The following is a 227,856-nucleotide window of genomic DNA, read 5'->3' as shown; positions in this document are numbered from 1 at the left end:
GACCGTTTCACCTTCGCGCCTTACCGCATCGGTTCGATTGCCGTGCTCGGCGCGCTGCTGGTGTGGATTGCCTCGTACAACCGCGATTACTTGCTGCCGACGGGCCATTTGCAACGGCTGATGGCCTGGATCGGCAGTCGCTCCTACGGCATTTACCTGATTCACATCCCGGCCTATCTGCTGGTGCGTGAGCTGATTTTCCGTTTGCAGGCTGCCGGTTTGCCGAGTCCGGCGGGGCACCCGATTCTGACTTTGCTGATCGCTTTCGGCCTGATCGTGCTGCTCAGTGAGTTGAATTACCGTTTCATCGAAATGCCGATGCGCAATCGTGGTGCTGCCCTGGTGCGGCGCCTTGATACGTCCCGAACCGCCGTTTCAACCCCCGGAGCCACCTCATGCTGAGCCTATTGAAAAAACTCACGGCGGCGACGCCTGCACCGGCCCCCGCGCAACCCCTCGCGCCGGTGGCGGACAAGGTCGATCCGTACATGCTCGGCCTCTACGACGCCAAGCTCAGCGGCTGGTTCAACCAGGAGACCAACGAGCTGTTCAAGGGCTTCCCGGTGACCGCCGATGACACCTTGCTCGATGTTGGCTGTGGCGACGGTGGCAACGTGCACTTCTGCGGCATGCGCGGGGCGAAGATCATCATCGCCGACATCGACGGCGCCAAGGTCGAGGCCACCCGCCAGCGCCTGAGCGATACCCCGGCGCGCAGCGTCGAATGCCACGTTACCGACTGCAACCCGTTGCCGATTGCCGATGGCACCGCCACACGGGTGGTGTCCACCGAAGTCATCGAGCACGTCGACGACCCGGCGCAGTTCCTTGCCGAACTGGTGCGGGTCGGCCAGTCCGGTGCGCTGTACCTGCTGAGCGTGCCGCACCCCAGTTCCGAAGATTTGCAGAAGGACATTGCGGCGCCGGAGTATTTCCAGAAGCCCAACCACATTCGCATCATCAGCGAAGAACAGTTCAAGGCGATGGTCAGCGATGCGGGCCTTGAGATCATCAGCCACAGCCAGTACGGCTTTTACTGGTCGATGTGGATGTTGCTGTTCTGGGAAGCCAAGGTCGATTTCAGTAACCCGGATCACCCGTTGCTCAATCACTGGGCCGACACCTGGCAGGCTGTGCTCGATTCCCCTCGTGGCGCGCAGATCAAGCAGGCGCTGGATGCGGTGGTGGCGAAAAGTCAGGTGATCATTGCCCGCAAGCCATAAGTCGCTTTCCCTACAGGAGTGAGCCTGCTCGCGATAGCGCAGTTACAGTCGACGTCGATGTTGCCTGACACTCCGTTATCGCGAACAGGCTCACTCCTACAGGGATTTGTGTACCCTGACTGTTTGTATCAGTAGGGAATAGGCCTTTCATGCGGTTCGGCGTTTCGATTTTGATCGCGGCAATGGTGTTGCTCGCTGCTTGCGAGCGGCCTGATGCCCCCGCCCTCGATCAACAACTTTATATCTGGCAACGCCAGTGGACGCCGGCGCATGACGCCGCGTTGCGCGACAGCCGCGAGAGCTTTTCGACATTGCGCGTGCTGGCCTTGCAGGCGTTCCCCAATGACGGCTGGCACCGGGCGCGAATCGATGCGCCGTTGCTCGAGCACGATGGCCGGCCATTGATTGCGGTGATTCGCCTCGACGGCCAGCTCAAGGGGCTGGATCAGGCGCAGGTCATGGCGCAGATTCTTCAGGTTGTTGCCGACTGGCAGGCGCAGGGGCTGATCCTGCACGGCGTTGAGATCGACCATGACGCGGGTAACGCGCGCCTGCCGGAGTACACCGAGTTCCTGATGCATCTGCGTTCCGCATTGCCCGCCTCGTTGCCGCTGAGCATCACCGCGCTGCCGGCGTGGCTCGGCAGTCCACAACTGCCGATGTTGCTGGCCACGGTCGACAGCAGCGTGCTGCAGGTGCATGCCGTCAGTGATCCGCGACGCGGGTTGTTCGACCCCGAGCAGGCGCAACGCTGGGCAAGTGACTGGGGAAAAGTCAGCCGCAAGCCTTTCTATCTGGCGCTGCCGGCCTATGGTGTGGCGCTGCTGCCGGATGCCGGCGGTGCTCCAGTGGTGGAGAGTGAAGTGCCGGTCGAGCGCGATGGACAACGCCAGGAACTGCTCGCCGATCCGTTGCAACTGAGCTCGCTCGCAAAAGAGCTGCGCGAGGATCCGCCGGAGCATCTGGCGGGGCTGATCTGGTTTCGCCTGCCGTTGCCCAATGACCGTCGGGCCTGGAGCCTGACTACGTTGCGCGCCGTGGCCCGCGGCGATGCATTGAGCAGCCGGCTCGGCCTGACCTTCAGTGAGCGCGACGGCCTCTATGACATCCACCTCACCAACCCGGGGAATCTCGATGCGGCCTGGCCTGCGCACTTGCGCATCAAGGCGCGCGGCTGTGAAGGCGCCGATGCGCTCGCCGGTTACTCGTTGCAACAGAGCGCGGATCTGCTTACCTTCACCCGCCTGCGTGACGGCCGATTGCCGGCGGGCGGACAACGTGCCATCGGTTGGGCGCGCTGTGCATTTATTGATCAAGGAGGTTCGCATGTTGACCCGTAACTGGCCCCGCCATCTGCTTTGCCTGAGCCTCAGCCTGCCGCTGGGTTCGGCGTTGGCCTGTGGCCCGGACTTCCCGATGCGCCTGCTCGACAATCGTGGGCAAACCCTGTCCGAGCTGCCGGAGGGCAACTTCAACTTCGAGATCAGCCGTCTGGGCAAGACCATTGCCGGGCTGAAGAACGTCACCGCGGCGACGCACAACCCGAACGACTTTTACGCCGACCAGACCGAGGCGGCCGATCAGCGCGAGAAGGCTGAACAGGCCGGTCTGACAGCTGAGCAGCAGGCGCTGGTCAAGCAACTGCGCGGCCTGACCGATGCGCGTCAGGTCGAGGCGCAGGGCGCCAGTCTGCCGGCGGAAATCCGTCTGTACGTGGCCGGTGCGGTGGCGTTTGCCACAGGCGATCATCAACTGGCCGTCGAGTATTTCAACAAGGTGCTGGCGCTGCCGGCCGATCAGCGTCCGCTGCGCAGCACCTGGGCGGCATATTCTTTGGGGCGCACCTGGTTTGCCATGAGTGCCGAGGCCGGCGACGCCATCGAGGCACTGGAGGACGCGCGCGAAGCCTTCCGTCAGACTCGCCAGATGAGCATCGATGGCTTCAGCGATCCGCTGGAGCTCGGTGTGGCCAGCCTCGGTGAAGAGGCGCGGGTGCTGCGAACCGCCGGCGACTGGGACGATGCCATCGAGCTGTATGAAGCGCAGAACCTGCACGGCTCGGCCGTGGGTTATACCTCGCTGAAACAACTGATGAATGAACTGGCCGAGCTGCCTGAGCCGGAACTGGCCAAGCTGCTGAATCGAAAGGCCGTGCAGCAACTGGTCACTGCGTCGTTGATCAGCCGTATGGGCTGGTCATTCGACGAGCAGCCGCCGAACGAGAAGAAACTCATCAAACTGCTGCAGAACAGCACCCGTGGCAGCCTGGAAAACGCTGATCGACTGGCGGCGATGAATTACCAACAGGGCGATTACGCCAGCGCCAAAGCCTTCCTCGAGAACGCCGGTGACGGCGGACTGGCGTGGTGGCTGCGGGCCAAACTGGCGGTGCGTGACGGCGACAAAAATGCGGCCGCTGCCGCCTATTCCAAAGCCGCGCAGGCCTTCCCGCAGACCGAAGACTGGGGTTACCGGCGCACCCCGGACTGGGACTTCGAAACCCTGCAGCCCAAATGCCGGGTCGAGGGCGAGAGCGCGATCCTTGCACTGCAACGCGGCGAATACCTGCAAGCGTTCGTGCAGTTGTATCGCAGCAACAGCATCTACTGGTTCGACGCCGCGACGGTCGCCGAGCGCGTGCTGACGGTCGATGAGCTCAAGCGCTATGTCGATGACAACGTGCCGGCGCCTGCGGCGCTGACTCAGCAGGAACGCGACAACTACGTGCCGCTGCCGGTCGCTGCCAGCCTGCGCAACCTGTTGGGACGGCGCTTGCTGCGCGAAGGGCATTACGAGGAAGCGGTCGGCTATTTCGACAATCCCGATCTGCAGCACAAGGCCCGGCTCTACGGCGAACAACGGATGAAGGCCGACGCTGCCTGGTGGCCGACCAAACGCGCCAGCGCTTTGTACAACGCGGCGTGGACGGCGCGTGAATGGGGCATGGACATCCTCGGTTACGAGATGGCGCCGGACTACGCCACGTTAGGCGGCAACTACAGCCTGGAAAGCACCGAGCTGAAAGTCGGGCCACTGGTGGCCGAGGCCGAAGTGCAACGCCAGAAGGCCAGTCAGGCACAGCCGGATGAGCGTTATCACTACCGCTTTGTCGCCACCGCGCTGGCCGGCCGGGCTGCCGACAACTTGCCGCACAGCAGCCAGGCGTTTGCCGCTGTGCTGTGCAATGCCGCCGGTTTCAACAGCAGCCTGGAAGAGCAGAGCGCGCTGTATCGCCGTTACGTCAACGAAGGTCCGTACGTGCCTTGGGCGGTGGACTTCGGCAATCAATGCCCGTACCCGGATTTCGAAAACGCCGACAAGCGTTACGTGACCCAGGTCACCGATGCTGTGCGCAATACGTTGCGCCCGTACAAGTGGCCGGTGATCGGTGTCCTGGTGTTGTTCAGTGCTGGCGCGTTGGCGTTGATCAGTCGCCGGCGCAAGGCGCGCAAGCCCTAAGCCTGCTGGATAAACGTCAGGCGCACGGCGAAGCCGATCAACAGGCTGCCGAACAGCCATTGCTGGACTCGCTGGGCGGTTGGACTGTGTTGCAGCCAACGGCCTAGCGCGGCCCCGGTCAGGGCGTAGGCGCTGTCGAACAGCAGCCCGACGCCCACCAGCAACACGCCGAGGGTGGCAAATTGGGTCAGCACCGGTGCGCCGTCATTGACGATGAACTGCGGCAACAGCACCGAGCAGAACAGCAAGGCCTTGGGGTTGAGCAGATTGGTCAGCAAACCGCGACGTATCGCTTCGCGCCATTGTCCGTGAGCGTCGGTTTCAGGGGAGGCATTGAGGTTTGGCAGCAACGTGCTGCGCAGGCACTGAATACCGATCCACAGCAAATACGCCGCACCGGCCAGACGCACCACATCGAACGTCCACGGCGCCGCCTTGAACAGCGCTGCCAGGCCCAGCGCCGCCAATGCCACATGACAGCCCCGGGCAACCCCCAGCCCCACGGCGGTCGCCAGCGCCGCACCGCGACCCTGGCGGGCCCCGGTTTGCAGCAACAGGATCATGTCCGGGCCGGGCAACAGATAGACCACTGCCAATGCCAGAAAAAACAGCCAGAAACTCGCCATGCAGCAGCCCTTTCGTTGTCGATTCGGTGACCACAGTCTATGGCTGAAGGGTGGGGCAGGTGCTTGCGTAGTCAGCTTCAAAAACTCACTGGATTGGCATAATCTGCTTTCTTTTTGTGCCTTGACCATCAGGATCTGCCAACCATGAAACTTGACGCCTTTGATCGCAAGATTCTCGCCGCGCTGCAACGCAACGGACGGCTGAGCAATGTCGAGCTGGCGGACGAGATAGGGCTGTCGGCGTCACCTTGCCTGCGCCGGGTGCGGATGCTGGAAGAGGCCGGGGTGATTCGCGGCTATCAGGCCAACCTGGATCGCGATGAGGTGGGGCTGGGGCTGACGGTGTTTGTCGGGGTCAAGGTCGAGCGTCACAACGATGAACAGGCCGAGGCCTTTTATGCCGCGGTCACGGCGCTGCCGGAGGTGATCTCGGCGTTTCTGGTGTCGGGGGAGTCGGACTTTCTGTTGCAGGTGGTGGTGCCGGACTTGCGCGCGTATGACCGTTTTCTCAGCAGCTGCTTGCTGAAGTTGCCGGGGGTGAGTGACATTCGCAGCAATTTTGCGATTCACACGGTGAAGACCCCAGGGGCATTGCCGTTGGGGCATCTACCGGATTGAGATCGAGTTGCTCCTTTCGCGAGCAGGCTCGCTCCCACATTCGAATGCGATCAAATGTGGGAGCGGGCCTGCTCGCGAATAGGTCGCCCGGTCGATACTTACATCTGCGTCGCCATCCCCTCGACATTCATTGCCGCCTGCCGCAGCGCTTCTGAACGCGTCGGGTGCGGGTGGCAGGTCAGCGCGATGTCTTCGGCCGATGCGCTGAATTCCATGGCCACGCAGTATTCGCCGATCATTTCACTGACGCTCGGGCCGACCAGATGCACGCCGAGGATTTCGTCCGTGCGCTCGTCGGCGAGGACTTTGGCGAAGCCCTCGGTTTCGTGGTTGATCTTTGCCCGGCTGTTGGCGGTGAACGGGAATTTGCCGACTTTATAGGCGCGGCCTTCGGCCTTGAGCTGCTCTTCGGTCTTGCCGACGCTGGCCAGCTCCGGCCGGGTGTAGATGACGTTGGGAATCAAGTCGTAGTTGACCTCGCCGGCCTTGCCGACGATCTGTTCGACACAGGCCATCGCCTCGTCTTCGGCCTTGTGCGCGAGCATCGGCCCGGACGTCACGTCGCCGATCACCCAGACGCCAGGTGCTTCGGTGCGGTGCTGGCGGTTGGCGAGCATGCCGCGCTTGTCGGTGGTCAGGCCCACGTTCTCCAGACCCAGCCCTTGGGTGTATGGACGCCGGCCGATCGCGACCAGCACGTAGTCGGCTTCGAGCAACTCGGCGTTGCCACCGGCGGCGGGTTCGACGCTGAGCTGCACGCCGTTGGCCGAGGTCGTGGCGCTGGTGACCTTCGAACTCAACTTGAAGCTGATGCCTTGCTTGCTCAACGAACGCTGCAGGGTCTTGCCGGCCTCGCCATCGACGCCGGGGCAGATGCGGTCGAGGTATTCGACCACGGTCACCTGGGCCCCGAGGCGGCGCCATACCGAGCCCAGTTCGAGGCCGATCACTCCGGCACCAATCACCACCAGATGCTGGGGGACTTCACTGAGGGACAGCGCGCCGGTGGAGTCGAGGATGCGTTGGTTGTCGATCTCGACGCCGGGCAGGGGCGTGGGCTCGGAGCCGGTGGCGATGATGATGTCCTTGGCGCTCAGCTCGGTCTTGTTGCCTTGATCATCGGTCACGCTGACTTTGCCCGGGCCGTCGATATGGCCCCAGCCCTTGATCCAGTCGACCTTGTTCTTGCGAAACAGAAACTCGATGCCTTTGGTCAGGCCGCTCACGCTCTGGTCTTTCTGTTTCATCATTTGCGCGAGGTTGAGCGTGGGTTTGACCTCGATGCCGAGGTTGGCGAATTCCGCACCCATGGCCGCGTCGTATAGCTCCGAGGCATGCAGCAAGGCCTTGGACGGCATGCAGCCGACGTTCAGGCAGGTGCCGCCCAAGGTGGCGCGGCCTTCCACGCACGCGGCTTTCAGGCCCAGTTGGCCAGCGCGGATCGCCGCGTTATAACCACCGGGGCCGCCGCCCAGAATTACCACGTCGTAGTGACTCATGCGCTTGCTCCTCGTTGGGGATGCGGATCGCTAAAAGTAGTCGGCCGATAAAATTACGAACGTAATATGTGCGTTTCCGGACATTTCGGTCAAGGCTTCAGGCAAGCGACAGGTTGCGCATCTTTAGATAAGTGAATTTGTGTACGAATATTTCACGCTTTTCGTTATATCGTAACGATTAGACCGGTGAATCAATGGCTTTGGGGTGATATGCAAGTCGATCTGGATGTCGATGGCACGCAAGTGACCGGGTTGCCGCGCTTTCAACAAGCGGCCACGCAGGGGCGCCGTTTGCGCCGTCTGGCCATGGGTCTCGGCGGATTGGCCGGGGCAGGGTGGGTACTGGCGTCTTTTGTCGGGCTGTTTGCTGCACAGTCGTTGTGGCCGGCATTGCTGGTGAATCTGGGCGCGTCGTTGCTGGTGCTGGCCGCCGGCTTGCAGTCGGCGTGGTGGGTGACGCAGTGGCGCGCACGGGTGATAAACCCGCCGCCGCTGGTGGCGCTGACCGAGGAGGCCGAGCCAGCGGCGCCTGACGGCTGGTACGAACAGCTGCTGGAGCGCCTGAGTCAACGTGGAGTGCACCTGCTCGGGCAGATCGGCGCGGCCACGTTGTGGCTCGGCGGCTGGTCGGCGTTGGTGGTGCTGAGCATCGAGCAGGTGTGGAACCTTGCGTTGCCGGCCGGCGCGGTCGGGTTGTCTGCCACCGTCGGTGCGGTGCTGATGTTGCTGGTGGGTTTTGGCTTGCTGGTGCTGGAACGTCAGTTGGCCCAGGAAAACTCGGCGCAATGGCCGGAGGCCGGATCCCTCGCGCAATTGGCGCGGGTGGCGATCATCAGTCTGGTGCTCGGCGCCCTGTGTCTGTTATTTGCCAGCGACGCTTCGGTATGGCCGGTGCGACTCGCGGTGTTGATCGGGATCTTGCCGGGATTGGTTGCGATCGAGTTGCTATTGCGCGCGGTTCTGTCGATATTCAGCCCGCATCGGGAACAGCTCGAACCGACCCTGCTGGCGCGCAGTTTTATCGCCGACATGCTGCGTTGGCCGCCTCAACCGTTGCTCGCCTTGCAGCACGAATTGCACAACCGTTTCGGCATCGATCTGCGCCAGATCTGGGCCTTCAGCTACATGCGCCGGGCATTTCTGCCGGTGCTGGCGCTGGTTGCCGCAGTCGGCTGGGTGTTGACTGGCATCCATGAGATTCCGCTGCAAGGGCGCGGCATCTACGAGCGTTTCGGTAAACCGGTGCAAGTCTTTGGCCCTGGGTTGCACGCCGGTTTGCCATGGCCGCTGGGCCGCGTGTTGAACGTCGAGAATGGCGTGGTGCACGAGTTGGCGACCAGCGTCGGCGATAGCTCGGCACCGGCGCAAGCACCGACCCAGGCCGAGCCCGCCGAAGGTCCGGCCCCCATGACCGCCAACCGCTTGTGGGATGCCAGCCACGTCAACGACAAATCCCAGGTCATTGCCAGCAGCCGTGGCGATCAGCAGAGCTTTCAGATCGTCAACATGGACGTGCGTTTCGTCTATCGAATCGGCCTGCGTGATCAGGACGCCTTGGCCGCCACCTACAACAACGCTGATGTACCGACGCTGATTCGCAGCACCGCGAGCCGGATTCTGGTTCATGACTTTGCCTCGCGCACCCTCGACGGTCTGCTGGGGGCGGACAGGGTAGGGTTGGGCGAAGAAATCGGCCGTGCGGTGCAAGGCGATCTGCAGAAACTCGACAGCGGTGTGGAGATTCTCGCCACCGTGGTCGAGGCGATTCATCCACCCGCCGGCGCCGCCAATGCATATCACAGCGTGCAAGCGGCGCAGATCGGCGCGCAGGCGTTGATTTCCCGTGAGCGCGGGGCTGCGGCTGAGGCCAGTAACCAGGCGCAGTTGCAGGCGAGCCTTGCCCGGGATCAGGCCACTGCCAGCGCGCGTGAAGTCAACGCCACGGCGCAGGCAGCGGATCTGAAGTTCAAAGCCGAACAAAATGCTTATGCCAGCGCCGGTCAGGCGTTCGTGCTGGAGCAGTATTTCAGTCAGCTCAGTCAGGGCCTGAGCAAGGCCAGACTGCTGGTGCTCGACCACCGTTTAGGCGGCAGCAGCAATGCGCCGACCATCGACCTGCGTACGTTCACGCTGCCGGCTGACCCGACGCCTGCGCGCACCACCGCTCAACCAGGAGTTGCCCATTGAGCCAGTCGCACACTCACGATTCGCATGACCACAGCGGCCACAATCACGGCCACGCCGGGCATCACCATCATCATGGGCACCATCACCACGGTGCGCCGGAGGAGGTGGGACCGTTCCCGTGGCGGCGCATGGGCTGGGCGGTGTTGCTGGTGGCGTTTGCCATCGCGGCGGCGAGCCTGGTGCAAGTGCGTTCAGGGGAGGCTACGGTCATCACCCGTTTCGGCAATCCGTCGCGGGTGTTGCTTGAACCCGGTTTGAGCTGGCGTTGGCCGGCGCCGTTCGAAGCGGCGATCCCGGTGGACCTGCGCCTGCGCACCACCTCCAGCGGTTTGCAGGATGTCGGCACCCGCGACGGTTTGCGCATCATCGTTCAGGCCTATGTGGCGTGGCAGGTGCAGGGCGACCCGGACAACGTGCAGCGTTTCATGCGTGCAGTGCAGAACCAACCGGACGAAGCGGCACGGCAGATTCGTACCTTTGTCGGCTCGGCACTGGAAACCACCGCCAGCAGTTTCGACCTGGCGAATCTGGTGAACACCGATGCCAGTCAGGTGCGCATCGCTGACTTCGAAGCGCAATTGCGCAAGCAGATCGATCAGCAACTGCTCGCGACTTACGGCGTGCGCGTGGTGCAGGTTGGCATCGAACGGCTCACTTTGCCCTCGGTGACGCTCACGGCCACGGTCGATCGGATGCGTGCCGAGCGTGAAACAATCGCCACCGAACGCACGGCCATTGGCAAGCGTGAAGCTGCGCAAATTCGCTCGGCTGCCGAGCGCGATGCGCGAATTGTGCAGGCCGATGCCACGGTGAAAGCCGCAGAAATCGAAGCGCAGTCCCGGGTCGAAGCCGCTCAGATCTATGGTCGCGCCTATGCCGGTTCGCCGCAGCTGTACAACCTGCTGCGCTCACTCGATACCCTCGGCACCATCGTCACACCGGACACCAAGCTGATCCTGCGCACCGACGCCGCGCCATTCCGCGTGTTAGTAGACGGTCCGCCGACTGTTGATAACAAATCCGGATCGCAGCCATGAGTGATGAAGTTCCACGTGGAACACATTCGTTGAGCAGTCCGTGGATTCAGGCCGGACGCCTGGCGTTTTTCGCCTTGTATGCGGTGACCGTCCTGGCCGCGTTGGCGTGGGCATTTTCCAATGTGCGGCAGATCGATCCGCAAAATCGTGCCGTGGTTTTGCACTTTGGTGCACTGGATCGCATTCAGAATGCCGGTCTGTTGTTGGCATGGCCACAGCCGTTCGAACAGGTGGTGTTGCTGCCTGCAGCGGATCGGGTGATTGAGCGCCGAGTGGAAAATCTGCTGCGCAGCAGTGAGGCGATCAAGGCCGATCGTGTTGCGACCTTCGCCACACCGCTGAGCGATGCACTGGCCGGGTCCGGCTATTTGCTGACCGGCGACGCCGGTGTGGTGCAGCTGGATGTACGGGTGTTTTACAAAGTCACCGACCCGTACGACTTCGTGTTGCAGGGTGATCATGTATTGCCGGCCCTGGATCGGCTGGTCACGCGCAGCGCCGTGGCTTTGACCGCCGCCAGGGATCTGGACACGATTCTGGTCGCCCGACCGGAGTTGATCGGTGCTGATAACCAAGCGGCCGAACGCCGCGAACGTCTGCGCGGTGATCTGGTGCAAGGCATCAACAAGCGCCTGGCAGAACTGAAGGCGAGCGGGCAGGGCATCGGCATCGAAGTGGCGCGGGTCGACGTTCAGTCGAGTCTGCCGGACCCGGCCGTCAGTGCCTTCAACGCTGTTTTGACCGCCAGTCAGCAAGCCGACAAAGCGGTCGCCAACGCACGCACCGAGGCGGAGAAACTCACCCAGACCGCCAACGAACAAGCCGACCGCACCCTGCAAGTGGCCCATGCCCAGGCTGGCGAACGGTTGGCGAAAGCCTCCGCCGACACCGCCACAGTCCTGAGCCTGGCCAAGGCGCAGCAACAGGGCACCGACCCGCAGATGCTCCTGCGTCTGTACCGCGAACGCATGCCGAAGATTCTCGGCCAGGCCGGTTCCGTGACCACGGTCGATCCGAAAGACGATTCCCGCCTGATCATTCAGGGAGCCAGTAAATGACTGCGACCACTGCCGCACCGAGCCTGTTGTCCTCGGCTGAACAGCGCCGCGCCGCTCGGCAATTGACCTTGGCGATGCTCGCCCTTGGCTTGCTCGGCCTCGGTTTGATCTGGCGTTGGCTGGTGCCGGAGCAAACCGGTGTCAGTCAGTTGCTGCTGGGTTTTGCTTCTTTATTGGTGGCGGTGCCGGTGATGCGTTCGGCGTGGTACAGCCTGCGTTATCCGAGCCTGCACGGCATCACTGATCAACTGATTGCACTGGCGATGCTCGGCGCTTGGGCGACCGGCGATCTGCTGACCGCTGCGCTGCTGCCGATCATCATGATCTTCGGCCACGTGCTGGAAGAGCGCAGCGTGATCGGCTCGCAAGAGGCGATTCACGCCCTCGGCCAGTTGACCCGCAGCCACGCACGCAAGATTCAGGCGGACGGCTCGGTCATCGAAGTGGATAACGGCACGCTTAAACCCGGTGACACCGTAGAAGTGCGCGCCGGTGATCGGGTGCCGGCGGATGGTCGGGTGTTGTTCGGTCAGGCCAGCCTCGACACGGCATCGATCACTGGCGAGTCGGTCCCGGTTGAAACGGCAGCGGGCATGACGGTCTTCGGCGGTGCGATCAACCTCGACGGCTTGCTTCGTATTGAAGTGACCCGCACCGGCGACCAATCGACGCTGGGCAAGGTCATCGCACTGATGCAAAACGCCGAGCGTTCGAAGCCGCCGATCACCCGTCTGCTTGAGCGGTATGCCGGCAGCTACATGGTGCTGGTGTTGCTGCTGGCGGCGGTGACCTGGTTCGTGACCAACGATGCGCAAGCGATGCTCGCGGTGTTGGTCGCAGCGTGTCCTTGCGCCTTGGTGCTTTCGGCACCGGCCACGGCGATTGCCGGGGTGGCGGTGGCGGCGCGTCACGGCATTCTGATCCGCAGTTCGGCCTTCCTCGAAGAACTGGCGGACCTGACCTCACTGGTGGTCGACAAGACCGGCACCCTGACTTACGGCACCCTGCGTTTGCAATCGATCAGCAGCCCGCGACTGGATCAGGCCTCAGTGATGGCATTGGCGGCCAGTCTCGGCGCGGCCAGCAGTCACCCGGTCAGCCGTGCGTTGGCCGGCTTGGTCAGCCAGGAGCAAAGCCTGACACTGACTGATATTCATGAGCGCCAAGGCCTCGGCGTGGTTGCCATGACCGCGCAGGGCGAGGCGGCGTTGGGGCGGCCCGAGTTGTTCGCCCAATTGGGTATCGTCACCACGACCGTTCCCGAGCATGACGGTCCGATCGCCGGGTTGGCCTTGAACGGCGAATTTGTCGCCTGGATGTTGCTGGCCGACAGCGTCAAACCGGAAGCGCGCTTTGCCCTAGGCGAATTGCGCGAGCTGGGTCTGGGGCGCCAGTTGCTGCTGACCGGCGACCGCCAGAGTGTCGCGCAGACCCTGGCTCGCGAAGTGGGTCTACAAGAGGTACAAGCGCAGGCACTGCCCGAGGACAAACTCAACCGCGTGCTCAAGGAAATCGACAATGGCTTCCGGCCGATGGTGGTGGGCGACGGCATCAATGATTCGCTGGCGCTCAAGGCTGGTGTGGTTGGTGTGGCGATGGGCGCCGGCGGCGCCGACATTGCGCTGGCGTCGGCGGATATTGTGCTGATCGGCAGCGACCTGCGCCGCCTCGGCACTTGTGTGCGGCTCAGTCGCCAGTGCCGCCGGACCTTGCAGGTCAACGTCATCATCGGTCTGGGCTGGACACTGGCGATCGTGGTATTCGCAGCCTTTGGTTGGCTTGGGGCGGCGGGGGCGATGATTGCCGCGTTGCTGCATAACCTCAGCACGCTGCTGGTACTGGGCAATGCCGGGCGTTTGTTGCGGTTTCAGGAGCCGCTGCTCAAGCTCCAGGACGATTACTGAAATTATTTTTTGCACCTCTGTAACGCCGTCGGGGCAGCCCTCTCTAGTGCTATGTCGGGACTGAACAACCTTCCAGCCGACACCCCTGACGCTTACCGAGGATATAAAAAATGACCATCAAGACCGCTGCTGCTGGTGCCGCTCTCGCTTTGGCCGCTGCCACGATGTTTGCCGGTGTCGCTACCAACGCGATGGCTGCCGATGCCCAGGTTCACTGCTACGGCGTGAATGCCTGCAAAGGCCAGAACGACTGCAAGACCAAGGACCATGCGTGCAAAGGCATGGGTTCGTGCAAAGGCCAGGGCTTCAAGGCGATGACTCAGTCGGCTTGCGAAAAAGCCGGTGGCAAGGTCGGCGAGTAAGCCACCTGTGAGTGCTGCCGCAGCGGGTGATGCCGCTGCGGCCACTTTGCAAAGGAGTCCTGGCATGTCAGCTTCCGTTCCTTTCCTGGGTTATGGCCTGGGTTTGCGCAGCGCCTATTACCAACAGATCCTCGAACAGTCGCCGGCCGTGGACTGGTTCGAAGTGGTCTCCGAAAACTTCATGGTGCAAGGCGGCAAAGCCTTGTACTTCCTCGACGCCATCGCCGAGCGCTACCCCGTGGTGATGCATGGCGTGTCCCTGTCCATCGGTGGGCCGCATGCCCTCGATCCGGACTATCTCAAACAGCTCAAGCAACTGGCCGACCGGGTCAAACCGGCGTGGATCTCCGATCACCTGTGCTGGAGCCGTGGCAACGCCCATCAGTTGCATGACCTGCTGCCACTGCCGTACACCGAGGAAAGCCTTGCCTACATCGCCGGGCGAGTAGTGCAGGTGCAGGACGTGTTGCAGCGGCCGTTGGTGCTGGAGAACGTTTCCAGTTACGTGCGCGCAGCCACCGATGACTTCATCGAGTGGGAGTTTCTGCAGGCCCTGAGTCATGTCAGCGGCTGCGAGTTGCTGCTGGACGTCAACAACGTCTACGTCAGCTCGCGCAATCATGGCTTCGATCCGTGGACGTTCATTCAGAGCCTGCCCAAGGACAAGGTGCGCCAGCTGCATCTGGCCGGGCATAGCGATTATGGTGACTACGTAATCGACACCCACGATCATCCGGTCAGCGATCCTGTCTGGGCGTTGTATCAACGCACGCTGGAGCATTTCGGCCCGGTGGCGACGCTGCTGGAGCGTGATGATCACTTCCCGCCGTTCGCAGAGCTGCTCGACGAACTGCATAAGGCCCGCGAACTGGGTGACCTGGTTTTGGCCGGGAGACAGCAATGCGCCTGAACGAATGGCAACTGGCATTTGAGGCGTTTCTGCTGGAGGAGGCGAAGACCGCACCCCCGACCTTGAGTGCCAGCCTGATCGGTGGCCCGACGCTGGATGTGGGCACGGGGCTGGCGATCTATCACAACGCCTACAAGGCGCGGTTGCTGGAGGTGCTACGCAACGACTTCCCGGCTATCCATCACTGGTTGGGGGATGAGGAGTTCGATGGGCTCGCGAGTGCGTACATCCGCCGATACCCGTCTACGAACTACAGCCTGCGTTGGCTCGGTCGTGGTTTTACAGAGTTTATCCGCGAGTATCTGATGCCGCAGCAGAGCGCGCCGTTGAGTGAACTGGCGGCGCTGGAATGGGCATTCACTCTGGCGTTCGACGCGCCGTCTGGTTCGCCGTTGACGATTGAGGCGATGGCGGCGTTGTCCGCGCAGGAATGGCCCGCACTTCAGGTCAAACCGACACCCTCGGTGCAATGGCTGGAGCATCGATTCAACAGTCTGGCCCTGTGGCGTTCGGTCAAGCAAGCAACGGATTTCCCGGACAGCGAGGCACTTCAGACCCCGCAGTTGTGCCTGATCTGGCGCAATGATCTGCTGTGCAATTACCGCAGTCTGGATCCGGCCGAGGCCGATGCCCTGAATGGCATGATCAATCAGGGCTGGAATTTCGCCGAACTGTGCGCCGAGTTAGCAGTCATCTATGGTGAGGGCGCACCACTTCAGGCCGTTAGCTGGTTAAAGCAGTGGGTGCATGACGGCCTGCTGGAGCGCCTGGAACGATAGGCTCGGCTAATCAAATCGATAGCCTGCTATTTTTCAAGGATGGTCTACCCTCAGATCTGACGTCTGAAACAAGGGGGATTTTCCATGTTCGCGCAACTTCCACCGGCCTTACAGAAACTGCAGCTCCCGCTTCGCCTGCGGCTCTGGGACGGCCATGAGTTCAATCTGGGGCCGGCGCCCAGCGTCACCATCGTGGTCAAGGACCCGACGATGGTCACCCAGTTTACGCATCCGAGTCTCGACGCGCTGGGGGCGGCGTTTGTCGAAGGCAAGCTCGAACTGGAGGGCTCGATCAGCGAGGTCATCCGGGTCTGCGACGAATTGAGCAGTGCCTTGCTCGATGAAGACGACGACGCCCAGCCAGTGCGTGCGTTGCACGACAAGGAAACCGACGCCAAAGCCATTTCCTATCATTACGACCTGTCCAACGCGTTCTACCAGCTGTGGCTGGACAGTGACATGGCGTATTCCTGCGCGTATTTCGAAACCGGCAGTGAAACCCTGGAGCAGGCGCAACAAGCCAAATTCCGCCATCTGTGCCGCAAACTGCGCCTGCAGCCCGGTGACTATCTGCTGGATGTCGGTTGCGGCTGGGGTGGCCTGGCGCGTTATGCCGCGCGGGAATTCGGCGCCAAGGTGTTCGGTATCACCCTGAGCAAGGAGCAATTGGAGTTGGCCCGGGAGCGGGTCAAGGCTGAAGGCCTGGAAGACCAGATCGAACTGCAACTGCTCGACTACCGTGATCTGCCGCAGGACGGTCGCTTCGACAAGGTGGTCAGCGTCGGCATGTTCGAACACGTCGGCCATGCCAACCTCGCCGAATACTGCCAAGTCCTGTTCGGTGCGGTGAAGGAGGGAGGCCTGGTGATGAACCATGGCATCACCGCCAAACACACTGATGGCCGTCCGGTGGGACGCGGTGCTGGCGACTTCATCGAGAAGTACGTATTCCCCAACGGCGAGCTGCCGCATCTGTCGATGATCTCGGCCGAGATCAGCGAAGCCGGGTTGGAGATTGTCGATGTCGAAAGCCTGCGCCTGCATTACGCGCGCACGCTGGACCACTGGAGCGAGCGTCTGGAGGACAACCTCGAAGCCGCCGGGAAACTGGTACCGGATCAGGCGCTGCGCATCTGGCGGCTGTATCTGGCCGGGTGTGCCTACGCGTTCGCCCGTGGCTGGATCAATCTGCACCAGATTCTGGCGGTGAAAGCACATCCGGACGGCAGCCATGAACTGCCCTGGACCCGCGACGACATCTACCATCCTTGAGACCTGAACCATCCCCCTCTGTGGCAGAGGGGGATGTCCGTTCTAAAGAATCGGTGAAATAAGCCGGGCGATCCGCATGCCGAGCTGTTGCAGGCGGTGGACCTCCCGGCTTTCCTCTTTAGCGACTTCGTAAGCCTGTTCGAAGTCGTCGTTGAGCATCTGTTCCACGTTGGCGGCGAACTCGCTGTCGACCGTCAGCAGCATCACTTCGAAATTCAGCCGGAACGAGCGGTTATCCAGATTGGCGCTGCCGATGGCGCTGATTTCGCTGTCGATCAACACTACTTTCTGATGCAGGAACCCGGGTTCATAGCGGAATACCCGCACGCCGGCACGCACCGCTTCGAACGCATAAAGACTGGACGCTGCGTAAACAATGCGGTGATCGGGACGCGAGGGCAGCAGCAGGCGCACATCGACACCGCGCAGCACTGCCAGGCGCAATGCGGCGAATACCGCCTCATCGGGAATGAAATACGGGCTGGTGATCCACACCCGTTCCGTCGCCGCATGGATCGCTTCGACGAAGAACAGCGAGCAGGTTTCGTAGGCATCAGCCGGACCGCTCGCCAGCAGTTGGCAGAGCACGCCATCCTCCGGGTAGACATCCGGCAGGATCAGCGGCGGTAGCGTGCGTGCGGCCCAGAACCAGTCCTCGGCGAACGACTCCTGCATGCAGGCCACCACCGGGCCGCGGACTTGAACGTGGGTATCGCGCCATGGCGCCAGTGGCGGCTTCTCGCCCAGGTATTCATCGCCGACGTTATGCCCGCCGACAAAGCCGAGCACGCCGTCGACCACGACGATTTTGCGGTGGTTGCGGAAATTCACCTGAAAGCGATTGAGCCAGCCGCTGCGCGTGGCGAAGGCTTCGACCTCGACACCGCCGTCGCGCAACGCTTGCACGTAGCTGTGGGGCAGGGCGTGGCTGCCGATCCGGTCGTAGAGCAAATGAATCGCTACGCCTTCTGCGGCCTTCTTCAGCAACAGGTCGCGCAGGCTTTGCCCGAGGCGGTCGTCATGGATGATGAAGAACTGGATCAGCACAGCTTCGCGCGCCTGATCGATGGCCTGGAAAATCGCCGAAAACGTCGCGTGGCCATTCACCAGCAGCTGCACTTCGTTGTTCGCCAGACACGGCATGCGCCCCAGTTTGGGCATGGCGCGGAGCGAGGCGTAGGCATTCGAGGCGCGGGCGGTGAGGGCTTCTTCCACCCACGGTCGCCAGTTCAACTCGGAAATCGCCTGGCGCATCTGTTCGTTGGCCTGGCGCCGCGCCTTGATGTAACCGTCGAAGGTACTGCGGCCGAAAACCAGATAAGGGATGAGGGTCAGGTAGGGAATGAAAATAAGCGACAATGCCCAGGCGATCGAGCCTTGCGCGGTGCGTACGGTCAGCACCGCGTGAATGGCGGCGATCAAGCCGAGGCTATGTATGAGGGCGATCAGATAACCGAAAATGTGCGGTCCAAAATAATCCATGGGGCAGCCTTGCTCCTGAAGATTCAATGCGTAACAGACCATGTTCCGGCGCGATTGTCGCTATTTAATTGGCCCATGAACCGAAGCCATCGGCCGACGTCTAACGGCCACTACTGATCAGGAGTTTTTCGATGAACGTTCGTCTGCTGGGTTTGGCGCTGGGCCTGGGTTTGGCAATGCCGGTGATTGCACAGGCGCAAATGCTGCAGCCGGGGCTGTGGGAGATGACCTCAAGCAACGTCAAGGTCGATGACCAGCCAATGGATGTGCAATCGATCCTCGGCCAGCTTCAAGGCCAGATGACTCCACAACAGCGCGCGGCGCTGGAAAAGAACGGGATCAACATCGGCGGCAAGGGCATTCGTGCCTGCCTGACGCCGCAGCAGGTTGCGACCAACGATATACCGCTGGCCGATCCACAATCAGGCTGCAAACAGCAGATCACCGAGCGCACCGGTAACCAGTGGAAATTCCGTTTCAGTTGCCCGAAAGCGCAGGGCACTGGCGTTGCCACGTTCCTCAGTGATCGTGAATTCACCACCGTGGCCAACGGCACGTTCAATGCCATCGGGATCAACCAGAAGGGCAGTCTGGAAACCCGCGCGGTGTGGTTGGGTCAGGATTGCGGCGCTGTTAAGCCAAGAGCTTAAATGCTTCGCGAGCAGGCTCGCTCCCACAGGGAAATGCATTCCAACTTGTGGGAGCGAGCTTGCTCGCGAAAGCGTTTTGATGATCAGCGCATAAACCGCAACGGCAAGCCCTGACACCCCTCATTCACCCGTCCGCCATCCCACGCAATCTGCCCCGACACCAGTGTTGTACTCACCCGATGCCGAAAAGTCCTGTTGGCAAATGGCGTCCAGCCGCACTGCGACAGAATCGGTTGCCGGGACACTTCCAGAGCCGCTGGCTCAATCAGCACCAGATCCGCCCAATAGCCCTCACGCAAATAACCCCGATCCGGAATCGCAAACAGATCCGCCACCCGGTGACTGGTCTTCGCCACCAATGTGGTGATCGGCAGCACGCCGTCGGCCACCAGTTCCAGCAGCGCCGGCAACGCCTGCTGCACCAGCGGCAAACCGCTGGGCGCCTCGGCATAAGGGCGCTGCTTTTGCGCCCAGGTATGCGGTGCGTGATCGCTGCCGATCACATCCAGTCGATGGCTCAGTAACGCCGCGCGCAAAGCGTCACGGTCGGCCTGGGTCTTGATTGCCGGGTTGCATTTGATCAGGTTGCCGAGGGCTGGATAGTCGCGGTCATCGAACAGCAGGTGATGCAGACAAACCTCAGCCGTGATGTGTTTCTGTGCGAGCGGTTTGTCCTCGAACAACGCCAACTCGCGAGCGGTGGTCAGGTGCAGGACATGCAGGCGGGTGCCGTGCCGTTTCGCCAGTTCCACCGCCAGTGAAGAGGAGCGATAGCAAGCCTCGGCATCGCGGATCAGCGCATGGATATTCGCCGGCAAGTGTTCGCCCTGGCGCCCGTGCAGGCGGGCTGCGTTGGCCTCGATGCTGGGCGTGTGTTCGCAATGGGCCAACAGAATCGTCGGCACTTCGGCGAACAGGCGCTCGAGGATCTTCGGGTCATCCACCAGCATGTTGCCGGTGGAGGCGCCCATGAACACTTTGACCCCGGCGACTTCGCAGGGATTGAGCGCGGCGACGGTGTCGAGGTTGTCCTGGCTAACGCCGAAGTGGAAGCCGTAATTGGCCACGGAGCTGATCGCCGCCCGACGCTTTTTATCGGCCAGCGCTTCGAGGGTGAGGGTGGCCGGCTGGGTGTTGGGCATGTCCATGAAACTGGTGATGCCGCCCGCCACTGCCGCTCGAGACTCGGTGTGAATGCAGCCCTTGGCCGGCGCCCCCGGTTCGCGAAAATGCACCTGGTCATCGATCATCCCCGGCACCAGCCACTGGCCACGAGCGTCGATTTCCACCCGCGCATTTTCACCGTCGATGCTGCGCGCGATCTTGACGATGCGGCCATGGCTGACCAACAGATCGCCGTCGAATTCGCGTCCTTCGTTGACCAGTCTGGCGTTGCGAATCAGCACGCTGCTCATGGTTCAGAACTCGTTCTGCAGGGCTTTGTAACCGCGCACCAGATCGACGTTGGTGCGCGCCACGTCTTCGGAAAACTCCGAGGCGCTGACACTCACCGGCGGGAACTGCGAGAGGTCGGTGTTGGGGCCGATGCGGGTGGTGGAGGGCACGTAGAACGCGTCGGGCAAATCGCGGCCATCGACCACCGAGTTGTGCCGCACCACGCAGCCGTCACCGACCACGCAATTGAACAGCACACTGTTGAAGCCGATGAACACCCGGTCGCCGACCACGCATGGACCATGCACGATAGAACGGTGAGCGATCGAAGTGAATTCGCCGATGGTCACGGCGGCGCCGGATTTGGAGTGGATCACCACGCCATCCTGGATGTTCGAATTGGCGCCGATGGTGATCGGCTCCATCGCGCCTGAGGCGTCCACCTCATCCGCACGAATCACGGCGTAGGGCCCGACGAACACGTTTTCGCCGATGACCACCTTGCCGCAGATGATCGCGGTTTTGTCGACGTAGGCCGACTCGGCAATCTGCGGCAGATCGCCTGAAGGATTCTTGCGGATCATGGTTGGCTCAGCGCGTCGTAAAGGGTGTTGAGGTTGTATTCGAACAGCCCGGCAAAGGTACTGGCCGGACCACTGGCGGCGAGGGCATCGGAGTACAACGTGCCGCCGATGTGCGCGCCGCTTTCCTCGGCGATCTGCTTGAGCAGGCGCGCGTCCTTGATGTTTTCCATGAACACAGCTTTGACCTTGGCCTGACGGATCTGCTTGATCAGCGCGGCGACTTCGGCGGCTGACGGTTCGCGCTCGGTGGACAGACCTTGCGGCGCCATGAAGTCGATGCCGTAGGCCTGACCGAGATAACCGAAGGCATCGTGGCTGGTGACGATTTTGCGATTGCCCGGCGGTAGTGACCCGAGCTGGGCCTTGGCTTCGGCGAGCAGGGCGTAAATCTGTTTCAGGTAGGTCTGGCTGTTGCGTTGGTAATCGGCCTTGTTCGCCGGATCGGCAGCGATCAGCGCCTTGGTGATGTTGGCGATGTACAGCTCGGTGTTGGCCAGGTTATGCCAGGCGTGAGGGTCGGGAATGGTATCGCCGTCTTCATCGAGCGAGCGCGGAATCACACCGTGGCTGGCACTGATGAGCCGGGCTTGGGTGCCGGTGCTGGTCACCAGTCGATCGAGCCATGGTTCGAAACCGAGACCGTTCTTGATGATCAGTTTGGCTTTGAGCAATGCCTTGGCGTCGTCCGGCGTCGGCTCATAGGTGTGCGCATCAGCGTCCGGGCCGACCATGTTGGTGATCTGAATATGTTCGCCACCCACCTGATGCACCATGTCGGCGAGGATGCTGAAGCTGGTGACCACCGGCAATTTTTCCGCCGCCGACAACGACATCGACAGCAGCAGGCCGAACAACACGAGTAGAGCGCGCATCGGGAAACACCTCATTGGGATGTGAGCAAAGGCGGGCGGCGCAGCAAGCCGTGCACCGGCCCGAACACCACGGACAGCAGATAACCGATACCCGCGACCAGTACGATCGCCGGGCCGCTGGGCAGCGAGTAGTAGAACGAGATCAACAATCCGCACCACACCGACAGGCAGCCGATAAGCGCCGCAATGGCGATCAGCACCGGTAAGCGTCGGCTCCAGAAACGCGCAGCGGCGGCTGGCAATATCATCAGACCCACTACCATCAGCGCGCCGATGGCCTGGAAACCGATCACCAGATTCAGTACGACGAGGGTCAGGAATACGCCGTGGGCGAGTGGGCCGAGACGGCTGACGGTTTTCAGAAACAGTGGATCCAGCGTGTCGAGCAGCAGCGGTTTGTAGATCACCGTCATGGCGATCAGGCTGAATGCCGAGACCCATAACATGCCGTGAAGAGTAGGGCCGTCGACCGCCAGTGCCGAGCCGAACAACAGGTGCAGCAAATCGAGACGTTTGCCGGCGATGCCGAGAATCAACACACCGCTGGCGAGTGAGATCGGGTAGATCGCGGCGAGGCTGGCGTCTTCGCGCAGACCGGTGCGTCGGGTGATCCAGGCGGCCAGTCCGGCCATGCTCAGGCCGGCACCCAGACCACCGAGGGTCAACGCGGGCAGACTCAGACCGGCGAACCAGAATCCCAATGCGGCGCCGGGAAGAATGCCGTGGGCGACGGCGTCGCCGATCAGGCTCATGCGCCGCAGGATCAGGAACACGCCGAGTGGAGCTGTACTGCAAGCCAACAACAATCCACCTAATAGCGCTCGGCGCATGAACACGAATTCGTTGAACGGTTGCCAGAGGTGAACGACGGTGAGCATCAGGCTACCTGCGTATGCGGTGTTTGCTGGATGAGTTCACCGCTGGGGCCGAACACGCACTCGCTGTGTTTGATCAGCAGTGTTTGTGGAATGTGTTGGCGCACGGCGGCGAGATCGTGGCAAACCACCACCAGCGTCCGCCCTTGGTTGTGCCAGGCATGGATGTGTTGCCACAGCAGTTGCTGACCGTGTTCATCGAGCGCGGCGTGGGGTTCGTCGAGTAACAGCAACGGCGCGTCGGCCAGGCTCAACCGGGCGAGCAGGGCACGTTGCAGTTCGCCGCCAGAGAGGGCCATGAGAGGACGTTTTTCCAGGCCGCTCAGGTGCCAGTGCTCAAGGGCGTCGGCAAGGCGTTGCGTGCGCAATTGCGTGGAGAGCCGGCGTCCCCAGAATCCGGCGGCCACCAGTTCTTCGAGGCTGATGGGAAACTGACGATCAAGGTGCTGTTGCTGTGGAAGGAACGACAGTCCGCTTTGCCGTGGAACACTCAGCAGGGCTTTGCCAGACAAGGGCTTTTGTAGCCCGGCGATGACTTTCAGCAGACTGCTTTTGCCACAGCCATTGGCGCCGATGATGGCGGTCAGGCTGCCGCCGTCCAGCTCAAGATCCAGCGGTGATGTCAGGGGATAGCCGGGAGCGCCCCAGCTCAGGGCTTGGCAGCGAATCATGCAGGCTCCCGGGTCCAATGACTTTCAGCGACCGCGTCATGGGCGTGCAGGCTTTCAGCGTGAATCACCCGCAAGTGGAAGCCGCTGACACCTGGAGAGCGACGCAGTGCCAGGTTGAGTCGGCGGGCGGCGTCCTCGCAGAACATCAGGTTCTGTCCGTTGGCGAGGGCGAAGGCTTGTTCATCTGCGCGTTTTACTGCGGTTTGTACGGCGGTGCCGAGCGCGGTTTCAGCATCATTGATGATTGCGCTCAGTGGCAGTTCATCGATGAACTCGTCCAGATGCAGGTGTAACTGCGCAGTGCTGCGTTGGCTGTGAGGGGTAGCGACGATGCCTTGAGTTGAACCGAGCCAAGTCAGAACGTCGGCATGCAGCAGTGGTTTGTTGGCGAAGTCGTTGATGAATTGCTGCTGGATCAACTGTCTTGCCAACGCTGCAGAGCATGGGCAGGTCGAGGAATAGGGGAGTTCGATTTTTAGTTCCACGTGGAACATCTGATTTCTCAGACTGGCTTCGAGGGTCACTGGATAGGTTTTCCAGCCGGATAAAGGGCTGACCAGCGCCGGCCTTCTAAGCAGCAAATCGGTATGAATATTCAGGTAGGCGCTGTTGGACAGACCTTCATGGCTGTCCAGAAATCGCTGCAGTATCTGACGCAAAATTGCAGGAGAAAGGTGTTGCTGTTCGAGCTTATCCAGCGCCAGATACAGCCGCGACATGTGAATACCGCGTGTCTCGCCATCATCGAGACTCACGCCCGCATCAGCCTTCGCGTTCAGACGTTGCCCTTCCAGCAGAACGGGCAAAGCAACGCCGCGCATTCCCACCCACTCAAGCGGTAGAGCTTGGCGAGCGGCTTGAGTCGCGATATCCGGAAGTGTCAGCGAATTCATGTTCGGGACCATCGTGTTGAGTGAATTGAATGTTACATTATAACAATTCAAATCACGATGCCTTTTTCATGAACGGGTTTTCATATGCACAGACGCCACTTGCTCAATTTGTTCCTTGCTAGCGCAGCCTTCGCTTTGCCCTTCAGTGTTTCGGCCACGCAAGTGCGCAATGCGCGGCTCTGGCGTTCGGAGGAAAAGCTGCGGTTGGTCTTCGATTTGAGCGGACCAGTGCGCTACAAAACCTTCACTCTGAGTGCGCCAGAGCGCTTGATCATTGATCTTTCCGGGGCGAGTTTGAGTGGTGATTTCAGTCAATTGGCATTGGCGGATACGGTCATTCGCTCCATCCGCTCCGGACACTTTGGCCAAGGTGATACGCGGATCGTGCTCGATCTGAACAATCCGGTGCTATTGAACAGCTTTCTTTTGGCGCCCCAAGACGGTCAGGGACACCGCTTGGTGCTTGATTTGGTGAACGCCAAACAGGCACCGAATACGGCAATGGTTCCACGTGAAACACCCGCGAATAGTGTTCACGTCAAACGCGATATTATCGTCGTGGTTGATCCAGGACACGGCGGTAAGGACCCCGGCGCGGTCGGTGCCAAGGGCGAGCGGGAAAAAGATGTGGTGCTTTCCATCGCGCAATTGCTCGCCAAACGGCTGAAAAGGGAGAAGGGTTTCGACGTAAAACTGGTGCGCAATGATGACTTTTTTGTGCCCCTTCGCAAGCGTGTGGATATCGCTCGTCGGCACAAGGCCGACATGTTCATCTCGGTGCATGCCGATGCGGCACCGCGTCTGACCGCGTCTGGGGCTTCGGTGTATTGCCTGTCCGAAGGCGGTGCGACGTCAGCGACAGCGCGCTTTATGGCGCAACGTGAGAACGGTGCGGATCTGCTCGGCGCAACCAGTCTGCTCAACCTCAAGGACAAGGATCCGATGCTCGCCGGCGTGATCCTCGACATGTCGATGAACGCCACCATTGCCGCCAGTCTGCAACTGGGCAGCACCGTACTGGGTAGTCTGCAAGGCATTACCACGTTGCATCAGAAGCGCGTGGAGCAGGCGGGATTTGCGGTGTTGAAGTCACCGGATGTGCCATCGATTCTGGTGGAAACCGGCTTCATTTCCAACGCGCGTGACAGCCAGCGCCTGGTGACAACCCGACATCAGCAAGCTATCGCTAACGGTTTGTTCGAAGGATTGCAGCGTTATTTTCAGAAGAATCCGCCGATCGACAGCTACATCGCCTGGCAGCAGGAGCAGCAAAAAACTCAGGTTTAGCAGCCTGTGATCCGGCTGCAGGTGAATTTCGCGCTGCCGCCTCCTGAGCTGGAGAAACGATTGATCGTCGTCCAGCCGACCCGACGGGTATAGCCCACCCAGGCTTCCCCATCAGAGGCGATTCCGGTGAAGAGCGTCAGTTGGCCGAAACGGCTGTTGGTCTGCGCCCAGTATCGTTTGCCGTCCTTTTCAAAGCCCCGTAGGTAAATCGTGCTGCCCACTGTGTTCACGCTGTAGGCGTTGCCTTGTGCATCGATACAGGCCAGCAGATTGGCGCTGCGCGTGCAGTTGGCGAGCATTGGAGTCTGTCCCCAGGCGTCGATACCCGACAGCAACGCAAGGCTCAACAGCGAGCATTTCAGGGCATTTTTCATGATGGTTCCCGATGGGCAGATTGCGTGCAGCTTCCTGCTCTTTATCGGTTTGGGCAAGAGCGGGTCTGGCGTATTTATATTGTTATACTATAACATAAAATTGAATTGAGCCTGAGCTCGCCGATTTAAAGCGTCTGCTTCTGCCACAACGCTGTTTTGAAGCCAGAGAGCGCGGTGCGTTACGCCATGTCCCGGCATAAACGCCCATCGGCCACAACCTGATGAGGATTATCCAATGTCATCGCCACTTCCCGTGACCGTTCTTTCGGGCTTTCTCGGCGCCGGAAAAAGTACACTTTTGAATTACGTACTACGTAATCGAGATGGATTGCGCGTCGCTGTCATCGTTAACGATATGAGCGAAATCAATATTGATGGCAGCGAAGTTCAGCGCGATGTCAGCCTGAATCGTGCTGAGGAGAAACTGGTGGAGATGAGCAACGGTTGTATCTGCTGTACGTTACGCGAGGATCTGCTTGAAGAAGTCAGCAAGCTCGCCCGTGAGGGTCGTTTCGATTATCTGCTCATCGAGTCCACGGGGATCTCCGAACCGCTGCCAGTCGCCGAAACGTTTACCTTCCGCGATGAACAGGGCCAGAGCCTCGCCGACGTTGCGCGACTCGACACCATGGTTACAGTAGTCGACGGCATGAACTTTCTCCTCGACTATCAGGCCGCCGAGAGCCTCGCCTCCCGAGGCGAAACATTGGGCGAGGAAGACGAACGTTCGATCACCGACCTGTTGATCGAGCAAATCGAGTTCGCCGACGTACTGCTGATCAGCAAGATCGACCTCATCAGCCGCCAGGCGCGCGACGAGCTGACAGCAATCCTCAAGCGCCTCAACGCTCAGGCGCAAATCATCCCGATGGTGATGGGCGAGGTGCCGCTGGAGCAGATCCTCAACACCGGACGTTTCGATTTCGACAAAGCCGCCCAGGCCCCCGGCTGGTTACAGGAGTTGCGCGGTGAACATGTGCCGGAAACCACCGAGTACGGCATTGCCTCCACCGCTTACCGGGCGCGCCGCCCGTTTCATCCGCAGCGCTTCTACAACTTCATCGACCGTCCGTGGACGAACGGCAAATTGCTGCGTTCCAAAGGCTTCTTCTGGCTCGCCAGCAAAGCCACCGATGCGGGCAGTTGGTCACAGGCGGGCGGCCTGATGCGCCATGGTTTTGCCGGACGCTGGTGGCGTTTCGTCCCTGAAAACCAATGGCCGCAGGATCAGGAAAGCACCGCGGCAATCATGAAAAACTGGACGCCGAGTGTCGGCGATTGCCGTCAGGAGCTGGTATTCATTGGTCAGAACATCGATTTCTCGCAGCTCTCAGCTGAACTCGACGCCTGCTTGCTGACGGATCAGGAAATGGCCGCTGGCGCCGAAGGCTGGCGCATGCTGCCGGATCCGTTCGGCCCCTGGCACGATGAGGCTGCCTGATGCTTGCGCTCAAACTGCAACAAAACCGGGTACGCCAACAGCACCAAGGGGCGACGCCGGAAATACTCACGCGAATCCTCGAAGATGACGTCAATCTCGCGGTCTGGCAGCGCCAACTGCCGCTGCACATCGCCGATTTCGCAGCGTTGTTGCTGTCGCTAAACGAGCCTTTGGCAGAATCGCTTTGCCTGGAGTTGCCGGACGAAGACGCCGCCCCCGATCTCAGCGGACTGGCCGCCGGATTCCGTGATCTGGAAGGCTACGAAGGCTTTATCGCTGATCTGCAATGGCTGGTCAGTGCCTTCACCTGTCTGCTGGGTGCACGCCGTGTCGGCCTGCGCCTGCGGGTGTTGGACAAGGCCATGTGCCCGCGCTTTCATGTCGATCACGTGCCAGTGCGCTTGATCACCACATACGCGGGAATCGGCAGTCAGTGGCTCAAGGAAGGGGTGATGGATCGCGAGCAATTGGGCCAGGCAAACGCCGAGCCGCAGGACATGGCGCAGATCCAGCAACTGCAGAGCGCGGACGTGGCGCTATTGAAAGGCGAGAAATGGCACGGCAACGAAGGCTTCGGCCTGATTCACCGCTCCCCGCAACCAGCACCGGGTGAACGACGACTGCTGCTGACCCTCGACTGGCTCGGCTGACGGCTCAAGGCTTGAGCCACTTGCCCTGGCTCTGGCCTTCGCAGTACGGCTTTAAATACGCCGCGTCGGAGGCAACACCGTAATAGTGGATATCCTGGCGATAGGGCATATTGGCGACTTGCGCGTTGCTGCACACGCCGAATGCGCCGCTCGGGCATTGGTCGACGTACTGCACCTCGACGTTCTGCCCGGCGAGCGTCGGCTGGCAGAAACCGTCGTTGAACAACTTCTCGGGAATATTGCGGTTCTGCTGGCAGACCTTGACGTCGAGCCGCTCGCCCTGGCTGTGCACCACGCAGGCTTGAGCCAAGGCTTCGCTCGACACCAGCGTCAACAGCAACGACCATCCCATCCAACGCATATCCAATCCCCTCAGAAAACGCCCAGCCATGTTGCAGAACATTCCTACTCATGTCATCGCCGGCCCCTTGGGCGCCGGCAAGACCAGCCTGATTCGCCAGTTGATGATGCAACGGCCGGAAGGCGAGCGCTGGGCAGTGCTGATCAACGAGTTCGGCCAGATCGGTCTAGACGCCGCGCTGCTGACCCGCGACGCCGATGGTATCGCACTGGGCGAAGTCGCCGGGGGCTGTTTGTGTTGCGTCAATGGCGCGCCGTTTCAGATCGGCCTCGGTCGTTTACTGCGCAAGGCCAGGCCGGATCGGCTGTTCATCGAGCCGTCCGGGTTGGGCCATCCGGCGCAATTGCTCAAGCAGTTGAGCGCTGCACCATGGCTGGGTGTACTCGCGGTACAGCCCTGTGTGTTGGTGCTGGACGCACAGGCGCTTGCCGCCGGGAAAGCCCTGCCGAGCGCTCAGCAAGAGGCGCTCGCCAGCGCTGGTTTGCTGTTGCTGAACAAGGCCGAAAGTCTGGATGAGGCCGTGCGGCAGACCATTGCCGAGCGCTTGCCATCGGTCAGGCTGATCTGGACGCAGCAGGCGCAACTGCCTTTGCGCGAGCTACCGGGTGTGACTGCGCAAGCCGTAGCGGGTGTGGATAACTTCGCTGTGCCCAAGGGATCTGGGCCGATCCCGTCGCTCTGGAGCGATCCGACAGTGCCGATCTGCCTGAATCAGGCGCAGGAGGGTGGCTGGAGTATCGGCTGGCGTTGGCACCCGAGCCAGACGTTCGTTACGCAACGCGTGAGCGAATGGCTGAAGGCCCTGAATTGGCGGCGGGCCAAACTGGTTATCCACAGCGAGGAGGGCTGGGTGTCGGCCAATGCTCTGGATAACGCTGAGCTCAATTGGCAACTGAGCGAATGGCGCCGGGATTCGCGTATCGAACTGATCTTCGCCGATCCGCAGAATGTCGATGCTTTGCAGGCCGGCCTGGCGCGATGCCGGGTTCAGGCGGATTAGCTTACGGCTTCCACTTGTTGTGTTCCTGGCGCCACTGGCTCAGTTCGATCACTTCGGCCCGTGGGCGAGTGACTTCGACCACCGGTGGCGTGTCGTCGAACGGCGCCGGGTAGGGCGCCAGTTCGATCTGCGCGCTGTGCGCGCCAAACTGGGTGATGGTGCCGTTGTGCCGGGTTTCGCCGGTCACGGTGAATTCGAAGTTGTAGATCCGGGCCAGGCGCCGCCGACCGCTGGCATCTTTGATCAAACCGATTTTCTTCAACGCGACGTTGCCGTCCAGCAACTCGACGCCGACGTTGATGCAATGCTGCTTGACCCGCTCCAGCGCCCGTTCGCGCAAGCCGTGGTTGTGCCATAGCCATGCGCCGGCAGCGGCGAACAGCATCAGCACGAAGATGTTTTCGAGGGTCAGCATCAACAGGAAACTCCAAAAGATTGGCCCAGCTTAACTGCGTCGCCGGTCTGTCGTACAGGCTGTGTTTCGTCGCATACTGCGCGGCTTGAATTTCAATCGTTTTACGGAATAACCCGAATGAAACGTACGCCTCATCTGCTCGCCATTCAGTCCCATGTGGTCTTCGGCCACGCCGGCAACAGCGCTGCGGTTTTTCCGATGCAGCGGGTCGGGGTGAATGTCTGGCCGCTCAACACCGTGCAGTTTTCCAACCACACCCAGTACGGCCAATGGGCCGGTGAAGTGCTGGCGCCGCAGCAGATTCCGGAACTGGTCGAAGGCATCGCCGCCATCGGCGAGCTGGGCAACTGCGATGCGGTGCTCTCAGGTTATCTGGGCAGCGCGGCGCAGGGCCGGGCGATTCTCAGTGGCGTTGCGCGCATCAAGGCGGTCAATCCGAAGGCCCTGTACCTGTGCGACCCGGTAATGGGACATCCGGAGAAAGGCTGCAGTGTGCCAGCTGAAGTCAGTGACTTCCTGCTGGAGGAAGCGGCAGCGGTGGCAGACATCATGTGCCCGAACCAGTTGGAGCTGGACAGCTTCTTGGGGCGCAAGCCGCAGTCGCTGTTCGATTGCCTGGCGATGGCCCGGGCGCTGCTGGCGCGCGGGCCGAAAGCGGTGCTGGTCAAGCATCTGGATTATCCGGGCAAGCCGGCCGATGGTTTCGAGATGTTGTTGGTGACCGCTGACGAAAGCTGGCACCTGCGCCGTCCGCTGCTGGCGTTTCCGCGTCAGCCGGTGGGCGTGGGCGATCTGACGTCCGGCCTGTTCCTGGCGCGGGTGCTGCTGGGCGACAGCCTGGTGGCGGCGTTTGAATTCACCGCAGCGGCGGTGCATGAAGTGCTGCTGGAGACTCAGGCGTGTGCCAGCTATGAACTGCAACTGGTACGGGCGCAGGACCGGATTGCGCATCCGCGGGTGAAATTCGAGGCGACGGCGATCAGTCTGTAAGACCGCGTTACGCCCATTTGCGAGCAAGCCCGCTCCCACATTCGACCGCGTTCTCATGGGAGAACGGCGATTAAATGTGTGGGGCTTGCTCGCGAAGGCTATCTGTAAAACGACATCATTCCAAAGGGCCGATCAGGCGTCGCCCTTGATCTCCTGATAACGCTTCTCCAGCTCCTGGCGAATCTGCCGGCGCTGCTGGGCCTGCATGTAGCGGCGCTTGTCTTCGCTGTTCTGCGGTTGCAGCGGTGGCACCGAAGCCGGTTTGCGTTGGTCATCCACCGCGACCATGGTGAAGAAGCAGCTGTTGGTATGGCGCACCGAGCGCTCGCGGATGTTTTCGGTCACCACTTTGATGCCGACTTCCATCGAGGTGTTGCCGGTGTAGTTGACCGACGCGAGGAAGGTCACCAGTTCGCCGACATGGATCGGCTCGCGGAAAATCACCTGATCCACCGACAGCGTCACCACGTATCGGCCGGCATAGCGGCTCGCGCAGGCGTAGGCCACTTCGTCGAGGTATTTGAGCAGGGTACCGCCGTGGACATTGCCAGAGAAGTTGGCCATGTCGGGGGTCATCAGTACCGTCATCGACAGTTGGGCGTTTCCGGGTTCCATAACGTTCTCACGGATCAAGGCTGGATGGCTGGAAGCACCTCTGCGGGTGCCTGGTCGCTTTTTCAAAAGCACCGTTATCGGGACGCCAGGCGACTGGCTGCCGTCACGCCGGGATCGATCTGTTTCCTTATATTGCACCGCCTTTCAGCTGGAAGTCGCGGTGTTAACCTGCAAAAGGCCCTGCCCAAGGGCAATTCCCACACGAAAAGCGGATTTTTTACCTGGCGCGCTCAGACCTTTCTGATGTCTGACGGCGGGTCACGTCATACAAGGAGCCCACACCATGCATGCCATCAGCTTTATTCAGGACCTGGCAGTGATCATGTTGGTCGCAGGTGTGGTCACCGTGCTGTTTCACCGCTTCAAGCAGCCGGTGGTGCTCGGCTACATCGTCGCCGGTTTCATCATCGGCCCGCATACCCCGCCGTTCGGCCTGATCCACGACGAAGAAACCATCAAGACCCTCGCCGAGCTGGGGGTGATCTTCCTGATGTTCTGCCTCGGGCTGGAATTCAGCCTGCGCAAGTTGTTCAAGGTCGGCGCCACGGCGTTTATCGCGGCGTTCCTCGAAATTGTGCTGATGATCTGGATTGGGTACGAAATCGGCCGCTGGTTCGACTGGAACACCATGGATTCGCTGTTCCTCGGCGCGATCCTGGCCATTTCCTCGACCACCATCATCGTCAAGGCGCTCAACGACCTGAAGATGAAGAACGAACGCTTTGCCCAGCTGATCTTCGGCGTACTGATCGTCGAGGACATCCTCGGCATCGGCATCATCGCCTTGCTGTCGAGCATTGCCGTCAGCGGTACGGTCAGCTCGGGCGAAGTGTTTTCCACGGTTGGCAAGCTGTCGCTTTTCATGATCGTCGCGCTGGTGGTCGGCATTCTGCTGGTGCCGCGCCTGTTGGCGTACGTCGCCAAATTCGAAAGCAACGAAATGCTGCTGATCACCGTGCTGGGCCTGTGTTTCGGCTTCTGCCTGCTGGTGGTCAAGCTCGAGTACAGCATGGTGCTCGGCGCCTTCCTGATCGGCGCAATCATGGCCGAGTCGCGGCAATTGCTGAAAATCGAGCGCTTGATCGAGCCGGTTCGCGACCTGTTCAGTGCGATCTTCTTCGTAGCGATCGGCCTGATGCTCGATCCGATGATCCTGCTGCAATACGCATGGCCGATTGCCGTGATTACCGTGGCTGTGGTGCTCGGCAAGATGTTGTCCTGTGGCCTCGGTGCCTTTATCGCCGGCAATGACGGACGCACCTCATTGCGCGTCGGGATGGGGCTGTCACAAATTGGCGAATTTTCCTTCATCATCGCTGCGCTCGGGATGACGCTGCAGGTCACCAGTAACTTCCTGTATCCGGTGGCGGTGGCAGTTTCGGTGATCACCACGCTGCTGACGCCGTACCTGATTCGCGCGGCCGACCCCCTGTCGATCAAGCTCTCTGCCGCAGTGCCCAAGCGTCTCGGGCGGGTGTTCGGTATGTATGGCGAATGGCTGCGCAGCATCCAGCCGCAAGGCGAGGGCGCGATGCTGGCGGCGATGATCCGGCGGATCCTGCTGCAGGTCGGGGTCAACCTGGCGCTGGTGATCGCGATTTTCTTCAGCGGTGCGTTCTTTGCCGGACGGCTGTCGGTGTGGATGCAGAATTGGATCGGCGATCCGAGCTGGCAGAAGGCATTGATCTGGGGCGGGGCGTTGCTGCTGTCGTTGCCGTTTCTGATCGCCGCCTATCGCAAGCTCAAGGCACTGTCGATGCTGCTGGCGGAGATGGGCGTGAAGCCGGAGATGGCCGGGCGGCACACCCAGCGAGTGCGGCGGGTGATTTCCGAGGTGATCCCGATTCTCTCGCTGCTGGTGATCTTTCTGCTGTTGGCAGCCTTGTCGGCCAGTATTTTACCGACCAACAAGTTGCTGGTGCTGATCGCCGTGGTCGCGGCCGCCGTGGCGGCGCTGCTCTGGCGCTGGTTCATCCGGGTGCACACGCGGATGCAGGTGGCCCTGCTGGAAACTCTCGACAACCACAAGGAGTCGTCGGGGCACTGATGATTGCCCGGGGAGTCTGGCCGATCAGCTTTCCAGCCAGACGTCCCGCGCCCAGTGCCACACCGACTCCCAGGATTCTTCGGTGATCAGCTCTTCTTCGCCCGACCACAGCACCACGGTGCCGTCTTCTTCGACGCAGTAGTAGTTGTCGCCGTCCTGGCAAATCGGGATCAGGTCACGCGGTACGCCGATGTCCCACGCATTGGCTGCGACATCCGGCAAATAGGTGTGCGATTGCGGGTCGGTGACAGTCACCGGCTCGAGGCTGCCGTAAACCACGTCGCTGACGGTCAGCAGAAACTCTTTGAAGACGAACGGGATGTTGATGAAGAGTTCTTCTTCTACCTCCACCAACTGGTCTTCGTCAGGCAACTCCAGTGGAACCGGTACGGGTTCGTTGGCTTCGCGCAGTTGTTCGATGATTTCTTCCACGTCCGGGATCCTCTTGCTTGAATGGCGCGGTTTATATGGGCCGGTTTATACAGTAGCTCGCTATAGATGCAACTGCGAAATAGAAAACCCCAGCCGAGGCTGGGGTTTTTATTACCACATGCGTAGCGCCGAGGGATCAGCCGTTCTGGCGGATACCGGCCACCAGCCAAGGCTGGTTGTCGCCCTGCGGACGTTCCATGTTCCAGCTTTCGCTGAACACTTCGCCCTGGTCGAAACGCGAGGTCTTCGACACGCCGCTGAAGGTCAGGGTGGCGATGGTCTTGTCGGCACGATCATCCACGCCGTCCAGCTGCACTTGCAGGTTGTCGATGTAGGTCGACTGGAAGCCGTCGCCCAGGTCGGCACGCTCACGCTTGAGGAAGTCGAGCATCTGCGGGGTCACGAACTCGGCGATCTTGTCCATTTCGTTGGCGTCCCAGTGCTGCTGCAGCGACTGGAAGTGGCTGCGCGCGGCGGCAAGGAAGTTCTGTTCGTTGAACCAGGCTGGCGCGTTGATCACCGGACGAGCGGCAACCGGAGCGGCCGAACCACCGAAGATCGAACCCATGGCAGCAGGCTTCTGCTCGAACACCTCACGTTGCATCGGCGCGCCGGCCGGAGCCAGGTGCTCCTGCTGCTTGCGTCGACGAGCGGCGATGAAGCGGAAGATCACGAACGCGATCACGGCCATGATCAGGATGTCGAAGATCTGCATGCCCTGGAAGCCGCCGCCCATGAACATGGACGCGAGCAGGCCACCGGCGGCGATACCGGCCAGAGGGCCGAGCCATTTCGAAGCACCGCCGGCCTTGGCCGCAGCACCGGCAGCGCCGGCAGCACCAGCGGTCGCTGCAGCGCCGCCCATGCCTGGAGAAGAAGGAGCCATCTGGCTGGTCTGGTGCGTCGGCGCAGCGCCGGCGCTTTTGCCACCACCAAAGCGCTTGGCGTTGGCGTCGAGGCTCATCGTCAGGCCGATGCACAACGCCATGGCGATGCTAAGAAAACGTTTCATAAAGGGAATTCCCGTTTGTGGAGACACGCGCGCCATGTTGCACAGCTGAAGTGTTACTGGCTAGCGAGAGAGTGTTTCGGGCTTTTGCCTGACAGGTTACGTTCAGCTCGGTCGAGGCAATAGGGCCATGTACTTTTGTCTGTAGGAAAATTGGATAGGTTCAGTGAGAAATGGCTTAGCGACGAAACGCCAGCATCACCACACCGGCCGTGATCAGGCCGATGCCGCCCCATTGACGCAGGTCGAGTTTCTCATCCAGCAGAATCACGCCGAGCACCGCCACCAGTACCACGCTGAGCTTGTCCACTGGAGCGACCAGCGAGGCCGGGCCGACTTTCAGTGCGCGGAAGTAGCACAGCCACGATGCGCCGGTACCCAGGCCGGACAACAGCAGGAACAGATAGCTCTTGGCGGAAATCGATCCCAAGGACTGATATTGGCCCGTGGCGTACAAAATCAAGGCCAGGCTGACCAGTACCACGATGGTGCGCAGCAGGGTGGCGAAGTCGGAATTGACGTTTTCGATGCCGACTTTGGCGAAGATCGCGGTCAGCGCGGCGAAAGTCGCCGAGAGCAGGGCCCAAAATGTCCAGGAAGAAAAGAAGCCTGAGCCCATGAATTGCTCCTGTGTCGAATCGAGGTTTACACAAAACCCTGTGGGAGCGAGCCTGCTCGCGAAAGCTTCACTGCGGTTTATCAGATAAGCCGTGGTGATTTCATTCGCGAGCAGGCTCGCTCCCACAGAAACGCAAAACCAGTATTTAGATCGCTTCCAGCTTGGCGTAACCCAGCATCAGCCACTTGCTGCCTTCGCCGAAATTCACCTGCACCCGTGCCTGCGCGCCAGCACCTTCGAAGTTCAGGATCACGCCATCACCAAAGATCGAATGACGCACGGTCTGGCCAAGGCTGAAGCCAGTTTCCGGAATTTCGCTGCCGCTGAACAGGTTGCTGCCGCTCATCGACTGGTTGCCGCCGAACGGTCGGCTGACGCTGTTCGACAGGCGCACTTCCTGAATCAAGCCCTTCGGCACTTCACGTACGAAACGCGAGACCTTGTTGTAAGTTTCGCTGCCGTACAGGCGTCGGGTTTCAGCATAGGTCATCACCAGATTCTGCATCGCCCGGGTAATGCCGACATAAGCCAGACGCCGTTCTTCTTCGAGACGTCCCGGCTCTTCCAGGCTCATCTTGTGCGGGAACAGGCCTTCTTCCATGCCCACCAGGAACACGTAAGGGAATTCCAGGCCTTTGGCGCTGTGCAGGGTCATCAGCTGAATGCTGTCTTCGTGCTCATCGGCCTGCGTGTCGCCAGCTTCCAGCGAAGCGTGGCCGAGGAACGCCGCCAGTGGCGTCAGCTCTTCGTCTTCTTCAGTGTGCTCGAAGTTGCGCGCGGCGCTGACCAGTTCCTCAAGGTTTTCTACCCGGGCCTGGCCTTTCTCGCCTTTTTCCGCTTCGTGATAAGCGATCAAACCGGACTGCTCGATGACAGTTTGCGTCATCAAGTGCAGCGGCATTTCCATGCACTTGGCGGCGAGGTTTTCGATCAGTTCGATAAATGCACCCAAGGCACCTGCCGCGCGACCGGTCAGGCCTTTGTTGGCGACCAGTTGGCGCATCGCTTCCCACATCGACACATCGCTGTGGCGTGCATGGTCGCGGATCGCTTCGACGGTTTTCTCGCCAATGCCACGGGCCGGCACGTTGATCACCCGCTCCAGCGCCGCATCGTTGCCGCGACCTTCGAGCAAGCGCAGGTAGGCCATGGCGTTCTTGATTTCCGCGCGCTCGAAGAAGCGCTGGCCGCCATAGATGCGGTACGGAATGCGCTCGCGCAGCAAGGCTTCTTCGAGAACGCGCGATTGGGCGTTGGAGCGGTACAAAATCGCGATATCGCTGCGAGCGAGGCCGGTTTTCAGCGCGCTTTCGATGGTTTCGACAACGTAGCGTGCTTCGTCGTGTTCGTTGAACGCGGCATAGAGGTTGATCGCTTCGCCATCGCCGCCGTCGGTCCACAGCTCTTTACCCAGACGCCCGGTGTTGTTGGCGATCAGGGCGTTGGCGGCCTTGAGGATGCCGGCGGTGGAGCGGTAGTTCTGCTCCAGACGAATGGTCACCGAATCCGGGAAGTCGGACGAGTACTGATGAATGTTTTCGATTTTCGCGCCACGCCAGCCGTAAATCGACTGGTCGTCGTCGCCGACCACCATCAGGCTGTCGCCGCCCTTGCCCAGCAGACGCAACCAGGCGTACTGCACGGCGTTGGTGTCCTGGAACTCGTCCACCAGGATGTGTCGGAAGCGCTTCTGATAGTGCGCCAGCAGGCCTGGGTGATCGCGCCATAGATCGAGGGCGCGCAGCAGCAGCTCGGAAAAGTCGATGACGCCGGCGCGCTGGCAAGCGGCCTCGTAGGCCTCATAGATGCCGCGCATGGTGGCCAGGTACAAATCGCCGCTGGCCTGAATGTGTTGCGGACGCAGACCTTCGTCTTTCTGCCCGTTGATGAACCACTGGGCCTGACGGGCCGGCCAGCGTTGTTCGTCCAGCCCCAGCTCGCGGATCACCCGCTTGACCAGTCGTTGCTGGTCGTCGCTGTCGAGAATCTGGAACGTCTGGCTCAAGCCGGCTTCCTGCCAGTGCGCCCGCAGCAAGCGGTGCGCCAGGCCGTGGAAGGTGCCGACCCACATGCCGGCCGGGTTGATACCCAGCAACTGCTCGATGCGATGACGCATCTCGGCAGCGGCCTTGTTGGTGAAGGTCACCGACAGAATGGAGTGGGGCGAGGCGTTTTCGACCTGGATCAACCAGGCGATACGGTGCACCAGCACTCGGGTTTTACCGGAACCGGCACCGGCCAGGACCAACTGACGGCCAACGGGGGCTGCTACGGCCTGGCGTTGGGCATCGTTGAGGGAGTTCAGCAGAAGGGAGAGATCATCGCGCATCGGGGCATTCTAGGGTGCGCCGCAGGCCCGGGCAAACCGAGCTTTGCATTAGCCGATGAAAGTGCCGCCGATGACGACCGGTCGGTCACTGGCTACAGGCTTTGGCCCGCTTCGCTTTGCGGGTTTTGCCGGTGATCGTGCGGGGAAAAGTTTCGTTCAAATTATGATCTGGAGCAGTTTGGCAACAGGGTCGGCTTGTGTATGCTCCGTCCACGTTTCGGGCCCATGCTCACTCTTATAAGAACAAAAACATTGCAAAAGACCCTCAGCTCAGACCTGTCGGGCCCCTCTGTGGAACCCCGGGTCATCCGCAAGCATTACGCCACCGAAATGGCGGTTGAACGCACGCGCCTGCTGTATCAGGGCTCGCTGCTGCCCACGTTGTTCATGTTGGTCAATGGTCTGGTCTGCGCCGGTTTGCTCTGGAGTCCGCAGCGCTATTTCGTGGTCAGCATCTGGCTGATCTGGTTGTTGTCGCTGGTGGCGCTGCGGGTGATTCAGGTCGCCGCGTTCGATTCGGCGATCCCGGACCGTCAGGCCCAGCCGATCTGGTTCCGCATGTTCCTGCTCGGCTCGACCATGACCGGTCTGACTCTGGCCGGCGCCGGCATCGCGCTGGTGCCCGCCGACAACTTCATGCAGCAAGCCTGGGTGTTCGGCCTGATCGGCGCCGCGACCTTGTCCGCCAGCGTTGCGTACGCCGTCAGTCTGCCGGCGTTTCTGTCCTTTACCTTGCCGTGCCTGCTGCCGGCAATCGGTTACCTGTTCTGGGGCGGCGATGAACAGGCGCGGGGCTGGGGCTGGCTGGGGCTGATCCTGCTCGGCTCGCTGAGTGTGGTGGCGTGGCAGGTCAACCGGCTGATCGATCGCGGGCTGCTGCGGCGCTTCCAGAATCAGCACCTGATCGAGCATTTGCAGCAGGCGCAGAGCCGCAGCGAGCAGCTCAATCAGGCACTGGGCAAGGAGGTCGAGCAACGGCGCTGTGCCGAAGGTGCATTGCGTGAGGCGCAGGTTGAACTGGAGGACCGCGTGGCGCAGCGCAGCCGCGAACTGGACGTGGCCAATCAGGCGCTGAGCAAAAGCGAAGCCCGGCTGGCTCTGGCTTTGAAGGCCAGCGAGCTGGGACTGTGGGACTGGAACCTGCAAACCGACGAAGTCCATCACACGCAGATCCAGGAACTGTTCGGCCTCGCTCCGGAATACGTCACGGCGATCCTGCGCGACCTCAAGCCACGCCTGCACCCCGATGACGTGCCGTCGCTCAAGCAGGCGCTGATCGAGCACCTGAAGGGGCGCAGCGAGGACTATCAGATCGAATACCGCGTGCGTCATGGTGACGGCCATTGGGTGTGGATCGAGGACCGGGGGCGTGCAGTGGAGCGCAGTGACAGTGGGCGGGTGATCCGCATGGTCGGCACCCGGCGCGACATCAGCGCCAGCAAAAGCCTCGAGGAGCAGCAGCGTCTGGCCGCCACGGTGTTCGAAGCAGCCAGCGAAGGCATCGTTATTCTCGACCCGAACTATGCGCTGATCGCGATCAATCAGGCGTTCAGCCGTGTCACCGGTTATGACATCGAAGACATGCTCGGGCGCAATATCGTCGAACTGCCGTGCAGTCGTGACGCGCGGCGCCATTACGTCGCGATTCGTCACGCGCTGGAGCAGCACGGAAGCTGGCAAGGCGAGTTGGTGGAGGCCCGCAAGAACGGCGAGCTGTATCCGCAATGGCTGCAACTCAACGCGGTGCGCGACAGCCAGGGAAACGTCAGCCATATCGTCGGCTTCTTCGCCGACCTTTCGGCGCGGCGCGAATCAGAAGAGCGCATGCGCTTCCTGACGCACTACGATGAACTGACTGGGTTGGCCAACCGCTCGCTGTTCCGCGAGCGCCTGCACGAAGCTCATCAGCGTGTGCGTCAGGGCGGACGCCGCAGCCTGGCGTTGCTGCACATCAATCTGGATCGCTTCAAGTTGCTCAACGACAGCCTCGGCCACGAGGTGGCGGACCAACTGCTGCAGAAAATGGCCCGACGGCTGATCAACGCCTTGCCGGAAGCCGACACCATCGCCCGCCTGTCTGGCGATGAATTTGCCGTGCTGTTCGATGCCTATGGCAACCTGTCGAGTCTGGCGCGGGTCGCCACGCGGCTGTCGAGCAAGCTGCGCCTGCCGTTGATGGTCGAGGGGCATGAACTGGTAGTCAGCGCCTCAATGGGCATCAGCATGCTGCCGGACAACGCCCGGGAAATTTCCGCGCTGGTCAGCCAGTCGAACATGGCCATGCAACATGCCAAGCATTTGGGCGGCAACAATTTCCAGTTCTATACCGACAGCCTGCAGGCCAGCACCCTTGAGCGTTTGCAGTTGGAAAACCAGCTGCGCAAGGCCATCGAAGACAAGCAGCTGAAAGTGTTCTATCAACCAAAACTGTGCCTGCAAACCGGGCGCCTGAATGCGGCGGAAGCGCTGGTGCGCTGGGATCATCCGAGCATGGGCCGGGTGCCTCCGGGGGATTTTATTGGCCTGGCCGAGGAAACCGGACTGATTGGGCCGATCGGCGAATTCGTCCTGCGCCAGGCCTGTTGGCAGGCGTGTGAATGGCAGCGCCAGGGCCTGGCGCCAATCCGCGTGTCGGTGAACCTCTCGGTGCATCAACTGCGTCAGGGCAAACTGGTCAGCCTGGTGCGGCAGGTGCTGGACGAAACCGGGCTGGCCCCGCACTACCTGGAACTGGAACTCACCGAAAGCCAGTTGCTCGACAGCGTCGAACACATCATCGCCACCTTCCAGCAACTGCGCGATCTGGGGGTGAAGCTGGCGATCGACGATTTCGGTACCGGCTATTCGTCGCTGAGTTACCTCAAACGGATTCCGGTGGATTACGTGAAGATCGATCAGGCGTTCATTCGTGGACTGGGGCAGGGCAGTGAAGATGCGGCGATCACCCGGGCGATCATTGCCATGGCCCACGGGCTGTCATTGAAAGTGGTGGCCGAGGGGGTCGAGCGGCAGGAACAGCTGGAGTTTTTACGCGTCGAGCATTGCGATGAAGTGCAGGGCTATCTGATCAGTCGCCCCGTGGAGGCTGCCGCTCTGGCCGGGCTATTGCGCGAACAGGAAAAACCGTTTTAGGGGCTACATGCACCCCATCGCGCCTGATATGGGGACATGGAGTTACGCATTGAGCAGGCAAAAAGCCAATTCATGTAGTATAACTACAAGCGTGCTACATCCTTGCCCATAAGAAGAGTCCAGCCCCTTGAATCTGCTGCAACACATCGCCCAGTCACGTCACCTGTTACGCAAGTCGGAGCTCAAGGTCGCCGACCACGTGCTGCTTGACCCTGCGGCGGTGATGCACAGTTCCATGGCCGACCTGGCCCACAGCGTCGGCATCAGTGAGCCGACCATCGTGCGTTTTTGCCGGGCCATCGGCTGTTCCGGCTTTCAGGATCTCAAGCTCAAACTGGCGCAGAGCCTGGCCGCCGGTGCCAGCTTCGGCCAGTTCGCGATCCACGAAGACGACTCGGTCGCCGACTACAGCCTGAAGATATTCGACACCACGTTGCACACCTTGATGGAGGTTCGCGAGAAGCTCGACCCGGTGGAACTGCAGCGGGCGGTGACGCTGATGTCGCAGGCGCAGCGCGTCGAGTTCTACGGTTTCGGCGCGTCGGGCGCGGTGGCAGCGGATGCGCAGCACAAGTTCTTCCGTTTGCTGCTGACCGCGGCGGCCTACTCTGATCCGCACATGCAGGCGATGTCGGCGGTGACCTTGAAGCCGACCGACGTGGCGATCTGCATTTCCCAGTCCGGGCGCTCCAAGGATCTGCTGATCACCGCCAACCTCGTTCGCGAGAGCGGCGCTTCGCTGATCACTCTGTGCCCGAGCCAGACACCCTTGGCTGAACTGTCGACCGTCAATCTGGCAATCGATGTGCACGAAGACACCGAAATCTATACGCCGCTGACCTCGCGTATTGCGCATCTGGTGGTAATCGATGTGCTGGCGATGGGCGTGGCGATGGCGCGCGGGCCGAGTCTGGTCAATCACCTGAAAAGCGTGAAGCGCAGTTTGCGCAGCTTGCGGCTGTCGCCCAAGGCCGTGAAAGCCCTGGATGACTGAAGTCATCTAAGGTCGTTCCGACCTTAATCGCGAGCAGGCTCGCTCCCACAGTGGATCTTCTGTGAACACAAATTTTGTGTCACACCGAGATCAAATGTGGGAGCGAGCCTGCTCGCGAAGGCGTCCACAATGACCCGCACCATCCGCAAGTTTCATCGCACTGTCATCCCCGCGCAGCTAAACCGTCATCCCTTACGCCTATCGTGAAACTCCCGTACTCGCCTTGGGAGACTCGAAATGGCTCAGCCCTACGAAGAACGCAACAGCGCCGCGAAAACCCGTCGTCAACAGGAAGACCAGCGCCGCATGGAATTCCGTCGCGCGATCGAAGATCGCTTCGAACTCCGTCAGCTTCAGAGCGAAATCAGCGATTTCCCCGAGGACCTCGAACTCAACTACTGGCAAGCCGCTCCGGCAGCTTCCCGTCGAAGCGCTCAACCAGCGCGCTGATCTGCACTCGCTCGCTGCGGATAAACGCCAGGAAGGCGTGCGCCACCGGTGACAGCCGTTTGGCCTTGGCTTGCACCAGGCACCAACTGCGAAACAGCGGCAACTCCTCGACCGGCAGCTCGACCAGGCCGCCGGTCGCCAGCTCCAGGTTCAGGGCGTGGCGCGTCAACAGCGCCAGGCCCAGACCCGCCGCCACGCATTCGCGCTGAGCTTCGGCTGAGGCAACTTCCTGAGTCTGAGTGAAGTGCACGCGTTTCTCTTTGAAGTATTCCTCACAGGCCAGTCGCGTGCCCGAACCCGGTTCGCGGATCAGCAGCGTGTAGGGCTCAAGATCCTGCAGGCGCAGTGGCCCCATGTGCGCCAACGGATGATCCGGGCGCGCCACGGCGACAATCGGATTATTGAGAAATGGCAAAAACTCCAGGCCCATGTCCTGCGGCACCATCGACATGATCACCAGGTCGTCGCGGTTGTCCGAGAGCCGGCGAATCACCTGGCCACGGTTAACCACGGTCAGTTGCAGGTTGACTTCCGGGTGCTGGCGCTTGAAGGCGGCGAACAGGTGCGGCACGAAGTATTTGGCGCTGGACTCCACCGCCAGTTTCAATTGGCCTTGCAGCGAGCCCTGCATGTCCGACAGCTGCATGTCGAGGTTTTCCAGGCGGCCGAAGATGTCCCGGCTGGCCCGCTGGAGGGCTTCAGCAGCCTCGGTCATGTAGAGTTTTTTGCCGACGTAATCGAATAATGGCTGGCCGATCAGCTCTTCAAGCTGACGAATCTGTAGGCTGACGGCCGGTTGTGTGAGAGACATTTCGTCGGCTGCGCGGCTGTAGGAGCGCAAATCACACACTTCGTTGAAGATCTGCAATTGGCGTAATGTCATACGCATCAAGGACTTACGCATTTTTATGGGCTCTGACGGCGGGCTGATGGTTTAACTATAAGTCTTTGCTTATGCCTGACCCAATTTTTATTCATTTTTGTTAATCCCTTGCGAGGGCTAGTGTGGGGTCGCGACCAGATTGAAACATTTGGTCACGCGTCGACCTGGGTCTAGCAGGTCGTGGTGCCACCGGCTCAAGGGAATTTCCAAGTGATAAAAAAGATCCTGATCGCCAACCGTGGTGAGATTGCCGTACGAATCGTGCGGGCCTGCGCCGAGATGGGCATTCGCTCGGTTGCGATTTTTTCCGACGCCGACCGCCATGCCTTGCATGTGAAGCGTGCGGACGAAGCCCACAGCATCGGTGCCGAGCCACTGGCCGGTTACCTGAACCCGCGCAAGCTGGTGAACCTTGCGGTGGAAACCGGTTGCGATGCACTGCACCCAGGTTACGGCTTCCTTTCGGAAAACGCTGAGCTGGCAGACATCTGCGCCGAACGTGGCATCAAGTTCATCGGCCCGTCGGCAGAAGTCATTCGCCGCATGGGCGACAAGACCGAAGCCCGGCGCAGCATGATCAAGGCCGGCGTACCGGTCACCCCGGGCACCGAAGGCAACGTGTCGGGCATCGAAGAAGCACTGACCGAAGGCGACCGCATCGGTTACCCGGTCATGCTCAAGGCCACCTCCGGCGGTGGCGGTCGCGGCATCCGTCGTTGCAACAGCCGCGAAGAGCTCGAACAGAATTTCCCTCGGGTGATTTCCGAAGCGACCAAGGCTTTCGGTTCGGCCGAAGTGTTCCTGGAAAAATGCATCGTCAACCCGAAACACATCGAAGCGCAGATCCTCGGCGACAGCTTTGGCAACGTTGTGCACCTGTTCGAGCGTGACTGCTCGATCCAGCGTCGCAACCAGAAGCTGATCGAGATCGCCCCGAGCCCGCAACTGACCCCGGAACAGCGCGCCTACATCGGCGACCTGTCGGTGCGTGCGGCCAAGGCCGTGGGTTACGAGAACGCCGGCACCGTGGAGTTCCTGCTCGCCGAGGGCGAGGTGTACTTCATGGAGATGAACACCCGGGTGCAGGTGGAACACACCATCACCGAAGAAATCACCGGGATCGACATCGTTCGCGAACAGATCCGTATCGCCTCCGGCCTGCCGCTGTCGGTCAAACAGGAAGACATTCAGCACCGTGGTTTCGCGTTGCAGTTCCGCATCAACGCCGAAGACCCGAAGAACAACTTCCTGCCGAGCTTCGGCAAGATCACCCGTTACTACGCCCCCGGCGGTCCGGGCGTGCGCACCGACACGGCGATCTACACCGGTTACACGATTCCGCCGTTCTACGACTCGATGTGCCTGAAGCTGGTGGTCTGGGCGCTGACTTGGGAGGAAGCGATGGACCGTGGCCTGCGCGCCCTCGACGACATGCGTCTGCAAGGCGTGAAGACCACCGCCGCGTATTACCAGGAAATCCTGCGCAATCCGGAATTCCGTAGCGGCCAGTTCAATACCAGCTTCGTTGAAAGCCACCCAGAACTGACCAACTACTCGATCAAGCGCAAACCCGAAGAGCTGGCCCTGGCCATCGCCGCCGCCATCGCCGCCCACGCAGGCCTGTGAGGAATACAACAATGTCCAAGAAGATCTTCGTTACCGATACCATCCTGCGCGACGCTCACCAATCGCTGCTCGCCACCCGCATGCGCACCGAAGACATGCTGCCGATCTGCGACAAGCTCGACAAAGTCGGCTACTGGTCGCTGGAGTGCTGGGGCGGCGCGACGTTCGATGCCTGTGTGCGCTTTCTGAAAGAAGACCCGTGGGAGCGTTTGCGCCAACTGCGCGCGGCGTTGCCTAACACCCGTCTGCAAATGCTTCTGCGCGGGCAGAACCTGCTGGGCTACCGCCACTACAGCGACGACGTGGTCAAAGCTTTCGTCGCCAAGGCTGCGGTGAATGGTATCGACGTGTTCCGCATCTTCGACGCAATGAATGATGTGCGTAACCTGCGCGTAGCGATCGAAGCGGTGAAGGCTGCCGGCAAACATGCTCAGGGCACCATCGCCTACACCACCAGCCCGGTGCACACCATCGACGCTTTCGTCACCCAGGCCAAGCAAATGGAAGCCATGGGTTGCGACTCGGTGGCAATCAAGGACATGGCCGGTCTGCTGACCCCGTACGCCACCGGTGAACTGGTTCGCGCACTGAAAGCCGAGCAGTCGCTGCCGGTGTTCATCCATTCGCACGACACTGCCGGTCTGGCGAGCATGTGCCAGCTCAAGGCCATCGAAAACGGCGCCGACCACATTGACACCGCGATCTCCAGCTTCGCTTCGGGCACCAGCCATCCGGGCACCGAGTCGATGGTCGCTGCGCTCAAGGGCACCGAGTACGACACCGGTCTGAACCTCGAACTGCTGCAGGAAATCGGCCTGTACTTCTACGCCGTGCGCAAGAAGTATCACCAGTTCGAAAGCGAATTCACTGCCGTCGACACCCGCGTGCAAGTCAACCAGGTGCCGGGCGGGATGATCTCCAACCTCGCCAACCAGTTGAAAGAGCAGGGCGCGTTGAACCGCATGGGCGAAGTGCTGGCGGAAATCCCGCGGGTGCGTGAAGACCTTGGTTTCCCGCCGTTGGTGACCCCGACTTCGCAGATCGTCGGCACTCAGGCGTTCTTCAACGTGCTGGCCGGCGAACGCTACAAGACCATCACCAACGAGGTGAAGCTGTACCTGCAGGGCGGTTACGGCAAGGCGCCGGGCGTGGTCAACGAGAAGCTGCGTCGTCAGGCGATCGGCAGCGAAGAAGTCATCGACGTGCGGCCAGCCGATCTGCTCAAGCCGGAAATGACCAAGCTGCGTACCGACATCGGCGCATTGGCCAAGTCGGAAGAAGACGTGCTGACCTTCGCGATGTTCCCGGATATTGGTCGCAAGTTCCTCGAAGAGCGTGCCGCCGGCACTCTCGTGCCGGAAGTGTTGCTGCCGATTCCTGAAGCGGGTGGTGTGACGAAGGCGGGCGGCGAAGGCGTGCCGACCGAGTTTGTCATCGACGTCCACGGCGAAACCTACCGCGTCGACATCACCGGTGTCGGTGTGAAGGCCGAAGGCAAGCGTCACTTCTACCTGTCCATCGACGGCATGCCGGAAGAAGTGGTGTTCGAGCCGCTCAACGAATTCGTCAGCGGTGGCAGCAGCAAACGCAAGCAAGCGTCGGCACCGGGCCATGTCAGCACCACCATGCCAGGCAACATCGTCGATGTGCTGGTCAAGGAAGGCGACACCGTCAAGGCCGGTCAGGCCGTGCTGATCACCGAAGCGATGAAGATGGAAACCGAAGTCCAGGCAGCGATTGCCGGCAAGGTCACTGCCATCCACGTCGCCAAGGGTGACCGGGTGAATCCGGGTGAAATCCTGATCGAGATCGAAGGCTGAGATAACCGCCGCGATCCAACGTTTTAAACCTCGGGGGGGCATGTGCTCCCCTTTTTTTCGCCTGCAATTTACCTGCGAGGCCCTCTGTAGGAGTGAGCATGCTCGCGATAGCGGTAGATCAGTCGACATATGCAGAGACCGATACCCTCTATCGCGAGCAGGCGCACTCCAACAGGGGGGCTCAACTCATCAGAACGCCATACGCCATTGACCCATCACGCCGTAGCTGCGGCTGTCGCTGCCGGCCTCGCCAGTGATGCCGACTCCCAGGGTGTGGCGCGCGGACAGGCTCAGGTCGAGACCGGCATCGAGCAGCGCGCTATTGCGATCCATCTCGGCACCGATCACCTCAAAGCTTTTTCCGCCCTTCACCAGTTGCTGACGTGTTGTGTTGTCCACCTCGCCGTAGGTGTGTTTGACGCTGGCGCTGAGACGCGGCGTCAGTTGCATGCCGTTGGCCAAGTGACTGGTTTTCGCCAGGCGCAGGCCAACGCTGCTGCTCGGATTCGCCCGGGTCTGGCCCTCGACGTGCAGCGCCGCATCGCCACCTTTCTCGGTGTATCCGTCTCGCTGGTAACGCTGATAACCAACGCTGGCGAACGGTTCGATGCTGACGTTGCCATGGCCCAGGTTGTAGCCGACTTCGGCAAACAGCTGCTGGGTATTGGCGTCGTAGCTGCTCTTGAGCCGGTCGCTGAAACCATTGAAGGTGACATGCCGTTTGCCGCTGCCATCGTGCCTGCCATAAGAAGCGCCCAACCGCAGGGCGAACGGCCCATCCTGGCGCAGGGCGTAGGCACCGAGGTGCCAGCTGTCGAGATCGCCATCGAACAGCCGGGCATCGAACCGGGTTTGCGCTTTTGCGCCCATCAGGCCGACATGCCACTGCTCGTCGAGTTGCCAGTCGGCACCCAGAACCAGACCTTGGGTGGAGTGTTTCAACGTACTGTCGAAGTCACGATCAACCTTGCCTCCGTGCCCCAGCGCTTGCAGCCAGACCCGCCCGGTACCTTCATCGCCCGCCGCCAGGCGCGGCGCATTTCCCGTCCCCTGCGCAGCCGTGCGCTTGTCCAGCTGCTGCATCGCCGAGAGCATGCTGGCGCTGACCGGATTGACGCTGCTCAACGTGGCTTTGGCGAGGTTGGCGTTGCTACCGGCGGCCAACTGTTCCAGCGCCACGTTGGCCGTTGGCTTGTCGGCACCCAGCAGGGCAGTGACAACCATGCTGGGTGCAGCGGACGCAATAATGGCTTTCGCAGACTCACCAGAGGCCTCAGGCTTTTGAGGTTGCTGAGGTTGCTGAGGTTGCTGAGGTTGCTGAGGTTGCTGAGGTTGCTGAGGTTGCTGAGGTTGCTGAGGTTGCTGAGGTTGCTGAGGTTGCTGAGGTTGCTGAGGTTGCTGAGGTTGCTGAGGTTGCTGAGGTTGCTGAGGTTGCTGAGGCGAGGAAGAGGGCTCGTTGATGCTTTGAGCGAGCGCCTGGCTATTCTCCGTGGTCGCAAGATTTTCAAGTGGTATGTCGTTACGGGTGTAGAGCAAGCCTACGCGTTGTGCTTCGTAATGCAGTGTGGGAGTCATGAACGCCAGATCGTTTTCGACGGTGCCGAACTGCCCTTCAACCTTTCCCGCCTCAAGAATGGTGTGTTGACTGCTTTGCGGATAATCGCCGGCGGTCACCAGCTTCAGGGTGGCGTCGCCCAGATGGGCAGTGCCTTTGACGAACACGGTCGGGCTATTACCGGAGGCTTCCACGGCATAAGCCAGTACGGCGGTGCGGGAAAGACTCAGGTCTCCCGCGACTTTGGGCGCGCCGTATACATCGTCGACGCTCATGCGTCCGTATACGTTCAAATGGTTCACCGCGCCACTGCCGGCAAAGTGGCCGTTCTCATGGACATTCACAATGCCGTCAATGAGGCCCTGATTGGTCAGGTCTCCTCCTGACTCGACAGCAGCGCCGCCGCTGATCGCACCTTTGTTGATCAGGATGCCCTCGGTCATTGCCGTGCCGAGAATATGCCCGTCGTTGACCAGCAAGGCCCTCGGATGAACCAGTACCCCTAGGCTGAAATCACCTGGTCCGTTGCGTGTCCAGCTCCCGCGCCTGACCTCCAACCCGCTGAAGTTACGGGTTTCACCCAGCGTGCCTTTCTTGTTCGCGTCGAGTTGCAGCAGGTTTTCGCCTCCGCCACCATCGACCAGTCCGGCGAAACTGCCACGTGATTGCACTGTGACAAGGTCGTTGCGCCCATCGAGTGCCAGAGCCACACCATCCTGCGCCGTATAGGCTTTGCTGACCTTCAGTTGAACGGTGTCTGGATGATGGGTGAAAGCATCGATCGCTGACTTGAGTGCTTCTGGAGGGGCGGACGAGGTGTCTTGAATGTCGAGCGGTGCCTCCTGAGCCATGGATAGATCAGTGCATCCCAGTGCCAGGGCAATGGCCAGTGTCAGGTGTGTAGGTCGATAGTGGAATTGAACGGGCATCGAGTTCAGCCTCTCGTGGAAGGAGGCCAAACTCTAAGTTGGCGCCGGCAGACGCCGATGTCAGCTGGTTCGCACGGTGCTGCGGGCTGCGTCGGTTTGATCTGCGGAAAAGGGCAGCCCGGCGCAGAATTTCCGATCACATCTTCCCGATCCGTCGTCCTTTCCTACAGGTTGTGTCGCCGCTAGCCGCTGGTAATGATCAGAAACTCATCTGCCACTGTCCGATCAGCCCGTGATTGCGGCTGTTGCTGCGGATCTCGCCGTAGGTGTGTTTCCAGCCAACCGTCATGCCTGGCACCAGGCTCATGCCGTTGCTCAGGCTGCTGTCGGATCTACTCAGCTGCGACGCACGTAAGCCTTGCCGTAATGGCGCTCCATCCGTGCCTGGATCAATTCCAGACCGATCGACATCAGCCAGTAAATGAGCGCCGCTGTGGTCAGCATCTCGATGTAGCGGTAGCTCGAGCGCCCGTAGGACTGGGCCAGGAACATCACTTCCCACACACCCATCACCGAGATCAGTGACGAGTCCTTGAGCATCGAGATGAACTGGTTGGTGGTCGGTGGGATGATGGTGCGCATGGCCTGGGGCAGGGTGATGCGCCAGAAGATCACGCTCTCGCGCATGCCCAGCGCCAACGAGGCTTCGCGCTGACCATAGGGCACGCCGAGGATGCCGGCGCGGAAGATCTCACTGAGGTACGCGCCATAGTTCAGCGACAGGGCAATGATCCCGGCCACCACCGCGCCGGGCACCACGCCCAGTTGTGGCAGACCGAGGTAGATCAGCAGGATCTGGATCAGCAACGGCGTGCCGCGAAAGAACGAGGTGTAGAAGCTGGCAATGCCGAATGCCACGGCGCTTTTCGACAGGCGTGCCAGAGCGGTGACGAAGCCCAGCAATGACGAGGCGACGATGGCGCAGGCACACAGAAACAAGGTCAGCGCTGCGCCCTGCAAAAAGCCGTTGGGTGCCAGGTGCACGCCAAGCAGGTTCGGCAATTTGTCGAGGATGATCGAGAGCTTCAGGTCGAAGCTCAGGAAAAAACCGGCAAACAGGCTGAACATCGCCGCCCACGTCAGGTACAGGCGCGTGCGGAAACCGAACAGCCGTTGCAGGCGCGATTCAGCCACCGGTTGTGGCGGCTGTGGAGGGGTCGGGAAGGCAGTCATTGGCTGATATCGGCGCCGATCCATTTCTGCGACAGCTTGCTCAGCGTGCCGTCCTGTTTCAGTTGCGCAAACACCTCGCGCACCTTGGCGTCCCATTGCGCGTCACCCTTTTCAATGGCGACCGAGTTGGGTTCCGAGTACAGCGGCGCGCCGGCCAGTTTGAAACGCTGGTCCTGATTCAGGCGCGGCTGCGCGGTCACCAGGTTGGTGAGGATTGCATCCAGGCGCACACCGGCACCCAGGCCCAGATCCTGAAAGGCAACGTTGTCGGTATCGTACGGGGCGATCTGCACATCCTCGAACGGGTATTGCAGACGCGTGTCTTCGGCGCCTTCGATGATCAGGTTCTTGTTCAGGTAACTTTCGTAGCTGGAGGCGCTGGTCAGGCCGACTTTCTTGCCGCTCAGGTCCTTGGCGCCGTGGATGCGATCGTCCTTGGCGTTGACCACGATCACTGCCGGTGAGGCGTAATACTCGACCGGGAAGTCGAACACTTCGGCGCGGGCCTTGCTCGGGGTCATGGAGCAGATGCAGATGTCATAGCGCCCGCTCCAGCGGCCGGCGGCAATAACGTCCCAGGACGGTGTTTCCAGGCGCAGCTTGACCCCGAGTTTATCCGCCACGGCTTTGGCGACGTCCACATCGAAACCGTCGAGCTGATTCTGGTCATTGAGGAACGAGAAGGGCGGGTAGCTTTCCATCAGCACGCCGACCAGTTGTTTTTTCTGTTCGACGCGGTCGAGTGTGGCGCCGCCGAAGGCTTGAGTGGAGGCGGCCAGAATCGTCAGGCCCAGGGCCAGTAGCGGTTGAAGTTTCACAGTCGACACCTGAAAAAAAGGGGTTGTTATTAACCGAATGGTGCGTATTAAATAGTTATAAGAACTACTCTGGTAGTGAGCAATTTTCATAAGCTTATGAGTGAAACGCATATGGGCACAGCAAGCGCGGTAATTCTTGATGGCGGCATGGGCCGTGAGTTGCAGCGCGCCGGCGCACCGTTCAGGCAGCCCGAGTGGTCGGCGCTGGCTTTGATCGAGGCGCCGCAAGCGGTTGAAGCAGTACACGCCGCCTACATCGCCAGTGGCGCCAACGTGATCACCAGCAACAGTTATGCAGTGGTGCCGTTTCACATTGGCGAAGCGCGGTTTGCTGCTGAAGGTGAGGCACTGGCGGCGTTGGCCGGTGAGTTGGCGCAGCGTGCGGTGCAGGCATCGGGCAAAGCGGTGCGAGTGGCAGGTTCGTTGCCGCCGCTGTTCGGGTCTTATCGTCCGGACCTGTTCGAGGCGTCGCGGGTGAACGAGTTGCTGGCGCCACTGGTGAACGGCCTGGCGCCCCATGTCGACCTGTGGCTGGCGGAAACCCAGAGTTCGATCATCGAGGCGCGATCGATCCGTGCCGGTCTGCCGAAGGACGGCAAGCCGTTCTGGCTGTCGTTTACGCTGAAGGACGAAGATACCGATGAGGTGCCGCGTCTGCGTTCCGGTGAACCGGTGGCCGAAGCAGCGGCGGTGGCGGCGGAGTTGGGCGTGGAGACGCTGCTGTTCAACTGCAGCCAGCCGGAAGTGATCGGCGCGGCGATTGATGCGGCGCGCGACACCTTCGAACGTTTGGGCGTGCAGATTCACATTGGCGCGTATGCCAATGCGTTTCCGCCACAACCGAAGGAGGCGACGGCCAACGACGGCCTCGACCCGTTGCGTGAGGATCTGGATCCGCCGGGGTATCTGCATTGGGCGCAGGACTGGCAGCAGCGCGGCGCCAGCCATTTGGGCGGCTGCTGCGGGATCGGTCCGGAACACATTGCGGTGCTTGCGCAAAAGCTCGCTTGAACAAAAATCAAAGGATCGCAGCCTGCGATCCTTTGATTACAGACTCAGGAACGGCACTCGACCAACCCTTTCACCTGCCCGGTCGGCGTCTGGTTTTCATCACTCAACCAGCGTTCGAACCCTGCCGCAATCGCTGGCCACTCCGAATCCAGAATCGAGAACCACGCGGTATCGCGGTTCTGGCCCTTGACTACCATGTGCTGGCGGAACACGCCTTCGAAGCTGAAGCCCAGGCGCTCGGCGGCGTATTTGGAGCGGGCGTTGCCGTTGTTACATTTCCATTCCAGGCGACGGTAACCCAAGGCGAACGCATATTTGGCGAGCAGGTATACCGCCTCGGTGCTTTTCGGTGAACGCTGCATCGGTGCACCAAAGGTGACGTGGCCGATTTCGATGCGGCCCTGGGCCGGGACAATCGACATCAGGCTCAGAATGCCTTGCACCTGACCCGTGGTGCGGTCGACGACGCTGAAGAAATACGGATCGCTGCTGGCCGCATGGTTGTTCAGCCAGTCATTGAAAACGCTGCGTTGCGGAAACGGTCCGTAGGGCAAATAGTCCCAGAGCTTCGGGTCGGCACCGGGGCCTTCGAGGGCGTTGAACAGCTCGTCCTCGTGGCACGCCGGGTCGAGTCGTTCGAGGCGAATGAAGCGTCCTTCAAGCAGGGTGGCGGTGGGGGCGGGGACGCCTTTCCAGTCGGCCGGTGAAATGCTCATGCGTGCGTCTCCTTAAATGGCTTTGCGAAACTGGATGAATCCCGGGCGCTCGGCGATGCGCTCGTAGAGCTGGATCGCAGTGGCGTTGGTTTCGTGGGTCAGCCAGTGCACTTTGCAGCAGCCGTCAGCCTTGGCCGTGGCGTAAACGTGTTCGATCAGCAGACGGCCGACGCCGGTTCCACGGGTTTGCTCGGCCACCAGCAAGTCCTGCAAGTAGCAGGAGTTTTCGATGCTCCAGTTCGAGCGATGATAGATGTAATGCACCATGCCGACCGCTTTGCCATCGGCCCAGGCCAATGCTGCGTGAGTCGGTTCGCTCGGATCGAGGAAGCGCTGCCAGGTGCTGTCGGTCACCGCGTCCGGCAGTTCGCCGTTGTAGAAACTCAGGTAGGCCTGCCACAACGGCAGCCATGCGGCGTGGTCGGCGGCGCTGACCTGGCGGATGTCGATCTGACTCATGGTGATTTCCTTAGCGCATCAGTTGGGCGAGGGTTTGATCATTGATTTCAGGGCTGGCGGCCAGGCCTTCGCGCACCCCGGCAATGTCTGCGGCGCTGCGGTTCTGGCTGAGTTTGCGCTTGCCTTCGAGACGGTCGATGGGAATGGCAAAACCGACAATCGCTTTAAGCATGCCGTCGATGTAATCGGCGGGCGCGTCATTGACTGACCACGGCTGGGCGCGGCCGGCTTCGTGTCGGTCAGTGAGGGTGCTGACGATGTCGAGCAGGCGTCCGCCGTCGCTGAAGGTTTCGGCGTGGCCATAGGCGTGCACCGCGATGTAGTTCCAGGTCGGCACGACTTTGCCGTGTTCGGCTTTGCTCGGGTAGAAGCCCGGGCTGACGTAGGCATCGGCGCCGGCAAAAATCAGCATGGCCTCGGCACCGTCGCGCAGGTCTTTCCACTGCGGGTTGGCGCGGGCCAGGTGTCCGTACAGCGTGCCGTACTCGCCTTGCTCGCAATGCAGCAGCACCGGCACATGGCTAGCTTGCAGGCCGTTTTCGCCGTGGGTGACCAGAATGGCGAGGCGGCTGGCGAGGATCAGTTCGTGCAGTTGGGACAGTTCTTCGATGGCGAAGGCGCGCGGCGTGTACATGGACAGATTTTCCTTGGCGAATGCCTGCATCCTAGGCAGGCTATTGGTCTGTTGTAAGAGCCATTGATGGCCAATTTCATAGGTCCATTGCCATGCCTGAGCAAACTACCCTGTCGATGCCGTTCAATCCGGCCGGCATTGAACTCGATCGCCGTCAGGGTTTGAGTCGTCAGCTCTACCAGGCTTTGCGTCTGCGCGTACTGGATGGACGTCTGGCCAGCGGCACGCGATTGCCGGCCAGTCGCGATCTGGCGACGGCATTGGCCATCTCTCGCAATAGCGTGGTGCGCGCCTACGATCAGCTGTATGCCGAGGGGTTCATCGAAGGGCGAGTAGGGGACGGCACTTACGTTGCGCAATTACCCCAAGCGCCCAGCTCGCCGAAAAAACTATCCACAAAAGTATCCACAGGGTTTTCAACAGGCTTACCCACAACCTTATCCACAAATTGGCTGGATTTACCTGTAGTTTCATCCAGTAAAGTTATCCACAGCGATACGTTTGCGCGTATCGAAAAGAACCATTTGGCCCTGCCTCCGAGTGGTCCGCCGCGTGCTTTTCGAGTCGGTGTGCCAGCCTTTGATCTGTTTCCTTTTGAGGTCTGGGCCAAGCTCAATGCGGCTTTCTGGCGAAAACCGGATTTACAGCAACTGTGCTACGGCGATCCGGCAGGCGACGCGCGACTGCGCGGCATGATCGCCGCCTACTTGCGCAGTTCGCGCGGCATGCAGTGTTCTGCTGAGCAAATTGTGATCACCAGTGGTGCGCAACAGGGTATTAGCCTTTGTGCACAGCTGCTGGTGGCTCCGGGCGATGCGGTCGGGATAGAAAATCCGGGATACCGGGCCGCCGGCCACGCCTTCGCAGTGGCTGGCGGTCGTTTGCACGGCGTGCCGGTGGATGACGAGGGCATCGATTGTCGGGCATTGGCTGAAGTTGCCGACTGCCGGCTGGCCTATGTCACCCCCTCTCACCAGTACCCGACCGGGGTGGTCATGAGCCTGGCGCGCAGGCTGGAACTGCTGGCCTGGGCTGAGCGAAGTCAGGGCTGGATCATCGAAGACGACTACGACGGCGAGTATCGCTACAGCGGTGCACCACTGGCCCCGCTGGCGGCGCTGGATCGGCAAGGCCGTGTGCTTTACGTCGGGACCTTCGGCAAGGTGGCGTTCCCGGCATTGCGCCTGGGGTATCTGGTGTTGCCGGCCGGGCTGGTCGAAGCTTTCGCAAGGCGGCGAGCGGTGGACGTGCGTCATTCCGAAGTGAGCACTCAGGCGGTGATGGCTGAATTCATGGCCGCTGGGCATTTTCAGCGACACATCCGACGCATGCGCCGTGCCGCCCTGAGCCGGCGCAACTGCCTGTTGGCGCATTGGCCGGGAAATATCGCCGGCGTTGGCAGCTTGCCGGCGGTGGCCGCAGGCTTGCACCTGACGGTGCCGGTGGCAAGCGTTGCCCGCGAACGCGAGCTGATTGCCCAGGCCGAACAGGTGGGCGTCGAGGTCAACGGCCTGAGCAGCTATTGGTTACCCGACTCGCCTCGGCCAGCGCAGCAGTGCGCCGGGTTGGTACTGGGCTTCGCCGCTGTGCCGGAGCCGCAAATTGAAGCGGCTCTGGCACGCTTGCGCAGTGTCTGGTGTGAGTGATCGCGTCGGCGTTTTTATACTACTGCGGGGCCAGCATGTTGCGGATGGAGAAACAGATCCCGTACCGCTGGAGTGACGATCCGGCGCAGCAGATTATCCACCGCATCGAAGTGCTCCAGGTCTTGACGCGATTTGCTCGACAGATTTTGCAGATAACTGTCGGCAAATTTCAGATGCGCGGCAGTGAACTGCTCATCCGGATCAGCCAGATTGTTGTAATGGAAGTGCGCGACCCATAGGGTTTTGTTCTGGCGGCTGACGTCGAGGACCCGATACTCCTGAAAAAAATCTTTGCGTTGTTTCGTGCGAATGCGGCCACGTTCGTCTCTGACGATCTGCACCAGATTGTGTTCGTGCAACCATTGCAGATAGCTTTCTCGCGGACGGCGTCCGGTTAGCATACTGCCGTAGACACTGATGCCTTCGCGGCGCAAACGTGTCGCTGCTGTGCGCAGTTCGGCACTCAGGGTTGCAATCGGAAAATCGGCACGTCTGCGCGCGAATATTTCATCAACACTCAGCGCCGCCTGATCGAGGCGAGTGGCCTGTTGATCGAACAGATCCTTCATGTCGGCCGGAATTCGCGAGGGTCGTTGCGCATCGATGCGCAGGCGTTTGATGAACGCTTCAAGCCCGGCGATCATCGACATGGCGTTGTCAACCAGCGGTTCGTCGCCCAGAGCCGCTACGGGTAACAGGCGCCTGGCCGCAGCACGCACGATGGGCATTTGCTCGGCCACCGGTGGTGGCTCGGGAGCCGCCCTGCGAGGTTCGATGACCTGTGGCCGTGCGCGGTTGACCCGACCGACCGCACGTGAAGCCGAGGGGGCCGGTTCGAGTCTGGCCATCGCCGCCACCGGAAGCTCTTCCGGTTCCGGCAATGCCTGGAGCAGGCGCTCACGGGCCAATTCGTGAAACTCGTTCACCAACTGCTGAACCCGCTGGAAACGTTGAGTTTCCAGGTGCGCTGCGGAACTGTCAAAGACCTCTTGCAGGCGCCGCTTGGCATCTGCCAGACGGTCGACCAATGCACTGAGCCTCACCACAGCCAGTGCTTGTGTCTCGGCGGGTTGCGCCGTGTTGCGTCGTTCGATCAAAGCATGTCCGGCGTCGGCCGCGCCCTCGAAAGCCGGCACAATCAACAACCGCAGCGGATCCAGAACGCTGTCCGGTGCCTCGCGCAATGACAGTTCGATGGACATGCCGATTTCATTGGCGTGCAGGTCTCTACGCGAGAAAGAAGGCAGCAGCCTCCTGAGGTCGCCAGCGACTTTCTGAGTGACGCCGGAGTGATGATTCAACCTTTCGATCGAAGCGTGCAGTCGATCGAGGCGCTCGACCATTTCGTCGCTCACGGCGATGGCGTTGCGCGCCGCCGTCATCTGGACCTGGCGTGAACGGGTTTGCGCTGGCTCTGCCGTGTTGAGCTGTGGCAAGACGATTTTTACGTATTCGCGCAGCTTCATGCGCAGCCAGCCGCTGAGGAAGCGGTGCTGTTCGACTGTCATGCGCATCAGTTGCGACTGATAAAACACCCCGGCACCGCCGGCTTCACGCCACTGCTCCAGAGTTGCCAGCGCCCCGGTGTAGGAACTGGCGAGTTCATCGGCCTTGGTGATGTAGAGCGTGATTTCAGCATCGGACATGGGTGTTTGCTCGTCAGCCTCTTCCAGAGGCTTCAAGGCATCGCTCAGGTTGGCCTTGCGGCCGGCTTCCTGTTCGATGAACCGATGCAGTTCTTTCCACGTGTCAGCCTTGCGTTTGGCCTTTTCGCGGCGCAGTGCTTCGATACGTCCGGTCGGCCCACCGCCGCGCAGGCGCAACCGGAGTTCCCAGTGCCAGCGAGCGCCTTTGGTGTCGAAACGGATGCTCAGACCCGGGTGAGCAGGGTCGGCCGGATCAAGCGCGAATACCGGTTCGTCGACTTGTGCGCTGACTTGAAACCAGCGCTCGCCTACCTGGGCGTACAGCTTGCCTGCGGACTCGTAGAGATGCTCGGCATTGGGGCGCGCGCCTTTGGGCAGGGAGGGCTTGGTCACCTTCATATGATCGATGGTTTTCAAAAAAGCGCTTTGCGAGTCGATGCGCGTCAGTGTCGCTGGCGCCAGCAAAGAAAGGTGAGCCTTGGGCAATGGTGTAGTGATGGGCGTGTTGTCATGCGTAATTTTCGGCTCCTTGCGCAGCAGCGGCGCAGGCCGGGGCAATTCGGTGCCAGACGCATGCTTGAGCGCTTTGCTTTCACGCCACGGGTTGAAAAGCCGAAGCCGACGAACAGCGATGCGCTGCCCAAGCAGAATGCCCAGCGTCAGCAGAACATCACCGATCGATGACCATTCAGCGGACGTATCCCCCTGGTCGCGGGCATCCAGCGCCTGCTGGATCTGGCTGATGGTTTGCCAGACCCAGACAGCGGTGCCGGCCGGACCGCTGAGAAAATTGGCCGCGACGCCGAATATCGCCCAGCCGCTGTCTGCCAGGATCGCCCAGCGGCGCTCGGCATTGGAGGTCGACTGGCGATCGGCAAGATCAGCCAGTGCCTGGCTGTGGCTGGTGAACAGGGTCTTGTAGATGTCGCCGCTCATTGGTGTGTCGGCGAGAGTCACGGCCGCCGTCAGGTCAAGGTGGATGAAAGGTTCGAAAGCCAGTTCGGTGATGGTCCAGGGCGAGGGCAGCCCGCTGGAAAAAACGTATTGGGCGTAGTCGAAACTCAAGGATCGGTTGGGCAGCCAGGCCAGTACCGAGTCACGCAGTTCGCCGGATTGGTAGAACGCATACAGCATGTTCTGCGCGGAGGGAAACTGCCGCAACGGTTGATCGAGTAGTGGCCGATAAAGCAGGCAGGGGCCGTCCTTACCCGCAGGTGGCCCGATGATGTACATGTTCGCAACGGTGTCGGGAGTGCTGCCCGGGCGAAAGCGCGGCATAAACGCCAAGGGACGGATTTGCACCGGCCAGTCAGCGACGGCGCGGTTGTCGGCAATCGATTTGATCAACTGGCGAACCTGGCGATAACCCTGCTCGTCGACATCGCCCTGGCGCTTGAGTTTGCATTCCAGCGCCAGCAGCGGCAGCAACAGGGGTAACTGTTGGCAGTAGCGGGTCTGGTAAAGCCGCGCCTGAGACGCATCGTCGATCAAGCTGGTCTTGATCAGTTTCGGATAGTTTTTGCCGATGTCGACCTCGCCTGCCAGGCGCACCAGCAGATCCAGGGTCAGCCAGCCCGGCGTGGGCGCCGCGTCAGCGTAGGCGACCTTGGCGAGGTAGGGTCGGGTGTTATGCAGAGCGAATTCGCCAAGTGTCTGCACGCGAGTGCTGAAAGGATCGGGCAAGGTCAATCCGCCGGCCTCGAAGCTCTGGGTGACGGTGATCCGTAGTTGATCCGGACGCAGTAGCGCAGGCTCTTTGGCGGGCTTGGCGGCGATAATGGCGTCGCGCATTTGCTGCTGGGCATAGTCGGCGATAAGCGCAATCTTGTTGACGTCGAAGGCATCGCTGTCGGCGTCTCTCAGCCTGCCCAGTTCTGTCAGGTAACCGCTGTAGGCCTGGATATCGTCCAGTGATCCGGTAATCAGCCAGTCGGGGATGGCCTCGTCGAGAACCCCGGCACGCGGATCATTGGCTATTTCTTCATGACCGCCGTGCTCTTGGGGGGAAATGAACCTTATCAGCGGCGAGCGGCTCATCGGGTCAAGCGCGTCGATCGAATCGATCTGGCAGCTCACCAGTGCCCGGACCAACGCGTCAAAGATATTGCCATCGGGTTCATACAATCGCCATTTCAAGGTCTGACCACTCAGATCCATGTCGATTCGTTCAGGCAGGGTGGCGCCCAGTTCCGCCAGGGAGCTGAACGATTCAAAGCCTTCATCGATGGTGTACATCGTGACCAGTTCCCGGCTGCCCAGCTTCGCCGTCAACACCAGTGCGCCGGCGACCATCAGGTGGCGGGTCTGATTGCCTTCCGCCAACTCGAAGGCGAAGTCGAGATCGATCAGGCTGGCGCGCACATCCGACAGACCTGCATGCGTTGTTGCGCGCGAAGCCTTGTCCGGAAATGCCGAGACATGACGTGCCAGGCTGCATTCGTTGGCATCCCAGCCTGCGATTGACTGCACATTCAGCGTTGCTTTCAGGGTGTCAGCCAAGTGTTGCCAGCGCGGTACTTGTTCTTCGGTGGCATTCCAGTAGTCCAACTGGCTTTGAGCGAAAGCGAGAAACAATGCCGGCGCGTTTTCATTGAGCATTGTACTGATTGCATCCATACCGACGGGTAAATGGACCGGGTCTTCCATCTCGGGTGCCACCGTCAGAAAGTGTTCGCCTTCTATGTAGTTGGCGGTCTCGCCGGTAAACGCCAGGCGCGCCAGTACGTGGGGCAGTGATTCGAATTGGCTGCTGTGACTGAGCAGTTTTTGCCCTTGCTGATACCAGACAGGCGTCATCAACATGATGTCGTCCGGATCGATCTGCAATTGCGCAAGGGTGGTCTTCAGGGCCTTGCGCAGCATCTCTACAGCAGCCTCTTGCAAGGTCGGCCCGCTGCTGGTCTGTTCCACCAGTCGGCTTTTTTTGAGCAGCGGCGGGGCGATGATCGTTCGGTTGGTTTCACTCATTGGTCAGGCACCGGTTAGAAGGTGGACGGTCGGCAAATGCCGCCTGCCACGGACATTAGCGAGGCGTCCAATAGCGCGGGTGGTAGATATATATAGGATGAAAAAAAGCCCGCACATGGCGGGCGATTGATCCGGTTGAGTGATCAGGAAAAGAACAATGTAGCGGCCTGGGTATGGCTTATGGCGCTGCGGTGGATGGCGATCAATTCCTGATTACTGCGGCCCTCACGCTCGACAAAGGCACCGCCCAGCCGGCGCTGCTCGACGGTTTTCAAATGCGCGGCGGTGAATGACGGCAACGGATCGTCAAGGTTGGCGTAGTGAAAGTGGGCGTACCACAGGACTTTACCGCTCTGTTTGTCGAGAATCGGGTATTCGAGCAGGTAGTCTTTGCGCGGGCCTTTGAGCCGGCGGCGTTCGGTGGATCGAGTAATCGTCACCTCCTGCTTGCTGTACAACCATTCGACTCGCGCAGCAGTCGGCGCCTGTTGTTTGGTGATTTCGATCCGGGCCGCTCGACCTCTGGCATAAAGTGCCGTGGCTTCGCTTTCGAGTTGCTGGCGCACTTCGGTAGCGGAAGCGGTTTTGCTTTCGACGTGATTGCCTGAGGTGAGTGCCTTGTCGATCTTATCCATGGCATCGCGCAGGCGCGTGGCGTGCAGGTAATAGATCTCCTCGATCTCAATGGGATTGCGTTGCGCCCGTGCGATGTGTGACTGGGTGCGCTGCCTGAAGGCTGGCAGTTCGTCGAGTAATTCCCTGGCGCCCTGCAGGCTCTTAGAGAGCCCAGGACCTGGCTTTGGTAATGCGACCGGTTTGGCGGGAACTCTCTCGACCCAGTTGCCCGGGGTTTTCTCGTGAAAGGTAGCAATCACTTTACCGGTCAATGGCGCCACGACGTCGACCAGATCGCCATCCTGCCCACCACCACTGCGCCTGGGCTGACCGACCAGTGTGCCTTTGTAGCGAGTCTTGATGATTTTACGCACCGGCGGCGTCGACGATTTTGATGGCCCGGCAACGGGCTCTACCAGGCGTTGTTCGCGCAACAGGTTGGAAAGCTGCTGTACGGCATCCTGTTGAAATCCGCCGACGTGGCGTTTTACCTGCTCGAGGCGTTCGCTGACCAGATACTGCGGATATTCACTGACAAGGTCGCCAAACCGCTGGTCGATGACGTCGAACTGTTCCACCAGATTGTTCATCGCTTCCACGCGCTCACCGAGCTGGTTGAAACTTTCTTCGGCGCTCAAGTCGAGCACGCTCTGAATGTTCAGAGAGGCATCCTCGACGAGATTTTCCAGGGCGGTACGTGCTGCTTCGCGAGATTCTCCCTCAGCGGCCGACAGACATAGCTCCTGACCCAGAGTGATTTGCAGCAGCTTCAAGTCTTCCAGCGAGAACTTCGGCAGCCTGGCTTTGTAGTGTCGGGCGACATCAACGGCTTCTTTGCCAAGCAGGTTCAACTCGGCGAAACGGGTATGGGCAAATTCGATTTTGTCGATGATGCCCTGCGTCAGGTCAGACATCTTTTCGAAAGGTTCGGAACGGTCTTCTGTGGCTTCGATGGGGTCCTCGTCAAGCAGCTCGAGCGTCTGTGCCAGATTCTCGCGAAAGGCTACGTAGGTCTCATCGATCCAGTTCTGCATGAGGAACAATTGCGAGGAAAGTCGTTCGAGCATTGCGCTGCGATAGTTGGGTACCGCTTCGAGAAGATTCAGTGCCTTCAGGCTGTCGATATGGGGGCTGTACTCCTTTACCTGAGTATCAAGCGTGTCGAGAAACGCCTGACGGGCGCCTTCAGCATCTGGTGCGGTAGCCTCCAGCATGGCTTGTCTTGCGTTGACCATCTCGCTGTGCTTGCCGGCCAGGCCTGCATCGAATACAGCAATGTCGCGTTTTATCTGCCGCAATTGTTCGGCGTTCTGCTTGCGCAGTTTTGCGCGTTGACTGTTGAGGCCGCCGGCGCGCAGACGCAAGCGTAAATCGACAAACCATTGCCCTCGCGCATTGGCGATCAACAGCGGCCCGGTGCGCGTCGGTTGCTGGCGCGTGTCGATGATCTGCACATCTTCATTGTCATTAAGAGCAACTTCGAACCAGCGTTCGCCGACCTCGGCGTACCACTTTTGCCCGGCACTGCAAAGGTGACGGTATGCGCCCTCGGTCGCTGCTGCTGCCAAGGGTTCCGGTCGGCTTACTTTCAGGCTGTCGAGTATCGTGCCCAGGCTCGAGGCTGATTGTTCCAGTGCACCCAGCACGTGCAGCGACAACTCGTGATTGCCTGGCAGTTCAGCGCCACTGATATCCGCGAGGCGACTGAAGCGAATGCTGGCGGGCGCGACAGGTTTACTGCCGGAGGGGATTTTCTCTGGTAGGGCGACAGATGAGGCTCGTTGCGGTTGCTCGCGTGTCGCCGCTCGATGCGCGAGCGCCATACCCAGCGACAGCAGGATGTCGGTCAGTGCGGTCCATGCCACGGGTTGCTGCTGGTTTTGCGCATCGGTGACTTCTTGCAGGTCGTCCATGATTTGCCAGATCCACGCCGCAGTGCCGACGCTACGCCCCAGAAATGGCAGCGCCGCATTGAACAACGCCCAGCCGCCGCGCTTGAGCGTCGCCCAGCGTGCCTCGACATTCGACACGGACACGCGATCGGCCAAGGTGATCAGTGCGTCGGCGTTGGCTTTGAACAGATTTGCCAGTACGTCCGGCTCGATCACGCGGTTACCCAGTGTCACGCCTGCCCGGTTATCTGAAGCCGAACCGGGGTCAATCAACAGTTGCGGCAGGGTCCAGACCGAAGGCAGGCTTCCGGGAAAAACGTATTGCGAATAATCGAAGCGTACGCTGTCCGGCAACCAGGCCAGTACCGACTGGCGCAGAGTGTTCGAATGCTTGAGCGCATACAGCAGATTTGCCTTTGAAGGGTATTGCAGCAGCGGTGCATCGAACAACGGACGATAGAGCAGGCACGGACCCTTGTGCGCATCGCGTGGGCCGATCACGAACATGTTGAGCACGTCGTCCGGGCTCTTGCCGGCCTTGTCGCCGGTGATGAATGCCAGCGGGCGCACGACGATGTCCTCGCCGTCTACGCGTCTGTCTGCCGACTCTGTGGCCAGCGCCGCCACGACGTAGCGATAACCTTGCTCATCAACGCCTGCTTCGCCGCGGATCTTGTGTTGCAGCGCCAGCAACGACAACTCAACGGGCAATTGTCGACTGTAAAGCTGCTGCAGGCGTGCAGCCTGGGTCTTGTCTTTGACCAGGCGTTGCTCAAGCAACTGCGGATAGGTCTTGCCGATATCGACCGCAGTGACCAGGTTTTTCAGGTACGTGGCGGTCATCCATACAGGCACCGGTGTCTTGCTGTTGCGATAGCCCACCGACAGGTCACCGAGTGGCAAACCGGCCAGATTCTGCAGCGCCAGATCGACCACGGACAAGGTCAGGGTCTGCGGCTGCTGCGGTGCGACAAACGTGCCCCAGACCACCACGCTGGTATCGGTTATTTCCACATCCTGCAGCTTGAAGCTCTGGGTCGGAGCTCGGTTGATCGCCTTTCTCAGCTGGTCCAGGGTAAATGTCTGAATGTCGGGAATTTCATTTTGAAACGTCTTCCCCGAACTCTGCTGCTGCACGGCGACCAGATCCAGCAGGTGCCGGCTGTAGCGGGTCTGGTCTGCGGCGCAGGCATTGTCCAGCCAGGACGGCAGGGCGTGTTCGGTGTGGGTGAAGCGGCGGGAAAGGTTTGATTCGCCGGCGGCCGGACTGGCGCCGCTGCCCAGATGGGCGAGAGCAATCGAATCATTACGGCGCTTGAAAAAATCGACCTCACCGATTGCCTGGGCTTCCAGCGCAATCAGTGCGCAGGCTTGTTGATCGAAAAAATTACCTGTTGGCTCGAACAGCCGCCATTGCACGTGGATCGTCTCGGCGCCCGGTTCCAAAGGCCACTGCAACGACTTTTCCAGGTCGGTGAAACTGTCGAAGCATTGGAAACCCTGAGGGACCGAATGCGTGAGGATAATTGTCCGCGCGCCTTTGCTGCCGATCAGAACGGCTGTGTCGAGGACATTGAGATGGGTACGGTCGGTGGTTTCGCCCAGATCAAGATCGATCAGGCAGGTGCGGGTCTGATAGATGTCCTTGAGCGCCCGTGCGGTTTTATCCGGGTTGTTGAAAACGCCAAGCGCCATTGCTCGTTGATCGGCATCCCAACCGTTGTCGGCGCTGACGTTCCACACCTGCTGCAAGGTCTCTGAAAGTTGGTGCCAGCGCGGTACGGAAGGGCTGATGGTTTCGTTCCAGTAGTCGATCTGCTGCTCTTCCAGCGCCGTGAGCAGCAGCGGAGCGAGTTCGTTGAGCAAGGCGCCAATCGCTTTGATGTCTACGGGTAACTGGACGCAAGGCATGACGTCCGGTTGTTCGGTGAGAAAATGTTCGCCGTCCATGAGTGTGATCGCGGTGCCAGACAGGGTCAGCCGCACCAGTGCATCGGTGAGCGACTCGAAATGGTAGGGGCCCGCCACGACTTTGTGTCCGTCGGACCGCCAGGTCGGCGTGGCAATCATTGCCAATGCCGGATCGATGTCCTGTCGCGGGTACGACTTTGCAAGGGCAGGGTGCAAGGCATTCGCGGCCACCTCACTGAGCGAGGGGCCGCTCACCAGTTGGCTGAGTACATCAATGGCGCTGGGCGCCGGTTTTTCTGGCATGACCGTATCCTTGTCTGACGTTAGCGGCCGCTGCGATGGACAGCGCCGGACGACAGCAAGTTATGGCCGTGGCGATGGCGGCAGGTGGTACATAGTTATCGCCGGAAAAAAAAGACCCGCAGGGCGCGGGTCTTGATTTACCTGATGGGCTCAGGTGCCTGATTTGATCTTGGTCCAGGCCCGTGTGCGTGCCCGTTCGGCCTCACGCGGCAGTGGTTGCAGGGTATAGAGCGTGCTCATCGCCGCGTCGGTCGGGTACAGGTTGGGGTTGTTGCGGATCGCCGGATCAACCAGTCCGGTGGCGTCCTTGTTCGGGTTCGGGTAGCCGACGAAGTCGCTGACCGGGGCAATCACTGCCGGTTGCAGCAAGTAGTTGATGAAGGTGTAGGCGTCCTCGGTGTTCTTCGCACCCTTGGGAACCGCGAGCATGTCGAACCAGATGGGTGCGCCTTCCTTGGGCAGGCGCATGTCGACCACCACGCCGTTTTTCGCCTCTTTGGCGCGGTTGGCCGCTTGCGAGAAGCTGCCGGAATAGCCGACCGCGACGCAGATGTCGCCGTTGGCGATATCGGCCATGTACTTGGACGAGTGGAAGTAGGTGATGTACGGGCGGATCTTCATCAGCAGCGCTTCGGCTTTTGCGTAGTCCGCCGGGTTCTTGCTGTTGGGATCCAGACCCAGGTGTTGCAAGGCCAGCGGCAGGATCTCCGACGGCGAGTCGAGCAGGGCGACGCCGCACTGCTTGAGCTTGCTGATGTTTTCTTCCTTGAAGATCAGGTCCCAGCTGTCCACCGGCGCGTTGTCACCCAGCGCGGCCTTGACCTTGGCCGGGTTGAAGCCGATCAGAATGGTCCCGTACATGTACGGCACGGCGAACTGGTTGCCCGGGTCGTTGGCCTCGATCAGCTTCATCAGTTTCGGATCGAGGTGGTTCCAGTTCGGCAACTTGCTGCGATCCAGCGGCTGGAACACCCCGGCCTCGATCTGCTTGGCGAGGAACACGTTGGACGGCACCACCACGTCATAACCGGAGTTACCGGTCAGCAGCTTGGCTTCCAGGGCTTCGTTGGTGTCGAAGATGTCGTAGACCAGTTTGGTCTGGGTGTTCTGCGCCTTGAAGTCTTCCAGCGCCTTGGGCGTGATGTAGTCGAACCAGTTGTAGACGCGCAGAGTGCGTTCTTCGGCGTCGGCAGCGCTGCTCAGCAGCGCCGCGCACAGGGCTGGCGCGATCAATTGCTTGAAGCGGTTCATTGTTCAAACCCTTCCAGCACGTTCACCGCGTTGATGCCGATTTCTTCCACCGCGTAACCGCCTTCCATGACGAACAGGGTTGGCTTGCCAAGCGCGGCAATGCGCTTGCCCATGGCCAGATAATCCGGGCTGTCGAGTTTGAATTGCGAGATCGGATCGTCCTTGAAGGTGTCGACGCCCAGCGACACGACAATGATGTCGGCGTCGTAGCTGTCGATCTCGTTGCAGGCCTGCTCCAGCGCCGCACTCCACACGTCCCAGCCGGAGCCGGCGGGCAGCGGGTAGTTGAAGTTGAAGCCAACACCGGCGCCTTCGCCGCGTTCATCGTCGTAGCCGAGGAAGAACGGAAATTCCGCTTCCGGGTGGCCGTGGATCGAGGTGAACAGCACGTCGCTGCGCGCATAGAAAATCGACTGCGTGCCGTTGCCGTGGTGATAGTCGACGTCGAGGATCGCGACTTTCTTGTGGCCCTGGTCAAGGAATGCCTGAGCGGCGATGGCGGCGTTGTTGAGGTAGCAATAACCGCCCATCAAGTCGCTGGCGGCGTGGTGTCCCGGTGGACGGCACAGGGCGAAGGCACTGGGTGCACCGCGCTGGATTTCTGCCTGGGCGGTCAGCGCCACTTGCGCCGCGCTGTAGGCTGCTTGCCAGGTGCCGGCGGTGATCGGTGCGCCACCATCGAAGCTGTAATAGCCGAGCTGGCCGTGCAGGCTGGTCGGTTTGATCTGTCGCAGGGTACGTGCCGGCCAGGTGTAGGGCAGCAGGTCGCCGTCGGTGTTGAATTCGGTCCAGCGCTGCCATGCGCCTTTGAAGAAGTCGAGGTAGTCGCGGCTGTGGATCCGTGCGATCGGCTCCAGGCCGAAATCCTTTGGTGCCTCGACTGCGCCGAGGCTCTGGTTCTTGACCCGTTGCAGCACGTGGTCGGCGCGCGAAGGCATCTCGAAACATGGCTTGAGCTGGCCGTCGATGAGTTCGCAGCGGCCATGGTGCAGGTGGTGATCGTCTGAGTAGATCGTCAGCATTTGTTGTTCTCCGCGGGGCTGATTCGGTTGCCTCCAGTGTTGCGGCGCGCGATGAATCGGAGAACGGCAGGAAAGGCCAAAAGGGGATCGATATGGCCAAAAGATCTGACCGTAATTCGCCCCCACCCCCCCCTCAATGCAGCCATGTCTCGATTCGAGGCATGGAATGCGTCCCCTGTGGGAGCGGGCTTGCTCGCGAATACGGTGTGTCAGATGCATTGATGGCGACTGACACTCCGCATTCGCGAGCAAGCCCGCACACACACACTGGAACATCAATGCGGACGGAACTGGCTCGGCGCCACACCGCTCCAGCGCACGAACGCATGGCGGAAACTCGCGGTCTCGCTGAAACCCAGCGTCTCGGCGATGCGGTAGATCGGCAACTGATCCTCACACAGCATCTGCTTGGCGCGCTCGAAACGCAGTTCGTCGAGCAGTTCCTGATAGCTGCTGCCCATGTCCTTGAGGTGGCGGCGCAAGGTGCGCGGCGAGCATTTCATCTGCTGGGCCAGGCCCTCCAGACCTGGCGCGGCGTTCAACTGGGCGCTGAGCAACTGGCGGATGCGTCCAAGCCAGGCCTGGCGGCCGGTGAATTCGAGGTTCTGTTTGCGGCAGCGCTCGGCCATGGCCTGATGGGTGATGGCGTCGGCCAGCGGCAACGGCTGCTCGAGCCAGCGGCGGTCGAAGGCGAACGCGTTGTTCCGGGCGGCAAAGTGCAGCGGGCTGTCGAAGTGCTCGGCGTAGCTGTCGCGGTAATCCGGTGCCGCGTGCTCGAACCGCGTGGCGAGCAACGGCAGGGGGTGGCCGAGCAGGTCGTCGCAAATCACTTTTAGTGACACCAGACAGAACTCGGCGTTGAACACCGCCATCGCCGGGCTTTCACGATAGTCGGCGGCGACGAACCAGATGCGCTCGCCATCGTCTTCCAGGCTCAGTTCGAAAAGTGTTCCCAACAGCGCCGGATAATGGAGCGCCAGACGCAAAGCGTCACCGAAGGTGGCACAGGTCAGCAGCGCGTAACCAAGGATGCCGTAGCAGGACACATGCATGCGTCGGCCCAGTTCGAGTCCGATGTCGTGCTTGAGCGCGACCGCGTTGGCGCAGACCTGCATTTCCTGATTGGTGGTGATGCGTGTGTCGGCGCGGTTCAGGTCCGCGGCACTGATGCCGCTGCCGGCCAGCAACGCATCACCGGGAAGGCCCTCGGTCTTGAAGGTGTTGAGGATCAGCGAGACCGCGTTGAGGGTGGTGAGGTGGGAGTGCAGCATAAGATCTTCCAGCCTGGGGATGGCTGGAGCGCAGCAAGTTGCATGCCGGACGCAAATCAAACTGTGGGAGCGGGCTTGCTCCCACAGGGGTATTGCATGGTGTCAGATCAGTTCGCCACACAGGTCGAGTTCGATCAGCCGGCGCACTTCAGCCGATTCCAGGCCCGCGCCAAGCAACGCCTGCAACTTGCCGAACGCCGCCTCGCGGGTCATGCCGCCACCGGACAACACACCAGCTCCACGCAGCCGGCTGCCGGCTTCGTAAACGTCCAGCTCCACGCCGCCCTCATGGCACTGCGTGACCGCAACCACCACCACGCCGTTGTCCCGGGCACGGCCGAGGCTGGCGAGAAACTGCGGGTTGTCGCTCGGTCCGGTGCCGCTGCCGTAGCACTCCAGCACCAGGCCCTGGATGCCGCCGTCGAGCAGGCCGTCGACAATCCCGGCACTGATGCCGGGGAACAGCGGCAGCACCGCGACATTCGCCAGTTGCTTGGGTTGGTTGTAGTTCAATGCGGCGGGGATCGACGTGGCTTTCACGCCGCCACCCTGACGCTCAAGGCGTTTGAACGGATGGCGTCCGAAGCTGCGTACTTTCGCGCAGCGGGTCGGGTCCAGCAGTTCGCCGTGGAAGTACAGGTGCACACCCGGTGCCAGGCCCTGGCCGAGGGCAACCAGTGCGCCGCCGAGGTTTTCCCAGGCATCGCTGTCGGTGACGCCCGCCGGCAGCATGGAACCGGTGAAGCACACACGGGCATGCAGGCCGAGCAACTGGAAACTCATCGCGGCGGCGCTGTAGGCCAGCGTGTCGGTGCCGTGCAGGATCAACACGCTGTCGCAGCCTTGCACGTCCACGGCATCGACCACCGCTTCACGCAGTTGCTGCCAATAGGCCGGGGTCATGTTGGCGCTGTCGATCAGCGGCGACATTTCCCGGAAGCGCCACTGCGGCACCACCCGCTCAGGCTGGCTGTGCAGGTAATCGCGCATGCGGGCTTCGAAGCCGGACGCCGGGGCCAGGCCGTTGGCACTGGCCTGCATGCCGATGGTGCCACCGGTGTAGAGCACCATGACGTGTTGGGCGGCGGGGAAGGAATTGGAAATCATCTGAAGGTCTCCACAAGAGATGACATGTGGGAGCGGGCTTGCTCGCGAATGCGGTGGGTCAGCTAAAGATATTTGACTGATTCACCGCATTCGCGAGCGAGCCCGCTCCTACAGGTAATGCATTGCACTGTAACTGACGGGCGCAGGGGATGCGCCCGTCATTCACCTGTCAGCGTTGCGCTGCAGGGACGCCTTGCGGCTCGGCTTCGGTCTTGCCGGCAGCTTGCGGGCTGTTCGGCCAGGCTTTCAGGTCCAGGTCCAGATCGGCAAATTTGCTGGAGTCGAACACTGGTTGCTTGACGCCGGCGCGGCGCTGCTCGTCGTAGTCGCGCATCACGCGCATGCCGACCTTGAACAGCAAGGCCAGGGCCATCAGGTTGACGAAGGCCAGGCAGGTCATGGTGATGTCGGCGAAGGCGAACACGGTCGACAGGTCCTGCATCGAACCCCATACCACCAGCGCTAGCACCAGGCCGCGGAAAATCATCAGCGCGGCGCGGTTGCGGGTGAGGAACTGCAGGCTGTTCTCGCCCAGGTAGTAGTTGTAGAGGATGCAGGTGAAGACGAACAGCGACAGCGCGACGCTGACGAACATGCGACCCCAGTCACCGACCACGGCGGCCAGCGAGTTCTGGGTCAGGACGATGCCGTCGCCTTCGAAGCCCGGGGTGTAGAAGCCCGACAGCAGGATCAGCAGCGCGGTGCAGGTGCAGATCACAAAGGTGTCGAGGAACACGCTGAAGGCCTGGACCACGCCCTGGGCGCCCGGGTGCTTCACGGCGGCTACTGCGGCGACGTTCGGCGCACTGCCCAGGCCCGCTTCGTTGGCGAACACGCCACGCTTCACGCCCATGACGATGGCGCTGCCGAGCAGGCCGCCAAAGGCCGGGTCGAGGCCGAAGGCGCTCTTGAAGATCGTTTCCAGCATGGCTGGCACGTGTTCGATCTGGGTACCGATCACGTACAGGGTCACGCCGATATAGGCCAGGGTCTTGATCGGTACCAGCAGGTCGGACACCGAGGCGATGCGCTTGATGCCGCCGAGGAAGGTGATGGCCAGCAGCACAGCCAGGACGATACCGGTGTGTTGTGGGTTGAATTCAAAGGCGTTCTGCAGCGAGTGAGTCACGGTGTAGGACTGCAGGCCAATGAAGGCGAAGCCGTAGGTGACCAGCAACAGGACGGAAAACACCACCGCCATGCCTTTGAGCTTCAGGCCGTGCTGGATGTAGTAGGCCGGACCGCCACGATACAGACCGTCACCATCGGCGCGCTTGTAGACCTGAGCGAGGGTGCATTCGAAGAAGCTGCTGGACATTCCGACCAGTGCTGTCACCCACATCCAGAACACCGCGCCCGGACCACCGAGGGTCACGGCGATGCCGACACCGGCGATGTTGCCTGCACCGACACGGCCGGCAAGGCTGAGCATCAGGGCCTGGAACGAGCTGAGTTGCCCGGCGCTGCCTTTGAGGCTGTCGCGGAACACCGCGAACATGTGGAAGAAGTGACGCAATTGAACGAAACGCGAGCGAATCGTGAAGTAGCTACCGAGCCCGACAATGAGCACGATCAGTACTTTCCCTGAGAGGAAGTCGTTGATGACTTCGAGCATGGATTTTTCCTCGCTGTTTTTTGTGTGAGCAAATGCTGGACGGTCAGAAACATCGTGTTACTCCGGTGTGCGCGCGGCACGACAGGAGAGGCGAAGGTTTCGTCCCGGAGCTATTTCGCGGGTTTGTTATTAGTTCGGGTTTCGCATGGGTTATGGCCTCGTTACCGACGACCTCTCACGCGAAGAGGGGCGGCACTATACCGATCAGTGACGCGCCCGTCTGCACGGTTGTGGTGCAAGCGACGAAACGAGGCTTTGAAACACCCGGCGTTACCGGCGCCGGGCTTGTACAGGAACTGCTCTTTTGTAGGAGCTGGCTTGTGTGGCGAGGGGATTTATCCCCGATGGGTCGCATAGCGGCCCCAAAGCCTGCAATCGCGATGTATCAGGTACACCGCGCGCGGTGACTATGCGACTGCTTCGCAGCCGATCGGGGATAAATCCCTTCGCCACAACAAGCCCATTCCCATTTGAAGCAATCCCCAGACATATGGGTCTCAGGGTCAGAAAGTTAAAAAAAAGGGCTTGAGGACAAATCCCCAAGCCCTCAAAAGGTGAGAGGTGTCTAGTCCCTCAACCTGGTGAGCGGTGCTACAAGTCACGCGTCGGCTCAGGCTTTGAGCGGAACCAGACGCGGCGCAATCATGTTTTCCGGGCGCAGGATGTCGGCGAGCATGGCTTCGTCGAGCAGACCTTCTTCGCGCACCAGTTCCAGCACGCCGCGGCCGCTTTCAAGGGCGATACGGGCGATGCGGGTGGCGTTTTTGTAGCCGATGTACGGGTTCAGCGCGGTAACCAGACCAATCGAGTGTTCGACCAGTTCGCGGCAGCGGGCTTCGTTGGCGGTGATGCCGACGATGCAGTGCTCGCGCAGCATGTCCATGGCGCGTTGCAGCAGGCGGATCGAGTCGAGGATCTTGAACGCGATCAGCGGCTCCATCACGTTCAGTTGCAGCTGGCCGCCTTCGGCTGCCATGGTCAGCGCCAGATCGTTACCGATGACCTGGAAGGCCACCTGGTTAACGGCTTCCGGAATAACCGGGTTGACCTTGCCGGGCATGATCGAGCTGCCTGGCTGACGCGCTGGCAGGTTGATTTCGTTGATGCCGGTGCGTGGGCCGCTGGACAGCAGGCGCAAGTCGTTGCAGATCTTCGACAGCTTGACCGCGGTGCGCTTGAGCATGCCGGAGAACAGCACGAAGGCGCCCATGTCGGAGGTCGCTTCGATCAGGTCGGCGGCTGGAACCAGCGGTTGACCGCTGATCAGTGCCAGACGCTGGACGGCCAGCGCCTGATAGCGCGGGTCGGCGTTGATGCCGGTACCGATCGCGGTGCCGCCCAGGTTCACTTCAGTCAGCAGTTCCGGGGCCAGCGTCTTCAGACGGGCCAGGTCTTCGCCCATGGTGGTGGCGAATGCACGGAACTCTTGACCCAAGGTCATCGGCACGGCGTCTTGCAGCTGGGTACGACCCATCTTCAGGACGTGGTTGAATTCTTGACCCTTGGCGGCGAAGGCCTGAATCAGGCTGTCGAGGCTGGCCAGCAGCGCGTCGTGACCCAGCAGCAGACCCAGGCGGATCGCGGTCGGGTAAGCGTCGTTGGTCGACTGCGCCATGTTGACGTCGTCGTTCGGGTGCAGGTACTGGTACTCGCCTTTCTCGTGACCCATTGCTTCGAGCGCAATGTTGGCGATCACTTCGTTGGCGTTCATGTTGGTGGAAGTACCGGCGCCACCTTGAATCATGTCGACCACGAACTCTTCGTGGAAATCACCGCGGATCAATCTGGCACAGGCTTCGCTGATGGCAGCGTGCTTGGCTTCGCTCAGGTGCCCCAACTCACGGTTGGCGTCAGCGGCGGCCTGTTTGACCATCGCCAGACCCACAACCAGCTTCGGGTAATGCGAAATCGGAACGCCGGAGAGACGGAAGTTGTTCACCGCTCGCAGGGTCTGGATGCCGTAATACGCTTGAGCCGGTACTTCGAGGGCGCCAAGCAGGTCGTTTTCTGTGCGGAAAGATGCAGCGGAGGACATGATAGAAATCATCTCGATATGGACCCGGTCTATGCCGGAACGCTGCGAATGCTAGGCTTGTGGGATTTTTTGGGCCAATGCTGTTAAACACTGGCCTATGCACATTCGGCATAATGCCCGTGTGACGCCGCGTGCGCGGCAGACGTGTGACCTGTTTTGGTGCGTTCCCGGGAGGGCGTGATGAATCTGGAAAGCAAATGGCTCGAGGACTTCAGTGCTCTGGCCGCCACTCGCAGCTTCTCGCAGGCGGCTGAACGGCGCTTCGTGACCCAGCCAGCGTTCAGTCGGCGGATCCGCAGCCTCGAAGCGGCGCTCGGGCTGACGCTGGTCAACCGCTCGCGCACGCCGATCGAGCTGACGGCCGCCGGGCAGCTGTTTCTGGTGACTGCGCGCACCGTGGTCGAACAGCTCGGTGAAGTGCTGCGTCATCTGCATCACCTGGAAGGCGGGCAGGGCGAAGTGATGCAAGTCGCCGCCGCGCACTCGCTGGCGCTGGGATTTTTCCCGCGCTGGATCGCGCAACTGCGCAACGAAGGGCTGAACATCGCCACGCGGCTGGTGGCGACCAACGTCGGCGACGCGGTGCATGCGCTACGCGAAGGCGGCTGCGACCTGATGCTGGCGTTCTACGACCCGGACGCGGCAATGCAGATGGACCCGGAAATCTTCCCGTCACTGCACCTGGGCCAGACCGAGATGCTCCCGGTGTGCGCGGCGGATGACGATGGCAAGCCGCTGTTCGATCTGGAAGGCGAGGCCAGCGTGCCGTTGCTGGCCTACAGCGCCGGGGCGTTTCTCGGGCGTTCGGTGAACGGTTTGTTGCGCCAGCGTCAGCTGCGTTTCACCACCATCTACGAAACCGCGATGGCCGACAGCCTGAAGAGCATGGCCCTGGAAGGCCTTGGCATCGCGTGGGTCCCGCAGTTGAGCGTGCGTGCCGAACTGGCCCGTGGCGAACTGGTCGTCTGCGGCGGCCCGCAATGGCACGTGCCGCTGGAAATTCGTCTGTATCGCTGCGCACTGGTGCGCAAGGCCAACGTTCGGTTGCTCTGGCGCAAGCTCGAAGGCGGCGCCGCCCAAGCTTCCTGAGCCTACGCGGACCCCTTGTAGGAGTGAGCCTGCTCGCGATAGCGTCTGCACATTCAACGATGATGTGACTGATACACCGCCATCGCGAGCAGGCTCACTCCTACAGGGGATTTGCGGTGTTCTGTCGCTGACCTTCAAGTCAATAAAACCGGGCATTTGCGGCAGATGACAGATGGTCGTGCGGGGGGCTGTTTATTGCTTTCTTTGCGGTATACTGCGCGGCCTTCGGCCGGCACGACCGGCCATTTTTCGTACAATCAAGCCACGCAACCTGCGTGGCTTGTTGTTTTATGACGCGCCTGCGGGCGCTCCTGAGAGAAGAGGCGCGACGATGAGTGCACTGGTTGGCGTGATCATGGGCTCCAAGTCCGATTGGTCCACCCTTAGCCACACCGCCGATATGCTGGAAAAGCTCGGCATCCCGTACGAGGTCAAGGTGGTTTCTGCCCACCGTACCCCGGATCTGCTGTTCCAGTACGCCGAAGAGGCTGAGGGCCGCGGCATCGAGGTGATCATCGCCGGTGCCGGTGGCGCAGCCCACCTGCCAGGCATGTGTGCGGCCAAGACCCACCTGCCGGTGCTGGGCGTTCCGGTGCAGTCGTCGATGCTCTCGGGCGTCGATTCGCTGCTGTCTATCGTGCAGATGCCGGCCGGCATTCCGGTCGCCACCCTGGCCATCGGCAAGGCAGGTGCAATCAACGCCGCGCTGCTCTCGGCGAGCATCCTGGGCGCCAAGCATCCACAGTTCCACGCGGTACTGAAAACCTTCCGTGCCGAGCAGACAGACAGCGTCCTGGACAATCCAGACCCACGTATTGCCTGAGGTTGTTGAGATGAAGATCGGTGTAATCGGTGGCGGCCAGTTGGGCCGCATGTTGGCGCTGGCGGGGACTCCGCTGGGCATGAACTTCGCTTTCCTCGACCCTGCGCCGGACGCTTGCGCCGCGGCACTGGGCGAACACCTGCGGGCCGATTACGGCGATCAGGATCACCTGCGCCAACTGGCTGACGAAGTCGACCTGGTGACCTTCGAGTTCGAAAGCGTCCCGGCCGAAACCGTGGCGTTCCTCTCGCAATTCGTGCCGGTGTACCCGAGCGCTGAAGCCCTGCGCATCGCTCGCGACCGCTGGTTCGAGAAGAGCATGTTCAAGGACCTGGGGATTCCGACCCCGGCCTTCGCCGACATTCAGTCGCAAGCCGACCTGGATGCCGCCGTCGCTTCGATCGGTCTGCCGGCCGTGCTGAAAACCCGCACCCTGGGTTACGACGGCAAGGGCCAGAAAGTCCTGCGCAAGCCAGAAGACGTGGTCGGCACGTTCGCCGAACTGGGCAGCGTTGCCTGCCTGCTGGAAGGCTTCGTGCCGTTCACCGGCGAAGTCTCGCTGATCGCCGTGCGTGCCCGCGATGGCGAAACCCGGTTCTACCCACTGGTGCACAACACCCACGACAGCGGCATCCTCAAACTGTCGGTCGCCAGCACCGATCACCCGTTGCAGGCCTTGGCCGAAGACTACTCCAGCCGTGTACTCAAGCAGCTCGATTATGTGGGCGTGATGGCGTTCGAGTTCTTTGAAGTCGACGGTGGCCTCAAAGCCAACGAAATCGCCCCGCGTGTGCACAACTCCGGGCACTGGACCACCGAAGGCGCCGAGTGCAGCCAGTTCGAAAACCACCTGCGCGCCGTTGCCGGCCTGCCGCTGGGTTCGACGGCCAAGGTCGGTGAGAGCGCCATGCTCAACTTCATCGGCGTGGTTCCGCCGGTCGAGAAAGTCATCGCCATCGAAGATTGCCATCTGCATCACTACGGCAAAGCCTTCAAGGCCGGGCGCAAGGTCGGTCACGCCAACCTGCGCTGCGCCGACATGGCTACGCTGCAGGCGCAGATCGTCAAGGTCGAAGCGCTGATCGCCGAGTAACGACAGTTTCATCTGGCAGCGGCGGAACCTTCGGGAGCCGCCGTTCTCTGATGGCAGGATGCCAAAGTCTGTCTAGGCTATAGCCAATCAATCAGAGGGAAATGCCATGGGAATTATCGGAACCATCTTTATCGGCTTGATCGTCGGCCTGCTGGCTCGCTTCCTCAAACCGGGCGATGACAGCATGGGCTGGATCATGACCATCCTGCTCGGTATCGGCGGTTCACTGGCAGCCACTTACGGCGGCCAGGCCCTGGGTATCTATCAGGCAGGTCAAGGCGCAGGCTTCATCGGCGCCCTGGTCGGCGCGATCGTGCTGCTGGTGATCTACGGCCTGATCAAAAAGAACTGATCCAAGCGACCAAGCCCTCTCTGCCAACGCGGCGGGGAGGGCTGGAATGCTCGGCGATTCAACGTCCTTCCTTTATCCGAGCATCTTTTACCGAGCACCTCCATGCGCCGTCTTTTGTTGACTCTCCTTTTGCTGGGCAGCGGTCTGGCCCACGCCGGTGATCTGCCGGAAACCGACTGGCTGGAACTGATGCCCAAGTCGGACCAGAAAGCCCTCGAGGCCATGCCCGAAATCGATCACAACTCCCCGGAAGCCACCGGCACCTTCACCGAGAAGGGCGGGATGAAACAGGCCAAGGGCCTGCCGGCGGTGATGTATTCGACCAAGACCGTGGCGTCGATGAACGACAAGCACATCCGCATCGGGGGTTACCCGGTGCCGCTGGAGTCCGATGCCAAGGGCCGCAGCACGCTGTTCTTCCTCGTGCCGTACCCCGGCGCCTGCATCCACGTACCGCCACCGCCGCCGAATCAACTGGTGCTGGTGCGTTATCCCAAGGGTTTGAAGCTGGATGACATTTACACACCGCTGTGGGTAACCGGCACGCTGAAGATCGAGAAGGTCAGCAACGACCTGGCCGACGCGGCGTATGCGCTGGAAGCGGACAAGGTGCGGGTGGTGCAGGAGTCCGATCTCTGACACCTGCACAATTGTAGCGAGGGGATTCATCCCCGATGGGTTGCGAAGCGACCCCCGCTTTTGAATCAAGAGCAGGGGCCAGCTCTGCAGGCCATCGGGGATAAATCCCCTCACCACAAAGGCTCACGCCTACATTGGTTTTGCGGTGTTGGTCAGAGTGGCTTGCTGGCGACGCTGACGCCCATGGTGTGGCTCGCGCCCGAAGCCAGGTTCACCACATCACCCATCACATTCGCCGTCTCGATGCACAGCATGCGTTGCCAGCCATCGTTGTCCATGTCGCTGAACGCGGCGGCGCGGTCGATCCACGGGTTCCAGATCACCGCTGTGCGCGAGCCGGTCGCGGTCAGCACGATACGCCGTTCCCACTCCGGATCGACAATGCTCAGCTGCGGCGGGGCATTGACATAGATGCGGTCAGTCTCACCGGCAAAGCGCAGTTCGCCTTTCTGGCTGTGGGTGTTCCAGTTGTCCAGCGTCTCGATGTAATCCAGACCGTCCACGCCGTCGACGTGCACATTACGCACATCGCTGACCGCGAAATACGTGTGCAGCGCCTGACTGATGCTGACGTCTTCGGCACCACGGTTGTGGCTGGTCAGGCTGATGTGCAACTGATCATTCAGATGCAACGTCAGGGTCAGATCAACCTCATGCGGCCAGCCCGGAAACCCGCCCTCGGGGTAAGGCAGCTTGAATTCAACCTTCACGCCATGGTCTTCGGCTTCGATGCCGCCCAATTCCCAATCCATCGCCCGTACAAAACCGTGAGCCTGCGCCGGCTCGTCGCTGTCGCGCATGGCTTTGATGCTCTGCGGATTGCGCTCGAAGACGCCGAACCACGGCCAGCACACCGGCACGCCGGCGCGGATGCTCTTGCCGGCCTTGAACACGGCCTTGTCGTTCAGCCAGATGATCGGCGGCTGGCCGTCGATCTGATAACTGAGGATGTGCGCGCCTTGCTGGGCCACCAGCACTTCGGCCTGACCGTGGCGGATGCGCCAGCAGTTCAGTTCATCCAGTTTCACGGCTTCAACGTTGGGCGTGTTCATGGGACAGCTCTCGATCAGACACTTGGGACGACTATCGACCGCAAAACCGCGGCGAGGTTTAACGCGCGCGCGGTGGCACCGAACGGGTGCGACCGCTGCCGTCGATGGCGACGAAGACGAATACCGCTTCGGTCACTTTACGCCACTCGCTGGACAGCGGATCGTCGCTCCACACCTCGACCATCATCTGGATCGAGCTGCGGCCGATTTCCAGGGTCTGGGTGTAAAAGGACAATTGCGCGCCGACAGCGACCGGCACCAGAAATGCCATGCGGTCGATGGCCACGGTCGCCACACGGCCACCGGCAACACGGCTGGCCATTGCGGTGCCCGCCAGGTCCATCTGCGCCACCAGCCAGCCGCCGAAAATATCGCCAAAGCCGTTGGTTTCGCGGGGGAGTGCGGTAATTTGCAGGGCCAGGTCGCCTTGCGGGATCGGATCTTCTTGTTCGAGCTCTATCATGCCGGGGGTGCCTCTGACCCGTGACTCTTCGTTGGTATTGCTGGTGGTAGCCGTCTTCAGGAAAAACGATTCAGCACCGAACATACTGCGTTCGTCACGTTTTCCATAGGCGTCTAAAGGGAAACTCTGCGAAAGCGGCTGGATCCACGCACCAGGGCGACCAACGACGTTTTCGCACAGCAACCCCCTACAAACCGGAGCAAGGTTGCGAGTATATCGGTCGGTAGACTCCGCGACGACCATCCGGTTCTGATTTTGACCGTCAAATACGCGCCTCTATGTGCTTTTTCGAACAATTTGCTATGGTGCCGAACCTGCCCGAGCCACAGCCAGCGTTGTTGTGGCGGTAGATCCGACTATAAGAGAAGCCCTTGCCATGACCACAGCGCCTTCGAGCCTCGCGCAGCCCGAGCAACCTGCACGCCCCCTGACCCGCAATGACTACAAGACTCTGTCGCTCTCGGCCCTGGGCGGTGCGCTGGAGTTTTACGACTTCATCATCTTCGTGTTCTTCGCCACCGTGGTCGGCAAGCTGTTCTTCCCGGCCGACATGCCCGAGTGGCTGCGCCTGATGCAGACCTTTGGCATCTTTGCCGCCGGTTACCTGGCACGGCCACTGGGCGGCATCGTCATGGCGCACTTCGGCGACCTGCTGGGGCGCAAGAAAATGTTCACCCTGAGCATTTTCATGATGGCTGTGCCGACCCTGATCATGGGTCTGCTGCCGACTTACGCGCAGATCGGCATGTGGGCACCGATTCTGCTGTTGCTGATGCGGGTGATCCAGGGCGCGGCGATTGGCGGTGAAGTGCCGGGGGCGTGGGTCTTCGTTTCCGAACACGTGCCGCAAAAGCACATTGGCTATGCCTGCGGCACACTCACCAGCGGCCTGACCGCCGGCATTCTGCTTGGCTCGTTGGTCGCCACCGCGATCAACAGCATATATACGCCAGCCGAGGTGTCCGATTACGCGTGGCGGATCCCGTTCCTGCTCGGCGGCGTGTTTGGTCTGTTCTCGGTCTACCTGCGCCGCTGGCTGCACGAGACCCCGGTGTTTGCCGAGCTGCAACTGCGCAAGGCCCTGGCCGAAGAAGTGCCGCTACGCGCGGTGCTGCGTGACCATCGCGGGGCGATTGCGATCTCGATGCTGCTGACCTGGCTGCTGTCGGCCGGGATCGTCGTGGTGATTCTGATGACTCCGACTGTACTGCAAACGGTCTATCACTTCTCGCCGACGGTGGCGTTGCAATCGAACAGCCTGGCGATCGTGTTCCTGAGCGTTGGTTGCATCATCTCCGGCGCCCTGGCGGATCGTTTTGGCGCCGGCCGGGTGTTTGTCTTCGGTAGCCTGGGGCTGCTGATCAGCTCCTGGACCTTCTATCACAGCCTCGCCGATCACCCGAACTGGCTGTTCCCGCTGTATGCGCTGACCGGTTTTCTGGTCGGCACGATTGGTGCGGTGCCGTATGTGATGGTGAAAGCGTTTCCGCCGGTGGTGCGGTTCAGCGGGTTGTCGTTCTCGTACAACGTCGCTTACGCGATCTTTGGTGGTTTGACGCCGATGGTGGTGAGCTTACTGCTGAAAGAAAGCGCGATGGGGCCTGCCTACTATGTGGCGGTGCTGTGCGCGATGGGGATTCTGGTGGGAGCATGGCTCTGGAAGAAGGGGCGCTGATTTCCCCTGCCGCCTGATCGTTCCCACGCTCCGCGTGGGAATGCATCCTGTGACGCTCCGCGTCACCTCTCAAATGCGGACGCAGAGCGTCCATGGCGGCGTTCCCACGCAGAGCGTCGGAACGATCTGTCGCGACATGCTGGCCTTTCATCCAATTGTCATATTTCAGCCATAGAGTGTTCACACGGCCTGCTGATACTTGGCCCCGACTTAACACACCCTATCTGCTAGGAGTAAGGCATGAAACTGAAGCGTTTGATGGCGGCAATGACTTTTGTCGCCGCTGGCGTTGCGACTGCCCACGCGGTAGCCGCTGGCGTTGACCCGGCAATTCCGGCTTACACCAAGGTCACCGGTGTATCGGGCAACTTGTCCAGCGTTGGTTCCGACACTCTGGCCAACCTCATGACCCTGTGGGCTGAGAACTACAAAAAAGAATACCCGAACGTAAACATCCAGATTCAGGCCGCTGGCTCCGCCACTGCGCCACCTGCGCTGACTGAAGGCACCTCCAACCTGGGCCCGATGAGCCGCAAGATGAAGGACACCGAACTGGCGGCCTTCGAGCAGAAGTATGGCTACAAGCCGACCGCTATCCCGGTTGCCGTGGACGCCCTGGCTGTGTTCGTGCACAAGGACAACCCGATCCAGCACCTGACCATGGAGCAGGTTGACGCGATCTTCTCGTCCACCCGTCTGTGCGGCGCCAAGGCCGAAGTCAAAACCTGGGGCGACCTGGGCGTGACCGGCGACCTGGCCAACAAGCCGGTGCAACTGTTCGGCCGTAACTCGGTATCCGGCACCTACGGCTACTTCAAGGAAGAAGCCTTGTGCAAAGGCGACTACAAACCCAACGTCAACGAACAACCAGGTTCGGCGTCGGTGGTGCAGTCGATCAGCTCCTCGTTGAACGGCATCGGTTACTCGGGCATCGGTTACAAGACTGCCAGCGTGAAAACCGTTGCGCTGTCGAAGAAAGGCAGCACCGAGTTCATCGAAGACTCCGAAGAAAACGCACTGAACGGCAAGTACCCGCTGTCGCGCTTCCTCTACGTTTACGTGAACAAGGCCCCGAACAAGCCTCTGGCCCCGCTGGAAGCCGAGTTCGTAAAACTGGTTCTGTCCAAACAGGGTCAGGAAGTTGTGGTGAAAGACGGCTACATCCCACTGCCAGCCAAAGTTGCTGCAAAAGCACTGGCTGACCTGGGTCTGCAGGAAGGCGGCGCTGAAGTCGCAAAAAAGTAACAAACTGAGTCCGGGATGAACCCCGCCGGACTCATGTAAAAGGCCGGATCTGCCAGCAGACCGGCCTTTTACACACCTCAAATTTTCGATCCTCTGCCAGTCCCGCTGGCGGTGGATTTGCTGCGTCACTGCACTGTCATCTTTCTGTCATACAGGATCGCTAGGGTGAGCGCATGAATGATCTGGCCAATTCCCCAATGACTACGACTTCCCCTCCCAAGCGCATTGATTTCAATACGCCTGAGCTGCAACGCAAGCGCCGCATTCGCGCGCTCAAGGATCGCTTCACCCGTTGGTACGTCCTCGTTGGCGGGCTGGCGGTGCTGGCAGCCATCACCCTGATCTTCTTCTTTCTCGCCTACGTCGTTGCGCCATTGTTCCAGGGTGCGAGCCTGACCGCGAAAGATGCCATTACCCCGGCCTGGATGCAGGACGCCGGCAAGCCGCTGATGATTTCGCTCGAAGAGCAGAATCAGGTGGCGATGCGCGTTTCCGATAAAGGCCAGGCACTGTTCTTTGACATCGACAGTGGCGCTGAATTGACGCGCGTCGATCTGCCAGTGCCCGCGGGCGCCAGCGTGACGTCCATCGGTGAAGATCAGCCAGGTCATCCACTGGTGGCCGTGGGCCTGTCCAATGGCCAGGCACTGGTGTTCCGTCACACCTATAAAGTCAGCTACCCCGACGGCAAGAAAACCATCACCCCGGCCATCGAATACCCGTACGGCAACACGCCGATCGCGGTGAATGAAAGTGGCGGGGCGCTGGAGCACGTGAGCCTCAATGCTACCGATTCGACCCTGATGCTGGTGGGCTCGACTGGCTCGCAACTCAACGTGTTGTCGCTGACCAGCGAAGAAAACATGATGACCGGCGAAGTTACCTCCGAGCAGAAGCGTATCGATCTGCCGCAGATGACTGAGCCGGTGAAAAACATTTTCGTCGACCCGCGCCAGCAATGGCTGTACGTGGTCAACGGGCGTGCCCAGGCCGACGTGTTCAGCCTGCGCGACAAGAGCCTCAACGGTCGCTACAAACTGCTGGAAAACGCCGACGCCGAAGTCACCGCGACCACACAACTGGTCGGTGGTATCTCGCTGATCGTCGGCGACTCCAAGGGTGGTCTGGCCCAATGGTTCATGGCCCGAGACACCGATGGCGAGCTACGCCTGAAGCAGATTCGTACCTTCCAGATGGGTACCACGCCGATCGTTGAAATCAGCGCCGAAGAGCGTCGCAAAGGCTTCCTCGCCCTCGATGCCAGCGGCAAGCTCGGCGTGTTCCACAGCACCGCGCACCGTACCTTGCTGGTCGATCAAGTGGTAGAAGGCCAAGGCCTGTTCGGTCTTTCGCCACGCGCCAACCGTGTGATCGTCGAAGCCGACGGCAAGCTGCAACCGTTGCTGCTCGACAACCCGCACCCGGAAGTATCCTGGAGCGCGCTGTGGAGCAAGGTCTGGTACGAGAACTACGACGAGCCTAAATACGTCTGGCAATCGACTGCGGCCAACACCGACTTCGAACCGAAACTGAGCCTCTCGCCACTGACCTTCGGCACCCTGAAAGCCGCGTTCTACGCGATGCTGCTGGCGGCACCGCTGGCCGTTGCCGCAGCGATCTACACCGCTTACTTCATGGCCCCGGGCATGCGCCGCAAGGTCAAGCCGGTGATCGAACTGATGGAAGCGATGCCGACGGTAATCCTCGGGTTCTTCGCCGGTCTGTTCCTCGCGCCGTATGTGGAAGGGCATCTGCCGGGCATCTTCAGCCTGTTGATGCTGCTGCCGATCGGCATCCTGGTTGCCGGTTTCACCTTCAGCCGCCTGCCTGAGTCGATCCGCCTGAAAGTCCCGGATGGCTGGGAGAGTGCGCTGCTGATCCCGGTGATCCTGTTCGTCGGCTGGCTGTCGCTGTACATGAGTCCGTTCATGGAGAACTGGTTCTTCGGCGGCGACATGCGTATGTGGATCTCCCACGACCTTGGCATCACCTACGACCAGCGCAACGCTCTGGTGGTTGGTCTGGCCATGGGTTTCGCGGTGATCCCGAACATCTACTCGATCGCCGAAGACGCCGTGTTCAGCGTGCCACGCGGCCTGACCCTGGGTTCGCTGGCACTCGGTGCCACGCCGTGGCAGACCATGACTCGCGTAGTCATCCTCACCGCCAGCCCGGGCATCTTCTCGGCGCTGATGATCGGTATGGGCCGTGCGGTCGGCGAAACCATGATCGTGCTGATGGCCACGGGTAACACCCCGGTCATGGAAATGAACCTGTTCGAAGGCCTGCGCACCCTGGCCGCCAACGTCGCGGTGGAAATGCCGGAATCGGAAGTCGGCGGCAGCCACTACCGCGTGCTGTTCCTCTCGGCGCTGGTGCTGCTGTTGTTCACCTTCGTCATGAACACCCTGGCAGAACTGATTCGTCAGCGTCTGCGCAAGAAATACTCGTCGCTTTAAGAAAGGTAGAAGTCTGTGAAACAGAACTCCCTGAATGGATGGTTCAAGAGCGGCGCCCCGGGCGTCTGGATCAGCGGTGGCGCGGTGTCCATCGCGGTCATCATGACCATTGGCCTGCTGGCAGTGATTGCCGTGCGCGGTCTGGGTCATTTCTGGCCGGCGGACCTGATCCACGCCAACTACGACGTACCGGGCCAGGCCAATCACCTGGTCATCGGCGAAGTGGTGCAGAAAGAAGAAGTGCCCCGTGCCCGCCTGAAAAGCGCTGGCCTGCCGGTGCCCGACCAGGGCCCGGAATTCATGACCCGCGAGCTGATCAAGGTCGGCAACCGTGACTTGAATGGCAACGACTTCACCTGGATCGTCGGCGAGTGGCTGACCAACCAGACCACGCCGCCAGAGTTGATGGCGATCGAACGTCGCGAGTGGGGCAACTTCTACGGCTACCTGGTCAACGTCAAACAGGACGGCAAGGTGATCGCCGAGGGCGAGGCCGCATGGCCTGAGCTGCAAGCGCGGATCGACCGCGTGAACAAGCTCGCTGCGCAACTGAAGTCGCTGGAAAAGACCGACATCGGGGCGATCAACTCAGGTCTGGAACGCATTCGTCTGCACGGCCGCAAACTGGAACTGGAAGGTAAGCTCGACGCCACCGCGCAAGCGGACATGGATGCCGAACGTGCCGAGCTGAACGCGCGTTATCAGGACGTCGAAGCACGTCTGAGCGATCTGCATGCGCAGTTCAACCGTGACGCTTTGACGGCTCGCGATGCCAACGGCAAAGAGATCGAAATCGGCCTGGGCAAAGTGGTTCACGCTTACCAGCCGAATGCCATGGGCACGATGACCAAGATCGGTTTCTACTTCGGCAAGGTCTGGGAGTTCCTGTCCGACGACCCGCGTGAAGCGAACACCGAAGGCGGGATCTTCCCGGCGATCTTCGGCACCGTGATGATGACCCTGATCATGGCGATGATCGTCACCCCGTTCGGCGTGCTGGCGGCGGTGTACCTGCGTGAATACGCCAAGCAGAACGCCCTGACCCGAATCATCCGCATCGCGGTGAACAACCTCGCGGGCGTTCCGGCAATCGTTTACGGCGTGTTCGGTCTGGGCTTCTTCGTCTACGTGCTGGGTGGCTCGGTTGACCGCCTGTTCTTCCCTGAAGCACTGCCGGCGCCGACCTTCGGTACGCCGGGCCTGCTCTGGGCCTCGTTGACCCTGGCGCTGCTGGCGGTGCCGGTGGTGATCGTGGCGACCGAGGAAGGTCTGGCGCGTATCCCGCGCACCGTCCGCGAAGGCTCGCTGGCACTGGGCGCGACCAAGGCCGAGACGCTGTGGAAAATTGTCCTGCCGATGGCCAGCCCGGCGATGATGACCGGCATGATCCTCGCCGTGGCCCGCGCCGCCGGTGAAGTGGCGCCGCTGATGCTGGTGGGTGTAGTGAAACTGGCGCCGTCGCTGCCGCTGGACGGCAACTACCCGTACCTGCACCTGGACCAGAAGATCATGCACTTGGGCTTCCACATCTATGACGTCGGCTTCCAGAGCCCGAACGTCGAAGCCGCACGGCCACTGGTGTACGCCACGGCGCTGCTGCTGGTGCTGGTGATCGCCACGTTGAACCTGTCGGCAGTGTGGATTCGTAACCACCTGCGCGAAAAATATAAAGCGCTGGACAGTTGATATTCCGGTGGGAGCGGACGTGCTCGCGAAGGCGGTGGGTCAGGCGACATTGAGGTTGAATGTGCCGACTTCTTCGCGAGCAAGCCCGCTCCCACCCTAGATTGAGTACAGCCGCATCAAGCGGCTAACCGAACCGAATTTGTTAGCACAGGGAGCCTCCCATGCAGCACGAAACACATACCCACGGCATCAACATGTCCGCCCTGGGCCGCGACAAGCAGAGCCTGAACCTCGCCCAGGAAACCGTTGCCATCGAAGTCCCGGGCCTGAGCCTGTTCTACGGCGAGAAACAGGCACTGTTCGACGTCAGCATGAACATCCCGAAACAGCGCGTGACCGCGTTCATCGGCCCGTCCGGCTGCGGCAAGTCCACGCTGCTGCGTACCTTCAACCGCATGAACGACCTGGTTGATGGCTGCCGTGTCGAAGGCGCGATCAACCTGTACGGCAACAACATCTACCGCAAGGGCGAAGACGTCGCCGAGCTGCGTCGTCGGGTCGGCATGGTGTTCCAGAAGCCCAACCCGTTTCCGAAGACCATCTACGAAAACGTGGTCTACGGCTTGCGCATCCAGGGCATCAACAAGAAGCGCATCCTCGACGAAGCGGTCGAGTGGGCGTTGAAAGGCGCGGCGCTGTGGGACGAAGTGAAGGATCGCCTGCATGATTCGGCACTCGGTCTGTCCGGTGGTCAGCAGCAGCGTCTGGTGATCGCCCGCACCATCGCGGTCGAGCCGGAAGTGTTGCTGCTTGACGAACCGTGCTCGGCCCTCGACCCGATCTCGACCCTGAAAGTCGAAGAGCTGATCTACGAGCTGAAGTCCAAGTTCACCATTGTCATCGTGACCCACAACATGCAGCAGGCCGCGCGGGTTTCCGACTACACGGCGTTCATGTACATGGGCAAACTGGTGGAGTTCGGCGACACCGACACCCTGTTCACCAATCCGGCGAAGAAGCAGACCGAAGACTACATCACCGGTCGTTATGGCTGACAGTTGCGGGTTATTCACAGAATTGACGCTGCGGTCCACCGCACCTTACCGGACGCTCCAAGGACGCCAACATGATTAGTAAAGAAGGCCTTACCCACCATATCTCCGCGCAGTTCAACGCCGAGCTTGAGGAAGTGCGCAGCCACCTCCTGGCCATGGGCGGGCTGGTCGAGAAGCAGGTCAACGACGCGGTCACCGCGCTGATCGAGGCCGACTCCGGCCTGGCCCAGCAGGTGCGCGAGATCGACGACCAGATCAACCAGATGGAGCGCAACATCGACGAAGAATGCCTGCGCATTCTTGCCCGTCGTCAGCCGGCGGCGTCCGACCTGCGGCTGATCATCAGCATCTCCAAGTCGGTGATCGACCTGGAGCGTATCGGTGACGAAGCGACCAAGATCGCCCGCCGCGCGATTCAGCTGTGCGAAGAAGGCGAAGCGCCGCGCGGTTACGTCGAGGTTCGCCACATCGGCGACCAGGTGCGCAATATGGTCCGTGATGCGCTGGATGCGTTCGCCCGTTTCGACGCCGATCTGGCGTTGTCGGTGGCGCAGTACGACAAGATCATCGACCGCGAATACAAAACCGCCCTGCGTGAGCTGGCGACCTACATGATGGAAGACCCGCGCTCTATCTCGCGGGTCTTGAGCATCATCTGGGTGCTACGTTCGCTGGAGCGCATCGGCGATCACGCGCGCAACATCTCTGAACTGGTGATCTACCTGGTACGCGGCACCGACGTGCGGCACATGGGCCTCAAGCGCATGAAAGAAGAAGTTGAAGGTACAAGCGGCGAAACCGCTAATGTTCCGGGCGATGCTGACGATAAGTAAGATTGCCTGAGAAAAGCGCCCGGCCCTTTGGCCGGGCGTTTTTGTTTGTGCTTTTCATGGGCAGATTCGAGTTAAAAGCAGCACCCGCGAACGAAAAGTCCCGGCGTGACTGAAGAGTTTTGGCAATGTGCCATCAGCCAGCGTTATGCTTGCCGGGATTTTAATAGGGGTGTTGGATGAGCAAGATCAGTGTGTTGGTCGTGGACGATGCTTCGTTCATTCGTGACCTGGTGAAAAAGTGCCTGCGTAATTACTTCCCGGGGATCCGCACCGAGGACGCCGTCAACGGTAAAAAGGCTCAGGCCATGCTGGCCAAGGAAGCGTTCGACCTGGTGCTCTGCGACTGGGAAATGCCGGAAATGTCCGGCCTCGAACTGCTGACCTGGTGCCGCGAGCAAGACAACCTCAAGACCATGCCGTTCGTCATGGTCACCAGCCGTGGCGACAAGGAAAACGTTGTGCAGGCGATTCAGGCCGGCGTTTCCGGCTACGTCAGCAAGCCGTTCACCAACGAGCAACTGCTGACCAAGGTCAAACAGGCGCTGAACAAGGTCGGCAAGCTCGATACCCTGATGAACAGCGCGCCGACCAAGATGAACTCGGCGTTCGGCAACGACTCCCTGAGCGCGTTGACCGGCGGCAAGCCTGCTGTGGTGGGTGGCGCTCCGGCAGCTGCTGTGGTCAACCCGTTCGCCAAGCCTGCGGTCGTTGCACCGGCGCCTGCCGCTGCACCATCGCGTGGCTTGCTCAACAGCCCGCCGGTGCAGGCACCGGCCGCCTCGAAAGCGCCGGCGGGTGGTCGTGGTCAGGGCCAGCTGCGCCTGCCGAGCGGCAACCAGCAATGCGTGATCAAGGCCCTGAGCATCAAGGAAGCGCTGTTGGTGGTGAAGCGCACCGAGACCCTGCCGCAGATCCTCGACAGCGCCGTGCTCGACCTGGAGCAGGGCGACAACGCCGAAGTCGCCCGTCTCAACGGTTACCTGCATGCCATCGTGGCCCACGAGCAGAAAGCGGATAGCGACTGGCTGCAACTGACCTTCCGCTTCGTCGACCAGGATGCGCAGAAGCTCGACTACATCTCCCGCCTGATCGCCCGCGGCACGGCGCAGAAGCACTTCGTTCCGGGCGCGTGATCTTCGGCGCCTGACAATCCGCCATCGCGAGCAGGCTCACTCCTACAAGGGATCGCATTCCATATGTAGGAGTGAGCCTGCTCGCGATGGGGCCATCACTTACGACGTCCATTTTCCAGACTGCCCAATTTGAAACATCTGTCGACTAGCCTGGTCTGTCTCACCTGCTAGGCTCATTCCCAGGCCTTACTTCGACAGACTCTTGCCCATGCTCGCGCGCCTGCTGTTTTTCTGTGGTCTTTTCCTGGCCTCCACCTCGGCTGTGGCCATGACCATCTACAAATCCACCGATGCCAACGGAGTGGTCTCGTACAGCGACCGGCCGAGCAAAGGCTCGCAGGTGTTCGTGTTTCAGGACCGCATGGTCGAACATCTGGAGCGCCAGGTGTACCTCGACATCAAGAAGCAGAAGGGCACCGACGTGGTGTTCGTGCGCAACGATCTGTACGCGCCGGTCGAGGTGGCGCTGGCATTTACCGGGATGAGCAACGTGCGTGGCGCACCGGCCCAGACGATCCGTCGGGTGCTGCCGGCGCGCAGCAATACGCGTCTGGCGCTGCTGACGGCGATCAGCGGCGGCCAGCCGCTGGTGTATACGCCGCAGTTCCAGTATTCGCTGGGCGACCCCGCCGGAGCCGCTCAGAGCTATCGCTATCCACTGCCGTGGCGGGGCGGACCGTTCCGCCTCAGTCAGGGTGCCAACGGCCAATACAGTCACTACGGGCCGAAGAACAAGTACGCGATGGACATCGCCATGCCGGTCGGCACACAGATCATCGCGGCGCGAGCCGGGGTGGTGGTGAAAACCGAAAACTCGCAGAGCGGGCGCGGCAATGATGCGTCGGGCAATTTCGTCCGGGTGCTGCACGATGACGGCACGATGGGCGTGTACCTGCATCTCAAGCAAGGTTCGGTGAGCGTGCGCGAGGGGCAGCGAGTAAAGGTTGGCAGTCCGCTGGCGCTGTCGGGCAATACCGGCAACAGCAGCGGCCCGCACCTGCACTTTGTGGTGCAGCGCAATACGGGGCAGGGGCTAGTGTCGATTCCGTATCAGTTCAACCAGCCGCTGGGGGCGTTGCCCAACTTTGCGTTGGGCAAGCAGTGATGTGCTGCACCTGCGGGCCCCTTCGCGAGCAAGCTCGCTCCCACCTTGGAATGCATTTCAACTGTGGGAGCGGGCTTGCTCGCGAAAGGATCGACGTGGTGCCGGATCAGCCGATCAATCCAGCATCAACACCTTGGCCAGTACAATCTTCGGCCCTTTCATCTTCTTGATGATGATCCGCAGGCCTTCGACTTCCAGTACTTCTTCCTCTTCCGGCACCCGTTTCAGGGTCTCGTAGACCAGCCCGGCGAGGGTTTCGGCTTCGATGTGGTCCAGATCAATGCCGAGCAGGCGCTCAACCTTGAACAGCGGCGTGTCGCCACGTACCAGCAGTTTGCCTGGCTGATAGGCGAGGATCCCGCGTTCAGCCTTGCGGTGTTCGTCCTGGATGTCGCCGACCAGCACTTCCAGCACGTCTTCCATGGTCAGGTAGCCGATGATGTTGCCGTCGGCTTCTTCAACCACGGCGAAGTGCGAGCCGCCCTTGCGGAATTGTTCCAGCAACTGCGACAGCGGCATGTGCCGCGACACGCGCTCCAGCGGGCGGGTCAGTTCGGCCAGGTTGAACGACTCGGGGATGTGGTCCAGCGCCGCCAGCTCCAGCAACAGGTCCTTGATGTGCAGCAGGCCGACGAACTCCTGGCGCTCGCTGTCGTACACCGGATAACGGCTGAACTTGTGACGACGGAACATCGCGAGGATTTCTTTCAGCGGTGCGTTGAATTCCAGAGTGATCAGGTCTTCCCGGGAGTTGGCCCAGTCGACCACTTCCAGCTCGCCCATTTCCACCGCCGAGGCCAGCACGCGCATGCCTTGGTCGCTCGGGTCCTGACCACGGCTGGAGTGCAGGATCAGTTTCAATTCTTCGCGGCTGTAATGGTGTTCGTGGTGCGGGCCGGGTTCGCCTTGGCCGGCGATCCGCAGAATCGCGTTGGCACTGGCGTTGAGCAGGTAGATCGCCGGGTACATCGCCCAGTAGAACAGGTACAGCGGCACCGCCGTCCACAGCGACAGCAGCTCGGGTTTGCGGATCGCCCACGATTTGGGCGCCAGCTCGCCGACCACGATGTGCAGGTACGAAATGATGAAGAACGCGGTAAAGAACGAAATGCCTTTGACCACTTCCGGCGACTGCACACCGACCGCGCTCAGCAGCGGCTCGAGAATGTGCGCGAATGCCGGCTCACCGACCCAGCCCAGGCCGAGGGAGGCGAGGGTGATGCCGAGCTGACACGCCGAGAGGTACGCATCGAGCTGACTGTGCACGGTGCGCAGGATGTGCCCGCGCCAGCCGTTCTTGTCGGCGATGGCCTCGACCCGGGTCGAACGCAGTTTGACCATGGCGAATTCCGCCGCAACGAAGAAGCCGTTGAGCAAAACCAGGATCAGAGCGAAAAGAATCATGCCGAAATCGGCGAAAATCGTAGCGAGGGACAAGCCAGGGGAAGGGTCCATGATGGAGTTTTGCAGGTTCCGTGTGATTCGTAAGAGAGAAGAAATCGCGCCTGAAAGGCAGACGCAAGTCAGCCAATGTAGCGGCTGACATGGCGATTGCCTAGTGGCGCGTGCTGGCCGGCATCACTCGGCGGCGCTGATCGCCCGTGCCTGAGCGACCTGGGCCGGGGCGAAATGGCAGGTGAACGTGCTGCCATGACCCGGCACGCTGCTGATCTCCATCCGCGCGCGGTGGCGCAACAACACGTGTTTGACGATCGCCAGGCCGAGCCCGGTGCCGCCGGTATTGGAGTTGCGGCTGGAGTCGACGCGATAGAAACGTTCGGTCAGGCGCGGCAGGTGTTTGCTGTCGATGCCGATCCCCGAATCCTGCACGCTCAAGTGCGCCCCTTGCTCGTCGCCCCACCAGCGGATGCGGATGTTGCCCTCGGCCGGGGTGTACTTCACGGCGTTGAACACCAGGTTGGAGAACGCGCTGCGCAATTCCGCCTCGCTGCCCTTGAGCAGGATGCGTGCGTCGGCGTCGAGGGTGATTTTCTGGTTTTTTTGTCCGGACAACTGCTGCGCGTCACTTTTGATCGATTGCAGCAGGGTGTCGACCTGCACTGGCTGGTTGTCCGACGGATAATCGGTGGCTTCCAGTTTCGCCAGCAGCAACAGATCGTTGAGCAGCGTTTGCATGCGCCCGCCCTGTTGCTGCATTTGTTGCAGGGCGCGGCTCCAGCGCGGGTTCACTTCCTCGACGTTGTCGAGCAGGGTTTCCAGGTAGCCGCAGATCACCGTCAGCGGCGTGCGCAGTTCGTGGGAAACGTTGGCGATGAAGTCTTTGCGCATCTGTTCCAGTTGATGGATGCGCGTGACGTCGCGCACCAGCATCAGGTGTTCGTTGTTGCCGTAGCGGGTCAGGTACAGCTGAATACGCACGCGATCATTGGTCGGCGAGGGGATTTCCAGCGGTTCGGCGTAGCTTTCCTGCTCGAAGTATTCCTTGAAGCGCGGATGGCGCACCAGGTTGGTCACCGGTTGGCCGCTGTCCTGCGGGGTCTTGAGGCCGAGCAGGGTTTCGGCGGCGCGGTTCCACCATTCCAGGTTGCCGTCGCTGTCGAGCATGATCACCGCGTCTTTCAGCGCGGCAGTGGACTCCTGCACCCGGTCGATTACCGCTTGCAGACGCCCGCGCACCCGTTGGTCGCGGCGTTGCAGGTGGTAGATGCTGTCGAACACCTCGCCCCACAGGCCGTAGCCGTCGGGCGGTGCTTCATCGGGTTGGTGCAGACGCAGCCATTCGTGCAGGCGCAGCAGTTGCTTGAGCGTCCAGGCCAGGTAAAGGCCCAGGCCTGCAGCGAGGCTCCAGCCGTAATAGCCGGTGATCAGGCCGATCACCAGACAGGCGGTGACCAGCAACAGCATGTGGCGAATCAGGGTGCCATGCCAGTTTTGATTCACGGAGCGTCCTTAAACGCAGCTTCAAGTTTCAAGCTAAAGCGGATCGGCTTTTACTTGCCGCTTGTAGCTAGAAGCTTGCCGCTGCTTTTTTATGCTTTGGTGGAAAACCGGTATCCAGTGCCGCGCACGGTTTGTACCAGATTTTCGTAGGCGTCGCCGAGGGCCTTGCGCAGGCGTCGAATGTGCACGTCGACGGTGCGCTCTTCAACATAGACGTTGCCGCCCCAGACCTGATCCAGCAATTGCCCGCGAGTGTAGGCACGTTCCTGGTGGGTCATGAAGAATTGCAGCAGACGGTATTCGGTCGGGCCCATCTCGGCCGGACGACCGTCGATGGTCACGCGGTGGCTGATCGGGTCGAGCAGCAGGCCTCCGACTTCGATCGGCGCTTCGCCATCGGTCGGACCGGCGCGGCGCAGCACTGCCTTGAGGCGGGCGACCAGTTCGCGTGGCGAGAACGGCTTGGTGATGTAGTCGTCGGCGCCGACTTCCAGGCCCTGGATCTTGTTGTCCTCCTCACCCTTGGCGGTGAGCATGATGATCGGGATGTCCCCGGTCAGCTCGTCACGCTTGAGGCGTCGGGCCAGCTCGATGCCGGAAGTGCCGGGCAGCATCCAGTCGAGCAGGATCAGGTCCGGTTTACGGTCAACGATGATGGCGTGGGCCTGCTGCGAGTTCTCTGCCTCGAGGCAGTCATAGCCGGCCATTTCCAACGCAACGGCGATCATTTCGCGAATGGGCGCTTCGTCGTCGACGATCAGAATGCTCCTGCCAACCATGCCTTAATCCTCTTGTCATTTAACTGTCTTGCGCCGCATTAGATAACGGAATTATTGCAGTCGTGTGACAGTATTTTAGTCGCCCGGCGGTTGGCGTGATCCTGGACTAAGCTCTAAGTCCGAATCCTGACAACCACCCAAGAAGGTTTCCATGACTCAAATGACTGCTTCTTTCAAAGCCCTGTTGATGGCTGCTGCCCTGTCTCTGCCTGGATTTGCCATGGCCGCCGAACCGGCCATGATGAAAGACGGCATGATGGTCGATCACAAAGGCATGACCGTTTACACGTTCGACAAGGACGCTGGCGGCAAGTCGATGTGCAACGGCGATTGCGCCAAGAACTGGCCGCCAATGATGGCGCCGGCGGGTGCCAAGGCTGAAGGCAAATGGACGGTCATCAAACGCGATGACGGCATGATGCAATACGCCTATGACGGCAAGCCGCTGTACACCTTCATGAAGGACGAAAAACCTGGAGAAATGAAAGGTGATGGCATGAAGGAAATGTGGCACGTGGTGCACGAGCACAAATAAACGCAAATCCCCTGTAGGAGTGAGCCTGCTCGCGATAGCGGTGTATCAGTCGGCATTTTCGCTAACTGATACACCGCTATCGCGAGCAGGCTCACTCCTACATTGATTTGCGTTTAGCGCAACGCGTAATCCAGCACGATCCCGACGAAAATCGCCAACCCGGCCCAATGGTTGTGCAAGAACGCCTTGAAGCAGCGCATCCGGTCGCGATCGCGGGTGTACCAGAACTCCCACACATAACACCCGGCAGCCACCAGCAAGCCGAGATGGAACCAGACACCCAACTCGAACTTCGACCCCACCAGCAACAGGCATCCCAGCGACAACGCCTGCAAGCTCAGGATAATCACCCGATCCGCGTCGCCGAACAGAATCGCCGTGGATTTCACGCCGATCTTCAGGTCGTCGTCACGGTCGGTCATCGCGTAATACGTGTCGTAACCCACCGTCCACAGCAGGTTGGCGATCCACAGCAGCCAGGCGGCGGCGGGCAGTTCGCCGGTTTCGGCGGTGAACGCCATCGGCATGCCCCACGAGAACGCTGCGCCGAGCACCACTTGCGGGTAATAGGTGTAGCGCTTCATGAACGGGTAGGTGAACGCCAGCGCCAGACCGCCCAGCGACAGCCAGATGGTCGGCGCATTGGTGCACAGCACCAGCAGGAAACTCACGCCCATCAGCAGCGCGAAAAACACCAGTGCCTCTTTCGAACTGATCTTGCCACTGGCCAACGGTCGTTGCGCAGTGCGTTTGACGTGGCCGTCGACCTTGCGGTCGGCCCAGTCGTTGATCACACAGCCACCGGCGCGGGTCAGCACTACGCCGAGCACGAAAATCACGACATTGGCCAGCGATGGCGAGCCCTTGCCGGCAATCCACAGCGCCCACAGCGTCGGCCACAGCAGCAGGTAAATGCCGATCGGCTTGTCCATGCGCGTCAGCTGAATGAAATCCCAGGCGCGTGGATTCAAGCGGTTCAGGGACTTGAGCAAGCTCTGGTACATCAGCAGTTCTCCGGATGGGCGCGGGCGGCGCTCCACAAGGTCGGCAGGAAAATCTCCGCCACCAGCACGCTCAAGGCGCCACGGTCGAAGCGCGAACGGCGGCCCCACAATTCAGGCGCACGGCAGGCAGGCGGCAACCAGTCTTGCGGGTAGTGACAGACCTCGATGGCGCGGCGCTGGAAGGCCTGGTCGCAGAACAGCAGTTCGCCCAGCGAGCGGCTGCCCAGTTCATCCATGTGCAGGCCATCACCTTGCAAGGCGGCGCGCGACGCCACGCTGCGGGCAAACACCCAAGCCTCGCCGTGACCGCGCAGATACACCTCGCGCACCCAGCCTTCGCTGCCTTCAGCCAGCTCCAGCGCCGTGCATTCGTCGCTGCGCAGGGTGTCCCAGCCCTCGAATAAAGGCGTGACGCTGAAGCCGTCATTGGACAGCCGCGTCAGGCGACGGGTCAGCGAGCCTTCGTCGAACAACCAGTTCAGGGTCAACGAATCGGGGAGGGGCGTCAGTCGGCTTTGAGTCAGCCAGAGCGGGGCCGGGCAGGCATTTGAATGGTGCACAATGAGTCATTATTGGCCGCAAATGAGGCGGCGAGCTTAACATGGCGTGCTGCGATTTTGATGGATCCGGGTCGCCGTTGCGCCGAACAGGCTTGCATCTGCACGGCACCATCAGTACAAAACGCCCTGAGCCGGATGGCAGCGCAGCACCCATCGACCATTCGCGCCGGCACCAAGCCTGAATCCTGAGGAAGTAACTGAATGAAAAAGTGGCAATGCATCGTCTGCGGCCTGATCTACAACGAAGCCGACGGTTGGCCGGATGACGGCATCGCGCCGGGCACCCAGTGGCAGGACGTGCCGGAAGACTGGCTGTGCCCGGATTGCGGCGTCGGCAAGATGGACTTCGAAATGATCGAAATCAGCAACTAATCAAACAAAGGAGTAAGGCATGAGCGCACCTGTCGTCATCATCGGCACTGGCCTTGCGGGCTATAACCTGGCCCGCGAGTTTCGCAAGCTCGACAGCGAAACCCCGCTGCTGCTGATTACCGCCGATGACGGGCGCTCTTACTCCAAGCCGATGCTCTCCACCGGTTTCGGCAAAAACAAGGACGCCGATGGCCTGAGCATGGCCGAACCCGGCGCCATGGCCGAGCAGTTGAAGTCCGAGGTGCGCACCCACACGCGCATCAGTGGCATCGACGCCGGCCACAAGCGCCTGTGGATCGGCGAAGAAGCGGTGTACTACCGCGACCTGATCCTCGCCTGGGGCGCAGAAACCGTGCGTGTACCGATCGAGGGCGATGGCGCCGATCTGGTGTTCCCGATCAACGATCTTGAAGACTACGCGCGCTTTCGTTCGGCGGCGGCTGGCAAGCGCCGGGTGCTGCTGCTCGGTGCCGGGCTGATTGGCTGTGAATTCGCCAACGACCTGATCCTCGGTGGTTACGAGGTGCAACTGGTGGCGCCGTGCGAGCAAGTGATGCCGATGCTGCTGCACCCGGCCGCTGCGGCCGCCGTGCAGGCCGGGCTGGAAAGCCTGGGCGCGCGCTTTCACCTCGGCCCGGTGCTGACCCGTCTGCAAAAAGTCGCTGACGGGCTGGAGGCGCATCTGTCTGACGGTCAGGTGATTGCCTGCGATGTGGTGGTGTCGGCCATCGGCCTGCGTCCGCGCATCGATCTGGCGGCGGCGGCCGGGGTGCAGGTCAATCGCGGCGTCGTCGTCGATCGGCACCTGAAGACCTCCCACGCCAATATCTACGCCTTGGGCGACTGCGCCGAGGTCGATGGGCTGAATCTGCTGTACGTGATGCCCCTCATGAGCTGTGCGCGTGCGCTGGCACAAACCCTGGCGGGCAATTCGACTGCCGTGAGCTACGGCCCGATGCCGATCACTGTGAAAACGCCGGTGTGCCCGTTGGTCGTTTCGCCACCACCACGGGGCAGCGAAGGTGTCTGGAGCGTTGAAGGGCAGGGCGCCGACATCAAGGCCCTGTGCCATGGTGCCGACGGCCAGTTGCTCGGTTACGCGCTGACCGGTGCGGCGGTGATGGAGAAACTTGCCCTGAACAAACAGCTTCCGCCCCTGCTGGCGTAAATACCGGTCGTTCTGTCGGAATCACCCCGCTTTTGCCCCTACAAAGGTCGCGAGGAGACTGGCGCAGCCGGTATCCGCGTGCCATCCTCACTCCCGTCTGCCGCAGAGTAGAGCCTGCGGCGCCTTGGGCGCTGTTCCAACGAGAACAGCACGGACATAACAACAAAAAACCGTCAAAGGGGCTTCACTAATGCGTAAACCAGAACTCGCCGCTGCAATCGCTGAAAAAGCAGATCTGACCAAAGAACAGGCCAATCGCGTTCTCAACGCCGTCCTCGAAGAAATCACCGGCGCTCTGCACCGCAAGGACAGCGTCACGCTGGTGGGCTTCGGCACCTTCCTGCAACGCCACCGCGGCGCCCGCACCGGCAAAAACCCGCAAACCGGCGAGCCGGTCAAAATCAAGGCCAGCAACACCGTGGCATTCAAGCCAGGCAAATCGTTGAAAGACAGCGTCAATCCTTAATGGCGGCGAACTCCCTGAATAACGGGGAGGGTCGTAAAGAAAAATGGGCACACCGATTGCGGTCGGGTGCCCATTTTTTATGCCTGTATGTCAGCTATTTGCGGAAGCAGGCTTTGCCGTTGCCAAAGTCCACGGCCAGGCAGTTTGGCTCAATCGCTAGCTGCAGATCCTGGAAGAGAGCAGACAGATCGTTGCTTGAGGCAGGTTTGGTTGCGCTTTTCAGCGTCACTGTCTGGTTCTCCACTTGCCAAGTGCCCTTGGCAAAACCGTCGGCACTCCCGTACGCCACGCCCGCGTCAAAGGTGCCGTCCTTGCGCAGCAGCAACTCGGCGCCCATTTCCATGGCGCCGGACAGATAGTAATGGCCGTCCAGAGGCGGGGTATCTGCAGATGCCTGGGTAACGGGAAACCACATTAGCGCGGCCAGAAAAAGCGTTTTCAATTCCATGTGTTGAATCTCCTTGCCGGCTCCCAAAGGAGGCGCGGTGTTTGCGATGTGGGCTTTGGCTCAAGCGGCAAACGTATAAAGGCCCTTCTCGCGGCAGATGTAAGAAGTATCTGTGACAGTTGTCAGAGGGGTCCGCATTGTAAGGTGTTGTGTGAATTGGTGGAAATGCCCGTTGGAGGCTACTTCGATAATATTGAGTTAGCACGAATGTGCAGTGTTTTCGGGACTCTGAAAGTTTTAGGCAATATTTTGCTATCAAATTGATGGCACTTTTTTTGTTCGCCATTGTCATCGCGGAATTGTTCAAATAAGCCCGTGAGTTTTCGGAATATTCCTACTTCTATTTTTTTCGAGAGTTGTCATGCTCGCCGCCGTGTATTGGGACGGACGTCCAGCAGGATGTCGTTTCACCGGCCAGAAGCGCTCTAAATCAGGGTTTTGGCGGGGGAGTAGAAAATGCGGCGAATATAAATGACTATCAGGGATACCCCTGCCGCATATAGGGCGATCTCCTACACACCCCAATGAACACTTCGTCTTGTTGTTTAACCAGATGCTTGCTAGTGGCCATCATAGTGATTACGATGCGCCCACTTGAAAGAGCACATCTCAATTGGATGAGTCGCTTTACTGCTCTTCGATACTGTCCCGCGCCGCGGTTACTCCAATAGGCGCCTGACTGTAATCCTTAATAAAGGCCATGGATGTCCTACTCAAGCAAACTTTCCGCCCATTACCTCGAACTCGCAAAAGTCTCTGTTTCCAAAGAGAATTTCGCGGGCGAAGACGTTCGTTTTTCGAGCGAATTCGAGGCACTGGAAAGCGAGCTGGCCAAAGCCTCGTCGATGCACGAAAGCGGGCAGATCGACTGGCTGAAAATCCGTGAAAACAGCGAAAACCTGCTGCGTACCCAATCCAAGGATTTGCGCGTCGGCGCCTGGCTGACCTGGTCGCTGTACCAGCGCGAATCCTTCCCCGGGCTGCTGGCCGGCCTCGGCTTGCTGCACCATTTGTCGGAAAACAACTGGGCCGACGTTCACCCGCTCAAGCCCCGCACCCGCGCCGCCGCCATCGGCTGGCTGGTGCCGCGCCTGGAGCAGGTGCTCACCGAAAACATTGCGATCAAGGAACAGCTGCCGATGTTCCGGCAGTTGTCCGAGCACCTGGCCGGCCTCGATGCCGCGTGCACCGAGCACCTGGGCGATGACGCGCCGCTGCTGCTGCCGCTCTCCCGTCGCCTGAAAACCATGATCCAGCGTGCGGCCGACAACCAGCCGGCCCCCGGCGTGGTGGGTGCGGCGGTGGCACAGGTCAAACAGGCCGCAAGCCAGTTGCTCACGCCCGGCGCACCGATCGATAACGAACGAGATGCGCACAAAGCCTTGCGCGCCCAACAGGAAAGTGCCCGCCCGCTGTGCGCCTGGTGGCTCAAGCAGAAAGCCACCGACCTGCGCGCCCTGCGCCTGAACCGCACGCTGCTGTGGATGACCATCGACGCGGTGCCCGAGCGCAACGCCGAGCAGATCACCGTGCTGCGCGGCCTGCCGCTGGAAAAGCTCAAGCTCTACCAGGACCGTTTCGATCAGGGCAAGTACGCCGACGTGCTGGTGGAACTGGAGGCGAGCCTGGCGAAGGCGCCGTTCTGGTTCGATGGCCAGAGGATGGTCTGGGAGTGTCTCCAGAACCTCAACGCCGAGTTGGCAATGCGCGAAGTGGAAATCCACTTCGCGCTTTTGATTCAGCGCCTGCCTGGCATTGTCGAGTTGCGTTTCCATGACGGTGCGCCGTTTGCCGATCCGTCCACCCGGGCGTGGATCGCCGCCAACGTCATGCCGCACCTGCAAAGCGCCAGTGCGCCGCGCAAGGTCGAAAGCGAAAACGTCGAGACCCAGCCGGCCTGGGAAAAGGCCCTCGAAGAAGTCCTGCCGCTGCTGCGCAAGGAAGGCTTGAAGCCTGCCGTGCAGATTCTCAAGCAGGGGCTGCAGTCAGCCCACGGCGGTCGCGAACGCTTCTTCTGGCAGTTCGCCCTCGCCAGGCTGTGCTTCATGGCCAAGAAGTACGAACTGGCCAAGAACCAGCTCGAAACCCTCGATCAGACATTACAGGACTCAGGCCTGCACGTCTGGGAGCCCGATCTTGCATTGGAAGTGCTGCACCTGCTGCACAGTTGCTGCGAGTTGTTGCCGCAGAACCATGCAGTGCGTGAACGCAAGGAAGAGATTTATCGCAGGCTGTGCCACCTCGATCTCGAAGTGGTACTCGAATAGGCCCCAGGGCCACAACCGCAAGGAGAAAAGCCATGGCCAAAGAAGGCTCGGTAGCCCCCAAGGAACGCATCAACGTCACCTTCAAACCCGCCACCGGCGGTGCTCAGGAAGAGATTGAACTGCCGCTGAAGCTGCTGGCAATCGGTGACTACACCCACCGCAAGGACGATCGCAAAATCGAAGATCGCAAGCCGATCAGCATCGACAAGATGACCTTCGACGAAGTGTTGGCCAAGCAAGAGCTGGGTCTGACGCTGAGCGTGCCGAACCGTCTGCAGGAAGATGGCGAGGCCGACGAGCTGGCTGTGCAACTGCGCGTCAATTCGATGAAGGACTTCAACCCGGCCAGCCTGGTCGAGCAAGTGCCTGAGCTGAAAAAACTGATGGAACTGCGCGATGCGCTGGTGGCCCTCAAAGGCCCTCTGGGTAACGCACCTGCGTTCCGTAAAGCGATCGAAGGCGTGCTCGCCGACGACGAATCCCGCGGTCGCGTACTCGGTGAGCTGGGCCTGAACGCCGCAGCCCCGGACGCCTGAGACTCCAGTAGCCAAGGAAGCCAACACAATGAGCACTAGCGCAGCACAAGAGAAGAGCGCCGACAACGGCGAGTACAGCATTCTCGACAGCATCATCGCCGAAACCCGTCTGACCCCGGACGACGAAGCCTACGACATCGCCAAGCGTGGCGTGTCGGCGTTCATCGAAGAACTGCTCAAGCCGCAGAACAACGGTGAGCCGGTCAAGAAGGCCATGGTTGACCGCATGATCGCCGAGATCGATGCCAAGCTCAGCCGTCAGATGGACGAAATCCTGCACCACCCGGACTTCCAGGCTCTGGAATCGTCGTGGCGTGGCCTGCAGTTGCTGGTCGACCGCACCAACTTCCGCGAAAACATCAAGATCGAAATCCTCAACGTCTCCAAAGAAGACCTGCTGGACGATTTCGAAGATTCGCCGGAAGTCATGCAGTCGGGCCTGTACAAGCACATCTACACCGCTGAATACGGCCAGTTCGGTGGTCAGCCTGTGGGCGCGATCATCGCCAACTACTACATGTCGCCAAGCTCGCCAGACGTGAAACTGATGCAGTACGTGGCCAGCGTTTCGTGCATGTCCCACGCACCGTTCATCGCCGCGGCCGGCCCGAAATTCTTCGGCCTGGAAAGCTTCACCGGCCTGCCGGATCTGAAAGATCTGAAAGACCACTTCGAAGGCCCGCAATTCGCCAAATGGCAGAGCTTCCGTACTTCGGAAGACTCCCGCTACGTTGGTCTGACCGTGCCGCGTTTCCTGCTGCGTAACCCGTACGATCCGGAAGAAAACCCGGTCAAGTCGTTCGTGTACAAGGAAACCGTTGCCAACAGCCACGAGCACTACCTGTGGGGCAACACCGCTTACGCGTTCGGCACCAAGCTGACCGACAGCTTCGCCAAATTCCGCTGGTGCCCGAACATCATCGGCCCACAGAGCGGTGGCGCTGTTGAAGACCTGCCTTTGCACCACTTCGAAAGCATGGGCGAAATCGAAACCAAGATCCCTACCGAGGTTCTGGTCAGCGACCGTCGTGAATACGAACTGGCCGAGGAAGGCTTCATCTCCCTGACCATGCGTAAAGGCTCCGACAACGCGGCGTTCTTCTCCGCAAGCTCGGTGCAGAAGCCGAAGTTCTTCGGCATCAGCGCAGAAGGCAAGGCTGCAGAGCTGAACTACAAGCTCGGCACCCAACTGCCGTACATGATGATCGTCAACCGCCTGGCTCACTACCTGAAAGTGCTGCAGCGCGAGCAACTCGGTTCGTGGAAAGAACGTACCGACCTCGAGCTGGAACTCAACAAGTGGATCCGCCAGTACGTGGCCGACCAGGAAAACCCGAGCGCCGAAGTACGTGGCCGTCGTCCGCTGCGCGCTGCGCAAGTGATCGTCAGCGACGTTGAAGGCGAGCCGGGCTGGTACCGCGTGAGCTTGAACGTGCGCCCGCACTTCAAGTACATGGGTGCCGATTTCACCCTGTCGCTGGTTGGCAAGCTGGACAAAGAGTAAGAGCGACTCATGGACGGATACGGCAGCCTTTTCGAACGCCTCAACGGCGACGCGGAACTACGCAAGGGCAGGAGCCTCGAGGCCTCTGCCATGGCGTCGGTGGCTGCCCATCTGGCCAAAATGCTCAGCACCCGGGCCGGCAGCGTGCAAACGCTGTCCGACTACGGGTTGCCCGATCTCAATGACATGCGCCTGAGCCTGCACGACTCCCTGAGTCAGGCCCGCCTGGCCATCGAAAGCTTCATCGAAGCCTACGAACCGCGCCTGAGCAACGTGCGTGTCATTTCCCTGCCGCGTGACCACGACCAGCTCCGCCTGGCCTTCAGCATCGAAGGCCTGCTGGAAGTCGAAGGCTTCAAGCGTCAGGTCAGTTTCGCCGCGCGCCTGGATGGCAGCGGTCAAGTGAAGGTGAATTAGGACCATGCGAGGGAGCGCCGTGAATCCGGGTGCGTTGGCGAAGTGGGGGCGTGGCGTGTTGCTATTTCTCGCCCTGACGGCTGCTGCCCTGGTTTCAGCTGCCTGTTACGTGAAAACGACGGCGGCACGGCTGGCTCACGAGTACTCCACCGACTGGAACGATGCAGGTACGTGCTTCATCCGCTCCTACATTCCGCAGTATTCGGCCCTCGGCATACCGGGAATGATTTTCAAGCTGTTTGCCAGCGAAGCCTTTTTCCGGGTCTACGCAAAAGACGGCACGCTGCTGAAATCGTCCGAATGGTTGCTCTGGCAGAACGAGTTCACCACCGATGAACGCTCGCAGTGGGTATACGGTCACGCGATCTACCCGACAGCGACGGGTTACGAAGGCTGGAATATTCCAGCGTGTGGTCATGAAATGAACAGTCATCAAGCCAAGGTCAACTAAGGAGAACGCCGATGTCTGGCAAACCCGCAGCACGTGTATCCGACCCCACCGCTTGCCCGCTCCCCGGCCACGGCACAAACCCGATCGCCGCCGGTTCCGGCGACGTGTTCTTCGACGGCCTCGCGGCCGCCCGCGAAGGCGATGCCTCCGCGTGTGGTGGTGCGATGGTCGGCGGTTTGGCGACGACGGTTCTGATCAATGGCAAACCGGCTGCGACCGTCGGCTCGGTCGGGGCACACGGGAACACGGTTACTGCGGGATCCGGGACGGTAATCATCGGGAATTCGCATACGTCCGCACCGTTTTTGCCCACTGGCAAGCATCCGTGGCAATGGGATGGATACGACACCGCCAACCTGCAGAAGCGCATGGCCGCTTCTGAGCAAGACGTGAAAAGCCTGCTCTGGCTGGCCAGGGTTGAATTCGATGACTAGGTTCGCCGGTTTCATTCTGCTGTTTGTCTCCCTGTCCGGCTGCGCGGCGCAGCAGGTCCACAACAACCATGTGTACATGGAGAACCGTTGTGGCCAGTCACTCGAGATGAAGGTTTCCAATAGCTCAAACATGCATTCACTGGACCGCAGCCTGACAGTTGCAGCAAGCGCTCGCGCGCTCGTGGCGAGCTTTGCATCTTACGGTGAAGACGTGATCGAACAGATCCCGAGCAACTATCAACTGACCATCAACGACGCTGCGGGTAGCAAGTCCATTGACGCTGCTCGGTTGAAACAATTTCTGAGGGCTGTCGAGAAAGTCACTGAAGGAACCCAGCGCGAGTGGACGATCCGTGAGGCTTCGATCTGCCCATGAAACTGCAAGCGATCATCTGCATGTTGAGCTGGACGGGGCCTCTCGCATTTTTGGCCTCGTTGACTGCCTGCGCTGCTCAGCGGGTTTATCGCAATGACGTGTACCTGTTGAACACCTGCGCAGCTCCATTGGAGCTGACTGTTGCAAACGACTCCAACTATGACGATCGACCACGCAGCTTCATGTTGAGCCCGAACCAGCGCAACTCCATCGCCAACTATCAATCCTTCGGTGAAGGCGTATTGGGTCAGATCAGCGACCAATACAGCCTGACGCTTAAAAGTCCGGCCGCGACTAAAACCATCGACGCGCAGACATTACGAAAAGCCTTGGCGAGCATAGAAAAAACCGAAGAAAGAGGTGTTCGCTCATGGACGGTCAATAACGGGGCTTTTTGCCCATGAAGCTCAGAGCCTGGCAATGCCTTGTCACCTTTCTCAGCTCGGTCGGTTTGCTGGTGATTCTGGTCGGCCTTGCGTTTTTGTGGCGAATGGAGCGCTCCACCGAGCCCAAACTGTTCGCCCATCCCAATGCACTGTGGATCGGTGCCGAGGATGGCGGGGTATTCGTTGAAATAACCAGGAACGAGGCACCTGACTACTACGTTGAGATCCGCCACGAGAGCGGTGGGATGTGGACCGAAGGTTGGATTCGGTACGGCACACGTGACAGCTATCCGCTCAGCGCTGCGGCCATAGGCGGCTATGACGGTAACGAACTGTATGTTTATTCGGGTATCGCAATCAGTCCGGAAAAGCAGGGAGTTGCACATGAATAGCCGTCACGCCATCGGTCTTGCCGTGCACTCGCTAGCCTGTGTGATTTATATCGTTATGAATGGCTATGCGGTTCCCGCCTATAAACAACTGGTCGGTGGTTTGACCTCGCGCGGTGTCGCCATCGGCATGGCGATGTATCTGATTTTCTATTTTTTCGTTTTCCTGAATTTGATTTTGGTCTTCATCCAGCGTCAAGCCATCCAGTTTGGCCTGGTAGTTTTGATGATGTTGACGATTCTGTTTTATCTGCTGCCGCAGTACCCCATTCGTGGCTTGGCCTATTGCGCGCTTACAGGTGGTTTGACGGTTTGCGCCATGCTGCTGACCAACGTCATCCACACGGCTTACACCCGCTGGCGCAAGCACGCGGCACTGCAACCGCTGGAGGCTCAGAAACGTCGAGCATTGCCGCGACTGTTGCTGGCTTCGGCGCTGACCGGCGTGTCCATATGCACCGTCTTGCTGGGGTTGAAGATTTTCGGTGGCTTAACGGCGCAGGCCTTGGCGCGACACTCGAGCGAGTCGGGCGAGTGCTACCTCATCACATACGCACCCGGTTATCCCAAGCTGGGATTGATCGGGCAAGTGTTTGGGATGTTCAGCAGCGGGTACTTTTTTCGGGTGTACACCAAGGACGGCGCGTTGCTCGAATCCTCGGAATGGAATTTCCGGGTGACTGAAATTTTTGCGGTTGCTCCCGAATTCAACGGCTCGACAGTGCTGTATCCCGGCACGCAAGGCTACGAAGACTGGTGGGTGCCGGAATGCGCCTGATCGCCAGAAGCTCTCTCATGCAGAAAACACACGGTATGCATCATGACGCAATGGATGCGTGTGTTTTCGAGGATGGAGGCTTGCCCGTGATAGGTGTATCGAACGAGATGGCCCTGCTCAGTCGCGCGCAACTCAGTTTCTTCATGGGAGCCTTGTGGACGCCATTCTTGGCCATGCTGGCGTTTTCATCCTATGGCCTGTGGATTGGCGAGTATTCGACATTCGACTCGTCCGAGACCCACTGGGTGTATCTGTTGTGGTTCGGCATGCCCGGGTTGCTGTTGTTTGCGCTATGGGGCTCGCGGGCCGCGAAGAGCCGCAATGAGCAGCAGGCGCTGCGAATGGTCTGGCTGGCGCCGTTGAAAATCATCCCTTTCTACGCGGTGCCCTGGATGCTTTATGGCTTGTGCAGCCTGGTCGCCGGGCCATTCGACAATGCTTTCATGGCCTACGGATGGATCCTGCTCGTGCCGTACCTCCTGATCGCCGGTTACTTCTGTGCCGGTCTGACGGTCGCGCTCTACAGGATATTTTTTTGATGAGTTCCACTACCAGGCAGGTAACCCGTGTCCTTTAACCACTACTACCAAAGCGAACTCACCGCACTGCGCCAACTGGGCCGCCGTTTCGCCGAGCGTAGTCCGGCGTTGGCGCCGTTCCTGGGGCAGGCCGGGCGGGATCCGGATGTGGAGCGGTTGCTGGAAGGTTTTGCGTTCCTCACCGGGCGCCTGCGGCAGAAGCTCGATGACGAGCTGCCGGAGCTCAGCCACTCGCTGATGCAACTGCTGTGGCCGAACTACATGCGCCCGCTGCCGGCGTTCAGCATTTTGCAGTTCGATCCGCTGAAGCGTTCGGGCCCGGCGCTGGTGGTCGAGCGTGATACGCCGATTGAAAGCAAGCCGATCGAAGACGTGCGCTGCCGTTTCCGCACCTGCTATCCGACCGAAGTGTTGCCGCTGGATCTGGCCGCGCTGAACTACTCGGTGAAGGGCGATGGCTCGCTGCTCAGCCTGCGTCTGGAAATGAGCGCTGACGGCCACCTCGGTGAGCTGGAGCTGAGCAAACTGCGCCTGCACTTTGCCGGTGAGCGCTACATCAGCCAGATGCTCTACCTGAGCCTGCTGCGCAACCTCGAAGGCATCGAGCTGATCCCGCTCGACGGTGCCGGCAAGCCGATCGATGGTGTCAGCGGCAAGCCGATGGCGTTCAAGATTCCGGGTGACCGGGTCAAACCGGTGGGCTTTGCCGAAGAAGAAGCGTTGATCCCGTATCCGCTGAACACCTTCCGTGGCTATCGCTACCTGCAGGAATATTTCGCCTTCCAGGACAAGTTCCTGTTCGTCGACGTCAACGGTCTGGACATCCTCAACGCGCTGCCGGAAGACACGCTCAAGCAGATGCGTGGCCTGGAATTGCGCTTTGACATTCGCAAGAGCGGCATCATGCGCATGCGTCCGACCCTGGATAATGTGAAGCTGTTCTGCACGCCGATTGCCAACCTGTTCGCGCACGACGCACTGCCGATCCGCCTCGATGGCAAACAGGATGAATACCTGCTGCTGCCAGCGGAATTCGATCTGGAAAACTGCGGCGTGTTCTCGGTGGAAACCGTCACCGGCTGGAAGCCCGGCGGCCTCGGTTATCAGGAGTACGTGCCGTTTGAATCCTTCGAGCACGACCCGAGTTTCGACGTGCCCAACAGCCGTCCGCATTACAGCATCCGCCAGCGTTCTTCTTTGCTGCACGACGGCCTCGACACCTATCTGAGCTTCGGCATCCGCCACACCGAAGCCCACGAAACCCTGTCGATCGAGCTGATCTGCACCAACCAGAACCTGCCGCGCAAGCTCAAGCTCGGCGACATCTGCATGGCCTGCGAGGAGACGCCGGAGTTCCTCAGTTTCCGCAACATCACCCCGGCCACCTCGAGCTTCGCGCCACCGCTGAACCGTGACTTCCTGTGGAAGCTGATCAGCAACATGTCGCTCAACTATCTGTCGCTGGCCGACGTCAACGCGTTGAAGGTAATTCTCGAAACCTACGACCTGCCGCGCTACTACGACCAGCACGCGGAGAAGGTCAGCAAACGCCTGCTCGGCGGCCTCAAACACATCAAGCACCACCACGTCGACCGGCTGCACCGCGGGTTGCCAGTGCGTGGTCTGCGCACCGAACTGACCATCGACCCGGAAGGGTATATCGGCGAGGGCGACCTGTTCGTTTTCGCCTCGGTTCTTAACGAGTTTTTCGCGCTTTACGCCAGTCTCAATTCGTACCACGAGCTGCGGGTAAAAAGCACACAGGGAGAGGTGTACCAATGGACACCACGTATGGGCCTGCAGCCCCTGCTTTAAGCGGGCTGACAAAGGTAATACGCGAGTACTCGCTGTTTCAGGCCGTGCTGCTGGTGATCGACCGGCTGCGCGAGGCACACCCGTACCTGAGCGAAGACGATCTGTACGACCAAGTGGAGTTCCAGGCCAACCCGAGCCTGGGCTTTCCGCGCAGCGACGTCGACCGTGTGGAGTTTTTCGAAGAGCACGGGCAGATGCGCGCGCGCATACGTTTCAACCTGATCGGCCTGGTCGGTTCGGGTTCGCCGCTGCCGGCGTTCTATGGCGAACAGGCGCTGGGCGACAGCGAAGACGGCAACCCGACGCGCAACTTCCTCGACCTGTTCCACCATCGCCTGCAACGGCTGATGCTGCCGATCTGGCGCAAGTACCGCTACCGCGCCAGCTTCCAGAGCGGTGCGCTCGATCCGTTCTCGGCGCAGCTGTTCGCGTTGATCGGTCTGGGCGGCGAAGAGATCCGCAAGGCCAAGGAGTTGAACTGGAAACGCCTGCTGCCGTATCTCGGTCTGCTCAGCTTGCGGGCGCACTCGGCGGCGCTGATCGAGGCGGTGCTGCGTTACTACTTCAAGCACGAAGACCTGGTCATCGAGCAGTGCATCGAGCGTCGCGTGGAGATCCTCGACGAGCAGCGCAACCGTCTCGGTCGCGCCAACAGCCTGCTCGGTGAAGACCTGGTGCTGGGCGAGCACGTGCGCGACCGCAGCGGCAAATTCCGCATTCACATCACCGAACTCGACTGGGAGCGATTCCACGAATTCCTGCCGATCGGGTTCGGCTACCAGCCGCTGTGCGCGCTGGTGCGGTTCACCCTGCGTGACCCGCTCGATTACGACATTCGCCTGGTGCTGCGCCCGGAAGAAATCCGCGAACTGCGCATTGGTGAAAAGAACGACTGTCGCCTGGGGTGGACCAGTTGGCTGGGCTGCGAGAAAGCAGACGGCGTGGTGACCCTGGGCAGCAAAATTCATTAAGGACGTGAGCCATGATCAACGTAGACCTGCAACAACTCATCCAGGCGCTGGACGCCGAAACCCGTCGTGACCTGGAACGTTCGGCCGAACGTTGCGTGGCCCGTGGCGGCAGCAAGATCCTCGTCGAAGACCTGCTGCTGGGTCTGCTGGAGCGTCCGAACGGCTTGCTGTCGCGCGCGCTGCAGGATGCAGACGTCGACGCCGGCGAACTGAGCGCCGCGCTGCAATCTCGCGTTGAACACAGTGCCTCGCGCAACCCGGTGTTTGCCCCGGAACTGGTGCAATGGCTGCAAGACGCGCTGCTGGTGGCCAACCTCGAACTAGGTCAGACCCAGGTCGAAGACGCCGCGCTGATCCTCGCGCTGCTGCGCAACCCGATGCGTTATGCCGGCAGCCGTTATCAGCCGCTGCTCGCCAAGTTGAATATCGATCGCCTGAAAGAATTCGCCCTGTCGCAACAGGAGCAACCAGCCGCCAACGGTAAGCCGGCCGCTCAAGGCGAATCGCTGCTGCAGCGCTTCACCCACAACCTGACCCAGCAGGCCCGCGACGGCAAACTCGACCCGGTGCTGTGCCGCGATGGCGCGATCCGCCAGATGGTCGACATCCTCGCCCGTCGTCGCAAGAACAACCCGATCGTGGTCGGTGAGGCCGGCGTCGGTAAAACCGCCATCGTCGAAGGCCTGGCCTCGCGTATCGCTGCCGGTGAAGTGCCGCAGGTGCTCAAAGGCGTCGAGCTGCTGTCGCTGGACATGGGCCTGCTGCAGGCCGGCGCCAGCGTCAAAGGTGAGTTCGAGCGTCGTCTCAAAGGCGTGATCGACGAAGTCAAAGCCTCGCCGAAACCGATCATTCTGTTCATCGACGAAGCCCACACCCTGATCGGCGCTGGCGGCAATGCCGGCGGCTCCGATGCGGCCAACCTGCTGAAACCGGCCCTGGCCCGTGGCGAACTGCGCACCATCGCCGCCACCACCTGGGCCGAGTACAAGAAATACTTCGAGAAAGACCCGGCCCTGGCCCGTCGTTTCCAGCCGGTGCAATTGCACGAACCGACTGTCAGCGAAGCGGTGACCATCCTCCGTGGTCTGGCGCAGGTCTACGAGAAGAGCCACGGCATCTATCTGCGTGATGATGCGGTGGTCTCGGCGGCCGAATTGTCCGCCCGCTATCTGGCCGGTCGCCAACTGCCGGACAAAGCTGTCGACGTCCTCGACACCGCGTGTGCCCGGGTGCGTATCAGCCTCGCTGCTGCCCCGGAAAGCCTTGAGCGCCTGCGCGGCGAGCTGGCCGAAGGTGGTCGTCAGCGTCAGGCGCTGCGTCGCGATGCCGAGGCCGGTCTGCTGATCGACCACGAAGCGCTGGACGCACTGGAAGCGCGGCTGGACGAAGCCGAAAGCGAAATGGTCGCGCTGGAAAGCCTGTGGACTGAACAGAAGCAACTGGCCGAGCGCCTGCTGGAGCTGCGCCAGCAACTGGCCAAGGCCCGTGAAGCCGCTGCCGTCGAGCCGACCCTCAGCGTTGAAGAAGACGCCGAAGGCACCGTGATCGAAACCCTCGTTGCCGAGGTCGAGGAAGGCCAGAGCGTCGAAGCGCTGGAAGCCCAGCTCAACGAAACTCACAGCGCCCTGACCGCCGCCCAAGTCAAAGAGCGTCTGGTCAGCTTCGAAGTCTGCCCGCGTCTGGTCGCCGAAGTGATCAGTGCCTGGACCGGCGTGCCATTGGCGCAACTGGCCCGTGAGCACAACGCCAAGGTTGCGAGTTTCGCCACTGACCTGCGCACGCGCATCCGTGGTCAGGAACAAGCCGTGCACGCACTGGATCGTTCGATGCGCGCCACTGCCGCCGGCCTGAACAAGCCTGACGCACCGGTCGGCGTGTTCCTGCTGGTCGGCCCGAGCGGCGTCGGCAAGACCGAAACCGCGCTGGCCCTCGCTGACCTGCTGTACGGCGGTGACCGCTTCATCACCACCATCAACATGTCCGAGTTCCAGGAGAAGCACACCGTATCGCGTCTGATCGGTGCGCCACCGGGCTACGTCGGTTACGGCGAGGGCGGCATGCTCACCGAAGCGGTGCGCCAGAAGCCGTACTCGGTGGTGTTGCTCGATGAAGTCGAAAAGGCTGATCCGGATGTGCTCAACCTGTTCTATCAAATCTTCGACAAGGGCGTGGCCAACGACGGCGAAGGTCGCGAGATCGACTTCCGCAACACCTTGATCCTGATGACCTCGAACCTCGGCAGCGACAAGATCAGCGACCTCTGCGAAGACGGCGCACGCCCGACCGCCGAACTGCTCGAAGAGACCATTCGCCCGGTGCTGAGCAAACACTTCAAACCGGCGCTGCTGGCGCGGATGAAAGTGGTGCCGTACTACCCGGTGGGCGGTCCGGTGCTGCGCGAGCTGATCGAAATCAAACTCGGTCGTCTGGGCGAGCGCCTGAACCGTCGTCAGCTGGATTTCAGCTGGTGCCAGAACCTCGTCGATCACCTGTCCGAGCGTTGCACGCAAAGCGACAGCGGCGCGCGTCTGATCGACCACCTGCTCGATCAGCACGTGCTGCCGTTGGTGGCCGACCGCTTGCTCGACGCGATGGCCACCGGTGAAAGCCTCAAGCGGGTGCATGCCACGCTCGACGGCAACGCCAGCGTGATGTGCGAGTTCGCCTGAGGTGGGTGTGATGTTCACTCAAGTGCCGCAGCCACTGGTTTATGCCGAAGCCTTGCTGGCGCAGTTCGCCAGCCTGTCGCGCGCGGCGGACGGGGCTGCGCTGCTGGGTGACTTCGTGCGTGGACTGGCCGAGTTGAGCGGTTGCGAATTGACGCAGTTGTACCTGCTCGATGCGACCCACACCTGCCTGGGGATGAACGCCGAGTGTCTCGATGGCGCGCTGCAACCGCGCGCCACGACCAGCCTGCCGGCGGACTACAACGGTGAGCAACTGCTGCAGTTTGCCCTGTGCCAGAACCGCGTGGTGTGCCTGGACGATCTGGGTGCCAGCCTGCACGAAACCAGTTTCCTGCCGGCCACCGCCGGCGCCTGGCAATCGTTGCTGTGCGTGCCGCTGGTCAATCAGCAGAAGGCGGTCGAAGGCCTGCTGCTGTGTGCCAGTCGCCGTCACGTCGACTTGCAGGGTTTCGCCGATTCCCTCGGCCAGCTCGGCTCGTTCGTGCTCGGCCAGTTGCACCTGCTGCAACGCCTGCGTCAGCCCGTCGGGGTCGAGGCGCCAGTGAGTCGCAGCGTGCCGAGTCTCAACGGTTATGGCCTGATCGGTAAAAGCGCGGCGATGCGCCAGACCCACTCGTTGATCAGCAAAGTCCTGCACAGCCCCTACACCGTGTTGCTGCGTGGCGAGACCGGTACCGGCAAGGAAGTCGTGGCACGGGCGATTCACGATTGTGGCCCGCGTCGCTCCCAGGCCTTCATTGTGCAGAACTGCGCGGCGTTCCCGGAAAACCTGCTGGAAAGCGAGCTGTTCGGCTACCGCAAAGGCGCCTTTACCGGCGCTGATCGCGATCGCGCCGGGCTGTTCGATGCGGCCAATGGCGGCACGTTGTTGCTGGATGAAATCGGCGACATGCCGCTGTCGTTGCAGGCGAAGATTCTGCGTGTGTTGCAGGAAGGCGAGATCCGTCCGCTGGGCTCCAACGACACCCACAAGATCGACGTGCGCATCATCGCCGCGACGCACCGCGACCTGGCAGTGCTGGTCAGCGAAGGCAAGTTCCGCGAGGACTTGTACTACCGCCTGGCGCAATTCCCGATCGAGTTGCCGGCCCTGCGTCAGCGCGAAGGCGACATCCTCGACCTGGCCCGGCACTTTGCCGAAAAGGCCTGCGCGTACCTGCAACGTGATCCGGTGCGCTGGTCCGACGCGGCGCTTGAACATCTGTCCGGTTACACCTTCCCCGGCAACGTGCGGGAACTCAAGGCGCTGGTCGAGCGCGCGGTGCTGTTGTGCGAAGGCGGCGAGTTGCTGGCCGAACATTTTTCCCTGCGCATGGAGCCGATGCCCGAAGACCACAGCGGCCTGAATCTGCGCGAACGCCTGGAAAAGGTCGAGCGCACGCTGTTGCTCGATTGCCTGCGCAAAAATGACGGTAACCAGACCCTCGCCGCCCGCGAACTGGGCTTGCCGCGCCGCACCCTGCTGTACCGCCTCGGTCGTCTGAACATCAACCTGGGTGATTTCGATGGTTGATCTAGGGATGTTTTCTGGAGCAGGCGCCTCCTCTGTGGCCAGCCAATTACCTGTGGTTGTTGAGCTCCCTGTGGTGAGGGAACTTGTCCCCGATCGGCTGCGCAGCAGTCGTAATCCGACCACCACGGTTTGTCTGGGAAATCCGGATAGCTTGTTTTGGGGGCGCTTCGCACCCCATCGGGGACAAGTCCCCTCGCCACAGGGGATCGGTGTACCCCTTGTGTTGGCTCGAAGGCCCCGATGTAGAGCCTTCGAGACCACCCAAAGAATTAATTTCAGCGCCGCCCGAAAGGGTCGGCGCTTTGTGCTTTGTCTACCCCTGGAGACCCTCTGATGTCTGTTCGTCACTGGCACGCCGTCCTGCTGACCCTCGTCGTTCTATGCGGCCTTGGCGGCTGCAGCGGCAATTACAAATTCAACGACAACGACTATCGCCCGTTGGGTGATCCGCAAGCGGTCAATCGCGGCAAGTGACCGCAAGGAGCATCAAACATGGAATTGGTTTTCGAAATGCTGAACACCAAGCAGTTCGTGCCCACCGAGTTGTGCCAGAAGACCTTCAAACAGGCTGGTGGCGTGATCGGGCGGGGCGAGGACTGCGACTGGATCATCCCTGACCGCAAGCGTCACCTGTCCAACCACCACGCGATTGTCAGCTACCGCGAGGGCATGTTTTTCCTGACCGACACCAGCAGCAACGGGGTTCAGGACGGCGACAGCGGCGCACGCCTGCACAAGGGCGAACCGGTGCGCATCGAGCACGGCAGCACCTACGTGCTCGGCGACTTCGAAATTCGCGCGCGACTGGTGCGTGACCCGGCGACCTTCGATGGTGAAGTCGGCCGTCCGCGTGCCGCCGGCAGCATCATTCCGGACGACGCGTTTCTCGATCTTGATCCGTTGAATGCGATCGAACAGCAAGAGCGCGTCTATTCGGAAATCGACGAGCTGTTGGCCCCGACCTCCAAGCCCGAGGATTCCCGTCAGCGTGCCGACTATGCGCGCATCGACATGGAAAGCCTGATGGTGCCGGAGCTGATCGCACCGGTTGAACCCGAGCCAGCTCCGGCCCCGAAAGCCGTCGAGCGTCAGAGCGAAGGGTTCTGGGAGTATTTCGGTGCGGCGCTGGGCGTGGATCTCAAAGGCCTCGGCCACGACGAGCGCGAAGCGTTGGCGCTGAACGCTGCGCGTCTGCTGCGGCAGAGCATCGGCGGTTTGCAGCAGAGCCTGCGCACCCGTTCGGAGCTGAAAAACGAGCTGCGTCTGGCCCAGACCACCGTGCAAGGTACCAACAAGAACCCGCTGAAATTCGCCGTCGATCCGAGCGAAGCGCTGGAGATTCTGTTGCAGCCGCACAAGCCCGGGCACCTGCCGGCCGATCAGGCGATCTCCCGTGCGTTCCGCGATCTGCAGGCGCATCAGGTGGCCTTGCTCACCGCCAGCCGCGCCGCCGTGCGCGGCACTCTGGAGCACTTCTCGCCGGAACAACTGACCCTGCGTTTCGAGCGCGACAACAAGCCGTTGATCGCCACGTCGGGCGGGCGCTGGAGAGCGTTCGGCCGTTACCACCAGGCACTGCGTCAGGACGATGACTGGAGCGAGCGTCTGCTGGCCCGCGATTTCGCCCAGGCCTATGAAGAACAGATCCGCCTGATCTCCACCCTCCACACCGACCACCAAGGATGATGCGCATGTCTCGCCGCTCGACCGCTTTTTTCAAGACGCTGACTGCGCTCACCGTGCTGGTGCTGCTCGCCGGTTGCTCGTCGCTGTCGCCGTACTCGAAAGTGACCAAGATCAACCTGAAGCTGACCGGCAGCGATCAGCTCAACCCGGACCTCAACGGCCGTCCTTCGCCGATCGTGGTACGCCTGTTCGAACTCAAGCACCCGGTGACCTTCGAGAACGCTGATTTTTTCAGCCTCTACGAGCGCGCCAAGGAATCCCTCAACCCGGATCTGGTGGCCAGCGAAGAACTCGAACTGCGCCCGGGTGAAACAGTGGAGATGAAGCTCAGCGTGGAGGAGGGCAGCCGCTACGTCGGCGTTCTCGCCGCGTACCGTGATCTGCCGGAAACCAAGTGGCGCTACACCGTGCAGGTCACTCCGCTGGAGCTGACCGATGCCGATCTGACCCTGGATCAGGCCGGTATCCGCAACACCCATGAAGCGCTCGCCAAGGCGGATGACTGAACATGAATACCCATAAAGTCATTTGGCAGGAAGGCATGTTGCTGCGTCCGCAGCACTTCCAGCACAACGATCGCTATTACGATCACCAGATGAAAACCCGCACCCAGTTGCTGGGTGGCTACACCTGGGGTTTCCTCAATCTGGAGATCGACCTGCAGTTCCTCAACATGGGCAAACTGGTGATCAGTGCCGCCTCGGGGATTCTGCCGGACGGCAGCCTGTTCGAACTCGGTGGTAACACCGAGCCGCTGGCGCTGGACGTACCACCGAATACCGGCAACACGCCGATTTACCTGGCGCTGCCGTTGGTCACCGGTAACCACATCGAAGCGCGCCGTCCGGAGCAGTCCGACGTGCTGGCGCGTTACACCGCGTATGACGCCGAAGTGGCCGACTCCAACGCCGGCGACGATTCCGCCAGCCAGGTCAGCTGCGGCCGCCCGGACTTCAAACTGTTGCTCGGCGAGCAGCAGAGTGATCAGGCCTACGTGAAGCTGAAGATCTGCGATGTGCTCGACACCACGCCGGACGGCGTGATCAGCCTCGACCCGGATTTCGTGCCGACCTACATTCAGGCCCACGCGTCCAGCTATCTGCTGTCGTGCCTCAAAGAAGTCATCAGCATGCTCAACCACCGGGGTGACACGATTGCCGAGCGGATTCGCTCCAACGGCAAGGTCGGTGGTGCGGAGGTTGGCGACTTCATGATGCTGCAACTGATCAACCGCACCGAACTGCTGCTGCGCCACTACCTCGGTCTGGAGCAGGTGCACCCGGAAGAGTTGTACCGCACGCTGCTGACCATGCTCGGCGATCTGGCGACTTTTTCCAGCGACAGCAAGCGCCCGCGCCTGGACAGCCGCTACTCCCACGCCGACCAGGGCGCGAGCTTCCGCAAACTGATGGAAGCGATTCGTCAGGTGTTGTCGATGGTGCTGGAACAGCACGCCATCGAACTGATCCTGCAGGCGCGTCAGTACGGCATCATCGTGTCGCCGTTGCACGACCACAAACTGCTCGGCTCGGCATCGTTCGTGCTGGCGGCGAGTGCCAACTGCGACTCCGAAGAACTGCGCCACCGCTTGCCGGCGCACCTCAAGGTCGGCCCGGTGGAGCGCATCCGCCAACTGGTCAACCTGCACTTGCCGGGGATCAAGGTCAAACCCTTGCCCGTGGCCCCGCGGCAGATCGCGTTCCACTCGAACAAAACCTACTTCATCCTCGAACTCAGTTCCGAAGACCTGGCGCAACTCGAGCGCTCCGGCGGCTTCGCGTTCCACGTGTCCGGCGAATTCGCCGAGCTTGAACTGAAATTCTGGGCCATCAGGAACTGACCGCCATGATCAAGGAAACGGATTACAACCAGGACGACAAAACCGTCCTGCTCGATCGTCAGGGCCACGGACCGGCAGCGAGTCCGCTGACCGACTTCGCCGCGCCGCCGCGCTTCGAGCAACTGGAAGAACGGATGATCTACGCCGCGCGCCTGCGCCCGGCGGAGGCCTTCAACATCAGCCTCAATTCGCTGGTGGCGGCGTCGTCCGAACTGCTTTCGGAAGTGGTGCGTCTCAAGCACAGCGAAACCCGCGAAGACCTCTACGCGCTCAACGAGCGCTTGACTGCCGGGCTCAAGCTGTTTGAAGTGCGCGCCTTGCACAACGGCGCCGAAAGCAGCCAGGTGATGGCTGCCCGTTACGTGCTCTGCACCGTGGTCGACGAAGCCGTCGTGACCACGCCGTGGGGCAACGAAAGCGAGTGGTCGCAGATGAGCCTGCTCAGCAGCTTCCACAACGAAACCTTCGGTGGTGAGAAGTTCTTCCAACTGCTCGATCGCCTGTCGAAGAACCCGGTCAAGCACCTGCCGATGCTCGAGCTGATGTATCTGTGCCTGTCCCTCGGTTTCGAGGGCAAGTACCGCGTGCAAGCGCGTGGCATGCTCGAGCTCGAAGGCATCCGCGACGCCTTGTACCGGCAGATCCGTCAGTTGCGTGGCGACGTGCCGCGCGAATTGTCGCCGCACTGGGAAGGCCTCAACGATCAGCGCCGCAACCTGGTGCGCATCGTGCCGGCGTGGATGGTGGTGCTGTTCACTTTGGTCTGCCTGGTGGTGATGTATTCGGGTTTCGCCTGGGTCCTGGGCGAGCAGCGCGACACTGTTCTGCAACCATATCAGCCGCTTGATCCGGCCGCGGTCCAACCGCAGTCGCAGCCGTAACAGGGACGTGTGATGAAAAAGTTTTTCAAGAAAGTCGGCGCCTTCCTGCGCCAGACCTGGGTCTGGACCCTGCTGCTGGTGCTGTTCGTGGCGCTGCTGGTGTGGTTCGTGGGCCCGTTGTTGGCGGTGGATGACTACAAGTTCTGGGAAAGCGCGACCTCGCGTCTGCTGACCATCAGCGTGCTGTTCCTGATCTGGGGCCTGACCATGGTCTTCGTCAGCTGGCGTGCGGGCGTCCGCAAGAAAGCCGTCGAAGAAACCGAAGACGGCCAGGATCGCATCCGTCGTGACGAGTTGATCGAAGAAGAGCAGAAAGAGTTGAAGGCGCGCTTCAAGGACGCGCTGAAAACCCTGAAGACCTCGAGCCTGTATCGTGGCCGCAGCGAACGCTGGCGCAACGACTTGCCATGGTACCTGCTGATCGGTCCGCAGACCTCTGGCAAGACCAGCTTGCTGGACTTCTCCGGGCTCGAGTTCCCGATCAACAAGATCGACCGCAAGCTGACCCGCGACACCCTCGGCACCCGTCATTGCGACTGGTACTTCGCCGACCACGGTGTGCTGATCGACACCGCCGGGCGCTACACCACGCAACCGGACGCGGAAGTCGACGGCAGTGCCTGGACCACCTTGCTCGAGCTGTTGCGCAAGCGTCGTCGCGGGCGTCCGTTGAACGGCGTGCTGGTGACCATTCCGGTGGAGTCCCTGATCGGTGGCAGCGAGCAGGACATCGACACCCTGGCGCGCCAGGTACGCGGTCGCCTGCAAGACGTCTATCAGAAACTGCACGTCGACGTACCGGTGTATCTGGTGCTGAGCAAGGCTGACAAGCTGCTCGGTTTCGACGAGTTCTTCGATCAACTGACCCGCGAAGAAAGCGATCAGGTGCTGGGTACCAGCTTCCGCAAGGACCAGCTCGGCACCGACGTCGCTGTACTGCGCAGCGAGTTCGAAGAGCTGCTGCGTCGCCTGAACAATCAGGTGATCATGCGCATGCACTCCGAGCGCGATACCCAGCGCCGTGGCCGCATCCTCGACTTCCCGCATCAACTGGGGCAGATCGGCGAGCGTCTGTGCCTGTTCGTCGACATGGCGTTCACTGGCAACCGTTACCAGCGTGCGACGTTGCTGCGTGGTTTCTACCTGACCAGCGCCCCGCACCTGACTCAGGAAATGGACGCGACCACCGCCGGCATCGGCGCCAGCCTGGGCATGAGCGCCGGCGTGCTGCCAACTCTGCGCAGTGGCCGTTCGCGCTTCATCCATCATCTGTTCAGCCGGGTGATTTTCCCGGAATCGGATCTGGCCGGCCTCGACAAGCGCGAGCGCAGCCGCATCCATTGGGGCCAGCGTGCGTTGTACGTTGGCGCACTGGCGGCACTGGCCCTGTTCGGCATGCTCTGGGCCGGTGGTTTCTCGGCCAACTACGAGCGTCTGGAAAACCTGCGCACACTGGCGCAGAACTGGACTCAGCAGCGTTCGGCGCTGACCCCGCGTGATGACGCGATGGGCGTGCTGAAAACCCTCGACACCAGCTACGCCGCGACTCAGGTGTTCCCGAAAAAAGGCGACGTCTCGTACCACGAACGCGGCGGTCTGTATCAGGGCGAAGACGTCAATCCGGTGGTCAGGCAAGCCTACGAGCACGAGCTCGAAGCGCAACTGCTGCCACGGGTCGCGACCCTGCTCGAAGGGCAGATCCGCGCCAACATGAAGGACCGCGAAAAGCTGCTCAACAGCCTGCGTGCGTACCTGATGCTGAACATGAAGGACCGTCGCGATGCGGCGTGGCTCAAGGACTGGGTCGCCACTGACTGGTCGCAGCGCTACACCGGCAACACCGCGGTGCAGAACGGTCTGAACACCCACCTCGAGCGCCTGCTGAAGCAGCCGTTCATCTACCCGCTGAACGATCAGCTGGTGACTCAGGCGCGTCAGGTTCTGCGTTCCGAATCGCTGGCCACCGTGGTCTACCGCATGCTCCGCGAGCAAGCGCGCAACCTGCCGGAATACCGTTTCAGCCAACACCTCGGCCCGCAAGGCTCGCTGTTCATCGGCACCGAATACGTGATCCCGGGTTTCTACACGCAAACCGGTTATCAGCAGTACTTCTCGGTGCAGGGTTCGGCGCTGGTCACCGACATCCTGCGTGACAACTGGGTGCTGGGCGAAGGTGCGGGCATCAGCGACATGGACTTGCGTCGCCTGATGGTCGAGTTGGAGCAGCTGTACTTCCGTGACTACGCCAACTACTGGAGCGAGGCCGTTGGCCAGGTGGCCTTGCCGCCGATCAGCGACGCCGGTGAAGGCGCCGAGCAACTGGCGGGCCTGACCTCGGCCAACTCGCCGGTGCTGGCATTGCTCACCGAAGTGCGCGAGAACACGCGCTTCCCGGCCGCTGCCGATCCGGTGGATGAAGCCGGTGATGCCGCTGATGCGCTGGCAGGGCAGAAGGGCAAACTGGGCAAGGTCGGCAAACTGGCCTCGGCTGTCGCGGACAAGGCTTCGGCGATGAACGTGGCGAAGAACCTGCCGGACACCGCGAAGAAATCGCTGCAACGCCGTTTCGAGCCGCTACACCGTTTGCTCGATGACAACAACGGCCCGGCCGCTGACCTGACCCCGGCCCTCAGCGCGCTCAACGACCTGCAACTGCAACTGTCCGGTCTGGCTCGTTCCAGTACGCCGGAACAAGCTGCGTTCGAACTGGCGAAAACCCGCATGAGCGGCCAGCGTGATGCGCTGACCAATCTGCGTGCTGCCTCGGGTCGCCTGCCGCGTCCACTGAGCGTGTGGTTCAACGTACTGGCCGAAGACTCGTGGCGCCTGGTGCTCAACGATGCCTACCAATACCTGAACGGCCGTTATCAGAACGAGCTGTACAGCGTGTATGGCAAGACCATCAGCAAGCGCTATCCGTTCAGCGCCAGCAGCACCAGCGACGTGGCGATCAGCGACTTCCGCGAGTTCTTCCGGGCTCAAGGCACCGTCGACCGCTTCTTCGACAGCTACATGCGTCCGTTCGTCAGCGGTGATCCGGGCAACTACCGGATGCGCAGTGTCGACGGTCACAGCCTGCCGGTGTCGAAGATGTATCTCGACCAGATGGCGGCAGCCCTGACGATTCGTCAGAGCTTCTTCTCGATCAACCCGGCCGAGCCGACCGTGCAGTTCAAGCTGGAGCCGTACACCCTCGACCCGGCCGTCAGCCGTTCCGAGTTCAAGTTCGGCGACAAGACCATGGAATACCGCCACGGTCCGATTCTGCCAATGACGTTCAAGTGGCCGACCGATGCTGAAGATGGTCGTACCAGTCTGGTCATGGACAAGATGGCGGGTCGTCCGATCGGCATCGAGAAGAACTCCGGCCCATGGTCGCTGTTCCGTCTGTTCGACCTGATGCAGACCGAGTACCTGACCGGTCGCGACGTGCTGGTGCTGAAAGCCGACGTAGGTGGCCTGCGCGCCAACTACCTGCTGACCAGCCAGCGCACGCCGAACCCGTTCGACATGGGCGTGCTGCGCACCTTCCGTATGCCGGTGCAGCTCTGATGCTGGTGGCCAGTCCCTGGCGCAGCGCGGCGCGTACCGACCCGGGCAAGGTGCGGGCGCGCAACGAAGATGCTTTCCTCGACTCGCCACAGCAGGGGCTGTGGGTGGTCGCGGACGGCATGGGCGGTCATCAGGGTGGCGACATCGCCAGCCAGTTGATCGTCGCCAGCCTGGCTGAACTGCCGCAGCACGAGGACTTCGACGAACGCCTCAAAGCCATCCGCCAGTGCCTGCACTGGCTGAACCGGCGTTTGGGGCAAGAGTTGACGGTCACCGCCGGGCGTCACGACAGCATCATGGGCAGCACCGTCGTGGCGCTGCTGGTGGAAGGCAATCGCGCGGCCTGCATCTGGGCCGGCGACAGCCGTTGCTATATGTGGCGCGGGCAGCGGTTGTATCAGCTGTCCAAGGACCATTCGCTGCAACAGCAACTGATCGACGAGCAACAGATGAGCGTCGAACAGGCCGCAGCGCATCCGGCGGCTCAGGCCTTGACCCGAGCCGTCGGCGCGGCTGAACAACTGACCCTGGATGTCCTCGAACTCGAGGTCTATCCGGGCGATGCGTTCTTGTTGTGCAGCGATGGTTTGTATCAGGGCCTGAGCAGCGATGCCCTTGGCAATGCCCTCAGCCTCAGCGCGCCGCACGTGGCGCTGGAACGTCTGTTCGACGGCGCCCTGCGTGGCGCCGCCCGGGACAACCTGACTGCCGTGGTGATCCGCCAATGACTGAAATCGAATCGTCAGTCGATGACTTGCTGATGAGCGAAGAGCAGGCCAACAACCTGACCTACTTCGCCTTCGCCAAGGCAAACAAGGCAGAGCCGTTGCTGGCGCCAACCAAGGCCAGCATCGGTGCACTGCCGGACGTACTCGCCGGCCGCTACCACCTCGAGCGTCTGCTCGGGGCGGGCGGCATGGGTGCCGTCTACCGGGCGCGGGACCTGCTGCACGAGCAGTTCGGTGATCCCGATCCTTACATTGCGCTGAAAATCCTCAGCGAAGAATTTGCCGAATCGCCGGACGCCAGTGCCTTGCTCTACAGCGAGTTCGCCCTGATCCGACGCCTGCGCCACGACAACGTCGTGCGTGCACACACCTTTGAAGTCGATACCGACTGCCAGCGGGCTTTCATCACCATGGAATACATGCGTGGCCTGACCCTGGACAAATTGCTCTGCGAGCGGCCCCTCGGCCTGCCGTGGAAAGAAACGCGCGACATCGCGCTGCCGCTGCTCGATACGCTGGCCTACGCCCACCGTCGCGGCGTGCTGCACGGTGACATGAAGCCAAGCAACGTCATGCTCAGCGAGGACGGCCTGCGCCTGTTCGACTTCGGTCTCGGCCAGGCAGACGAAGGCGTGTTGCCCGGCCTGCCGCACCTGAGCCGCGAGCGTTTCAACGCCTGGACCCCGGGCTACGCTGCCCCCGAACTGCTTGAGGGCCAACCGTTGTCGGCCAGCGCGGACGTGTACGGCGTGGCCTGCGTGATTTATGAACTGGCGAGCGGCAAACACCCGTTCCGCCGCTTGCCCTCGACCCAGGCCCGCGATGAGCACCTGGAGCGCGAGCTGCAAGCCCCGGCGAACCTGCCAAAACACGGCTGGCCAGCGCTGAAAACTGCGCTGAGCTTCAATGCGGCAGAGCGCACCATCACTGCCGACCAATTGCGTGACGCCTTGGGCGCCACTTCGTCCTGGCTGCAACGGTTGCGACTTCGGGCGTAACGGACGACATTCGAACAGGGAGCGCTTTATGTTCAACCCAGCTAACGAAACCCACTTCAGCCTCAAGGTCGAAGACTACGTGGGCGACCTGCAAGTGCTGTCGTTCACCGGCACCGAAGGCATCAGCCAGCCGTTTCGCTTCGACCTCGAACTGGTCAGCGAAAACCCCGATCTGGACCTGGAAAAACTCCTGCACAAGCAGGCGTTTCTCGCGTTCGATCCACAGGGCTCGGGCATCCACGGCCAGATCTACCGCGTCGCCCAGGGCGATGCCGGCAAGCGCCTGACCCGCTACAAAGTCTCGCTGGTTCCGCAACTGCAATACCTGCATCACCGCACCAACCAGCGCATCTACCAGCAGATGTCGGCGCCGAAAATCATCGCGCTGATCCTCGACGAACACGGGATCAAGGGCAACGCCTACAGCTTCCAGCTCAGTCAGCCGTGCCCGGATCGCGATTACTGCGTGCAGTACGACGAAACCGACCTGCACTTCGTCCAGCGCCTGTGCGAAGAGGAAGGCATTCACTACCACTTCCAGCACAGCGACAAAGGCCACCTGCTGGTGTTCGGCGACGACCAGACCGTGTTCCAGAAACTCGGCCAGCCAACCGCTTATGTGCAGGGCAGTGGCATGGTCGCCGAAGAACCGGTGATCAAAGGCTTCAAGCTGCGCCTGGAAACCCGCACCAGCCGCACCACGCGCCGTGACTACGACTTCGAAAAACCGCGCCTGCAAATGGAAGCGGCGTACAAGCCCGATGGCGCTCTCGATAGCAAAGACGCCGAACCGGATCTCGAAGACTACGACTACCCGGGCCGCTTCATCGACCGCGCGCGCGGCAAGTTCCTCAGCCAGCGCGCCCTCGAACGCCACCGCGCCGACTACCGCCAGGCCGAAGGTCGTGGCGACCAGACCAAACTGGTCAGCGGCCACTTCATGGAAATGTCCGACCACCCGCGCAGCGAGTGGAACGACCTGTGGCTGCTCACCGAAATCTTCCACGAAGGCAAACAGCCGCAAGTCCTCGAAGAAGGCGTGACCAGCGACACCACCGACAACAAGGACGACTTTCACCAAGGCTACCGCAACACCTTCCTCGCCACCCCGTGGGACGTGTTCTACCGCCCAGCCCTCGAACACCCGAAACCGCGCGTGCTCGGCAGCCAGACCGCCATGGTCACCGGCCCCAAAGGCGAAGAAATCCACTGCGACCAATACGGCCGCATCAAAGTGCAATTCCACTGGGACCGGGAAGGCCTCGCCGACGACAAAACCAGCTGCTGGCTGCGCGTCTCCAGCTCCTGGGCCGGCGACCGTTACGGCGCGATCAGCATCCCGCGCATCGGCATGGAAGTCCTCGTCACCTTCCTCGAAGGCGACCCCGACCAACCGCTGGTGACCGGCTGCCTGTACCACAAGGAAAACCCGGTGCCGTACGCATTGCCGGCGAACAAGACTCGCAGTGTGTTCAAAACGCTTAGCTCGCCGGGTGGTGGCGGCTACAACGAACTGCGCATTGAAGACAAGAAAGGTGCGGAGCAGATCTACATTCATGCGCAGCGGGATTGGGATGAAAACGTTGAGCATGACCAGAAGATTCGGGTCGGTAATGAACGTCATGACACGGTGGTTAAGAACACCTATACCGAGCTGAAGGCTGAGGAACACCGCACCACGATTTCCGACCGCAAGATTGAAGCGAAGCTGGATGATCACCTCACGATTGGGCAGAACCAGCATGTGAAGTTGGGGACTGCGCAACTGACCAGCGTGGGGAAAGAAATTCACCTCAAGGCTGGGGACAAGATCGTTATTGAGGCGGGGTCGGAGCTGACCATTCTTGGGGGGGGGAGCTTTATCAAGCTCGATGGCGGTGGGGTTACGGTGGTTGGGCCGGTGATCAAGATCAATGCGGGTGGTTCTGCGGGATCGGGGACTGGCATCGGGATTAAACCGCCGGTGCTGCCGGGGGCGGCGGATAAGGATAAGGCGGGGAGTTTGATGGATCAGGCGTTGGGGAATGCGGTGCCTCCTCCTCCGCCAGTATCCGAGAAAAAGAGCTTCCGTATTCAGATGAAGCGTCCCTATGACAAAAAGGGGATTGCTGGACAACCCTATACGCTGGAAGTGGACGGGGTGACCTATAAAGGCACAACATCTGGTGATGGGTTTGTTGATCAGCCTGTTCCGCCTGATGCGAAAAAGGGCAAGCTTACTTTCTATCCTTTTGGCACGGAGTCGCAACCGTGGATATGGGAATTGGATTTGAAGGCCCAATCGGAGACTTCTGATGTCAAAGGTCTACAGTCTCGTCTCAAGAATCTCGGTTTTTACGATGGAAAAGTCGACGGCGATAATGGGCCGAAAACAAGGTATGCCACTCGTTGCTTTCACCGATCATGTGAGTTGGCAGATAAAGATTATCTTTCTTCCAGCGATGTTAAGCGGCTAGAAGAACAACATATTGCGTAAGGGAGTAAGCAATGATTTATGGGGATTTTGATCTTTGTCGTAAAGATCACGATGGTAAGCCAGCGCAGAACACACCTCCGCGATGGGGAGGGGTCAATAATCCTCCAGTTACGATCACCAGTGCCGAAACAGCAGTAGCTGCCTCAGGTACTAGTGCGGCTTTAGCAGTGCCGGAGCATGTTAGAAAGCTTCAAGAGGACCTGATTAGTTTGGGGTTTTCTGTTGTCGGAAAGCCTACTGGAGATTTTGGCTCTAGAACCGAATGGGCCGTTCGGGAATTCCAGATTTATGCTTCAATGACACAAATTGCATGTGTGAGGGACGAGAAGAAAGGTCAGCTACTGCTGGATCAGGCAGGCTCCCCGGTACGAATAAATAATTTGGACGTTTACTACGACAGCTCGGCAGGTATTGTTGCAAAAGCGGGAAAGTCACCCGCTGTAAGTGGGTCTACGGTTGGTCCTGCCACATATTATGTTGATAGCCTTAAGTCAGTAGCCAATGCAGCAAAATATACTGGTCCGATAAGTGGCGTGGTAAATCAAAAAACTAGAGCTGCGATTGAGCATTGGCTTAGCAATGACTATAGATGCCCGGTTGTCTTTGAAGCCTGGAAAATAACTGCCGGGGCTAGAGTTGATTTGGCCCCTAAAGGTTGCAATATATGGGCTCACGATAGTTTTACCGAAGGAAATCCGAGAGTCGTAATGCGTGACTTCAGTGATTATTTTACTTTCCCTGAAGGTCGCGCTCAGACCGAATACCATGCCGTGGGTTACTATCAGAGTGGTACATATGGCGGTCCGAATGCTGGGAAAGCACATAGTTGGTCATCCCAGACTGCAATGACTGTAGAAAAAATTACTGGATCACCTGTAAATCCGACGCAAATTAATAGCTCAACCCTATCAACTTATCGAACGATAAGGGTGGTTGCGGAAGCTGAGTGTTTTGGACGTTTTGATGTACTCAACGCTTGGGATAACGCTCTTATTTCTGGTGGTCCATGTCATTGGACTATGGGGAATTTTGGAGCAGGCGCATATGGAATAGGTGAGTTTGTTGGGTTCATGGCGTATCTAAAAAATCGCAATCCTGAAATTTTCAAAAAGGTGTTTGAAAACTTCGGTTTGTATCCTGCGAAGGAATGGGGTAATCCAACTCTGTATGATACGAATACTATGACCTACGCTGGCTGGGTAAAACTTACTAACGATACATATGCGGTTTCCCAAGCGACTCATGCGGATAGCGAATTTACTGCGCTAGGCACTTCGCAGGACGAGGCGCATTATTTAAAAACATGGCACTGGTTTAATCGTCTTAGCATGGCGGCAAGAACTATTCCAGGATATAGATCTACAATGTGGTCCATGGCTAAGCTTCGGCTGAAAGAGATGTTGACTGATCCAATTGGATTTCAAGTTGGAGGTGCAACGATTAATAGCACGATAGGCAAAATTTACACTTCGGAAAAGGCTGTGGCAATACTTCTTCGTTGGCACGTTTGGCGTCCTGCTCATATTGTTGGCGCACCACCAAACAACAGGCTTAATGCAGTTCTTCAAGGAACAATAAATGGTTCCACAGGAATAAATTGGCAGCTACCGATTGCGAGTTGGGGAGATGCACACGAATCGGCGTTAACTGAAAAGCTGTATACAGCTTTAGAGGCGTTGAACGATACGATTACCGGTGCTATAGGTTTTGGCGCAAGTGAAGCTCAAGGCTCGGTTAGAATCGCACGAAATACATTTGTTCTGGAGAGTTAATGTGAAGTATTTTTTTGCTCTTGCTTTTTTCGCTACAGCTGTTCAAGCGGCCCCTGTGGATGTCTGCTACCCAACAGAAGGACCTAAGCATTTTTTATCACAATGGACTGAGGACTCGCGCACAACCGATATGATTTCGCGAGTTGCCGGTGATGAATTTTCAGTCGAAGAAGGAAAAGTTGTATACAACGAAGACCTAAATGGTGATGGAATAAAGGATTATATTTTCCTTTCATATTCTAGTGCGGGGTCTAGTGGTGATTTCACCTACAATTTTTTTATCCAGTGTCGAGGATTTCTCAGAAATGTTGGTGGTGACTACTTTGCAGATGTAGAGGTTTTGAGTACGCACCCAGAGAGCAGTCTATATAAAGATATCAAAATATTTTCATATAATAGAGATAAGCAAGACCAAATAATGCACAGAGATGGTAAGCCATTAATTACCCCTCATGTTTGGCGCTTTAATCCGGAAACGAAGCTGTATGAAGGTGAGTCGAGATAGTAGCTAGAGTAAAAAGTGGGCGGATCTATTTGTTCTATTTTGATATATTCGCCCATCTTTTTGCTACATAAATAAATCTGTCCCCTCCTTTATAGCAACACTGCATTTGCTACTTGAGAAGTCGTTCGTGGTTAACGAGTTTCGATAAATATGAAAAAGTCATGTGTTGGTTTTTTGGCGTTATTTCCTTTCGCCGCCCACAGCGCAGTCACCAGCGAATCACTCTGCTTCGAATTATCCGAAACCAGTCCGGTGAAGTTCGAGTTCCGTACCTTTTACGATGCCTCGAGCAAATGGTCAGGCGGCTTCGTAAAGTACGCCAAGTCCAGCGAGCCAATTTCCATTGTGTTGACGGATACCCAGAACGAAATACTCGGCGCCGATGCCCCTTGGCAGGGCACCAGAAGCTGGTCTGAAGTCATCAGCGGCAAGGTCTCAGGAACCTACGAACTCGTGACTCAAGGAACGCAGATCGTCTCGATGACGTACACGAAGAAGTCCAATGGCAAGGTTTACTATTTTGGAAATAACACCAGCGTCGACTCCTCTTTGGAGTCCGGATGCAAGTGGGAGTAGGGCGCGCACATGAGATCAAAAACTCTAGCAGTATCACTGCTCGGCCTGCTGTGGACGATGCCGGTGTTGGCCGAAACCACTACGTTCAGCCCAACCAAAGGCGTCGAGGCGACGTTGGTTCTCGAAGGCTCCACGCTGAACGTCGCGGTTAAAAGCGAAACGCATAACGAGTCGCGGACAATCGATTTTCAAGCTGAAAACGAACTCCATGCGCAGGTCGATGATTTCAATTTTGACGGCGCCAAGGATTTCGCGGTCTGGCAGCTTGATGACGGTATGGGTACTTACGATTACTACCGAGTGTTCGTTTATCAAGCGAAAACCGGCACGTTCGAAGAGTTGCAGCCGGACTGCGGCGATGGCTTCGTTAACCTGCGCGTCGATAAAAAACGCAAAGCGTTGCTCAGCACCTACTGGGAAATGAACATACCCAAGCAATGCATCACCCGATTCACCAAACGCAAAGCCTGAATGACTCAAGGAAGAACACAGTGAAACGTTTTGTTTTTACCCTGCTGGCCGTGCTGCTGCCTGTTTCAGCAGTGTACGCGCAGGATGACTGCAGCCATGTCACCTCAAGCCTGGAAATGGTGCCCTGCTCCGAGGCGGCGAAGAAGGCTGCCGATACGCAGTTGAACGTCAGCTATAAGCAATTGATGGCGCGGCTTGAGTCTGATTATCGAGCGGATCCGGCATTGGGCGCGGAGTACGCGGCGAAGGTTAAAGAGTCGCAACGTGCGTGGCTGAAATTGCGCGATGCGAATTGTCCGTTGGAGGCATTCGAGATCGAGACGGGGATGCCGGCGCATGTGATTGCGGTCAACTCGTGCATCGCCAGAATGAGCCGCGAGCGCTCGGCGTATCTGGACAAGATTGTCCCTGCTCTTGCACCTGACAAGAGCACTTCGACAGCGCCGGCCAACGGCGCTTGTCCTTCGGAGGAATTCCCTGCTTTCCTGACAGCATTTTCCGCCAGCAGTGAATCACAACGCCGTCTCACTGCGATGACGGTCAAGTCGCTTGTGTTGAAGCCGGTTGCTGGCAAGGACCGTAGTACCTTTGAGCCTTCGACCTCGGGCGTCAGCGGTGCTTCCTTCACCTACCCGCTGATGGCTGCCGTCACACCCGGCAAGACACCTGGAGTCGAGATTGAAGAGGTCGACGACAGTCACGTCAACGTGGTCGATAAGCGGGCGGGCAACAGCAATGTAAAAATCTTCAACTTCTCTCGTCAGGCGTGCTGGGTGCTTGAGGGGATTGAGGATTGGTCGATCAGTGAGAAGGATCTTGTCGCAACAGAGAACCCGGGAATGAGCCGCGCCGAGAACTTCTGTTATCAGCGTGCCGAAGCGCTAGGTGGGCTGGGGTTTCTTGAGCAATACCCGCTGACGGTGGAGTTGATTGAAGCGTCGCTGGAAAATTTTGTGTGTGCTGCAGAATCGGGTGACGCACAGGCGAGCCTGTCGGCGGCAAGCCTAAGCCTTTCGCAAATGGCGTCTCAGTTGGAAACCTCGAAGGTTGAGGCGCTGTTCAAAGCAGCCTCGAAAATACCGAGTGGCGCGTTGGCCTATGCCACGTTTTTTTGTGTCGGAAACTCCACCGACTATAACGGCCCTTGCCTCCATCCCGAGCAGGCAAAAGAGCAGGTCATTCGGGCGATCACCATGGGTTCCACAGACGCGATGAATTATCTGGCCTCGACCTTTGAAGGTGGGGAGCTTGGAACGAAGGATATGTCCCGAGCGTTAGCCTGTTATCAGATGGCGGCTGACAAAGGTAATCAGTTGGGCCTCTTCAACGTGGGGCGATTGGGATCGTCAGGCACAGCGCCGATCAAAGCCAGCCACTGCATTTGAATTTCGAGGGCATGTTTGAGGCGGTTTTGCAGGAGTTTTGCCTGAATCCCTCACGCTTAAACGTTTAATACTTGAGCATCTGACGACTGCGATTTTCCTTTAAACTCCCCACCCCCAAGGAATGCGCTCAGGACACGGAATGCCAGCCCCCTCGATCTCCCTTCGCCCCGCGTTAGTGCTCTGGCTATACGCCGCCGCAGTCGTGCACATACTCGCCGGACTCACCCTGACCTGGGCCGGGCATTCCGGTTTACTCGACGGCTATCTGCAAGTTCTCGAATTGGCATTCTGGGGCGCCGACGCAGTACCCGCCGCCGGCCACGAACAACAGGTCTGGTGGCTCGCGCTGTTCGGCGCGACGCTGCAAAGTTATTCGCTGTACATGCTCGCGCTGGTGCACCTGGGCAATCGCTTGAAAGCCCCGGCAGTGTGGGGCTGGTTGATCGCCGGCATCCTGTTATGGGCGCCGCAGGACATGTGGCTGTCTGCGCAACAACAGGTCTGGTCGCACCTGTGGCTCGACGGTTTTGCATTGCTGGTGTTGGTGCCGCCGTTGGTTTGGCTTTATCGCCATGACCGCCGGAAGTCTCCTGCAGTAAAGACAACGGGCCTGTCCAACCCGTTTGCTGGTGGCGCTTTCAAACGCGTGCTGATCACCGGCGGCACCGGGTTCATCGGCGAAGCCTTGGTCAACCAACTGCTAGACGCCGGCCATTCGGTCAGCGTCCTCACGCGCGATCCGTTGAGCGCGGCCAATCTATTCAACGGCCGCGTCCGCTGCGTGCATTCGCTCAGCGAACTCAGCCACGACGACACCTTCGACGTAGTGATCAATCTCGCCGGCGCACCCGTCGCCGGCCCGCGCTGGACTCCCAAGCGTCAGGCGCAACTGCTCGCCAGCCGAGTCGGCACCACCGAAGCGTTGATGACTTGGCTGAGGAACACCAAGCACAAACCAGCACTGTGGATTCAAGCCTCGGCCATCGGTTTCTACGGCGTGCGTGATGCCAGCGAAAGCCTCGACGAACACGCCAGCAAGGGCGACGGTTTCATGGCCGAACTCTGCGCGCGTTGGGAAATCGCCGCGCAACCGGCCACCGAGTTCGGCGTGCGTCAGGTGGTGCTACGTCTCGGTGTGGTGTTCGGCCCGGGCGGTGCGTTGACGCCGTTGCTGATTCCGTTCCGGCTGGGTTTCGGCGGGCGGATGGGCGACGGTCAGCAGATCATGAGCTGGGTGCACCGCGACGATGTGATTCAGGTGATCGCGCGGGCGTTCAACGACGACAGTCTGCGCGGCACCTACAACATGGTCGCGCCCGAAACGGTCAGTCAGTCAGCGTTCGCCGAGCAGGCCGGCAAGGTCCTCAAGCGTCCGGTGTGGTTGCACATTCCCGCCGCGCCAGTGCGTGCAATGGCGGGGGAGATGGCGCAGTTGTTCTTCGACGGTCAGCGCGTGGAGCCGCAGCGTTTGACCGAGGCCGGTTACACATTCCGCTATCCAACCCTCGACGCCGCTCTGCGCGATCTGACCTGAGGATCGCTCATGAGCAAGCCCTTGATGTACCTGCTGGCCGGCAACGGCAGCGCCGCCGATTGGTGGGATGACGCGCTGCCGCACTTCCAGCGCTACGACGTGGTGCCGCTGGAGTTGCCGGGCTTCGGCGCCAATCCGCTGCCACCCTGCGAGGATCTGGCGGACTACGCGCAGACCTTGCTGGCGATGACGCAGAAGGGCAGCGCGATCATGGCGGTCGGGGTCAACGGGTTGCTGGTGCTGCACGCGTTGCAGCGTCGGCCCGGACACTTTTCCCGCAGTGTTTTGTTGGCCCCGGTCGGTGCGTTTTTGTGGCAGCGGCGGTTGCCGGCACTGATGTCGCCACTGCCGATCCGCAAGACCATTCACTGGCTGCTGGCGAACAAACCGACGCTGTTCGCGCGCAAGTTTTCCAATCAGACCTGGACGCCCGCGCAGTACCAGCGCATGGGCGCCGGTTATGCTCGCTGTCGGGCGTTTGTGCCGCATTGGGATCTGGTGCGGGCCGACACCGCGCTGCCGCTGCTGGAGTGGATCACCGATCCGGTCGAGTTGGTCTGGGGCGATCAGGACGCGGTGCTCGGCATCGAGCAAGCGGCGGCGTGGTCGGCGATTCTCGCCCGCGCTGATCTGACCATCAGCCTGAAACCCGGTTGGGGCCATTACCCGTGGATCGACGCGCCGGCTGAATTTGCCGCGTGGCTGGAGTCCGGCGAGCGTGGTTTTGTCGCGCACACCAAGGGCGGCCGTTTGCGTCTGGCGGAGTTGGCCCGGCAACCGGTGCCGGCGGCGCTGAACCTCAACGATTGCGATGATCCGCGTCTGTCAGCCTTTCTCGCCGCGCAACCCGACGTGACCTGGGCGGTGCGTTCCTCCAGCTATGGCGAGGATCAGGCTGACTCGGCGAATGCCGGTCTGAGCACCACTTACCTGCGCGAGCCGCGCGCCAACGTGCCGACGCGCATCGCCGAATTGACCGCCGAAGGCGTCGAGGAAGTGGTGGTGCAGCGCTTTATCACGCCGGTGGTTTCCGGGATCGCGTTTGTCCGGCATTTGTCAGTTGAACTGGAATGGGTGGAAGGCCATCTGGAGTCGTTGGCCGATGGTCACGTCAGCCCTTCGCGGGCCACTCTGTCGCGGGTTGGCGAGGCCTGGCGCAGCGGTGCATTTACCGCCACGCACGGTTTGACCGAACTGTTGCTGTGGCAGTTTCTGCAAGACGTGCTGCGCGTTTTTCACTATGTGCCCGGCGACGTCGAATGGGCCTGGGACGGTGCGCAACTGTGGCTGCTGCAATACCGGCCGATCAGCGACTACGGCTGGCGCCGCCACCTGACCGCCGCCAACATCGCCGAGATCCTGCCGCCGCAACCGAGCGTGCTGGTGGAATACGCCCAGCGCCGCGCGGCAGCGAGTATCCCGGCGATCATGGCGCGTTGGGATGCGCGGGTGTTGCAGGACAACGAGCCGTTCACCGCAGTGTTCGGCGGCGCGTCCTATATCAACAATGATCTGTTTCTCGCCCGGCTGGCCGACTGGGGCATCAGCGCCAGCAACTACGCCGGTGAAGTCGGTGGTGCGACGCCGCATTTGCCGTGGCAGCCACTGAAGATGTTGCGTTCGTTGCCGCTGTTTTTGCGCATGCAACGCAAGGCTCGCAGCCATTTGCTGAACCTTGAAAATGGTTTGCAGCGCTTCGATCGGGAGCTGGCCGAACTCGTCGCCCAAGGTGCCGATGGCCAACAACTCGCGGACTGGTTCACCCGGTTTTACGTGTTCGTGGTGCAAGGCAATCTTTGCATCGCTACAGCGCTGGCCAGCAGCGGCGGCGATTGGCTCGGACGCCCGCCGACGGCTTACGACAACCTTGAAAACAGTCCGCATCGTCTGCCATGGGAAACCGATCCCGCTACGCCTCGACCTACGGCGACTGAGCTGCCGCTACAGCCATTCCCGCAATGGTCAGGGCTGATCCGCCTCGCGCATTCGACCGGCCTGCCGGGCCTGCGCGGTTACTACCTGCAAGTACGCGAGTGGTACCGCGACAACCTGATGCGCATCTTCTTCCGGCTTCATCACGCCATGCCACTGGCGGACCGCGAGCATTGGTTCGCGCCGCATCCCGACGTGCGCACCCGCGATGGCAGTTTTTGGCAGGACGGTCGCGAAGGTGCGGAGCAGGCCACCGGGTTCATGATTTATCCGGGGCAGGTGCAAGGCATCCTCGGCGCCGACATCCTGCTCGAAGACACCCTCGATCCGGGGCGGCATGCGCACTATCAAGCGGCGCAGGCGGTGATTGCGCGAATGGGCGGGCGCTTGTCGCATGGCTCGACGTTGTTGCGCGAGTTGCGTAAGCCGTCGGCGGTGATGCCGCAGGTAGATCCGGCGTGGGTGGGGTGTGAGGTGTTGTATCGGGATGGTGGGTTGGAGTTGATCAATTCGAAGGATACGAAGTGAAACGATTGCTGGTGTTATGTGTGAGCTGGTTCCCGATAGCGGTTATGGCGGCAAGTGTTTGCAATCAGGAAGCTGACTCAAAATATTTCTTATCGCAATGGTCGCAGAGCAGTGAACATCCGGAAGACATACTTTCCAGTCTCGATGGAAAAGAGTTTTCTATCGATCCGGGCCACGTGGTTTTTCGCGGCGATCTAAATGGCGATGGCATCGAAGACTTCATCTTCAATTCCCGCGTCGGCATTGGCTCATCAATGGATAGCACATTCGCCTTCCTGATCCAGTGCCGTGGTTATTTGAGGTATTCGGGCGGCGGTTACTTCGCCGGGGTCAAAGTTCTGGACGGCCCAGCCAAGGGGGGAGGTGAGTTCAAGGACATCGAGATCTACTCCTACATCAGGGACAAGCGCGGGCGGATTCGCTACAAGGGTGAAAAGGCCACGACCCGGCCACATCTGTGGCAATTCGACCCGCAGACACAGCGTTACGAAGGGCAGGCTGAGTAAGCCGACGGTCCCCACGGCATTTACGGAGTTACTACGTGAAAGGATTTTCGATTGTTCTCGGCAGCTTGATATTGGCTGCCGCGTCCATGGCATTCGCTGCCGATCCAACCTTCAAGGATTACACCGTCACGCCAGTTTTCACCGGCCCCAACCATAAGCTGGTGCCGCAAGAAAACAGCAGCCCAATGATGGATCAGGCACGGGTGCAAGCCCTGAAAGGCAAGGTCAACTTCGCCGGCCATTACATCCTGCACAGGCTCGGCTGTGGCGGCAGCGCCATTTGCGGCGAAGTGCTGGACGCTCAGACTGGGGAAGTTGTTGGCGGTCTGCCGAATGCTTACGACGGCAGCACGTTCGGCATGGCATATCAGCCCGACAGCCGCATGATCATCGTCTCCGGCATCACGCTCGACGGCGAAGAAGACGCCCAAGGGAATACTTTGGAAAGCGGCAACCGGGATCGTTACTACGAGTTTGTGAACAATGAGTTTCGGCTGCTGAATATGACCAACGTGGAATCGTCGCCGATGGATGAGGAGTGAGTGGATGAACCGGTTTTTCATTCGACCTGTGCTGATTGCGCTTTCGCTATTACCTCATTCACTGCCCGCGACTGCCAGCGAAGGGAGTTGCTACGGCTACCTTACTGAGCTTGTCAGGAGCAGCGATTTTCCGTTTCGTTATGTCGGCAAAGACAAGGTCAATTTGCTGATCGACGAGGACGACGGTGAAGTAGTGCGCGCTCAGCTGTTTTTCGACACCGACGGCACCGGCACGATTGGCTGGATCAAATACACCCCGGCTACCCACGAATTGCTCAACACCTCGGCCGAGTTGGATGAACCGGTGGCGTTGTCATTCGACGCCAAGTTTGCGGACGGCTATGCAAAGTGCCTGACAAAACAAAAGGCCGGCTAACGGCGAAAAGGATTTCTCAATGAATCAGCTTTTGTTCGCCGGGAGCCTGGCATGGTTTTTCTCTTCCCCAGCCTTCGCCGCGCCGACGGATGCTTACACCCAACGCGATGTCATGCAGTGCGGCGGTGTTGAAGTGGTGTTGGTGTCGTCCTGCCGATCGGTGACGGTGGATGGTGCGCAAACCCACGTCATCCCGGTCTGCTCCGACCAGACCATCAACATCGGTAGCAAGGTGCTTCGACGCGATATCAGCAAAGTTTCACAACTCACTTCCGACGGTGCGAAGACGAAGATGTTGAGCAATGTTGTTGTGGCGATGGATTGCGTGGACGGCACCAAGGGCAGTCTTGTTTCGATAGGCGGATATGGCGGTTGCGGTGCCTGTGCGGAGTGGCATGGGTATTACTCGACAGCAGGGCGATTGGAGCAATACAGCTTCGATAATAACCAACGCTCTTTTGGCTTGAAGGGATCTCGGGAAGAGTTGATCAAGGCCTATGGCGTTACGAAGAGACAGTTAATGTCAGAAAGCCCGACGGTGAAGAGGATCGTCTATGGCCAGCCTTAAATGGGTGTTGATGATCAGCTGCCTTCTGGCCGCCACAAGTGTCCTCGCCGAGGACCCGCCAATAGTCGGTATCGATGGGCACACCGTGACGTTTAGAGCAACAAAATGGACGATGCCCGGTGTGAACTCCGCGACCGCATGGTTCACCGCCAACGGCAAAACCTTCCCGCTATTCGGCGCCGACATTGGCGCCGATGGGCACTCCAATATGCTCAGTCCTGACAAGAAAACCTTGTTACTCGACCCGGTGATCTTCGGCATGTTGTCGCTCGAAAATGGTGAAGAAAAACTGGAGTCGCAACAGCATTGCGTTGTGATCTCCATGGAGACCGGTTGCGTGCTGGCTGATCGTTGGGCGACTTTTTGTGTCGGTCAGTGGAAGGGCAATCAATGGGTTTCCGAAGACGGCGATGTGCTCACTCCCACCCTAGAGACGACGTCCCCAAAGGACTTGCTGAAATATGCCTCAAGTATCGAGCCCGCACAGTCCCGCGCAGAGTCCATCGAATCGAGCCTGAACTTTCTAAGTCCAGAGTCCTACATGGCGTGCCATCCCCCGGCGCAAAATGTTCGGGTCTACAACGACCTCGGTTTTTATCTGGCCGAGGGCGGTAGAGATGAGTTGGCGCTGAAGTTTTATCGCGGCGTTGAGGCCGTTGGTAAACGGACGGTACTGATGTTGAACATTGCCGATTCGCTCTGGCGCCTTGATCGCAAAGATGAAGCGCAGCGTTATTACAGCCAGTACCGCGACGCAATGAGTGCCGACGGCAAGGCGCAGAAAATACCTCAACGTGTCGTTGAGCGATCCGCCATTCAGGGAATGAAAAATTGAACATGTTTGTGCGTTTTATCGCGTTGTCCTTTGGATGCCTGTTTGCCTCCTGCGCGATGGCCGAGGACGACTGCAAGAAAATCACCGTTAGCGCCCAGGTCGATCAGTGTGTGGAGGCAGCCCGCAAGGAAGCCGACACGCAACTCAATGCCAGCTACAAGAAACTGCTGGGACGGTTTGAGGCTCAACAACGGCGCGACCCTGAGCAGGGCAAGGCGCTGGTCGCCCTGGCCAGAGAATCGCAGCGCGCCTGGATCAAGCTACGCGACACCACATGCCCGCTTGAAGCCACGGAAATCGAGCCAGGGGTGGCAGCGCATGTCACGACGATTAACAACTGCATGGCCAGACTGAGTCTGGAGCGTGCGGCCTACCTGGACACAATCGTCGCTGATGAGCCGGGTAATGTGGTCGATCTCAACAAGGTGTACCTGTCCGGCTCCCAACGCTTCGGCGATGTCGTGGCACGTTATGTCAGCACCTTTGGCAGCCCATGCCTGACGGTCCAGATACTGGCGCCGAACGGCGGTTGGAGGGTGCTGTCCTCCAAGCGGTTCTGCCGTTTCGAGGGCAAGGCATTTTGGACGGACTATGCCGATGCCGGGTTTGAGGATCATGTGTTTGCCGAGGATGGGTTGCACGTGACGCTGAGTTTGACTGAGCTTCGCGGGCTCGGAGAGAAGCGCCTCGCGTGTGTGATTCCGATCAAGAACGAGCAAATCAAAGAGCTGAAGTGCGGCGCGCTTGAGCCTGGTGCATAACAGGCCCGAATCGTTTGCTGATACCCATGAACCGCTAACGGAATGTTCGGTTTGAAATTTTCGTCTGCATTGTTTTCCGCGTTGCTCGCTTTCGTTCCTCTGACAGCTTATAGCGAGGTCACGACCGAGGTTTTTTGTTTCCGCTCCTACGAAGGCAAGCCCATAAATTTTGAGTTCAGAACCTATTACGATTCTGTCGCCAAGTGGAGCGGTGCTGGCGTCAAGTACAGCAAGTCGAAAAAGGCTATTGGGCTGGTTCATCGCAGTACTGAACAAGAAGAACTCGTGTATGGCCGGCCCTACCAGTACACGACCACTTGGGTTGAAGTAGTTGATGGTGCACTGACAGGTGAGTATCAGATGGTCACTCAGGGTGGCCGGGTTGATGCGATGTCGTATACGAATTACACATCCGCAAAGAAGTATTCGTTTGAAAACGATTACAACGTGGATTCGAAACCTGAAACAGGTTGCCAATGGTGAGGCAGAGAATATTCAGGAAGGGGACATAACGTCCCTTTATTGGTAGTCAATCCCGTCTCGCCGATGCGTGATGAGTCAGCGACAGGGATAGAACCTGCGGTTTGCTTCGATCAGATAATCAATGTCGGGGTGTTTCCGGCGGCTATTCAAGAGCTTTCAAATATCGCTACTCTCTGGACCTTCAAAATTGCCATTGATTATCCATGCCCAAGAATCAAGGGGGCGGGTGGCGCCGGCAGACAGGACGAACCAGTCAAATTACGAGACCCGAGAGGTTTCCATGAAAAAGTCCAAAAATGAACCAAAGCCGATGATGGCTGCCCGGTTGCAGGCCGAAGCTCGTGAAGTTTTGGCCAAGCGTTCCAGTAAGCGCAGCCGCTTTCTGGATGTTGCTCTGTCCAATGGCAGTGATTTCGAGCCTGTCGGTCGACTGGCTGGCTGAAGGTTTCGGATTCTCAAAAAAGCTGCCGTGATTGGCAGTTTTTTTGTGCCTGGATTTTTACAGGCAGTTGCAGAAAGGGGACTTAAGGTCCCCTTTTTTCATCCGCAAATCTCGCTACGGCTTGGCTGCCAGATTCCGCACTTCAATATGATCAAGCGTCCCTTCCACCATCAATCTCACCCCGTCTGCCATTCGGCTCAGGGCCAGTGCAACCGAGCGGCGGGAGCCGTGGAGGTCGTCGGCGAGGTCGCAGGCGATGACGCTGATGGACAGGAGGTCTTCGGAGGCGTTGGCCATGAGGGCTTCGGCGTCGGTGCCGGGGGAGAGGCTGAAGAGGCCGGTTTCGCGTTTGGGCTGTGGTTCGAGGGGTGGTTTGAAGTGGTGGTCGAGGGCGCGTTCGGCGGCTTCGTGGAATTTCTTGGATTCCAGCGATTCGTAGGGCGATATATCTGGGGTTTCGGGGGGATTGGGTGTTGGTTTGATCATGGTGCAGCTTCCTGAAGTTGTGAGGCTGACACCAATCGCTTTGCACTTCGAATAGGTGGCAGCTGTGCGTTGGTGTGCAAGACCGGTTCAGGAACCCGGCAGACCCGAAGGTCTCCGACGCACAGCCGCCATAACGATCGCGAGCATAGAAAAAGGCTCGGCGAAATGCCATCAACGAATGTGCACCTGAACCGGACTTGCACGTCCAAGTCACCGATTTTGCGGCGACACACAGAGGCTATCGACGAACTGCAAACCGCCTAGTTCATGGGCATCCCGGCGGTTTGCAGGAAATTTCCCATTGGGTTGCAGGGTTTAAGATCAAAAGATCGCAGGCTTCGCCAGCTCCTACAGGGATGTGTTTCAACAGGTGTAGGAAGGGTGAATGGTGAGACGCGGAGCGTCTCGGGATGCATTCCCACGCGGAGCATGGGAACGATCTGTGCAGGTGTGGGACGTGGCTCGCAGAATCGTGACTTGGTGGTCATCGTGCGGGAAATGGTCTGCATCATCTCCCAACAGAGTCAGATACTGGCGTTATCGTCTGAATCCCTTACACTGCCCCGGCCGTTCATTTTCCTTTTGAGGCTGTGCGCATGAAATTTCGTTTTCTCCTGTGGATGATGGGTTTGTTGATGGGTAAGGCCAGCCGGACAAATCCTGCGTTCCAGCAGCAGTTGGGTGACAAGGATCTGGTGTTTCAGCTGCAGACGCTGGACGGGAAAGTGGCGCGGCATTTCGTGGTGAAGAATCAGCGCATCACCAGCAAGTCCGGGGTGGTGGCGGAACCGGCGTTTGCCATTGCGTTCAAGGATGCGGGTTACGCCTTTGCCACGATGCAGGCGAAGAACAAGCAGTTGGCGTTTATGCAGGGGATTCAGGACAAGTCGATCCAGCTCAAGGGCAACCCGGCGCTGGTGATGTGGTTTCAGGGGTTGATGAAGTATTTGAAGCCGAGGAAGGCCAAGCCGAAAGTCTGAGTAGAAGGGCTTGAGCAGATGGGCTGTTGTGGCGAGGGGATTTATCCCCGATGGGCTGCGTAGCGGCCCCAAAACCTGAGACCTCGATATAACTGACACACACTGTTGGCTGGGTTTGCGACTGCTGCGCAGCCGGTCGGGGATAAATCCCCTCACCACAGGTTTTGTGTCAGGCAGGTAGATTGAGTTGGATTCATCGCGAGCAGGCTCGCTCCCACAGGGATTACCTAACCCTTGCAGGAGTGAGCCTGCTCGCGATGGCGTTCAGGCCTGGCTGAACTGCGACGCCAGTTCGCGCAGCAGGACTTCGGCTTCGAGGACTTTGCTGACCACGTCATTGGCTTTGTCGCGGCTCAGGCCGACGCGTTCGAGCAGGGCGTCGGGGATGTCTTCGTCGGGGCCGGAGCCGATGCCGCGGCTGCGCAGCAGGCGCACGGCCAGGCAGACGAGGTTCGGGTATTCGGCGTAGGCGCCGTCGTAGCTTGGGTCGTGCTGGAAGCGCAGGGCGGTGGCCAGCTCATCGGGCATGTCCCAGTAGCGCATCAGCCACGAGCCGATCTGTTCGCGGCTGATGCCCAGCAGGTGCTGCTCAATGTAGCTGTGGCACAGGTGCGGGTTGACCTCCAGGTGACGGCAGATCAGCGAGAAGTGCGGCGGAAAGACGTGGGCCAGCAGCAGGTAACCGAAGTTGTGCAGCAGACCGGCCAGATACGTCAGGCCGGCTTCCGGGCGCTGGGCGCGCGGCATGGCGCGGGTCAGGCCTTCGATGACAGCGGCGGTGTAGATCGACTGCTGCCAGTACGGCGTGGTGTGTTGCGGGTGGTCTTTGGGCAGGCTCAGGGTCTTGCCGAGGGCCAGGCCCAGCGCCAGATTGATCACCAGATCGAAGCCGAGCACGCGAACGATCGCGTCTTCCACCGAACGAATCTTGCCCGGCGACGCGTAGTACGGCGATGCCGCCCAGCTTACGACCTGTGCCGCCAGCGCCGGGTCGGTTTCGACCACGCCGGTGATGTCGTCGATGGTGGCGTTGGGGTCGACGCGCAACTTGATGATTTTTTGCGCGGTTTCGGCCAGCGGCGGAATCTCGATGGTTGCTTCCAGACGCTGCTGGATGCGCCGCGCGGTGAATGCCTGCACGGCCTGGGTGATTTCCTCGCGGTCATCGTCCGGGCGGTCGAGGTTCGGGCGGATGCTGCTCAGGGCTTCACCGAAGTTGGCGGCGCTGGCCTTGGTCAGCATGGTCTTGAAGTCTTCGCTGGCGATTTCCAGCAGCAGGCCCGGCTCCCCGGAGTTGATCAGCAACTTCGGTTCGCGCAGCAGGCTTTCTTCGTACAGGCACGGCGAACTGGTCAGCGCCGGCAGGCCCGGCAGCAGGCTCAGGCTGTGTTTGCCGAGCATCTTTTCCAGGCGTTCGGTGGACACGGCGGTCAGGCGCCGGCCAGTGAGTTCGGCGAGGCGGTTGAGGTCGAGCAACTGGCTTTGCGGAAACAGCACCATCAGCGCGCCCACAGCATCGTCCAGCAATACGGCTTGTACCTTGCGCGAAGCATTGAGGCCGTGGTGGTCGAGCACTTCTTCGTAGGCGATACCCAGCTTGCCGAGCAACAGCCGAATTACAGACGGCGCGTGCGGGAGTTCGGGGGCGAGAGCTGCGTCAGTCATGGTCTGTATCCGTTTTTGAAACAATGGCAGGAGTATAACCAGCTTGCTCGCGGCGGGCTTTGAGAAACTGCGACGGTGCTCACACTTGGCCGTATTGCTGCCCGTGGCGCAGCCAGCGGTCGAGCAACGGGCTGACGTGAGTCGGCCAGCGCTCCAGCAAGGCTTGTGCGGCATCGCGCACGGCGGGCAGCAGGTCGGCGTCGCGCATCAGGTCGGCGACCTTGAATTGCAGCAGGCCAGTCTGGCGCGTGCCGAGCATTTCGCCGGGGCCGCGCAGTTCGAGGTCTTTTTCGGCGATGACGAAGCCATCGTTGGTCTCGCGCATGATGCCCAGGCGCTGGCGACCGATCTGTGACAGCGGCGGATGGTAGAGCAGCACGCAATGGCTGACCGCGCTGCCCCGACCGACGCGGCCGCGCAATTGGTGCAGTTGTGCGAGGCCCAGGCGTTCGGGGTTTTCGATGATCATCAGGCTGGCGTTAGGCACGTCGACGCCGACTTCGATCACCGTGGTCGCGACCAGCAGTTGCAGGTTGCCGGCCTTGAATTCGGCCATGACCGCAGCTTTCTCGGCGGGTTTCATGCGGCCGTGAATCAGCCCGACCTTGAGCTCGCCGAGGGCGGCGGTGAGGTCTTCGAAGGTGGTTTCGGCGGCCTGACAGGTCAGCTCTTCCGACTCTTCAATCAGCGTGCACACCCAATAGGCCTGACGCCCTTCGGCGCAGGCACTGCGCACCCGTTCGATGACTTCGACCCGGCGGGTGTCGGTGACCAGCACGGTGTTGACCGGGGTGCGTCCGGGCGGCAATTCGTCGAGGATCGAGGTGTCGAGGTCGGCGTAGGCGCTCATCGCCAGCGTCCGTGGAATCGGCGTGGCGGTCATGATCAGTTGATGCGGGCACATGCGCCCGCCGACGCCTTTCTGCCGCAGCGCCAGACGCTGCTGCACGCCGAAGCGGTGCTGTTCGTCGATGATCACCAGCGCGAGGTTCTTGAACTGCACTTCGTCCTGAAACAGCGCGTGGGTGCCGACCACCATCGGCGTGCCGCTGGCGATCTGCTCCAGCGCGGCGACGCGGTTCTTGCCCTTGAGCTTGCCGGCCAGCCATGCGACGTCGATGTCCAGCGGTTCGAGCCAGCGCTTGAAGGTGATGAAGTGCTGCTCGGCGAGAATCTCGGTCGGCGCCATCAGCGCGACCTGATAACCGGCCTCCAGCGCTTGCAGTGCAGCGAGGGCGGCGACCACGGTTTTGCCCGCGCCGACGTCGCCCTGAATCAGCCGCAGCATCGGTTCGTGCTGACTGAGGTCGTAGGCGATTTCGTTGCCCACGCGCTGTTGCGCGCCGGTCGGGTTGAAGCCGAGGTTGGCCAGGTATTTCGGCGGCAGCTTCGTGGCTTTCGGCATCGCCGGTGCGCGCAGAGAGCGCATGCTCTCGCGCAGACGCTGCTGCGACAGTTGATGGGTCAGCAGTTCTTCGAAGGCCAGACGATGCTGGGCCCAGTGATGACCGAGGGCGAGTTCATCGACATCGGCATCGGCGGGCGGGTTGTGCAGGTAGCGGATCGCATCGGCCAGTGGCGCCAATTGGTAGTCGCGGGCCAGTTCGCTCGGCAGCCAGTCGGGCAGGGTGGATGGCTTGAGCAGGGTCAAGGTCTGCATGCACAGCTGGCGCAGACGCTGTTGGGTCAGGCCTTCGGTGAGCGGGTAGACCGGGGTCAGGGTTTCGTCCACCGGTGGCGGTTCGTCGCCGGTGATGGCGCGGTATTCCGGGTGGTAGATTTCCAGCCCCGAGGCGCCGGGCCGCACTTCGCCGTAGCAGCGAATCCGCGTGCCGCGCTTGAGGCCTTCTTTCTGCGCATTGCTGAAATGGTAGAAGCGCAGGCTCAGGCCACCGGTGCCGTCCTGCATGCGCACGACCAGGCTGCGACGCCGGCCCATGACCACGTCGGCACCGCTGACGGTGCCCTCGACCACGGCGTCCTGGCCCGGTCGCAAGTGGCCGATCGGCACCACGCGGGTGCGATCCTGATAACGCAGCGGCAGGTGAAACAGCACGTCCTGGAGGTTCTCCAGACCGACCTTGGCCAGTTTCTCGGCCATGGCTTCGCCGACACCCTTGAGTGCCGTCACCGACACTTGCGACAGCTCAGTCATGACGCTCGCTTAACCGGCCGTAACCGGCGCTGCGGGTTTGGCAACCGAGCACAGGCGAACGGAATCGGCGAGGATCTCGATGGCTTTCGGTCGCGGGAAGCTGGCGCGCCAGGCAATGGCCACGGTGCGGAACGGCACCGGCGCCGACAACGGCCGTACTTCGATCACCCCCGGGGCGTAGTGATGGCTGTCCACCGCCGACAGCGGCAGGATCGAGATGCCCAGACCGGACGCGACCATGTGGCGGATGGTTTCCAGCGAGCTGGATTCCACCGTGGTGTGCTTGGCGCCGTCGTTGCCCTTGGTCAGGGTCGGGCAGGCTTCGAGCACCTGATCGCGGAAGCAGTGGCCTTCGCCGAGCAGCAGCAGGCTCTTGTCGTTGAGCAGGGCCGGGTCGATGGTTTCTTTTTGCGTCCACGGGTGCTGGGCCGGCATCAGCACATAGAACGGTTCGTCGTACAGCGGCAGGGTCAGCACGTCGGCTTCGTTGAACGGCAGGGCGATGATGATCGCGTCGAGCTCGCCGTTGCGCAGTTTGTCGCGCAGCACGTGGGTGAAGTTTTCTTCGATGTACAACGGCATCTGCGGGGCGACCCGGTGCAGTTGCGGAATCAGGTGCGGGAACAGGTACGGCCCGACGGTGTAGATCGCGCCGACTTTCAGCGGGGCGGTCAGCTGGTTCTTGCCGGCCTGGGCCAGTTCACGGATGCCTTGCGCCTGCTCCAGGACTTTCTGCGCCTGGGCAACGATGCCCTCGCCGACCGGGGTCAGGCGCACGGCGCTTTTGCTGCGCTCGAAAATCAACACACCGAGTTCGTCTTCAAGCTTTTTCACGCCCACCGATAGGGTCGGCTGGCTGACGTGGCAACGCTCGGCCGCGTGGCCGAAGTGCTGCTCTTGGGCGAGGGTAACGATGTAGCGTAATTCTGTGAGAGTCATAGCGAGCGTCCATGAAGTTGCGGGCCAAGCATAACGGCTGCAATCGATAGACGCACGTTATCAGACTGAGTGAGGAATGCGACACCGGGCAATGTCGGTTTGCCGCGCGTGGATACGCAAAAGGCACCTTTCGGTGCCTTTTTTGGCTTGGTTCTCTCGGCTGGCGGAGAATCCTTGTAGGAGTGAGCCTGCTCGCGATGGGGTCGTGTCAGTCAATAATTTATCGTCTGATACACCGCTATCGCGAGCAGGCTCACTCCTACAGGTTTTGCGTTGCCTTAGCGGCGGCGTTCGAGGGAGTAAACAAACGGCGCAACAATTTCGATCGAGCCGTTGTTGAGCATGTCGGCCGGCGGCTTGGGCAGCGGTTGTGCGCGGCGGATCATTTCCAGGGTGGCCCGGTCCAGATCGGCGTTGCCGGAGCGGCCCACCAGTTCGAACGACAACACGTTGCCTTCGCCATCGACCACGAAGCGCAGGCGGTTCAAGCCTTCTTTGCCCCGCGCCTGTGCGCTTTGCGGGTACTTTTTGTACTTCGCCAAATGCGCGAGCAGGGTGCCTTGCCAACTGGCCTTGGCGGCCATTTGCGCGGGCGACGGGCCCGGTGCCGGCTGAGCGGATTTCTCCGTCGGTACCTGGGTCGGTTGCGTATCGGCCGGTTTTTCCTCGGAAGGCTTTTCCTTCGGCGGATCTGGCAGCTTTTTCTCGACGGGCTTCGGCGGCTGAGGCTTTGGCTTCGGTTTAGGTTTCGGCACCGCGATTTCAGCCTTCGGTGCTTCAGCCAGTTTCGGAATCGGCAACTCTTCGACCGGAGCTGGTGGCTGCGGCGGTGTGACGACTTTCGGCGGAGCAGGCGGTGGCGGGGCCGGAACCGGTGCCAGCTCGACCATCATTGCCTGCGGCGGCAGTTCGATGGGCGGGCGGGCGGTCCAGTTCAGCGCCAGCGCGATGGCCAGCGCGTGAACGCCCAGCACCACGGCCAGGCTACCGCTGTAACGCGTCAGCTTATGGCGCGTCGTGATCATTTCTTGGCTGCGCTCTCAAGGCCTACCAGGCCGACCTTCAGGTAACCGGCCGAGCGCAATTTATCCATCACGCTCATCAGGTCGCCGTAGTCCACGCCTTTGTCGGCCTGGAAGAAGATGGTGGTGTCTTTCTTGCCCTGGGTCTTGGCGTCGAGCATTGCGCCGAGTGTGTCGGCGTTGACTTCGTCGTCGCCGATGTACAGGCGCTGATCGGCTTTTACGCTGAGGAACACCGGTTTCTCTGGCCGCGGCGCCGGTTTGGCGGTCGAGGCTGGCAGGTCGACTTTGATGTCCACGGTGGCCAGCGGCGCGGCCACCATGAAGATGATCAGCAGCACCAACATTACGTCGATGAACGGCGTGACGTTGATTTCGTGGTTCTCGGCCAGATCGTCGTCTGCGCCTTCTTTCAAATGCAGGCCCATGGCCGATTACCCCACTTTGACCATGTGCGGCTGCGAGCTGCTGCGCTCAGGCTGGTGGTCGAGGTCACGGCTGACCAGCAGCAGGACCTGCGCCGAAGCGTCGGAGACCTGCGCCTTGTAGCCGGCGATGGAACGGGCGAACACGTTGTAGATCACTACCGCCGGGATCGCTGCGACCAGACCCAGTGCGGTGGCCAGCAACGCTTCGGCGATGCCCGGCGCGACGACGGCGAGGTTGGTGGTCTGGGTCTTGGCGATGCCGATGAAGCTGTTCATGATGCCCCACACGGTACCGAACAGGCCGACGAACGGCGCGGTGGAACCGATGGTGGCGAGGACGCCGGTGCCGCTGCTCATGTTGCGGCCACAGGCAGCGACCAGACGCTCAAGGCGGAAGCTCACGCGCTCCTTGATGCCTTCTTTTTCACGGCTGTTGACCGACAGACGCATCTCTTCGAGGGCGTCGTGCACCAGCAGGTTGGCCAGGGTGCCTTCTTTGGCAGCCGTCGCGCTGGCTTCCTTGAGGGTGGCGGCTTTTTTCAGGGCGGCGATTTCGCCCCGCAGACGACGCTTGGCGCCCATCAGCTCGAAGCCTTTGGCGATCCAGATGGTCCAGGTGATGATGGAGGCGATGGCCAGACCGATCATCACGATTTTCACGATGATGTCGGCGTTCTGGTACATGCCCCATGGCGACAGGTCGTGGGCCATGCCCAGGGTGTTGTCGGCTTCCAGCTGTTGCGGGTCGATCTGCTTTGCCAGTTCACCGAACTTGGCCAGGGATGCTTGTACTTCTGGCGGCAGTGAGGATGTGTCGACGCTGCCGTCAGGATTTCTCGGTACGTCCTGTGGAGCGGTGGCGGTCGCCGGGTTGGCAGCGGGGGCGGTGGCGTCAGCAAGGGCTGCAACCGGTGCCAGCATCAGGCTGAGCAACAGGGCCGCCACCGCGCTCCAGGCGCGAGGTCGTGTGGTTGGCGAAGCGGGGGATTGATTACGTGTCATGCTGGCCGGACCTGAGATAGAAAAACGGTGATGCTCTTCCAGGCCTCGTGAGGCCGAGAACAAAAGTGACGTGCATTATTGCAAGTAATTCTTGTTAACTAAAGTAATAGAGTCTCTTTTTTTCCTTGATTGCTAACCACTCGTCACCCGGTGAGCGTGGTTTAAGCCCTTGTAACGGGAGTTTTTGAATGTCTGCGCCTTCGGTTTTGATCGCCGGTTGTGGTGATGTCGGGAGCCGTCTGGCCAAGCAATTGGTGGTCGGCGGATGGGAAGTGCACGGCCTGCGTCGCGACGTTTCGCGTCTGCCTGAGGGCGTCATTGGTGTGGCTGGTGACCTGTTCAAGGAAGACTGCCCCGAGGCTTGGCCGTTCGGCGCGGTGGATTACCTGGTGTATTGCGCGGCAGCCACCGATCACGACGAGGCCGGTTATCGCGCCGCGTATGTGCAGGGTTTGCAGAACGTGCTGAGCTGGCTGAGCGATTTCGGTCAGGTGCCTGAGCGGCTGATCTTCGTGTCCAGCAGCAGCGTGTATGGCCAGCAGGAAGGGGAGTGGGTCGACGAGAACTCAGAGACCGTCGCCAGCGGCTATTCCGGACGACTGATGCTCGAAGCCGAGCAGGTTGCGCTTAACAGCGGCATTCCTGCGAGCATCCTGCGTCTGACTGGCATTTACGGCCCGGGTCGCGAATGGCTGCTGACTCAGGTGCGTCGCGGTTATCGGGTGGCGGTCGAGCCGCCGCTGTACGGCAATCGCATTCATGCCGATGACGCTGCCGGCTTAATGGCTTTTCTGTTGGAAGCGGATCGTCGGGGTGAACCGTTGCAAGACATCTATATCGGTGTGGACGACGCGCCGGCGCCGCTGGCCGAGGTGGTCGCGTGGCTGCGCGATTATCTGGGGGTTACCGAGTGGGCGGACGACGCCAGCGTGCGCCGCACCGGTAGCAAGCGCTGCAGCAATGCGCGGGCGAAGGCGTTGGGCTGGACGCCGACGTATCCGAGTTACCGCGAGGGTTATGCCGCGATTCTCGAGGGTACGTGCTGACTTCCAGGCGCCCCAAGCAACTGTAGGAGTGAGCCCTGCTCGCGATGAGGCCATAACATTCAACACTTATGTTGGCTGTTAAACCGTCATCGTGAGCAGGCTCACTCCTACAGGGTAATGTGTTGCTCTCGGGGATGCTTACTGCTTCTCGAGCAACCACTTGCGCTCACCCGGGGTGAACTGCGGCATCTCGTCTGCCAGTGCGCTGTTCACCGCCTGGAAAATCTCCAGGGCTTTGCCTTTGCGGGCAAAGATCCAGTTGTTGCCTTGGCCGTTGAGTTGCAGCCACATGCTGTCGTGGTCGCTGTTCATCGAGGCGCAGTCGCCTGCCAGGCACAGGGCGTAGCGGTCAGCACCGGGCAGGCCGGAGACCTGGCCGTCAGCCTGGAATTGCACGGTGTTGCCTTCGCCGTCGCCGCTGGCGATCTTCCAGCTGCCGCCCAGGTAGGCCGAATACAGCGCGCGTTCGAAGCTGGCACCAATCGGCGCGCCTTCCGGCACAGGGATTTGCGCACGATCGAACAACTGGTCGGGTTCGTTCTCGCTGGCGGCCTGTTTCATCTGGCCGCCGTCGCGTTTCAGCTCGCTGCCGGAGCTGCCATAGAAGTCGACTTTCCAGGCGCCGGACTGTTCGCCCTGCAGCCGTCCTTCGACGTTCTCGAAACCGTTGGTGTAGCGGGCCTGACCGGCCTTGGTGTTGACGTCCCACTCCAGATTCGGGCCATAGGCCTGAAGCGCTTCGCGCAGGGGGCCGCCCTTGGCAGCAGCATCGATCGCCACCTGATTGATCCAGGTGCCGCTGATGTCATGGTCGGCAGGGTTGCTGGCGCAGCCGCCGAGGAAAATGGCGAGCAGCGGGAGAGCTAGCGCTTTGCGCATGGTGGAATCCTTTCAAAACCTTTTCTTGCAGAGCAGTCGGCGCGGCGGTTGAGGGCCGCGCCGTGCGCATCACTCGATGACCAGGATGGCATCCATTTCGACTTGCGAGCCTTTTGGCAGCGCGGCAACGCCGATGGCGGCGCGGGCCGGGTAAGGCTGGTCGAAGTATTTGCCCATGATCTCGTTGACCTTGGCGAAGTGGCTCAGGTCGGTGAGGAAGATGTTCAGCTTGACGATGTCCTTGAACGAACCACCGGCCGCTTCGGCGACGGCTTTCAGGTTCTCGAACACCTGGACGGTCTGGGCTTCGAAGCCTTCAACCAGCTCCATGGTCTTTGGGTCCAGAGGAATCTGACCCGACATGTAGACGGTGTTGCCGGCCTTGATCGCCTGGGAGTAGGTGCCGATGGCGGCTGGGGCCTTGTCGCTGGTGATAACAGTCTTGGTCATGTATGACTCCTTGTAATGGTTGAGTTATGCACGCATGCGGGTGATGCGGATGACCCCGGTCAGGGCGCGCAGTTTCTTGATCACGCGGGCCAGGTGCACACGGTCGTGGACGCTGACCACCAGTTGGACGACGCTGATGCGACCATCGCGCTCGTCCATGCTGATTTTCTCGATATTGCCGTCGGCTGCGTTGACGCTGCTGGCCAGCAGGGCGATCAGGCCACGCTGGTGTTCCAGTTCGACGCGCAGTTCGACGTTGAATTCGCCGGTGACATCCTTGGCCCACGAGAGCTGGATGCATTTTTCCGGGTTGTGGCGGATTTCGCTGATGTTGCGGCAGTTGTCCAGGTGCACGACCATGCCTTTGCCGGCCGACAGGTGCCCGACAATCGGGTCGCCCGGGATCGGCGTGCAGCACTTGGCGTAGCTCAGGACCAGGCCTTCAGTGCCGCGAATCGCCAGCGGGCCTTCCGGACTTGGCAGCTGTTCGCCTTCACCGAGCAGTCGACGCGCCACGACATAGGCCATGCGGTTGCCCAGGCCAATGTCTTCGAGCAGGTCTTCGATCAGTTCCAGGCGGTATTCGCTGAGCATCGCCTTGACGCGCTCGGCCGGAATCTTCTCCAGCGCGCTGTCGAAACCGTTGAGCACTTTGTTCAGCAGGCGTTCGCCGAGGCTGATGGATTCGGAACGACGTTGCAGTTTCAGCGCGTGGCGGATGTGCGTACGTGCCTTGCCGGTGACCACGAAGTTGAGCCACGCCGGGTTCGGCCGCGCACCGGGTGCACTGACGATCTCGACCGTGGAGCCGCTTTGCAGCGGCTCGGACAGCGGCGCGAGACGGCGGTTGATCCGGCAGGCGATGCAGCTGTTGCCGACGTCGGTGTGCACCGCGTAGGCAAAGTCGACCGCCGTGGAGCCTTTGGGCAGCTCCATGATCCGGCCTTTGGGCGTGAACACGTAGACCTCGTCCGGGAACAGGTCGATCTTCACGCTCTCGATGAATTCCAGCGAGTTACCGGCACGTTGCTGCATTTCCAGCACGCCTTTGACCCACTGGCGGGCGCGGGCATGGGTGCCTTTCGGCTGTTCGTCACCGCTGGACTTGTACAGCCAATGGGCGGCGATGCCGTTGTTGGCCATCTCTTCCATTTCGCGGGTACGGATCTGAATCTCGATCGGTACACCGTGCATGCCGAACAGCGTGGTGTGCAGCGATTGATAGCCGTTGGCCTTGGGGATCGCGATGTAATCCTTGAAGCGCCCCGGCAACGGTTTGTACAAATTATGTACAGCACCCAGCACGCGGTAGCAGGTATCGACCTTGTCGACGATGATCCGGAACGCATAGACGTCCATGATCTCGTTGAAGGCCCGGCGCTTGCCGCGCATTTTCTTGTAGATGCCGTAGAGGTGTTTCTGGCGGCCGCTGACTTCGCCCTGGATGCCGTCGATGGCGAGGCAGTGGCCGAGGGATTCTTCGATCTTGTTGACGATTTCCTTGCGATTGCCCCGGGCGCGCTTGACCGCCTGGTAGATCCGCGCGGAACGCATCGGGTGCATCGCCTTGAAACCGAGGTCTTCGAATTCGATACGAATCGCGTGCATGCCCAGGCGGTTGGCGATGGGCGCGTAGATCTCGAGCGTTTCCTTGGCGATCCGGCGGCGTTTTTCCCCGGACAGCACTTCCAGTGTGCGCATGTTGTGCAGGCGGTCGGCGAGTTTGACCAGGATCACGCGAATGTCGCGTGCCATGGCCATGGCCATTTTCTGGAAGTTTTCAGCTTGGGCTTCGGCCTTGGTCTCGAAGTTCATCTGGGTCAGTTTGCTGACCCCGTCGACCAGTTCGGCCACGGTTTCACCGAACTGCGCTTGCAGCGCTTCCTTGGCGATACCGGTGTCTTCGATCACGTCATGCAGCATCGCGGCCATCAGGCTCTGATGGTCCATGTGCATGTCGGCAAGAATATTGGCCACGGCAAGAGGATGCGTGACGTACGCCTCGCCGCTGCGACGGCGCTGACCGTCATGGGCTTGTTCGGCGTAGAAATACGCTCGGCGGACCAGGTTGACCTGGTCGTTGCCGAGGTAGGTCGATAAGCGATCGGCGAGGGCGTCTATGCTCGGCATGATGACTCCTGCCGTAGGCTGTGTTCCCGCGCCGTGCTACGTCGACCAGGCATAGGCTTAGACGGCCTCGTTGGACTCGTCCTCGAAAGCAGCGAAGAGCGGTTCATCCTGGACGATTTCCTGCTCGGCGATGAACTCGTAGCTCATCAGGCCTTCAGCGATTTCACGCAGGGCGACAACGGTAGGCTTGTCGTTTTCCCACTGGACCAGTGGCTCTTTGCCGCCGGTGGCCAGTTGACGGGCACGCTTGGTAGAGAGCATGACCAGCTCAAAGCGGTTTTCCACGTGTTCTAGGCAGTCTTCAACGGTTACGCGGGCCATGGTATTCCTCGGAGCGAATGCAATATGCGCGCTGCCCGGTTGGGCGAGCGGACTCAACAGTTTAAAAAATCACCAGCGATTAGGGAAGCGCTGATTTTTTGACCAGACCCTTCAACGCGCTGCAAGCACCAATGTAAAGCGCTTGCAGCGGTTTTGGGAAGTGCTGATTAACCGAGCAATTCGGCCAGCAATTTGCCGAAACGCACTTGCTGGCGTTTCTGTTGCAGCTGATTGGCGCGGAAAATTGCCTTCAGATCGTCCAGTGCGTGGGCGAAATCGTCGTTGATGATCAGGTAGTCGTACTCGACATAGTGACTCATCTCGCTGACCGCTTCGCGCATCCGACCGTCGATGATCTCGTCGCTGTCCTGACCGCGGTTGGTCAGGCGCTGGTGCAGGGCCTGCAGCGACGGCGGCAGAATGAAGACCGAGCGGGCCTGCGGCATCAACTTGCGCACTTGCTCGGCGCCTTGCCAGTCGATTTCCAGGATCAGGTCGTGACCTTCGTCCAGGGTTTGCTGCAGGTGGCTTTGCGAGGTGCCGTAAAAGTTGCCGAAGACCTCGGCGCGTTCGAGGAAGTCACCGTGTTCGCCCATTTTCACAAAGGCTTCGCGGGTCACGAAGTGATAGTTCACGCCGTCCACTTCGCCCGGACGCATGGCGCGGGTGGTGTGGGAAATCGAGACGCGGATTTCCGGGTTGGTGTCGGTCAACGCCTTGACCAGGCTGCTCTTGCCTGCGCCCGATGGGGCGGAAATGATGTACAGGGTGCCGGTGCTGTGGGTCATGTCTGTTGCCTTACTCAATATTCTGCACTTGTTCGCGCATCTGCTCGATCAACACCTTGAGGTTGACGGCGGCTTGGGTGCTGCGCGGGTCGAAGGCCTTGGAGCCCAGTGTGTTGGCTTCGCGGTTGAGCTCTTGCATCAGGAAGTCCAGGCGCCGCCCGGCGGCACCTCCGGATTTGAGTACCCGGCGAACTTCGATGATGTGGGTACTCAGGCGATCCAGTTCTTCGGCCACATCGCTCTTTTGCGCGAGCATGACCATTTCCTGCTCCAGGCGCTGCGGGTCCAGCTCGGCCTTCATGTCGGTGAAGCGGTCGAGGACTTTCTGGCGCTGGGTCGCGAGCATCTGTGGAACCAGTTCGCGCAGGGTCACGACGTCTTCTTCAATCGAGGTCAGGCGCTCGTTGATCAGGCGAGCCAGCTCCGCGCCTTCGCGCTCGCGGCCGGCCTTGAGCTCCTTGAGGCCCTGATTGAACAGTGCCAGGGCCTCGGCGTTCAGTGCTTGCGGATCGGTCGCGTCGGCCACCAGCACGCCAGGCCAGGCCAGCACTTCCAGTGGGTTCAGCGCCGCCGGGTTCTTGATCAGGCCGGCAACGGTTTCGGCTGCGGCAACCAGTTGTGCAGCGCGCTCACGGTCGACTTGCAGCGGCTTGCCGGTGCTTTCTTCGGTAAAGCGCAGGGTGCATTCCAGTTTGCCCCGCGACAGGCCCTGGCGCAGCGCTTCACGCACGGCGCCTTCGAGGTCGCGGAACGACTCCGGCAGGCGCAGGTGCGGTTCCAGATAGCGGCTGTTGACCGAGCGCAGCTCCCAACTCAGGGTGCCCTGGACGCCGGCTTTCTCGACGCGGGCGAAGGCGGTCATGCTGTGCACCATGGCGGTGACCTCGCAATACAGATCGGCGCAGAAGGGATGTTCCGCAGGCTCGATATCAATGAATTTAAGCCGACTGGCAGCAAAGGCGCAGGATTGTAGCGCAGTGCGGCGGATGCGCCCAAACACACGGTGTGACAAAGGGCTGCAGGCCGTCGGTTATGCGCGTTTCAGGGCCTTGGGTCGACGGCCGGAGTTTTTAACCCGTGCCCAGGCACGGTGCAGCGCTCTATAATGCTCGGCAGTTTTCCGTCCCCAGTACAGGTATTCCCTATGAAACGTCCAAGTGGTCGCGCTGCCGATCAGCTCCGCTCGATCCGCATTACCCGCAACTACACCAAACACGCCGAGGGATCCGTACTGGTCGAATTCGGTGATACCAAAGTCATCTGCACCGTCAGCGTCGAAAACGGCGTGCCGCGTTTCCTCAAAGGCCAGGGCCAAGGCTGGTTGACCGCCGAATACGGCATGCTGCCGCGCGCCACTGGCGAGCGTAACCAGCGTGAAGCCAGCCGTGGCAAGCAGGGCGGCCGTACCCTGGAAATCCAGCGTCTGATCGGCCGTTCCCTGCGTGCCGCGCTGGACATGTCCAAGCTGGGCGACGTGACCCTGTACGTCGACTGCGACGTGATCCAGGCTGACGGCGGCACCCGTACTGCGTCGATCACCGGCGCCATGGTGGCACTGGTCGATGCACTGAAAGTGATCAAGAAGCGCGGCGGCCTGAAAGGCGGCGACCCGCTCAAGCAGATGATCGGCGCGGTATCGGTCGGCATGTATCAGGGCGAACCGGTGCTGGATCTGGACTATCTTGAAGATTCCGCCGCCGAGACCGACCTCAACGTGGTGATGACCAGCACCGGTGGCTTCATCGAGGTCCAGGGAACCGCCGAAGGCGCGCCGTTCCAGCCTGAAGAGCTGAACGCCATGCTGGAACTGGCCAAGAAAGGCATGAACGAAATCTTCGAACTGCAACAAGCGGCACTGGCCGACTGAGCAGGTTCGTAACCCGCAAGGAGGACGCGATGAGTGATGAGCAAGAGTTGCTGCCCAAACCGAGCCAGGAGGTTCGTCAATGGGCGATGTTTTGTCACTTGTCCGCCTTGCTGGGGATCTGGATCCCGTTCGGTAACCTGATCGGGCCGTTGATCCTGTGGCAGATGAAGCGCGAAACCGATCCGTTCATCGATGCCCAGGGCAAGGAAGCGCTGAACTTTCAGATCACCGTGGCGATTGCTGCAGCGATCTGTCTGCTGCTGATGGTGTTGATCATCGGCTTCTTCCTGCTGGGGTTGCTGGCCATCGGCGCGCTGGTGCTGACGATCATTGCCGGGGTGAAGGCGAACGAAGGCTTTCCCTACCGTTATCCGTTCACCTGGCGACTGATCAAATAATGATCAATGCAAGGTCTCCGTGACTCGCAAAGTTTTAATACAAATGCCCTGACTTGTCAGGGCATTTGTGTTTTTGCAACTCGAGTAATTACTCTTTCGTGTAGGAGCAGTTCTATCTGCGACAAACGGTAGTCGATATTTTTTATATATTTAACTCTTACACTTTTAGTCACAACTGCAATGCTTTAACGCGAGCTCAGTCCTTGGCAACAGGACTTGGCGATTGTTAAGGTTGCTCCGCGCCACGTTGCTTCAGAAATATCTCGATATATTCAAGCCATCGAAGGTCCTTGAATTCCAAATCAATCAGTGTTGAGACAATCAGCCGATTCAATAGGCGTGCGCGGGTAAAAAGTGCGCCTGATGAATACATAGCCAAGAATACCCCCAATGATCCAGCTCGATTTTTATGGAACGCTCGTGGCCGCCTCTCTGGTGCTTTTACTGGGGCGCGGACTTATTGCACGAGTCGGTTTTCTGCGTAATTACAATATCCCTGAACCCGTCGCCGGTGGACTCGTGGTTGCGCTGGGTTTATTGATGTTGCGAACTTTTGATATAGAAATCAGATTCGATACTTCACTGCAAACGCCTTTGATGTTGGCATTCTTTGCCACAATCGGTTTGAGCGCAGACTTTGCCAACCTGAAAAAGGGTGGTCGCGTAGTCGGCATATTTCTACTGGCGGTTACCGGGCTTCTAGTGGTTCAGAACGCGTTGGGCATTGGCCTTGCCAAAACGTTGGGTCTTGATCCGTTAATGGGGCTCTTGACGGGGTCGATCACGCTTGCGGGCGGTCACGGTACGGGTGCGGCATGGGGCACGGTATTCAGTGAAAAGTACGGCCTCGCTTCGGCCTCCGAGCTTGCAATTGCGTCGGCGACCTTCGGCCTGGTTCTGGGTGGTTTGATTGGTGGGCCGGTGGCTCGCCTGCTCATCAAGCGTGTTGAGGTGCCGGGTTGCCAGTTTCAAGAAACGCCACGGATGCCAAAGGGTTTTGAGCAGCCGAACAAAGAGCGTTCGATTACGCCCTTTTCGTTTATCGAGACACTGGCTCTGATTGCGGTCAGTTTATTGGCAGGCAATCTTCTGAATGGTTTTCTGCACGGAACCGCATTCGAGTTGCCGACGTTTGTCTGCGTTCTGTTCGTGGGAGTGGTGCTACGTAATGGGCTATCGGCGCTGGGCCTGTATCAGGTATTCGAGCGTGAAGTGTCGGTGCTGGGCAATGTCAGCCTGTCGCTGTTTCTGGCAATTGCCTTGATGTCTCTCAAGCTCTGGGATCTGGCAGCGTTGGCACTGCCGATATTCATCATCCTGGCTGCGCAAACGTTGGTCATGGCGCTGTTTGCGATTTTCGTGACATTCAGAGTGATGGGCAGTAACTACGACGCGGCGGTCCTGGCGGCAGGGCATTGCGGCTTTGGGTTGGGTGCGACACCAACGGCCATCGCCAACATGCAGGCGGTGACGCAGCGTTTCGGGCCTTCGCAGATTGCGTTTCTGGTTGTGCCGATGGTCGGTGCATTCTTCATCGACATCATCAACGTGATCGTCATCAAGCTTTACCTGGCCTTGCCGTTTTTTGTCGCCGTCTGAGGTTTGGGCTGCTTCAGGCACGGCATAAAAAATGCCCGTATCGCGAGATACGGGCATTTTTTTAACGACGAATCGACGCTTAGATGGTCAGCGTCCAGTCGTAGTCGACGATCAGCGGCGCGTGCTGCGAGAACCGAGGCTGACGCGGCAGGCGTGCACTGCGCACGAAGCGCCGCAGGCCCGGGGTCAGGATCTGGTAGTCGAAGCGCCAGCCGAGATTAAGCATCTCGGCCTGTTCGTTGTCCGGCCACCAGCTGTACTGGTCGCCTTCGCGGCTGACTTCACGCAGCGCATCGACATAACCCATGTTGCCGACAATCTCGTCCATCCAGGCGCGTTCTGGCGCCAGGAAGCCCGGGGATTGCTGGCTGTCGCGCCAGTTTTTGATGTCGAGCTTCTGCTGCGCGACGTACAGCGAGCCACAATAAATGTACTCGCGACGTTTGCGCCGCTGTTTGTCCAGGTACTTGCCGAAGTCGTCCATGAGCTTGAACTTCTGGTTCAAGTCCTCATCGCCGTTCATCCCCGAAGGGAGCAGCAAGGTGGCAATACTGACTTTGTCGAAATCTGCTTGCAGGTAGCGCCCGTAGCGGTCGGCCGTCTCGAAACCGAGACCGCTGATGACAGCCTTCGGTTGCAACCGCGAATACAAAGCCACGCCACCTTGGGCAGGGACTTCAGCATCGCAGGCATAAAGGAAGTAGCCGTCCAGTTGGAAGGCTGGGTCATCCAGTTCAAAGGCGGAGGCACGGGTGTCCTGCAGGCAGATGACGTCGGCATTCTGAGCCTGCAGCCAACTGAGCAAACCACGCTCGACTGCAGCCTGAATACCATTGACGTTCACACTGATGATCCGCATAAATGGCCCCAAAAATCGCGTGCGTGTATGATACACGGCGTCAAGCTAATTAGCTAAATCCGTGGTATTTGGGGTTTTTTTCATGCAAGCGTATCAGCGCGATTTCATTCGTTTTGCCATCGATCGCGGCGTTTTGCGCTTCGGTGAGTTCACCCTGAAGTCCGGGCGCACCAGTCCCTACTTCTTCAACGCTGGCCTGTTCAACTCAGGTTCGGCCCTGGCGCAGTTGGGGCGTTTCTACGCTGCTGCCATTGCCGAAAGCGGTATTCCCTTCGACGTGCTGTTTGGCCCAGCCTACAAAGGCATCCCGCTGGCGGCGACCACTGCCGTGGCGCTGGCCGAACACCACAACCGTGACCTGCCTTGGTGCTTCAACCGCAAGGAAGCCAAAGCTCACGGCGAGGGCGGCAGCCTGGTCGGCGCGCCGTTGACCGGCGATGTACTGATCATCGACGACGTGATCACCGCCGGCACCGCGATCCGTGAAGTGATGCAGATCATCGCTTCCCAGGACGGCGCCAAGGCTGCCGGCGTGCTGATCGCCTTGAACCGTCAGGAGCGTGGCAACGGCGAGTTGTCGGCGATCCAGGAAGTCGAACGCGATTTCGGTATTCCGGTGATCAGCATTGTTTCGCTGAATCAGGTACTGGAATTTCTCGCTGACGACCCGCAGCTCAAGCAACACCTGCCCGCTGTAGAAGCCTACCGCGCCCAGTTCGGCGTCTGACTGCGGTCAGCTTTTTGTCGGAGCGGGCTTGCTCGCGAATGCAGATGTTCATTCAGCATTGATGTCGACTGACACGACGCATTCGCGAGCAAGCCCGCTCCCACATGGGATATGCGGTAATAAAAAGACCCCGCTCAGCCAGGCTGTGCGGGGTCTTTTTGTTTTCGGTCAGCGCAGGTTTCGCCATTTTCTGATCAGTTTCAGGGTCAGGCTTGCATTGATCAATGCAAAAGCCAGCAACGCCAGAACCACCATCACATACAGCGTGCGATCAACATCGAAATTCCACAGATCCAGCGTGCTGCTGCGGATAATCCCCAGCGCACTCGGCAGGTTGACGTAAAACAACGCCGTAAAAGCGCACGTCAGCGGCAGAGCACGCCAGTAAAAAGCATCCTTGACCTTCTCTCGACTGCGCCTGCGATTCTGTGGGCCCGACTGGTATTCATCCAGCGCCAACGCTTCACTGAGTGTCGGCCACGCCAGATTGAACAGAAAAGTGGTCAGGGTCAGCAGCAAGCCACTGACCGCGACGATGTCACCGAACGGCATTGAGTCCCAGCGTCGCACACAGTAATGCGTGGCTATCCTCGCTGATCTCGAACTGTCCGGCGCTGCCTTTGCGCTTGGTGATGGGTTTGAAGGTCGGCTCGTTCTGAGTGATCAGCATGTTCAGCTCATCGCGGATCACGTCCGAGCTGATGACCACCAGAAACACGGTTTGCGCGTGTTCGGCCGTCTCGATCACGGCACGCATGCTGTGCTGAAGGATGTCGTCGAGTTGATTGCGAAAGCGCGACACGGTGTTTTTCAGCAGGGTTTTGCTTTGGCTCTGGGTGAGCTGGAAGATCGTCGAAATCTGCGATTCGGTCGGCAGTGTTTGCCCGAAATAGCTTTGAATCAGATAGAGCAAACGATCCTGCTTGGCCTCATCGGCCCGGCTGGGCATGCCGCCTTCGACCAGCATTTTCAGGTATTCGGTCAGGCTGGCCTTGGCGATTCGCTGCAGGGCATGGGTGATTTCCGCGTCGCCTATGCGCAAGGTTTTCTTGACCGGTTCCTTTTGTTCCAGTTCGAAAGCCTCGGCGTCGATCGTGAACGAGATCTGCATGGCTCAATCGCTCCGAAGTCATTTTTTGCGCGAGGGGGTGATGGCTTCGGCTCTTTTGATGCCGGAAGGCTTATCGGTTTTTTGTGGATAAGGATCGTTGCCCGCGTCACCTTGTCCGGTGAGGATCTTCCAGCCGTTCAGGACGTGCGCTGTCTTGCGAAACTGCGGGCAGGGCGGCATCGAGGTTTTGGCTTGATTGGAATACTGATGGCCGCAATCAACGCACTCATAAGTGCCAGGAGAAACATCGCTGCCGTAGGGAACGTAGTCTTTTTGCATGGGTAGATCTCCGTTGGATTAGGGGAAGATCCTAGGGAGATTTGTTCTGAGGGAATGTCGGGCGTTTCTCTGAATGGCGTCGGACGTTTCTTGCTCGCACAAAAAAGATCGCAGGCTTCGTCAGTGCCTACAGGGAATTCATACAAATGAAGTTCCGCTTGGGCGCTGCCGTAGCCTGCGATCTTTTTAGGTTTCAGCGATCAGGGACGCTTGCGATTGCTGATCAGCGTGCCCACACCGGTGTCGGTGAAGATTTCCAGGAGGATCGCGTTCGGCACACGACCGTCGATGATCAGCGAGCTGCCGACACCGCCCTGAACCGCTTCCAGCGCGCAGCGGATCTTCGGCAGCATGCCGCCGTAGATGGTGCCGTCGGCGATCAGGTCGTCGACCTGCTGGGTGCTCAGGCCGGTCAGGACCGTGCCCGACTTGTCCATCAGGCCGGCGATGTTGGTCAGCAGCATCAGCTTTTCGGCTTTCAGCGCTTCGGCAACCTTGCCGGCGACCAGGTCAGCGTTGATGTTGTACGACTCGCCGTTTTCACCGACGCCGATTGGCGCGATCACCGGGATGAAGTTGCCTTTGACCAGCAGGTTCAGCAGTTCGGTGTTGATCCCGACCACTTCGCCCACCTGACCGATGTCGATGATTTCCGGCTGGGTCATCTCCGGGGTCTGGCGGGTGACGGTCAGTTTCTTCGCGCGAATCAGCCCGGCGTCTTTACCGGTCAGACCGATGGCGCTGCCGCCGTGACGGTTGATCAGGTTGACGATGCTTTTGTTGACCTGACCGCCCAAGACCATTTCGACGACGTCCATGGTCGCCGCATCGGTGACGCGCATGCCGTCGACGAAGTGGCTTTCGATCGACAGGCGCTTGAGCAGATCACCGATCTGCGGGCCGCCACCGTGCACGACCACCGGGTTGATGCCCACGGCTTTCATCAAGACGATGTCGCGGGCGAAGCCGGTTTTCAGCTCCTCGCTTTCCATCGCGTTGCCGCCGTATTTGATCACCAGGGTCTTGCCGACATAACGTCGGATGTAAGGCAACGCTTCGGACAGGACCTGGGCGGTATGGGCGGCGGCTTCGCGTTCGAGGGTCATTCAGGGCTCCGGGTGGATCAGAACGGTAGTTGGAGATCAGGTGCAACGCGTTTCAGTTGGGCGTGGAACACGTCTTTGATGCGCTGTAACTCAGCCTCGTCATCGGCCTCGAAGCGCAGCACCAGCACCGGTGTGGTGTTGGACGCGCGCACCAGGCCCCAGCCTTTGGCGTAATCGACTCGCACGCCGTCGATGGTGGTCAGGTCAGCGCCTGCGCCCCACTGTGCGTCGTGCAGTGCATCAATGATGCTGAATTTGCTCTCTTCGGTCACATGGATATTGATTTCCGGTGTAGAAATATCGTTCGGGAAGGTCGCAAACAGCTCTTCCGCGGTGGATTTTTCCTTGCTGAGGATCTCCAGCAGCCGTGCAGCGCTGTAGATGCCATCGTCGAAACCGAACCAGCGCTCCTTGAAGAAGATGTGCCCGCTCATTTCACCGGCCAATAGAGCACCGGATTGTTTCATTTTCTTTTTGATCAACGAATGACCGGTCTTCCACATTAGCGGGCGACCGCCGTACTCCTTGATCAGCGGCACCAGGCGGCGGGTGCATTTGACATCGAAGATGATTTCCGCGTCCGGGTTGCGCGCCACCACGTCGCGGGCGAACAGCATGAGCAGGCGGTCCGGGTAGACGATGCTGCCGGTGTTGGTCACCACGCCGACACGGTCACCGTCGCCATCGAAGGCGAGGCCGATATCGGCGTTGGTTTCCTTGACCTTGGCTATCAGGTCGACGAGGTTTTCAGGCTTGCCCGGGTCCGGGTGATGGTTGGGGAAGTTTCCGTCGACTTCGCAGAACAGCGGGATGACTTCGCAGTTCAATGCTTCGATCAGTTGCGGGGCGATCACGCCGGCTGCGCCGTTGCCGCAGTCGACCACGACTTTCATACGTCGGGCCAGTTTGACGTCCTGAACGATTTCGGTGGTGTAGCGGTCGAGGATCTCGACCTGGGTGACGCTGCCCTGACCGCTGGTCAGGTCATTGGTCTTGATGCGCTCGTGCAGCACCTGGATCTGTTCGTTGGCGAGGGTGTCGCCAGCGATCACGATCTTGAAGCCGTTGTAGTTCGACGGGTTATGGCTGCCGGTGAGCATCACCCCCGACTTGCCGGCCAGCACGTTGGCCGCGTAGTACAGCGCCGGAGTCGGTACCAGGCCAACGTCGCTGACGTGGCAGCCGCTTTCGGCGATACCGCGGATCAGTTCGGCCACCAGCTCCGGGCCGGACAAACGTCCGTCACGGCCGACCGACACGTTCGGTTCACCCTGGGCCAGGCTCTGCGAGCCGATGGCGCGGCCGATCCAGTAAGCGGTTTCGGCATTGAGGAATTCCGGCACGGTGCCGCGAATGTCATAGGCGCGGAAGATGCTGTCGGGCAGCTTCGGGGCGATCTTGGCTGGGGTGCTCATCTGCACAAATGCTCCATCTCGAAAGTGGCGGGACAGACCGACGATTCACTCGGCGGCAGGCTCAAACTGAAGGGTATGACGGCGTTTTCCACGCAGAGTTCGTGGTATGAAAGGGCCATGACGCCTTGTCTGGCGTGGCTTTCGGCCGGCAAAACCTTGATTTTCGGTGCTAAAACCTGCTGCCGATGTAGCGCATTTTTTGTGATGAGAGGATAAATCCCCTCACCACAATGATGTCTATCCGGTTACTTGGTGCCGGTATGGCCGAAGCCGCCCGCGCCGCGTTCGGTTTCAACGAACTCTTCAACCATTTCGAAGTGCGCCTGCACCACCGGTACCAGCACCAGTTGCGCCAGACGTTCGCCGACGGTCATGGTGAAGTCGTTCTGGCCGCGGTTCCAGCAGGACACCATCAGCGGGCCCTGGTAATCGGAGTCGATCAAACCGACGAGGTTGCCCAGCACGATGCCGTGCTTATGGCCCATGCCCGAGCGCGGCAGGATCAGCGCGGCGAGGTTCGGGTCGCCGATGTAGACCGACAGACCGGTAGGGATCAGCACGGTTTCACCCGGCTTGATCACGATGTCCTGTTCCAGCATGGCGCGCAGGTCGAGGCCGGCGGAGCCTGGCGTTGCGTATTGCGGCAGCGGGAATTCAGTACCGATGCGTGGGTCGAGGATCTTGGCTTGCAAAGCGTGCATGTAAATTAAACCTGGTTCAGACGTTCGGCGATAAAAGTGACCAGTTGGCGAGCGATCTTGCTCTTGCTGGTCTGGGCGAAAACCGTGGCGTGTAGCGCACGGTCAATCACGCTGCAGGCGTTTTCTTCGCTGTTGAAACCGATGCTCGGGTTAGCGACGTCGTTGGCGACGATCAAATCGAGATTCTTGTCCTTCAGCTTGCGTGCAGCGTAGTCGAGCAAGTGTTCGGTCTCAGCGGCAAAGCCGACACTGAACGGACGGTCGGGACGGGTCGCGATGGTGGCCAGGATGTCCGGGTTACGCACCATTTGCAGGACGAAGCCGTCGCCGCTCGTAGGATCTTTCTTGAGTTTTTGCGGGGCAACGACTTCCGGACGGTAGTCCGCCACCGCTGCCGAGGCGATGAACACGTCGCACGGGATCGCCGATTCACAGGCCGCGAGCATGTCGCGGGCGCTGACCACATCAATGCGCGTAGCGCGATCCGGCGTCGGCAGGTGCACCGGACCGCTGATCAGCGTGACGCGGGCGCCGGCCTCTACCGCGGCTTCAGCGAGGGCAAAGCCCATTTTTCCGGAGCTGTGGTTGGTGATGTAGCGCACCGGGTCGATGTTTTCCTGGGTCGGGCCGGCGGTGATCACCACGTGTTTACCGGTCAGTGCCTGACGCTGGAAGCAGTCCGCCGCGCATTGCGCCAGATCGGTGGCTTCCATCATGCGGCCCATGCCGACGTCGCCACAGGCCTGGCTGCCTGAGGCCGGGCCGAAAGTCTTCAGGCCACGGCTTTCCAGGAGTTGCAGGTTGGCCTGGGTCGCCGGATCGCGCCACATCGCCTGGTTCATCGCCGGGGCGACGGCCACTACCGCGTCGGTGGCCAGCACCAGGGTGGTCAGCAAATCGTTGGCGATGCCTTGCGCCAGACGCGCGAGCAGGTCGGCGGTGGCCGGGGCGATCAGCACCAGATCGGCCCACTTGGCCAGCTCGATGTGGCCCATCGCGGCTTCGGCGGCCGGGTCGAGCAGGTCGAGGTGCACAGGGTGGCCGGACAGGGCCTGCATGGTCAGCGGGGTGATGAACTCGGCGCCGCCATGGGTCATTACCACGCGCACTTCGGCGCCCTGGTCGATCAGGCGACGAACCAGATCAGCGCTCTTGTAGGCCGCGATGCCGCCGCCGACGCCCAGAACGATGCGTTTCCGATACAGCCGCTGCATAGGTCTGCCTTTCATTTCGTGGGTGACATACGTGGCGAAACCCCCTCCCCAGGGTGAATTCGCCCGCAAAAAAGATGGGCTACGATATCACAGCGACCGCTACGGAACAGCGGCGCCCACAGACAAGGAATGTGTATGAGTATTCGCGATTGGCCTGCGGCGGAACGGCCGCGGGAGAAGCTACTTGAACAGGGCTCGGGAAGCCTTTCCGATGCCGAATTATTGGCGATTTTTCTGCGTACCGGGGTCTCCGGCAAAAGCGCTGTGGATCTGGCGCGACATCTTTTGAGCCAGTTCGGCAGCCTGCGGGTTTTGCTCGAAGCCGATCTTTCGGCATTCAGCGAGCAACTCGGTCTGGGGCCGGCTAAGTACGCCCAGCTGCAAGCGGTGCTGGAGATGGGCCGGCGGCATTTGGCCGAGCGCATGCGCAAGAAACCGGCGCTGGAGAATCCCCAGGTAGTTCGCGATTACCTCAAGGCGATGCTGCGGCATGAGCCACATGAGGTATTTGGATGTCTATTTCTGGACTCCAAGCACCAGGTGCTGAATTTTGAAGCGCTGTTTCGCGGTTCGATCGACAACACCAGCGTCCATCCTCGACAAGTGGTCAAACGCGCGCTGGCGAACAACGCTGCTGCGCTGATCCTGTGTCACAACCATCCATCGGGAAACCCTGAGCCGAGTCAGGCGGACCGGCTGCTGACCAAGCGTCTGCAAAAGGCGCTGGAGCTGATTGATGTGCGGGTTCTGGATCACTTCATCATTGGTGACGGGGAGCCGCTGTCGATGGCAGAGTGTGGCTGGATGTAGCTTTCAAGACCAAACGCTAACCCCTGTGGGAGCGGGCTTGCTCGCGAAGGCGGTGGGTCAGTCGCTAAAAATGTTGGCTGATCCGACGCATTCGCGAGCAAGCCCGCTCCCACAGGGGGGTGTGTTGTAGAGGGTTATTTCAGGTTGACCCTGGAGTAGTCCTGGCGACCGAACGGGCTCACCGAGTAACCCTGCACGTCCTTGCGCGTCAACGCATAAGCGGTCGGGTGCGCCAGCGGCAGCCACAACGCCTGCTGCTGAATCTGCGCCTGTGCCTGCTCATACAGCTTGGTCCGTACACCTTGTTCGCTGGTGGTCTTGCCGGCACTGATCAGCTTGTCCAGATCGGCATTGCAGTACCGCGCGAAGTTGGTGCCTGACTTGATCGCCGCGCAGGAAAACTGTGGCGTGAGGAAGTTGTCCGGATCACCGTTGTCGCCGGCCCAGCCCATGAACAACAGGTCATGCTCGCCGGCCTTGGCGCGGCGAATCAGCTCGCCCCACTCGATCACGCGGATTTCCGCCTGAATACCGATTTCCGCCAGATCCGATTGCAAGAGCTGAGCGCCGAGGCTCGGGTTCGGGTTGAGCAGGCTGCCGGACGGGCGGGTCCAGATGGTGGTCTGAAACCCGTCCTTGAGTCCGGCCTTGGCCATCAACGCCTTGGCTTTTGCCACGTCGTGTGGATAGCCCGGCAGGTTCTTTGCGTAGCTCCAGGTGTTCGGCGGGTAAGGGCCATTGGCCGGTTCTGCGGTATTTTCGAACACGGCTTTGACGTAGTTGGCCTTGTCGAAGGCAAGGTTGATCGCCTGGCGCACTTCCGGTTTGTCCAGCGGTGGGTGCTGGCTGTTGATGCCGACGAAGGCGGTCATGAAGGCGTCAGTCTTTTCCACTTTCAGCGTCGGCTCTTGCTGTGCTGCTTGCACATCCAGCGGTTTCGGCGAGAGGGCGATCTGGCACTCGTTGCGCCGCAGCTTTTGCAGGCGCACGTTGGCGTCCGGGGTGATGGCGAAGATCAGCGGGTCGACCGCCGGCTTGCCGCCAAAGTAGTCCGGGTTGGCCTTGTAACGAACCGAGGCGTCTTTCTGGAAGCGCGTGAAGACGAACGGACCGGTGCCGATCGGCTGGCTGTTGAGTTTGTCAGTCGCGTCGGCCTTGAGCAGCTTGTCGGCGTATTCGGCGGAATAAATGGAAGCGAAGCCCATGCTCAGGGTCGCCAGGAACGTCGAATCCGGATGGTCGAGGGTAAAGCGCACGGTCAGCGGGTCGAGTGCGTCGATTTTCTTGATCAGTGCCGGCAACTGCATGGACTGGGCGTGCGGGAAGCCGCTTTGCGCCACCTTGTGCCAAGGGTTGGCCGGGTCGAGCATGCGGTCGAAGCTGAACTTGACGTCTTCGGCGCTCAGGGTGCGGGTCGGCTTGAAATAGTCAGTGCTGTGAAACTTCACCTGCGGGTGCAGCTTGAACACATAAGTCAGGCCGTCGGTGCTGACTTCCCAGCTATCGGCCAGGCTTGGCACGACTTTGCCGCTGGCGGTGTCGAACTCCACCAGACTGTTCATCAGCACGTCGGCCGAAGCGTTGGTGGTGGTCAGTGAGTTGTATTGCACCACATCGAACCCTTCAGGGCTGGCCTCGGTGCAGACGCTCAGGGCGGCAGCCTGGGCCAGGGGGCTCAGCAGAAGCGGAGCGAGCAACAGGGGTAGGGCAGCGAGGCGCATGGTCGGCTTCCTTTACAGATCGAAGGCCATCTGCAGGTGCAGTCTGGAAAAGGGTTACCCTAGAGGGCGGGATTGCAAATGACTATCCCCTTTTTGCATTTTTGGGGCAGGGCAGGGGCTTTTTTCAGACCGCGGTGCGTGGCGAAAAGTCGGAAACACCCTTGAGAGCGGTTTTCTTCGACGAGTGGTCAAAACTCGCGGCAGCCTTTATCCAAAGCCCCTGCAGCCGGAAAATGTGCCTTTTTACCGGTTGATTGCACATCCATTGTTGTTGCACCCCGGTCTTTCTGGTATAAAGCAGCGCTCTTTTCTAGGGGCCCGGTTCCTTCACTGTAGGTGTAGCCGGTAAGACCTCTAAAGAAACGCGGCGCCTGGCGCCAAATGACTGAGAGATTAAGCGGCCAACCCATGCCGGGTTGGGCATGTGGTTTTAGAGGGCTGAGGCATGTCGAGAGTATGTCAAGTTACCGGTAAGGGTCCGGTAACCGGGAATAACATTTCCCACGCAAACAACAAAACCCGTCGTCGTTTCCTGCCGAACCTGCAGCATCACCGCTTCTGGGTTGAAGAAGAGAAACGTTTTGTGCGTCTGCGCGTATCTGCCAAAGGCATGCGTATCATCGACAAGCGTGGCATCACTGTCGTGCTCGCCGAACTTCGCCGCGATGGCAAGATTTAAGGGAGCTAATCATGCGTGAATTGATTCGTTTGATCTCGAGCGCCGGTACTGGTCACTTCTACACTACCGACAAGAACAAGCGTACTACCCCGGACAAAATCGAGATCAAGAAATATGATCCGGTTGTTCGCAAGCACGTGATCTACAAGGAAGGCAAAATCAAGTAATTGATTTTTCCCGACTTACGAAAAAGGCCCGTATCTCACGATACGGGCCTTTTTTGTTGCCTTGGATTTCTGTGCTGTCCGGTCGGGCCCCTTCGCGAGCAAGCTCACTCCTACCGTGGAATGCGCTCATCTGTAGGAGTGAGCCTGCTCGCGATAGGGCCGGATCAGCCAGCGAAAATCCTCAAGCCTCCTGTTCAAAGATCACATAGACCTTGCGGCAAGCCTCCAGCACTTCCCAGGTGCCACGGAACCCTGCCGGAATCACAAAGCGGTCGCCAACACGCAAGGTCTTGGCATTGCCATCGCTGTCACGCAGCACCGAGACCCCCTGCAGAATTTCGCAATATTCATGCTCGGTGTAATTCACTGTCCATTGACCAACCGCGCCTTCCCACACGCCAACGCCCATTTGCCCACAAGGGCTTTCGTATTGATGGAACACCGCTTGTTCAGGGTCACCTTTGAGCACTTTGGCCGGGTCCGGGCGATAGCGTTCGGCTTCGCTGCTGGTCAGGCTGATGTCGACGACGTTCTGGATGTTCATTGTTGTTTTCTCCCGTGATGACGGCGCGTTGGCTTGAAAGGGCCAAAGTCTATGTTTATTAAAATGAACACCGCAAGGCCGTATGGCGCGCTTATGTCAAATATATTGAAACAACCCCGGTCGCTGGTTTAGGGTGGCGGGTGCCTTGGGCCGAAAAGCAGGCTGGCCAGGCAGCATTCCTGAAGACGACCGCGAACAACGCGGCGCTCTATTCAACAAGAGGAGGACACTCGAATGACCACCCTGACTCGTGCCGATTGGGAACAACGCGCCCGCGACCTGAAGATCGAAGGCCGCGCCTACCTCAATGGCGAATACACCGACGCCGTCTCCGGCGAAACCTTCGAGTGCATCAGCCCGGTCGATGGCCGTCTGCTGGGCAAGATTGCCAGCTGTGATGCCGCCGACGCCCAGCGCGCCGTGGAAAACGCCCGCGCCACGTTCAATTCCGGTGTCTGGTCGCGCCTGGCGCCGACCAAGCGCAAAGCCACCATGATCCGTTTCGCCGGCCTGCTCAAGCAGCACGCCGAGGAGTTGGCGCTGCTCGAAACCCTCGACATGGGCAAGCCGATCAGTGACTCGCTGTACATCGACGTGCCGGGCGCGGCGCAAGCGCTGAGCTGGAGCGGCGAGGCAATCGACAAGATCTACGACGAAGTCGCCGCCACGCCGCACGATCAACTGGGTCTGGTGACCCGCGAACCGGTCGGCGTTGTCGGCGCCATCGTGCCGTGGAACTTCCCGCTGATGATGGCCTGCTGGAAATTGGGGCCTGCGCTGTCCACCGGTAACTCGGTGATCCTCAAGCCATCGGAAAAATCCCCGCTGACTGCCATCCGCATCGCCGCGCTGGCCGTTGAAGCCGGTATTCCAAAAGGCGTGCTCAACGTGCTGCCGGGTTACGGCCACACCGTTGGCAAGGCGCTGGCCCTGCACAACGACGTCGACACCCTGGTGTTTACCGGCTCGACCAAGATCGCCAAGCAACTGATGATCTACGCCGGCGAATCGAACATGAAACGCGTGTGGCTGGAAGCCGGTGGCAAGAGCCCGAACATCGTGTTTGCCGATGCGCCGGACCTGCAAGCCGCTGCCGAGTCCGCCGCCAGTGCCATCGCCTTCAACCAGGGCGAAGTCTGCACCGCCGGTTCGCGTCTGCTGGTCGAGCGTTCGATCAAGGACAAATTCCTGCCGATGGTGATCGAGGCGCTGAAAGCCTGGAAGCCGGGCAACCCGCTGGATCCGGCGACCAACGTCGGTGCACTGGTGGATACGCAGCAGATGAATACCGTGCTGTCGTACATCGAATCCGGCCATACCGACGGCGCCAAACTGGTGGCCGGCGGCAAGCGCATCCTGCAGGAAACCGGTGGCACTTACGTTGAGCCAACGATTTTCGACGGCGTGAGCAACGCGATGAAGATCGCCCAGGAAGAGATCTTCGGCCCGGTGCTGTCGGTCATTGCGTTCGACACTGCCGAAGAAGCGATCCAGATCGCCAACGACACGCCGTATGGCCTGGCCGCTGCGGTATGGACCCAGGACATTTCCAAGGCGCACCTGACCGCCAAGGCACTGCGCGCCGGCAGCGTGTGGGTCAACCAGTACGACGGTGGCGACATGACCGCGCCATTCGGCGGCTTCAAGCAATCGGGCAACGGTCGCGACAAGTCGCTGCACGCGTTCGACAAGTACACCGAGCTGAAGGCGACGTGGATCAAGCTGTAAGCCGTTGAAGGGAGCCTGGCTCGTTCAGGCTCCCGAACCATACAGAGATCCCTGTGGGAGCAAGTCTCTGTGGTGAGGGGATTTATCCCCGATGGGCAGCGCAGCGGCCCCAGAACCGGACAATGCGGATTTGCAGATACACCGCATGTACAGGTTTTGCGACTGCTGCGCAGCCGATCGGGGATAAATCCCCTCACCACAAAGGTTTGCTCCCACATTTGGTTTTGTGGTGCACAGAAGAATATCCACAGGAGCGTGGACCATGCGTTGGGCGACGTATTTCGCCGTGTTGGCGTCTGTCTTGAGTGTCGGTCTGGCCCTGGGGGTCAGCATGCCGCTGGTGTCGTTGCGCCTGGAGGGCTGGGGTTACGGTTCTTTCGCCATCGGTGTGATGGCGGCGATGCCGGCGATTGGCGTGTTGCTGGGGGCGAAGATTTCCAGCCATCTGGCGGCGCGTTTCGGCACGGCCAACCTCATGCGTCTATGCCTGTGGGCCGGGGCGCTATCGATCGGCCTGCTGGCGCTGTTGCCGAGTTATCCGGTCTGGCTGGTGCTGCGTCTGATGATCGGGGTGATCCTGACCATCGTGTTCATCCTCGGCGAGAGCTGGATCAACCAACTGGTGGTGGAGAACTGGCGCGGGCGGCTGGTCGCTCTGTATGGCAGCAGTTACGCGTTGAGCCAACTGTCTGGTCCGTTGCTGCTGGGCGCGCTCGGCACTGAGCACGATTATGGGTTCTGGGTCGGGGTCGCTCTGCTGACCGTCTCGCCTTTTCTGTTGATGGGCCGCAGCGGTGCGCCGAGCAGTGAAGCCAGCAGCGTGACCTTTGGCGATCTATGGGGTTTTGCTCGCGAGTTGCCAGCGATTGCCTGGGCGGTTTCGTTGTTCGCCGCGTTCGAAGCGATGATCCTGACGTTGCTGCCGGTGTATTGCCTGCAGCAGGGCTTCACCGCCGAGATCGCGTTGGCGATGGTCAGCACCGTGGTGGTGGGCGATGCGCTGCTGCAACTGCCGATCGGTGCGTTGGCGGACTACCTGTCGCGGCGCACATTGTTCACCGGCTGCGCCGTGATCCTGATGCTGTCGAGCCTGGCGATTCCAATGCTGATCGATACGCTGCTGATCTGGCCGTTGTGGGTATTGTTCGGTGCCAGCGCCGGCGGGTTGTTCACCTTGTCACTGATCCTGATCGGCGAGCGTTATCGCGACGATGCGCTGGTGCGAGCCAATGCGCACATTGCGCAGTTGTGGGGTGTGGGGTGTCTGATCGGGCCTTTGATGGCAGGGGCGGGCAGTCAGTGGATCAACGGGCATGCGTTGCCGTTGTTGATGGCGGTCGGGGCATTCGGGTTGGTGATTTTGCTGATGCGCCAAGGTGCATTCGGTACCGAGCCACAGCCTGCTTGAATACTTCCCTGTGGGAGCGGGCTTGCTCGCGAAAGCGGTGTGTCAGTCAGCACATTAGTTGAATGTGAAACCGCATTCGCGAGCAAGCCCGCTCCCACAAGGGACCGCACACAAATGCGATTACAGCATCCGCTCAAGGCCGACTGAGGTACTGAGCCACGCATTGAAGCGCCGCCACCAGCTCCCCGGTTCCTTGGTCAGCGTGTGTCGCTGGCCGTTGTCCTCGGTCACCCAGACGATCTTGCCATCCTGCAGTTGCGCCTGATAACTCAGCGCTGGCGCCATGCCTTGCAGGGCCAGTTCGCGCACGTGCTCGGCCAGTTCCGGGCTGTCGACCAGGACCCCGACTTCGGTGTTCCACAGCACCGAACGCGGGTCGAAGTTGAACGAGCCGATAAACGCTTTCTGCCGGTCGAAAATCATCGCCTTGCTGTGCAGGCTGGAATCCGAACCTCGAAACGACTTGCTGTAAAACAGGTGTGGCCCGCTGCCGTTGTTATCCCCAGGCTGCCGGCGCAGTTCATACAGCTTCACCCCATGCTCCAGCAGCGCCTTGCGGTACGGCGCATAACCGCCGTGCACCGCCGGCACATCGGTGGCTTCCAGGGAATTGGTCAGCAGGCTCACCGAGACTCCGACGTTGGCGCGTCCGGTCAGGTACACCAACCCTGGCTGGCCCGGCACGAAGTACGCCGAGATCATGATCAGTTCTTTGCTGACACCCCTCAGCTCTGGCGCCAGTTGCGTGGTCAGCAGCAATTGCGGATCCGGCTCGTCCTTGGCCAGCACCTTGCTCGGCGCGTCCCACAGCGCCTGATTCCACGCCCAGATCAGCTCCTTGCGCCAGATGTCCATGCGCGGCTCGGTGGTGAAGGTCATCAGCTGCTGATAGAGCGCGTGATTCTGTTTGCGCGTGTCTTCCAGCGATTCTTCCAGGCGCGTACGGGTGTTCTGCAAATCCCGGGCTGAGGGTTTGCTGGAGAGGAATTCGTCGATCGGTTTGCTCAGGGCGCTGTTCCAGTATTGGTCGAAACTGTGCCCGAGCTGCTCGGCCACCGGGCCGACACTGAGCATGTCGATGTCGGTGAAATTCAGGTTCGGCTCGGCATCGAAATACTCATCGCCCAGATTGCGCCCGCCGACGATGGCCGCACTGTTGTCCGCCAGCCACAACTTGTTATGCATGCGCCGATGCTGCAACGACAGGTTGAACAGACGTCCTGCTGCGCGCGTTACGCCGGTGCTGCGCCCCAGATGCAGAGGGTTGAACAGCCTGATCTGGATCTGTGGATGCGCGGCCAGGGTGGCGATGATCTGATCGAGGCCGTCGCTGGTGGTGTCGTCGAGCAGGATGCGCACGCGCACGCCACGGTCGGCCGCCTTGAGCACTTCTTCCACCAGCATGCGCGTGCTGATGCCGTCGTGAACGATGTAGTACTGCAAGTCGAGGCTGACCTGCGCATTACGGATCAGCTCGGCGCGAGCGGTGAAAGACTCGGTGCTGTTGGACAGCAGGCGAAAGCCGGAACGGCCCTGATGGGGTGCAGCCTGGGCCTGGATTGAGCGGCCGAAGCTGGAGCTGGACGCCGGCAAGGCCTGGCTCGGTTCGCGCGGCACATCGAGCGTGGCACAGCCATTCAAGAGCAAGGCGAGCAGCGCTGCAGCGATCAGTTTTTGTCCGGGAATCACGTGGCGGTCTCGGGTCGTGACGGAGGGCGAAGTATGGCATGGGCATCGCTGCCCTGAATTCAATCGATGGGTGCTGCAAGGCAGCAGCACGCAATGTTTTGTCATCGAGAAGTAGGAAATAGTTTCTTGGCAGCGATTGCCTATGAATCAGGTCGATTTTTCCCCGTCCAGGCGATGTTTTCTCCTACAGATTTATCCTCCAAAAGCCGCAATTATTCGCCCGCTTACTTACGTGTGAAGTCAGTAGGAAGCTTTTTTGTTAATGACATGGAAGATACGGCTTATGAAAAATACCCACCGGCTCGTCGTCCTCGCTGCGGCCTTGCTACCCTCGCTGGCGCTGGCGGAGAGCGTTGACCTGAGCGTCATCGGCACCATCATTCCGACCTCCTGCATCCCGGCCTTTGCCGGGGGCGGAACGGTAGACTTGCGCAAGATTTCCGCGTCCACGCTTAACGCCACCACGCAAACGTTGCTGCCGGAACGAGACATCTCGCTGCACATCAATTGCGACGCCCCGGCTCCGGTTGAAGTGTCGGTTCGCGATAACCGTGCAGCGACCAAATTGCCGGGTATCAGCGACGGCGCCGGTCAAAGTGATCCGGTGTTGTTCTTCGGTCTTGGCGCCATCGATGGCACGCGGATCGGTGGATTTGCCCTGCGCCATGGCACGCCGGAGACTGACGGAACAAGTCGCGCACTGCTGACCCGCACGCTCGCAGCGCCAGCATGGGGCGTGCCGTCCAGCTCCTTGGTGAGCAATGCCCCGGCGCTGTATTCCTGGGGTGTCAATGCCGCGACAGGGCCTGTTGCCGCTCGGCATCACGGCTTCCCGATGAGCTTGCTGCCGATCATTGGCGCGAGTAACAACTTGCCGATCGCCAACGAGATCCCGCTCGATGGCTCGGTGACCTTCGACATGTTCTACCTCTGACCGTCGAGCCCGGCGGCCACCAGGTTGCCGGGCTTTTCCTCCCGACAGGAACACGCCGGCAGCGCCGGAAACGTGGCCTGGAATTTTCCGGTATTGACCGATGCCCCTTTCATTCAATCCTGCTTTGAAGCAGGTTTCCCTGTGGCTATTCGCCGGCCTTTCGATGTCACTTGCGCAAGGCGCCGGCATGGTTCCGCAAACGCCGGTATTGGTCGTCGAGCAGAGCCTCGGCGAAGCCATCATGAACGTGCGCAATACCGATGCTCATCCCGCGCTCCTGTACACCACCGTCGAAAACACCGAAGCGGACGATGAGGTCCTGCTGGTTTTCACTCCCCCGGTTGCGCGTGTCGAGGCTGGCCAGATTCAACAGGTTAGGTTCATTCTGCAGAGCGCTCAGCCCTTGCAGACCGAACGTTTGAAGCGGGTCATCTTCGAAGGGATCAATCCGGTTGCGGCCGCAGGTGGCGCGCGCGTCAGTCTCGGCGTGCGGCAGAACTTGCCGGTGATCCTGCGTCCGGCCGGATTGCCCGTCGAGCGTGAGCCGTGGAAGCGCCTCGCCTGGACCGTCACGCTGGATGGCTTGCACGTGCACAACCCCAGTCCTTACGTCGTGCGGCTCGGCAAAGCGCTTACACCGTTGCCTGGCTCACGCCCGGTCGAACTGCCGCGCACCTACATTCTGCCGGGCGAGCGACTGCAGCTTGATTTGCCTTTGAGTACGCTGGCACAGGTGTCGTCGGTGCGGATATTCCCGGCGACGACATACGGTTTTGCTGTCGACCATTACGATGCCCCGGTGACACGTTGAACTGGATCTGCATCGCCGCGTCGTTGCTGGCGTTGGGTAACTGCGGATGGCGCGTGGCGCTGGCGGCAGAGCCGCTGACGTTCGACATTCAAGTGCTCAGGGATCGCGGGATCGATCCGGCCTTGGCGGAGTATTTTCGTGATGCTCCGCGCTTCACCCAAGGCGCGCACGCCGTCGTGCTTGAAGTCAACGGACAGCCCAAGGGCCGTGTGCCGATGACATTCAACGATGTCGGCGAGTTGTGTCTGGGCACGCAATGGTTGAAGTCAGCCGGAGTTCTACTGCCCGCGTCTGTGCCGCTGCCGCCGGGGCAGTGTGTGACGGCTGCGCAGGGTTTTCCCGCGGCCATCGTGGAGTTGAACCCAGGCAGTCAGCAGGTCCGGTTGCTGGTGCCTACCGATACGCTGACTGAGCCTGCGCGGGCGCAGCGCAGCTTTGCCAATGGTGGCGTGGCCGGTGTGTTCAATTACGATCTGTTGATGGCCGGCAGCCAACTCGACGGGCAGACCAGCAGCTATCGCAGCTTCAGCTCGGAAGCCGGATTGAATGCCGGTGACTGGGTGTTGCGCAGTCGCCAGTCTTTCACGGCATTGCCCGAAAGCTCGCGGTTCGAGCATCTCTATGCCTACGCGATGCACACGCTGGAAGATCATGATGCGAGCGTTCAGCTCGGTCAGCTCAACCTGGCATCGTCGCTGTTTGCCGGTGAGTCGTTCACTGGCGTACAGGTTTTTCCTGAAGCGGCCTTCGCCCGACTCGATGCCGCCCGCAACGGCGCCCGTGGCCAGGTGGAGGGAGTGGCTTACTCGCCATCGCGTATCGAAGTCCGCCAGAACGGCGTGACGATCTACACGACGATGGTGCCTGGCGGGCCTTTTACCTTGCGCGCGCTGCCGTTGCTGAGCAATCAGCTCGATCTTGAGGTCGCGGTGCATGAGCAAGATGGTCAGGAGCGACGTTTTCGGGTGCCGGCGGCGAATCTGCAAGAGGCGCAGTCTGACGCCCCCGTGGGTTTCAATCTGGCGCTGGGCCGGGTCCGTCGACTGTCTGCGGATAACCGTGAGGCTCCGACATTCGCGGCGTTCAGCCAAGACTGGGAAATGCGCCGAGGCCTGCGTGCAACCGCCGGTGCGCTCGCGGGCAGCGCGTACTTGTCGGCCGGTTGGGGGCTGCAACAACAGTGGGCGGGGCCGATTACGCTGGGGCTGCGCCAAGTGGTGTCCGAACAGCGCGCGGCAGGGCTTGCGGGCGATCAATGGCAGCTGACATTCAGTGCGCCATTGGCGGCCAATCTCTCGGCGAGCCTGGTCGCGGTGCGCCAGAGCCGGGACTTTCGCACCTTGTCCGATACCGACTGGAATCAACGCCGGCATCAGGCCGAGTCACGCAAACGCGATCACTGGGTGTTTTCGCTCAATGGCGCCACCGATGACTGGGGCGCATTTGGCGCAAGCTGGTCACGTTATTCGAGTATGGACGAAGCACCAGTGTCGCAATTGGGGTTGTCCTGGTCGCTGACATTGCCGCAGCGCGTCAGCTTGTCACTGAGCGTTGAGCGAGGCATCGGTGGTGCCGAGGAATATCGTCCGGGCCGCGCAGCTTACCTGACCGTGGGTATTCCGCTGGGCGGGCAAGGCCGGTTGCGCGGGTATGTGCGCAGTGACGAACGCTCGGGCATGCGCCAAGGGCTGGCCGTCAGCGCTGCAGTCAGCGAAACCCTGGCCTACACCGTCAATGCCGAGCACCGGGATAACACACCGGCGGCATTGGCTGCCCGAATCAATGCGTTGCCACGCTATACCAGCCTGGATGTCGGGCTCGGGCAGCGCGCGGGTGCGACGGAATATGATCTGGGCTTGCGCGGCGGCGTGTTGCTGCACCGTGATGGCGTCACGCTGTCACCCTATGCGCTGCGTGACACGCTGGGGGTGCTGAAGGCTGGTGAGCGTTCCGGGGTGCGGCTGCAAACGCCACAAGGCCCGGTCTGGACGGATGGCGCGGGGCGTGCGGTGGCGGCGAACCTGCCAGCCTATTCTCTGGCGCGGCTTGAGGTCGACCCACTGGGCCTGCCGCGTCATGTCGAAGTGCTCAATGGCGTGCAGGAGGTGACGGCCGGACGGGGTTCGGTGCAGCACCTGGATTTTTCCCTGATTACCGTCCGGCGTCTGTTGCTCAAGGCTCGCTCGCAGGATCGGCAATGGTTGCCCAGAGGCTTGAGCGTGCTGGATGAACAGGGCCAGTATCTGACCTCCGTGATGGAGGCCGGGGCGATTTTTTTGCCGGACATCAAGCCTGCGCAGGTGTTGCGCGTGAGGTTGTCCGACAGCAGCCACTGCATCTTGCATTTCCCCCTGAGCGATTTGCCCGACGACGCCACGCAAATGGAAACCGTTGAGGCGATCTGCCGCCCTGCCATCCTGTCCTGATCGAGTGCCTGCCATGAAACCTTGGGTTATTGCCGTATTGCCGGCTTGTTTTGCCTGTGCCTGCGCCTGGGCGAACGCTGCATGTGAGGTGGATCTGTCGCAAGCGACCGTGGATTTCGGCGCCACCACCCGCGCCGAACTCTTGCATTTTGCAGGGGCGCAGGGCGCAGGGTTTGGCCTGCGCAATGTGCATTTGCGCATCCAGTGCCCGCAAATTCGTCCGATCAAATGGTCCTTTGTCGCGCCGGCAGCGGGCGCTCGAGGCTATCGCTGGGAGGCTGGCACGTTGCAAGTGCGGATTGTGGCTGCACGCCTGGATGGCGTGGCGGTGCAGTGGCGGCTGGAAGGCGGTCAGCCAGTCGAGGCGAATCTGTTAGCGCCGGGAGCGCGTATCGTGCCCTGGAGCGGAGCGGCTATTGCGCAGGGACGGTATCTGCAAGTGGAGCTCGAGATCGATGCCCAAGTGGCGGACGCCTCAAGCCGGGTGGCCGACCTGAGGCGATTCGAGGGCCACGGAACGTTTCAGATCGATTAGTCGGCTGCGGCCAGCAGTTTGATCGCTGTCGCCCCCACCTTGCGTACCGCTTCTTCGATCAGCGCTGTCGGTTTGGCCGCGTAGTTCATCCGCAGGCAATTGCGGTACTTGCCCGAAGCGGAAAAGATGCTGCCGACGGCAATCTGAACGCCTTGATCATTCAACGCCCGGTTGAGTTTCAGCGTGTCGAAACCTTCCGGCAATTCGACCCACAGCATAAAGCTGCCTTGTGGTCGGCTGGCGCGGGTGCCGACAGGGAAGTACCGCGTGACCCAATCGATCATCATGTCGCGATTGCGCTGGTATTGCGTACGCATCCGCCGCAAATGCGGTTCGAAATGGCCGGCCTTGAGGAACTCGGCAATAGCGATCTGCGGCTGCGGCGCGGTCGATCCGGTGCTGATGTATTTCATGTGCAGCACCCGCTCCAGATAACGTCCCGGCGCGACCCAACCGATGCGCAGCCCCGGCGCCAGGGTCTTGGAAAACGAACTGCACAGCAGCACGCGGCCATCTTCGTCGAAGGATTTGATCGTGCGTGGACGCGGGTAGGTGTAGGCCAGTTCGCCATACACGTCGTCTTCGATAATCGCCACGTCGTAGCGCTGCGCTAGGTTGAGCAGGGCGCGTTTGCGCGACTCCGGCATGATGTAGCCCAGCGGGTTGTTGCAGTTGGGCGTGATCTGGATGACCTTGATCGGCCATTGCTCCAGCGCCAGTTCCAGTGCTTCGAGGCTGATGCCGGTCAGCGGGTCGGTGGGGATTTCCAGGGCTTTCATGCCCAGGCCTTTGAGCGTCTGCATGGCGCCGTGAAAGCTCGGCGAATCCACCGCGACGATGTCGCCGGGCTCGCAGATCGCGTGGATGCTGGTGGACAGCGCTTCATGGCAACCGGTGGTGATGACCAGGTCGCTGGCGCTCAACTGGCAGCCGGAATCGAGCATCAGTCGGGCGATCTGTTCGCGCAGCTCAAGGGTGCCGTGGATGTTGTCGTAATACAGGCCGGGCATGTCCTGGCGACGGCTGATTCGCGCCAGTCCGCGCAGCAGCGGTTGCATGGTTGGCGTGGTCACATCGGGCATGCCGCGACCCAGTTGCACCACGTCCTTGCGCGGCACCGCGCGAATCAGTTCCAGCACCTGATCCCACTGCGAAATCTCCACCGGCCGCTGCGCCGGACGCCCGACAGCAGGCAGCTCCGGCAGCTCGCGACCGACCGGCACGAAGTAGCCGGACTTGGGTTTCGGCGTTGCCAGGCCGCTGTCTTCGAGCATGCGATAGGCCTGCTGCACCGTGCTCAGGCTGACACCGTGTTCTACGCTCAAGGCGCGCACCGAAGGCAGGCGATCGCCAGGACGGTAGAAGCCTTGTTCGATGCGGGTGCCGAGCAGCTCGGCGAGGTTCACATACAGGGTCATGGGACTGCCTCGATGCAGGTGATTCGTTAAACCAGTACAGATGCGGCAAAAATCGGTGATTCAGTCTCAGGTACGGCAAATCTGTATGGGGTTAATACAGATGTGTTGAATCTGTAATGCTTTTACTGACCCGCGCATCATGGAATCTCTGGCTACCCAAGTAAACAGGAGCGACAAAAATGAACGGCTTGAGCGATGTGCGGCTGACGTTACACAGTCAGGAACTGGAGGCAGGGCAGAGGGACGGTGCGCGCAATGAGATGTTGCGCAACGCGCCGTCCGGCCTGAGTCGCTGGGGCCTGTTCTGGCATCGTCTGCACACGCGCAAGGCATTGCTGAACCTGACGCCGGAGCAGCTCAAGGATGTCGGGCTGACCCGCGAGCAGGCGCAGGAGGAGGGGTTGAAGCCGTTCTGGCGGATCTGACAACCACCGATCGTTCCCACGCTCTGCGTGGGAACGCCGCCCCGGACGCTCAGCGTCCGCTGTGACGCAGAGCGTCACTGGATGCATTCCCACGCAGAGCGTGGGAACGATCAATCAGACCAACTCTTTGAGCCGATGCCACAACATCCCCAACGCCAGTAACGGCGAGCGCAAATGCTTGCCGCCCGGGAAGGTGATGTGCGGCACCTTGGCAAACAGGTCGAACCCACCACTGTGCTGGCCACTGATCGCCTCGGCCAGCAACTTGCCCGCCAAGTGCGTGGCATTCACCCCGTGCCCGGAATAGGCCTGGGCGTAATACACGTTCGGCTGATCATTGAGCCTGCCAATCTGCGGCAGACGGTTGGCGCCGATGCCGATCATCCCGCCCCACTGATAATCGATCTTCACCCCGGCCAATTGCGCAAAGACTTCGAGCATCTTCGGCTGCATGTACGCGCCGATGTCCTTCGGATCGCGCCCCGAGTAATGGCAGGCGCCGCCGAACAGTAGACGCCGGTCCGCCGAGAGCCGGTAGTAATCCAGCGCCACCCGCTGGTCGCAGACCGCCATGTTTTGCGGCAGCAGGGCGTGGGCCTGGGCTTCGCTCAACGGCTCGGTGGCGATGATGTAGCTGCCGGCGGGCAGGACCTTGCCGCTGAGTTGCGGATTCAGATCATTGAGGTAGGCGTTGCAGCCGAGCACCAGCGTTTTGGCACGCACTGAGCCTTGCGCGGTGTGCACACGAACTTCAGGGCCGTAATCGATGCGCGTGACTGCCGACTGTTCAAACAGTTTGACGCCCAGTTGTTGCGCGGCGGCGGCTTCGCCCAGCGCCAGGTTAAGCGGATGCAGATGCCCGGAACCCATGTCGATCAAACCGCCGACGTAGCGTTTGGAGCCGACCACCGTGTGCATCTCGTCGGCTTGCAGCAAGCGGGTTTCGTAGCGATAACCGAGGCCGCGCAACTCTTCGGCGTCTTCGGCAAAACCTTCGAGGTCGGCAGGTTTGTTGGCGAGGTCGCAGTAGCCCCAGGTCAGGTCGCACTGGATCTGAAAACGTTCGACGCGTTGACGGACGATTTCCACGGCTTCCAGGCCCATGAGTTTCATCTGGCGTACACCGTCGGCGCCGATGACGTTAGTGAACTGATCGAGGCCGTGACCGACCCCGCGAATCAACTGCCCACCGTTGCGACCGCTGGCGCCCCAGCCGATCCTGTGCGCTTCCAGCAACACCACGCTGAGGCCGCGTTCGGCCAGTTCCAGTGCGGTGTTCAGCCCGGAAAACCCGCCGCCGACCACGCACACGTCGGCTATCACTTCACCTTGCAGCTGCGGATGATCCGGTTGCGGCAGGCTGCTGGCGGCGTAATAGGAGGCAACGTGGGGTTGGCTCGCGAGGGTGTGGGCGCGGGCATTCATGGGCGTCATCCAACGGCTGAGTGTCGAGAAAATTTGACGGAGCATAAGCCGCACGCCTGAAGACGGGCAACACTGGTCGGCCGTTGCTGTCTGGATCACGGCTTTTGCGGCACAATCGCCGCCTATTTCATGTGGGTTACCGTTTCGATGAGCTGCAACCGCCAGACAATCCGCGACCTGCGTCAGCAGATCCCCTCGTTCGACTGCGTGCCGGGCTGCCATGACTGTTGCGGTCCGGTGACCACCTCGCCGGAAGAGATGTCGCGCCTGCCGCGCAAGACCCGCGCTGAGCAGGATGCGGCGATGGAGGAGCTGAACTGTGTGCACCTGGGGCCAAATGGTTGCACGGTGTATGAAGAGCGGCCGTTGATCTGCCGGTTGTTTGGTACCACCAAAACCTTGCCTTGCCCGAATGAGAGGCGGCCGGTGGAGCTGATTCATCCGCGGGTTGAAAAGCAGATCTTCGAGTACATGGCGGCGAATCGGCAGGTGTTGGTTTGAAGGGGTCACTCGGAACCGAGTCGACGCCATCGCGAGCAGGCTCACTCCTACAAGGGTACGCATTCCAAATGTAGGAGTGGAGCCTGCTCGCGATGGGGCCGGGTCAGGCACCACCAATCTCAATCCGGGATCGGCAGGCTCAGGCTCTCTTTCACTTCTTCCATCACGATATAGCTCTTCGACTCCCGCACGTGCGGCAGCTTCAACAGAATGTCGCCGAGCAATTTGCGATACGAGGCCATCTCGGAAATACGCGCCTTCACCAGATAGTCGAAATCCCCTGAAACCAGGTGACACTCCAGCACATGCGGCAATTTCAGCACTGCGCGTCGGAACTCTTCGAAAGTGTCGCCGGATTTGTAGTCGAGGCTGATCTCGACGAACACCAGCAGACTACCCTTCAAGTGCTGCGGATTGAGTCGGGCGTTGTAGCCCATGATGATCCCCTCGCGCTCCAGCCGCCGCACCCGCTCTGTACATGGCGTGGTGGACAGACCGACCTTTTCCCCCAGTTCGGTAAACGATATCCGCCCGTCCGCCTGCAGGATCCGCAAGATGTTGCGGTCGATCTTGTCCAGCTCACGTTTGGTCTGAGTGTTGGTACGCATAGGGGATGCGCCTCCGTGAAAAGGGTTTTTGCCGAGAATTGTCGCCAAATATAGGCGCTTATACAGTGAAAAGCACTGGCCAATCTTTTTTACACTGCGCGCATCATTGCTCTAACAACAGACGTACGCGGCCCTGCCGCGATGAGGGATACAAAAATGCGCGTAATGGTCTTGGGTAGCGGCGTCATCGGTACCGCCAGTGCTTACTATCTGGCCCGTGCCGGGTTTGAAGTGGTGGTGGTCGACCGGCAGCCCGCTGCGGCCATGGAGACCAGTTTCGCCAACGCCGGCCAGGTGTCGCCGGGCTACGCCTCGCCGTGGGCTGCGCCGGGCGTACCGCTGAAGGCGATCAAGTGGCTGCTGCAGCGCCACGCCCCTCTCGCGATCAAGGCCACCGCCGACATCGATCAATACCTGTGGATGGCGCAGATGCTGCGCAACTGCACCGCCAGCCGTTACGCGGTGAACAAGGAGCGCATGGTGCGTCTGTCCGAGTACAGCCGCGACTGCCTCGACGAACTGCGTGCCGAAACCGGCATCGCCTACGAAGGCCGCAGTCTCGGCACAACCCAACTGTTCCGCACTCAGGCCCAGCTTGATGGCGCCGCCAAAGACATCGCCGTGCTGAAAGAGTCCGGCGTGCCGTTTGAAGTCCTCGACCGCGCCGGCATCGCCCGCGTCGAACCGGCCCTGGCCAATGTCACCGACATCCTCGCCGGTGCCCTGCGCCTGCCGAACGACCAGACGGGCGACTGCCAGATGTTCACCACGCGCCTGGCCGAAATGGCCGTGAAACTCGGTGTGGAATTCCGCTTCGGCCAGGACATCCAGCGCCTCGACTACGCTGGCGACCGCATCAACGGCGTATGGATCGACGGTAAACTGGAAACCGCCGACCGCTACGTGCTGGCCCTCGGCAGCTATTCGCCGCAACTGCTCAAGCCGCTGGGCATCAAGGCCCCGGTGTATCCGCTCAAGGGTTACTCGCTGACTGTGCCGATCACCAACCCGGACATGGCCCCGACCTCGACCATTCTCGACGAGACCTACAAGGTCGCGATCACCCGTTTCGACAACCGCATCCGCGTCGGCGGCATGGCGGAGATCGCCGGTTTTGACCTGTCGCTGAACCCGCGTCGACGCGAAACCCTGGAGATGATCGTCAACGACCTTTATCCTCAGGGCGGCAATCTGGCTGAGGCGAGCTTCTGGACCGGTCTGCGTCCGACTACCCCGGACGGCACGCCGATCGTTGGCGCCACGCCGTTCAAGAACCTGTTCCTCAACACCGGCCACGGCACCCTGGGTTGGACCATGGCGTGCGGTTCCGGTCGTTTGCTGGCCGATCTGATGGCGAAGAAAAAGCCGCAGATCAGCGCCGAAGGCCTCGATATTTCCCGTTACGGCAACAAGCCTCAGGAGTCCGCAAAACATGGCAATCCAGCGCCAGCTCACCAATGAGCGCATGAGTCAGATCGTCACCCACAACGGCACCGTGTATCTGGCCGGGCAGGTCGGCGACGACTTCAACGCCGGGGTCGAACAGCAGACCCGCGACGTGCTCGCCAATATCGAGCGTTTGCTGGATCTGGCCGGGACTGACAAGCAGCATCTGTTGTCGGCGACGATCTACATGAACGACATCGAGGCGCACTTTGCCGGAATGAACTCGGTGTGGGACCAGTGGCTGCCCAAAGGCGCCGCCCCGGCCCGTGCCACTGTCGAAGCGAAGATGGCCAAGCCGAGCATTCTGGTAGAAATCTCTATCGTCGCTGCGCTGCCGTAACCGTTGTAAATATCCCTCTCCCGGCGCTGTTGGCGGTTCACGTCGTCAGTCGGCGCCGGTTTTTCTTCCCATGACCGCCTAGAAGCCTGCCGCCATGCGTCCTGCCCGTGCCCTGATCGATCTTCAAGCCCTGCGTCACAACTACCGAATTGCCCGCGAAGTCACCGGCGCCAAGGCGCTGGCGGTGATCAAGGCTGATGCCTATGGTCACGGCGCGGTGCGTTGCGCCCAGGCGCTGGAAGCTGAGGCTGACGGGTTTGCCGTCGCCTGCATCGAGGAGGCGCTGGAGTTGCGCGCGGCCGGCATCAAGGCCCCGGTGTTGTTGCTCGAAGGTATCTTCGAATCCGATGAGCTGGCACTGATCGTCGAGCACGATTTCTGGACCGTGGTGCATTCGCTGTGGCAGCTCGAAGCGATTGAGCAGGCGGCCTTGAGCAAACCGATCACCGTGTGGCTCAAGCTCGATTCGGGCATGCACCGCGTGGGTCTGCATCCGAAGGATTACGCGGCGGCCTATCAACGCCTGCGGGCCAGCGGCAAAGTGGCGAAGATCGTGCTGATGAGCCACTTCGCCCGCGCCGATGAGCTGCACGAACAGAGCAGCGCCGATCAGGTCGCGGTGTTCGAGGCTGCACGTCAGGGCCTCGCCGCCGAAGTCAGCCTGCGCAACTCGCCGGCCGTGCTCGGCTGGCCGCAGATTCACAGCGACTGGGTGCGCCCGGGCATCATGCTGTACGGCGCGACCCCGTTCGAAGAAGCCAACGCTGTGGCCGAGCGCCTGCAACCGGTGATGACTCTCGAATCGAAAGTCATCTGTGTGCGTGAGCTGCCCGCTGGCGAGCCGATCGGCTACGGCGCCAAATTCATCACCGACAAACCGATGCGTATCGGCGTGGTCGCCATGGGTTACGCCGATGGCTACCCGCGTCAGGCACCGACCGGCACGCCGGTGCTGGTCGCCGGCAAACGCAGCCGGATTCTCGGCCGCGTCTCGATGGACATGCTCTGCATCGACCTCACCGATGTGCCGGACGCCGGCCTCGGTTCGACCGTCGAGCTGTGGGGCAAAAACATCCTCGCCAGCGAAGTGGCGCAGTGGGCGGACACCATCCCGTACCAGATTTTCTGCAACTTGCGTCGCGTGCCAAGGCTCTATTCCGAGGCTTGACGCCGCTGCGGGGGGCCAAGTGTTGTAAATACTGAACGCTGTCGCCATGATAACGCTCAATATTCTTACAACATCAGGAGGCTCCCGCCTTGGACGTCGGTGAACGACTGCAATCGATCCGCAAGCTCAAAGGGCTTTCCCAGCGTGAACTCGCCAAACGCGCGGGCGTCACCAACAGCACCATTTCGATGATCGAAAAGAACAGTGTCAGCCCTTCGATCAGTTCGCTGAGAAAGGTGCTGGGCGGCATCCCCATGTCCATGGTCGAGTTCTTTTCCGAAGAAATCCTGCAGGAAATCCCGACCCAGATCGTCTACAAGGCCAACGAGCTGATCGACATCTCCGACGGCGCCGTGACCATGAAACTGGTCGGCCGCGCGCACCCCAGCCGGGCTATCGCGTTCCTCAACGAAATCTACCCGCCGGGTGCTGATACCGGCGAAGAAATGCTCACCCATGAGGGCGAAGAAACCGGGATTCTGGTGGAAGGTCGTCTGGAATTGGTGGTGGGTCTGGAAACTTTTATTCTCGAAGCCGGCGACAGCTACTACTTTGAAAGTACCAAGCCGCATCGTTTCCGTAATCCGTTCGACTTGCCTGCGCGACTAATCAGCGCAGCCACGCCGGCGAATTTTTGAAGATAGAGGCGCCAAGCCATGACGGCGAAGGCATCCGAAGAGTTTTCCACAGCGCGGTATAACCCCTTCGACTATGGGGTTGTTTCAGTGTGGCGGGCTACCCGCTATACTTGCGCCCGCCTGCGAACCGTGGCCGCAGGCGTGAATAGCCACCATTGAGGGTGAACGCGTGAACCTAATTATGAAAATGCTGGCCGCACCAGCAACCGTACTGGCCCTCTGGGCTGTCAGCGCTCAAGCTGCGACGAATGACGACATTGCCAAACGCCTCGAGCCGGTCGGCCAGGTGTGCGTTCAGGGGCAGGAATGCAAAGGGATGGAAGTCGCAGCCTCCGCTGGCGGCGGTGGCGCAGCTAAAACTCCGGATGAGATCATTGCCAAGCACTGCAATGCTTGTCATGGCACTGGCCTGTTGGGCGCACCTAAAATCGGTGATGCAGCTGACTGGAAAAAACGTGCTGACAAAGAAGGTGGCACCGCTGCCGGGTTGGCGGCAGTTGCGCTGAAAGGGCTCAACGCCATGCCACCAAAAGGTACCTGCAGTGACTGCGAGGAGAAAGACCTCGAAGGCGCGATCCAGAAGATGTCCGGCCTGAAATAAGCCACGCTTCTGACGAAAAAAACCGTCTTCGGACGGTTTTTTTGTGCCCGCGATTCGCGGCGCGGGCTGTCCTTTGCAGCAAACTCAAGGCAAGCTCGGTCTACCTCTATTCACGGAACGGGCAGGAGGCTTCAGATGGTGCAGTTGTGTTCGATCGAACAGGCAGTGGACGAGGTGCTCGCACGCTTGCCGGCGCATATCCACATGGGCATGCCGCTGGGACTGGGCAAGCCCAATCACTTCGTCAACGCGCTATACCGGCGCATCAAGGGCCTGCCCGAGCGGCAACTGACGATCTACACCGCACTGTGCCTGGGGCGGCCGAATCTGGGAGACGGTTTGCAGAAGCGCTTCATCGAACCCTTCGTCGAGCGCGTATTCGGCGACTACCCCGAATTCGATTTCCTCGCCGACCTGCAGCGTGACAGCCTGCCCGCCAACATCCGCATCGAACAGTTTTTCATGCAACCTGGCAGCCTGCTCAACAGCGCGCCGGCCCAGCAGGATTACGTCAGCAGCAACTACAGCCACGCCGCCCGCGACATCAACGCCGCCGGGCTGAACCTGGTGGCGCAATTGCTTGCCAGCAGCAGCGAACACCCCGACCGCCTGAGTCTGAGCTGCAACCCGGACATCACCCTCGACCTGTTGCCGATGATCGCCAAGCGCCGCGCCATCGGGGAAACCATCCTGCTGGTCGGCCAGGTGCACACCGAGTTGCCGTACATGCCCGGCGATGCCGAAGTCGATATCGACACCTTCGACCTGCTGATCGACGCGAAGGACAGCAGCACGCTGTTTTCCACGCCGAACATGCCGGTGGGCTTTCAGGATCACTTCATCGGCCTGCACGCCAGCACCTTGGTGCGCGACGGCGGCACCTTGCAGATCGGCATCGGCTCGATGGGCGATGCGCTGACCGCCGCACTGCTGGCGCGGCAAGCCGATAACCTCGGTTATCAGGCCTTGCTCAACGACCTCAACCTCAGCCAGTGGGCGCAACTGATCGAACGCGAGGGCGGCACCGCGCCATTCGTCAAAGGCCTGTATGGCTGCAGCGAAATGTTCGTCAACGGCCTGCTGGTGTTGGTGGACGCCGGGATCATCCGGCGCAAGGTCTACCCCGACGTGCAGACCCAGGAACAGGCCAACGCCGGCACTCTTGATGAAACTGCACAAACCGATGGCATCTCGGTGCACGGCGGTTTCTTCCTCGGCCCGCGCAGTTTCTATGAGCGTCTGCGTGAGTTGCCGCAGAGCAAGCGCCTCGAATTCAACATGACCCGCATCAGCTACATCAACGAGCTGTACGGGCAGGAAGAATTGAAGCGCTTACAGCGACTTGATGCACGGTTCATCAACACCGTGTTCACCATGACGCTGATGGGCGCGGGGGTGGCCGATCAACTGGAAGACGGGCGGGTGCTCAGCGGCGTTGGCGGGCAGTACAACTTCGTTGCCCAGGGGCACGCGCTGCACGATGCGCGCTCGATTCTGATCCTGCGCAGCTGGCGCGAGTCCGGCGGTGAGGTCAGTTCGAACATCGTCTGGGAGTACGGCCACTGCACGATCCCGCGACATCTGCGGGACATCGTGGTCACCGAGTACGGCATCGCCGATCTGCGCGGTAAATCCGATGCGGTGGTGATCGAGTCTCTGTTGAACATCAGCGATTCCCGTTTCCAACAGGGGCTGATCGAGCAAGCGCAAAAGGTCGGCAAGCTGCCGAAGGATTTCCATCTCGATCCACGCTTTGCCGAGAACACGCCGCAGCGTTTGCAGGCGATTGCCGCCAGGCATCCGAATCTGTTTCCGGAGTATCCGTTGGGCTGTGATTTCACGGTGATCGAGCGGGATCTGCTGCGGGCGCTGAACTGGCTGAAGAGCAAGTTCAAACTCACGGAAATTCTGGAGCTGGGCAAAGCAGCCCTCGACGCACCAGATGCCTCGACATTCCCCGAGCACCTGGAGCGCATGCAACTGACAAACCCGGAAGGCCTGAAAGAAGACCTGTTCCAGCGCCTGCTGCTCACCGGCCTCAAAGCCACCGCACAGTAACGGCCCACCGCAAAACCAACTGTGGGAGCGGGCTTGCTCGCGAAAGCGGTGTATCAGTCAACCAAGATGTCGACTGACACTACGCCATCGCGAGCAGGCTCACTCCTACAAGGGGCTGCGGTGTGGTTTTATTCGATGAAGGTATCGACGCCATTCGGCCCCAAGGCCACCGCACACTAACGGCCTGACCCAAAACAACTGTGGGAACGGGCTTGCTCGCGAAAGCGGTGTATCAGTCAACCAAGATGTCGACTGACACTACGCCATCGCGAGCAGGCTCACTCCTACAAGGGGGCTGCGGTGTGGCTTTATTCGATGAAGGTAACAACGCCGTCCTTCAGCGATTTCACACGGGCCAGCGATTCGACGCGGTAGCCCTGCGAATCCAGCTCGGCGCGGCCGCCCTGGAACGACTTCTCGATGACGATGCCCAGGCCAGCCACGGTGGCGCCAGCCTGCTTGATGATCGAGATCAGCGCCTGCGAAGCCTTACCGTTGGCCAGGAAGTCGTCGATGATCAGCACGCGGTCGCTGCTGGTCAGGTGACGCGGGGAGATGGCCACGGTGCTTTCGGTCTGCTTGGTGAACGAGTAAACAGTCGCCGACAGCAGGTTTTCGGTCAGGGTCAGGGACTGATGCTTGCGGGCGAAGATCACCGGCACGCCGAGGTTCAGACCGGTCATGATCGCCGGGGCGATGCCCGAGGCTTCGATGGTGACGATCTTGGTGATCCCCGAATCCTTGAACAGCGTGGCGAATTCGTCGCCGATCAGCTTCATCAGGGCCGGGTCGATCTGGTGGTTCAAAAAGGCGTCGACCTTCAGGACCTGGTCGGAAAGCACGATGCCTTGTTCGCGGATTTTCTGGTGCAGTGCTTCCATGAAGCTGTCCTCGTTCAGCGCTTGTGCGCCCTAAGCTTTAAAAAGTGGTCAATTCTAGCGCTTTAACATCGCGCGTATATCAGCCAGTGCGCTATTGCCCCGCACGGCTTTGACTTCGGTCGGTGTGTCGTCGTTGCCTTCCCACGCCAGATCGTCCGGCGGCAGCTCATCGAGGAAGCGGCTAGGTGCGCAATCGATGATCTCGCCGTACTGTTTGCGTTTGGCGGCGAAGGTGAACGCCAGGGTCTGACGCGCGCGGGTGATGCCCACGTAGGCCAGGCGGCGTTCCTCTTCGATGGTGTCGGCTTCGATGCTGGAGCGGTGCGGGAGGATTTCCTCTTCCATGCCCATGATGAACACGTAAGGGAATTCCAGTCCCTTGGACGCATGCAGCGTCATCATCTGCACGCCTTCGGCGCCGTCTTCCTCTTCCTGCTGACGCTCCAGCATGTCGCGCAGGACCAGTTTGCCGATGGCGTCCTCGACGGTCATTTCGCCTTCTTCATCCTTCTCGAGGGTGTTTTTCAACGCCTCGATCAGGAACCAGACGTTGCTCATCCGGTAATCGGCAGCCTTGTCGCTGGAGCTGTTGGTGCGCAGCCAGTTCTCGTAGTCGATGTCCATGACCATGCTGCGCAGCGCCGAGATCGGGTCTTCGCCGGCGCATTGCTCACGCACCTTGTCCATGAAGCGCTTGAAGCGCGACAGGCGATCGGTGAAGCGGCTGTCCAGATGTTCGCCCAGACCGATTTCGTCGGTGGCGGCGTACATCGAAATCTTGCGTTCGGTGGCGTAGTTGCCGAGTTTTTCCAGGGTGGTCGAGCCGATTTCGCGGCGCGGCACGTTGATCACGCGCAGGAAGGCGTTGTCGTCATCCGGGTTCACGATCAGGCGGAAGTAGGCCATCAAGTCCTTCACTTCCTGACGGCCGAAGAAGCTGTTACCGCCGCTCAGACGGTACGGCACCTGGTGGTGCTGCAACTTCAGTTCGATCAGCTTGGCCTGATAGTTACCGCGATAGAGAATCGCAAAATCGCTGTACGGGCGGTCGGTGCGCAAGTGCAGGCTGAGGATTTCCATGGCCACGCGCTCGGCTTCGGCGTCCTCGTTACGGCAGCGGATCACGCGGATCTCGTCACCGTGGCCCATCTCACTCCACAGCTGCTTTTCGAATTCGTGCGGATTGTTCGAGATCAGCACGTTGGCGCAGCGCAGGATGCGGCTGGTGGAGCGATAGTTCTGCTCGAGCATCACCACTTTCAGGGACGGATAGTCGTCCTTGAGCAACATCAGGTTTTCCGGCCGTGCACCGCGCCAGGCGTAGATCGACTGGTCGTCGTCGCCCACCACGGTGAACTGGTTGCGCTTGCCGATGAGCATTTTCACCAGCAGGTACTGGCTGGCGTTGGTGTCCTGGTATTCGTCGACCAGCAGGTAACGCACCTTGTTCTGCCACTTTTCGAGAATGTCGGCGTGCTCTTCGAAGAGTTTTACCGGCAGCAGGATCAAGTCGTCAAAGTCCACTGCGTTGAACGCCTTGAGCGTGCGCTGGTAGTGGGTGTAGACGATGGCAGCGGTCTGTTCTTTGGGATTACGCGCGTTTTCCAGCGCCTGCGGCGGCAGGATCAGGTCGTTTTTCCAGGCGCCGATCATGTTCTTGATCTCGTCGACGCCGTCGTCGCCCGCGTATTCCTTCTGCATGATGTCGGTCATCAGGGCTTTGACGTCGGTCTCGTCGAAGATCGAGAAACCGGGTTTGTAGCCCAGCCGCACGTGTTCCTTGCGGATGATGTTCAGGCCCAGGTTGTGGAAGGTGCAGACTGTCAGGCCGCGTCCTTCGCCGGCGCGCAGCAGGGTGCCGACCCGCTCTTTCATCTCGCGCGCGGCCTTGTTGGTAAAGGTCATGGCGACGATGTACTGGGCGCGGATGCCGCAGTTCTGGATCAGGTGCGCGATCTTGCGGGTGATCACGCTGGTCTTGCCGGAGCCAGCGCCGGCGAGCACCAATAGAGGGCCGCCGACGTAGTTCACGGCTTCTTGCTGCCGGGGATTGAGTCGGGACATACGAAAATTCGGGAGTCGTTGACGAAATGGGCCGGCATTTTAACAGGCTCAGCGATTTGTGCTGCTCTCTCCGACTTGTGACGCACCGCGTGATTCAAATTTGCCGGTTTTGTTACTTTCGCGGAGGATGCGCGGTGATTTTGCGGCTAATGTTCTCATTCGTGACACAAAATAACGTTCTGATAATCGTTGTCATTGAACATCGCAACGGCATAATGCCCCGCCCACATCATTGCAGAGTCTAGGGAGCTAGCTTGTCTACGCCTGTCGAACCCTTGCGTTTGCTGCTACTGGCCGAAGAGCCAGCGTGGACAGCGTTATTGCGCGAGTGTCTGGCTCCGATGGGGAGCGCGGCGGTGCTGATCAGCGCGCCGAGCTGGGAGTCGGTCAGCAGTTTGTTCGAAGACAACCGCCATGCGGTGTTGTTGACCGTTCCCGCGTTGCAGCCGGCCCCGGGCCGTTGCAGCCTGCCGACGGTGTTGCTGCTGGATCAAGAACCGGCTACGGCGCCCGATGGCGTCAGCGACTGGCTGGTGTTCGACGCCCTCGACGCCGGCATGCTGCGCCGTTGCCTGCGCCACGTGCGCGAACGCGGCGTTCTTGAAAACACCCTGCAACGCCTGGCCGAACAGGATCCGCTGACCGGCATCGCCAACCGTCAGGGTTTCCAGACCCTGCTCACGGCGCGCCTCGCGGAAAACGACGGGCGTGGCGTGGCCCTCGGGCATCTCGACCTCGACAACTTCCGTCACGCCAACGATGCCCTCGGCCATCAGGCTGGCGACCGTCTGATTCTGCAGGTCGTCGCGCGGCTGAAAGGCCAGCTGGAGGCCGGTGATCAACTGGCGCGCCTGGGCAGCGATGAGTTTGCCCTGCTGATCGACACCCGCCGTGCGCCGCAACGCGCCGAGTGGATGGCTGAACGCATCACTGAAGCTTTGTCCGAGCCGTATTGGGTTGACGGCGAAAGCCTGTTGATCGGCTCCAGCCTTGGCATCGCCCATGCCCGCGCACAAGGTGGCGCCGACCCGCTGATGTGGCACGCGCACATCGCCATGCAGCAGGCCAAGAGCACCCAAGGCTGCACCTTCCATATCTTCAACGAACGCATCAACCGCAATGCACGGAGCATGGCTGACCTCGAAAGCGAGTTGCGCCGGGCCCTGCGTCGCGATGAGCTGGAGTTGCATTACCAGCCACGGCTTAATCTTGAGGACGGCCAGATTGTCGGCCTCGAAGCGTTGGTGCGCTGGCGTCATGGCGAGCGCGGATTGCTGCCGCCGAGTGAATTCGTGCCGTTGGCCGAACAGAGCGGCTTGATCGTGCCGCTGGGTTACTGGGTGATTTCCCGGGCCCTGCGTGACATGCAGGCCTTGCGCGAGCGCGGCCTGCCGGCGCTGCACATGGCGATCAACCTGTCGTTCCGCCAGTTTCAGGACAGTCAGCTTTTGCCGACCTTGAGTCGCTTGATCGCTGAGCGGGGCGTTGAAGCGCAATGGCTGGAATTCGAACTGACTGAAACCGCGGTGATGCGCCGCAGCGATCTGGTCAAGCAGACCATGGACGCCCTCGGCCGCCTCGGCGTGCGCTTTTCACTGGATGACTTCGGCACCGGGTTCTCATCGTTCGTGCACCTCAACAGCCTGCCTATCACCTTGCTGAAAATCGACAAGAGCTTCGTCGGTGGCATGGAGCAACGTGAGGAGAACCGTAAACTGGTGCACGCGATGATCAATCTTGCGCACAACCTGCATCTGGAAGTGGTGGCGGAAGGGGTCGAGACGCCCGAACAGCTGGATCTGTTGCGTGGCTTTGGCTGCGATCAGGTGCAGGGCTATCTGATCAGCCGGCCGTTGCCGTTGGCGGAGCTGGTGGAGTACCTGACGTTCGGCTCAAGCCAGCAGCCAGCCCTCGAAATCGTCGGCTAAACACCTATCCCTTGTAGGAGTGAGCCTGCTCGCGATGGCGGTGTATCAGACAAATCATCATTGCCTGACACACCGCCATCGCGAGCAGGCCCACTCCTACAAGGGTACTCAGTCAGGCTGGGCGACGGTGTATTGATTTGATGGCGCCGGCTCCAGCCGAATCATCCGCTTCATCTTCCACTCAAACGCCAGCGTCAGGCTCACCGCCGCACACGCCAGCCCCAGCGCCAGGCCCCACCACACACCGGTCGGCCCCCAATTGAGGTGGAACGCCATCCACCACGCCGCCGGTGCGCCAATCAGCCAATAGCAACCGAGGCCGACCAGGAACGTGGTCTTGGCATCCTTGAGCCCACGGATGCAGCCCATGGCAATCGTCTGCGTGCCGTCGAACAGTTCGAACCATGCCGCCACCGCCAACAGGCTCACCGCCAGGCGAATCACCTCAGCAAACGCCGGGTCATTGTGATCAAGGAACAACCCGACCAACTGGTTCGGCAACAGCCAGAACACCATGGCGAAACCCAACATCACCACCGCGCCGAATACGATGCCGACCCGCCCGGACATCCGCGCATCGCTCAACTGCCCGGCGCCGTAATGCTGGCCAACGCGCATGGTGATCGCGTAGGACATCCCCGCGGGCACCATGAACGCCACCGAAACGATCTGCAGGGCGATCTGGTGCGCGCCCAGTTGCGTGCTGCCCATGGTGCCCATGCACAGGGCGGCAAAGGCGAATAAACCCACTTCCACTGCGTAGGTGCCGCCAATCGGCAGGCCGAGGCGCCACAACTCCTTGAGATACTGGCGGTTCGGCCTCGACAGGCCCGCGCGCAACGGATAAGCGTCGTAGGCCGGATGCCGACGGATGTGCCAGGCCAGTGCCAGCGCCATGCAGTTGGCGACAATCGCCGTGACCAGGCCGATGCCCGTCAGGCCCATTTTCGGCAGGCCGAACAGGCCGGTGATCAGCGCGTAGTTGAGCAGGAAGTTGGCCACGGTGCCGCCGAGGCTGATGACCATCACCGGGGTCGCCCGGCCAATTGCGCTGGTAAAGCCACGCAGGGCCATGAAGCTCAGGTAGCCGGGCAGGGCAAAGGGCAGGGCGATCAAAAATTGCCCCGCGGCATTGACGTTGGTTTCGGTCTGGCCGAACAGCAGCAGCACCGGTTTCAGGTTCCACAGCAGCAGTCCGGCGCCGAGCGCCATCAGCCACGCGAGCCACAGCCCGGCCTGAGTCAGGCGCGCCGCGCCGACGATGTCGCCGGCGCCCTGACGGATCGCCACCAGGGTGCCGACCGCCGCGATCACGCCGATACAGAAAATCGACACGAACGAATAACTCGCCGCCCCCAGCCCGCCACCGGCCAAGGCTTCGGGGCTGAGGCGCGCCATCATCAGGGTGTCGGTCAGCACCATCAACATGTGCGCCAACTGTGAAGCGATCAACGGCCCCGCCAGCCGCAGGATGGCCCAGAGTTCGGTACGCACAGGATGCTGCATGGTCATCACCACTCATTGAAAGAGGGAACAGGGGACCGTCGATTCTCGGCGCTTGGCAGCGTTTGCACAAAGGGATAAAAAGGATGGGTGGCATGATTAAAACTCATTATGAGAAGATCCAGCCAGGTTGGCTGTATCCCGCTACAGGAGCTTTTTGCATGTCCCGTCGTCTTCCTCCGTTGTATGCCCTGCGCGCATTCGAAGCGGCGGCGCGGCACAGCTCGTTCACCCGCGCCGCCGAGGAGCTGTCGATCACCCAGAGTGCGGTGAGTCGGCACATTCGTACGCTTGAAGAACATTTCGCCTGCAAGCTGTTTCATCGCAGCGGACGTAACCTGCAGCTCACCGAATCGGCGCGGATGCTGTTGCCGGGGATTCGCGACGGTTTTGCTGCGCTTGAGCGTGCCTGCAACACCTTGCGTGCCGAGGACGACATCCTGCGCATGAAAGCGCCGTCGACCCTGACCATGCGTTGGCTGCTGGCGCGGCTCAGTCGTTTTCGCCATCTGCAACCGGGCAACGAAGTGCAATTGACCAGTGCGTGGATGGACGTGGATTCGGTGGATTTCAACAACGAGCCTTTCGACTGCGCGGTACTGCTCAGCGACGGGCATTTTCCGCCGGACTGGGAGGCCAGCCTGCTGTTTCCCGAAGAACTGATTCCGGTCGGTGCGCCGAACCTGCTGAACGATCAGCCTTGGGATGTGGCGCGACTGGCGTCCACCGAGCTGTTGCATCCGACCCCGGATCGGCGCGACTGGCGCAGTTGGCTGGAGCACATGGGGCTGTCCGAGCAGGTCTCGCTCAAGGGCGGGCAGGTGTTCGATACCCTTGAACTGGGGATGATCGCGGCGGCGCGCGGTTACGGTGTGTCGATGGGCGATTTGCTGATGGTGGCTGAGGATGTGGCGCAAGGACGCTTGAGTCTGCCGTGGCCGACCGCCGTCGCCAGCGGACTGAATTACTACCTGGTGTGGCCGAAAACCCGCCCGGGAGGTGAACGTTTGCGCCGCCTCAGCGACTTCCTGCAAGGCGAAGTGCGCGCCATGGCGCTGCCGGTGGTCAAGCGGTTGAGCTGAAACGTTCGAGCCGCCACAATGCCGGCCTTGCGCCATAACCCCGCTATTTACTCAAGTATTCGGTTTTACCGCCGAAAATGAGCATGTGGGACCGTCGTGCCGGTCTCCACGATTTCACCCCCATTATTAGAATTTTCCGAGCAGGTGCTGCGATCAAGGAGGATCCGGCGGCTCGGCCAGGAGCTGTCCATGTCTCAACCTCGCGCCCGGATCGCCTCGCAGCTGGGCCTCGCGCTTGCTGTGATACTGGCGATTGTCATCAGTGGCAGTACGGTGTTCGCCCTGCGTTCGCTGGATACCGCCAACCTCGCCACCCGTGAAGAACACCTCGCCAGTGAAGCGCGGCTGCTGGCCGACCAGTTGAGCACCTTCCACGGTACGCTGCGTGAAAGCACGCAGCGCCTGAGCGGGTTGTTCGAGAAGCGCTTCAGCGCGGGTCTGAGCATTCACCCGGACGAGCCGGTGACCGTTGCCGGGACCCAGACCCCGGGCCTGCACCTGGGCAGCGAAGTACTGAACAACAACTTCAAGGAAGTCGACGAGTTCAAGCAAATGACCGCCGGTGTCGCCACGTTGTTCGTGCGCAGCGGCGAAGACTTCGTGCGGGTCAGCACCTCGCTGACCAAACAGGATGGCACGCGCGCCATCGGCACCTTGCTCGATCACACCCACCCGGCCTATGCGAAGTTGATGGCAGGGCAGGGCTATGTCGGGCGCGCCTTGCTGTTCGATCGTTCCTACATGACCCAATACACCCCGGTGCGCGATGGCAGCGGCAAGGTGATTGCGGTGTTGTTCGTCGGTTTCGACTACACCGATGCGCAGAACGCCCAGTTCGACAACCTCAAGCGTTTCCGCATCGGTCAGAGCGGCTCGCTGGCATTGCTGGATGAGCAAAACAAATGGCTGGTCGCGCCGGCTGGTGTGCAGGCACCGGGTCAAGCGGTGCCGGTGATCAAAGGTTTGGCTGCAAAGCCGGGTAAAGGCGAGTTCTGGAGTGACACCTCCGAAGACTTCTACAGCATCGCCGTGCCGTTCGAGGGTGGGCCGTGGTCGGTGGTGGCGAGCATGCCGAAAGCCGAGATCCGCGCGGTGACCTGGAGCGTCGGTACGCAACTGGCCATTGGCAGTCTGTTGGCGATGTTGCTGGCGGTCGGATCTGCAGTCTGGTTGCTGCGCAGCAAACTGGCACCACTGAGCGACCTGGTCCGTCAGGCTGAAGCTTTGGGCGCCGGTGATCTGAGCGTGCGTCTGAACGTGTCGAGCAATGACGAAATCGGCCAACTGTCCCGTGCGTTCAACCAGATGAGCCAGGCGCTGTCGACCATGGTCGAGCACATCCGCCGCTCCTCGGAAGAGGTCAACAGCCGCGCCCAGGCCCTGTCCGGTTTGTCCGGCGGAGCGTACGAAGGCATGGAGCAGCAGTCCGGCGAAATCACCAGCATGGCCGGCGCGGTGGAAGAGTTCAGCGCGACCTCGCTGAACATTGCCGACAACATGGGCGCAACCCAGCGTCTGGCGCAGGAAAATGCCCAACAGACCCAGATCGGCCGCACCTCGATGGAAGAAGCTTCGTCCTCGCTGGAGCAAATCGCTGGTGCACTGAACACCACCGCTACCGTGATCAACACCCTCGGTCAGCGCTCCCAGGAAATCGGCGGCATTGTCAGCGTAATCACCTCGATTGCCGAACAGACTAACCTGCTGGCGCTCAACGCTGCGATTGAAGCCGCGCGTGCCGGTGAGCAAGGCCGTGGCTTTGCGGTGGTCGCTGACGAGGTGCGCAACCTTGCTTCGCGCACTCGTCAGGCGACTGACGAAATCTCCGGAATGATTCACAGCATCCAGCAGGAAACCGGCAACGCGATCAGCACCATGGAGCAGGGCAATGTGCTGATGCAGGAAGGCTTGTCGCGTAATGCCAATGTCGCCTCGGCACTGGCGCGCATTGATGAGCAAAGCCGTTCGGCAGGGCAGCAGTTTGCGGCGATTACCACGGCGACGCAGGAGCAGAGCAGCACCGCGACGTTGCTCAGCAGCAACCTGCAAAGTATTGCACTGGCCAACAGTGAGCAGCGCGAAGTGGTTTCCAATCTTGCGGTGACCGCGAAAGAGCTGGAGAAGCTGGCCGCCGATCTGCGCTCAGAGGTAGATCGCTTTCGTTGATGCGGCGTGCCGGCTACTGGTACGCGGAGAGGTCTTCGCTGGAGTCGACCTCTCCCCATTCTCCCGAATAGGCAACGGCGTCGATCGCTACTCGACCGGCGTCGATGGCACGCTGCAGCGCCAGGATGTTTATTTTTCGGGGCAGTCCATTTGCGAGTGGCGCTGTCATTTTCATTGTGTTGCCGGCCGATATTGCAACGCCTCTGCCAGATGCTCGCGCCGGATCTCGTTTTCCTGCCCCAGATCGGCCAACGTCCTGGCGACCTTGAGAAGTCGATGCGCCGAGCGCAGCGACAGGGTCAGCCGTTCACAGGCTGACTCCAGCCAGGTCTCGTCGGCTGTGGATAATTTGCAGTGCCGCTTCAACCCCGGCAGATCGAGAAACGCATTGGCACAACCCTGACGCTTTTGTTGGCGCTCACGCGCTTCGGCCACCACGGCTGCTGCACTGGCGCTGTCCTCTCCTGGCGGCACTGCCGGATTCAGTGCCGTCGCTTCCCGCGCCACCGTCAGGTGCAGGTCGATCCGATCCAGCAACGGTCCCGACAGTTTGTTGCGATAGCGCTGCACCATGTCTGGGGTGCATGAGCACTTGCCGCTGGGCTCGCCAAGATATCCACAGGGGCACGGGTTCATCGCCGCCACCAACTGGAAACGCGCCGGGAATCGCACGCGATCCTTGGCTCGGGCGATCACGATTTGTCCGGATTCCAGAGGCTCGCGCAGAACCTCCAGAACCTTGCGATCAAACTCAGGCAGTTCATCGAGAAACAGCACGCCATGGTGGGCGAGAGTGATTTCGCCGGGTTGCGGTTTGGAGCTGCCGCCGACCAGTGCCGGCCCCGATGCCGAGTGGTGCGGCTGACGAAAGGGACGTTGTGGCCAATGCGTCAGCGGCGCGCCACTGGCGACCGATTGAATCGCCGCCACCTCCAGCGCCTCGCACTCGGACAACGGTGGGAGCAATCCCGGTAGTCGGCTGGCCAGCAACGTCTTGCCGGTACCCGGAGGCCCACTGAACAACAGGTTATGCGCGCCCGCTGCGGCAATCAGCAGCGCCCGCTTGGCGGCCTTTTGCCCCTGGACTTCGTTGAGGTCGGGATAGGGTCTGGCGGCATGGATCAAACCGTCCGACACGTAAGGTTCAACCGGCGTGTGCCCGTTGAAATGCGCCACCGCCTCCAGCAGATGATCTACCGCAAACACCTTCAAGCCCGAGGCCAGGCACGCCTCCTCGGCATTCGCCCGCGGCACCACCAGTGCCCGCCCGGCCTTGCGCGCCGCCAGTGCCGCCGGCAACACCCCGCGCACCGGGCGCACCGCGCCGGATAACGCCAACTCACCCAGGCATTCCACATCATCCAGCGTCAGGCACGGCACCTGCACACTCGCCGACAGAATCCCAAGGGCGATCGCCAGATCAAACCGCCCGCCATCCTTGGGCAAATCCGCCGGCGCCAGATTCAAGGTGATCCGCCGCGCCGGAAACTGCAGACCGGAATTGATGATCGCGCTGCGCACCCGATCCTTGCTCTCCTTCACTGCGGCTTCGGGCAGGCCGACCATGGTCAGCGACGGCAGGCCGTTGGCCAGATGGACTTCGACGGTGACAGCGGGGGCTTCCACGCCAATCTGGGCGCGACTGTGGACGATGGAGAGGGACATGGTCGTTCCTTGAGCTGAATCGGGAGCCGCTTCCTGCGGTTTTTGAAGGGTAGTTGGGGAAGGGTGATCTGGCGGGGTAATGGCGGGGGCGAATTTTCACTGGATGTTGCGGGTAGTGGCCAACCAATTTCGAGGCGAAAAAAAACCGCCTCGAGGAGACGGTTTTTAGTTTGCAGGCTTTGGTGAGGCCAAGACCTGCGCATCCTTAGTGGACACACTCACGTCCGTTGAGACTATGTATGTTTGCTCGTTGAGGCAAGCACCCGAGTCAACTTTCACCCATCAGTACCGGTCTGGATGGATTGAAGCAGTCATGCCCGAATACGAGGTCATGGCCTGATAAAACTTGTTTAAATTGCCTCTGAGGGGCTGCAATACCATCTGTTTTGACGATGCCCGCTCATGGAGCGTTCGCAAAGTGTGGTCGGGGGAGTAAAGATTTCATGTTCCTCGACACGGTGTGAGACCCGTGCCGGTGTTTTTTTGGGGAACTCACACCCGGCCGCCTTAGCAGACACACTCACGTGTAGTCCCGAAGATGTTCGCACGCCGGAAAGTACATCGGCGGTTTGGCCCCACGCAAGGAGGGCCAAAATATGTCTAAGTTTCTTAAACATATGTGGCGCCTCGTCAGGATCGCGTTATGGGCTTATCGCCTGTACGAGTTTCTGCGAGACCGTTGGAGTAATTCGTAGTAGAGGATTGATCTGACGGAAGCCGCTCTTGCCTCGGCAGGAGCGGTTTAATTTCTACCAGCAAAATGAAGGTATTTCTGCGCAGGACTTGCAGTCCTACTCGGCCGCCGGCGTCAGCTTCGCTTCAAGCTCCGCCACCTTTGCTTCAAGGCTTTCAAGGCGAGCACGAGTACGCGCCAGGACAACCATCTGGCTATCGAATTCTTCCCGGCTCACCAGGTCGAGTTTGCTGAAGGCGCTTTGCAGCAGCATCTTCAACTGGCTTTCGATTTCGGCTTTCGGCAGCGGGGTGTCGCCGCTGAAAAGGCGGGAGGCGGTGTCGCTCAGGGCGTCGAGGAAGTCTTTGGGCGCGAGCATGGAATGTGTCCTGTAAACAGTGGCGGGCAGTGTATCACGCAGTGTCTATAGTCATTGACGCAGGCACGAGTGCACGCTTTTCGCGCAAGCGGACGGACGGCGACGCACCGTTGTTGTGCGTAACCGTCGGGGCTTTTTTGCGCAAGCGCCTGCGGCAGCGGCCAAAGGATTGAAATCAGAGGAATTTGGCGAGATGGCAAGCTTTCTGCTTAGTCGGTAGTGACCCATGCACTGATGCAGTCGCTGTGACGAATGCAGTGCGGCAGGCGGAGCGGGGAGTTTCGTCAGCAGCGGTTAGCTGGCGTCAGTCGGGCAGCTAAGGCCGACGATGCGTTACAAAGCCAGGCACTGCGCTTAGACTTGAGTCGGGTTTGTTTTCCTGGGGCAAGTCCACCAATTCGGGAGAGAGTTTCATGAAGCTAGTCACTGCCATCATCAAGCCGTTCAAGTTGGACGACGTGCGCGAGTCGCTGTCCGAAATCGGCGTGCAGGGCATTACCGTTACTGAAGTCAAAGGCTTCGGCCGGCAGAAGGGTCACACCGAGCTGTATCGCGGGGCGGAGTATGTGGTCGATTTTCTGCCCAAGGTGAAAATCGACGTGGCCATCGACGACAAGGATCTGGATCGGGTTATCGAGGCGATAACCAAGGCTGCCAACACCGGCAAGATCGGTGACGGCAAGATCTTCGTGGTCAATCTGGAACAGGCGATTCGCATCCGTACCGGCGAAACCGATACCGACGCGATCTAAACGCCGCCACAAACCCAACGCCCCAGGAGAAAACAATATGACTCTGCGTAAATTCGCAGGGCTAGGCGCCCTGTTGTCCATCGTAATGCCCGGCCTGGCTATGGCGGCAGATCCGGTGGCGCCTCCAGTCCTCAATTCCGGCGATACCGCCTGGATGCTGACCTCCACAGCCCTCGTGCTGTTCATGACTATTCCGGGCCTCGCGCTGTTCTACGGCGGCATGGTGCGGTCGAAAAACATTCTTTCGGTGATGATGCAGTGCTTTGCCATTACTGGCCTGGTCACCATCCTGTGGTTCCTTTATGGCTACAGCATGGCGTTCGACACCACCGGGATGGAAGCCAACGTCGTCAACCTGAACTCCTTCGTCGGCAGCTTTGCCAAGGCCTTCCTTGCGGGCGTTACGCCTGCCAGCATTACCGGCCCGGCAGCGCTGTTCCCTGAAGCGGTGTTCGTCACTTATCAAATGACCTTCGCCATCATCACCCCGGCGCTGATCGTCGGTGCCTTCGCCGAGCGCATGAAGTTCTCCGCGATGCTGGTGTTCATGGGCGTCTGGTTCACCCTGGTCTATGCACCGATTGCGCACATGGTCTGGAGTGGTCCGGGTTCGTTGCTGGGTGACTGGGGCGTGCTCGATTTCGCGGGCGGCACCGTGGTCCACATCAACGCTGGTGTCGCCGGTCTGGTGGCGTGCCTGGTACTGGGCAAGCGCAAAGGCTTTCCGACCACCCCGATGGCTCCGCACAACCTCGGTTATACCCTGATGGGCGCGGCGATGCTGTGGGTCGGCTGGTTCGGCTTCAACGCAGGTTCCGCCGCAGCGGCCAACGGCACCGCCGGCATGGCGATGCTGGTCACCCAGATCGCTACCGCTGCCGCGGCACTGGGCTGGATGTTCGCCGAGTGGATCACCCACGGCAAACCTAGCGCACTGGGCATCGCCTCGGGCGTGGTTGCAGGTCTGGTGGCAATTACGCCGGCAGCCGGTACCGTGGGCCCGATGGGTTCGCTGATCATTGGCCTGGCGGCCGGTGTGGTGTGCTTCTTCTGCGCCACTACGCTCAAACGCAAACTCGGTTACGACGACTCCCTGGATGCCTTTGGCGTGCACGGTATCGGCGGTATCCTCGGCGCGATCCTCACCGGTGTGTTCGCCGCACCGGCCCTGGGCGGCTTCGGCACCGTGACCGATATCGCATCGCAAGTGTGGATTCAGTGCAAAGGCGTCGGCTTCACGGTGATCTACACCGCGATCGTCACCTTCATCATCCTTAAGGTACTGGACGTGGTCATGGGCCTGCGTGCCACTGAGGAAGAAGAAGCAGTGGGTCTGGACCTGGCACAACACAACGAACGCGGCTACAACCTGTAAGTACCCGCATTAAAAAACTTGCCCGGCTTGCCGGGCATTTTTTTGTCTGGGATTTGTCATTGAAGTACAGGCTGAAAGGATTTTTCGTACGGCTTTGGTCGTGTTTACGACGGGCGTTTTTCTGCGGCCAATCGCTTACATCATTGCGGGAATATTAGGGTCTTTGTTTTTTCCCTGAGCGCGCTAGAATGCGCCCCGAACGTGCGGAGAACTGTATGTGGCAACAGACTCTGATAACCCTGCGGGCACGGCCCCGGGGCTTTCATCTGGTAACGGACGAGTTACTCGCCGGCCTGCCTGAACTCAGGGCGTGCCGGGTCGGTCTGTTGCATTTGTGGCTGCAGCATACCTCGGCGTCGTTGACCATCAACGAGAACGCCGATCCGGCGGTCCGTCGCGACTTCGAACGATTTTTCAATCGTCTGATCCCACAAGGAACAGACGGCTATGAGCATAACGACGAAGGCCTGGACGACCTCCCGGCGCACTTCAAGGCCAGCGTGCTTGGCTGCCAGATCAGCTTGCCGGTATCGGCGGGTCGCCTGGCTCTGGGAACCTGGCAAGGCGTTTATCTGGGCGAGCATCGTGATCATGGCGGTGCTCGAAAAGTCCTTGCCACCTTGCACGGTGAAGGGGCGTAAACCGTTGGTCACCAATGGTTACTGATTTTTTAACGGCGACTTTCGACAGTTGCCAAAGCTGGTCTATAACTAATCTGCTTTTCGCAAGTCATGAGGTAGAACATGAGCGACGATGATCTGGAAAACGACGACCTCGAAGTAGGCGACGAAGACGAGGCCGAGGAAGGCTTGGAAGCAGCAGCGGAAGACGTTGCTGACGACGATGGCGGTGACGATACGCCGGCCCCGGCTGCCAAAGGCAAAGCCAAGGCTGCGGTGTCGGTAGACGAGTTGCCGAGCATTGAAGCCAAGAACAAGGAACGCGACGCCCTGGCCAAGGCCATGGAAGAGTTCTTGTCGCGCGGCGGAAAAGTGCAGGAAGTGGAGGCCAATGTGGTCGCCGATCCTCCGAAGAAGCCGGACAACAAGTACGGCAGCCGCCCTATCTGAGGCGTGCCGCTTGCTTGCTGAAAAAGCCCGCCGTCGCTGCGGGCTTTTTCATGCCTTTAGAAAATGCACGACCCGCTGCGGTCACTGTGGCGAGGGGATTTATCCCCGATCGGTTGCGCAGCAGCCGTGAAGTCAGATTGCGTGGAGTGTCAGGACTTTCGGGTTTGCTGCATCTGGGGCCGCTTCGCAGCCCATCGGGGATAAATCCCCTCGCCACAAAAAGGCGGTTTTGTGTCAGGCGGAAGTGGCATTCCAGCGCGCAAGCACCGCCGGCAAATCGCTCAGGCTGCGGATTTCGGCATCCGGCAAACGATCCGCTTCCCAGACCTTACCCGCCGGGTTGAACCAGATCGCCCGCAACCCGGCCTGCTGCGCCCCGGCAATGTCATCACCCGGATGATCACCGATATGCACGGCGGTTTCGGCCGTGGCGCCACCGCGCTGCAAGGCTTCATGAAACAGTCGCGCATCCGGTTTGGCGATGCCGATATCTTCCGCGCACAACGCAAACTTGAAGTAATCCGCCAGGCCCAATCGACGCACATCGGCATTGCCATTGGTGACTACGCCAAGCGAGTAATGATTGGCGAGAATCTCCAGCACCGGCTCGACCTCGGGGAACACCTCGATCTGGTGCCGTGCATGCAGAAACACTTCAAAGCTCTTGTCCGCCAGATCCGAGGCTTCGCGGTGGGCGTACCCGGCCTCCTCCAATGCGTGGAACAGCACCCGCCGACGCAATGCGCTGATGCGGTGCTTGAGGCCTGGTTCACTGGCCAGCACCCGCTCGCGAATTGCCCACAAATGCTCCACCGGCACCGCGCCCAGGTTCGGCGCATGTTCGCTCAGCCATTCGCGCAATATCGCTTCGGCGCTGACGATCACCGGGGCGGTGTCCCACAGGGTGTCGTCGAGGTCGAAGGTGATCAACTGGATGTTCATTAATCGTCGCCTTTGCTGCGTTTGGCCCGTGGGTGGGCGCTGTCGTAGACCGCCGCCAGGTGCTGGAAGTCCAGGTGGGTGTAGATCTGCGTGGTCTTGATGTCCGAGTGGCCGAGCAGTTCCTGCACCGCGCGCAGGTCCTGCGAGGATTCCAGCAAGTGGCTGGCGAAAGAATGCCGCAGCATGTGCGGGTGCAGGTTTTGCCCAAGCTCGCGTTCGCCGGCCAGTTTCACCCGCACCTGAATCGCTCGCGGGCCGAGGCGCCGACCTTGCTGGCTGACGAACACGGCGTCGTCCGCCGGGTTGGTCATGGCGCGCAGCGGCAACCATTGCTCGATCGCTTCGCGGGCCTTTTTGCCTACCGGCAACAGTCGGGTCTTGCTGCCCTTGCCGAGCACCTGGACCATGCCGTCAGCAAGGTCGAGCTGATCGAGGTTGAGCCCGGTCAGCTCGGAAAGACGCAGGCCCGAGGAGTAGAACAGCTCCAGAATGGCCTGATCACGCCGCGCCAGAAAGTCGTCCTCGACCGCACCTTCAAGCAGTTGCAATGCACGGTCGGTGTCGAGGGTTTTCGGCAGGCGACGTTCGCCTTTCGGCGGCGCCAGGCCAGTGGCCGGGTCGTGGTCGCACAGGCCTTCGCGATTGAGGTAGTGATAGAGCCCGCGCACCGCCGAGAGCAATCGGGCCAGGCTGCGCGAAGACTGACCCTGCGCATGCAGACGGGCGATCAGGCTGCGCAGGCGCTGGATGTCCAGCGCGGCCCAACTGTCGATGTTCTGTTTGAGGCACCAGCCGAGGACTTTATCGAGGTCGCGGCGGTAGGCCGAAAGGGTGTGCGGCGACACCTGTCGCTCACTGCGCAGGTGTTCGCAGTAAGCGTCCAGTTGTCGTTCCATGCTCAGCGTACCGAGCGCAGGGAGCTGTTGACCCGTGGCAGCACGCGGCCCATGACTTCGGCGATGTAGCTGAGGAACAGCGTGCCGACCGAACTCTTGTAGTGCTGCGGATCGCGGCTGGCGATCGCCAGAATGCCGTGGATGCCTTGATGGCTGACGGCGACCACTGCGGTGGAACCGATCTGCTTGCGCTGCTCTTCGCCGAACAGGAAGTCCAGCTCATGTTCACGCAGCGTGCCGCTGACGCTTTTGCCTTCGGTGAGCAAGCCGCCGATAGCGGTTTGCGCGTCGGCGTGAGTCACCCAGCGGCCGACCGGTGCCGGGTTGTCGCCGAGCAGGATCAGGCTGACAAAAGGCACCTGGAAGTCCTGGCGCAGGCTGTCTTCGACGCTGATCACCACGTCTTCGAGGCTGGCGGCGTCCATCAGCGCCAGGATCAGGCGGCGGGTCTTGTCGAACAGGCGATCATTATCGCGGGCCACGTCCATCAACTGCGAGAGGCGGTGGCGCATCTCGATATTGCGGTCGCGCAGGATAGTCATCTGTCGTTCGACCAGCGACACGGTGTCGCCGCGTTGATGAGGAATGCGCAGGGCGGGCAGCAGTTCTTCGTGCTCGACGAAGAAGTCCGGATGAGCCTCCAGGTACGCGGCAACCGCTGCCGCCTCCAGGCTCTCGGACGCTGATTCGTCGGACTGTCGGGCGGGTACCTGAGGCTTATCGGTCATGGTTTCTGCTCACTCAAAGACGCACTTGTCCTTCGTATACACGCACTGCCGGACCGGTCATCAGCACCGGTTGGCCAGGGCCTGCCCATTCAATGGACAGACGCCCGCCGGGCAGGTCGATCAACAGCGGCGAATCCATCCACCCCTGGCTGATTGCCGCGACAGCCGCGGCGCAGGCGCCGGTGCCGCAGGCCTGGGTTTCCCCGGCGCCGCGCTCCCACACGCGCAGTTGCGCGCGGTTACGGTCGATGACCTGGATGAAACCGACATTGACCCGCGCCGGGAAGCGCGGATGGTGTTCGATTTTCGGCCCCAGTTCATGTACCGGTGCGTTGTTGATGTCCTGCACGCGCAGCACGGCGTGTGGGTTGCCCATCGACACGGCGGCCAGTTCGACCGTGGTGCCGTCGACTTCCAGCTGGTAGCTGGAAGCCTGCGCTGGTGCTTCGAACGGAATGTCCGCCGGCACCAGGCGCGGGGCGCCCATATTGACGCCGATCTGGCCGTCGTTACGCACGTCCAGCTCGATGATGCCGCCCTTGGTCTCGACGCGGATCTGCCGTTTGGCGGTCAGGCGCTTGTCGAGCACAAAGCGTGCGAAGCAGCGCGCACCGTTGCCGCACTGCTCGACTTCCGAGCCATCGGAATTGAAGATCCGATAACGAAAATCCACGTCCGGGTTGCTTGGCGCTTCGACGATCAGCAACTGGTCGAAACCGATACCGGTGTGCCGGTCGCCCCATTGCTTGGCGTGCTTGGGCTGAATATGCGCGTGCTGGCTGACCAGGTCGAGAACCATGAAGTCATTGCCCAAGCCGTGCATTTTAGTAAAACGCAGCAGCATGGGTTACTCCGGCAGCAGGCTTTCGCCGGCAAACAGCTCGGCCACGGTTTCGCGGCGGCGCACTTCAAATACCTGATCACCGTCTACCAACACTTCAGCGGCACGGCCACGAGTGTTGTAGTTGGAACTCATGACGAAACCGTAGGCACCGGCCGAATGCACGGCCAACAGATCGCCTTCTTCCAGAGCCAGTTCACGGTCCTTGGCCAGGAAATCACCGGTTTCGCAGATCGGGCCAACCACGTCGTACGGGCGCGCTGCGGTGTCGCGCGGTTTGACTGCGGTGACATCCATCCAGGCCTGATAGAGCGCCGGACGGATCAGGTCGTTCATCGCCGCGTCGACGATGGCGAAATCCTTGTGTTCGGTGTGCTTGAGGTACTCGACCTGAGTCAGCAGCACACCGGCGTTGGCGACGATGAAGCGGCCCGGTTCGAACACCAGCGCCAGATCACGCCCGTTCAGACGCTCGCGCACAGCCTTGACGTAGTCGCCGGCCAGTGGCGGCTCTTCATCGCGATAACGCACGCCCAGGCCACCACCGAGATCGATGTGGCGCAGGTGGATGCCGCAATCGCCGAGGCGGTCGACCAGATCCAGCAGGCGGTCGAGGGCATCGAGGAACGGCGGCAGGGTGGTCAGTTGCGAGCCGATGTGGCAGTCGACGCCGATCACTTCCAGGTTCGGCAGGTGCGCGGCACGCACGTACACGTCTTCGGCGTCGGCAATGGCGATGCCGAACTTGTTCTCTTTGAGACCGGTGGAAATGTACGGATGGGTGCCGGCGTCGACGTCCGGGTTCACGCGCAGCGAGATCGGCGCACGAACGCCCAGCTCGGCGGCGACCACTTGCAGGCGCTCCAGCTCGTCGGTGGATTCGACGTTGAAGCAGTGCACGCCGACTTCCAGCGCGCGACGCATGTCGTCACGGGTCTTGCCGACGCCGGAGAACACGATCTTGTCGGCGCCGCCGCCAGCGGCCAGCACACGTTCCAGCTCGCCACGGGACACGATGTCGAAACCGGCGCCGAGACGGGCCAGGACATTCAGCACGCCGAGGTTGGAGTTGGCCTTGACCGCATAGCAGACCAGGTGAGGCATGCCGGCCAAGGCATCGGCGTAGGCCAGATACTGAGCTTCGATGTGCGCGCGCGAGTAGACATAGGTGGGCGTGCCGAAACGGTCGGCGATGGCGGACAGCGCCACACCTTCCGCGAACAGCTCCCCGCCACGGTAGTTAAAAGCGTCCATGGCGATCCCTTATTGGTAAACGTCGTGCTTGTGAGCTTTGGACGGCTGCTTTTGCGAAGACTGGGCTTGCTCGGCCGGGTCCTGATCGTCATCCGGCAGGTACAGCGGGCCTTTTTGACCACAGGCCGAAACGAGGCAGGCAACCGCGACGAGCGCAGCAAGGGAAGAGATCAGGCGCTTCATGGCGAAATCCTTGAAAATGCGTTAATTGCGCCGGAGTATACCGGCCACCCGGCAGCTTGCCTATGCGAGGGGGTTCCCGTCCGGCGGGGCTTGTCCGGATGCGCACAAATCCCCGTGGGAGCGAGCCTGCTCGCGAAGAGGGCGGCAGGTTCAACAGGCTCGCTGCCTGATACACCGCTTTCGCGAGCAGGCTCGCTCCCACAGGGTTCGGTGTTGGATGGGCCAATCGGCCCTTGGTCGTTATCCTTTGCAATCGGCCGGCAGCGTCCGTATCTTGCGGCGCTTGAGCCTGAGCAGACATTTTTTTGAGGTTGCCACAATGAGTTTGTCCGAAGCGCGTTTCCACGATCTGGTCGATGCCACCCAGCAGGCGTTGGAAGAGTTGCTGGAGGATCATGCCGACGATATCGAGATCACGGCCGGCATGATGACCATCAAGTTCGATAACGGCAGCCAGCTGATCATCAGCCGCCAGGAGCCGCTGCGTCAGCTGTGGCTGGCGGCGCGTTCCGGTGGGTTCCATTTTGACTACGACGAAGAGTCGGGCAAGTGGAGCTGCGAGAAGTCCGCAGAATTGCTCGGTGAAGTGTTGGCTCGCTGTGTTCAGGATCAGGCGGACCTCAAGCTGGACTTCGAAGAGATCTGATCGTGACCGAGGTTGCCCCGCGCCCACCCAAGCCGCTTTACAGCAACGTCAGCCCGGCGGTGCCTTCGCCGTGCACCGGCGTGTGCCGGCTGGATGAGCAGAAGGTTTGCCTTGGCTGCGCGCGACATGTCGAAGACATTCGTGAATGGCGCTCGGCGGATGATGAGCGACGGCGGGTGATCGTTGCCCAGGCTACTGCCCGCAGATCCTTGGCCTAGGGATGTTGTGGTGAGGGGATTTATCCCCGATAGACTGCGCAGCAGACTCAAAAGCCTGGGGCCGCTGCGCGACCCATCGGGGATATATCCCCTCGTCACAGAGGTTGCGTGGTGTCGGGGTGGGTGACTTGTATATTTTTTGAGCTGTGATAGTGTCGGAACACGCCTCAACCCATCGAGGCCCGGTGAAAACCCCGTCTTTTTTGGCGGGGTTTTGCTTTTTTTGTGTGCAGAAGAAAGGAGTCTGCCCGGATCATGACCGCACCTTCCATCACCCTTACCCGTCTGGACGTGCAACGTCTGGAGCGCCTGATCGACAACCTGAACGAGAAAGACCAGGCTGCGCCGGGCGTGATCGCGCTGCAAACCGAGCTGGATCGCGCCGACACCGTGGTCGGCCACGATGAGGTGCCCGCCGATGTCGTGACGATGAATTCCCGTGTGCATTGCCGCGAAGAGGGCAGTGGCAAGGATTACCACCTGACGCTGGTGTATCCCAAGGATGCCAACGCCGATGAAGGCAAGATCTCGATCCTGGCGCCGGTCGGCAGCGCATTGTTGGGCCTGAAGGTCGGTCAGCACATCGACTGGCCGGCCCCAGGTGGCAAGACCCTGAAACTGACGTTGCTGGAAGTCGAATCGCAGCCGGCCAACGGCGGTGATTTCCGCGAGTAACCCCGCCTCAGACCTGTTCGAGCGCCTCGTTCAGGGCGCGCTCCAGGTCGGCCTTGTAGCGCAGATACAAATTGCTTGAACTCTGACCATCACCGAGCAGGCCCGACAAGTCCAGGTCGGTGATGTAGCAGCGATAGCGCTCGGTCTCGCGGCGCTGCTCGATGATCTCCCGGGCGACCACATGAAACAGCTGGTCGCCATGTTCCAGCTCGCTGAATTCCCGTTGATTGCAATACAGGGTGACCTGCACCTCTGCCGGTGCGGCCTTGCCGATGATCGCCTGTACGTCGTAGAACGGTTTGTTGACCGGGGTCTGCGGCGCCGGCCGTGCCTCGACCCGGCGCGCGCGTCCCGGTCCTGAGGGCAACAACTGGTAATACAAAGTCTCGAGACTGATCGCCGGGCTGCCGTCCATCGGCAACAGCGCTTCACGCCGGTACTGAATCGATTGCAGGAAGCGTTGCAGCGGCACCAGCAGGCTCTGCTCGTCGTGATACGGCAGACGCTGCTGCCACAGTGCGTTGAACTCATCCAGCACGTACAGCTCGGCCTGTTGCTCGGTAATCCGGTAGAACACCTGAATCGATTCCGGCTGCCCCATCGGCAGGATCAGCGCCAGGTCGTGTTCTTCCAGTGCCATCGGGTCCAGGTGCAGCGGGCTGTAACGTGCCTGTTCTTCGCCGAGGTAATCAAGCAGTGCCGGCAATGTCGCGAGGGCAACGTGATTGACCTGTCCCGGCACCAGTTCCAGCACGTGATAGTGCTGTTGCACCTGAATCAGATAGCGATGGTTCAGCTCACTGAGCAGCAGGTTTTGCGCGGTATCGACGATCTCTTCGACGCGGCGGGCAATGAACTGCGCACGGTTGTGGCAGAAGCAACGTACCTTCAATGATGGTTGCTGCGGGCCGCGTGGCAGGTTGTTAAGGTAGTCGCGCAGGCAGTCGAGCAACGCATGGGGGCCGTCAAAGCGGTTGACCAGAACTTCGTTCCAGCTGTTGAGCGTGACCTGATCGAGGGTCAGCACGAGGTTTTCCCGGACCCCGGCGTAACTCAGCGAGTCGGTGCGCTCGGTGGTCATCAGGATGTTCAGGTCGCGGTGATGCTTGAGCGGGTCGACGCCGACGTTGACCAGCATCAGCACTTCGCTCGGCACGGCGGCGCGCAGCAATGGCTCTTCGGCGACTGTGGGCAAGGGCAGGGCGATGCACTGTTGCAGGCTGCCGAGCAGGTTGAACAGTTCGAACTCGCTCAGGTCGCTGGTGCCCGGATGCAGGGCCAGACGGGTGCTGCTGTCGATCACGCCGTTGCGATGGCACCAGGTGAGCAGTTCGAGCAGCTCACGGCTGCGCTTGATCGGCGCGAAATGCTCCCACTCCAGCGCGGTCAGGCTGCCGTTGTACAGGCCCCAGTGGGTTTGCCCCGGTTCCTTTTTGTTCGGTGACTGCACCAGCGTCAAGGTGTCTTCGGCCAGATCCGGGGCGATCCCGGGATTGATGAACTCGACCTTGTCGGCCTTGCGCTCGAACGCTGCGTACAGGCGGCGGCCAAGCACGTTCAGGTCGCGCTTGTTGATCAGGCTGACGGTCTGTTCGGTGCGGGCGAACTGGGTCAGGAAGCGATAGCTGTAATTCAGCTCGTTGACCAGCGCGCGGCGTTCGGCGCTGACCTGGCGGACTTTCCATTGGCTGCGACTGTCGAGCAGCGCCAGTTGGCGCTGGTCCCAATGCCATTCGCTGGCCAGACGCTCCAGCAGCGAACGCTGCCAGCCCTGACTGCGGCTGTTGCCGGTGAGCTTGCGGTTGACCTTCAGGTACAGCGCGCGGCGCACCAGCTCCAGGCGCTCTGGTTCGTTGCGCGCAGTGAGGTATTCCTCGATGCGCCGGTACACGACCATGTACGGATCAAGCTCATCGAGATCCAGCTGATTGGCGAACACGGCTTTTTTGAAGCGCAGACTCAGGCATTGCACCTGTGGGTGTTCGCTGGCGTAGACCTCGGTCAGGAGCAGCTTGAGCACCGACTTGTAGGGCGACTCGATGCCCTTGAACAGTTGCCACAGTCCGGCGCCGATGAACTCGCCAGGCGGAATCGTTGCCAGGTGGCCGAGGTCGAGGGTTTCGTCGGCGCGGATGAAGCGCTTGGAAATCAGGGTGTGGGTGTAGAGGTTGTAGGCGCCTTCTTCGTAGACCGGCACCAGCCACCAGATCGGCGTGCGTCCGGCCAGCCAGATCGCCGTGCGGTAAAACTCATCGAGCAGCAGGTAATGCTGGGTGGTGCCGCAGTTCTCGGAACTCAACTGGGTGTCGCGCTCACCTTTGACGAAGCGCACCGGATCGATCAGAAAGAAATGTGCCTCGGCACCCTGACTGGCGGCCCAGGTTTCGAGCAACTGACATTTTTTGCGCAGCTCGGCCAGTTCGCTGTCGGTGAGATCCGGCGCGTGGCAGACCCACACATCCATGTCGCTCTGATCGGCCTGGGCCAGCGTGCCAAGGCTGCCCATCAGGAACAGCCCGTGAATCGGCCGTGGCGGATTGCTGCCGTGGCGTGGCTTGTAGGAGAACGAACGGGTCAGCCGCTGAGCTTCGGCAAGCACGTTGGCGTCCGGCTCGTAGTTGGACAGCCCGGCCGGCGTGCTGCCCGAGACATAACCCGGCAGCAGCGGGTGATTGACGTGGAAAAACAGCGGCAGCAGGGTCAGCACGCCTTGCTGGCGGCTCGACAAGCCTTCAAGTGCACGGCCGAGACGGCCTTCATTGAGTTTGAGAAAACGCGCACGCAACTGGCTGAGTACCTTGCGGTCGATGCCTTCGTCCAGGTCGGGGCGGATTTCATGGGTGCGCGTCATGTCAGCTCAAACCGGCTCGCAGGCTCGGACGAAGAGGGTCTCGGATTGGGAGGCAGTTTAGCCTTTGCGCAGCGGGACTTTTAAGCTGAATTTGTTTTTTGACGTCAGATTTTTAGCGCGAGGCAATCAAGTGGGCCCGCGGAAATCCCGTGGCAGGGGTTCCCGTGGGCAAAGACGGGAAGTCAGGCGGTTTCCTGCTCTCTCAGAATGGTCAGCACGGTTTGCACACTTTGCGCGGCATCGCGACCCAGGCTGGTCAGATACCCGCCATCGGGCTGGTCGGTCAGTTCTTTTTCGAAGAGGCGTTTGGCGGCGGCAATGTGTTTCGGGGCAGCGGTCTGATGAATTTTCAAACCTTCCTGGGAACTGTCCAGGTTGAAGAGTGCGAGGACTTCCAGTTCGGCAACCAGCTCAGGGGTAAGCGACATAAGGACTCCAGACTTTCTAGGAATTGGACGACAGCGCCCCTAAGGTGAACCCGCTTCTGCGGCATGTCCAGTGCTCAGATCAGGGATTTTGTCTTGAGGCGGATTCCAGTGTAGTTGGGGCTCGGGAGATGGCCGGATGGATACGTAACAAACATTGTAGGAGTGAGCCTGCTCGCGATAGCGGAGTGCCTGTCGGCATATTCTTCACCGACGGAACGCTATCGCGAGCAGGCTCACTCCTACAGGATCGGAGGTTACTGCTTTTCTGGTGGCAACTCAGGCAATGCACGCAGCGCCGCTTCGTACCATTCGGTATTGAATGCGCGGTCTTCATCGAGCATCGCGTCAATCTCGTAGGCCAGCACGTGCGCCATCAGATTGAGGATCTCTTCGCGCTCGACGCCCACCAGCGTCAGCTTGTTGTAAGTCGCCTTGGCCGCTGGCGGGTTGTCGCTTTCGATCTGGTTCTCGATGGCTTCGATCAACGTCGCCTCGGTGAACTCTTCTTCGTCGTTGTCGATGTCTGTCGGCTCGCTCATGGCAGGCTCCTCAAGGAAAGGCGCCAGTTTACCCGCATTCAGCGGTGTGTTGCTGCTGGCAGGATCGAGTCCGGCGATCTATAAACAGTGACTGCCCACCCCGCACGGCCTGGAGGCTATGTGATGTTCAAGCTTTATGGATTCGCTGTCAGCAACTACTACAACATGGTCAAACTGGCACTGCTGGAAAAAGGCCTGGCGTTCGAAGAGGTCACGTTCTACCCGGCGCAGACCCCGGAATCACTGGCCATCAGTCCGCGCGGCAAAGTGCCGGTGCTGGGCGTCGAGGAGGGTTTCATCAATGAAACCGCGATCATCCTCGAATACCTCGAACAGACCCTGAAAGGTACGCCACTGCTGCCGAGCGATCCGTTCGAGCGTGCACAGGTGCTGGCGATTGCCAAGGAAATCGAGCTCTATATCGAGTTGCCGGGCCGCGCCTGTTATGGCGAAGCATTCTTTGGCGCGGCGGTGCCGGAGGCGATCAAGGAAAAAACCAAGGTCGAGCTGCTGCTGGGTTTCGCTGCGCTGGGTCGGCACGGCAAATTCGCCCCGTACGTGGCGGGCGACAGTCTGAGCATTGCCGATCTGTACTTCCTGTACAGCGTGCCGCTGGCGTGTGCGGTGGGCAAGAAGCTGTTCGATCTGGATTTGTTGGCTGAAATGCCGAAGGCCAAGGCGTTGCTGGAGCGGCTTGAGCAGAATCCTCATGTGCAGAAGATTGCGGCGGATAAAGAGGCGGCGATGCCGGGGTTTTTGGCGATGATCGCGGCGAAGAAGTGAGATTTGTAGCGCTCTGAAGTCAGCATTCGCGAGCAAGCCCGCTCCCACATTGGATCTGTGACGTTCACAGATTTTGTGTTCAGCACAGATCCAATGTGGGAGCGGGCTTGCTCGCGAAGCTTTTGGTTTTTTAGCGGCTGGAGATCAGCGCCTGACCGCGAACCACCGCGGCCTTGACCTGCGCCGGCGCAGTGCCGCCGATATGGTCACGGGCATTCACCGAGCCTTCGAGGGTCAGCACGGCAAACACGTCCTCTTCGATCTGGTCGCTGAACTGGCGCAGTTCTTCCAGGCTCATCTCGGCCAGATCCTTGCCAGTGTCCACGCCGTACTTGACGGCATGGCCAACGATCTCGTGGCAATCACGGAACGGCAGGCCACGGCGCACCAGATAATCCGCCAGATCGGTTGCGGTGGAGAAACCACGCAGCGCCGCTTCACGCATGATCGCGTGCTTGGGTTTGATCGCCGGGATCATGTCGGCAAAGGCCCGCAGCGAGTCGCGCAGAGTGTCGGCGGCGTCGAACAGCGGCTCTTTGTCTTCCTGATTGTCCTTGTTGTAGGCCAGCGGTTGGCCCTTCATCAAAGTCAGCAGGCCCATCAGCGCACCGAACACACGGCCGGTCTTGCCGCGTACCAGTTCTGGCACGTCGGGGTTTTTCTTTTGCGGCATGATCGAGCTGCCGGTGCAGAAACGATCCGGCAGATCGATGAACTGGAACTGCGCGCTGGTCCACAGCACCAGTTCTTCGGAGAAACGCGACAAGTGCATCATCGCGATGCTCGCGGCCGAGCAGAATTCGATGGCGAAGTCGCGATCGGAAACGTTGTCCAGCGAGTTGCCGCCGACGGCGTCGAAGCCCAGCAGTTGCGCGGTGTATTCGCGGTCGATCGGGTAGGTGGTGCCGGCCAGTGCAGCGCTGCCCAGCGGCATGCGGTTGGTGCGCTTGCGGCAGTCGACCAGGCGTTCGTAGTCGCGGCTGAGCATTTCGAACCAGGCCAGCATGTGGTGCCCGAAGGTCACTGGCTGCGCAGTCTGCAGGTGGGTGAAGCCCGGCATGATGCTCGCGGCTTCGCGCTCGGCTTGCTCCAGCAGGCCTTTTTGCAGGCGGGTGATCTCGGCCAGGATCAGGTCGATTTCGTCACGCAGCCACAGGCGGATGTCGGTGGCGACCTGGTCGTTGCGGCTGCGCCCGGTGTGCAGTTTCTTACCGGTGACGCCGATGCGGTCGGTCAGGCGCGCTTCGATGTTCATGTGCACGTCTTCGAGGTCGACGCGCCAGTCGAACTGGCCGGCCTCGATTTCGCCCTGGATGGTCTTCAGGCCATCGATGATGCTGTCGCGCTCGGCATCCGTCAGTACGCCGACCTTGGCCAGCATGGTGGCGTGGGCAATCGAGCCCATGATGTCGTGGCGATACAGGCGCTGGTCGAAAGTGACGGAGGCGGTGAAGCGGGCGACGAAGGCGTCGACGGGTTCACTGAAGCGGCCGCCCCAGGACTGATTGGTCTTGTCAGTGCTCATGAATTCGCTCGTATCGGCTTGGAGAAAGAAGGCGTGAAACGCTGGCACGGATAATAACAGGGTTGCCAATCCTGTCGCTGACACTGGTCGATACGTTTTTTTCTCATCTGCTGGTTCATAGTCGGCGCTGTCCACGGGGGATTTGCGCAAGGATATTTTCCGATTGAGCAATATCGGCTCGGCAAGCGTCTACAGTTGGACATAAGGGTCGGCGCGACTGCGGATCGCACAAAGGTCCGGACGCCGACTATAAGAAGAGGGGGTGGGTGGATTTGTCCTTTGGCAAGCCGCGTGAAAAACGCAGGAAACAGCGGGCTTTGAGCAGTACGACCCGGGCACTGGCAAATATTGCTGGCCGACGTACGGCACTTTTTGGCGCTCGGGCTAGTCTTAGCGTGGATCGCGGTGACGGACGTCACTTCACCTGTCTACGCTATCCTTGTGCGAGACTCACGCAGGAATCCAGCGCAATATGAATGTCCTGATCGTTGATGACGAACCACTGGCTCGCGAGCGCCTAAGCCGAATGGTAAGCGAGCTCGAGGGTTACACAGTCCTGGAGCCCAGCGCCACGAATGGCGAAGAGGCGTTGGCGCTGATCGACAGCCACAAGCCGGATATCGTGCTGCTCGATATCCGCATGCCGGGTCTGGATGGCCTGCAGGTGGCTGCCCGTCTGTGCGAACGCGAAACGCCGCCGGCCGTGGTGTTTTGCACCGGCCCCGATGAATTTGCCGTGGAAGCCCTGCAGGCCAGCGCCGTGGGCTATGTGGTGAAACCCGTGCGAACCGAACATCTGCATGACGCCCTGAAACGGGCTGAACGTCCCAACCGGGCCCAACTCTCGGCCCTGACCCGTCCTGCTGCCGAAAGCGGCAACGGCCCGCGCAGTCATATCAGCGCCCGTACCCGCAAAGGCATCGAGCTGATCCCGCTGGATCAGGTGGTCTACTTCATTGCCGATCACAAGTACGTGACCTTGCGCCATGAGAGCGGCGAAGTGCTGCTGGACGAACCGCTCAAGGCCCTCGAAGACGAATTCGGCGAACGCTTCGTGCGTATCCACCGCAACGCGCTAGTCGCCCGTGACCGCATCGAGCGCCTGCAACGCACGCCACTGGGGCATTTCCAGCTGTTCCTCAAGGGCCTGAACGGCGATGCGTTGATCGTCAGCCGCCGGCATGTGGCCGGTGTGCGCAAAATGATGCAGGGCCTGTAAGCCGGTCATTCCGGGCGGTTCTGCAGTCTTGTTACCAGGCATTGCCGGCCAGGGAGGCCACGCCGTTTCTGATTCAAGTCAAAGTGGATTTGGCTGAGCTGTTATTATCCGCCGTATCTATTCAGTACGGATTGATCCATGTCCTCTCGCGAAATCCGCATCGCCACCCGTAAAAGTGCGCTGGCCCTCTGGCAGGCCGAATACGTCAAAGCCCGTCTGGAAGCGGCCCATCCGGGGCTGCTGGTGACGCTGGTGCCCATGGTCAGTCGCGGCGACAAGCTGCTTGATTCGCCGCTGTCGAAAATTGGCGGCAAGGGCCTGTTCGTCAAGGAACTGGAAACCGCGCTGTTGGAAAACGAAGCCGACATCGCCGTGCACTCGATGAAAGACGTGCCGATGGACTTCCCCGAAGGCCTTGGCCTGTTCTGCATCTGCGAACGCGAAGACCCGCGTGACGCTTTCGTTTCCAATACTTACGCAAGCCTCGACGCGTTGCCGGCCGGCAGCATCGTCGGCACCTCCAGCCTGCGTCGTCAGGCGCAACTGCTGACTCGCCGCCCGGATCTGCAAATCCGTTTCCTGCGCGGTAACGTCAATACCCGTCTGGCCAAGCTCGATGCCGGTGAGTACGACGCGATCATTCTCGCGGCGGCGGGTCTGATCCGTCTCGGTTTCGAAGACCGCATCACTTCGCCGATCAGCGTCGACGACAGTCTGCCGGCTGGTGGCCAGGGCGCCGTCGGCATCGAATGCCGCAGCGCCGACACGCAGATCCACGCCTTGCTCGCACCGTTGCATCACGCCGATACCTCTTCGCGTGTGACTGCCGAACGTGCCCTCAACAAACATCTGAATGGCGGCTGCCAGGTGCCAATCGCCTGCTACGCCGTGCTCGAAGATGGGCAGTTATGGCTGCGTGGTCTGGTCGGCGAGCCGAGCGGTGGCAAGCTGCTCAGCGCCGAGGCTCGCGCCCCGCGTGCCGATGCCGAAGCGCTGGGCGTGAAGGTCGCTGAAGACCTGCTCAGCCAGGGTGCCGACGACATTCTCAAAGCGGTCTATGGCGAGGCAGGTCACGAGTGACCGGCTGGCGCCTGCTGCTGACGCGCCCTGCGGACGACTGTGCGGCGCTGGCCGAGGTGTTGGCCGCAGAAGGTTTTTTCAGCAGTTGCCTGCCGCTTCTGGACATCGTGCCGCTGCCGGTCTCTGAGAAAATACGTCAGGCCATGACCCAGCTGTCGAACTGCAGCGCGGTCATCGTGGTCAGCAAGCCAGCGGCGCGAATCACAGTCGGCCTGCTCGATGCCTTTGGCTTGTCATCGTTGGCGATGCCCTGGTTCAGCGTCGGTGCGGCGACGGCGCAGATTCTTCGCGAGCGCGGCCTGGACGTGCACTTCCCGGCCACCGGCGATGACAGCGAAGCCTTGTTGCAATTGCCGCGTCTGCGCGAAGTGGTTGCGCAGTCTGGCGCGCAGGTGTTGATCCTGCGCGGGGAGGGTGGTCGTGAGCTGCTCGCCGAGCGTCTGCGCGCGCTAGGTGCTAGTGTCGAGTATCTGGAGTTGTATCGGCGTGACCTGCCGACCTACTCGCCGCAAGAGTTGTCGCGGCGGATCGAAGCGGAACGCTTGAACGGGCTGGTGGTCAGCAGTGGACAGGGTTTCGAGCACCTGCGCCAAATGGCCGGCGCTGCCTGGCCTGCGATTGCGCAGTGGCCGTTGTTTGTTCCAAGCCCAAGGGTCGCCGAGCTGGCACGTGCCGCCGGGGCCCAAACAGTTGTGGATTGCCGCGGCGCGAGTGCCGCGGCTTTGCTGACGGCGCTACGGGAGCATCCCGTGCCCGTTCTCTAATGCAAAGGATGGATACGTGAGCGAAACAGCCTTGCCTAAAGATGATGTCCAGCCTGTGATCGATGCCCAGGTTGAAACTCCACCGCCGGCCAAGGAGCCGCGCCGAGGCAACGGACTGGCCATTGTCGCCCTGTTGCTCGGCGCTGCCGGCGTGGCGATCGGTGGCTGGGGTGTCTGGCAGGTGCGTCACCTGCAGACCAACACCGCACAACAGTCGGGCCAGGTGCAGGCGTTGAACGATCAGGCCCAGAGCCTCAAACTCAACGAGCAGCGCCTGACCGAGCGCCTCGCGCAGTTGCCGGGGGCCGACGAACTTGCTGATCGCCAGCGTCTGGTGACGCAGTTGCAGGGTGATCAGCAGCGCCTCAATCAGCGTCTGGAAACCGTCCTCGGCGCCAGCCGCAAGGACTGGCGCCTGGCCGAGGCCGAGCATCTGCTCCGTCTGGCCAGTCTTCGTCTGTCGGCCTTGCAGGACATCAGCAGCGCCCAGGCGCTGGTGCAGGGTGCCGACGAAATCCTCCGTGAACAGAATGACCCGGGCTCGTTCGTAGCACGCGAGCAAGTGGCAAAAACCCTGGTCGCCCTGCGCAGCACCGAGCAGCCGGATCGCACTGGCTTGTTCCTGCGCATTGGCGCCTTGCGTGATCAGGTCATCGAGCTGACCGAACTGGCGCCGGAGTACAAGGATCGTGGCGAATCGCTGCTGGGTCTGACCGCTGACGGCGATGGCGCCAGTCGTTGGGCGCAGTGGTGGGATCAGGTTTCGCGTTACATCCGCATCGATTTCAACGCTGACAAGAACGTGAAGCCACTGCTGGCCGGGCAGAGTCTGAGTCAGGTGCGTCTGGCCCTGAGCCTGGCACTGGAGCAGGCGCAGTGGGCCGCGCTCAATGGTCAGGCGCCGGTTTACACCCAGGCGCTGACCGAAGCGCGGGACGTGCTCAGGGGCAATTTCAATCCGGACAATCCGCAGAGCAAAATCATGCTCGAACAGGTCGCCGAGCTGAGCCAGCAACCGGTCACGGTCAAGACGCCTGATCTGACCGGCACGCTGAGTGCGGTGCAGGGTTATCTGGAGCGACGTAACGTCAACGCTGAAGAATCGGTCAAACCGTTCGCCAAACCTGCCGCCAACACCGCGCAGGAGACCACGCCATGAAACGCCTGTATGTGATCGTGTTTCTGGTGATTGCCGCGACGGCGGCACTGGGCCTGGCGATTGCCGAGCACTCCGGGTACGTGCTGATTGCCTACAAGAGCTTCCGCTACGAGTCGAGCCTGTGGGCCACGCTGGCGCTGATCGCGGTGTTGTGGCTGCTGATCTGGGGTATCAAGGCGCTGGTCGAACTGGTCATGACCTCCAGTGGCGTGGTCAATCCCTGGTCGCGGCGTAACCGCAGTCGTCGGGTGCAGGTGGCGATCGAACACGGTCAGCTGGATCTGGCCGAAGGGCGCTGGGCCAGCGCGCAACGCCATCTGTATCGCGCCGCCGAAGCCGAGCGCCAACCGCTGCTGTACTACCTCGGTGCCGCCCGCGCGGCCAACGAACAAGGCAAGTACGAGGAGTGTGATCAGTTGCTCGAGCGTGCGCTGGAGCGCCAGCCTCAGGCCGAGTTGGCGATTGCCTTGAGTCATGCGCAATTGCAGACCGATCGCGGTGACACCGATGGCGCACTGGTGACCCTGCAAGCGATGCACGAGCGGCATCCGCATAACGTGCAGACCCTGCGTCAGTTGCAGCGCTTGCATCAACAGCGTGGCGACTGGTCGGCGGTCATCCGCCTGCTGCCGGAACTGCGCAAGGACAAGGCTCTGCCGCCGGCTGAACTGGCTGAACTGGAACGTCGCGCCTGGGGCAACAACCTATCCCTGGCTGCGCACCGCGACGAAGACGGCAAGGTCGGTCTGCAGTCACTCAATCTTGCCTGGGAGCAACTGAGTTCCGCCCAACGCCAGGAGCCGGCGCTGGTGCTGGCGTATGCCGAGCAACTGCGTCAGCTGGGTGCTCAGGTCGAAGCCGAGGAAGTGCTGCGCAGCGCTCTCAAGCGCAAGTACGACAGCCATCTGGCGCGACTCTATGGTCTGGTGCGCGGCAGCGACCCGGCGCGTCAGTTGCACACCGCCGAAGGTTGGCTCAAGGAACATCCGGGCGATCCGAGCCTGCTGCTGACCTTGGGACGGCTTTGTCTGCAGGCCAGTTTGTGGGGCAAGGCGCGGGATTATCTGGAGAGCAGCCTGCGGGTGCAACGCAACCCGGAAGCCTGCGCAGAGCTGGCGCGCCTGCTCGCGCAACTGGGTGACACCGAGCGCAGCAATGAGTTGTTCCAGGAAGGTCTCGGACTGCTGGATGAGCGTCTTCTGGCCGCGCCATTGCCGGTGCCGGTTCACGCCTGAAGTCACGAGGGAGGACGCTCCCTCGTTAAGCTCCAGCGAGCGAATAATTACCTTTTGTTGGCGTCCTGGGTGAAGTCCTACAACGGACTACACCTATTCCTCTGGCCCCTGTCGGGTTTTCCCTACACTTCTGTTGAACTGTCGGCAGGGACCCGCCTTGAAAGGCTGACAAGCTTTCCTCTACCGTAACTGCCTGTCTCTACTGTTACGGAAAAGCCATGTCGTTGGCCTGTTCACGCTCCTTGTTTTTCACGGCTTTCACTGCAGGGGCCCTGGCCCTGGGAGCTTCCTATTACCTCGAATATGCGGTCGGGCTGACGCCGTGCAGCCTGTGCCTCGCGCAACGGTTCTTCATGGCGTTGCTGACGGTCTGTTGTGGGCTGGCGGCGGTGCATGGCCCACGGCGTGTTGGCCTGTCGCTCTACTGGATGATCACGTTTTGCGTCAGCCTGGGCGGCACCACCGCCGCCTGGCGGCAGGTGTTGTTGCAGAGCGATCCGCTGGTACAAATGACGAGCTGCGCGCCCGACTCCGAAGCGCTGTTCAGCAACCTGCCGTGGTTGTGTGCAACGGTGCGGATGTTCAAGGGCGGTGTCGATTGCGCAGAAATTTCCTGGACGCTGTTCGATTTGAGTATCCCGGAATGGAGCCTGCTGTTCTTTGTGGCGATGTCGATTCTGGCGGTGTACCAATTGCTGCGGCTGGTCTGGAGCGCTCTGCAACGACCGCTCAGCGGCGAAGCGTCGCAGCGTATGCTGGTCAGGGATTAAACACTTGTATGAACTTTATCTCCTGCGTACCTTGAAGCCATAGGCGTGCGGGCATAATCTGGCCCGCACGTGTCATTGGATTTATGTTGCTCGATGACGCTCTGCCCGGTCGGCCTCCAAGCGATAAAAGCCAGAAGAGGGGCGCGGGTGTAGAGCAGCATGACCCACAAGGGAAGAGAGATCGCCATGCTCGAAAGTTGTCAGAATGCTCAGGAACGCTGGGGTGGAGTTCATCTGCTGATCGACCGCTGGTTGCAAGAGCGTGAAGAACTGATCGGTGCCTACGACAAGCTCGGTGCGCAACCTGAGGCGCTGTCCGAGAACCGCAAGCCCTTGCAGGAGTTCTGCGGTGTGCTGGTCGATTACGTCTCGGCCGGGCACTTCGAGATCTACGAACAGCTGACGGGCGAAGCCAAGGCGTTCGGTGACACGCGTGGTCTGGAACTCGCCGAGACGATCTATCCGCGCATCGACGTCATCACCGAGAAGCTGCTGGCGTTCAACGATTTGTGCGACGAGGGCAAATGCGTCGCCGAGAAGTTCAAGGAACTGGGTGGCCTGCTTCACGAGCGCTTCGAGCTGGAAGACTGTCTGATTGAAGTGCTGCACACGGCACACAAGCAGGAAGATACAGCTCAGGCCTGAATGGTTTTTCGCAGGCAAAAAAACGCGGTGCGCCGAAAGCGCACCGCGTTTTTTATGTCTGCGAGTCGGGGTTTATCAGCTCGTAGCGCCGCGTAACTCGACTTCAAACACCAGCGGCGTAAACGGCGCAATCAGATCCCCTGCACCGTCGGCGCCATACGCTTGATCCGATGGAATCACCAGTCGCCACTTGGCACCCACCGGCATGTTCTGCAACGCGGTACGCCAGCCGGTAATCACGCTGTCGAGGCTGAACCATTGCGGCTGAGTGTTCTGATCGAACACCGTGCCATCCGGTAGTCGACCGACGTACAGCACCTGTACTTTTCCATCCGGACCGGCCTTGGCGCCATTACCCGGAGTCAGCTCAGTCAGCAGGATGCCGTCGGCCAGTTCCTTTACGCCCGGCTTGGCTTTTTCGGCGGTGAGAAAACGTTGCTCGTTTTCCATCGCGGCATCGCTCGAAGGCAGCGCTGAATGTTCGGCGTTTTGCGATTCATGATCGGCCAGGATCTGCTCGATCCGTGCTTCGCTCAGTGCCAGTGGCTTGCCTTGATAGGCCTGCTGCAAACCGTCGACCAGTGCCTGGATCTGCAATTGCGGGACTTCCTGGCGCAGTCGTTCACCGAGGCTGGCGCCAAGGCTGTAGGCCAGGTCGTGGGCATCGTTCGCGGTGGTTTTTTCGTCGGCGTGAGCGGCGGAAAAAATCATGCAGAGGGATAAAAAAAGGTAGCGCGACATGGGCACTCTCCGTCCTGAGATGCGGGCGATTATGCCAGCGCGAACGTCTGCAACGGTGAACTGCTTTTGTCTTTGTGCAGAACATTTTCACTTCGTTGCAACGCAACGGTTTCGTTACTGTCAAGATGACCTAGCGGCGGTAGCAGCAGAGGTCTAGTATGAGCCGCACTCACGTCAGCCAGGAGGTAAACCATGTCGGCCACCAAGAAGCCTGTAAACACTCCGTTGCACTTACTCCAACAACTCTCGGGCAGCCTGCTCGAGCATTTGGAAAACGCTTGCTCCCAAGCCTTGGCTGATGCTGAAAAACTGCTCGCCAAACTGGAAAAACAACGCGGCAAGGCGCAAGAAAAACTGCACAAATCCCGCACCAAATTGCAGGACGCAGCCACTGCCGGTAAAGCCAAGGCACAGAACAAGGCCAAGGCGGCAGTGAAAGAACTTGAAGACCTGCTCGATGCGCTGAAGGATCGTCAGTCCGATACCCGCAGCTACATTCTGCAACTCAAGCGTGATGCCCAGGAAAGCCTGAAACTGGCCCAGGGTGTCGGTCGCGTGCAAGAAGCCGCCGGCAAGGCGCTGACCTCCCGCGCAGCCAAACCTGCTGCAGCGCCTGCGAAGAAAGCGGCAACCAAACCTGCTGCAGCGAAAGCCCCTGCCAAAACCGCTGCTGCCAAGCCAGCGGCCAAACCAGCCGCCAAGGCGCCAGCTAAAGCAGCGGCCAAACCTGCTGCAAAAACCGCGGTGAAAAAACCTGCTGCGGCCAGCGCTGCAAAACCTGCCGCACGTACTGCCGCCGCCAAACCGGCTGCTGCAAAACCAGCTGCCAAGCCAGCCGCAAAACCTGTTGCACGCAAAGCTGCACCGGCAAAAACCGCCGCGGCTAAACCGGCTGCAAAACCGGCTGCCAAAGCTGCAGTAAAACCCGCCGCCAAAACTGCAGCGGCAAAACCGGCAGCCAAGCCTGCGGCCAAACCGGTTGCTGCAAAACCAGCTGCCAAAGCCGTCGCCAAACCTGCCGCCAAGCCTGCCGCTAAAACCGCTGCCAAGCCCGCCGCAAAACCTGCCGCCGCAAAACCGGCGACCGCTGCCGCCAAGCCTGCTGCCAAACCAGTAGCCGCCAAGCCAGCAGCCAAACCAGCTGCCAAACCTGTCGCGAAAAAACCGGTCACTGCCAAACCAGCTGCCGTCAAACCAACTGCCGCGAAACCGGCGACCGCACCTGCCGCCAAGCCAGCCGCTCCAGCGCCGGCCGCTGCACCTGCTTCCGCCGCTTCTACCTCGACCACCACGACTGCGCCAACGCCAGCCGCTGCGTCGAGCGTCACCAGCAACCCGACCAGCGCTTCCTAAGTGCCGGTTGCCGCGACGCGCAGCACTTGCAGCGCGTCGCGGTTCGGGCTGGCGGCCGTTGCCGCCAGACGCTCAAGCCATTGCCCCGACGCGGATGCATCCTGTAACGGCCAGTCCTGAGCGACCTGTTCCAGTTGCCACAACAGATGCCGCTCGGCTTCCAGCTCCAGCGCTTTCATCTGTTCACGCAGGCCCTTGAGTACCGGATCATCTTCGGCCAGGGTTTTCCATTGAGTGCGTAGCGCGCGCAGTGGCTGCACCACCTCCCTATCCCAAGGCCCCACCAGCGTTCTCAGCTGTTCTACGCGCTGTTCGTCACAGGCCACGCCACGTTGCTCCAGCCACGCACCGCACAGCAACAGGCACACATTGGCCCCCGCCGTTTGCAGTTGCAGGCAGGCAGGTTCCACACCCGGGCGGGCGTAGGTGGCAAGGGAAAAGCTCCACAGGTCAGAGGACATCGTGCTACTCGCGCCAGTTGTGAGCGAAGCTGGTAGACTCCGCCGCCATTATGATCCGACTTCAGAACCTGACTTTACAGCGTGGCCCGCAACGTCTGCTAGAAGACGCCGAGCTGACCCTGCACGCCGGCCACAAAGCTGGCCTCATCGGTGCCAACGGTGCCGGCAAATCCAGCCTGTTCGCCTTGTTGCGCGGCGAGTTGCATCCGGACTCGGGCGATTGCCTGTTGCCGGCCGACTGGCGCATCGCGCACATGCGCCAGGAGGTCGACACGCTCGAACGCTTGGCGGTCGACTATGTGCTCGATGGCGACCTGCGTCTACGCGAAGTGCAACGTGACCTCGCCGCCGCAGAAGCGGCCCACGATGGCACGGCTCTGGCGCGTCTGCACGCCGAACTCGACAGCGCCGACGGTTATACCGCCGATGCGCGTGCGCGCAAATTGCTGGCCGGTCTCGGTTTCACCAACGAGCAGATGGATCGGCAGGTCGCAGATTTCTCCGGTGGCTGGCGGATGCGTCTGAACCTGGCGCAGGCCTTGATGTGTCCGTCGGACCTGTTGTTGCTCGACGAGCCGACCAACCACCTGGACCTCGACGCGATCATCTGGCTCGAAGAGTGGCTGAAAAGCTACCCGGGCACCTTGCTGCTGATCTCCCATGACCGCGACTTCCTCGATGAAGTGGTCGATCACGTGGCCCACGTCGATCAGCGCAAACTGACCCTGTACCGGGGCGGCTATACCGCGTTCGAACGTGCTCGTGCCGAACGTCTGGCCCAGCAACAACAGGCCTACGAGAAGCAGCAGGCGCAACGTGCGCACATGGAAAGCTACATTGCTCGCTTCAAGGCCCAGGCCACCAAGGCCCGTCAGGCGCAGAGCCGGATCAAGGCACTGGAGCGCATGGAAGAGCTGTCGGCGGCCCACGTCGATTCGCCATTCGATTTCGTGTTCCGCGAATCGACCAAGATCTCCAGCCCGCTGATCGACCTGTCCGATGCGCGTCTGGGTTACGGCGATAAAACCATCCTGGAGAAGGTCAAGCTGCAACTGACCCCGGGTGCGCGGATCGGCTTGCTCGGGCCGAATGGCGCCGGTAAATCGACCCTGATCAAGAACCTCGCCGGCGAGCTCGAGCCGCTGGCCGGGCGTCTGACCCGTGGCGAAAACACCGTGGTCGGCTACTTTGCCCAGCATCAGCTCGACTCGCTGGATTCCAAGGCCAGCCCGCTGCTGCACTTGCAGCGACTGGCGCCGACCGAGCGCGAGCAGACCCTGCGCGACTTCCTCGGCGGTTTCGACTTCCGTGGCGCGCGCATCGACGAACCGGTGCTGAATTTCTCCGGCGGCGAAAAAGCGCGTCTGGCCCTGGCGTTGATCGCCTGGGAACGGCCGAACCTGTTGCTGCTCGACGAACCGACCAACCACCTCGACCTGGAAATGCGCCTGGCGCTGACCATGGCACTGCAGGAATTCAGCGGCGCGGTACTGGTGGTGTCTCACGATCGGCACCTGCTCAAGAGTACCACCGACAATTTCTACCTGGTCGCTGATGGCAAGGTCGAAGAGTTCGATGGCGACCTCGAAGACTACGCCCGCTGGCTGGTGGAGTACCGTCAGCGCAACGCGCCGGTCAGCAACACCCCGGTCAACCCGGACAAGACTGACAAGAAGGCTCAGCGTCAGGCCGCTGCTGCGTTGCGTCAGCAACTGGCACCGCACAAGCGTGAAGCCGACAAGCTCGAAGCCGAGCTGGGCAAGCTCCACGAAAAACTCGCCAAGGTTGATGCCAGCCTCGGTGACAGCGACATCTACGAGCCAGCGCGCAAGAACGAGCTGCGTGATCTGCTGGCCGAACAGGCCAAGCTGAAAGTGCGCGAAGCCGAACTGGAAGAGGCGTGGATGGAAGCCCTCGAGACGCTGGAAAGCATGCAAGCGGAGCTGGAGGCGCTGTCCTGATGGAAGCGTTCAAGCTGCCGCTGCCGGCGGAGTGGGTCGAGCCGGTCTGGTTT

Annotated in this window: 210 protein-coding genes and 2 pseudogenes (2 of these 212 running past the window's edge); 128 read left to right on the top strand and 84 right to left on the bottom strand. The window is 60.6% G+C overall.

The window, feature by feature from the left end:
- From QMK55_RS13285 to QMK55_RS13270, 4 genes are all read left to right on the top strand, one after another.
- A protein-coding gene (locus QMK55_RS13285) for an acyltransferase (protein WP_320329337.1) crosses the window boundary here: on the top strand, positions 1–402 show its end. It extends 753 nt beyond the left edge of the window; only the last 402 of its 1,155 coding nucleotides appear in the window; its start codon lies beyond the left edge, outside the window; it ends in the stop codon at positions 400–402.
- A complete protein-coding gene (locus QMK55_RS13280; protein WP_320329336.1) occupies positions 396–1,223 on the top strand; it encodes a class I SAM-dependent methyltransferase in 828 nt (275 codons plus the stop codon). The genes QMK55_RS13285 and QMK55_RS13280 overlap by 7 nt, the downstream gene beginning before the upstream one ends.
- 149 nt (positions 1,224–1,372) lie before the next feature.
- Positions 1,373–2,563, top strand: a complete 1,191-nt coding sequence (locus QMK55_RS13275; protein ID WP_320329335.1) for a DUF3142 domain-containing protein — start codon at positions 1,373–1,375, stop codon at positions 2,561–2,563.
- A complete protein-coding gene (locus QMK55_RS13270) occupies positions 2,550–4,682 on the top strand; it encodes a hypothetical protein (RefSeq protein ID WP_102356629.1) in 2,133 nt (710 codons plus the stop codon). Before QMK55_RS13275 ends, QMK55_RS13270 begins: the two co-directional genes overlap by 14 nt.
- Here QMK55_RS13270 and QMK55_RS13265 read toward each other — a convergent pair.
- Complete coding sequence (locus QMK55_RS13265; RefSeq protein ID WP_102356630.1) at positions 4,679–5,308, bottom strand: LysE family translocator; 630 nt, start codon at positions 5,306–5,308, stop codon at positions 4,679–4,681. The two genes, QMK55_RS13270 and QMK55_RS13265, sit on opposite strands and share 4 nt — an antisense overlap.
- Before the next feature lie 144 nt (positions 5,309–5,452).
- On the opposite strand from QMK55_RS13265, the gene QMK55_RS13260 reads away from it, so the two are divergent.
- Complete coding sequence (locus tag QMK55_RS13260; protein WP_102356631.1) at positions 5,453–5,926, top strand: Lrp/AsnC family transcriptional regulator; 474 nt, start codon at positions 5,453–5,455, stop codon at positions 5,924–5,926.
- A 98-nt stretch (positions 5,927–6,024) separates the two neighbouring features.
- Here the strand turns inward: QMK55_RS13260 and lpdA are convergent, their stop codons facing one another.
- Positions 6,025–7,425, bottom strand: a complete 1,401-nt coding sequence (lpdA, locus tag QMK55_RS13255; protein ID WP_102356632.1) for a dihydrolipoyl dehydrogenase — start codon at positions 7,423–7,425, stop codon at positions 6,025–6,027.
- 210 nt (positions 7,426–7,635) lie between these two features.
- On the opposite strand from lpdA, the gene QMK55_RS13250 reads away from it, so the two are divergent.
- The 8 genes from QMK55_RS13250 (at position 7,636) to cfaB (ending at position 16,934) form a co-directional block, all read left to right on the top strand.
- Positions 7,636–9,612, top strand: coding sequence for a protease modulator HflK (locus QMK55_RS13250; RefSeq protein ID WP_320330255.1), 1,977 nt, complete (start codon positions 7,636–7,638; stop codon positions 9,610–9,612).
- The gene (gene hflC / locus QMK55_RS13245; protein ID WP_102356634.1) at positions 9,609–10,649 is read left to right on the top strand and encodes a protease modulator HflC; all 1,041 of its coding nucleotides are present in this window, start codon (positions 9,609–9,611) and stop codon (positions 10,647–10,649) included. The genes QMK55_RS13250 and hflC overlap by 4 nt, the downstream gene beginning before the upstream one ends.
- The gene (gene hflK, locus QMK55_RS13240) at positions 10,646–11,707 is read left to right on the top strand and encodes a protease modulator HflK (RefSeq protein ID WP_207848653.1); all 1,062 of its coding nucleotides are present in this window, start codon (positions 10,646–10,648) and stop codon (positions 11,705–11,707) included. The genes hflC and hflK overlap by 4 nt, the downstream gene beginning before the upstream one ends.
- Positions 11,704–13,611 carry a heavy metal translocating P-type ATPase gene (locus QMK55_RS13235; protein ID WP_320329334.1) on the top strand — a complete coding sequence of 636 codons (1,908 nt, stop codon included), beginning with the start codon at positions 11,704–11,706 and terminating at the stop codon, positions 13,609–13,611. Before hflK ends, QMK55_RS13235 begins: the two co-directional genes overlap by 4 nt.
- A gap of 110 nt (positions 13,612–13,721) precedes the next feature.
- Entirely contained in the window at positions 13,722–13,973 is a 252-nt protein-coding gene (locus tag QMK55_RS13230) for a membrane protein (protein ID WP_025112611.1), read from the top strand.
- Positions 13,974–14,037: 64 nt separating this feature from the next.
- Positions 14,038–14,883 carry a DUF692 domain-containing protein gene (locus QMK55_RS13225; RefSeq protein ID WP_102356637.1) on the top strand — a complete coding sequence of 282 codons (846 nt, stop codon included), beginning with the start codon at positions 14,038–14,040 and terminating at the stop codon, positions 14,881–14,883.
- A complete protein-coding gene (locus QMK55_RS13220) occupies positions 14,874–15,662 on the top strand; it encodes a DNA-binding domain-containing protein (RefSeq protein WP_320329333.1) in 789 nt (262 codons plus the stop codon). Before QMK55_RS13225 ends, QMK55_RS13220 begins: the two co-directional genes overlap by 10 nt.
- An 84-nt stretch (positions 15,663–15,746) precedes the next feature.
- The gene (gene cfaB / locus QMK55_RS13215; RefSeq protein WP_320329332.1) at positions 15,747–16,934 is read left to right on the top strand and encodes a C17 cyclopropane fatty acid synthase CfaB; all 1,188 of its coding nucleotides are present in this window, start codon (positions 15,747–15,749) and stop codon (positions 16,932–16,934) included.
- A gap of 42 nt (positions 16,935–16,976) precedes the next feature.
- Here cfaB and cls read toward each other — a convergent pair whose 3' ends face one another.
- Positions 16,977–18,416: a cardiolipin synthase gene (gene cls / locus QMK55_RS13210; RefSeq protein ID WP_320329331.1), complete on the bottom strand. Its 1,440-nt coding sequence runs from the start codon at positions 18,414–18,416 to the stop codon at positions 16,977–16,979.
- Between the two features lie 131 nt (positions 18,417–18,547).
- On the opposite strand from cls, the gene QMK55_RS13205 reads away from it, so the two are divergent.
- Positions 18,548–19,066, top strand: coding sequence for a DUF3617 domain-containing protein (locus QMK55_RS13205; protein ID WP_102356641.1), 519 nt, complete (start codon positions 18,548–18,550; stop codon positions 19,064–19,066).
- A gap of 83 nt (positions 19,067–19,149) precedes the next feature.
- Here the strand turns inward: QMK55_RS13205 and QMK55_RS13200 are convergent, their stop codons facing one another.
- The 6 genes from QMK55_RS13200 to folE2 are packed head-to-tail and all read right to left on the bottom strand — an operon-like array spanning position 19,150 to position 24,356.
- Entirely contained in the window at positions 19,150–20,481 is a 1,332-nt protein-coding gene (locus tag QMK55_RS13200; protein WP_320329330.1) for a dihydroorotase, read from the bottom strand.
- A 3-nt stretch (positions 20,482–20,484) separates the two neighbouring features.
- Positions 20,485–21,045, bottom strand: a complete 561-nt coding sequence (locus QMK55_RS13195; protein WP_025112617.1) for a DapH/DapD/GlmU-related protein — start codon at positions 21,043–21,045, stop codon at positions 20,485–20,487.
- Positions 21,042–21,917 (bottom strand): metal ABC transporter substrate-binding protein, encoded by an 876-nt coding sequence (locus QMK55_RS13190; protein WP_320329329.1) that lies wholly within the window; start codon positions 21,915–21,917, stop codon positions 21,042–21,044. Before QMK55_RS13190 ends, QMK55_RS13195 begins: the two co-directional genes overlap by 4 nt.
- Positions 21,918–21,928: 11 nt before the next feature.
- Complete coding sequence (locus tag QMK55_RS13185) at positions 21,929–22,795, bottom strand: metal ABC transporter permease (RefSeq protein WP_102356644.1); 867 nt, start codon at positions 22,793–22,795, stop codon at positions 21,929–21,931.
- A complete protein-coding gene (locus QMK55_RS13180) occupies positions 22,795–23,463 on the bottom strand; it encodes a metal ABC transporter ATP-binding protein (RefSeq protein WP_102356645.1) in 669 nt (222 codons plus the stop codon). The genes QMK55_RS13185 and QMK55_RS13180 overlap by 1 nt, the downstream gene beginning before the upstream one ends.
- Complete coding sequence (gene folE2 / locus QMK55_RS13175) at positions 23,460–24,356, bottom strand: GTP cyclohydrolase FolE2 (RefSeq protein ID WP_102356646.1); 897 nt, start codon at positions 24,354–24,356, stop codon at positions 23,460–23,462. Before folE2 ends, QMK55_RS13180 begins: the two co-directional genes overlap by 4 nt.
- A gap of 84 nt (positions 24,357–24,440) precedes the next feature.
- Between folE2 and QMK55_RS13170 the strand changes: the two genes are divergently transcribed.
- Complete coding sequence (locus tag QMK55_RS13170) at positions 24,441–25,643, top strand: N-acetylmuramoyl-L-alanine amidase (protein ID WP_320329328.1); 1,203 nt, start codon at positions 24,441–24,443, stop codon at positions 25,641–25,643.
- On the opposite strand, the gene QMK55_RS13165 is transcribed toward QMK55_RS13170, so the two are convergent.
- On the bottom strand, positions 25,640–26,017 hold the full coding sequence (locus QMK55_RS13165; protein ID WP_320329327.1) for a glutamine synthetase: 378 nt from the start codon (positions 26,015–26,017) through the stop codon (positions 25,640–25,642). The genes QMK55_RS13170 and QMK55_RS13165 overlap by 4 nt on opposite strands.
- Before the next feature lie 235 nt (positions 26,018–26,252).
- Between QMK55_RS13165 and zigA the strand changes: the two genes are divergently transcribed.
- Positions 26,253–27,458: a zinc metallochaperone GTPase ZigA gene (gene zigA / locus QMK55_RS13160; protein ID WP_320329326.1), complete on the top strand. Its 1,206-nt coding sequence runs from the start codon at positions 26,253–26,255 to the stop codon at positions 27,456–27,458.
- The gene (locus tag QMK55_RS13155) at positions 27,458–28,108 is read left to right on the top strand and encodes a DUF1826 domain-containing protein (RefSeq protein WP_102356650.1); all 651 of its coding nucleotides are present in this window, start codon (positions 27,458–27,460) and stop codon (positions 28,106–28,108) included. Before zigA ends, QMK55_RS13155 begins: the two co-directional genes overlap by 1 nt.
- Before the next feature lie 4 nt (positions 28,109–28,112).
- Here QMK55_RS13155 and QMK55_RS13150 read toward each other — a convergent pair whose 3' ends face one another.
- Entirely contained in the window at positions 28,113–28,469 is a 357-nt protein-coding gene (locus tag QMK55_RS13150; protein WP_102356651.1) for an NADH:ubiquinone oxidoreductase, read from the bottom strand.
- A gap of 28 nt (positions 28,470–28,497) precedes the next feature.
- Here QMK55_RS13150 and QMK55_RS13145 point away from each other — a divergent pair, with 28 nt between their 5' ends.
- Positions 28,498–29,469, top strand: a complete 972-nt coding sequence (locus QMK55_RS13145; RefSeq protein WP_320329325.1) for a CobW-like GTP-binding protein — start codon at positions 28,498–28,500, stop codon at positions 29,467–29,469.
- Position 29,470: 1 nt separating this feature from the next.
- On the opposite strand, the gene QMK55_RS13140 is transcribed toward QMK55_RS13145, so the two are convergent.
- Complete coding sequence (locus tag QMK55_RS13140) at positions 29,471–29,884, bottom strand: DUF3301 domain-containing protein (protein ID WP_102356653.1); 414 nt, start codon at positions 29,882–29,884, stop codon at positions 29,471–29,473.
- Positions 29,885–30,001: 117 nt separating this feature from the next.
- Between QMK55_RS13140 and pdxY the strand changes: the two genes are divergently transcribed.
- On the top strand, positions 30,002–30,874 hold the full coding sequence (gene pdxY, locus QMK55_RS13135) for a pyridoxal kinase PdxY (RefSeq protein ID WP_102356654.1): 873 nt from the start codon (positions 30,002–30,004) through the stop codon (positions 30,872–30,874).
- A gap of 132 nt (positions 30,875–31,006) precedes the next feature.
- Here the strand turns inward: pdxY and QMK55_RS13130 are convergent, their stop codons facing one another.
- Positions 31,007–31,489, bottom strand: a complete 483-nt coding sequence (locus QMK55_RS13130; protein WP_007934430.1) for an acyl-CoA thioesterase — start codon at positions 31,487–31,489, stop codon at positions 31,007–31,009.
- A 283-nt stretch (positions 31,490–31,772) separates the two neighbouring features.
- Here QMK55_RS13130 and QMK55_RS13125 point away from each other — a divergent pair, with 283 nt between their 5' ends.
- The gene (locus tag QMK55_RS13125) at positions 31,773–33,536 is read left to right on the top strand and encodes a cation:proton antiporter (RefSeq protein ID WP_320329324.1); all 1,764 of its coding nucleotides are present in this window, start codon (positions 31,773–31,775) and stop codon (positions 33,534–33,536) included.
- Between the two features lie 24 nt (positions 33,537–33,560).
- Here the strand turns inward: QMK55_RS13125 and QMK55_RS13120 are convergent, their stop codons facing one another.
- The 4 genes from QMK55_RS13120 to uvrD form a co-directional block, all read right to left on the bottom strand.
- On the bottom strand, positions 33,561–33,968 hold the full coding sequence (locus tag QMK55_RS13120; protein ID WP_095113175.1) for an SMI1/KNR4 family protein: 408 nt from the start codon (positions 33,966–33,968) through the stop codon (positions 33,561–33,563).
- A gap of 136 nt (positions 33,969–34,104) precedes the next feature.
- Positions 34,105–34,980: a Tim44 domain-containing protein gene (locus tag QMK55_RS13115; protein WP_102356656.1), complete on the bottom strand. Its 876-nt coding sequence runs from the start codon at positions 34,978–34,980 to the stop codon at positions 34,105–34,107.
- A gap of 175 nt (positions 34,981–35,155) precedes the next feature.
- The gene (locus QMK55_RS13110; protein ID WP_102356657.1) at positions 35,156–35,596 is read right to left on the bottom strand and encodes an EamA family transporter; all 441 of its coding nucleotides are present in this window, start codon (positions 35,594–35,596) and stop codon (positions 35,156–35,158) included.
- A 145-nt stretch (positions 35,597–35,741) separates the two neighbouring features.
- Positions 35,742–37,925, bottom strand: coding sequence for a DNA helicase II (gene uvrD, locus QMK55_RS13105; RefSeq protein ID WP_102356658.1), 2,184 nt, complete (start codon positions 37,923–37,925; stop codon positions 35,742–35,744).
- A gap of 201 nt (positions 37,926–38,126) precedes the next feature.
- Here uvrD and QMK55_RS13100 point away from each other — a divergent pair, with 201 nt between their 5' ends.
- The 3 genes from QMK55_RS13100 to QMK55_RS13090 all read left to right on the top strand — a co-directional run bounded on the left by QMK55_RS13100 (position 38,127) and on the right by QMK55_RS13090 (position 42,501).
- Positions 38,127–41,057: a putative bifunctional diguanylate cyclase/phosphodiesterase gene (locus tag QMK55_RS13100; RefSeq protein WP_178082138.1), complete on the top strand. Its 2,931-nt coding sequence runs from the start codon at positions 38,127–38,129 to the stop codon at positions 41,055–41,057.
- A gap of 127 nt (positions 41,058–41,184) precedes the next feature.
- Positions 41,185–42,051, top strand: a complete 867-nt coding sequence (hexR, locus tag QMK55_RS13095) for a transcriptional regulator HexR (protein WP_007962240.1) — start codon at positions 41,185–41,187, stop codon at positions 42,049–42,051.
- Between the two features lie 237 nt (positions 42,052–42,288).
- A complete protein-coding gene (locus QMK55_RS13090; RefSeq protein WP_102356659.1) occupies positions 42,289–42,501 on the top strand; it encodes a PA3496 family putative envelope integrity protein in 213 nt (70 codons plus the stop codon).
- On the opposite strand, the gene QMK55_RS13085 is transcribed toward QMK55_RS13090, so the two are convergent.
- Positions 42,443–43,405, bottom strand: a complete 963-nt coding sequence (locus QMK55_RS13085) for a LysR family transcriptional regulator (RefSeq protein WP_102356660.1) — start codon at positions 43,403–43,405, stop codon at positions 42,443–42,445. The two genes, QMK55_RS13090 and QMK55_RS13085, sit on opposite strands and share 59 nt — an antisense overlap.
- 189 nt (positions 43,406–43,594) lie before the next feature.
- Here QMK55_RS13085 and QMK55_RS13080 point away from each other — a divergent pair, with 189 nt between their 5' ends.
- Together QMK55_RS13080 and oadA are read left to right on the top strand one after the other, a co-directional pair.
- Positions 43,595–45,010, top strand: coding sequence for an acetyl-CoA carboxylase biotin carboxylase subunit (locus QMK55_RS13080; protein WP_027610345.1), 1,416 nt, complete (start codon positions 43,595–43,597; stop codon positions 45,008–45,010).
- An 11-nt stretch (positions 45,011–45,021) separates the two neighbouring features.
- Complete coding sequence (gene oadA, locus QMK55_RS13075; protein ID WP_102356661.1) at positions 45,022–46,830, top strand: sodium-extruding oxaloacetate decarboxylase subunit alpha; 1,809 nt, start codon at positions 45,022–45,024, stop codon at positions 46,828–46,830.
- Positions 46,831–47,019: 189 nt separating this feature from the next.
- On the opposite strand, the gene QMK55_RS13070 is transcribed toward oadA, so the two are convergent.
- From QMK55_RS13070 to QMK55_RS13060, 3 genes are all read right to left on the bottom strand, one after another.
- Positions 47,020–49,314, bottom strand: a complete 2,295-nt coding sequence (locus QMK55_RS13070; protein ID WP_320404482.1) for an autotransporter outer membrane beta-barrel domain-containing protein — start codon at positions 49,312–49,314, stop codon at positions 47,020–47,022.
- 336 nt (positions 49,315–49,650) lie between these two features.
- Positions 49,651–50,487, bottom strand: a complete 837-nt coding sequence (locus QMK55_RS13065; protein ID WP_102357889.1) for an amino acid ABC transporter permease — start codon at positions 50,485–50,487, stop codon at positions 49,651–49,653.
- Positions 50,484–51,305 carry an ABC transporter substrate-binding protein gene (locus tag QMK55_RS13060; RefSeq protein ID WP_320329322.1) on the bottom strand — a complete coding sequence of 274 codons (822 nt, stop codon included), beginning with the start codon at positions 51,303–51,305 and terminating at the stop codon, positions 50,484–50,486. Before QMK55_RS13060 ends, QMK55_RS13065 begins: the two co-directional genes overlap by 4 nt.
- Positions 51,306–51,416: 111 nt before the next feature.
- Between QMK55_RS13060 and QMK55_RS13055 the strand changes: the two genes are divergently transcribed.
- Positions 51,417–52,316, top strand: a complete 900-nt coding sequence (locus QMK55_RS13055; protein WP_102357886.1) for a homocysteine S-methyltransferase family protein — start codon at positions 51,417–51,419, stop codon at positions 52,314–52,316.
- Positions 52,317–52,360: 44 nt separating this feature from the next.
- Here the strand turns inward: QMK55_RS13055 and QMK55_RS13050 are convergent, their stop codons facing one another.
- From QMK55_RS13050 to QMK55_RS13040, 3 genes are read right to left on the bottom strand one after another with little or no spacing between them, the layout of a single operon-like run.
- The gene (locus QMK55_RS13050; protein ID WP_102357885.1) at positions 52,361–53,032 is read right to left on the bottom strand and encodes a GNAT family N-acetyltransferase; all 672 of its coding nucleotides are present in this window, start codon (positions 53,030–53,032) and stop codon (positions 52,361–52,363) included.
- A gap of 12 nt (positions 53,033–53,044) precedes the next feature.
- Positions 53,045–53,491 (bottom strand): GNAT family N-acetyltransferase, encoded by a 447-nt coding sequence (locus QMK55_RS13045; RefSeq protein ID WP_102357883.1) that lies wholly within the window; start codon positions 53,489–53,491, stop codon positions 53,045–53,047.
- A gap of 10 nt (positions 53,492–53,501) precedes the next feature.
- Positions 53,502–54,125, bottom strand: coding sequence for an FMN-binding negative transcriptional regulator (locus QMK55_RS13040; protein ID WP_102357882.1), 624 nt, complete (start codon positions 54,123–54,125; stop codon positions 53,502–53,504).
- Positions 54,126–54,217: 92 nt separating this feature from the next.
- Between QMK55_RS13040 and QMK55_RS13035 the strand changes: the two genes are divergently transcribed.
- Complete coding sequence (locus tag QMK55_RS13035; RefSeq protein ID WP_320329321.1) at positions 54,218–55,771, top strand: PLP-dependent aminotransferase family protein; 1,554 nt, start codon at positions 54,218–54,220, stop codon at positions 55,769–55,771.
- A gap of 14 nt (positions 55,772–55,785) precedes the next feature.
- On the opposite strand, the gene QMK55_RS13030 is transcribed toward QMK55_RS13035, so the two are convergent.
- From QMK55_RS13030 to aspA, 8 genes are all read right to left on the bottom strand, one after another.
- Entirely contained in the window at positions 55,786–60,384 is a 4,599-nt protein-coding gene (locus QMK55_RS13030) for a hypothetical protein (RefSeq protein WP_320329320.1), read from the bottom strand.
- Between the two features lie 143 nt (positions 60,385–60,527).
- A complete protein-coding gene (locus tag QMK55_RS13025) occupies positions 60,528–65,105 on the bottom strand; it encodes a dermonecrotic toxin domain-containing protein (protein ID WP_320329319.1) in 4,578 nt (1,525 codons plus the stop codon).
- Between the two features lie 150 nt (positions 65,106–65,255).
- Positions 65,256–66,356, bottom strand: coding sequence for a polyamine ABC transporter substrate-binding protein (locus QMK55_RS13020; protein WP_320329318.1), 1,101 nt, complete (start codon positions 66,354–66,356; stop codon positions 65,256–65,258).
- A complete protein-coding gene (locus QMK55_RS13015; RefSeq protein ID WP_320329317.1) occupies positions 66,353–67,378 on the bottom strand; it encodes a histone deacetylase family protein in 1,026 nt (341 codons plus the stop codon). The genes QMK55_RS13020 and QMK55_RS13015 overlap by 4 nt, the downstream gene beginning before the upstream one ends.
- Before the next feature lie 275 nt (positions 67,379–67,653).
- Positions 67,654–68,649 carry an AraC family transcriptional regulator gene (locus QMK55_RS13010; protein ID WP_320329316.1) on the bottom strand — a complete coding sequence of 332 codons (996 nt, stop codon included), beginning with the start codon at positions 68,647–68,649 and terminating at the stop codon, positions 67,654–67,656.
- Between the two features lie 102 nt (positions 68,650–68,751).
- Positions 68,752–69,756: an asparaginase gene (locus QMK55_RS13005; RefSeq protein WP_102357871.1), complete on the bottom strand. Its 1,005-nt coding sequence runs from the start codon at positions 69,754–69,756 to the stop codon at positions 68,752–68,754.
- Between the two features lie 169 nt (positions 69,757–69,925).
- Positions 69,926–71,371, bottom strand: a complete 1,446-nt coding sequence (locus QMK55_RS13000; protein ID WP_102357870.1) for an alanine/glycine:cation symporter family protein — start codon at positions 71,369–71,371, stop codon at positions 69,926–69,928.
- 610 nt (positions 71,372–71,981) lie between these two features.
- On the bottom strand, positions 71,982–73,406 hold the full coding sequence (gene aspA / locus QMK55_RS12995; RefSeq protein ID WP_102357868.1) for an aspartate ammonia-lyase: 1,425 nt from the start codon (positions 73,404–73,406) through the stop codon (positions 71,982–71,984).
- A gap of 180 nt (positions 73,407–73,586) precedes the next feature.
- On the opposite strand from aspA, the gene QMK55_RS12990 reads away from it, so the two are divergent.
- From QMK55_RS12990 to QMK55_RS12970, 5 genes are all read left to right on the top strand, one after another.
- Complete coding sequence (locus QMK55_RS12990) at positions 73,587–74,495, top strand: LysR substrate-binding domain-containing protein (RefSeq protein WP_320329315.1); 909 nt, start codon at positions 73,587–73,589, stop codon at positions 74,493–74,495.
- A gap of 331 nt (positions 74,496–74,826) precedes the next feature.
- On the top strand, positions 74,827–75,318 hold the full coding sequence (gene purE / locus QMK55_RS12985; protein ID WP_003229641.1) for a 5-(carboxyamino)imidazole ribonucleotide mutase: 492 nt from the start codon (positions 74,827–74,829) through the stop codon (positions 75,316–75,318).
- Between the two features lie 10 nt (positions 75,319–75,328).
- Positions 75,329–76,411: a 5-(carboxyamino)imidazole ribonucleotide synthase gene (locus QMK55_RS12980; protein WP_047297318.1), complete on the top strand. Its 1,083-nt coding sequence runs from the start codon at positions 75,329–75,331 to the stop codon at positions 76,409–76,411.
- 106 nt (positions 76,412–76,517) lie between these two features.
- Positions 76,518–76,763: a GlsB/YeaQ/YmgE family stress response membrane protein gene (locus QMK55_RS12975; protein ID WP_003229635.1), complete on the top strand. Its 246-nt coding sequence runs from the start codon at positions 76,518–76,520 to the stop codon at positions 76,761–76,763.
- Between the two features lie 102 nt (positions 76,764–76,865).
- Positions 76,866–77,402: a DUF3299 domain-containing protein gene (locus QMK55_RS12970; protein ID WP_102357864.1), complete on the top strand. Its 537-nt coding sequence runs from the start codon at positions 76,866–76,868 to the stop codon at positions 77,400–77,402.
- Positions 77,403–77,554: 152 nt separating this feature from the next.
- Here the strand turns inward: QMK55_RS12970 and QMK55_RS12965 are convergent, their stop codons facing one another.
- Entirely contained in the window at positions 77,555–78,454 is a 900-nt protein-coding gene (locus QMK55_RS12965; protein ID WP_320329314.1) for a D-hexose-6-phosphate mutarotase, read from the bottom strand.
- Between the two features lie 58 nt (positions 78,455–78,512).
- Positions 78,513–78,917: an acyl-CoA thioesterase gene (locus QMK55_RS12960; RefSeq protein ID WP_003229628.1), complete on the bottom strand. Its 405-nt coding sequence runs from the start codon at positions 78,915–78,917 to the stop codon at positions 78,513–78,515.
- A gap of 376 nt (positions 78,918–79,293) precedes the next feature.
- Here QMK55_RS12960 and QMK55_RS12955 point away from each other — a divergent pair, with 376 nt between their 5' ends.
- The 8 genes from QMK55_RS12955 (at position 79,294) to QMK55_RS12920 (ending at position 90,048) form a co-directional block, all read left to right on the top strand.
- Complete coding sequence (locus tag QMK55_RS12955; RefSeq protein ID WP_102357861.1) at positions 79,294–80,592, top strand: MFS transporter; 1,299 nt, start codon at positions 79,294–79,296, stop codon at positions 80,590–80,592.
- Positions 80,593–80,832: 240 nt separating this feature from the next.
- Positions 80,833–81,837, top strand: a complete 1,005-nt coding sequence (locus QMK55_RS12950) for a phosphate ABC transporter substrate-binding protein PstS (RefSeq protein WP_025112655.1) — start codon at positions 80,833–80,835, stop codon at positions 81,835–81,837.
- Positions 81,838–82,010: 173 nt separating this feature from the next.
- The gene (locus QMK55_RS12945) at positions 82,011–84,296 is read left to right on the top strand and encodes an ABC transporter permease subunit (RefSeq protein WP_320329313.1); all 2,286 of its coding nucleotides are present in this window, start codon (positions 82,011–82,013) and stop codon (positions 84,294–84,296) included.
- Positions 84,297–84,311: 15 nt separating this feature from the next.
- Positions 84,312–85,982, top strand: a complete 1,671-nt coding sequence (gene pstA / locus QMK55_RS12940) for a phosphate ABC transporter permease PstA (RefSeq protein WP_102357858.1) — start codon at positions 84,312–84,314, stop codon at positions 85,980–85,982.
- A 161-nt stretch (positions 85,983–86,143) separates the two neighbouring features.
- Positions 86,144–86,977 (top strand): phosphate ABC transporter ATP-binding protein PstB, encoded by an 834-nt coding sequence (pstB, locus tag QMK55_RS12935; RefSeq protein WP_102357857.1) that lies wholly within the window; start codon positions 86,144–86,146, stop codon positions 86,975–86,977.
- 71 nt (positions 86,978–87,048) lie between these two features.
- Complete coding sequence (phoU, locus tag QMK55_RS12930) at positions 87,049–87,810, top strand: phosphate signaling complex protein PhoU (protein ID WP_007954334.1); 762 nt, start codon at positions 87,049–87,051, stop codon at positions 87,808–87,810.
- Between the two features lie 176 nt (positions 87,811–87,986).
- Entirely contained in the window at positions 87,987–88,943 is a 957-nt protein-coding gene (locus QMK55_RS12925; protein ID WP_320329312.1) for a response regulator, read from the top strand.
- A gap of 208 nt (positions 88,944–89,151) precedes the next feature.
- On the top strand, positions 89,152–90,048 hold the full coding sequence (locus QMK55_RS12920; RefSeq protein ID WP_102357853.1) for a peptidoglycan DD-metalloendopeptidase family protein: 897 nt from the start codon (positions 89,152–89,154) through the stop codon (positions 90,046–90,048).
- A gap of 114 nt (positions 90,049–90,162) precedes the next feature.
- Here QMK55_RS12920 and QMK55_RS12915 read toward each other — a convergent pair whose 3' ends face one another.
- The 3 genes from QMK55_RS12915 to phoB all read right to left on the bottom strand — a co-directional run bounded on the left by QMK55_RS12915 (position 90,163) and on the right by phoB (position 93,728).
- On the bottom strand, positions 90,163–91,503 hold the full coding sequence (locus QMK55_RS12915) for a hemolysin family protein (RefSeq protein ID WP_003229612.1): 1,341 nt from the start codon (positions 91,501–91,503) through the stop codon (positions 90,163–90,165).
- Between the two features lie 123 nt (positions 91,504–91,626).
- Entirely contained in the window at positions 91,627–92,913 is a 1,287-nt protein-coding gene (gene phoR / locus QMK55_RS12910; protein WP_256588157.1) for a phosphate regulon sensor histidine kinase PhoR, read from the bottom strand.
- 125 nt (positions 92,914–93,038) lie between these two features.
- A complete protein-coding gene (gene phoB / locus QMK55_RS12905) occupies positions 93,039–93,728 on the bottom strand; it encodes a phosphate regulon transcriptional regulator PhoB (RefSeq protein ID WP_003229608.1) in 690 nt (229 codons plus the stop codon).
- Positions 93,729–93,879: 151 nt separating this feature from the next.
- Between phoB and QMK55_RS12900 the strand changes: the two genes are divergently transcribed.
- Positions 93,880–94,263, top strand: coding sequence for a hypothetical protein (locus QMK55_RS12900; RefSeq protein WP_102356320.1), 384 nt, complete (start codon positions 93,880–93,882; stop codon positions 94,261–94,263).
- A gap of 113 nt (positions 94,264–94,376) precedes the next feature.
- Here the strand turns inward: QMK55_RS12900 and ubiA are convergent, their stop codons facing one another.
- On the bottom strand, positions 94,377–95,267 hold the full coding sequence (gene ubiA / locus QMK55_RS12895; protein ID WP_320329311.1) for a 4-hydroxybenzoate octaprenyltransferase: 891 nt from the start codon (positions 95,265–95,267) through the stop codon (positions 94,377–94,379).
- The gene (locus QMK55_RS12890) at positions 95,267–95,827 is read right to left on the bottom strand and encodes a chorismate--pyruvate lyase family protein (protein ID WP_320329310.1); all 561 of its coding nucleotides are present in this window, start codon (positions 95,825–95,827) and stop codon (positions 95,267–95,269) included. Before QMK55_RS12890 ends, ubiA begins: the two co-directional genes overlap by 1 nt.
- A 201-nt stretch (positions 95,828–96,028) precedes the next feature.
- Here QMK55_RS12890 and QMK55_RS12885 point away from each other — a divergent pair, with 201 nt between their 5' ends.
- From QMK55_RS12885 to QMK55_RS12875, 3 genes are all read left to right on the top strand, one after another.
- On the top strand, positions 96,029–96,199 hold the full coding sequence (locus QMK55_RS12885; protein ID WP_102356317.1) for a rubredoxin: 171 nt from the start codon (positions 96,029–96,031) through the stop codon (positions 96,197–96,199).
- 19 nt (positions 96,200–96,218) lie between these two features.
- Positions 96,219–97,367, top strand: coding sequence for an NAD(P)/FAD-dependent oxidoreductase (locus tag QMK55_RS12880; protein ID WP_320329309.1), 1,149 nt, complete (start codon positions 96,219–96,221; stop codon positions 97,365–97,367).
- A 190-nt stretch (positions 97,368–97,557) separates the two neighbouring features.
- Positions 97,558–97,833: an HU family DNA-binding protein gene (locus QMK55_RS12875; protein WP_003213368.1), complete on the top strand. Its 276-nt coding sequence runs from the start codon at positions 97,558–97,560 to the stop codon at positions 97,831–97,833.
- 94 nt (positions 97,834–97,927) lie between these two features.
- Here the strand turns inward: QMK55_RS12875 and QMK55_RS12870 are convergent, their stop codons facing one another.
- On the bottom strand, positions 97,928–98,281 hold the full coding sequence (locus QMK55_RS12870) for a hypothetical protein (RefSeq protein WP_320329308.1): 354 nt from the start codon (positions 98,279–98,281) through the stop codon (positions 97,928–97,930).
- Between the two features lie 704 nt (positions 98,282–98,985).
- On the opposite strand from QMK55_RS12870, the gene tssA reads away from it, so the two are divergent.
- The 39 genes from tssA (at position 98,986) to QMK55_RS12675 (ending at position 138,721) form a co-directional block, all read left to right on the top strand.
- Positions 98,986–100,548 (top strand): type VI secretion system protein TssA, encoded by a 1,563-nt coding sequence (gene tssA, locus QMK55_RS12865; protein ID WP_320329307.1) that lies wholly within the window; start codon positions 98,986–98,988, stop codon positions 100,546–100,548.
- Between the two features lie 32 nt (positions 100,549–100,580).
- The gene (gene tssB / locus QMK55_RS12860; protein ID WP_003229587.1) at positions 100,581–101,084 is read left to right on the top strand and encodes a type VI secretion system contractile sheath small subunit; all 504 of its coding nucleotides are present in this window, start codon (positions 100,581–100,583) and stop codon (positions 101,082–101,084) included.
- Between the two features lie 28 nt (positions 101,085–101,112).
- Entirely contained in the window at positions 101,113–102,588 is a 1,476-nt protein-coding gene (gene tssC / locus QMK55_RS12855; protein ID WP_102356313.1) for a type VI secretion system contractile sheath large subunit, read from the top strand.
- 9 nt (positions 102,589–102,597) lie between these two features.
- Positions 102,598–103,005: a type VI secretion system baseplate subunit TssE gene (tssE, locus tag QMK55_RS12850; RefSeq protein ID WP_007954373.1), complete on the top strand. Its 408-nt coding sequence runs from the start codon at positions 102,598–102,600 to the stop codon at positions 103,003–103,005.
- A 4-nt stretch (positions 103,006–103,009) separates the two neighbouring features.
- Entirely contained in the window at positions 103,010–103,456 is a 447-nt protein-coding gene (locus QMK55_RS12845; RefSeq protein ID WP_320329306.1) for a hypothetical protein, read from the top strand.
- 11 nt (positions 103,457–103,467) lie between these two features.
- Complete coding sequence (locus QMK55_RS12840) at positions 103,468–103,890, top strand: PAAR domain-containing protein (protein ID WP_413787269.1); 423 nt, start codon at positions 103,468–103,470, stop codon at positions 103,888–103,890.
- Entirely contained in the window at positions 103,883–104,266 is a 384-nt protein-coding gene (locus tag QMK55_RS12835) for a hypothetical protein (protein ID WP_320329305.1), read from the top strand. The genes QMK55_RS12840 and QMK55_RS12835 overlap by 8 nt, the downstream gene beginning before the upstream one ends.
- Positions 104,263–104,670 (top strand): hypothetical protein, encoded by a 408-nt coding sequence (locus QMK55_RS12830; protein WP_320329304.1) that lies wholly within the window; start codon positions 104,263–104,265, stop codon positions 104,668–104,670. The genes QMK55_RS12835 and QMK55_RS12830 overlap by 4 nt, the downstream gene beginning before the upstream one ends.
- Positions 104,667–105,044 carry a hypothetical protein gene (locus QMK55_RS12825; RefSeq protein ID WP_320329303.1) on the top strand — a complete coding sequence of 126 codons (378 nt, stop codon included), beginning with the start codon at positions 104,667–104,669 and terminating at the stop codon, positions 105,042–105,044. Before QMK55_RS12830 ends, QMK55_RS12825 begins: the two co-directional genes overlap by 4 nt.
- Positions 105,037–105,819 (top strand): hypothetical protein, encoded by a 783-nt coding sequence (locus QMK55_RS12820; protein WP_320329302.1) that lies wholly within the window; start codon positions 105,037–105,039, stop codon positions 105,817–105,819. Before QMK55_RS12825 ends, QMK55_RS12820 begins: the two co-directional genes overlap by 8 nt.
- Positions 105,820–105,926: 107 nt before the next feature.
- Positions 105,927–106,358: a hypothetical protein gene (locus tag QMK55_RS12815; RefSeq protein ID WP_186620433.1), complete on the top strand. Its 432-nt coding sequence runs from the start codon at positions 105,927–105,929 to the stop codon at positions 106,356–106,358.
- A 27-nt stretch (positions 106,359–106,385) separates the two neighbouring features.
- The gene (tssF, locus tag QMK55_RS12810; RefSeq protein ID WP_102356308.1) at positions 106,386–108,173 is read left to right on the top strand and encodes a type VI secretion system baseplate subunit TssF; all 1,788 of its coding nucleotides are present in this window, start codon (positions 106,386–106,388) and stop codon (positions 108,171–108,173) included.
- Positions 108,137–109,144 carry a type VI secretion system baseplate subunit TssG gene (gene tssG / locus QMK55_RS12805; RefSeq protein WP_102356307.1) on the top strand — a complete coding sequence of 336 codons (1,008 nt, stop codon included), beginning with the start codon at positions 108,137–108,139 and terminating at the stop codon, positions 109,142–109,144. The genes tssF and tssG overlap by 37 nt, the downstream gene beginning before the upstream one ends.
- Before the next feature lie 11 nt (positions 109,145–109,155).
- A complete protein-coding gene (tssH, locus tag QMK55_RS12800; protein WP_320329301.1) occupies positions 109,156–111,813 on the top strand; it encodes a type VI secretion system ATPase TssH in 2,658 nt (885 codons plus the stop codon).
- A gap of 10 nt (positions 111,814–111,823) precedes the next feature.
- The gene (locus QMK55_RS12795; protein WP_102356305.1) at positions 111,824–113,344 is read left to right on the top strand and encodes a sigma-54 interaction domain-containing protein; all 1,521 of its coding nucleotides are present in this window, start codon (positions 111,824–111,826) and stop codon (positions 113,342–113,344) included.
- A 333-nt stretch (positions 113,345–113,677) separates the two neighbouring features.
- Positions 113,678–113,818, top strand: a complete 141-nt coding sequence (locus tag QMK55_RS12790) for a hypothetical protein (RefSeq protein ID WP_003229566.1) — start codon at positions 113,678–113,680, stop codon at positions 113,816–113,818.
- 18 nt (positions 113,819–113,836) lie between these two features.
- Positions 113,837–115,030: a type VI secretion system-associated FHA domain protein TagH gene (tagH, locus tag QMK55_RS12785; protein WP_320329300.1), complete on the top strand. Its 1,194-nt coding sequence runs from the start codon at positions 113,837–113,839 to the stop codon at positions 115,028–115,030.
- 5 nt (positions 115,031–115,035) lie between these two features.
- Positions 115,036–115,536 (top strand): type VI secretion system lipoprotein TssJ, encoded by a 501-nt coding sequence (tssJ, locus tag QMK55_RS12780; protein WP_025112683.1) that lies wholly within the window; start codon positions 115,036–115,038, stop codon positions 115,534–115,536.
- A gap of 2 nt (positions 115,537–115,538) precedes the next feature.
- On the top strand, positions 115,539–116,870 hold the full coding sequence (tssK, locus tag QMK55_RS12775) for a type VI secretion system baseplate subunit TssK (RefSeq protein WP_007962327.1): 1,332 nt from the start codon (positions 115,539–115,541) through the stop codon (positions 116,868–116,870).
- A gap of 5 nt (positions 116,871–116,875) precedes the next feature.
- Positions 116,876–117,751, top strand: coding sequence for a type IVB secretion system protein IcmH/DotU (icmH, locus tag QMK55_RS12770; protein WP_003229559.1), 876 nt, complete (start codon positions 116,876–116,878; stop codon positions 117,749–117,751).
- 12 nt (positions 117,752–117,763) lie between these two features.
- A complete protein-coding gene (gene tssM, locus QMK55_RS12765) occupies positions 117,764–121,303 on the top strand; it encodes a type VI secretion system membrane subunit TssM (RefSeq protein WP_102356302.1) in 3,540 nt (1,179 codons plus the stop codon).
- On the top strand, positions 121,303–122,031 hold the full coding sequence (locus tag QMK55_RS12760; protein WP_027610389.1) for a PP2C family protein-serine/threonine phosphatase: 729 nt from the start codon (positions 121,303–121,305) through the stop codon (positions 122,029–122,031). The genes tssM and QMK55_RS12760 overlap by 1 nt, the downstream gene beginning before the upstream one ends.
- Complete coding sequence (locus QMK55_RS12755; RefSeq protein WP_320329299.1) at positions 122,028–123,029, top strand: serine/threonine-protein kinase; 1,002 nt, start codon at positions 122,028–122,030, stop codon at positions 123,027–123,029. The genes QMK55_RS12760 and QMK55_RS12755 overlap by 4 nt, the downstream gene beginning before the upstream one ends.
- 28 nt (positions 123,030–123,057) lie before the next feature.
- Positions 123,058–125,505, top strand: a complete 2,448-nt coding sequence (gene tssI / locus QMK55_RS12750; protein ID WP_413787268.1) for a type VI secretion system tip protein TssI/VgrG — start codon at positions 123,058–123,060, stop codon at positions 125,503–125,505.
- A gap of 11 nt (positions 125,506–125,516) precedes the next feature.
- Positions 125,517–127,277: a peptidoglycan-binding domain-containing protein gene (locus QMK55_RS12745; RefSeq protein WP_320329298.1), complete on the top strand. Its 1,761-nt coding sequence runs from the start codon at positions 125,517–125,519 to the stop codon at positions 127,275–127,277.
- Between the two features lies 1 nt (position 127,278).
- Positions 127,279–127,782, top strand: a complete 504-nt coding sequence (locus QMK55_RS12740) for a hypothetical protein (RefSeq protein WP_320329297.1) — start codon at positions 127,279–127,281, stop codon at positions 127,780–127,782.
- Positions 127,783–127,932: 150 nt separating this feature from the next.
- On the top strand, positions 127,933–128,358 hold the full coding sequence (locus QMK55_RS12735; protein ID WP_320329296.1) for a hypothetical protein: 426 nt from the start codon (positions 127,933–127,935) through the stop codon (positions 128,356–128,358).
- A gap of 9 nt (positions 128,359–128,367) precedes the next feature.
- Positions 128,368–128,829 carry an XAC2610-related protein gene (locus QMK55_RS12730; RefSeq protein WP_320329295.1) on the top strand — a complete coding sequence of 154 codons (462 nt, stop codon included), beginning with the start codon at positions 128,368–128,370 and terminating at the stop codon, positions 128,827–128,829.
- A gap of 20 nt (positions 128,830–128,849) precedes the next feature.
- On the top strand, positions 128,850–130,214 hold the full coding sequence (locus QMK55_RS12725; RefSeq protein WP_320329294.1) for a lysozyme inhibitor LprI family protein: 1,365 nt from the start codon (positions 128,850–128,852) through the stop codon (positions 130,212–130,214).
- 139 nt (positions 130,215–130,353) lie between these two features.
- Positions 130,354–131,748, top strand: a complete 1,395-nt coding sequence (locus QMK55_RS12720) for a TIGR01777 family oxidoreductase (protein WP_320329293.1) — start codon at positions 130,354–130,356, stop codon at positions 131,746–131,748.
- Positions 131,749–131,757: 9 nt separating this feature from the next.
- Positions 131,758–134,208 (top strand): alpha/beta fold hydrolase, encoded by a 2,451-nt coding sequence (locus QMK55_RS12715; RefSeq protein ID WP_320329292.1) that lies wholly within the window; start codon positions 131,758–131,760, stop codon positions 134,206–134,208.
- Positions 134,205–134,714: a hypothetical protein gene (locus QMK55_RS12710; protein ID WP_320329291.1), complete on the top strand. Its 510-nt coding sequence runs from the start codon at positions 134,205–134,207 to the stop codon at positions 134,712–134,714. The genes QMK55_RS12715 and QMK55_RS12710 overlap by 4 nt, the downstream gene beginning before the upstream one ends.
- An 86-nt stretch (positions 134,715–134,800) precedes the next feature.
- Positions 134,801–135,256, top strand: coding sequence for a hypothetical protein (locus QMK55_RS12705; RefSeq protein ID WP_320330254.1), 456 nt, complete (start codon positions 134,801–134,803; stop codon positions 135,254–135,256).
- A gap of 4 nt (positions 135,257–135,260) precedes the next feature.
- A complete protein-coding gene (locus tag QMK55_RS12700) occupies positions 135,261–135,632 on the top strand; it encodes a hypothetical protein (protein WP_320329290.1) in 372 nt (123 codons plus the stop codon).
- Positions 135,633–135,651: 19 nt separating this feature from the next.
- Entirely contained in the window at positions 135,652–136,200 is a 549-nt protein-coding gene (locus tag QMK55_RS12695; RefSeq protein WP_320329289.1) for a hypothetical protein, read from the top strand.
- Positions 136,187–137,035 carry a tetratricopeptide repeat protein gene (locus QMK55_RS12690; RefSeq protein WP_320329288.1) on the top strand — a complete coding sequence of 283 codons (849 nt, stop codon included), beginning with the start codon at positions 136,187–136,189 and terminating at the stop codon, positions 137,033–137,035. The genes QMK55_RS12695 and QMK55_RS12690 overlap by 14 nt, the downstream gene beginning before the upstream one ends.
- 2 nt (positions 137,036–137,037) lie before the next feature.
- A complete protein-coding gene (locus tag QMK55_RS12685; RefSeq protein WP_320329287.1) occupies positions 137,038–137,796 on the top strand; it encodes a lysozyme inhibitor LprI family protein in 759 nt (252 codons plus the stop codon).
- A gap of 42 nt (positions 137,797–137,838) precedes the next feature.
- Complete coding sequence (locus tag QMK55_RS12680) at positions 137,839–138,279, top strand: hypothetical protein (RefSeq protein ID WP_320329286.1); 441 nt, start codon at positions 137,839–137,841, stop codon at positions 138,277–138,279.
- Positions 138,280–138,559: 280 nt separating this feature from the next.
- Positions 138,560–138,721: a hypothetical protein gene (locus tag QMK55_RS12675; protein ID WP_320329285.1), complete on the top strand. Its 162-nt coding sequence runs from the start codon at positions 138,560–138,562 to the stop codon at positions 138,719–138,721.
- A gap of 114 nt (positions 138,722–138,835) precedes the next feature.
- Here the strand turns inward: QMK55_RS12675 and QMK55_RS12670 are convergent, their stop codons facing one another.
- Positions 138,836–139,207 carry a DUF6124 family protein gene (locus tag QMK55_RS12670; RefSeq protein ID WP_320329284.1) on the bottom strand — a complete coding sequence of 124 codons (372 nt, stop codon included), beginning with the start codon at positions 139,205–139,207 and terminating at the stop codon, positions 138,836–138,838.
- A gap of 596 nt (positions 139,208–139,803) precedes the next feature.
- Here QMK55_RS12670 and QMK55_RS12665 point away from each other — a divergent pair.
- The gene (locus QMK55_RS12665; RefSeq protein ID WP_320329283.1) at positions 139,804–140,187 is read left to right on the top strand and encodes a helicase; all 384 of its coding nucleotides are present in this window, start codon (positions 139,804–139,806) and stop codon (positions 140,185–140,187) included.
- Positions 140,188–140,451: 264 nt separating this feature from the next.
- Here the strand turns inward: QMK55_RS12665 and QMK55_RS12660 are convergent, their stop codons facing one another.
- From QMK55_RS12660 to exbB, 6 genes are all read right to left on the bottom strand, one after another.
- Complete coding sequence (locus tag QMK55_RS12660) at positions 140,452–141,852, bottom strand: aminoacyl-tRNA deacylase and HDOD domain-containing protein (RefSeq protein WP_102356289.1); 1,401 nt, start codon at positions 141,850–141,852, stop codon at positions 140,452–140,454.
- Between the two features lie 79 nt (positions 141,853–141,931).
- A complete protein-coding gene (gene recG / locus QMK55_RS12655) occupies positions 141,932–144,007 on the bottom strand; it encodes an ATP-dependent DNA helicase RecG (protein WP_320329282.1) in 2,076 nt (691 codons plus the stop codon).
- 9 nt (positions 144,008–144,016) lie between these two features.
- Positions 144,017–144,946, bottom strand: coding sequence for a hydrogen peroxide-inducible genes activator (locus tag QMK55_RS12650; protein WP_025112699.1), 930 nt, complete (start codon positions 144,944–144,946; stop codon positions 144,017–144,019).
- A gap of 278 nt (positions 144,947–145,224) precedes the next feature.
- A complete protein-coding gene (locus QMK55_RS12645) occupies positions 145,225–145,971 on the bottom strand; it encodes an energy transducer TonB (protein ID WP_320329281.1) in 747 nt (248 codons plus the stop codon).
- Positions 145,968–146,396, bottom strand: coding sequence for a TonB system transport protein ExbD (gene exbD, locus QMK55_RS12640; protein ID WP_102356286.1), 429 nt, complete (start codon positions 146,394–146,396; stop codon positions 145,968–145,970). Before exbD ends, QMK55_RS12645 begins: the two co-directional genes overlap by 4 nt.
- 6 nt (positions 146,397–146,402) lie before the next feature.
- Positions 146,403–147,398: a tonB-system energizer ExbB gene (gene exbB / locus QMK55_RS12635; protein WP_102356285.1), complete on the bottom strand. Its 996-nt coding sequence runs from the start codon at positions 147,396–147,398 to the stop codon at positions 146,403–146,405.
- 188 nt (positions 147,399–147,586) lie between these two features.
- On the opposite strand from exbB, the gene QMK55_RS12630 reads away from it, so the two are divergent.
- On the top strand, positions 147,587–148,444 hold the full coding sequence (locus tag QMK55_RS12630; protein WP_320329280.1) for an SDR family oxidoreductase: 858 nt from the start codon (positions 147,587–147,589) through the stop codon (positions 148,442–148,444).
- 138 nt (positions 148,445–148,582) lie between these two features.
- On the opposite strand, the gene QMK55_RS12625 is transcribed toward QMK55_RS12630, so the two are convergent.
- The 6 genes from QMK55_RS12625 to QMK55_RS12600 all read right to left on the bottom strand — a co-directional run bounded on the left by QMK55_RS12625 (position 148,583) and on the right by QMK55_RS12600 (position 153,886).
- Positions 148,583–149,323 carry a hypothetical protein gene (locus QMK55_RS12625; RefSeq protein WP_102356283.1) on the bottom strand — a complete coding sequence of 247 codons (741 nt, stop codon included), beginning with the start codon at positions 149,321–149,323 and terminating at the stop codon, positions 148,583–148,585.
- 69 nt (positions 149,324–149,392) lie between these two features.
- Complete coding sequence (locus QMK55_RS12620) at positions 149,393–149,773, bottom strand: RidA family protein (RefSeq protein ID WP_003229509.1); 381 nt, start codon at positions 149,771–149,773, stop codon at positions 149,393–149,395.
- Positions 149,774–149,797: 24 nt separating this feature from the next.
- Positions 149,798–151,903: a bifunctional GTP diphosphokinase/guanosine-3',5'-bis pyrophosphate 3'-pyrophosphohydrolase gene (gene spoT, locus QMK55_RS12615; RefSeq protein ID WP_007962359.1), complete on the bottom strand. Its 2,106-nt coding sequence runs from the start codon at positions 151,901–151,903 to the stop codon at positions 149,798–149,800.
- Positions 151,904–151,960: 57 nt separating this feature from the next.
- Positions 151,961–152,224: a DNA-directed RNA polymerase subunit omega gene (rpoZ, locus tag QMK55_RS12610; RefSeq protein WP_008030604.1), complete on the bottom strand. Its 264-nt coding sequence runs from the start codon at positions 152,222–152,224 to the stop codon at positions 151,961–151,963.
- A gap of 167 nt (positions 152,225–152,391) precedes the next feature.
- The gene (gene gmk, locus QMK55_RS12605; RefSeq protein ID WP_102356282.1) at positions 152,392–153,012 is read right to left on the bottom strand and encodes a guanylate kinase; all 621 of its coding nucleotides are present in this window, start codon (positions 153,010–153,012) and stop codon (positions 152,392–152,394) included.
- 10 nt (positions 153,013–153,022) lie between these two features.
- Positions 153,023–153,886 (bottom strand): YicC/YloC family endoribonuclease, encoded by an 864-nt coding sequence (locus QMK55_RS12600; RefSeq protein ID WP_102356281.1) that lies wholly within the window; start codon positions 153,884–153,886, stop codon positions 153,023–153,025.
- Between the two features lie 270 nt (positions 153,887–154,156).
- On the opposite strand from QMK55_RS12600, the gene rph reads away from it, so the two are divergent.
- From rph to gltS, 3 genes are all read left to right on the top strand, one after another.
- On the top strand, positions 154,157–154,879 hold the full coding sequence (gene rph, locus QMK55_RS12595) for a ribonuclease PH (RefSeq protein WP_064589819.1): 723 nt from the start codon (positions 154,157–154,159) through the stop codon (positions 154,877–154,879).
- A gap of 29 nt (positions 154,880–154,908) precedes the next feature.
- Positions 154,909–155,277: a DUF4870 domain-containing protein gene (locus QMK55_RS12590; protein WP_003229492.1), complete on the top strand. Its 369-nt coding sequence runs from the start codon at positions 154,909–154,911 to the stop codon at positions 155,275–155,277.
- Between the two features lie 390 nt (positions 155,278–155,667).
- On the top strand, positions 155,668–156,876 hold the full coding sequence (gene gltS, locus QMK55_RS12585; RefSeq protein ID WP_102356280.1) for a sodium/glutamate symporter: 1,209 nt from the start codon (positions 155,668–155,670) through the stop codon (positions 156,874–156,876).
- A 79-nt stretch (positions 156,877–156,955) separates the two neighbouring features.
- Here the strand turns inward: gltS and QMK55_RS12580 are convergent, their stop codons facing one another.
- Positions 156,956–157,735 (bottom strand): exodeoxyribonuclease III, encoded by a 780-nt coding sequence (locus QMK55_RS12580; protein WP_007920349.1) that lies wholly within the window; start codon positions 157,733–157,735, stop codon positions 156,956–156,958.
- 82 nt (positions 157,736–157,817) lie between these two features.
- Here QMK55_RS12580 and pyrE point away from each other — a divergent pair, with 82 nt between their 5' ends.
- On the top strand, positions 157,818–158,462 hold the full coding sequence (gene pyrE, locus QMK55_RS12575; RefSeq protein ID WP_011336558.1) for an orotate phosphoribosyltransferase: 645 nt from the start codon (positions 157,818–157,820) through the stop codon (positions 158,460–158,462).
- 168 nt (positions 158,463–158,630) lie between these two features.
- Here pyrE and QMK55_RS12570 read toward each other — a convergent pair whose 3' ends face one another.
- From QMK55_RS12570 to coaBC, 7 genes and pseudogenes are all read right to left on the bottom strand, one after another.
- Positions 158,631–159,014: a hypothetical protein gene (locus QMK55_RS12570; protein WP_102356279.1), complete on the bottom strand. Its 384-nt coding sequence runs from the start codon at positions 159,012–159,014 to the stop codon at positions 158,631–158,633.
- Complete coding sequence (locus tag QMK55_RS12565) at positions 159,001–159,573, bottom strand: hypothetical protein (RefSeq protein WP_102356278.1); 573 nt, start codon at positions 159,571–159,573, stop codon at positions 159,001–159,003. The genes QMK55_RS12570 and QMK55_RS12565 overlap by 14 nt, the downstream gene beginning before the upstream one ends.
- Positions 159,574–159,591: 18 nt before the next feature.
- Entirely contained in the window at positions 159,592–159,852 is a 261-nt protein-coding gene (locus tag QMK55_RS12560) for a hypothetical protein (protein WP_102356277.1), read from the bottom strand.
- A gap of 200 nt (positions 159,853–160,052) precedes the next feature.
- A complete protein-coding gene (argB, locus tag QMK55_RS12555; RefSeq protein ID WP_003229488.1) occupies positions 160,053–160,958 on the bottom strand; it encodes an acetylglutamate kinase in 906 nt (301 codons plus the stop codon).
- Between the two features lie 17 nt (positions 160,959–160,975).
- Positions 160,976–162,352 (bottom strand): annotated as a pseudogene (locus QMK55_RS12550) (phosphomannomutase/phosphoglucomutase); the annotation flags it as partial.
- 266 nt (positions 162,353–162,618) lie between these two features.
- Positions 162,619–163,074 (bottom strand): dUTP diphosphatase, encoded by a 456-nt coding sequence (gene dut, locus QMK55_RS12545; protein ID WP_047596787.1) that lies wholly within the window; start codon positions 163,072–163,074, stop codon positions 162,619–162,621.
- A gap of 5 nt (positions 163,075–163,079) precedes the next feature.
- Entirely contained in the window at positions 163,080–164,288 is a 1,209-nt protein-coding gene (coaBC, locus tag QMK55_RS12540; protein ID WP_320329279.1) for a bifunctional phosphopantothenoylcysteine decarboxylase/phosphopantothenate--cysteine ligase CoaBC, read from the bottom strand.
- Positions 164,289–164,423: 135 nt separating this feature from the next.
- On the opposite strand from coaBC, the gene radC reads away from it, so the two are divergent.
- Entirely contained in the window at positions 164,424–165,098 is a 675-nt protein-coding gene (gene radC / locus QMK55_RS12535) for a RadC family protein (RefSeq protein WP_102356275.1), read from the top strand.
- Between the two features lie 134 nt (positions 165,099–165,232).
- Here the strand turns inward: radC and QMK55_RS12530 are convergent, their stop codons facing one another.
- Entirely contained in the window at positions 165,233–166,819 is a 1,587-nt protein-coding gene (locus QMK55_RS12530; RefSeq protein ID WP_102356274.1) for an ABC transporter substrate-binding protein, read from the bottom strand.
- A gap of 445 nt (positions 166,820–167,264) precedes the next feature.
- On the opposite strand from QMK55_RS12530, the gene rpmB reads away from it, so the two are divergent.
- Both rpmB and rpmG read left to right on the top strand, forming a co-directional pair.
- Entirely contained in the window at positions 167,265–167,498 is a 234-nt protein-coding gene (rpmB, locus tag QMK55_RS12525) for a 50S ribosomal protein L28 (protein WP_007920377.1), read from the top strand.
- Positions 167,499–167,509: 11 nt separating this feature from the next.
- Positions 167,510–167,665, top strand: coding sequence for a 50S ribosomal protein L33 (rpmG, locus tag QMK55_RS12520; protein ID WP_003177274.1), 156 nt, complete (start codon positions 167,510–167,512; stop codon positions 167,663–167,665).
- A gap of 181 nt (positions 167,666–167,846) precedes the next feature.
- Here rpmG and QMK55_RS12515 read toward each other — a convergent pair whose 3' ends face one another.
- The gene (locus tag QMK55_RS12515) at positions 167,847–168,209 is read right to left on the bottom strand and encodes a cupin domain-containing protein (RefSeq protein WP_102356273.1); all 363 of its coding nucleotides are present in this window, start codon (positions 168,207–168,209) and stop codon (positions 167,847–167,849) included.
- Between the two features lie 234 nt (positions 168,210–168,443).
- On the opposite strand from QMK55_RS12515, the gene QMK55_RS12510 reads away from it, so the two are divergent.
- Both QMK55_RS12510 and QMK55_RS12505 read left to right on the top strand, forming a co-directional pair.
- The gene (locus QMK55_RS12510; RefSeq protein ID WP_102356272.1) at positions 168,444–169,937 is read left to right on the top strand and encodes an aldehyde dehydrogenase; all 1,494 of its coding nucleotides are present in this window, start codon (positions 168,444–168,446) and stop codon (positions 169,935–169,937) included.
- 262 nt (positions 169,938–170,199) lie between these two features.
- A complete protein-coding gene (locus tag QMK55_RS12505) occupies positions 170,200–171,345 on the top strand; it encodes an MFS transporter (protein WP_102356271.1) in 1,146 nt (381 codons plus the stop codon).
- A gap of 120 nt (positions 171,346–171,465) precedes the next feature.
- On the opposite strand, the gene QMK55_RS12500 is transcribed toward QMK55_RS12505, so the two are convergent.
- Entirely contained in the window at positions 171,466–173,034 is a 1,569-nt protein-coding gene (locus QMK55_RS12500) for a phospholipase D family protein (protein ID WP_320329278.1), read from the bottom strand.
- Between the two features lie 283 nt (positions 173,035–173,317).
- Between QMK55_RS12500 and QMK55_RS12495 the strand changes: the two genes are divergently transcribed.
- The 4 genes from QMK55_RS12495 to QMK55_RS12480 all read left to right on the top strand — a co-directional run bounded on the left by QMK55_RS12495 (position 173,318) and on the right by QMK55_RS12480 (position 177,740).
- Complete coding sequence (locus QMK55_RS12495; RefSeq protein WP_320329277.1) at positions 173,318–173,968, top strand: DUF1120 domain-containing protein; 651 nt, start codon at positions 173,318–173,320, stop codon at positions 173,966–173,968.
- A 100-nt stretch (positions 173,969–174,068) separates the two neighbouring features.
- Positions 174,069–174,779 carry a fimbria/pilus chaperone family protein gene (locus QMK55_RS12490; protein WP_320329276.1) on the top strand — a complete coding sequence of 237 codons (711 nt, stop codon included), beginning with the start codon at positions 174,069–174,071 and terminating at the stop codon, positions 174,777–174,779.
- The gene (locus QMK55_RS12485; RefSeq protein WP_320329275.1) at positions 174,776–177,205 is read left to right on the top strand and encodes a fimbria/pilus outer membrane usher protein; all 2,430 of its coding nucleotides are present in this window, start codon (positions 174,776–174,778) and stop codon (positions 177,203–177,205) included. The genes QMK55_RS12490 and QMK55_RS12485 overlap by 4 nt, the downstream gene beginning before the upstream one ends.
- Before the next feature lie 13 nt (positions 177,206–177,218).
- Positions 177,219–177,740 carry a hypothetical protein gene (locus QMK55_RS12480; protein ID WP_320329274.1) on the top strand — a complete coding sequence of 174 codons (522 nt, stop codon included), beginning with the start codon at positions 177,219–177,221 and terminating at the stop codon, positions 177,738–177,740.
- On the opposite strand, the gene QMK55_RS12475 is transcribed toward QMK55_RS12480, so the two are convergent.
- The gene (locus tag QMK55_RS12475; RefSeq protein ID WP_320329273.1) at positions 177,737–179,158 is read right to left on the bottom strand and encodes a PLP-dependent aminotransferase family protein; all 1,422 of its coding nucleotides are present in this window, start codon (positions 179,156–179,158) and stop codon (positions 177,737–177,739) included. The two genes, QMK55_RS12480 and QMK55_RS12475, sit on opposite strands and share 4 nt — an antisense overlap.
- A 179-nt stretch (positions 179,159–179,337) precedes the next feature.
- Here QMK55_RS12475 and QMK55_RS12470 point away from each other — a divergent pair, with 179 nt between their 5' ends.
- Positions 179,338–179,583 carry a DUF1127 domain-containing protein gene (locus tag QMK55_RS12470; protein WP_102356268.1) on the top strand — a complete coding sequence of 82 codons (246 nt, stop codon included), beginning with the start codon at positions 179,338–179,340 and terminating at the stop codon, positions 179,581–179,583.
- Positions 179,584–179,697: 114 nt separating this feature from the next.
- On the opposite strand, the gene QMK55_RS12465 is transcribed toward QMK55_RS12470, so the two are convergent.
- Positions 179,698–181,008: an FAD-binding oxidoreductase gene (locus QMK55_RS12465; protein ID WP_320329272.1), complete on the bottom strand. Its 1,311-nt coding sequence runs from the start codon at positions 181,006–181,008 to the stop codon at positions 179,698–179,700.
- A 147-nt stretch (positions 181,009–181,155) separates the two neighbouring features.
- Here QMK55_RS12465 and QMK55_RS12460 point away from each other — a divergent pair, with 147 nt between their 5' ends.
- On the top strand, positions 181,156–181,509 hold the full coding sequence (locus tag QMK55_RS12460; RefSeq protein WP_102358975.1) for a YkgJ family cysteine cluster protein: 354 nt from the start codon (positions 181,156–181,158) through the stop codon (positions 181,507–181,509).
- Between the two features lie 119 nt (positions 181,510–181,628).
- Here QMK55_RS12460 and QMK55_RS12455 read toward each other — a convergent pair whose 3' ends face one another.
- The gene (locus QMK55_RS12455; RefSeq protein ID WP_003177284.1) at positions 181,629–182,117 is read right to left on the bottom strand and encodes an Lrp/AsnC ligand binding domain-containing protein; all 489 of its coding nucleotides are present in this window, start codon (positions 182,115–182,117) and stop codon (positions 181,629–181,631) included.
- Between the two features lie 156 nt (positions 182,118–182,273).
- Here QMK55_RS12455 and dadA point away from each other — a divergent pair, with 156 nt between their 5' ends.
- The 6 genes from dadA (at position 182,274) to QMK55_RS12425 (ending at position 188,368) form a co-directional block, all read left to right on the top strand.
- A complete protein-coding gene (gene dadA, locus QMK55_RS12450) occupies positions 182,274–183,578 on the top strand; it encodes a D-amino acid dehydrogenase (RefSeq protein WP_102359137.1) in 1,305 nt (434 codons plus the stop codon).
- The gene (locus tag QMK55_RS12445) at positions 183,550–183,903 is read left to right on the top strand and encodes a RidA family protein (RefSeq protein WP_320329271.1); all 354 of its coding nucleotides are present in this window, start codon (positions 183,550–183,552) and stop codon (positions 183,901–183,903) included. The genes dadA and QMK55_RS12445 overlap by 29 nt, the downstream gene beginning before the upstream one ends.
- A gap of 94 nt (positions 183,904–183,997) precedes the next feature.
- A complete protein-coding gene (gene alr, locus QMK55_RS12440; protein WP_320329270.1) occupies positions 183,998–185,071 on the top strand; it encodes an alanine racemase in 1,074 nt (357 codons plus the stop codon).
- Between the two features lie 89 nt (positions 185,072–185,160).
- Complete coding sequence (locus QMK55_RS12435) at positions 185,161–185,709, top strand: cupin domain-containing protein (RefSeq protein WP_025112726.1); 549 nt, start codon at positions 185,161–185,163, stop codon at positions 185,707–185,709.
- A gap of 181 nt (positions 185,710–185,890) precedes the next feature.
- Complete coding sequence (locus QMK55_RS12430; RefSeq protein WP_102359139.1) at positions 185,891–186,310, top strand: c-type cytochrome; 420 nt, start codon at positions 185,891–185,893, stop codon at positions 186,308–186,310.
- Positions 186,311–186,445: 135 nt separating this feature from the next.
- A complete protein-coding gene (locus QMK55_RS12425; RefSeq protein WP_320329269.1) occupies positions 186,446–188,368 on the top strand; it encodes an acetyl-CoA hydrolase/transferase C-terminal domain-containing protein in 1,923 nt (640 codons plus the stop codon).
- A gap of 308 nt (positions 188,369–188,676) precedes the next feature.
- Here QMK55_RS12425 and QMK55_RS12420 read toward each other — a convergent pair whose 3' ends face one another.
- Positions 188,677–189,249: a xanthine phosphoribosyltransferase gene (locus QMK55_RS12420; RefSeq protein WP_025113230.1), complete on the bottom strand. Its 573-nt coding sequence runs from the start codon at positions 189,247–189,249 to the stop codon at positions 188,677–188,679.
- 54 nt (positions 189,250–189,303) lie between these two features.
- Positions 189,304–191,313 carry a DNA helicase Rep gene (gene rep, locus QMK55_RS12415; protein WP_102354771.1) on the bottom strand — a complete coding sequence of 670 codons (2,010 nt, stop codon included), beginning with the start codon at positions 191,311–191,313 and terminating at the stop codon, positions 189,304–189,306.
- Positions 191,314–191,567: 254 nt separating this feature from the next.
- On the opposite strand from rep, the gene QMK55_RS12410 reads away from it, so the two are divergent.
- On the top strand, positions 191,568–193,241 hold the full coding sequence (locus QMK55_RS12410) for a bifunctional diguanylate cyclase/phosphodiesterase (protein ID WP_320329268.1): 1,674 nt from the start codon (positions 191,568–191,570) through the stop codon (positions 193,239–193,241).
- A gap of 108 nt (positions 193,242–193,349) precedes the next feature.
- Here QMK55_RS12410 and QMK55_RS12405 read toward each other — a convergent pair whose 3' ends face one another.
- On the bottom strand, positions 193,350–194,747 hold the full coding sequence (locus tag QMK55_RS12405; RefSeq protein ID WP_320330253.1) for a NorM family multidrug efflux MATE transporter: 1,398 nt from the start codon (positions 194,745–194,747) through the stop codon (positions 193,350–193,352).
- Between the two features lie 158 nt (positions 194,748–194,905).
- On the opposite strand from QMK55_RS12405, the gene QMK55_RS12400 reads away from it, so the two are divergent.
- Together QMK55_RS12400 and QMK55_RS12395 are read left to right on the top strand one after the other, a co-directional pair.
- On the top strand, positions 194,906–195,826 hold the full coding sequence (locus tag QMK55_RS12400) for a LysR substrate-binding domain-containing protein (RefSeq protein ID WP_102354774.1): 921 nt from the start codon (positions 194,906–194,908) through the stop codon (positions 195,824–195,826).
- 189 nt (positions 195,827–196,015) lie between these two features.
- The gene (locus QMK55_RS12395; RefSeq protein WP_320329267.1) at positions 196,016–197,992 is read left to right on the top strand and encodes a methyl-accepting chemotaxis protein; all 1,977 of its coding nucleotides are present in this window, start codon (positions 196,016–196,018) and stop codon (positions 197,990–197,992) included.
- A 171-nt stretch (positions 197,993–198,163) separates the two neighbouring features.
- On the opposite strand, the gene QMK55_RS12390 is transcribed toward QMK55_RS12395, so the two are convergent.
- Together QMK55_RS12390 and QMK55_RS12385 are read right to left on the bottom strand one after the other, a co-directional pair.
- Positions 198,164–199,657 carry a YifB family Mg chelatase-like AAA ATPase gene (locus tag QMK55_RS12390; protein WP_320329266.1) on the bottom strand — a complete coding sequence of 498 codons (1,494 nt, stop codon included), beginning with the start codon at positions 199,655–199,657 and terminating at the stop codon, positions 198,164–198,166.
- Positions 199,658–200,448: 791 nt separating this feature from the next.
- The gene (locus QMK55_RS12385) at positions 200,449–200,709 is read right to left on the bottom strand and encodes an accessory factor UbiK family protein (RefSeq protein ID WP_320329265.1); all 261 of its coding nucleotides are present in this window, start codon (positions 200,707–200,709) and stop codon (positions 200,449–200,451) included.
- Between the two features lie 413 nt (positions 200,710–201,122).
- Between QMK55_RS12385 and glnK the strand changes: the two genes are divergently transcribed.
- From glnK to sutA, 4 genes are all read left to right on the top strand, one after another.
- A complete protein-coding gene (gene glnK, locus QMK55_RS12380; RefSeq protein WP_002555808.1) occupies positions 201,123–201,461 on the top strand; it encodes a P-II family nitrogen regulator in 339 nt (112 codons plus the stop codon).
- Between the two features lie 37 nt (positions 201,462–201,498).
- The gene (locus QMK55_RS12375; protein WP_102354795.1) at positions 201,499–202,836 is read left to right on the top strand and encodes an ammonium transporter; all 1,338 of its coding nucleotides are present in this window, start codon (positions 201,499–201,501) and stop codon (positions 202,834–202,836) included.
- A 215-nt stretch (positions 202,837–203,051) separates the two neighbouring features.
- Positions 203,052–203,477, top strand: coding sequence for a secondary thiamine-phosphate synthase enzyme YjbQ (locus QMK55_RS12370; RefSeq protein WP_034152034.1), 426 nt, complete (start codon positions 203,052–203,054; stop codon positions 203,475–203,477).
- A gap of 102 nt (positions 203,478–203,579) precedes the next feature.
- The gene (gene sutA / locus QMK55_RS12365; protein WP_007920420.1) at positions 203,580–203,906 is read left to right on the top strand and encodes a transcriptional regulator SutA; all 327 of its coding nucleotides are present in this window, start codon (positions 203,580–203,582) and stop codon (positions 203,904–203,906) included.
- Between the two features lie 234 nt (positions 203,907–204,140).
- Here the strand turns inward: sutA and QMK55_RS12360 are convergent, their stop codons facing one another.
- From QMK55_RS12360 to lptM, 6 genes are read right to left on the bottom strand one after another with little or no spacing between them, the layout of a single operon-like run.
- Entirely contained in the window at positions 204,141–204,848 is a 708-nt protein-coding gene (locus tag QMK55_RS12360) for an HAD-IA family hydrolase (protein ID WP_320329264.1), read from the bottom strand.
- Positions 204,848–205,744 carry a tyrosine recombinase XerC gene (xerC, locus tag QMK55_RS12355; protein WP_102354798.1) on the bottom strand — a complete coding sequence of 299 codons (897 nt, stop codon included), beginning with the start codon at positions 205,742–205,744 and terminating at the stop codon, positions 204,848–204,850. Before xerC ends, QMK55_RS12360 begins: the two co-directional genes overlap by 1 nt.
- A gap of 2 nt (positions 205,745–205,746) precedes the next feature.
- Entirely contained in the window at positions 205,747–206,472 is a 726-nt protein-coding gene (locus QMK55_RS12350) for a DUF484 family protein (RefSeq protein ID WP_102354799.1), read from the bottom strand.
- 13 nt (positions 206,473–206,485) lie between these two features.
- Complete coding sequence (gene dapF / locus QMK55_RS12345) at positions 206,486–207,316, bottom strand: diaminopimelate epimerase (protein WP_102354800.1); 831 nt, start codon at positions 207,314–207,316, stop codon at positions 206,486–206,488.
- Positions 207,317–207,319: 3 nt separating this feature from the next.
- Positions 207,320–208,567, bottom strand: a complete 1,248-nt coding sequence (gene lysA, locus QMK55_RS12340) for a diaminopimelate decarboxylase (RefSeq protein ID WP_320329263.1) — start codon at positions 208,565–208,567, stop codon at positions 207,320–207,322.
- Positions 208,568–208,576: 9 nt separating this feature from the next.
- A complete protein-coding gene (lptM, locus tag QMK55_RS12335) occupies positions 208,577–208,750 on the bottom strand; it encodes an LPS translocon maturation chaperone LptM (RefSeq protein WP_007911098.1) in 174 nt (57 codons plus the stop codon).
- 319 nt (positions 208,751–209,069) lie between these two features.
- On the opposite strand from lptM, the gene cyaY reads away from it, so the two are divergent.
- From cyaY to rnk, 3 genes are all read left to right on the top strand, one after another.
- Positions 209,070–209,396, top strand: a complete 327-nt coding sequence (gene cyaY, locus QMK55_RS12330; protein ID WP_102354802.1) for an iron donor protein CyaY — start codon at positions 209,070–209,072, stop codon at positions 209,394–209,396.
- A 2-nt stretch (positions 209,397–209,398) separates the two neighbouring features.
- Positions 209,399–209,614: a DUF1289 domain-containing protein gene (locus QMK55_RS12325; protein ID WP_102354803.1), complete on the top strand. Its 216-nt coding sequence runs from the start codon at positions 209,399–209,401 to the stop codon at positions 209,612–209,614.
- Positions 209,615–209,869: 255 nt separating this feature from the next.
- On the top strand, positions 209,870–210,289 hold the full coding sequence (gene rnk, locus QMK55_RS12320; RefSeq protein WP_038359156.1) for a nucleoside diphosphate kinase regulator: 420 nt from the start codon (positions 209,870–209,872) through the stop codon (positions 210,287–210,289).
- 7 nt (positions 210,290–210,296) lie between these two features.
- On the opposite strand, the gene QMK55_RS12315 is transcribed toward rnk, so the two are convergent.
- The 3 genes from QMK55_RS12315 to QMK55_RS12305 form a co-directional block, all read right to left on the bottom strand.
- Positions 210,297–213,140, bottom strand: a complete 2,844-nt coding sequence (locus tag QMK55_RS12315; protein WP_102354804.1) for a class I adenylate cyclase — start codon at positions 213,138–213,140, stop codon at positions 210,297–210,299.
- A gap of 182 nt (positions 213,141–213,322) precedes the next feature.
- Entirely contained in the window at positions 213,323–213,568 is a 246-nt protein-coding gene (locus QMK55_RS12310) for a TIGR02647 family protein (protein WP_047596728.1), read from the bottom strand.
- Between the two features lie 254 nt (positions 213,569–213,822).
- Positions 213,823–214,107: a hypothetical protein gene (locus tag QMK55_RS12305; RefSeq protein ID WP_102354805.1), complete on the bottom strand. Its 285-nt coding sequence runs from the start codon at positions 214,105–214,107 to the stop codon at positions 213,823–213,825.
- 123 nt (positions 214,108–214,230) lie between these two features.
- Between QMK55_RS12305 and QMK55_RS12300 the strand changes: the two genes are divergently transcribed.
- Entirely contained in the window at positions 214,231–214,890 is a 660-nt protein-coding gene (locus QMK55_RS12300) for a glutathione S-transferase (protein WP_320329262.1), read from the top strand.
- A gap of 130 nt (positions 214,891–215,020) precedes the next feature.
- On the opposite strand, the gene argH is transcribed toward QMK55_RS12300, so the two are convergent.
- Positions 215,021–216,415, bottom strand: a complete 1,395-nt coding sequence (gene argH / locus QMK55_RS12295; protein WP_102354807.1) for an argininosuccinate lyase — start codon at positions 216,413–216,415, stop codon at positions 215,021–215,023.
- 326 nt (positions 216,416–216,741) lie between these two features.
- On the opposite strand from argH, the pseudogene QMK55_RS28610 reads away from it, so the two are divergent.
- The 8 genes and pseudogenes from QMK55_RS28610 to rsd all read left to right on the top strand — a co-directional run.
- Positions 216,742–216,891 (top strand): annotated as a pseudogene (locus QMK55_RS28610) (sensor histidine kinase); the annotation flags it as partial.
- The gene (locus QMK55_RS12290) at positions 216,888–217,634 is read left to right on the top strand and encodes a LytR/AlgR family response regulator transcription factor (RefSeq protein WP_003229385.1); all 747 of its coding nucleotides are present in this window, start codon (positions 216,888–216,890) and stop codon (positions 217,632–217,634) included. The pseudogene QMK55_RS28610 and the gene QMK55_RS12290, both read left to right, overlap by 4 nt.
- Before the next feature lie 138 nt (positions 217,635–217,772).
- On the top strand, positions 217,773–218,714 hold the full coding sequence (gene hemC, locus QMK55_RS12285) for a hydroxymethylbilane synthase (protein ID WP_102354808.1): 942 nt from the start codon (positions 217,773–217,775) through the stop codon (positions 218,712–218,714).
- A complete protein-coding gene (locus QMK55_RS12280) occupies positions 218,711–219,478 on the top strand; it encodes a uroporphyrinogen-III synthase (protein WP_320329261.1) in 768 nt (255 codons plus the stop codon). Before hemC ends, QMK55_RS12280 begins: the two co-directional genes overlap by 4 nt.
- A gap of 16 nt (positions 219,479–219,494) precedes the next feature.
- Complete coding sequence (locus QMK55_RS12275; RefSeq protein WP_102354810.1) at positions 219,495–220,637, top strand: uroporphyrinogen-III C-methyltransferase; 1,143 nt, start codon at positions 219,495–219,497, stop codon at positions 220,635–220,637.
- Positions 220,634–221,872: a heme biosynthesis protein HemY gene (locus QMK55_RS12270; RefSeq protein ID WP_102354811.1), complete on the top strand. Its 1,239-nt coding sequence runs from the start codon at positions 220,634–220,636 to the stop codon at positions 221,870–221,872. The genes QMK55_RS12275 and QMK55_RS12270 overlap by 4 nt, the downstream gene beginning before the upstream one ends.
- Positions 221,873–222,090: 218 nt before the next feature.
- On the top strand, positions 222,091–222,642 hold the full coding sequence (locus QMK55_RS12265) for a disulfide bond formation protein B (RefSeq protein ID WP_102354812.1): 552 nt from the start codon (positions 222,091–222,093) through the stop codon (positions 222,640–222,642).
- 186 nt (positions 222,643–222,828) lie between these two features.
- Positions 222,829–223,287 (top strand): sigma D regulator, encoded by a 459-nt coding sequence (gene rsd / locus QMK55_RS12260; protein WP_102354813.1) that lies wholly within the window; start codon positions 222,829–222,831, stop codon positions 223,285–223,287.
- A gap of 75 nt (positions 223,288–223,362) precedes the next feature.
- Here the strand turns inward: rsd and QMK55_RS12255 are convergent, their stop codons facing one another.
- A complete protein-coding gene (locus QMK55_RS12255; RefSeq protein ID WP_102354814.1) occupies positions 223,363–224,028 on the bottom strand; it encodes an FKBP-type peptidyl-prolyl cis-trans isomerase in 666 nt (221 codons plus the stop codon).
- Positions 224,029–224,220: 192 nt separating this feature from the next.
- Here QMK55_RS12255 and QMK55_RS12250 point away from each other — a divergent pair, with 192 nt between their 5' ends.
- Positions 224,221–225,381 carry an AlgP family protein gene (locus tag QMK55_RS12250; RefSeq protein ID WP_320329260.1) on the top strand — a complete coding sequence of 387 codons (1,161 nt, stop codon included), beginning with the start codon at positions 224,221–224,223 and terminating at the stop codon, positions 225,379–225,381.
- Here the strand turns inward: QMK55_RS12250 and QMK55_RS12245 are convergent.
- Positions 225,378–225,842, bottom strand: coding sequence for a TIGR02444 family protein (locus QMK55_RS12245; protein ID WP_102354816.1), 465 nt, complete (start codon positions 225,840–225,842; stop codon positions 225,378–225,380). The genes QMK55_RS12250 and QMK55_RS12245 overlap by 4 nt on opposite strands.
- A 50-nt stretch (positions 225,843–225,892) precedes the next feature.
- On the opposite strand from QMK55_RS12245, the gene QMK55_RS12240 reads away from it, so the two are divergent.
- Both QMK55_RS12240 and QMK55_RS12235 read left to right on the top strand, forming a co-directional pair.
- On the top strand, positions 225,893–227,803 hold the full coding sequence (locus QMK55_RS12240; RefSeq protein WP_102354817.1) for an ATP-binding cassette domain-containing protein: 1,911 nt from the start codon (positions 225,893–225,895) through the stop codon (positions 227,801–227,803).
- Positions 227,803–227,856: the start of a mechanosensitive ion channel family protein gene (locus QMK55_RS12235; protein WP_102354818.1), read on the top strand. It continues 528 nt past the right edge of the window; 54 of the gene's 582 nt are visible here — the first part of the coding sequence; it begins with the start codon at positions 227,803–227,805; the stop codon falls past the right edge of the window. The genes QMK55_RS12240 and QMK55_RS12235 overlap by 1 nt, the downstream gene beginning before the upstream one ends.

Origin of the sequence: Pseudomonas sp. P8_229 (assembly GCF_034008635.1) — a bacterium.
GTDB lineage: Bacteria > Pseudomonadota > Gammaproteobacteria > Pseudomonadales > Pseudomonadaceae > Aquipseudomonas.
This window is presented reverse-complemented; position numbering and strand designations above follow the sequence as displayed.

Excerpts from the sequence above, each read along its gene's own strand:
- QMK55_RS13280 (WP_320329336.1), top strand. The coding sequence starts at position 396 with ATGCTGAGCCTATTGAAAAAACTCACGGCGGCGACGCCTGCACCGGCC.
- QMK55_RS13275 (WP_320329335.1), top strand. The coding sequence starts at position 1,373 with ATGCGGTTCGGCGTTTCGATTTTGATCGCGGCAATGGTGTTGCTCGCT.
- QMK55_RS13270 (WP_102356629.1), top strand. The coding sequence starts at position 2,550 with ATGTTGACCCGTAACTGGCCCCGCCATCTGCTTTGCCTGAGCCTCAGC.
- QMK55_RS13265 (WP_102356630.1), bottom strand. The coding sequence starts at position 5,308 with ATGGCGAGTTTCTGGCTGTTTTTTCTGGCATTGGCAGTGGTCTATCTG.
- QMK55_RS13260 (WP_102356631.1), top strand. The coding sequence starts at position 5,453 with ATGAAACTTGACGCCTTTGATCGCAAGATTCTCGCCGCGCTGCAACGC.
- lpdA (WP_102356632.1), bottom strand. The coding sequence starts at position 7,425 with ATGAGTCACTACGACGTGGTAATTCTGGGCGGCGGCCCCGGTGGTTAT.
- QMK55_RS13250 (WP_320330255.1), top strand. The coding sequence starts at position 7,636 with ATGCAAGTCGATCTGGATGTCGATGGCACGCAAGTGACCGGGTTGCCG.
- hflK (WP_207848653.1), top strand. The coding sequence starts at position 10,646 with ATGAGTGATGAAGTTCCACGTGGAACACATTCGTTGAGCAGTCCGTGG.
- QMK55_RS13235 (WP_320329334.1), top strand. The coding sequence starts at position 11,704 with ATGACTGCGACCACTGCCGCACCGAGCCTGTTGTCCTCGGCTGAACAG.
- QMK55_RS13230 (WP_025112611.1), top strand. The coding sequence starts at position 13,722 with ATGACCATCAAGACCGCTGCTGCTGGTGCCGCTCTCGCTTTGGCCGCT.
- QMK55_RS13225 (WP_102356637.1), top strand. The coding sequence starts at position 14,038 with ATGTCAGCTTCCGTTCCTTTCCTGGGTTATGGCCTGGGTTTGCGCAGC.
- QMK55_RS13220 (WP_320329333.1), top strand. The coding sequence starts at position 14,874 with ATGCGCCTGAACGAATGGCAACTGGCATTTGAGGCGTTTCTGCTGGAG.
- cfaB (WP_320329332.1), top strand. The coding sequence starts at position 15,747 with ATGTTCGCGCAACTTCCACCGGCCTTACAGAAACTGCAGCTCCCGCTT.
- cls (WP_320329331.1), bottom strand. The coding sequence starts at position 18,416 with ATGGATTATTTTGGACCGCACATTTTCGGTTATCTGATCGCCCTCATA.
- QMK55_RS13205 (WP_102356641.1), top strand. The coding sequence starts at position 18,548 with ATGAACGTTCGTCTGCTGGGTTTGGCGCTGGGCCTGGGTTTGGCAATG.
- QMK55_RS13200 (WP_320329330.1), bottom strand. The coding sequence starts at position 20,481 with ATGAGCAGCGTGCTGATTCGCAACGCCAGACTGGTCAACGAAGGACGC.
- QMK55_RS13195 (WP_025112617.1), bottom strand. The coding sequence starts at position 21,045 with ATGATCCGCAAGAATCCTTCAGGCGATCTGCCGCAGATTGCCGAGTCG.
- QMK55_RS13190 (WP_320329329.1), bottom strand. The coding sequence starts at position 21,917 with ATGCGCGCTCTACTCGTGTTGTTCGGCCTGCTGCTGTCGATGTCGTTG.
- QMK55_RS13185 (WP_102356644.1), bottom strand. The coding sequence starts at position 22,795 with ATGCTCACCGTCGTTCACCTCTGGCAACCGTTCAACGAATTCGTGTTC.
- QMK55_RS13180 (WP_102356645.1), bottom strand. The coding sequence starts at position 23,463 with ATGATTCGCTGCCAAGCCCTGAGCTGGGGCGCTCCCGGCTATCCCCTG.
- folE2 (WP_102356646.1), bottom strand. The coding sequence starts at position 24,356 with ATGAATTCGCTGACACTTCCGGATATCGCGACTCAAGCCGCTCGCCAA.
- QMK55_RS13170 (WP_320329328.1), top strand. The coding sequence starts at position 24,441 with ATGCACAGACGCCACTTGCTCAATTTGTTCCTTGCTAGCGCAGCCTTC.
- QMK55_RS13165 (WP_320329327.1), bottom strand. The coding sequence starts at position 26,017 with ATGAAAAATGCCCTGAAATGCTCGCTGTTGAGCCTTGCGTTGCTGTCG.
- zigA (WP_320329326.1), top strand. The coding sequence starts at position 26,253 with ATGTCATCGCCACTTCCCGTGACCGTTCTTTCGGGCTTTCTCGGCGCC.
- QMK55_RS13155 (WP_102356650.1), top strand. The coding sequence starts at position 27,458 with ATGCTTGCGCTCAAACTGCAACAAAACCGGGTACGCCAACAGCACCAA.
- QMK55_RS13150 (WP_102356651.1), bottom strand. The coding sequence starts at position 28,469 with ATGCGTTGGATGGGATGGTCGTTGCTGTTGACGCTGGTGTCGAGCGAA.
- QMK55_RS13145 (WP_320329325.1), top strand. The coding sequence starts at position 28,498 with ATGTTGCAGAACATTCCTACTCATGTCATCGCCGGCCCCTTGGGCGCC.
- QMK55_RS13140 (WP_102356653.1), bottom strand. The coding sequence starts at position 29,884 with ATGCTGACCCTCGAAAACATCTTCGTGCTGATGCTGTTCGCCGCTGCC.
- pdxY (WP_102356654.1), top strand. The coding sequence starts at position 30,002 with ATGAAACGTACGCCTCATCTGCTCGCCATTCAGTCCCATGTGGTCTTC.
- QMK55_RS13130 (WP_007934430.1), bottom strand. The coding sequence starts at position 31,489 with ATGGAACCCGGAAACGCCCAACTGTCGATGACGGTACTGATGACCCCC.
- QMK55_RS13125 (WP_320329324.1), top strand. The coding sequence starts at position 31,773 with ATGCATGCCATCAGCTTTATTCAGGACCTGGCAGTGATCATGTTGGTC.
- QMK55_RS13115 (WP_102356656.1), bottom strand. The coding sequence starts at position 34,980 with ATGAAACGTTTTCTTAGCATCGCCATGGCGTTGTGCATCGGCCTGACG.
- QMK55_RS13110 (WP_102356657.1), bottom strand. The coding sequence starts at position 35,596 with ATGGGCTCAGGCTTCTTTTCTTCCTGGACATTTTGGGCCCTGCTCTCG.
- uvrD (WP_102356658.1), bottom strand. The coding sequence starts at position 37,925 with ATGCGCGATGATCTCTCCCTTCTGCTGAACTCCCTCAACGATGCCCAA.
- QMK55_RS13100 (WP_178082138.1), top strand. The coding sequence starts at position 38,127 with ATGCTCCGTCCACGTTTCGGGCCCATGCTCACTCTTATAAGAACAAAA.
- QMK55_RS13090 (WP_102356659.1), top strand. The coding sequence starts at position 42,289 with ATGGCTCAGCCCTACGAAGAACGCAACAGCGCCGCGAAAACCCGTCGT.
- QMK55_RS13085 (WP_102356660.1), bottom strand. The coding sequence starts at position 43,405 with ATGCGTAAGTCCTTGATGCGTATGACATTACGCCAATTGCAGATCTTC.
- oadA (WP_102356661.1), top strand. The coding sequence starts at position 45,022 with ATGTCCAAGAAGATCTTCGTTACCGATACCATCCTGCGCGACGCTCAC.
- QMK55_RS13070 (WP_320404482.1), bottom strand. The coding sequence starts at position 49,314 with ATGCCCGTTCAATTCCACTATCGACCTACACACCTGACACTGGCCATT.
- QMK55_RS13065 (WP_102357889.1), bottom strand. The coding sequence starts at position 50,487 with ATGACTGCCTTCCCGACCCCTCCACAGCCGCCACAACCGGTGGCTGAA.
- QMK55_RS13055 (WP_102357886.1), top strand. The coding sequence starts at position 51,417 with ATGGGCACAGCAAGCGCGGTAATTCTTGATGGCGGCATGGGCCGTGAG.
- QMK55_RS13050 (WP_102357885.1), bottom strand. The coding sequence starts at position 53,032 with ATGAGCATTTCACCGGCCGACTGGAAAGGCGTCCCCGCCCCCACCGCC.
- QMK55_RS13045 (WP_102357883.1), bottom strand. The coding sequence starts at position 53,491 with ATGAGTCAGATCGACATCCGCCAGGTCAGCGCCGCCGACCACGCCGCA.
- QMK55_RS13040 (WP_102357882.1), bottom strand. The coding sequence starts at position 54,125 with ATGTACACGCCGCGCGCCTTCGCCATCGAAGAACTGTCCCAACTGCAC.
- QMK55_RS13035 (WP_320329321.1), top strand. The coding sequence starts at position 54,218 with ATGCCTGAGCAAACTACCCTGTCGATGCCGTTCAATCCGGCCGGCATT.
- QMK55_RS13030 (WP_320329320.1), bottom strand. The coding sequence starts at position 60,384 with ATGAGTGAAACCAACCGAACGATCATCGCCCCGCCGCTGCTCAAAAAA.
- QMK55_RS13025 (WP_320329319.1), bottom strand. The coding sequence starts at position 65,105 with ATGCCAGAAAAACCGGCGCCCAGCGCCATTGATGTACTCAGCCAACTG.
- QMK55_RS13020 (WP_320329318.1), bottom strand. The coding sequence starts at position 66,356 with ATGAACCGCTTCAAGCAATTGATCGCGCCAGCCCTGTGCGCGGCGCTG.
- QMK55_RS13015 (WP_320329317.1), bottom strand. The coding sequence starts at position 67,378 with ATGCTGACGATCTACTCAGACGATCACCACCTGCACCATGGCCGCTGC.
- QMK55_RS13010 (WP_320329316.1), bottom strand. The coding sequence starts at position 68,649 with ATGCTGCACTCCCACCTCACCACCCTCAACGCGGTCTCGCTGATCCTC.
- QMK55_RS13005 (WP_102357871.1), bottom strand. The coding sequence starts at position 69,756 with ATGATTTCCAATTCCTTCCCCGCCGCCCAACACGTCATGGTGCTCTAC.
- QMK55_RS13000 (WP_102357870.1), bottom strand. The coding sequence starts at position 71,371 with ATGCTCGAAGTCATCAACGACTTCCTCTCAGGGAAAGTACTGATCGTG.
- aspA (WP_102357868.1), bottom strand. The coding sequence starts at position 73,406 with ATGTCCTCCGCTGCATCTTTCCGCACAGAAAACGACCTGCTTGGCGCC.
- QMK55_RS12990 (WP_320329315.1), top strand. The coding sequence starts at position 73,587 with ATGAATCTGGAAAGCAAATGGCTCGAGGACTTCAGTGCTCTGGCCGCC.
- purE (WP_003229641.1), top strand. The coding sequence starts at position 74,827 with ATGAGTGCACTGGTTGGCGTGATCATGGGCTCCAAGTCCGATTGGTCC.
- QMK55_RS12980 (WP_047297318.1), top strand. The coding sequence starts at position 75,329 with ATGAAGATCGGTGTAATCGGTGGCGGCCAGTTGGGCCGCATGTTGGCG.
- QMK55_RS12975 (WP_003229635.1), top strand. The coding sequence starts at position 76,518 with ATGGGAATTATCGGAACCATCTTTATCGGCTTGATCGTCGGCCTGCTG.
- QMK55_RS12970 (WP_102357864.1), top strand. The coding sequence starts at position 76,866 with ATGCGCCGTCTTTTGTTGACTCTCCTTTTGCTGGGCAGCGGTCTGGCC.
- QMK55_RS12965 (WP_320329314.1), bottom strand. The coding sequence starts at position 78,454 with ATGAACACGCCCAACGTTGAAGCCGTGAAACTGGATGAACTGAACTGC.
- QMK55_RS12960 (WP_003229628.1), bottom strand. The coding sequence starts at position 78,917 with ATGATAGAGCTCGAACAAGAAGATCCGATCCCGCAAGGCGACCTGGCC.
- QMK55_RS12955 (WP_102357861.1), top strand. The coding sequence starts at position 79,294 with ATGACCACAGCGCCTTCGAGCCTCGCGCAGCCCGAGCAACCTGCACGC.
- QMK55_RS12950 (WP_025112655.1), top strand. The coding sequence starts at position 80,833 with ATGAAACTGAAGCGTTTGATGGCGGCAATGACTTTTGTCGCCGCTGGC.
- QMK55_RS12945 (WP_320329313.1), top strand. The coding sequence starts at position 82,011 with ATGAATGATCTGGCCAATTCCCCAATGACTACGACTTCCCCTCCCAAG.
- pstB (WP_102357857.1), top strand. The coding sequence starts at position 86,144 with ATGCAGCACGAAACACATACCCACGGCATCAACATGTCCGCCCTGGGC.
- phoU (WP_007954334.1), top strand. The coding sequence starts at position 87,049 with ATGATTAGTAAAGAAGGCCTTACCCACCATATCTCCGCGCAGTTCAAC.
- QMK55_RS12925 (WP_320329312.1), top strand. The coding sequence starts at position 87,987 with ATGAGCAAGATCAGTGTGTTGGTCGTGGACGATGCTTCGTTCATTCGT.
- QMK55_RS12920 (WP_102357853.1), top strand. The coding sequence starts at position 89,152 with ATGCTCGCGCGCCTGCTGTTTTTCTGTGGTCTTTTCCTGGCCTCCACC.
- QMK55_RS12915 (WP_003229612.1), bottom strand. The coding sequence starts at position 91,503 with ATGGACCCTTCCCCTGGCTTGTCCCTCGCTACGATTTTCGCCGATTTC.
- phoR (WP_256588157.1), bottom strand. The coding sequence starts at position 92,913 with ATGCTGTTGCTGGTCACCGCCTGTCTGGTGATCGGCCTGATCACCGGC.
- phoB (WP_003229608.1), bottom strand. The coding sequence starts at position 93,728 with ATGGTTGGCAGGAGCATTCTGATCGTCGACGACGAAGCGCCCATTCGC.
- QMK55_RS12900 (WP_102356320.1), top strand. The coding sequence starts at position 93,880 with ATGACTCAAATGACTGCTTCTTTCAAAGCCCTGTTGATGGCTGCTGCC.
- ubiA (WP_320329311.1), bottom strand. The coding sequence starts at position 95,267 with ATGTACCAGAGCTTGCTCAAGTCCCTGAACCGCTTGAATCCACGCGCC.
- QMK55_RS12885 (WP_102356317.1), top strand. The coding sequence starts at position 96,029 with ATGAAAAAGTGGCAATGCATCGTCTGCGGCCTGATCTACAACGAAGCC.
- QMK55_RS12880 (WP_320329309.1), top strand. The coding sequence starts at position 96,219 with ATGAGCGCACCTGTCGTCATCATCGGCACTGGCCTTGCGGGCTATAAC.
- QMK55_RS12875 (WP_003213368.1), top strand. The coding sequence starts at position 97,558 with ATGCGTAAACCAGAACTCGCCGCTGCAATCGCTGAAAAAGCAGATCTG.
- QMK55_RS12870 (WP_320329308.1), bottom strand. The coding sequence starts at position 98,281 with ATGGAATTGAAAACGCTTTTTCTGGCCGCGCTAATGTGGTTTCCCGTT.
- tssA (WP_320329307.1), top strand. The coding sequence starts at position 98,986 with ATGTCCTACTCAAGCAAACTTTCCGCCCATTACCTCGAACTCGCAAAA.
- tssB (WP_003229587.1), top strand. The coding sequence starts at position 100,581 with ATGGCCAAAGAAGGCTCGGTAGCCCCCAAGGAACGCATCAACGTCACC.
- tssC (WP_102356313.1), top strand. The coding sequence starts at position 101,113 with ATGAGCACTAGCGCAGCACAAGAGAAGAGCGCCGACAACGGCGAGTAC.
- tssE (WP_007954373.1), top strand. The coding sequence starts at position 102,598 with ATGGACGGATACGGCAGCCTTTTCGAACGCCTCAACGGCGACGCGGAA.
- QMK55_RS12845 (WP_320329306.1), top strand. The coding sequence starts at position 103,010 with ATGCGAGGGAGCGCCGTGAATCCGGGTGCGTTGGCGAAGTGGGGGCGT.
- QMK55_RS12840 (WP_413787269.1), top strand. The coding sequence starts at position 103,468 with ATGTCTGGCAAACCCGCAGCACGTGTATCCGACCCCACCGCTTGCCCG.
- QMK55_RS12835 (WP_320329305.1), top strand. The coding sequence starts at position 103,883 with ATGACTAGGTTCGCCGGTTTCATTCTGCTGTTTGTCTCCCTGTCCGGC.
- QMK55_RS12830 (WP_320329304.1), top strand. The coding sequence starts at position 104,263 with ATGAAACTGCAAGCGATCATCTGCATGTTGAGCTGGACGGGGCCTCTC.
- QMK55_RS12825 (WP_320329303.1), top strand. The coding sequence starts at position 104,667 with ATGAAGCTCAGAGCCTGGCAATGCCTTGTCACCTTTCTCAGCTCGGTC.
- QMK55_RS12820 (WP_320329302.1), top strand. The coding sequence starts at position 105,037 with ATGAATAGCCGTCACGCCATCGGTCTTGCCGTGCACTCGCTAGCCTGT.
- QMK55_RS12815 (WP_186620433.1), top strand. The coding sequence starts at position 105,927 with ATGGCCCTGCTCAGTCGCGCGCAACTCAGTTTCTTCATGGGAGCCTTG.
- tssG (WP_102356307.1), top strand. The coding sequence starts at position 108,137 with ATGGACACCACGTATGGGCCTGCAGCCCCTGCTTTAAGCGGGCTGACA.
- tssH (WP_320329301.1), top strand. The coding sequence starts at position 109,156 with ATGATCAACGTAGACCTGCAACAACTCATCCAGGCGCTGGACGCCGAA.
- QMK55_RS12795 (WP_102356305.1), top strand. The coding sequence starts at position 111,824 with ATGTTCACTCAAGTGCCGCAGCCACTGGTTTATGCCGAAGCCTTGCTG.
- QMK55_RS12790 (WP_003229566.1), top strand. The coding sequence starts at position 113,678 with ATGTCTGTTCGTCACTGGCACGCCGTCCTGCTGACCCTCGTCGTTCTA.
- tagH (WP_320329300.1), top strand. The coding sequence starts at position 113,837 with ATGGAATTGGTTTTCGAAATGCTGAACACCAAGCAGTTCGTGCCCACC.
- tssJ (WP_025112683.1), top strand. The coding sequence starts at position 115,036 with ATGTCTCGCCGCTCGACCGCTTTTTTCAAGACGCTGACTGCGCTCACC.
- tssK (WP_007962327.1), top strand. The coding sequence starts at position 115,539 with ATGAATACCCATAAAGTCATTTGGCAGGAAGGCATGTTGCTGCGTCCG.
- icmH (WP_003229559.1), top strand. The coding sequence starts at position 116,876 with ATGATCAAGGAAACGGATTACAACCAGGACGACAAAACCGTCCTGCTC.
- tssM (WP_102356302.1), top strand. The coding sequence starts at position 117,764 with ATGAAAAAGTTTTTCAAGAAAGTCGGCGCCTTCCTGCGCCAGACCTGG.
- QMK55_RS12760 (WP_027610389.1), top strand. The coding sequence starts at position 121,303 with ATGCTGGTGGCCAGTCCCTGGCGCAGCGCGGCGCGTACCGACCCGGGC.
- QMK55_RS12755 (WP_320329299.1), top strand. The coding sequence starts at position 122,028 with ATGACTGAAATCGAATCGTCAGTCGATGACTTGCTGATGAGCGAAGAG.
- tssI (WP_413787268.1), top strand. The coding sequence starts at position 123,058 with ATGTTCAACCCAGCTAACGAAACCCACTTCAGCCTCAAGGTCGAAGAC.
- QMK55_RS12745 (WP_320329298.1), top strand. The coding sequence starts at position 125,517 with ATGATTTATGGGGATTTTGATCTTTGTCGTAAAGATCACGATGGTAAG.
- QMK55_RS12735 (WP_320329296.1), top strand. The coding sequence starts at position 127,933 with ATGAAAAAGTCATGTGTTGGTTTTTTGGCGTTATTTCCTTTCGCCGCC.
- QMK55_RS12730 (WP_320329295.1), top strand. The coding sequence starts at position 128,368 with ATGAGATCAAAAACTCTAGCAGTATCACTGCTCGGCCTGCTGTGGACG.
- QMK55_RS12720 (WP_320329293.1), top strand. The coding sequence starts at position 130,354 with ATGCCAGCCCCCTCGATCTCCCTTCGCCCCGCGTTAGTGCTCTGGCTA.
- QMK55_RS12715 (WP_320329292.1), top strand. The coding sequence starts at position 131,758 with ATGAGCAAGCCCTTGATGTACCTGCTGGCCGGCAACGGCAGCGCCGCC.
- QMK55_RS12705 (WP_320330254.1), top strand. The coding sequence starts at position 134,801 with ATGGCATTCGCTGCCGATCCAACCTTCAAGGATTACACCGTCACGCCA.
- QMK55_RS12700 (WP_320329290.1), top strand. The coding sequence starts at position 135,261 with ATGAACCGGTTTTTCATTCGACCTGTGCTGATTGCGCTTTCGCTATTA.
- QMK55_RS12695 (WP_320329289.1), top strand. The coding sequence starts at position 135,652 with ATGAATCAGCTTTTGTTCGCCGGGAGCCTGGCATGGTTTTTCTCTTCC.
- QMK55_RS12690 (WP_320329288.1), top strand. The coding sequence starts at position 136,187 with ATGGCCAGCCTTAAATGGGTGTTGATGATCAGCTGCCTTCTGGCCGCC.
- QMK55_RS12685 (WP_320329287.1), top strand. The coding sequence starts at position 137,038 with ATGTTTGTGCGTTTTATCGCGTTGTCCTTTGGATGCCTGTTTGCCTCC.
- QMK55_RS12680 (WP_320329286.1), top strand. The coding sequence starts at position 137,839 with ATGTTCGGTTTGAAATTTTCGTCTGCATTGTTTTCCGCGTTGCTCGCT.
- QMK55_RS12675 (WP_320329285.1), top strand. The coding sequence starts at position 138,560 with ATGAAAAAGTCCAAAAATGAACCAAAGCCGATGATGGCTGCCCGGTTG.
- QMK55_RS12670 (WP_320329284.1), bottom strand. The coding sequence starts at position 139,207 with ATGATCAAACCAACACCCAATCCCCCCGAAACCCCAGATATATCGCCC.
- QMK55_RS12665 (WP_320329283.1), top strand. The coding sequence starts at position 139,804 with ATGAAATTTCGTTTTCTCCTGTGGATGATGGGTTTGTTGATGGGTAAG.
- QMK55_RS12660 (WP_102356289.1), bottom strand. The coding sequence starts at position 141,852 with ATGACTGACGCAGCTCTCGCCCCCGAACTCCCGCACGCGCCGTCTGTA.
- recG (WP_320329282.1), bottom strand. The coding sequence starts at position 144,007 with ATGACTGAGCTGTCGCAAGTGTCGGTGACGGCACTCAAGGGTGTCGGC.
- QMK55_RS12650 (WP_025112699.1), bottom strand. The coding sequence starts at position 144,946 with ATGACTCTCACAGAATTACGCTACATCGTTACCCTCGCCCAAGAGCAG.
- QMK55_RS12645 (WP_320329281.1), bottom strand. The coding sequence starts at position 145,971 with ATGATCACGACGCGCCATAAGCTGACGCGTTACAGCGGTAGCCTGGCC.
- exbD (WP_102356286.1), bottom strand. The coding sequence starts at position 146,396 with ATGGGCCTGCATTTGAAAGAAGGCGCAGACGACGATCTGGCCGAGAAC.
- exbB (WP_102356285.1), bottom strand. The coding sequence starts at position 147,398 with ATGACACGTAATCAATCCCCCGCTTCGCCAACCACACGACCTCGCGCC.
- QMK55_RS12630 (WP_320329280.1), top strand. The coding sequence starts at position 147,587 with ATGTCTGCGCCTTCGGTTTTGATCGCCGGTTGTGGTGATGTCGGGAGC.
- QMK55_RS12625 (WP_102356283.1), bottom strand. The coding sequence starts at position 149,323 with ATGCGCAAAGCGCTAGCTCTCCCGCTGCTCGCCATTTTCCTCGGCGGC.
- QMK55_RS12620 (WP_003229509.1), bottom strand. The coding sequence starts at position 149,773 with ATGACCAAGACTGTTATCACCAGCGACAAGGCCCCAGCCGCCATCGGC.
- spoT (WP_007962359.1), bottom strand. The coding sequence starts at position 151,903 with ATGCCGAGCATAGACGCCCTCGCCGATCGCTTATCGACCTACCTCGGC.
- rpoZ (WP_008030604.1), bottom strand. The coding sequence starts at position 152,224 with ATGGCCCGCGTAACCGTTGAAGACTGCCTAGAACACGTGGAAAACCGC.
- gmk (WP_102356282.1), bottom strand. The coding sequence starts at position 153,012 with ATGACCCACAGCACCGGCACCCTGTACATCATTTCCGCCCCATCGGGC.
- QMK55_RS12600 (WP_102356281.1), bottom strand. The coding sequence starts at position 153,886 with ATGGTGCACAGCATGACCGCCTTCGCCCGCGTCGAGAAAGCCGGCGTC.
- rph (WP_064589819.1), top strand. The coding sequence starts at position 154,157 with ATGAAACGTCCAAGTGGTCGCGCTGCCGATCAGCTCCGCTCGATCCGC.
- QMK55_RS12590 (WP_003229492.1), top strand. The coding sequence starts at position 154,909 with ATGAGTGATGAGCAAGAGTTGCTGCCCAAACCGAGCCAGGAGGTTCGT.
- gltS (WP_102356280.1), top strand. The coding sequence starts at position 155,668 with ATGATCCAGCTCGATTTTTATGGAACGCTCGTGGCCGCCTCTCTGGTG.
- QMK55_RS12580 (WP_007920349.1), bottom strand. The coding sequence starts at position 157,735 with ATGCGGATCATCAGTGTGAACGTCAATGGTATTCAGGCTGCAGTCGAG.
- pyrE (WP_011336558.1), top strand. The coding sequence starts at position 157,818 with ATGCAAGCGTATCAGCGCGATTTCATTCGTTTTGCCATCGATCGCGGC.
- QMK55_RS12570 (WP_102356279.1), bottom strand. The coding sequence starts at position 159,014 with ATGCCGTTCGGTGACATCGTCGCGGTCAGTGGCTTGCTGCTGACCCTG.
- QMK55_RS12565 (WP_102356278.1), bottom strand. The coding sequence starts at position 159,573 with ATGCAGATCTCGTTCACGATCGACGCCGAGGCTTTCGAACTGGAACAA.
- QMK55_RS12560 (WP_102356277.1), bottom strand. The coding sequence starts at position 159,852 with ATGCAAAAAGACTACGTTCCCTACGGCAGCGATGTTTCTCCTGGCACT.
- argB (WP_003229488.1), bottom strand. The coding sequence starts at position 160,958 with ATGACCCTCGAACGCGAAGCCGCCGCCCATACCGCCCAGGTCCTGTCC.
- dut (WP_047596787.1), bottom strand. The coding sequence starts at position 163,074 with ATGCACGCTTTGCAAGCCAAGATCCTCGACCCACGCATCGGTACTGAA.
- coaBC (WP_320329279.1), bottom strand. The coding sequence starts at position 164,288 with ATGCAGCGGCTGTATCGGAAACGCATCGTTCTGGGCGTCGGCGGCGGC.
- radC (WP_102356275.1), top strand. The coding sequence starts at position 164,424 with ATGAGTATTCGCGATTGGCCTGCGGCGGAACGGCCGCGGGAGAAGCTA.
- QMK55_RS12530 (WP_102356274.1), bottom strand. The coding sequence starts at position 166,819 with ATGCGCCTCGCTGCCCTACCCCTGTTGCTCGCTCCGCTTCTGCTGAGC.
- rpmB (WP_007920377.1), top strand. The coding sequence starts at position 167,265 with ATGTCGAGAGTATGTCAAGTTACCGGTAAGGGTCCGGTAACCGGGAAT.
- rpmG (WP_003177274.1), top strand. The coding sequence starts at position 167,510 with ATGCGTGAATTGATTCGTTTGATCTCGAGCGCCGGTACTGGTCACTTC.
- QMK55_RS12515 (WP_102356273.1), bottom strand. The coding sequence starts at position 168,209 with ATGAACATCCAGAACGTCGTCGACATCAGCCTGACCAGCAGCGAAGCC.
- QMK55_RS12510 (WP_102356272.1), top strand. The coding sequence starts at position 168,444 with ATGACCACCCTGACTCGTGCCGATTGGGAACAACGCGCCCGCGACCTG.
- QMK55_RS12505 (WP_102356271.1), top strand. The coding sequence starts at position 170,200 with ATGCGTTGGGCGACGTATTTCGCCGTGTTGGCGTCTGTCTTGAGTGTC.
- QMK55_RS12495 (WP_320329277.1), top strand. The coding sequence starts at position 173,318 with ATGAAAAATACCCACCGGCTCGTCGTCCTCGCTGCGGCCTTGCTACCC.
- QMK55_RS12490 (WP_320329276.1), top strand. The coding sequence starts at position 174,069 with ATGCCCCTTTCATTCAATCCTGCTTTGAAGCAGGTTTCCCTGTGGCTA.
- QMK55_RS12480 (WP_320329274.1), top strand. The coding sequence starts at position 177,219 with ATGAAACCTTGGGTTATTGCCGTATTGCCGGCTTGTTTTGCCTGTGCC.
- QMK55_RS12475 (WP_320329273.1), bottom strand. The coding sequence starts at position 179,158 with ATGACCCTGTATGTGAACCTCGCCGAGCTGCTCGGCACCCGCATCGAA.
- QMK55_RS12470 (WP_102356268.1), top strand. The coding sequence starts at position 179,338 with ATGAACGGCTTGAGCGATGTGCGGCTGACGTTACACAGTCAGGAACTG.
- QMK55_RS12465 (WP_320329272.1), bottom strand. The coding sequence starts at position 181,008 with ATGAATGCCCGCGCCCACACCCTCGCGAGCCAACCCCACGTTGCCTCC.
- QMK55_RS12460 (WP_102358975.1), top strand. The coding sequence starts at position 181,156 with ATGAGCTGCAACCGCCAGACAATCCGCGACCTGCGTCAGCAGATCCCC.
- QMK55_RS12455 (WP_003177284.1), bottom strand. The coding sequence starts at position 182,117 with ATGCGTACCAACACTCAGACCAAACGTGAGCTGGACAAGATCGACCGC.
- dadA (WP_102359137.1), top strand. The coding sequence starts at position 182,274 with ATGCGCGTAATGGTCTTGGGTAGCGGCGTCATCGGTACCGCCAGTGCT.
- QMK55_RS12445 (WP_320329271.1), top strand. The coding sequence starts at position 183,550 with ATGGCAATCCAGCGCCAGCTCACCAATGAGCGCATGAGTCAGATCGTC.
- alr (WP_320329270.1), top strand. The coding sequence starts at position 183,998 with ATGCGTCCTGCCCGTGCCCTGATCGATCTTCAAGCCCTGCGTCACAAC.
- QMK55_RS12430 (WP_102359139.1), top strand. The coding sequence starts at position 185,891 with ATGAAAATGCTGGCCGCACCAGCAACCGTACTGGCCCTCTGGGCTGTC.
- QMK55_RS12425 (WP_320329269.1), top strand. The coding sequence starts at position 186,446 with ATGGTGCAGTTGTGTTCGATCGAACAGGCAGTGGACGAGGTGCTCGCA.
- QMK55_RS12420 (WP_025113230.1), bottom strand. The coding sequence starts at position 189,249 with ATGGAAGCACTGCACCAGAAAATCCGCGAACAAGGCATCGTGCTTTCC.
- rep (WP_102354771.1), bottom strand. The coding sequence starts at position 191,313 with ATGTCCCGACTCAATCCCCGGCAGCAAGAAGCCGTGAACTACGTCGGC.
- QMK55_RS12405 (WP_320330253.1), bottom strand. The coding sequence starts at position 194,747 with ATGCAGCATCCTGTGCGTACCGAACTCTGGGCCATCCTGCGGCTGGCG.
- QMK55_RS12400 (WP_102354774.1), top strand. The coding sequence starts at position 194,906 with ATGTCCCGTCGTCTTCCTCCGTTGTATGCCCTGCGCGCATTCGAAGCG.
- QMK55_RS12395 (WP_320329267.1), top strand. The coding sequence starts at position 196,016 with ATGTCTCAACCTCGCGCCCGGATCGCCTCGCAGCTGGGCCTCGCGCTT.
- QMK55_RS12390 (WP_320329266.1), bottom strand. The coding sequence starts at position 199,657 with ATGTCCCTCTCCATCGTCCACAGTCGCGCCCAGATTGGCGTGGAAGCC.
- QMK55_RS12385 (WP_320329265.1), bottom strand. The coding sequence starts at position 200,709 with ATGCTCGCGCCCAAAGACTTCCTCGACGCCCTGAGCGACACCGCCTCC.
- glnK (WP_002555808.1), top strand. The coding sequence starts at position 201,123 with ATGAAGCTAGTCACTGCCATCATCAAGCCGTTCAAGTTGGACGACGTG.
- QMK55_RS12375 (WP_102354795.1), top strand. The coding sequence starts at position 201,499 with ATGACTCTGCGTAAATTCGCAGGGCTAGGCGCCCTGTTGTCCATCGTA.
- QMK55_RS12370 (WP_034152034.1), top strand. The coding sequence starts at position 203,052 with ATGTGGCAACAGACTCTGATAACCCTGCGGGCACGGCCCCGGGGCTTT.
- sutA (WP_007920420.1), top strand. The coding sequence starts at position 203,580 with ATGAGCGACGATGATCTGGAAAACGACGACCTCGAAGTAGGCGACGAA.
- QMK55_RS12360 (WP_320329264.1), bottom strand. The coding sequence starts at position 204,848 with ATGAACATCCAGTTGATCACCTTCGACCTCGACGACACCCTGTGGGAC.
- xerC (WP_102354798.1), bottom strand. The coding sequence starts at position 205,744 with ATGGAACGACAACTGGACGCTTACTGCGAACACCTGCGCAGTGAGCGA.
- QMK55_RS12350 (WP_102354799.1), bottom strand. The coding sequence starts at position 206,472 with ATGACCGATAAGCCTCAGGTACCCGCCCGACAGTCCGACGAATCAGCG.
- dapF (WP_102354800.1), bottom strand. The coding sequence starts at position 207,316 with ATGCTGCTGCGTTTTACTAAAATGCACGGCTTGGGCAATGACTTCATG.
- lysA (WP_320329263.1), bottom strand. The coding sequence starts at position 208,567 with ATGGACGCTTTTAACTACCGTGGCGGGGAGCTGTTCGCGGAAGGTGTG.
- lptM (WP_007911098.1), bottom strand. The coding sequence starts at position 208,750 with ATGAAGCGCCTGATCTCTTCCCTTGCTGCGCTCGTCGCGGTTGCCTGC.
- cyaY (WP_102354802.1), top strand. The coding sequence starts at position 209,070 with ATGAGTTTGTCCGAAGCGCGTTTCCACGATCTGGTCGATGCCACCCAG.
- rnk (WP_038359156.1), top strand. The coding sequence starts at position 209,870 with ATGACCGCACCTTCCATCACCCTTACCCGTCTGGACGTGCAACGTCTG.
- QMK55_RS12315 (WP_102354804.1), bottom strand. The coding sequence starts at position 213,140 with ATGACGCGCACCCATGAAATCCGCCCCGACCTGGACGAAGGCATCGAC.
- QMK55_RS12310 (WP_047596728.1), bottom strand. The coding sequence starts at position 213,568 with ATGTCGCTTACCCCTGAGCTGGTTGCCGAACTGGAAGTCCTCGCACTC.
- QMK55_RS12305 (WP_102354805.1), bottom strand. The coding sequence starts at position 214,107 with ATGAGCGAGCCGACAGACATCGACAACGACGAAGAAGAGTTCACCGAG.
- QMK55_RS12300 (WP_320329262.1), top strand. The coding sequence starts at position 214,231 with ATGTTCAAGCTTTATGGATTCGCTGTCAGCAACTACTACAACATGGTC.
- argH (WP_102354807.1), bottom strand. The coding sequence starts at position 216,415 with ATGAGCACTGACAAGACCAATCAGTCCTGGGGCGGCCGCTTCAGTGAA.
- QMK55_RS12290 (WP_003229385.1), top strand. The coding sequence starts at position 216,888 with ATGAATGTCCTGATCGTTGATGACGAACCACTGGCTCGCGAGCGCCTA.
- hemC (WP_102354808.1), top strand. The coding sequence starts at position 217,773 with ATGTCCTCTCGCGAAATCCGCATCGCCACCCGTAAAAGTGCGCTGGCC.
- QMK55_RS12270 (WP_102354811.1), top strand. The coding sequence starts at position 220,634 with ATGAAACGCCTGTATGTGATCGTGTTTCTGGTGATTGCCGCGACGGCG.
- QMK55_RS12265 (WP_102354812.1), top strand. The coding sequence starts at position 222,091 with ATGTCGTTGGCCTGTTCACGCTCCTTGTTTTTCACGGCTTTCACTGCA.
- rsd (WP_102354813.1), top strand. The coding sequence starts at position 222,829 with ATGCTCGAAAGTTGTCAGAATGCTCAGGAACGCTGGGGTGGAGTTCAT.
- QMK55_RS12255 (WP_102354814.1), bottom strand. The coding sequence starts at position 224,028 with ATGTCGCGCTACCTTTTTTTATCCCTCTGCATGATTTTTTCCGCCGCT.
- QMK55_RS12250 (WP_320329260.1), top strand. The coding sequence starts at position 224,221 with ATGTCGGCCACCAAGAAGCCTGTAAACACTCCGTTGCACTTACTCCAA.
- QMK55_RS12245 (WP_102354816.1), bottom strand. The coding sequence starts at position 225,842 with ATGTCCTCTGACCTGTGGAGCTTTTCCCTTGCCACCTACGCCCGCCCG.
- QMK55_RS12240 (WP_102354817.1), top strand. The coding sequence starts at position 225,893 with ATGATCCGACTTCAGAACCTGACTTTACAGCGTGGCCCGCAACGTCTG.